This is a genomic window from Streptomyces sp. NPDC058052, assembly GCF_042885515.1.
Classification (GTDB): Bacteria; Actinomycetota; Actinomycetes; order Streptomycetales; family Streptomycetaceae; genus Streptomyces.
This window is the reverse complement of record NZ_JBHVRX010000012.1, coordinates 1-225,570: the sequence shown is the minus strand read 5'-3', so window position 1 is coordinate 225,570 and position 225,570 is coordinate 1. Positions and strand designations below refer to the sequence as shown.

The 225,570-nt window shown below is 74.3% G+C and carries 183 protein-coding genes, 4 tRNA genes and 2 pseudogenes; 90 read left to right on the top strand and 99 right to left on the bottom strand.

All coding sequences use genetic code 11. The features are described from left to right. The 5 genes from ACFVU3_RS19310 to ACFVU3_RS19290 form a co-directional block, all read left to right on the top strand. Nucleotides 1–1,949 (top strand): SPFH domain-containing protein (locus ACFVU3_RS19310; RefSeq protein ID WP_390067582.1); only part of this gene is annotated, 1,949 nt, incomplete at its 5' end. 198 nt (nt 1,950–2,147) lie between these two features. Next, nucleotides 2,148–2,738: a lytic polysaccharide monooxygenase gene (locus ACFVU3_RS19305; protein WP_390067580.1), complete on the top strand. Its 591-nt coding sequence runs from the start codon at nt 2,148–2,150 to the stop codon at nt 2,736–2,738. A gap of 26 nt (nt 2,739–2,764) precedes the next feature. Continuing rightward, nucleotides 2,765–4,501: an AMP-binding protein gene (locus ACFVU3_RS19300; RefSeq protein ID WP_390067579.1), complete on the top strand. Its 1,737-nt coding sequence runs from the start codon at nt 2,765–2,767 to the stop codon at nt 4,499–4,501. Nucleotides 4,502–4,574: 73 nt separating this feature from the next. Beyond that, entirely contained in the window at nt 4,575–5,870 is a 1,296-nt protein-coding gene (locus tag ACFVU3_RS19295) for a sensor domain-containing protein (RefSeq protein WP_390067577.1), read from the top strand. Next, on the top strand, nt 5,810–6,463 hold the full coding sequence (locus ACFVU3_RS19290; RefSeq protein WP_390067575.1) for a response regulator: 654 nt from the start codon (nt 5,810–5,812) through the stop codon (nt 6,461–6,463). Before ACFVU3_RS19295 ends, ACFVU3_RS19290 begins: the two co-directional genes overlap by 61 nt. A gap of 76 nt (nt 6,464–6,539) precedes the next feature. On the opposite strand, the gene ACFVU3_RS19285 is transcribed toward ACFVU3_RS19290, so the two are convergent. Together ACFVU3_RS19285 and ACFVU3_RS19280 are read right to left on the bottom strand one after the other, a co-directional pair. Continuing rightward, nucleotides 6,540–6,613: transfer RNA gene (locus ACFVU3_RS19285), tRNA-Lys, on the bottom strand. Between the two features lie 96 nt (nt 6,614–6,709). Beyond that, on the bottom strand, nt 6,710–7,468 hold the full coding sequence (locus ACFVU3_RS19280) for an IclR family transcriptional regulator (RefSeq protein WP_390067574.1): 759 nt from the start codon (nt 7,466–7,468) through the stop codon (nt 6,710–6,712). A 375-nt stretch (nt 7,469–7,843) separates the two neighbouring features. On the opposite strand from ACFVU3_RS19280, the gene ACFVU3_RS19275 reads away from it, so the two are divergent. Together ACFVU3_RS19275 and ACFVU3_RS19270 are read left to right on the top strand one after the other, a co-directional pair. After that, the gene (locus tag ACFVU3_RS19275) at nt 7,844–8,959 is read left to right on the top strand and encodes an LLM class flavin-dependent oxidoreductase (RefSeq protein WP_390067573.1); all 1,116 of its coding nucleotides are present in this window, start codon (nt 7,844–7,846) and stop codon (nt 8,957–8,959) included. A 254-nt stretch (nt 8,960–9,213) separates the two neighbouring features. After that, nucleotides 9,214–10,920 (top strand): glycosyl hydrolase family 18 protein, encoded by a 1,707-nt coding sequence (locus tag ACFVU3_RS19270; protein WP_390067571.1) that lies wholly within the window; start codon nt 9,214–9,216, stop codon nt 10,918–10,920. Between the two features lie 91 nt (nt 10,921–11,011). Here the strand turns inward: ACFVU3_RS19270 and ACFVU3_RS19265 are convergent, their stop codons facing one another. Further along, the gene (locus ACFVU3_RS19265) at nt 11,012–12,907 is read right to left on the bottom strand and encodes a putative bifunctional diguanylate cyclase/phosphodiesterase (protein ID WP_390067569.1); all 1,896 of its coding nucleotides are present in this window, start codon (nt 12,905–12,907) and stop codon (nt 11,012–11,014) included. Between the two features lie 326 nt (nt 12,908–13,233). Between ACFVU3_RS19265 and ACFVU3_RS19260 the strand changes: the two genes are divergently transcribed. Further along, nucleotides 13,234–14,514, top strand: coding sequence for a M6 family metalloprotease domain-containing protein (locus ACFVU3_RS19260; RefSeq protein ID WP_390067568.1), 1,281 nt, complete (start codon nt 13,234–13,236; stop codon nt 14,512–14,514). A gap of 78 nt (nt 14,515–14,592) precedes the next feature. Here the strand turns inward: ACFVU3_RS19260 and ACFVU3_RS19255 are convergent. The 4 genes from ACFVU3_RS19255 to ACFVU3_RS19240 all read right to left on the bottom strand — a co-directional run bounded on the left by ACFVU3_RS19255 (nt 14,593) and on the right by ACFVU3_RS19240 (nt 16,575). Then, a tRNA-Lys gene (locus tag ACFVU3_RS19255) sits at nt 14,593–14,666 on the bottom strand. Then, the gene (locus ACFVU3_RS19250; RefSeq protein WP_390067566.1) at nt 14,657–15,301 is read right to left on the bottom strand and encodes a hypothetical protein; all 645 of its coding nucleotides are present in this window, start codon (nt 15,299–15,301) and stop codon (nt 14,657–14,659) included. Before ACFVU3_RS19250 ends, ACFVU3_RS19255 begins: the two co-directional genes overlap by 10 nt. A gap of 216 nt (nt 15,302–15,517) precedes the next feature. Further along, nucleotides 15,518–15,874: a hypothetical protein gene (locus ACFVU3_RS19245; protein WP_390067564.1), complete on the bottom strand. Its 357-nt coding sequence runs from the start codon at nt 15,872–15,874 to the stop codon at nt 15,518–15,520. 86 nt (nt 15,875–15,960) lie between these two features. After that, nucleotides 15,961–16,575, bottom strand: coding sequence for a TetR/AcrR family transcriptional regulator C-terminal domain-containing protein (locus tag ACFVU3_RS19240; protein WP_390067562.1), 615 nt, complete (start codon nt 16,573–16,575; stop codon nt 15,961–15,963). An 81-nt stretch (nt 16,576–16,656) separates the two neighbouring features. On the opposite strand from ACFVU3_RS19240, the gene ACFVU3_RS19235 reads away from it, so the two are divergent. After that, complete coding sequence (locus ACFVU3_RS19235) at nt 16,657–17,310, top strand: peroxiredoxin-like family protein (protein ID WP_390067561.1); 654 nt, start codon at nt 16,657–16,659, stop codon at nt 17,308–17,310. Between the two features lie 57 nt (nt 17,311–17,367). Here ACFVU3_RS19235 and ACFVU3_RS19230 read toward each other — a convergent pair whose 3' ends face one another. From ACFVU3_RS19230 to ACFVU3_RS19220, 3 genes are read right to left on the bottom strand one after another with little or no spacing between them, the layout of a single operon-like run. Further along, nucleotides 17,368–18,714, bottom strand: coding sequence for an AAA domain-containing protein (locus tag ACFVU3_RS19230; protein ID WP_390067559.1), 1,347 nt, complete (start codon nt 18,712–18,714; stop codon nt 17,368–17,370). Continuing rightward, the gene (locus ACFVU3_RS19225) at nt 18,711–20,300 is read right to left on the bottom strand and encodes a hypothetical protein (RefSeq protein WP_390067558.1); all 1,590 of its coding nucleotides are present in this window, start codon (nt 20,298–20,300) and stop codon (nt 18,711–18,713) included. Before ACFVU3_RS19225 ends, ACFVU3_RS19230 begins: the two co-directional genes overlap by 4 nt. Then, a complete protein-coding gene (locus ACFVU3_RS19220; protein ID WP_390067556.1) occupies nt 20,291–21,454 on the bottom strand; it encodes a hypothetical protein in 1,164 nt (387 codons plus the stop codon). The genes ACFVU3_RS19225 and ACFVU3_RS19220 overlap by 10 nt, the downstream gene beginning before the upstream one ends. 167 nt (nt 21,455–21,621) lie before the next feature. Here ACFVU3_RS19220 and ACFVU3_RS19215 point away from each other — a divergent pair, with 167 nt between their 5' ends. Further along, nucleotides 21,622–22,218 (top strand): histidine phosphatase family protein, encoded by a 597-nt coding sequence (locus ACFVU3_RS19215; RefSeq protein ID WP_390067554.1) that lies wholly within the window; start codon nt 21,622–21,624, stop codon nt 22,216–22,218. Between the two features lie 87 nt (nt 22,219–22,305). Here the strand turns inward: ACFVU3_RS19215 and ACFVU3_RS19210 are convergent, their stop codons facing one another. Then, nucleotides 22,306–23,595: a tetratricopeptide repeat protein gene (locus ACFVU3_RS19210; protein WP_390067552.1), complete on the bottom strand. Its 1,290-nt coding sequence runs from the start codon at nt 23,593–23,595 to the stop codon at nt 22,306–22,308. A gap of 267 nt (nt 23,596–23,862) precedes the next feature. Here ACFVU3_RS19210 and ACFVU3_RS19205 point away from each other — a divergent pair, with 267 nt between their 5' ends. Together ACFVU3_RS19205 and ACFVU3_RS19200 are read left to right on the top strand one after the other, a co-directional pair. Continuing rightward, nucleotides 23,863–24,273: a hypothetical protein gene (locus ACFVU3_RS19205; RefSeq protein WP_390067602.1), complete on the top strand. Its 411-nt coding sequence runs from the start codon at nt 23,863–23,865 to the stop codon at nt 24,271–24,273. Between the two features lie 202 nt (nt 24,274–24,475). After that, the gene (locus ACFVU3_RS19200) at nt 24,476–25,339 is read left to right on the top strand and encodes a spermidine synthase (RefSeq protein ID WP_390067550.1); all 864 of its coding nucleotides are present in this window, start codon (nt 24,476–24,478) and stop codon (nt 25,337–25,339) included. A gap of 105 nt (nt 25,340–25,444) precedes the next feature. Here the strand turns inward: ACFVU3_RS19200 and ACFVU3_RS19195 are convergent, their stop codons facing one another. Beyond that, complete coding sequence (locus tag ACFVU3_RS19195; protein WP_390067549.1) at nt 25,445–26,038, bottom strand: hypothetical protein; 594 nt, start codon at nt 26,036–26,038, stop codon at nt 25,445–25,447. Between the two features lie 79 nt (nt 26,039–26,117). On the opposite strand from ACFVU3_RS19195, the gene ACFVU3_RS19190 reads away from it, so the two are divergent. From ACFVU3_RS19190 to ACFVU3_RS19180, 3 genes are all read left to right on the top strand, one after another. Continuing rightward, nucleotides 26,118–26,819, top strand: a complete 702-nt coding sequence (locus tag ACFVU3_RS19190; protein WP_390067547.1) for a response regulator transcription factor — start codon at nt 26,118–26,120, stop codon at nt 26,817–26,819. A 16-nt stretch (nt 26,820–26,835) separates the two neighbouring features. After that, the gene (locus ACFVU3_RS19185; protein ID WP_390067545.1) at nt 26,836–28,227 is read left to right on the top strand and encodes a sensor histidine kinase; all 1,392 of its coding nucleotides are present in this window, start codon (nt 26,836–26,838) and stop codon (nt 28,225–28,227) included. A 164-nt stretch (nt 28,228–28,391) separates the two neighbouring features. Continuing rightward, entirely contained in the window at nt 28,392–29,927 is a 1,536-nt protein-coding gene (locus tag ACFVU3_RS19180) for a cellulose binding domain-containing protein (RefSeq protein WP_390067543.1), read from the top strand. Nucleotides 29,928–30,118: 191 nt separating this feature from the next. Here the strand turns inward: ACFVU3_RS19180 and ACFVU3_RS19175 are convergent, their stop codons facing one another. The 3 genes from ACFVU3_RS19175 to ACFVU3_RS19165 all read right to left on the bottom strand — a co-directional run bounded on the left by ACFVU3_RS19175 (nt 30,119) and on the right by ACFVU3_RS19165 (nt 33,410). Then, nucleotides 30,119–30,991: a carbohydrate ABC transporter permease gene (locus tag ACFVU3_RS19175; RefSeq protein WP_390067542.1), complete on the bottom strand. Its 873-nt coding sequence runs from the start codon at nt 30,989–30,991 to the stop codon at nt 30,119–30,121. Continuing rightward, entirely contained in the window at nt 30,988–31,956 is a 969-nt protein-coding gene (locus ACFVU3_RS19170; RefSeq protein ID WP_390067600.1) for a carbohydrate ABC transporter permease, read from the bottom strand. The genes ACFVU3_RS19175 and ACFVU3_RS19170 overlap by 4 nt, the downstream gene beginning before the upstream one ends. Nucleotides 31,957–32,054: 98 nt before the next feature. Then, entirely contained in the window at nt 32,055–33,410 is a 1,356-nt protein-coding gene (locus ACFVU3_RS19165; RefSeq protein WP_390067540.1) for an ABC transporter substrate-binding protein, read from the bottom strand. 191 nt (nt 33,411–33,601) lie between these two features. On the opposite strand from ACFVU3_RS19165, the gene ACFVU3_RS19160 reads away from it, so the two are divergent. Together ACFVU3_RS19160 and ACFVU3_RS19155 are read left to right on the top strand one after the other, a co-directional pair. Beyond that, nucleotides 33,602–36,298 carry a cellulose binding domain-containing protein gene (locus ACFVU3_RS19160; RefSeq protein ID WP_390067538.1) on the top strand — a complete coding sequence of 899 codons (2,697 nt, stop codon included), beginning with the start codon at nt 33,602–33,604 and terminating at the stop codon, nt 36,296–36,298. Then, nucleotides 36,283–37,623 (top strand): endo-1,4-beta-xylanase, encoded by a 1,341-nt coding sequence (locus tag ACFVU3_RS19155; RefSeq protein ID WP_390067536.1) that lies wholly within the window; start codon nt 36,283–36,285, stop codon nt 37,621–37,623. Before ACFVU3_RS19160 ends, ACFVU3_RS19155 begins: the two co-directional genes overlap by 16 nt. Nucleotides 37,624–37,696: 73 nt before the next feature. On the opposite strand, the gene ACFVU3_RS19150 is transcribed toward ACFVU3_RS19155, so the two are convergent. The 4 genes from ACFVU3_RS19150 to ACFVU3_RS19135 all read right to left on the bottom strand — a co-directional run bounded on the left by ACFVU3_RS19150 (nt 37,697) and on the right by ACFVU3_RS19135 (nt 40,619). Then, nucleotides 37,697–37,769, bottom strand: a tRNA-His gene (locus ACFVU3_RS19150). Between the two features lie 118 nt (nt 37,770–37,887). Further along, entirely contained in the window at nt 37,888–38,490 is a 603-nt protein-coding gene (gene orn / locus ACFVU3_RS19145) for an oligoribonuclease (protein ID WP_390067535.1), read from the bottom strand. Nucleotides 38,491–38,658: 168 nt separating this feature from the next. Next, the gene (locus ACFVU3_RS19140; RefSeq protein WP_390067533.1) at nt 38,659–39,828 is read right to left on the bottom strand and encodes a helix-turn-helix domain-containing protein; all 1,170 of its coding nucleotides are present in this window, start codon (nt 39,826–39,828) and stop codon (nt 38,659–38,661) included. A gap of 407 nt (nt 39,829–40,235) precedes the next feature. Then, complete coding sequence (locus ACFVU3_RS19135) at nt 40,236–40,619, bottom strand: hypothetical protein (protein ID WP_390067531.1); 384 nt, start codon at nt 40,617–40,619, stop codon at nt 40,236–40,238. 366 nt (nt 40,620–40,985) lie between these two features. Between ACFVU3_RS19135 and ACFVU3_RS19130 the strand changes: the two genes are divergently transcribed. Next, nucleotides 40,986–41,507, top strand: coding sequence for a universal stress protein (locus tag ACFVU3_RS19130; RefSeq protein WP_015033782.1), 522 nt, complete (start codon nt 40,986–40,988; stop codon nt 41,505–41,507). 173 nt (nt 41,508–41,680) lie between these two features. After that, nucleotides 41,681–42,247, top strand: coding sequence for a GPR1/FUN34/YaaH family transporter (locus tag ACFVU3_RS19125; protein ID WP_390067529.1), 567 nt, complete (start codon nt 41,681–41,683; stop codon nt 42,245–42,247). A gap of 184 nt (nt 42,248–42,431) precedes the next feature. Here the strand turns inward: ACFVU3_RS19125 and glmS are convergent, their stop codons facing one another. Beyond that, nucleotides 42,432–44,249 carry a glutamine--fructose-6-phosphate transaminase (isomerizing) gene (glmS, locus tag ACFVU3_RS19120; RefSeq protein WP_390067528.1) on the bottom strand — a complete coding sequence of 606 codons (1,818 nt, stop codon included), beginning with the start codon at nt 44,247–44,249 and terminating at the stop codon, nt 42,432–42,434. Nucleotides 44,250–44,315: 66 nt separating this feature from the next. Continuing rightward, a complete protein-coding gene (locus ACFVU3_RS19115) occupies nt 44,316–44,591 on the bottom strand; it encodes a hypothetical protein (RefSeq protein WP_030493927.1) in 276 nt (91 codons plus the stop codon). A gap of 166 nt (nt 44,592–44,757) precedes the next feature. Here ACFVU3_RS19115 and ACFVU3_RS19110 point away from each other — a divergent pair, with 166 nt between their 5' ends. Further along, the gene (locus ACFVU3_RS19110; RefSeq protein ID WP_390067527.1) at nt 44,758–45,843 is read left to right on the top strand and encodes a beta-N-acetylhexosaminidase; all 1,086 of its coding nucleotides are present in this window, start codon (nt 44,758–44,760) and stop codon (nt 45,841–45,843) included. Here ACFVU3_RS19110 and ACFVU3_RS19105 read toward each other — a convergent pair. Continuing rightward, nucleotides 45,840–46,442 (bottom strand): TetR/AcrR family transcriptional regulator, encoded by a 603-nt coding sequence (locus ACFVU3_RS19105; RefSeq protein ID WP_390067525.1) that lies wholly within the window; start codon nt 46,440–46,442, stop codon nt 45,840–45,842. The two genes, ACFVU3_RS19110 and ACFVU3_RS19105, sit on opposite strands and share 4 nt — an antisense overlap. 137 nt (nt 46,443–46,579) lie before the next feature. Here ACFVU3_RS19105 and ACFVU3_RS19100 point away from each other — a divergent pair, with 137 nt between their 5' ends. After that, nucleotides 46,580–47,695: a Gfo/Idh/MocA family protein gene (locus ACFVU3_RS19100; protein WP_390067523.1), complete on the top strand. Its 1,116-nt coding sequence runs from the start codon at nt 46,580–46,582 to the stop codon at nt 47,693–47,695. Between the two features lie 148 nt (nt 47,696–47,843). Here the strand turns inward: ACFVU3_RS19100 and ACFVU3_RS19095 are convergent, their stop codons facing one another. The 10 genes from ACFVU3_RS19095 to ACFVU3_RS19050 all read right to left on the bottom strand — a co-directional run bounded on the left by ACFVU3_RS19095 (nt 47,844) and on the right by ACFVU3_RS19050 (nt 60,959). Beyond that, nucleotides 47,844–49,631 carry an IucA/IucC family protein gene (locus ACFVU3_RS19095; protein WP_390067522.1) on the bottom strand — a complete coding sequence of 596 codons (1,788 nt, stop codon included), beginning with the start codon at nt 49,629–49,631 and terminating at the stop codon, nt 47,844–47,846. Further along, complete coding sequence (locus tag ACFVU3_RS19090; RefSeq protein ID WP_390067520.1) at nt 49,628–50,158, bottom strand: GNAT family N-acetyltransferase; 531 nt, start codon at nt 50,156–50,158, stop codon at nt 49,628–49,630. The genes ACFVU3_RS19095 and ACFVU3_RS19090 overlap by 4 nt, the downstream gene beginning before the upstream one ends. Next, nucleotides 50,155–51,438, bottom strand: a complete 1,284-nt coding sequence (locus ACFVU3_RS19085; RefSeq protein ID WP_390067519.1) for a lysine N(6)-hydroxylase/L-ornithine N(5)-oxygenase family protein — start codon at nt 51,436–51,438, stop codon at nt 50,155–50,157. The genes ACFVU3_RS19090 and ACFVU3_RS19085 overlap by 4 nt, the downstream gene beginning before the upstream one ends. After that, nucleotides 51,425–52,864 (bottom strand): pyridoxal phosphate-dependent decarboxylase family protein, encoded by a 1,440-nt coding sequence (locus tag ACFVU3_RS19080; protein WP_390067518.1) that lies wholly within the window; start codon nt 52,862–52,864, stop codon nt 51,425–51,427. Before ACFVU3_RS19080 ends, ACFVU3_RS19085 begins: the two co-directional genes overlap by 14 nt. 145 nt (nt 52,865–53,009) lie before the next feature. Continuing rightward, nucleotides 53,010–53,891, bottom strand: coding sequence for a siderophore-interacting protein (locus tag ACFVU3_RS19075; protein ID WP_390067517.1), 882 nt, complete (start codon nt 53,889–53,891; stop codon nt 53,010–53,012). 4 nt (nt 53,892–53,895) lie between these two features. Beyond that, nucleotides 53,896–54,951, bottom strand: coding sequence for an ABC transporter substrate-binding protein (locus ACFVU3_RS19070; RefSeq protein WP_390067515.1), 1,056 nt, complete (start codon nt 54,949–54,951; stop codon nt 53,896–53,898). Between the two features lie 362 nt (nt 54,952–55,313). After that, nucleotides 55,314–56,474, bottom strand: coding sequence for an acyl-CoA dehydrogenase family protein (locus ACFVU3_RS19065; protein WP_390067513.1), 1,161 nt, complete (start codon nt 56,472–56,474; stop codon nt 55,314–55,316). 2 nt (nt 56,475–56,476) lie between these two features. Next, nucleotides 56,477–57,409, bottom strand: coding sequence for a hydroxymethylglutaryl-CoA lyase (locus tag ACFVU3_RS19060; protein WP_390067511.1), 933 nt, complete (start codon nt 57,407–57,409; stop codon nt 56,477–56,479). Further along, nucleotides 57,406–59,331: an acetyl/propionyl/methylcrotonyl-CoA carboxylase subunit alpha gene (locus ACFVU3_RS19055; RefSeq protein WP_390067598.1), complete on the bottom strand. Its 1,926-nt coding sequence runs from the start codon at nt 59,329–59,331 to the stop codon at nt 57,406–57,408. Before ACFVU3_RS19055 ends, ACFVU3_RS19060 begins: the two co-directional genes overlap by 4 nt. Before the next feature lie 20 nt (nt 59,332–59,351). Beyond that, complete coding sequence (locus tag ACFVU3_RS19050; RefSeq protein ID WP_390067509.1) at nt 59,352–60,959, bottom strand: carboxyl transferase domain-containing protein; 1,608 nt, start codon at nt 60,957–60,959, stop codon at nt 59,352–59,354. A gap of 87 nt (nt 60,960–61,046) precedes the next feature. Here ACFVU3_RS19050 and ACFVU3_RS19045 point away from each other — a divergent pair, with 87 nt between their 5' ends. Both ACFVU3_RS19045 and ACFVU3_RS19040 read left to right on the top strand, forming a co-directional pair. Further along, on the top strand, nt 61,047–61,646 hold the full coding sequence (locus tag ACFVU3_RS19045; protein WP_390067507.1) for a TetR/AcrR family transcriptional regulator: 600 nt from the start codon (nt 61,047–61,049) through the stop codon (nt 61,644–61,646). 43 nt (nt 61,647–61,689) lie between these two features. Beyond that, on the top strand, nt 61,690–62,472 hold the full coding sequence (locus ACFVU3_RS19040) for a phosphatase (RefSeq protein WP_390067506.1): 783 nt from the start codon (nt 61,690–61,692) through the stop codon (nt 62,470–62,472). A 43-nt stretch (nt 62,473–62,515) separates the two neighbouring features. Here the strand turns inward: ACFVU3_RS19040 and ACFVU3_RS19035 are convergent, their stop codons facing one another. From ACFVU3_RS19035 to ACFVU3_RS19020, 4 genes are all read right to left on the bottom strand, one after another. After that, nucleotides 62,516–63,451 carry a cation diffusion facilitator family transporter gene (locus ACFVU3_RS19035; protein WP_390067504.1) on the bottom strand — a complete coding sequence of 312 codons (936 nt, stop codon included), beginning with the start codon at nt 63,449–63,451 and terminating at the stop codon, nt 62,516–62,518. 21 nt (nt 63,452–63,472) lie between these two features. Further along, on the bottom strand, nt 63,473–64,345 hold the full coding sequence (locus ACFVU3_RS19030) for an acyl-CoA thioesterase (protein ID WP_390067502.1): 873 nt from the start codon (nt 64,343–64,345) through the stop codon (nt 63,473–63,475). Continuing rightward, on the bottom strand, nt 64,346–65,503 hold the full coding sequence (locus ACFVU3_RS19025; protein WP_390067500.1) for an acyl-CoA dehydrogenase family protein: 1,158 nt from the start codon (nt 65,501–65,503) through the stop codon (nt 64,346–64,348). It abuts the gene before it with no gap. A 76-nt stretch (nt 65,504–65,579) separates the two neighbouring features. Then, nucleotides 65,580–66,770: a helix-turn-helix domain-containing protein gene (locus tag ACFVU3_RS19020; protein ID WP_390067498.1), complete on the bottom strand. Its 1,191-nt coding sequence runs from the start codon at nt 66,768–66,770 to the stop codon at nt 65,580–65,582. A gap of 164 nt (nt 66,771–66,934) precedes the next feature. Between ACFVU3_RS19020 and ACFVU3_RS19015 the strand changes: the two genes are divergently transcribed. Beyond that, nucleotides 66,935–67,540, top strand: coding sequence for a hypothetical protein (locus ACFVU3_RS19015; RefSeq protein WP_390067497.1), 606 nt, complete (start codon nt 66,935–66,937; stop codon nt 67,538–67,540). An 8-nt stretch (nt 67,541–67,548) separates the two neighbouring features. Here ACFVU3_RS19015 and ACFVU3_RS19010 read toward each other — a convergent pair whose 3' ends face one another. Further along, nucleotides 67,549–68,961, bottom strand: coding sequence for a PucR family transcriptional regulator ligand-binding domain-containing protein (locus ACFVU3_RS19010; RefSeq protein WP_390067596.1), 1,413 nt, complete (start codon nt 68,959–68,961; stop codon nt 67,549–67,551). Between the two features lie 124 nt (nt 68,962–69,085). Between ACFVU3_RS19010 and speB the strand changes: the two genes are divergently transcribed. Both speB and ACFVU3_RS19000 read left to right on the top strand, forming a co-directional pair. Beyond that, nucleotides 69,086–70,051, top strand: coding sequence for an agmatinase (gene speB / locus ACFVU3_RS19005; RefSeq protein WP_390067495.1), 966 nt, complete (start codon nt 69,086–69,088; stop codon nt 70,049–70,051). A gap of 76 nt (nt 70,052–70,127) precedes the next feature. Continuing rightward, nucleotides 70,128–71,810 (top strand): thiamine pyrophosphate-binding protein, encoded by a 1,683-nt coding sequence (locus tag ACFVU3_RS19000; protein ID WP_390067493.1) that lies wholly within the window; start codon nt 70,128–70,130, stop codon nt 71,808–71,810. A gap of 16 nt (nt 71,811–71,826) precedes the next feature. On the opposite strand, the gene ACFVU3_RS18995 is transcribed toward ACFVU3_RS19000, so the two are convergent. Next, nucleotides 71,827–72,201 carry a hypothetical protein gene (locus ACFVU3_RS18995; protein WP_390067491.1) on the bottom strand — a complete coding sequence of 125 codons (375 nt, stop codon included), beginning with the start codon at nt 72,199–72,201 and terminating at the stop codon, nt 71,827–71,829. 155 nt (nt 72,202–72,356) lie between these two features. Between ACFVU3_RS18995 and ACFVU3_RS18990 the strand changes: the two genes are divergently transcribed. From ACFVU3_RS18990 to ACFVU3_RS18975, 4 genes are all read left to right on the top strand, one after another. Continuing rightward, nucleotides 72,357–76,091, top strand: a complete 3,735-nt coding sequence (locus ACFVU3_RS18990; protein WP_390067489.1) for an ABC transporter ATP-binding protein — start codon at nt 72,357–72,359, stop codon at nt 76,089–76,091. 49 nt (nt 76,092–76,140) lie between these two features. Continuing rightward, nucleotides 76,141–76,626: a hypothetical protein gene (locus ACFVU3_RS18985; RefSeq protein ID WP_390067487.1), complete on the top strand. Its 486-nt coding sequence runs from the start codon at nt 76,141–76,143 to the stop codon at nt 76,624–76,626. Nucleotides 76,627–76,859: 233 nt separating this feature from the next. After that, nucleotides 76,860–77,234, top strand: a complete 375-nt coding sequence (locus tag ACFVU3_RS18980; RefSeq protein ID WP_390067595.1) for a hypothetical protein — start codon at nt 76,860–76,862, stop codon at nt 77,232–77,234. An 86-nt stretch (nt 77,235–77,320) separates the two neighbouring features. Further along, on the top strand, nt 77,321–78,763 hold the full coding sequence (locus tag ACFVU3_RS18975; RefSeq protein WP_390067485.1) for an aminopeptidase: 1,443 nt from the start codon (nt 77,321–77,323) through the stop codon (nt 78,761–78,763). 43 nt (nt 78,764–78,806) lie between these two features. Here ACFVU3_RS18975 and ACFVU3_RS18970 read toward each other — a convergent pair whose 3' ends face one another. Both ACFVU3_RS18970 and ACFVU3_RS18965 read right to left on the bottom strand, forming a co-directional pair. Next, on the bottom strand, nt 78,807–80,633 hold the full coding sequence (locus ACFVU3_RS18970; protein ID WP_390067483.1) for a glycoside hydrolase family 3 protein: 1,827 nt from the start codon (nt 80,631–80,633) through the stop codon (nt 78,807–78,809). A gap of 120 nt (nt 80,634–80,753) precedes the next feature. Then, the gene (locus ACFVU3_RS18965) at nt 80,754–81,665 is read right to left on the bottom strand and encodes a LysR family transcriptional regulator (RefSeq protein WP_390067481.1); all 912 of its coding nucleotides are present in this window, start codon (nt 81,663–81,665) and stop codon (nt 80,754–80,756) included. A 121-nt stretch (nt 81,666–81,786) separates the two neighbouring features. Between ACFVU3_RS18965 and ACFVU3_RS18960 the strand changes: the two genes are divergently transcribed. Then, the gene (locus ACFVU3_RS18960) at nt 81,787–82,743 is read left to right on the top strand and encodes an EamA family transporter (protein WP_390067479.1); all 957 of its coding nucleotides are present in this window, start codon (nt 81,787–81,789) and stop codon (nt 82,741–82,743) included. After that, nucleotides 82,740–83,303, top strand: coding sequence for an AAA family ATPase (locus ACFVU3_RS18955; protein WP_390067477.1), 564 nt, complete (start codon nt 82,740–82,742; stop codon nt 83,301–83,303). The genes ACFVU3_RS18960 and ACFVU3_RS18955 overlap by 4 nt, the downstream gene beginning before the upstream one ends. 83 nt (nt 83,304–83,386) lie before the next feature. On the opposite strand, the gene ACFVU3_RS18950 is transcribed toward ACFVU3_RS18955, so the two are convergent. Further along, nucleotides 83,387–84,433 (bottom strand): LacI family DNA-binding transcriptional regulator, encoded by a 1,047-nt coding sequence (locus ACFVU3_RS18950; RefSeq protein ID WP_390067475.1) that lies wholly within the window; start codon nt 84,431–84,433, stop codon nt 83,387–83,389. A 231-nt stretch (nt 84,434–84,664) separates the two neighbouring features. Between ACFVU3_RS18950 and ACFVU3_RS18945 the strand changes: the two genes are divergently transcribed. From ACFVU3_RS18945 to ACFVU3_RS18935, 3 genes are read left to right on the top strand one after another with little or no spacing between them, the layout of a single operon-like run. After that, nucleotides 84,665–85,816 carry a Gfo/Idh/MocA family protein gene (locus ACFVU3_RS18945; protein ID WP_390067473.1) on the top strand — a complete coding sequence of 384 codons (1,152 nt, stop codon included), beginning with the start codon at nt 84,665–84,667 and terminating at the stop codon, nt 85,814–85,816. Beyond that, nucleotides 85,813–86,979 carry a dihydrodipicolinate synthase family protein gene (locus ACFVU3_RS18940; protein ID WP_390067471.1) on the top strand — a complete coding sequence of 389 codons (1,167 nt, stop codon included), beginning with the start codon at nt 85,813–85,815 and terminating at the stop codon, nt 86,977–86,979. Before ACFVU3_RS18945 ends, ACFVU3_RS18940 begins: the two co-directional genes overlap by 4 nt. A gap of 26 nt (nt 86,980–87,005) precedes the next feature. Further along, on the top strand, nt 87,006–87,779 hold the full coding sequence (locus ACFVU3_RS18935) for a sugar phosphate isomerase/epimerase family protein (RefSeq protein WP_390067593.1): 774 nt from the start codon (nt 87,006–87,008) through the stop codon (nt 87,777–87,779). Nucleotides 87,780–87,874: 95 nt separating this feature from the next. On the opposite strand, the gene ACFVU3_RS18930 is transcribed toward ACFVU3_RS18935, so the two are convergent. Both ACFVU3_RS18930 and ACFVU3_RS18925 read right to left on the bottom strand, forming a co-directional pair. Beyond that, nucleotides 87,875–88,285, bottom strand: coding sequence for a PIN domain nuclease (locus tag ACFVU3_RS18930; protein WP_390067469.1), 411 nt, complete (start codon nt 88,283–88,285; stop codon nt 87,875–87,877). Continuing rightward, entirely contained in the window at nt 88,282–88,518 is a 237-nt protein-coding gene (locus tag ACFVU3_RS18925) for a type II toxin-antitoxin system VapB family antitoxin (protein WP_390067467.1), read from the bottom strand. Before ACFVU3_RS18925 ends, ACFVU3_RS18930 begins: the two co-directional genes overlap by 4 nt. A gap of 130 nt (nt 88,519–88,648) precedes the next feature. Here ACFVU3_RS18925 and ACFVU3_RS18920 point away from each other — a divergent pair, with 130 nt between their 5' ends. After that, a complete protein-coding gene (locus tag ACFVU3_RS18920) occupies nt 88,649–90,880 on the top strand; it encodes an ATP-dependent RecD-like DNA helicase (protein ID WP_390067465.1) in 2,232 nt (743 codons plus the stop codon). A gap of 178 nt (nt 90,881–91,058) precedes the next feature. Then, nucleotides 91,059–92,348, top strand: coding sequence for a citrate synthase (locus tag ACFVU3_RS18915; RefSeq protein WP_390067463.1), 1,290 nt, complete (start codon nt 91,059–91,061; stop codon nt 92,346–92,348). A gap of 358 nt (nt 92,349–92,706) precedes the next feature. On the opposite strand, the gene ACFVU3_RS18910 is transcribed toward ACFVU3_RS18915, so the two are convergent. The 3 genes from ACFVU3_RS18910 to ACFVU3_RS18900 form a co-directional block, all read right to left on the bottom strand. Next, entirely contained in the window at nt 92,707–94,932 is a 2,226-nt protein-coding gene (locus tag ACFVU3_RS18910; protein WP_390067461.1) for a heavy metal translocating P-type ATPase, read from the bottom strand. A 77-nt stretch (nt 94,933–95,009) separates the two neighbouring features. After that, nucleotides 95,010–95,234 (bottom strand): heavy-metal-associated domain-containing protein, encoded by a 225-nt coding sequence (locus ACFVU3_RS18905; protein ID WP_390067459.1) that lies wholly within the window; start codon nt 95,232–95,234, stop codon nt 95,010–95,012. 49 nt (nt 95,235–95,283) lie between these two features. Further along, the gene (locus tag ACFVU3_RS18900) at nt 95,284–96,228 is read right to left on the bottom strand and encodes a PrsW family intramembrane metalloprotease (RefSeq protein ID WP_390067457.1); all 945 of its coding nucleotides are present in this window, start codon (nt 96,226–96,228) and stop codon (nt 95,284–95,286) included. Between the two features lie 64 nt (nt 96,229–96,292). Between ACFVU3_RS18900 and ACFVU3_RS18895 the strand changes: the two genes are divergently transcribed. Continuing rightward, nucleotides 96,293–97,522: a cation:proton antiporter gene (locus tag ACFVU3_RS18895; RefSeq protein WP_390067456.1), complete on the top strand. Its 1,230-nt coding sequence runs from the start codon at nt 96,293–96,295 to the stop codon at nt 97,520–97,522. Here the strand turns inward: ACFVU3_RS18895 and ACFVU3_RS18890 are convergent. Beyond that, nucleotides 97,497–98,153: a TetR/AcrR family transcriptional regulator gene (locus ACFVU3_RS18890; RefSeq protein ID WP_390067454.1), complete on the bottom strand. Its 657-nt coding sequence runs from the start codon at nt 98,151–98,153 to the stop codon at nt 97,497–97,499. The two genes, ACFVU3_RS18895 and ACFVU3_RS18890, sit on opposite strands and share 26 nt — an antisense overlap. Nucleotides 98,154–98,318: 165 nt before the next feature. On the opposite strand from ACFVU3_RS18890, the gene ACFVU3_RS18885 reads away from it, so the two are divergent. Next, nucleotides 98,319–100,577, top strand: coding sequence for an MMPL family transporter (locus ACFVU3_RS18885; protein WP_390067453.1), 2,259 nt, complete (start codon nt 98,319–98,321; stop codon nt 100,575–100,577). Between the two features lie 65 nt (nt 100,578–100,642). Here ACFVU3_RS18885 and ACFVU3_RS18880 read toward each other — a convergent pair whose 3' ends face one another. Both ACFVU3_RS18880 and ACFVU3_RS18875 read right to left on the bottom strand, forming a co-directional pair. Next, nucleotides 100,643–100,840 carry a helix-turn-helix transcriptional regulator gene (locus tag ACFVU3_RS18880; protein WP_390067451.1) on the bottom strand — a complete coding sequence of 66 codons (198 nt, stop codon included), beginning with the start codon at nt 100,838–100,840 and terminating at the stop codon, nt 100,643–100,645. Nucleotides 100,841–101,115: 275 nt separating this feature from the next. Beyond that, nucleotides 101,116–102,033 (bottom strand): sugar phosphate isomerase/epimerase family protein, encoded by a 918-nt coding sequence (locus ACFVU3_RS18875; protein WP_390067449.1) that lies wholly within the window; start codon nt 102,031–102,033, stop codon nt 101,116–101,118. Nucleotides 102,034–102,212: 179 nt separating this feature from the next. Between ACFVU3_RS18875 and iolC the strand changes: the two genes are divergently transcribed. From iolC to mmsA, 4 genes are read left to right on the top strand one after another with little or no spacing between them, the layout of a single operon-like run. Next, nucleotides 102,213–103,193: a 5-dehydro-2-deoxygluconokinase gene (gene iolC, locus ACFVU3_RS18870; RefSeq protein ID WP_390067591.1), complete on the top strand. Its 981-nt coding sequence runs from the start codon at nt 102,213–102,215 to the stop codon at nt 103,191–103,193. A gap of 56 nt (nt 103,194–103,249) precedes the next feature. Next, complete coding sequence (gene iolB, locus ACFVU3_RS18865) at nt 103,250–104,065, top strand: 5-deoxy-glucuronate isomerase (RefSeq protein WP_390067447.1); 816 nt, start codon at nt 103,250–103,252, stop codon at nt 104,063–104,065. Continuing rightward, on the top strand, nt 104,062–105,933 hold the full coding sequence (gene iolD / locus ACFVU3_RS18860; protein WP_390067445.1) for a 3D-(3,5/4)-trihydroxycyclohexane-1,2-dione acylhydrolase (decyclizing): 1,872 nt from the start codon (nt 104,062–104,064) through the stop codon (nt 105,931–105,933). Before iolB ends, iolD begins: the two co-directional genes overlap by 4 nt. Nucleotides 105,934–105,947: 14 nt before the next feature. Then, nucleotides 105,948–107,450: a CoA-acylating methylmalonate-semialdehyde dehydrogenase gene (gene mmsA / locus ACFVU3_RS18855; protein WP_390067443.1), complete on the top strand. Its 1,503-nt coding sequence runs from the start codon at nt 105,948–105,950 to the stop codon at nt 107,448–107,450. A gap of 170 nt (nt 107,451–107,620) precedes the next feature. On the opposite strand, the gene ACFVU3_RS18850 is transcribed toward mmsA, so the two are convergent. After that, entirely contained in the window at nt 107,621–108,118 is a 498-nt protein-coding gene (locus ACFVU3_RS18850) for a GNAT family N-acetyltransferase (RefSeq protein WP_390067442.1), read from the bottom strand. 145 nt (nt 108,119–108,263) lie between these two features. Here ACFVU3_RS18850 and ACFVU3_RS18845 point away from each other — a divergent pair, with 145 nt between their 5' ends. Both ACFVU3_RS18845 and ACFVU3_RS18840 read left to right on the top strand, forming a co-directional pair. Then, nucleotides 108,264–110,954, top strand: a complete 2,691-nt coding sequence (locus ACFVU3_RS18845) for an alpha/beta fold hydrolase (RefSeq protein ID WP_390067440.1) — start codon at nt 108,264–108,266, stop codon at nt 110,952–110,954. After that, on the top strand, nt 110,951–111,826 hold the full coding sequence (locus ACFVU3_RS18840; protein WP_390067438.1) for an ABC transporter permease: 876 nt from the start codon (nt 110,951–110,953) through the stop codon (nt 111,824–111,826). The genes ACFVU3_RS18845 and ACFVU3_RS18840 overlap by 4 nt, the downstream gene beginning before the upstream one ends. An 18-nt stretch (nt 111,827–111,844) precedes the next feature. Here the strand turns inward: ACFVU3_RS18840 and ACFVU3_RS18835 are convergent, their stop codons facing one another. Then, entirely contained in the window at nt 111,845–112,561 is a 717-nt protein-coding gene (locus ACFVU3_RS18835; protein WP_390067436.1) for a DNA-binding response regulator, read from the bottom strand. A gap of 265 nt (nt 112,562–112,826) precedes the next feature. Between ACFVU3_RS18835 and ACFVU3_RS18830 the strand changes: the two genes are divergently transcribed. From ACFVU3_RS18830 to ACFVU3_RS18815, 4 genes are all read left to right on the top strand, one after another. Further along, the gene (locus tag ACFVU3_RS18830) at nt 112,827–114,419 is read left to right on the top strand and encodes a von Willebrand factor type A domain-containing protein (RefSeq protein WP_390067435.1); all 1,593 of its coding nucleotides are present in this window, start codon (nt 112,827–112,829) and stop codon (nt 114,417–114,419) included. A gap of 85 nt (nt 114,420–114,504) precedes the next feature. Beyond that, nucleotides 114,505–114,972 (top strand): DUF1772 domain-containing protein, encoded by a 468-nt coding sequence (locus ACFVU3_RS18825; protein WP_390067433.1) that lies wholly within the window; start codon nt 114,505–114,507, stop codon nt 114,970–114,972. A 324-nt stretch (nt 114,973–115,296) separates the two neighbouring features. Continuing rightward, complete coding sequence (locus ACFVU3_RS18820; RefSeq protein ID WP_390067432.1) at nt 115,297–116,304, top strand: BTAD domain-containing putative transcriptional regulator; 1,008 nt, start codon at nt 115,297–115,299, stop codon at nt 116,302–116,304. Nucleotides 116,305–116,461: 157 nt separating this feature from the next. After that, nucleotides 116,462–118,513, top strand: coding sequence for a helix-turn-helix domain-containing protein (locus ACFVU3_RS18815; protein ID WP_390067430.1), 2,052 nt, complete (start codon nt 116,462–116,464; stop codon nt 118,511–118,513). 215 nt (nt 118,514–118,728) lie between these two features. Here ACFVU3_RS18815 and ACFVU3_RS18810 read toward each other — a convergent pair whose 3' ends face one another. Continuing rightward, nucleotides 118,729–120,000, bottom strand: coding sequence for an IS701 family transposase (locus ACFVU3_RS18810; RefSeq protein ID WP_390067428.1), 1,272 nt, complete (start codon nt 119,998–120,000; stop codon nt 118,729–118,731). Between the two features lie 454 nt (nt 120,001–120,454). Here ACFVU3_RS18810 and crcB (ACFVU3_RS18805) point away from each other — a divergent pair, with 454 nt between their 5' ends. Both crcB (ACFVU3_RS18805) and crcB (ACFVU3_RS18800) read left to right on the top strand, forming a co-directional pair. Further along, complete coding sequence (crcB, locus tag ACFVU3_RS18805) at nt 120,455–120,871, top strand: fluoride efflux transporter CrcB (RefSeq protein ID WP_390067426.1); 417 nt, start codon at nt 120,455–120,457, stop codon at nt 120,869–120,871. Further along, nucleotides 120,868–121,215, top strand: a complete 348-nt coding sequence (gene crcB / locus ACFVU3_RS18800; protein WP_390067424.1) for a fluoride efflux transporter CrcB — start codon at nt 120,868–120,870, stop codon at nt 121,213–121,215. The genes crcB (ACFVU3_RS18805) and crcB (ACFVU3_RS18800) overlap by 4 nt, the downstream gene beginning before the upstream one ends. An 11-nt stretch (nt 121,216–121,226) precedes the next feature. Here crcB (ACFVU3_RS18800) and pucL read toward each other — a convergent pair whose 3' ends face one another. Next, nucleotides 121,227–122,147: a factor-independent urate hydroxylase gene (gene pucL / locus ACFVU3_RS18795; protein WP_390067422.1), complete on the bottom strand. Its 921-nt coding sequence runs from the start codon at nt 122,145–122,147 to the stop codon at nt 121,227–121,229. A gap of 201 nt (nt 122,148–122,348) precedes the next feature. Next, nucleotides 122,349–123,527 (bottom strand): winged helix DNA-binding domain-containing protein, encoded by a 1,179-nt coding sequence (locus ACFVU3_RS18790; RefSeq protein ID WP_390067420.1) that lies wholly within the window; start codon nt 123,525–123,527, stop codon nt 122,349–122,351. A 137-nt stretch (nt 123,528–123,664) separates the two neighbouring features. On the opposite strand from ACFVU3_RS18790, the gene ACFVU3_RS18785 reads away from it, so the two are divergent. From ACFVU3_RS18785 to ACFVU3_RS18775, 3 genes are all read left to right on the top strand, one after another. Beyond that, nucleotides 123,665–124,597, top strand: a complete 933-nt coding sequence (locus tag ACFVU3_RS18785) for an MBL fold metallo-hydrolase (RefSeq protein WP_390067418.1) — start codon at nt 123,665–123,667, stop codon at nt 124,595–124,597. Between the two features lie 393 nt (nt 124,598–124,990). Then, complete coding sequence (locus ACFVU3_RS18780; RefSeq protein ID WP_390067416.1) at nt 124,991–126,088, top strand: sensor histidine kinase; 1,098 nt, start codon at nt 124,991–124,993, stop codon at nt 126,086–126,088. Next, nucleotides 126,085–126,732 carry a response regulator gene (locus ACFVU3_RS18775; protein WP_390067414.1) on the top strand — a complete coding sequence of 216 codons (648 nt, stop codon included), beginning with the start codon at nt 126,085–126,087 and terminating at the stop codon, nt 126,730–126,732. Before ACFVU3_RS18780 ends, ACFVU3_RS18775 begins: the two co-directional genes overlap by 4 nt. Before the next feature lie 21 nt (nt 126,733–126,753). Here the strand turns inward: ACFVU3_RS18775 and ACFVU3_RS18770 are convergent, their stop codons facing one another. Both ACFVU3_RS18770 and ACFVU3_RS18765 read right to left on the bottom strand, forming a co-directional pair. Next, on the bottom strand, nt 126,754–127,689 hold the full coding sequence (locus ACFVU3_RS18770) for a UbiA family prenyltransferase (protein WP_390067413.1): 936 nt from the start codon (nt 127,687–127,689) through the stop codon (nt 126,754–126,756). 102 nt (nt 127,690–127,791) lie between these two features. Next, a complete protein-coding gene (locus ACFVU3_RS18765; protein ID WP_390067411.1) occupies nt 127,792–129,378 on the bottom strand; it encodes an MFS transporter in 1,587 nt (528 codons plus the stop codon). Between the two features lie 171 nt (nt 129,379–129,549). On the opposite strand from ACFVU3_RS18765, the gene ACFVU3_RS18760 reads away from it, so the two are divergent. Continuing rightward, a complete protein-coding gene (locus ACFVU3_RS18760) occupies nt 129,550–129,915 on the top strand; it encodes an ArsR/SmtB family transcription factor (RefSeq protein WP_390067410.1) in 366 nt (121 codons plus the stop codon). Between the two features lie 181 nt (nt 129,916–130,096). Here the strand turns inward: ACFVU3_RS18760 and ACFVU3_RS18755 are convergent. The 8 genes and pseudogenes from ACFVU3_RS18755 to ACFVU3_RS18720 form a co-directional block, all read right to left on the bottom strand. After that, nucleotides 130,097–130,600, bottom strand: a pseudogene (locus ACFVU3_RS18755) (4'-phosphopantetheinyl transferase); the annotation flags it as partial. Then, the gene (locus ACFVU3_RS18750; protein ID WP_390067408.1) at nt 130,597–131,469 is read right to left on the bottom strand and encodes a BTAD domain-containing putative transcriptional regulator; all 873 of its coding nucleotides are present in this window, start codon (nt 131,467–131,469) and stop codon (nt 130,597–130,599) included. The gene ACFVU3_RS18750 and the pseudogene ACFVU3_RS18755, both read right to left, overlap by 4 nt. 189 nt (nt 131,470–131,658) lie before the next feature. Next, nucleotides 131,659–132,879 carry a cytochrome P450 gene (locus ACFVU3_RS18745; RefSeq protein ID WP_390067406.1) on the bottom strand — a complete coding sequence of 407 codons (1,221 nt, stop codon included), beginning with the start codon at nt 132,877–132,879 and terminating at the stop codon, nt 131,659–131,661. A 40-nt stretch (nt 132,880–132,919) separates the two neighbouring features. After that, nucleotides 132,920–133,588 carry an HAD family hydrolase gene (locus tag ACFVU3_RS18740; protein WP_390067404.1) on the bottom strand — a complete coding sequence of 223 codons (669 nt, stop codon included), beginning with the start codon at nt 133,586–133,588 and terminating at the stop codon, nt 132,920–132,922. A 195-nt stretch (nt 133,589–133,783) separates the two neighbouring features. Further along, nucleotides 133,784–134,773, bottom strand: a complete 990-nt coding sequence (locus ACFVU3_RS18735) for an AfsA-related hotdog domain-containing protein (protein ID WP_390067402.1) — start codon at nt 134,771–134,773, stop codon at nt 133,784–133,786. Nucleotides 134,774–134,869: 96 nt separating this feature from the next. Next, nucleotides 134,870–136,120 (bottom strand): beta-ketoacyl synthase N-terminal-like domain-containing protein, encoded by a 1,251-nt coding sequence (locus ACFVU3_RS18730; protein ID WP_390067401.1) that lies wholly within the window; start codon nt 136,118–136,120, stop codon nt 134,870–134,872. After that, entirely contained in the window at nt 136,117–137,355 is a 1,239-nt protein-coding gene (locus tag ACFVU3_RS18725; protein WP_390067400.1) for a beta-ketoacyl-[acyl-carrier-protein] synthase family protein, read from the bottom strand. The genes ACFVU3_RS18730 and ACFVU3_RS18725 overlap by 4 nt, the downstream gene beginning before the upstream one ends. Further along, the gene (locus ACFVU3_RS18720) at nt 137,348–137,620 is read right to left on the bottom strand and encodes an acyl carrier protein (protein ID WP_390067398.1); all 273 of its coding nucleotides are present in this window, start codon (nt 137,618–137,620) and stop codon (nt 137,348–137,350) included. Before ACFVU3_RS18720 ends, ACFVU3_RS18725 begins: the two co-directional genes overlap by 8 nt. 317 nt (nt 137,621–137,937) lie before the next feature. Here ACFVU3_RS18720 and ACFVU3_RS18715 point away from each other — a divergent pair, with 317 nt between their 5' ends. Then, a complete protein-coding gene (locus ACFVU3_RS18715) occupies nt 137,938–138,990 on the top strand; it encodes a ketoacyl-ACP synthase III family protein (protein WP_390067397.1) in 1,053 nt (350 codons plus the stop codon). A gap of 69 nt (nt 138,991–139,059) precedes the next feature. Then, nucleotides 139,060–139,764: an SDR family oxidoreductase gene (locus ACFVU3_RS18710; RefSeq protein ID WP_390067396.1), complete on the top strand. Its 705-nt coding sequence runs from the start codon at nt 139,060–139,062 to the stop codon at nt 139,762–139,764. A 212-nt stretch (nt 139,765–139,976) separates the two neighbouring features. Here ACFVU3_RS18710 and ACFVU3_RS18705 read toward each other — a convergent pair whose 3' ends face one another. After that, nucleotides 139,977–141,971, bottom strand: coding sequence for a heavy metal translocating P-type ATPase (locus tag ACFVU3_RS18705; RefSeq protein ID WP_390067394.1), 1,995 nt, complete (start codon nt 141,969–141,971; stop codon nt 139,977–139,979). A gap of 94 nt (nt 141,972–142,065) precedes the next feature. Between ACFVU3_RS18705 and ACFVU3_RS18700 the strand changes: the two genes are divergently transcribed. From ACFVU3_RS18700 to ACFVU3_RS18690, 3 genes are all read left to right on the top strand, one after another. Then, nucleotides 142,066–142,449 (top strand): ArsR/SmtB family transcription factor, encoded by a 384-nt coding sequence (locus ACFVU3_RS18700; RefSeq protein ID WP_390067393.1) that lies wholly within the window; start codon nt 142,066–142,068, stop codon nt 142,447–142,449. A 265-nt stretch (nt 142,450–142,714) separates the two neighbouring features. Then, the gene (locus tag ACFVU3_RS18695; RefSeq protein WP_390067391.1) at nt 142,715–144,016 is read left to right on the top strand and encodes an ABC transporter substrate-binding protein; all 1,302 of its coding nucleotides are present in this window, start codon (nt 142,715–142,717) and stop codon (nt 144,014–144,016) included. Between the two features lie 155 nt (nt 144,017–144,171). Further along, complete coding sequence (locus ACFVU3_RS18690) at nt 144,172–144,975, top strand: hypothetical protein (RefSeq protein WP_390067390.1); 804 nt, start codon at nt 144,172–144,174, stop codon at nt 144,973–144,975. A gap of 91 nt (nt 144,976–145,066) precedes the next feature. Here the strand turns inward: ACFVU3_RS18690 and ACFVU3_RS18685 are convergent, their stop codons facing one another. Then, the gene (locus tag ACFVU3_RS18685; protein ID WP_390067388.1) at nt 145,067–145,894 is read right to left on the bottom strand and encodes an oxidoreductase; all 828 of its coding nucleotides are present in this window, start codon (nt 145,892–145,894) and stop codon (nt 145,067–145,069) included. Nucleotides 145,895–146,002: 108 nt separating this feature from the next. On the opposite strand from ACFVU3_RS18685, the gene ACFVU3_RS18680 reads away from it, so the two are divergent. Further along, a complete protein-coding gene (locus tag ACFVU3_RS18680) occupies nt 146,003–146,419 on the top strand; it encodes a MerR family transcriptional regulator (RefSeq protein WP_390067386.1) in 417 nt (138 codons plus the stop codon). 68 nt (nt 146,420–146,487) lie between these two features. Here ACFVU3_RS18680 and ACFVU3_RS18675 read toward each other — a convergent pair. Then, nucleotides 146,488–146,560: transfer RNA gene (locus ACFVU3_RS18675), tRNA-Arg, on the bottom strand. Between the two features lie 299 nt (nt 146,561–146,859). On the opposite strand from ACFVU3_RS18675, the gene ACFVU3_RS18670 reads away from it, so the two are divergent. From ACFVU3_RS18670 to ACFVU3_RS18640, 7 genes are all read left to right on the top strand, one after another. After that, the gene (locus tag ACFVU3_RS18670; protein ID WP_390067385.1) at nt 146,860–148,479 is read left to right on the top strand and encodes a dynamin family protein; all 1,620 of its coding nucleotides are present in this window, start codon (nt 146,860–146,862) and stop codon (nt 148,477–148,479) included. 4 nt (nt 148,480–148,483) lie between these two features. Beyond that, nucleotides 148,484–150,334, top strand: coding sequence for a GTP-binding protein (locus ACFVU3_RS18665; RefSeq protein WP_390067383.1), 1,851 nt, complete (start codon nt 148,484–148,486; stop codon nt 150,332–150,334). 193 nt (nt 150,335–150,527) lie between these two features. Beyond that, the gene (locus ACFVU3_RS18660) at nt 150,528–151,028 is read left to right on the top strand and encodes a single-stranded DNA-binding protein (RefSeq protein WP_390067381.1); all 501 of its coding nucleotides are present in this window, start codon (nt 150,528–150,530) and stop codon (nt 151,026–151,028) included. A 224-nt stretch (nt 151,029–151,252) separates the two neighbouring features. Then, on the top strand, nt 151,253–152,728 hold the full coding sequence (locus tag ACFVU3_RS18655; RefSeq protein ID WP_390067380.1) for a Cys-Gln thioester bond-forming surface protein: 1,476 nt from the start codon (nt 151,253–151,255) through the stop codon (nt 152,726–152,728). A 189-nt stretch (nt 152,729–152,917) separates the two neighbouring features. Continuing rightward, entirely contained in the window at nt 152,918–154,582 is a 1,665-nt protein-coding gene (ettA, locus tag ACFVU3_RS18650; RefSeq protein WP_362175710.1) for an energy-dependent translational throttle protein EttA, read from the top strand. 7 nt (nt 154,583–154,589) lie between these two features. Beyond that, nucleotides 154,590–155,015 (top strand): thioesterase family protein, encoded by a 426-nt coding sequence (locus ACFVU3_RS18645; protein WP_359524111.1) that lies wholly within the window; start codon nt 154,590–154,592, stop codon nt 155,013–155,015. Then, nucleotides 155,012–155,674, top strand: a complete 663-nt coding sequence (locus ACFVU3_RS18640; protein ID WP_390067378.1) for a hypothetical protein — start codon at nt 155,012–155,014, stop codon at nt 155,672–155,674. The genes ACFVU3_RS18645 and ACFVU3_RS18640 overlap by 4 nt, the downstream gene beginning before the upstream one ends. A gap of 56 nt (nt 155,675–155,730) precedes the next feature. Here ACFVU3_RS18640 and ACFVU3_RS18635 read toward each other — a convergent pair whose 3' ends face one another. From ACFVU3_RS18635 to ACFVU3_RS18545, 19 genes and pseudogenes are all read right to left on the bottom strand, one after another. Then, nucleotides 155,731–156,339 carry a hypothetical protein gene (locus tag ACFVU3_RS18635; protein ID WP_390067376.1) on the bottom strand — a complete coding sequence of 203 codons (609 nt, stop codon included), beginning with the start codon at nt 156,337–156,339 and terminating at the stop codon, nt 155,731–155,733. A 46-nt stretch (nt 156,340–156,385) separates the two neighbouring features. Further along, the gene (locus tag ACFVU3_RS18630; protein ID WP_390067374.1) at nt 156,386–157,333 is read right to left on the bottom strand and encodes an ABC transporter ATP-binding protein; all 948 of its coding nucleotides are present in this window, start codon (nt 157,331–157,333) and stop codon (nt 156,386–156,388) included. Continuing rightward, nucleotides 157,330–160,203 (bottom strand): FtsX-like permease family protein, encoded by a 2,874-nt coding sequence (locus tag ACFVU3_RS18625; RefSeq protein ID WP_390067373.1) that lies wholly within the window; start codon nt 160,201–160,203, stop codon nt 157,330–157,332. Before ACFVU3_RS18625 ends, ACFVU3_RS18630 begins: the two co-directional genes overlap by 4 nt. Further along, nucleotides 160,203–163,523 carry an FtsX-like permease family protein gene (locus ACFVU3_RS18620; protein WP_390067371.1) on the bottom strand — a complete coding sequence of 1,107 codons (3,321 nt, stop codon included), beginning with the start codon at nt 163,521–163,523 and terminating at the stop codon, nt 160,203–160,205. Before ACFVU3_RS18620 ends, ACFVU3_RS18625 begins: the two co-directional genes overlap by 1 nt. A 213-nt stretch (nt 163,524–163,736) precedes the next feature. Further along, complete coding sequence (locus ACFVU3_RS18615; protein ID WP_390067369.1) at nt 163,737–164,144, bottom strand: globin; 408 nt, start codon at nt 164,142–164,144, stop codon at nt 163,737–163,739. Between the two features lie 93 nt (nt 164,145–164,237). Then, nucleotides 164,238–165,119, bottom strand: a pseudogene (locus ACFVU3_RS18610) (FHA domain-containing protein); the annotation flags it as partial. A 1,200-nt stretch (nt 165,120–166,319) separates the two neighbouring features. Further along, nucleotides 166,320–167,645, bottom strand: a complete 1,326-nt coding sequence (locus tag ACFVU3_RS18605; RefSeq protein WP_390067368.1) for a VWA domain-containing protein — start codon at nt 167,643–167,645, stop codon at nt 166,320–166,322. 56 nt (nt 167,646–167,701) lie between these two features. Further along, nucleotides 167,702–169,102, bottom strand: a complete 1,401-nt coding sequence (locus tag ACFVU3_RS18600; protein ID WP_390067366.1) for a PP2C family protein-serine/threonine phosphatase — start codon at nt 169,100–169,102, stop codon at nt 167,702–167,704. 2 nt (nt 169,103–169,104) lie between these two features. After that, the gene (locus ACFVU3_RS18595) at nt 169,105–171,669 is read right to left on the bottom strand and encodes a tetratricopeptide repeat protein (protein ID WP_390067364.1); all 2,565 of its coding nucleotides are present in this window, start codon (nt 171,667–171,669) and stop codon (nt 169,105–169,107) included. Next, the gene (locus tag ACFVU3_RS18590; RefSeq protein WP_390067362.1) at nt 171,666–172,943 is read right to left on the bottom strand and encodes a hypothetical protein; all 1,278 of its coding nucleotides are present in this window, start codon (nt 172,941–172,943) and stop codon (nt 171,666–171,668) included. The genes ACFVU3_RS18595 and ACFVU3_RS18590 overlap by 4 nt, the downstream gene beginning before the upstream one ends. A gap of 87 nt (nt 172,944–173,030) precedes the next feature. Beyond that, nucleotides 173,031–174,053, bottom strand: a complete 1,023-nt coding sequence (locus ACFVU3_RS18585; RefSeq protein WP_390067360.1) for a glutamate ABC transporter substrate-binding protein — start codon at nt 174,051–174,053, stop codon at nt 173,031–173,033. A gap of 11 nt (nt 174,054–174,064) precedes the next feature. Then, nucleotides 174,065–175,507 carry a hypothetical protein gene (locus ACFVU3_RS18580; RefSeq protein ID WP_390067359.1) on the bottom strand — a complete coding sequence of 481 codons (1,443 nt, stop codon included), beginning with the start codon at nt 175,505–175,507 and terminating at the stop codon, nt 174,065–174,067. Between the two features lie 320 nt (nt 175,508–175,827). Continuing rightward, the gene (locus tag ACFVU3_RS18575; protein WP_390067357.1) at nt 175,828–176,808 is read right to left on the bottom strand and encodes an N-acetylglucosamine kinase; all 981 of its coding nucleotides are present in this window, start codon (nt 176,806–176,808) and stop codon (nt 175,828–175,830) included. Beyond that, entirely contained in the window at nt 176,799–178,064 is a 1,266-nt protein-coding gene (locus tag ACFVU3_RS18570; protein ID WP_390067356.1) for a 6-phospho-beta-glucosidase, read from the bottom strand. The genes ACFVU3_RS18575 and ACFVU3_RS18570 overlap by 10 nt, the downstream gene beginning before the upstream one ends. Nucleotides 178,065–178,071: 7 nt before the next feature. Then, nucleotides 178,072–178,986: a carbohydrate ABC transporter permease gene (locus tag ACFVU3_RS18565; protein WP_390067355.1), complete on the bottom strand. Its 915-nt coding sequence runs from the start codon at nt 178,984–178,986 to the stop codon at nt 178,072–178,074. A gap of 3 nt (nt 178,987–178,989) precedes the next feature. Next, nucleotides 178,990–179,988 carry a carbohydrate ABC transporter permease gene (locus ACFVU3_RS18560; protein ID WP_390067353.1) on the bottom strand — a complete coding sequence of 333 codons (999 nt, stop codon included), beginning with the start codon at nt 179,986–179,988 and terminating at the stop codon, nt 178,990–178,992. A 16-nt stretch (nt 179,989–180,004) separates the two neighbouring features. After that, nucleotides 180,005–181,351, bottom strand: a complete 1,347-nt coding sequence (locus ACFVU3_RS18555; RefSeq protein WP_390067351.1) for an ABC transporter substrate-binding protein — start codon at nt 181,349–181,351, stop codon at nt 180,005–180,007. Nucleotides 181,352–181,453: 102 nt separating this feature from the next. After that, on the bottom strand, nt 181,454–182,659 hold the full coding sequence (locus tag ACFVU3_RS18550; RefSeq protein ID WP_390067350.1) for an ROK family protein: 1,206 nt from the start codon (nt 182,657–182,659) through the stop codon (nt 181,454–181,456). A 215-nt stretch (nt 182,660–182,874) separates the two neighbouring features. After that, nucleotides 182,875–183,960: a mechanosensitive ion channel family protein gene (locus ACFVU3_RS18545; protein WP_390067349.1), complete on the bottom strand. Its 1,086-nt coding sequence runs from the start codon at nt 183,958–183,960 to the stop codon at nt 182,875–182,877. A 240-nt stretch (nt 183,961–184,200) separates the two neighbouring features. On the opposite strand from ACFVU3_RS18545, the gene ACFVU3_RS18540 reads away from it, so the two are divergent. After that, nucleotides 184,201–184,764, top strand: coding sequence for an HNH endonuclease (locus ACFVU3_RS18540; protein WP_390067347.1), 564 nt, complete (start codon nt 184,201–184,203; stop codon nt 184,762–184,764). A gap of 99 nt (nt 184,765–184,863) precedes the next feature. Here ACFVU3_RS18540 and ACFVU3_RS18535 read toward each other — a convergent pair whose 3' ends face one another. Then, nucleotides 184,864–188,055: a beta-N-acetylglucosaminidase domain-containing protein gene (locus ACFVU3_RS18535; protein WP_390067589.1), complete on the bottom strand. Its 3,192-nt coding sequence runs from the start codon at nt 188,053–188,055 to the stop codon at nt 184,864–184,866. Nucleotides 188,056–188,395: 340 nt separating this feature from the next. On the opposite strand from ACFVU3_RS18535, the gene ACFVU3_RS18530 reads away from it, so the two are divergent. From ACFVU3_RS18530 to ACFVU3_RS18520, 3 genes are read left to right on the top strand one after another with little or no spacing between them, the layout of a single operon-like run. Next, nucleotides 188,396–188,617: a hypothetical protein gene (locus ACFVU3_RS18530; protein WP_390067587.1), complete on the top strand. Its 222-nt coding sequence runs from the start codon at nt 188,396–188,398 to the stop codon at nt 188,615–188,617. Nucleotide 188,618: 1 nt separating this feature from the next. Further along, the gene (gene malQ, locus ACFVU3_RS18525) at nt 188,619–190,706 is read left to right on the top strand and encodes a 4-alpha-glucanotransferase (protein WP_390067346.1); all 2,088 of its coding nucleotides are present in this window, start codon (nt 188,619–188,621) and stop codon (nt 190,704–190,706) included. Between the two features lie 20 nt (nt 190,707–190,726). Further along, nucleotides 190,727–190,957, top strand: coding sequence for a hypothetical protein (locus ACFVU3_RS18520; protein WP_390067344.1), 231 nt, complete (start codon nt 190,727–190,729; stop codon nt 190,955–190,957). A gap of 78 nt (nt 190,958–191,035) precedes the next feature. Here ACFVU3_RS18520 and ACFVU3_RS18515 read toward each other — a convergent pair whose 3' ends face one another. After that, nucleotides 191,036–191,542, bottom strand: a complete 507-nt coding sequence (locus tag ACFVU3_RS18515; RefSeq protein WP_390067342.1) for a MarR family winged helix-turn-helix transcriptional regulator — start codon at nt 191,540–191,542, stop codon at nt 191,036–191,038. 138 nt (nt 191,543–191,680) lie between these two features. Here ACFVU3_RS18515 and ACFVU3_RS18510 point away from each other — a divergent pair, with 138 nt between their 5' ends. Genes ACFVU3_RS18510 through alc form a run of 4 tightly spaced genes read left to right on the top strand, consistent with a single transcriptional unit; the run spans nt 191,681 to nt 195,811 of the window. Further along, nucleotides 191,681–192,622: an EamA family transporter gene (locus tag ACFVU3_RS18510; RefSeq protein ID WP_390067340.1), complete on the top strand. Its 942-nt coding sequence runs from the start codon at nt 191,681–191,683 to the stop codon at nt 192,620–192,622. 5 nt (nt 192,623–192,627) lie between these two features. Next, on the top strand, nt 192,628–193,692 hold the full coding sequence (locus ACFVU3_RS18505; RefSeq protein ID WP_390067338.1) for an EamA family transporter: 1,065 nt from the start codon (nt 192,628–192,630) through the stop codon (nt 193,690–193,692). Between the two features lie 9 nt (nt 193,693–193,701). Beyond that, a complete protein-coding gene (locus ACFVU3_RS18500) occupies nt 193,702–194,628 on the top strand; it encodes a LysR family transcriptional regulator (protein WP_390067336.1) in 927 nt (308 codons plus the stop codon). 58 nt (nt 194,629–194,686) lie between these two features. Continuing rightward, the gene (gene alc, locus ACFVU3_RS18495) at nt 194,687–195,811 is read left to right on the top strand and encodes an allantoicase (protein WP_390067334.1); all 1,125 of its coding nucleotides are present in this window, start codon (nt 194,687–194,689) and stop codon (nt 195,809–195,811) included. A 67-nt stretch (nt 195,812–195,878) separates the two neighbouring features. Here alc and pepN (ACFVU3_RS18490) read toward each other — a convergent pair whose 3' ends face one another. Both pepN (ACFVU3_RS18490) and ACFVU3_RS18485 read right to left on the bottom strand, forming a co-directional pair. After that, entirely contained in the window at nt 195,879–198,458 is a 2,580-nt protein-coding gene (gene pepN, locus ACFVU3_RS18490) for an aminopeptidase N (protein ID WP_390067332.1), read from the bottom strand. A gap of 142 nt (nt 198,459–198,600) precedes the next feature. Next, nucleotides 198,601–199,617 (bottom strand): aspartate-semialdehyde dehydrogenase, encoded by a 1,017-nt coding sequence (locus ACFVU3_RS18485; RefSeq protein WP_390067331.1) that lies wholly within the window; start codon nt 199,615–199,617, stop codon nt 198,601–198,603. 172 nt (nt 199,618–199,789) lie between these two features. Between ACFVU3_RS18485 and ACFVU3_RS18480 the strand changes: the two genes are divergently transcribed. Together ACFVU3_RS18480 and ACFVU3_RS18475 are read left to right on the top strand one after the other, a co-directional pair. Next, nucleotides 199,790–200,263, top strand: a complete 474-nt coding sequence (locus tag ACFVU3_RS18480; protein ID WP_390067586.1) for an RNA polymerase sigma factor — start codon at nt 199,790–199,792, stop codon at nt 200,261–200,263. Further along, nucleotides 200,264–201,067: a hypothetical protein gene (locus ACFVU3_RS18475; protein ID WP_390067329.1), complete on the top strand. Its 804-nt coding sequence runs from the start codon at nt 200,264–200,266 to the stop codon at nt 201,065–201,067. It abuts the gene before it with no gap. Between the two features lie 54 nt (nt 201,068–201,121). Here ACFVU3_RS18475 and ACFVU3_RS18470 read toward each other — a convergent pair whose 3' ends face one another. Beyond that, nucleotides 201,122–204,436 carry a S8 family serine peptidase gene (locus tag ACFVU3_RS18470; protein WP_390067327.1) on the bottom strand — a complete coding sequence of 1,105 codons (3,315 nt, stop codon included), beginning with the start codon at nt 204,434–204,436 and terminating at the stop codon, nt 201,122–201,124. 195 nt (nt 204,437–204,631) lie between these two features. After that, nucleotides 204,632–205,174, bottom strand: coding sequence for a CGNR zinc finger domain-containing protein (locus tag ACFVU3_RS18465; protein WP_390067325.1), 543 nt, complete (start codon nt 205,172–205,174; stop codon nt 204,632–204,634). Between the two features lie 137 nt (nt 205,175–205,311). Here ACFVU3_RS18465 and ACFVU3_RS18460 point away from each other — a divergent pair, with 137 nt between their 5' ends. From ACFVU3_RS18460 to ACFVU3_RS18440, 5 genes are all read left to right on the top strand, one after another. Further along, the gene (locus tag ACFVU3_RS18460) at nt 205,312–205,767 is read left to right on the top strand and encodes a VOC family protein (RefSeq protein ID WP_390067323.1); all 456 of its coding nucleotides are present in this window, start codon (nt 205,312–205,314) and stop codon (nt 205,765–205,767) included. A 227-nt stretch (nt 205,768–205,994) separates the two neighbouring features. Beyond that, a complete protein-coding gene (locus ACFVU3_RS18455; protein WP_390067321.1) occupies nt 205,995–206,879 on the top strand; it encodes a pyridoxamine 5'-phosphate oxidase family protein in 885 nt (294 codons plus the stop codon). A 62-nt stretch (nt 206,880–206,941) separates the two neighbouring features. Next, nucleotides 206,942–207,493, top strand: a complete 552-nt coding sequence (locus ACFVU3_RS18450; protein ID WP_390067319.1) for an HPP family protein — start codon at nt 206,942–206,944, stop codon at nt 207,491–207,493. 38 nt (nt 207,494–207,531) lie between these two features. Beyond that, nucleotides 207,532–207,999 (top strand): NUDIX hydrolase, encoded by a 468-nt coding sequence (locus ACFVU3_RS18445; protein WP_390067317.1) that lies wholly within the window; start codon nt 207,532–207,534, stop codon nt 207,997–207,999. 148 nt (nt 208,000–208,147) lie between these two features. Beyond that, nucleotides 208,148–209,305, top strand: a complete 1,158-nt coding sequence (locus ACFVU3_RS18440; protein WP_390067315.1) for a serine hydrolase domain-containing protein — start codon at nt 208,148–208,150, stop codon at nt 209,303–209,305. Between the two features lie 3 nt (nt 209,306–209,308). On the opposite strand, the gene ACFVU3_RS18435 is transcribed toward ACFVU3_RS18440, so the two are convergent. Then, the gene (locus ACFVU3_RS18435) at nt 209,309–210,316 is read right to left on the bottom strand and encodes a hypothetical protein (protein WP_390067314.1); all 1,008 of its coding nucleotides are present in this window, start codon (nt 210,314–210,316) and stop codon (nt 209,309–209,311) included. Between the two features lie 175 nt (nt 210,317–210,491). Then, nucleotides 210,492–213,038: an aminopeptidase N gene (gene pepN / locus ACFVU3_RS18430; protein ID WP_390067312.1), complete on the bottom strand. Its 2,547-nt coding sequence runs from the start codon at nt 213,036–213,038 to the stop codon at nt 210,492–210,494. 143 nt (nt 213,039–213,181) lie between these two features. Here pepN (ACFVU3_RS18430) and ACFVU3_RS18425 point away from each other — a divergent pair, with 143 nt between their 5' ends. After that, on the top strand, nt 213,182–213,817 hold the full coding sequence (locus ACFVU3_RS18425; protein ID WP_390067310.1) for a DsbA family protein: 636 nt from the start codon (nt 213,182–213,184) through the stop codon (nt 213,815–213,817). A 125-nt stretch (nt 213,818–213,942) separates the two neighbouring features. On the opposite strand, the gene ACFVU3_RS18420 is transcribed toward ACFVU3_RS18425, so the two are convergent. Further along, nucleotides 213,943–214,590, bottom strand: a complete 648-nt coding sequence (locus ACFVU3_RS18420; RefSeq protein WP_390067309.1) for a superoxide dismutase — start codon at nt 214,588–214,590, stop codon at nt 213,943–213,945. A 255-nt stretch (nt 214,591–214,845) separates the two neighbouring features. On the opposite strand from ACFVU3_RS18420, the gene ACFVU3_RS18415 reads away from it, so the two are divergent. Continuing rightward, nucleotides 214,846–215,736, top strand: coding sequence for a hypothetical protein (locus ACFVU3_RS18415; protein WP_390067307.1), 891 nt, complete (start codon nt 214,846–214,848; stop codon nt 215,734–215,736). A 73-nt stretch (nt 215,737–215,809) separates the two neighbouring features. On the opposite strand, the gene ACFVU3_RS18410 is transcribed toward ACFVU3_RS18415, so the two are convergent. Next, nucleotides 215,810–217,228 (bottom strand): amino acid permease, encoded by a 1,419-nt coding sequence (locus ACFVU3_RS18410; RefSeq protein WP_390067306.1) that lies wholly within the window; start codon nt 217,226–217,228, stop codon nt 215,810–215,812. Between the two features lie 116 nt (nt 217,229–217,344). Beyond that, nucleotides 217,345–218,757, bottom strand: coding sequence for an amino acid permease (locus tag ACFVU3_RS18405; protein WP_390067584.1), 1,413 nt, complete (start codon nt 218,755–218,757; stop codon nt 217,345–217,347). Between the two features lie 274 nt (nt 218,758–219,031). Between ACFVU3_RS18405 and ACFVU3_RS18400 the strand changes: the two genes are divergently transcribed. Next, on the top strand, nt 219,032–219,625 hold the full coding sequence (locus ACFVU3_RS18400; RefSeq protein ID WP_390067304.1) for a biotin transporter BioY: 594 nt from the start codon (nt 219,032–219,034) through the stop codon (nt 219,623–219,625). 90 nt (nt 219,626–219,715) lie between these two features. Here ACFVU3_RS18400 and ACFVU3_RS18395 read toward each other — a convergent pair whose 3' ends face one another. Further along, the gene (locus ACFVU3_RS18395; RefSeq protein WP_390067302.1) at nt 219,716–221,149 is read right to left on the bottom strand and encodes an amino acid permease; all 1,434 of its coding nucleotides are present in this window, start codon (nt 221,147–221,149) and stop codon (nt 219,716–219,718) included. Nucleotides 221,150–221,368: 219 nt separating this feature from the next. Between ACFVU3_RS18395 and ACFVU3_RS18390 the strand changes: the two genes are divergently transcribed. Continuing rightward, a complete protein-coding gene (locus ACFVU3_RS18390; RefSeq protein ID WP_390067300.1) occupies nt 221,369–221,863 on the top strand; it encodes a ribose-5-phosphate isomerase in 495 nt (164 codons plus the stop codon). Then, complete coding sequence (locus tag ACFVU3_RS18385) at nt 221,863–222,672, top strand: Fpg/Nei family DNA glycosylase (protein WP_390067298.1); 810 nt, start codon at nt 221,863–221,865, stop codon at nt 222,670–222,672. The genes ACFVU3_RS18390 and ACFVU3_RS18385 overlap by 1 nt, the downstream gene beginning before the upstream one ends. Before the next feature lie 34 nt (nt 222,673–222,706). Here ACFVU3_RS18385 and ACFVU3_RS18380 read toward each other — a convergent pair whose 3' ends face one another. Further along, the gene (locus ACFVU3_RS18380) at nt 222,707–223,936 is read right to left on the bottom strand and encodes a GNAT family N-acetyltransferase (protein WP_390067296.1); all 1,230 of its coding nucleotides are present in this window, start codon (nt 223,934–223,936) and stop codon (nt 222,707–222,709) included. A gap of 106 nt (nt 223,937–224,042) precedes the next feature. Between ACFVU3_RS18380 and ACFVU3_RS18375 the strand changes: the two genes are divergently transcribed. Continuing rightward, complete coding sequence (locus ACFVU3_RS18375) at nt 224,043–225,185, top strand: PP2C family protein-serine/threonine phosphatase (RefSeq protein WP_390067294.1); 1,143 nt, start codon at nt 224,043–224,045, stop codon at nt 225,183–225,185. Nucleotides 225,186–225,340: 155 nt separating this feature from the next. Beyond that, on the top strand, nt 225,341–225,535 hold the full coding sequence (locus ACFVU3_RS18370) for a hypothetical protein (protein ID WP_390067292.1): 195 nt from the start codon (nt 225,341–225,343) through the stop codon (nt 225,533–225,535). The last annotated feature ends 35 nt before the right edge of the window (nt 225,536–225,570 follow it).

The following is a 225,570-nucleotide window of genomic DNA, read 5'->3' as shown; positions in this document are numbered from 1 at the left end:
GGCCGTGGACAGTGCGCCCGGTGCCGGTCGCCGGCGGCGGTCCGGCGGGACCGGCACCGGCCGTGGCGCCCGCCGCTCCCGCGCCGGGGGAGGCGCGCCGGGCGCCGGTCGCGCCCGGCGGCCCGGCCCGGCCCAAGGGGGCGACGGCGCTCGGCGCCCGTACGCCCGGGGACACGCCCCCGGCCGCGGCCGCCGCCCCGGATGCCGAGGGCCTGTCGCGGGCGAGGCCGGGAGCGGCGTCCGCCGGCTCCGGGCACGCGACGGGCGCGGCCACCGCTCCTGCCGGCGCCACCGCTCCTGCCGGCGCCACCGTTCCCGCCGGCGCCGAGGCTCCCGCCGGCGCCACCGCTCCCGCCGGCGGCGGCCCCGGGCCGGTGCCCGTGACCGCGGACGGCCCGGTCACCGCCCGTACCGCCGTCGCGCCGGCGTCCGACCGCCCGTCGGGCACCGCCGGGGCGGAAGCCTCCCGCGGGGCGGCCGGGGCGCGGCCGGAGACGGGGACCGGCGCCGCCCCGGCGCGTACGCCCGTCGGCTCGGCGTCGGCCGCCCGCCCGGCCGGGGCGACCCGCGCGGCGCCCGCCGCCTCCGGCTCCACAGCCGCGTCCCCATCCCCATCTCCGTCCCCGTCCCCCTCCCCGGCGGCACCCGCCCCCGACGCGGCCGCCCCCGCCCCCGTCGGCGGCTCCGGCCTGCCGGCCGTCCTGGGGGCCGGGGTGTTCAAGGAGGAGCGGGACGTGCTCGACTTCGGTCGGATCACCGGGGCGCGGGTGGCGTCCGTCGCCGTGCCGGTCGCCGCCGTGGGGCGGTTGCCGCGGCGGAAGAACGTCATCGGGGCGGAGACCGGATCGATCCCCGTACACCTGCTGTTCCGGGACGGCGGCGGGGCGGACGCGCCGGCGGACCGCCGCGCCGACGACGACGGCGGTCCCGACACCGTCGCGATGGCGCCGCCCACCGGCCGGGGGGCGAAGGCCGTGATCCCGCGGCCCGCCGCCAAGCCGGCGCCGGCCCGCGCCGGGTCCGCGCGGCCCGCGCCGACGGCCGACCCGGGGCTGGTGGAGCGCCCGGCCGCGGTGCTGCCGGGCTGGGTCGGGGTGGTCGGCGGACTGCTCGCGCTCGTGGGGTGCGCGGCGGTCGTCTGGTGGGCGGGCGCCGTGCCCGCCGAGGCCGCGCGGATGCTGCGGCTGCCCCCGCGTCCGTACCACGGGATCCACCTCGCCCAGTGGGGGCTGCTGGCGCTCGGCGTGCTGGTGCTGCTCTTCGCGGTGGGCGGGCTCGGCCGCGGCCGGGTCGGGTACGCCTGGGTGCTGACCCTCTTCGGGGAGTACCGCGGCACCGTCCGCCGTACCGGCCTGGTCTGGGCGAGCCCGCTGCTGCTGCGCCGCCGGGTGGACGTCCGGCTGCGGCACTGGCGCAGCGAGCCGCTGCCGGCGGTGGACGCGAAGGGGACCGCGCTGGACGTGACCGTCCTCGTGGTGTGGCGGGTGCGGGACACCGTCCGCGCGGCGCTCGGGGTCGACGGCCACGAGGACTACCTGCGCGAGCAGGTGGAGGCGGCGATGGCCCGGGTGCTGTCGCAGCTGCCGGCGGACGCGTTCCACGAGGACGCGCCGACGCTCCGGGACGCCGAGGCGGTCGGCGAGGCGCTGACCCGGATGCTGTCGGCGGAGTGCGCGCCGGTCGGCCTGGACGTGTTCTCGGCGCAGCCGACGCGGATCGAGTACGCCCCGGAGGTCGCGGAGGCGATGCGCCGGCGGCGGATCGCGGCGATCGACGCGAAGCACCGGGACAGCGTGCTGACGTCGGTGGTGGACGCGGTGGACGACGTGGTCCACCGGCTGACCAGTCGTGGTCTCGTGGAGCTGGACGACTACGAGCGCAAGGCGCTGGTGAAGGACCTGACGGTGGCGTTCTACACGGGCCGTGGGGGCCCGGGCGAGGGCGCCTGAGGCCGGTTCCGGTTCGGCGTGCGAGGGCGGTCGGGATCTCCCGGCCGCCCTCGCCGTTGGTATGGACATGTTCAACTTCCGTCCCTACCTTGGTACTTGGTCTAGACCTAGAACGGTTCCTTCCGTACCACCCCGCACGCGTGCAGCACGGCCCACGGGCATCACAGAACTCCCCCACGTTCTCCCTGGAGCGACAGCATGCGCAAAAAGACAGGGCTGGCCGCCGTGGCGCTCGGCGTCACGGCCGCCTCCCTCTTCGCCACCAGCACCGCGAACAGCCACGGCTACACCGACTCGCCGATCAGCCGCCAGAAGCTCTGTGCCAACGGCACGGTGACCAACTGCGGCAACATCCAGTGGGAGCCGCAGTCCGTCGAGGGCCTCAAGGGCTTCCCGGGCGCCGGACCCGCCGACGGCACGATCTGCGCCGGCGGCAACTCCCAGTTCGCCCAGCTGGACGACCCGCGCGGCGGCGCCTGGCCGGCGACCAAGGTCACGGCGGGTCAGAGCTACACCTTCCGCTGGCAGTTCACGGCCCGCCACCGCACCACCGACTTCCGCTACTACATCACCAAGAACGGCTGGAACCCGAGCAGCAAGCTCACCCGGGCCCAGCTCGACCCCCAGCCGTTCCTGACCGTCCCCTACAACAGCCAGCAGCCGCCGGCGACCCTCTCGCACTCCGGGACCATCCCGGCGGGCAAGACGGGCAAGCACCTGATCCTGGCGGTGTGGACCGTCGCGGACACCGCGAACGCCTTCTACGCCTGCTCGGACGTTCAGTTCTGACGTAGCGTCAGCTACAGTCCCGGGCCATGACGGCCACGACACGGGCAGGCGCGGACACCGTCGCGGAGCTGATACGGCGCCGCTGGGGCGACCACCGGACCGGGCTGAGGGACGAGCACCACACCCTCAGCCACCACCGGGCCGCCGCGGGCGCCGCCGCCCGGGCCGCCCTGCTCGTGGACCTGATGCCACCCCGGCCGGGGGGCGAGCCGCACCTCGGCCTGCTCCTCGACAACACGCCGGAGTACCCGCTCTGGCTCGGCGCGGCGGCCCTCGCGGGGGCCGCCGTCGCCGGCGTCAACCCCACCCGGCGCGGCGCCGAACTCGCCCGGGACATCACCCACACCGCCTGCCGGGTCCTCGTCACCCAGCGCGCCCACCTGCCGCTCCTCGACGGCCTGCCGCTGCCCGGGGTACGCGTCCTCGTCACCGACACCGAGGCGTACGAGGACCTCCTCGCGCCCTACGCGGACGCCCGCCCCGGCGACGCCGTCCTCGGCCCCGTCGGCCCCGGCACCCGCTACCTCCTCACCTTCACCTCCGGCTCCACCGGCGCCCCCAAGGCCGCCCTCCGCAGCCAGGGCGCGGTCGCGTCCGCCGGCGCCGCGCTGGCCCGCGCCTTCTCCGTCGGCCCGGACGACACCCACTACATCTGCATGCCGATGTTCCACGGCAACGCCGTCATCGCCGACTGGGCGCCCGCGCTCGCCGCCGGCGCCGGGATCGCCCTGCGGGCCCGCTTCTCCGCCTCCCGCTTCCTCTCCGACGTCCGCCGCTACGACGCCACCTACTTCACCTACGTCGGCCGGGCCGTCCAGTACCTCCTCGCCACCCCGCCCGGCCCGCACGACCGCGACCACCGGCTCCGCCTCGGCTTCGGCACCGAGGCGGGCGCCGTCGACGCGGCCCGCTTCCGCGAGCGCTTCGGCGTGCCGCTCGTCGAGGGGTACGGCTCCTCCGAGGGCGGCGCGTCGATCCAGCGCACCCCCGACACCCCGCCCGGCGCCATCGGCCGCGCCGCCCCGGACGACGACCTGGCCGTCATCGACCCCGACACCCTGCGCGCCTGCCCGCCGGCCCGCTTCTCGCCCGCCGGCCGGTTCCTCAACGCCGACGAGGCCATCGGCGAACTCGTCAACCGCGGCGGCACCGGCACCTTCGAGGGCTACTGGCGCAACCCGGACGCCGAGGCCGCCCGGCGGCGCGGCGGCTGGTACTGGACCGGCGACCTCTTCTACCGCGACGAGGCCGGCTTCCTCTACTTCGCCGGCCGCACCGACGACCGGCTCCGCGTGGACAGCGAGAACCTCGCCGCCGCCATGATCGAGGCGATCCTCGCCCGCTGGGACCGGGCCGCCGGCGTCGCCGTCTACGCGATCCCCGACCCGGTCGCGGGCGACCAGGTCATGGCCGCGCTCGCCCTCCGCCCGGGCGCCTCCTTCGACCCGGCCGCCTTCACGGCCTTCCTGGCGGACCAGCCCGACCTCGGCACCAAGATGCCCCCGCGCTTCGTCCGCGTCACCCCCGCCCTCCCCCTCACCGCCACCAACAAGATCCACCGCGTGGCCCTCCGCCGCGCCTCCTTCCTCTGCGACGACCCCGTCTGGTGGTGCCCCACGCCCGGCGCCCCCTACGAACCCCTCACCCCCGCCGCCCTCACCACCCTCCGCGCCCAGTACACTGACCACGGCCGCACCCCGGCACAGCCGCCCCCCACGGGGGTCCCGCGGCAGGGCACCCTCCCGAGGCCCCCGGGAGGGTAGGGCCGGCACCACCCCCGCCGCACCCTCCCGCCCCATGGCCCGTCCGCGCGGCCGCCGCCTACGGTGGGCGGTCATGGAAGCACGTGACGTCCGGCAGGCACTGGTCCAGCGGCCCCTGCGGCATCCCTTCGGCGGCGGGCCGTGGCGGAGCGCCGGCTACCTCCTCACGGGGGTCGTGGCGGGCGCGCTCGCCTGCGCCGCCCTCCTGGTGCTGCTGCTCGCCTCACTGCTCCTCGTCGGGATCCCGCTGCTGCTCTCCGGCGGGGTCGCGCTCGGCGGGGCCGAGCGGCTGCGGCTGCGGCTCGTGGACCGGCGGCCGGCGGCCGACCCGCACCGGGTGCCCGCCGCACCGGGGCTCGGGGCCTGGGTGCGGACCCGGGCGGGGGAGCGGGCGACCTGGCGGGAGCTCGCGTACGCGCTGCTCCTCGCCACCGTCCTGTGGCCGCTCGACGCCCTCGTGCTGGCCGTCGCCGTCGTCGCGCCCGGCACCCTGCTCGCCGCGCCACTGCTGCTCGCCGCCGACGGGGAGGAGACCAAGCTCCTGAAGACCGTCCTGGTGACCTCGTACCCCGGCGCCCTCGCCGGCGCGGCCGTCGGCGCGCTGGCCCTCGTCGTCCTCAGCCGCCCCCTCGGCCTGTACGCGGCCGGGCGGGGCGCGCTGGCCCGGGCGCTGCTCACGCCCCGGGCGGCGGACGGGCTCGGCGAGGTCATCGCCTCCCGGGCCCGGCTCGTCGACGCCTTCGAGGCCGAGCGGCGGCGGATCGAGCGGGACCTGCACGACGGGGCCCAGCACCGGCTCGTGGCGCTCTCCATGACCCTGGGCCTGGCCCGGCTGGACGCTCCGCCGGACGGGCCGCTGGCGGAGCGGCTCGCGCAGGCGCAGGAGGAGGCCGGGCAGGTCCTGGCCGAGCTGCGCGAGCTGATCCACGGCATCCATCCGCAGGTCCTCGCCGACTACGGCCTCGGCCCGGCCCTCGCGGACGCCGCCGACCGCACGGCCGTGCCCGTCGACACCGACCTGGACGGGCTGCCCCGGCTGCCGGCCGCCGTGGAGAGCGCCGCCCACTTCACCGGCCGCGAGGCGCTCGCCAACGTCGACCGGCACAGCGGCGCCTCCCGAGCCCGCCTCACCGGCCGGCACGACGGCCGCGTCCTCGTCCTCACCGTCGAGGACGACGGCCGGGGCGGCGCCGACCCGGCCCGGGGCTCCGGGCTCACTGGACTCGCCGACCGGCTGGCCGTCCTCGATGGCACACTGACGATCACCAGCCCGCCCGGCGGGCCGACGGTCCTACGAGTGGAGATCCCGTGCCGCGTCAGCTCCGCGTCGTCCTCGCCGAGGACGGCGTCCTCCTCCGCGAGGGGCTGATCGGGCTCCTGGCCCGGTTCGGCCACGAGGTGGTGGCCGCGGTCGGCGACGCGGAGGCGCTGCGGGCGGCGGTCGCCGCCCACGACCCGGACGTGGTGCTCACCGATGTGCGGATGCCGCCCGGTTTCCAGGACGAGGGGCTGCGGGCCGCCGTCGCGCTGCGCGCCGAGCGCCCGGGCCTGCCGGTCCTCGTCCTCAGCCAGTACGTGCAGCGGGACTACGCCGCCGACCTCCTCGACTCGGGCGACGGCACCGGCGTCGGCTATCTGCTCAAGGACCGGGTGGGGCAGGTGGCGGAGTTCGTGGACGCCCTGGACCGGGTGGCGGCCGGGGGCACGGTCGTCGACCCGGAGGTCGTACGGCAGCTGCTGCGGCGCCGCCGGGATCCGCTCGCCGCGCTGACCCCGCGCGAGCGGGAGGTCCTGGCGCTGGTCGCGGAGGGGCACTCCAACGGGGAGGTGGCCCGGCGGCTCGTCGTCACCGAGGCCGCCGTCGGCAAGCACATCGGCAACATCCTGGCCAAGCTGGACCTGCCGCCGGCGGAGGACACCCACCGCCGGGTCCTCGCCGTCCTCGCCTACCTCCAGGCGTGACGGGCGGCCCCGCCCGGGGAAGGCCCGGACACAGCGGGAAGGCCCCTCACTCGCGTGAGGGGCCTTCCCGTGTCGGTGCGCCGCCAGGGACTCGAACCCCGGACCCGCTGATTAAGAGTCAGCTGCTCTAACCAACTGAGCTAGCGGCGCCTGCTGACAGAGAAAATACTACCTGGTCCGGCGGGGTGCTCGTGACCACCCCGCCGGGACGCCGTGCTCCCCCGTCCTTCCGCGCCCTTCCGTGCCTCAGATCGCCAGCGAGAGCACCACCGGGGCCGCCCGCCGGTTCAGCGTGTCGGCGGCCGAGCGCAGCCGGTGGGCGTGCTCGATGGGGAGCGAGAGCGCCAGGCAGCCCACGGCGGAGCCGGCCGTGAGCGGGACCGCGGCGCAGACCGTGCCGACGGCGTACTCCTGGAGGTCGAGGACCGGGACGGTGGGCGGCTGGCTGTCCAGCTTGGAGAAGAGCACCTTCTCGTTGGTGATCGTCCGGGAGGTGAGCCGGGCGATCTTGTGCCGGGAGAGGTGGTCGCGGCGCCCGTTGAGGTCGAGCTGGGTGAGCAGGCACTTGCCGACCGCGCTGGCGTGGGCCGCGGAGCGGAAGTCGACCCACTCGTGGACCTTGGGGGTGCGCGGGCTGTCGGCGAACTGGGTGATCTTCACCTCGCCGTCGATGTACCGGCTGATGTAGACGGCGGCGCCGACCGAGTCGCGCAGTTCGGTGAGGGTCTCCTGGAGCTTGGCCTCCAGGGCCTCCCGGCGGGTGGCGCCGGAGCCGAGGAGGACGAGCGAGTCGCCGATCACGTACGCGCCGTCGGAGACCTGCTCGACGTACCCCTCGCGGCGGAGCATGAGGAGCAGCGACGACAGGTGGGCGACGGGCAGTCCGGCCTCGCGCGCGATCTGGACGTCCGACACCCCGCCGCCGTGGCGCGAGACCGTCTCGAGGACGCGCAGGGCGTACTGCACCGAGTGGAACGGCGCGGTGGGCTCGGGCTTCAGCGCCACGGTTTCCCCCTACCAGGTTGTGACCGCAAGCTTCTGTACCACGATAGCCGCCAAGGGCCCTTTACGGGGCGGCTGTTGGCGAGAATCATGCGGAGGGTCCCCGCCCTGTACTGGGACGCGCCACCCTGGCATATGACATGGGCATGAATGCGCGGAAGAGTCTCAGGTCAGGCGTGTGCGGACTTGCTCTCGCGCGGGTGTTCGGTTCGGGGAGGAGCGAAGATTTTCCCGAAGGAACCGGACCCGGAACCTGCCGCTCCGATGGCTGGAATGTGACCCCGGTCACCCGTAGCGCCCCGTTCGCCCCGGAATAAGCGCCCCCATCCCCCTGTTGCCGCTCCGGTGGACATACCCGCGCGGAGAGAGGACCGGACGGTGAGCGAGAGCGGCACCCGGGCAGACGCAGGCACGGCGGACGACCCCGTACGGGGAGAGGCCCGGGGCGACGCCCCCGTACCGCTCTCCGTGCTCGACCTGGTGACGGTGGGCAGCGGCTCCACCGCGAGCCGGTCGCTCGCCACCAGCGTGGAGCTGAGCCGGCTCGCCGAGCGGCGCGGCTACCACCGGCACTGGGTGGCCGAGCACCACTCCATGCCCGGGGTCGCGTCGTCCTCCCCGGCCGTGATCCTCGCCCACCTCGCCGCCCACACGCGCCGCATCCGCCTCGGCTCCGGCGGCGTGATGCTCCCCAACCACGCCCCCCTGGTGATCGCCGAGCAGTTCGGCACCCTGGAGGCGCTCGCCCCGGGCCGGATCGACCTCGGCCTCGGCCGCGCCCCCGGCACCGACGGCGCCACCGCCGCCGCCCTGCGCCGCGGCGACACCCTGAACGAGGGCGCCGACGACTTCCCCGAGCAGCTGTCCGAGCTGACGCGCTTCCTCGACGACGACTTCCCGGACGCGCACCCCTACTCCCGGATCCACGCCGTGCCCGGCCCGGTGCAGGGCCCGCAGGGCCGGCCGCCCGTCTGGCTGCTCGGCTCCTCCGGCTTCAGCGCCCGGCTCGCCGGACTCCTCGGGCTGCCCTTCGCCTTCGCCCACCACTTCTCGGCCCGCAACACCATCCCCGCGCTCGACCTCTACCGGGAGTCCTTCCGCCCCTCCGCGGTGCTCGACGCGCCCTACGCCCTCATCGGCGTCGGCGCCCTCGCCGCCGAGGACGAGAAGGAGGCGTACCGCCAGGTGCTCACCGGCGCGCTCTCGATGCTGCGGCTGCGCACCGGACGGCCGGGCCTCGTCCCGGCGCCGGAGGAGGCGGAGGCGTACGGATTCGCCCCGGCGGAGCGCGAGTTCGTCGACGGCTGGCTGGCGAACGTCGTGTACGGCACCCCGGACGCGGTCCGGTCGGGCCTGGACGACCTCCAGAAGCGGACCGGCGCCGACGAGCTGATGCTGACGGCGAACGTGCACGGCGGGGCGGCGCGGCTGCGGAGCTACGAACTGATCGCCGACGCCTACGGGTTGCCCGCGGAGGACGCGCAGGCGGACTGAATCCGCGATTCCGTCGGACGGCTGGTTCCTCTCCCGGCCGGCCGCCGGGCTTCCCTAAAGGAACCTTAAACCGCTCGTCACCGATGGTGGCGGGCGGTTCCGTTTTGTGCTGCACGCCTCTGACGAGGTCTTTCTTCCTCGAATTGGTCTAGTCCTCAATCTGGTTCAGACCATTGACGCGCCGTTCACGCGGGGGCTATCACTTCTCCAACTCCTTGTACGGCACCACCAGTACCCCCCATCGGAGGACGCTCGTGCACCCCCGTAAGTCATTGATCGCCGCGCTGCTCAGCTCGGCCCTCGCCGCCGGCGCTCTCGCCGCGACCGCGGGTCTCGGCTCCGCCCAGGCCGCCGACGCCTCGACCACCGCCTCCGCCGGCGGTGTGCGCATCGCGTACTACGACCAGTGGAGCGTGTACGGCAACGCGTTCTACCCCAAGCACCTCGACACGCGGGGCATCGCGAGCCAGCTCGACATCATCAACTACTCGTTCGGCAACATCCACCCGACGAACCTCACGTGTTTCATGGCCAACAAGGCCGCGGGTGACGACAACAACCCGAACGCGGGCGACGGCGCGGGCGACTCCTACGCCGACTACCAGAAGTCCTTCTCCGCGGCCGACTCCGTCGACGGCGTCGCCGACAAGTGGGACCAGCCGATCGTGGGCGTCTTCAACCAGTTCAAGGAGCTGAAGGCGAAGTACCCCCACCTGAAGATCAACATCTCGCTGGGCGGCTGGACCTACTCCAAGTACTTCCACGACGCGGCGAAGACGGACGCGAGCCGCAAGAAGCTCGTCTCCTCCTGCATCGACCAGTACCTCAAGGGCAACCTGCCCGTCGAGGGCGGCTTCGGCGGCGCGGGCACGGCGGCCGGCATCTTCGACGGCATCGACATCGACTGGGAGTACCCGGGCTCCTCCGGCGGCCACCTGGGCAACCACTACGGCCCCGAGGACAAGCAGAACTTCACCCTGCTCCTCGCCGAGTTCCGCAAGCAGCTCGACGAGTACGGCGCGGCCAACGGCGGCAAGAAGTACATGCTGACCGCCGCCATGCCGGCCGGCCAGGACAAGATCAAGTACATCGAGACCGACAAGATCGGCCAGTACTTGGACTACGCCAACATCATGACGTACGACATGCACGGCGCCTGGGACGGCGACGGGCCGACGTACCACCAGTCGCCGCTCTACTCCGGCGCGAACGACCCGACCGACCCGATCGCCCCGGGCACCGAGAAGTACTCGATCGACAACGCGATCGACTCCTGGATCGACGGCAAGCCCGCCTACGGCATCGCCGGCGGCTTCCCCGCCGAGAAGCTGACCCTGGGCTACGAGTTCTACTACCGCGGCTGGAAGGGCGTGCCCGCCGGCTCCGCCAACGGCCTCGCGCAGACCGCCACCGGTGGCTCGAACGCCCGCCCGCTCTCCCAGCAGGCCGGCATCGCCCACTACAAGGAGCTCGGCGGCATCGTCGACAACGCGTCGACCACCTTCTGGGACGACCAGGCGAAGTCCGCGTACTTCTACAAGGACGGCGAGTTCTTCACCGGCCTGAACCAGAAGGCCATCCAGGAGCGCGTCGACTACGGCAAGCAGCGCGGTCTCGGCGGCGCGATGATGTACTCGCTTCTCGGCCTGGACAACAACGCCACCCTGCTGACCCAGATCAACACCGCGCTCGGCGGCACCACCGTCCCGCCGACCACGCCTCCGACCACCCCGCCCACCACGCCTCCGACCACCCCGCCCACGACCCCGCCGACCACGCCTCCGACCACGCCCCCGGCCGGCTGCGGCTCGCTCCCGGCCTACGTCGCCGGCACGGTCTACAACGCGGGCAACGAGGTCTCCCACAGCGGCCGCAAGTGGAAGGCCAAGTGGTGGACCCAGAACGAGGCCCCCGGCACCACCGGCGAGTGGGGCGTCTGGCAGGACCTCGGCGCCTGCTGATCCGCTGAACCCGCTCCACCCCTCATGAACCACTGCCCCCGCCCGGAATGTCCCTCCGGCCGGGGGCAGTTCCATGTCCGCGCCGCCGGCCTCAGACGCGCAGCGGCGTGGTGCCCTCCAGCATCGCGGCGATGCGGTCGGGGGTCACCGCCCGCGAGTACAGCCAGCCCTGCCCGGTGTCGCAGCCGATCCGCCGCAGCCGCGCCGCCTGCCCGGCCGTCTCCACGCACTCGGCGGTGACGGTGAGACCCAGCCGGTGGGCGAGCTGCACCAGCGCCTCCACGATCAGTTCGTCCGCCGGGCTGGCGTGCTCCTCGTCCTGGAAGCCGCGCACGAAGGAGCCGTCCAGCTTGAGGACGGAGACCGGCAGCCGGCTCAGATAGGCCAGGTTCGAGTAGCCGGTGCCGAAGTCGTCGATGGCGATCCGCACCCCCATGTCGCTGAGCGCCTGGAGGGCCTGGAGCGGCCGGCCCGCCGAGCCCATCACCGCGGACTCGGTCAGCTCCAGCTGGAGCAGATGGGGGGCGAGCCCGGTCTCGGCGAGGATCCCCGCCACGTCCGCCACCAGGTCGGAGTCCCAGACCTGGCGGACCGCCACGTTCACCGAGACGAAGAGCGGCCGCTCGCGCGGATGGTCCTTCTGCCACTGCCGGGCCTGCTCGCACGCGGTCCGCAGCACCCACCGCCCGAGCTCGACGATCGACCCGTCCTCCTCGGCGATCGCGACGAACCGATTCGGCGGCAGCACCCCGAACTGCGGGTGGTTCCAGCGCACCAGCGCCTCCACACCCCGCACCGCGCCGCCCGCCAGATCGACCAGCGGCTGGTACTCCAGGGCGAACTCGCCGCGCTCCACGGCCGGCCGCAGCGTGGAGGAGAGCGACTGCCTCGTCATCCGGTGCGCGTTGCGCTCCGGGTCGAAGAGCGTCCACCGGGCCTTGCCGTCGGCCTTCGCCCAGTACAGCGTGGTGTCGGCGGCCTGCATCAGACCGGTGGCGGTGGTGCCGAGGGCCGTGCGCTCCACGACGCCGATGGAGGCCGAGACCGAGAGCCGCTGCCCGCCGAGGTCGAAGGGCCGCTCCAGCGCGTTCAGCACCGAGCGGGCCAGATCGGCGAGTTGCTCCGTCCCGGTGGAGTCCTCGACGAGGACGGCGAACTCGTCGCCGCCGAGCCGGGCCACGAGATGGCCCCCGCCGCGGGTGTAACCGGCGCTGTCCGCGCACTCGGTGAGCCGCCCGGCGACGGCGGCGAGCAGCCGGTCGCCGACCCGGTGCCCGAGCGTGTCGTTGACCGCCTTGAATCCGTCGAGATCCAGGTAGCAGAGACCGATCCGCCCTGTTCTGCCATGGCCGTGCGACTGGTACGACAGGTACGAACGGTGTGACCGGTACGGCTCGGGCCCACCGGCCGGCTCGATCGCGCCGGCCGCGCCGGCGGCCGCCTCGGCGCACTCCGCCGCCGCCGTCTCCAGGGCGGCCGAGAGGCGCTCGAAGAAGAGCGCTCGGTTGGGCAGCCGGGTGACCGGATCGTGCATCTGGAGGTGGCGCAGCCGCGCCTGGAGCTCGCGCCGGTCGCTGATGTCCGCGACCGAGAGCAGCACCCGGCCGGTGTCGGGGACCGGGGCGACGGTGACCTCGGCCCACAGCTTGCGCCCGTCCGGGTGCTTGAGCCGGCGGGTGCAGCGGAAGCGGGAGCGGCGGCCGCGCAGCACCTCGCGGTAGGCGTGCCAGGTGCGTCCGTCGGCGGCGAGGTCCACGAGGTCGGCGGCGGCCTGCTCGCGCAGGGCCGCGCTGTCGGTGCCGAGGAGGGTGCCGAGGGAGTCGTTGGCGGCGACGACCAGGCCGTCCCGGTCCACGAGGGCCATGGCGAGCTGGGAGGCGCGGAAGGCGGCCCGGTAGTCGCGGAGTTCACGCTCCGTGAGGGCCGGACGGGCCGGCGGGGCGCCGGGGGGTTCTGGGTGTACCGGTCCTTCGGGGGTTCCGCTCACCGCTCGCTCCCGTGACGCAGGGGGGCCGTTCACATGTGGTCGGGATGGTCGGCCTGGGACAAGTGTGCCGATCATAGAGCCAGCCCGGGGGACCGTTCCAGCTCCCCGGCGGGTGGCCGGGGCCCGGGACGGTGTGAGGCTGACCACCGGACGTCACCCCTCGACCGTTTCCGTTCGGGTCTGACGTGCGACGTCTTCGGGGTGACCGAATGTGACTTTCCGTGAGCTGGAGTCTGCTCGCCTCCCGTCCACCCCGCGCCGCGCCCTCACCCGACCGGGGCAGCGGAAACATGCGAAACACCGCGAACCATCACAAGGTGGTGGAGGTGTCCCGCACTCGCGAACCGGAGGTCCACGTGGAGGGTCAGCAGCCACCCGGGGGAGTGGAGCGCTCCCGGCTGCGCGCCGGAGCCGCCTCGTTCACCGCGCTCACCGCGCTCGCCGCCACCGGCCTGGTCGCCGGGCCCGCGGTGGCCGCGCCGTCGGCCGGCCCCTGCGCCCTGCCGCGTACCGCCGCCCACCATTCCCTCGGCCTCTCCAGCTGGAACGGCTCCTATCCGCGCCCCGAGCGCACGCTCGACGCGGTGATGATCTTCCTGTCGTTCCCGGACGCCGCCCCGCTGACCACCCCGGAGGAGCTGACCGCCGACCACTTCCCGGCCACCACCGAGTTCTTCCAGCGGGCCTCCTACGGGCGGTTCACCCTGCGCCCGCACCCCCGCGCCGCCTGGACGCCGATGCCCCGCCCGTCCACGGACTACGACATACGGCGCGACTGGGAGGCCGGGAAGCGGGCCGCCTACCTGCGGGACGCGGTCGCCGCCGCCGACGACTCCGTCGACTTCTCCCGGTACGACATCGTCTACCTGGTCGCCGACCCGGACGCGCCCGGCGTGGACTCGGACGCCACCAAGGTGGTCAACCTGGAGCGGCCGCTGGAGGCCGACGGCGCGAAGATCCGGCGGGTCGTCACGGTCTTCGAGCGGCACCCGCCGGACCGGAACGTCCTCGCCCACGAGACCGGCCACGTCTTCGACCTGCCCGACCTCTACCGCCGGCCCGCCGACGGGAAGGGCGACTGGGACACCCATGTGGGTGACTGGGACGTCATGGGCAGCCAGTTCGGGCTCGCCCCCGACCCGTTCGGCTGGCACAAGTGGAAGCTGGGCTGGCTCGACCGCTCCCAGGTGACCTGCGTCCAGGGCGGCGAGCCGCGCGTGGTCGGCCTGGAGGCCGTCTCGGCCGCCCCGGTCACCCCCACCGCGCGCGGCACCCGGCTCGCCGTCGTCCGCACCGGCGCCGACAGCGTCCTCGCGATCGAGGCCCGCGCCGCCACCGGCAACGACGCCGACACCTGCACCGAGGGCGTCCTCGTCTACCGGGTGCGGGCCGGCGCGGCCTCCGGCGACGGCCCGGTCGAGGTCGTCGACGCCCACCCGGACACCGAGGCGTGCTGGGAGCGCTCGGTCTACCCGCCGCTCGCCGACGCCCCGATGGAGGTGGGGGAGAGGCTCACCGTGCCCGGCACGGGCGTCCGCGTCGAGGTCGCCGACCGCAGCGAGGCCGGCGTCTGGACGGTGAAGATCACTCCGCCCGATCCGGACTGATCCGCCGGACACCCGCCGGGCACCCGCCGGACACAGCAGGAAGGCCCCTCACTCGCGTGAGGGGCCTTCCTGTGTCGGTGCGCCGCCAGGGACTCGAACCCCGGACCCGCTGATTAAGAGTCAGCTGCTCTAACCAACTGAGCTAGCGGCGCCTGCTGACGTCGTAGACATTAGCACCCTGAGCGGCGGGAGCGAAAATCGATACCCGCACGTCGGCGGCGGAAACCATCCGGGCCGCCCGCACACAGGCCCACAGCATCACCTCGGGGCCCGGGAGCCACGGGTTCCGGGTGTCCGGGGCGACCAGCCAGCGCGGCTCGGCGGTGTTGGTCCCCGCCGGCGCCAGCGGCGGCACCGTCACCGCGTCGCCCGTGCCGTGACAGAGCGGCCGCGGCACCGTCTCGCCCCACTCCTCCCAGTCCAGCAGCGCGGGCAGCCGCTGCGCCGTGCCGGGCGCGGCGAAGAGCAGCATCCGGCCGCGGTGCGCGGCCACCGGGCCCGAGCCCGGGCCCTCCTCCCACATCCGGTCCAGCATCCGCCGCCCGAAGACCGGGTCCACGTTGACCACGTCGAAGGCCGAGCCGCACGGCAGCACCGCGGGCGACTCCGGCCGCGCCTCCCAGCGCGCGAGCGCCGCCCCGGGCTCCCCGCCGGCCGCCGACGCCAGCCAGGCGGCGCCGTCCGCCGTCACCCGGGCGGTCTGGTGCCGGTCCTCGTCACCCGCCCGCAGGAAGCGGAAGACGTCGTACGGGGTGGTCTCGTCGCGCAGCCAGGTCGTCGTCGTCATGGGACAGGTCTACCGCCGGTGACGAAGGGAACGCCGAGAGTTCCGGGAAACGCGGACGCGGCCCTTTCCGGAGGAGTATCGTGCGCCCCGCATATGCCGAACGCCTGTTCCGTCGGGAGATGTCCGGAGGTGCCCGGAGGCGTCCGGAGGTGTCCGGGGCCGCCGTGCCCGGACGCGTCCGGAGGTGTCCGGAGGTGTCCGAAGGCGTCCGGAGGCTCAGTCCTCCGCCGGCCGCCCGTTCGTGCGGATCAGGTCCCGCCCGAACTCGATCATCTTCCGCGCGTAGTCCTCGGTCCAGGCCGCCCGCTCGGCCACGTCCGCCGCCGTCAGCCGGTCGAACCGCTTCGGGTCGGCGAGCTGGGCCGCCGCCACGGCCTGGAACTCGATCGCCCGGTCCGTCGCCGCCCGGAACGCCAGCGTCAGCTCGGTCGCCCGGGACAGCAGCTCCCTCGGGTCGTCGATCGACTCCAGGTCGAAGAAGTGCTCCGGGTCCGCGGTCGCCTCGGCAGGCTCGAAGATCAGCGGCGCCGGACGCAGCCGCCGTTGTCCGCTCCGCTCCGCGGGTTCCGCCATCGCTCTGTTCCTCCTCGCACACGCACGCGGCCCGGAGACCCGGACCACCCCCCATTGTCCCGTGCCCCGCAAGACCGCCCCGCGGCCTAGCCGCCGAGGCCGCGCAGCAGCATCCGCAGCCCGCCGAGGAACTCCTCGTCGGGGGCGACCCCGCCGGCGTCCCGGGCGGTCGCCGTCAGCAGCGGGAACCGGTCTCCGGGCAGCGCGGCGATCGCCGCCGTCCCCGGGCCGGCGAGCGGTCCCCGGTGCTCCAGCTGGATGGCGCCGCTCACGTACGCGTGCAGGGCCCGCAGGGCGACCACGCGCCGGGGGCCGTCGATCCCGGCCCCGGTGAGGATCGCGAGCACCGTCTCCGACCAGCGCAGCCCGCCGGCGGCGCGGTGGCGGTGGGCGAGGGTGAGCGGGACGGCCTCCGGGTGGCGGGCGACGGCGTCGCGCAGCCGCCCGGCCATGACCTCGACCCGTTCGGGCCAGGGCGCGTCCCCGGGCGGCGGGGTGGTGTCCACCTCGCCGAGGATCCGGTCGACCACCAGCAGCTCCAGCTCGTCCCGGTCGGTCACGTACCGGTAGAGCCCCATCGGGCTCATACCGAGCTCCTTGGCGGCGGTGCGCATGGAGAGGGCCGCGAGTCCGTCGCGGTCGACGACGGCGAGCGCGGCGGCGGCGAGTCGGCCGGGGGTGAGGGAGCGGGGTCGTGGCATGACGGTTGACAGCGTACGCCCTACGCCTACGATCGTAGGAGTACGCCGTACGCCTACGGGCTGACCCGCGGAAGGTGACCCATGCGCACGTCCTCGTCCCACGGCTCCTCGACCCCCGCCCGCACCCGGCTCCGGCCGGGCGACCCCGTCCCCGTCCGCACGCTCGCCCCGGTCCTCGGCCCGCCGCTGGCCGTGCCGGACCCGGAGCGCGCCGTCCACGCGCAGTTCCGGCGTTTCGCCGGCTGCCCCGTCTGCCACCTGCACCTCCGCTCCGTCGCCCGCCGCCACGAGGAGATCGAGCGGGCCGGGATCCGGGAGGTGGTCTTCTTCCACTCGCCCGCCGAGGAACTCCGCGCCCACGTGGCCCACCTGCCGTTCGCCGTCGTCGCGGACCCCTGTAAGGAGCTGTACCGGGCGTTCGGCGTCGAGGCCCACCGCCGGGCCCTGCTCGACCCGCGGGGGTGGCCGGGGATCGTCAAGGGCGTGTGCGGCGGCGCCGTGGAACTGCTCAGGGGCCGGGGCCGGCTGCCGGCCGCCTCCCAGCCCGGCGGCCGGATCGGCCTCCCCGCGGACTTCCTCGTCGCCCCCGACGGCCGGATCACCGCCGCGAAGTACGGCGAGCACATCGACGACCAGTGGACGGTCGACGAACTCCTCGCCCACGCGGCCGCCGCCCGGCCCGACGGCGGCGCCCGGCCCGACGGCGGCGCCCGGAACACCCGTACGGGCCCGTGAGGGATCGCGGGGGCCCGTACGGGTCGGGGCGTCCGGCTCGCACGGCGGCCGGCCGGGTCAGGGCGTCCAGGTCACCCGGTGTTCCGCCAGGTGCGAGAGGACCGCGTGGTTCGCCTCCCAGCCGTCCGGGAACTTCACCGTGACGCCGAGCTGGACCGGTTCCGTCGACGGGTGCTCGTCGAGGAGGTCCGTCACACCGGCGCGGCAGACGACGACACAGGCGTGGCGGTGGCGGGAGGCCAGGACGCAGAGGCGGCCGGTCTCCAGGTGGAAGGCCGTGGCGTCGGGGCGGCCCGAGAGGGGGTGGAGGACGACCGTGACGTCGTACTCGCGGCCCTGGAGCCGGTTGGCCGTGTCGACCGTCACCCCCGACACGCCGAGCGCCGCGAGGGCCGCCCGGACCGACGCCGCCTGGTCCCGGTGGGCGGTGCCCACCGCGATCCGCTCCGCCGTCAGCGGCACCGGCGAGGGGGAACGCTCGCTGACCGCCGCGCCGCCCCGGTCCAGGAGCCGGCGGACCACCAGGGCGACCGCGTGCACGGCCTCCGGGTCGGTGCGCGGGGTGTGCCGGGCGGGCAGTTCCAGCAGCCCCCAGCCGGACTCGGCGGCCTCGTCCAGGACCCGGTCGGCGGCCGAGCCGTCGGAGGCCGCGCCGAAGGCGAGCCGCCGGTCGCCGGGGCCGGTGCCGGAGCGGAAGGGCGTGTACGGGTAGAAGGCGTCCGACACCAGCGGCGCCGCCGACGCGGGCAGCCGCCAGGAGACCGGGAGCCGGTGCTGCGGCAGCTCCGGGTTGTGCGCCAGGAGCGTCGAGACGGCCGAGGCGGAGGGGTCGTAGGAGAGCCCGGCCCACTGGTCGGCGCCGACCACCGAGAACGGGTCGAGCTGCCCCGGGTCGCCCACGAACAGCGCCCGCTCGAAGAGCCCCGCCACGGCGAGCAGCGCGTCCGAGCGCATCTGGTACGCCTCGTCCACGATCGCGTGCGCCCACGGCTCCACGTTCTTCACGTGCGCCCACTTGGCGGCCGTCGAGACGACCACCGGCAGCCCGGCGAGGTCCCCGGCCTTCGCCGACTTCCGTACGTGCTCCAGCGCGTCGAGCGCCTTGTCGTACGGGTCGCTGTCGCTGGAGTGCAGCCGGCCCACCTCCAGGTCCGGCTCCTTCTCCGCGAGCCGCAGCACCAGGTCGTCCACCTGCGCGTTGGTCTGCGCGACCACCATCAGGGGGCGCCCGGCGGCGGCCAGTTCGAGCGCGGCCCGCACCACGAGCGTGGACTTGCCGGCGCCGGGCGGGGAGTCGACGACCACGCCCCGGGCGGTGCCGTGCAGGGTGCTCTCCAGGATCTCCGCCGTCGCCTTCGCGGCGGCCGCGGCGGGGTCGAGCACGGCGGGGTCGTACACGGTCACAGCAGGTCCTCGGGGGTCACGGCGTCGGGAAGTTCGCCCTCGGCGGAGCGCGGCGGGCCGCCGTGGGTCCACGGCGTCTCCTCCGGGTCGGGCAGCTTCGGCCCCACCCGCGTGTCGTGCTCGAAGAGCGTCCAGGCGATCCGCGCGCCCTTCTCCGGCACCGTGCCCTCCGCGGGCTCCTTCGACCGGCCCATCCTGTCCAGCAGCCGCAGCACGAGCGAGCCGTCCTCCTCGCGGGCCACGAACTCCGCCGACTGCGGCTTGCCGTCCAGCGAGCGGTACACCTTCACGCCCGCGTCCAGATGCGGCCGGTCCTCCGTGCGGACCGTCAGCAGCGGGCGCGGCGCGGGCCGCCTCGACTCCGTCCACGCCATGACCACCTCGGTGACCTCCCCGGTGAACGCCTCGCCCGCCAGCCGCCGTCCGGCCAGGACCAGCGGATCGTCCAGCGCCTCGTGGGCGTCCAGCTGCCCCTGCGCCTGCTCGCGCGCGGCGAGCTTCGCGGCGGCGGTAACGGCGTCGTCGCGGCGCGGCTGCGGCGGCTCCCCGGCCGCGATCCGGTCCCGGTGCGCGGTGAACGACCAGCGGTCCCGGGTCCACCGGTCCACCACCCGGCCCCCCTCGGGCAGTTCCCGCAGCAGGCCGAGCGCCCGCCAGGTCGCCTCCCAGGTCGGCCGCAGCTGCGAGGCCACCAGCCGGCGCACCTCGCCCTCGGCGCGGTGCAGCGCGGCGAGGGCCGCGTCGGCCGTCTCGCCGTCCTCGGCGGCGCCGACCTCCTGCCGGGCCCGGTCGTACGCCTCGATCGCGGGCGCCAGCAGCTGGTTGTCGAAGGCCGGGTCGGTCGCGGGCCCGGCCGGCGGGCACCACAGCTGCCCCCGCGCGTCCCGCCCCAGCTCGGCCCGGTACGCGGCCTCGGCGCCCGGCTCCCCGTCGTACGGGTCGATCCAGGCGAGCAGCGCCCCCAGGTGCTGGTCCTCCAGGGAGGACTGCCCGGTCGCCCAGTGCCGGTTGAGCAGGTCGGTCGCCGCGAGCAGCAGCGAGGAGCCCGGCACCCGGGCCCGCTCGCCGAAGTGGGTCAGCCAGCGCCCGAGCAGCGGCACGCGCGCGGGTGCCGGATACGGCGTGTCGGGGTCCTGCTCGGCCGTGCGCCGGAAGCGCGTCGACCGCCCCAGGAGCCGTACGTACTCGATCCCGGCCCGGCTCGGCACGATCAGCTGCGGCGCGTCCGCGCACAGCTCGACCTCGACCTTCGCCTTCTTCCCGGTCTCCGGGTCCGTCTCGTTCCGCTCGACGAGCTCCACCGCGTCCGTGAACCCGTCGACGTACGGCAGCACCTCCTCGGCCAGCTCGGCCAGGAACGCGAACCGCAGCTCACGGTCGCGCGGCTGCGGCACCACGAGGAGCCGGGGGTCCTCCGGGCCGGTGCCGACCAGGGCCCCGAGCGGGGCGCCGGCCTCACCGGCGGTGGTCAGCGGCACGAGGACGAGCGGCCGCCCGGAGAGGTGCCGGTGCCGGACGGTCGCCAGGGGCTGCGCCCGGCCCGCCTCCACGGCCTCCATCCGGGCCAGGTGCGCGATCAGCGACATGCGGCGGCCTCCGCCTCGTCCAGGGCCTCCTGCCGCAGCGCGCGCGCCCGGCGCAGCGCCGCCACCGCCGGGTCCTCCGGGTCGCCGTGCTCGCCCCGCGCGGCGCCCAGCACCGCGCCGACCGTGGTCAGCCCGCCCAGCTCGCCCCGCACCGAACGGCCCAGCGTCTGCACCGCGTCCGCCTCCCGCGCCCGCGACCGGCAGTGGAAGCCCAGCTCGCACGCGGCCAGGCACTCCGGCGCGTACGCGTGCGGGACCGCCGCCACGGCCGTCTCCAGCTCCTCCGCCGAGCACCCCTTCACGTCGAAGGTCAGCCCCTCCGGCAGGGCGTCGGCGATCTCCTCGATCCGGGTCAGCCGCTCCAGCTGCCGCCGGGTGACCGCCCGCTGCTTGCGCACGTCCACCACGGAGGCCGTCGGCAGGTTCGAGAAGTCCTTCGGGCAGACCAGCAGCACCGCGTGGCCGACCTCGGCGCCCTCCGTCAGCGCCGCCACCCGCTCCAGCGCCAGCACGTACACCGCCGCCTGCCGGGCCGCCGCGCCGACCTTCGCCGCGTCCGCGGCCCCGTCCACCATCGGGAACGACTTGATCTCCACGACCGTCCACCGCCCGGCCGGGTCCACCACCACCGCGTCCGGCTCCAGGTGCACGGGCGAACCCGCCACCTCCAGGGTCAGCAGCGGATGGTCGAGCAGCGTCCACCCGCCGGCCCCGGTCGCCTCGCGCAGCGCGAGCGCCGTCCGCGCGGTCCGCCCCTCGGGCCCGGACGCCGACAGATCGGGCACGGAGACGGTCCCCGGGTCCTCGACGCCGAGGAGCCGCAGCAGCTCGCGCCCGCCGTCCGCCTTCACCTTCGCCTCGAAGCTGTTGCCCCGCACGATCGCGAACTGCGACTGGCCGAACGGCGCCGGCGAGCCCAGCCGCGACGCCAGCGCCCCCTTGTCCACCCCGGCCCCGTCCAGCAGCGCGCGACGCCTGCACCCCGGATTGGCGGCCAGCGCGGCCAGGGCCCGCGCGTCCAGCGGACGCGGCGGAACCGCCGGTCCGCGCAGCTCGGCGAGTCTCTCCCGCGTCCTGCGCCGGTTCGCCGGGGTCGGCACGGGGTCCGTCGTCTGCGGCGGCCGTGACCCGCCGTCGTCCAGGGATGCGCTCACCCGCGGAAGTCTCGCATCCGGCACTGACAACGCGGGCGCGTTCCGGCGCGGGGACACCGGGAGTTCGCGCCCGGGCCGCCTGCGCGATGATGGAGGCGACCCTCCGGAGGGCCCCCGACGGAAGGCGCCGTTCCCCGTATCCGCGCAATCTCTGGAGAGCCCCGCCCATGGCACCGCGCATCCTGCTCGCCCGACACGGCCAGACCGAGTGGTCGCTCCTCGGACGCCACACCGGCAGGACCGACATCCCGCTGCTCGACGAGGGCCGGCGCGGCGCCGAGCTGCTCGGCGAACGCCTGCACCGGGGCCCCTGGAAGGGGCTGCCCGGCGTCGAGGTGCGCACCAGCCCGCTGGTCCGCGCGCGTGAGACCTGCGACCTCGCCGGCTTCGGCGACCGCGCCGAGTCCTGGGACACCCTCATGGAGTGGGACTACGGCGCCTACGAGGGCCTGACCCCGGCCCAGATCCAGGAAGGGCGCCCCGGCTGGTTCATCTGGCGCGACGCCGTCCCGGAGGGCGAGTCGCTGGCCCAGCTGTCCGCCCGCGCCGACGAGGTCGTCGCGTGGGCCCGTTCGGCCGACCGGGACGTCCTGGTCTTCGCCCACGGCCACATCCTCCGCTCCATCGGCGCCCGCTGGCTCGGCGAGGACGTCTCCTTCGCCGCCCGCATCCGCCTGGACCCGACCAGCCTCTCGGTCCTCGGCTGGGCGTACGGCGCACCGGCGATCGAGCGCTGGAACGACACGGGCCACCTGGAGGGCTGAGCCCGGACCCCGGATCCGGCGTCCCGGACCCGGTGGCGCGGATCCCCTGTCCCGGACGGTGGGACACCGGATCCGGCGTCCGCCGCCTCACACACCCGTGAGGATGAGCCGCGTCTCGGCCAGCAGCCCCCTGATCCGCGCCGACGCGATCCCGTCCATCGAGTCCGCCACCCGCCGCGCCTCCGCCTCGGCCTCGTCGCGGCGGCCGGCGCGGGCCAGGTTGCCGGCGAGCTGGGCGCGGTAGAGCGCGAGGTTGCGGGCGAAGCGGGGGTGCTGGAGGACGGTGGCGCGGTAGGAGTGGCGGGCGGCGCGGCTCCATTCGCCGAGCGCGGCCCAGCAGTGCGCCTCCAGGGCCTCCAGTTCGGGCTCGCCGAAGAAGGACATCCACTCGGGGTCCTGCTCGGCGTGGCCGTGGCCGAAGTGCTCGTGGGCGCGGCCCAGGCACTCCTCGGCGGAGGAGCGGTCGCCGAGTCCGGCCCAGGCGGCGGCCTCGCGCAGGGAGAGCAGGGCCAGCAGGCGGGGGGAGCCGAGCGGCCCGGCGGCCCGCAGTCCGGCCTGGGCGGCGCGGGCGGCCTCGCGATAGCGGCCGGTGTCGCGGGCGAGGAAGGAGGTGTTGCAGAAGGCGTGCGCCTCCAGGGCCGCGTTCCCGGAGACCCGGGCGGTGGCGAGGGCCTCGGCGTAGTGGGAGCGGGCGTCCTCGTGGCGGCCCGAGTCGTGGGCGAGCCAGCCGACGGAGAGGGACAGCTCGCCGGCGCCCGCGAGCAGCCGGTCCTCGGTGGAGCGGCGGGCCGCGGTGCCCTGGTCGAGCAGGGCGTAGGCGGTGCGGAGCGGCTGGGCGGCGACCTTGTAGAGCCCGTCGGCGCCGTGCCGGTCGTCGAGCAGGCGGATGCGCCGTACGGCGTCCTCGACGGCGAGGACCTCGGCCTCGCCGACGCGGTGGGTGCCGCGGGGGCTGGGGATCGCGGCGGCGGTGCCGCTCCCGAGTCCCCAGGAGGCGGCCGCCAGGGTGGCGGTGCCGCTCGTCATGAATGCGCGACGCAGCACGTCGCTCTCCTCATCGTTCCGGGTCGGGAGGGCGGGGGGCCCCGAGGCCCCGGCCGGGGCGGCCTGCCGTCGGCCGCGTACCGCCTCCCGCGCAGAGAAACCCAGGTCGGCAAGGGTCAGCCCGGGGAACATGTGCAGGAAGACCCGCTCGTACGCGTAGTTCGGGCAGCGGATCTCGCCCGCCTCCACGCGCCCGATGTAGCGGGCGTCGCACGCGACCTGTTCGCCGATCTCCCGTGCCGCCCGGCGGACCAAGGCGGCGAACTCCGCCGGGGAGTGCTGTCCGCGGAGCCGTCGGAAGGCGAGATTGGGAACTGCCCGTGACATGGCCATGGCCGAGCCCTCTCCTGGTGCTGCCGGGTGTTCCGGCGGCAAGAACGTACCTTCTGTGACCGGATGCGTACGCTGAGTTTGGCTACAAATCGGATATCTCGCCTGCGATCTGCCATGAACTGCCATCCTTTGCGGCGGCGTGCCGCCGTAGCCGTTGACGCGCACGGGCGTTGAACCGTATGGGAGAGACGGAACGTGTCTCCTCTGGGAAGCGAGGAGGGGTCCATGTCCGAGAACGCCGCGCCTTTCGAGGCGACCGTGACGACCATGACGACCGCCGGGACCGCCGCCCCGGGCGCCGGCGGCGAGGAACCCTGCGACCTGGTGACCGTGCCCGCCCGGCAGGGCCTGGAGGCCGTCGACATCCTCCGGCGCCGCGGCGCCCCCGCCGTCGGGCCGGTGCTCCACGACGGCGCCTGCGACACCCTCGGCTTCCTCGTCCCGCCCGGCACCGCCGCCGCCTGGGACCTCCCCGGCAGCGCCTGTACCCGCACCTCCGGCCGCGGCCTGCGCCTCCCGGAGCTCCCCGAACTGCCCGAGCCCGCCGGCGACGCCCCCCGCCCGGCGGGCTGGCTGCTTCCCCCCGGCGACACCGGACCGGTCACCGACCCCGCCGTCCTGCGCCGCGCCCTCGGCGAGGCGGCCCGCCTCATCGAGGCGGCCGACGGCTGCCACTGACCCCCGGCCCCGAACGCCCCCCGGCCCCGAAGGCCCCGAACGACCCCCGTCCCGAACGAGCCCCGCCCGAACGAGCCCCGACCGTCGCCCGTCACCGACCGCCCGCCCCTCGCTCCCGGCCACCGACCGCCGCCGCCCCCTCGCTCCCGGCGGCCGGCCGTCACGGAGACGCCTCGCCCGCGAACCGGCCGATAATGGGCGGATGGCCAGGAACAAGCAGCGCGAGCGGGCGGCGGCCGGCGCCGTCTCCGAGACCGTCGACGGCGGGCTCGCCGAACTGATACCCGACCGCGACCGCCCCCGGGCCTGGACGCTGCTCCTCGACGGCGCCCCGCAGTCCCACGTGGACCTGGACGACCCCGCCGCGCTCACCTTCGAGTACCAGCGGCGCCTCGGCCACGTCGCCGACCTCGCCGCCCCGCCCGGCCGCCCCCTCCAGGCCGTGCACCTCGGCGGCGGCGCGTTCACCCTCGCCCGGTACGTCGCCGCGACCCGGCCCCGCTCCACCCAGCAGATCGCCGAGATCGACGAACCCCTCGTCCGCCTGGTCCGCCGCGAACTGCCGCTCGACCCCGGCGCCCGGATCCGGGTGCGGGCGACCGACGCCCGCGCCGGACTCGCCAAGGTCCCGGACGGCTGGGCCGACCTGATCATCGCGGACGTCTTCCGCGGCGCCCGCACCCCCGCCCACCTCACCAGCACCGAGTTCCTGGAGGAGGTGCGGCGCGCGCTGCGGCCCGGCGGCACGTACGCCGCCAACCTCGCCGACGGCCCGCCGCTCGCCCATCTCCGCGGCCAGGTCGCCACCGCCGCGGCCGTCTTCCCCGAGCTGGCCCTGATCGCCGACCCGACCGTGTTCCGCGGCCGCCGCTTCGGCAACGCGGTCCTGGTCGCCTCCGACCGCGACATCCCCGTCGCCGACCTCACCCGCAGGGTCGCCACCGACCCGCACCCCGGGCGGGTCGAACACGGCCGCGCCCTGGCCGACTTCACCGGCGGCGCCACCCCGGTCACCGACGCCACCGCGAAGGCGTCCCCCGCCCCGCCGCCCTCCGTCTTCCGCTGACCCCCCTCCGCGACCGCGGAGAGCCGACCCGCGTCCGGGACCTGCCCCCTCCGCGACCGCGGAGAGCCGACCCGCGCCCGTACGCGACCGGCCGCGCGCGCCGGTTCAGGCCGCGCGTTCCTCGATCTGGACGCGCGGGGCCGAGTCGTGCCACAGGCAGAAGACCGAGATCTCGCGGCCCCCCTGGGTGAAGGTCACCCGGATCCACGTGGGCTGCTTCCACACCTGCATCTGCCAGCCCGACGCGGGGATCGCGGAGACCAGCTCGGCGGAGGTCTCGCCGATGTCGAAGGTCACCCGGCCGCCGTCGGTCGTGGAGCTCTTCACCCCGGACGAGGCGCCGGCGGGCGGCGGCGGCTCCGTGGTCGGGGCGGGCGTGGTCGCCGGCGGGGCGGCCGGGCGGGTCGCGGGCGGCGAGGCCGGACCCGGGTCGGTCGGCGTGGGCGTGGGCGGCGCGGGCGTGGTGGCCGGGGGAGTGGACTCCGGCCGGCGGGTCGAGGAGGTCGCCGGGTCGCCGATGGCGGTCTCGGCCGGAATCAGGCCGGCCGGGGTGCCGACAGGCAGGGGCAGGGCCCGCGGCGGGTCGTAGACGGTGCCGGACAGCACCGTGTGCACTCCCCACCAGGAGAGCGTGACCGCCGCGCCGGTGGCGAGCGACCAGGCCAGGGCGTGAACGAGTCCTCTTCGCATCCCGGCCATATTGCACCACGCCCGTCCGGCGCGGACGGGTAGGTACGGGGTGACCGAGGTGTCCCCCGGATGGCGTACGGTGCCGCCCATGGCAAGTGTGCTCGTGGTCGAGGACGACCAGTTCGTGCGCTCCGCCCTCATCCGGCAGCTGACGGAAGCCTCCTACACGGTACGGAGCGTCGGCACGGCTCTGGAGGCGCTGCGCGAGGTCGCCCATTTCCGCTTCGACGTGGTCGTCCTGGACCTGGGTCTGCCCGACCTGGACGGGTCCGAGGCGCTGAAGATGCTGCGCGGCATCACCGACGTACCGGTGATCATCGCGACGGCCCGGGACGACGAGGCGGAGATCGTCCGGCTGCTGCACGCCGGCGCCGACGACTACCTCGTCAAGCCGTTCTCGGTGGAGCACCTCACGGCCCGGATGGCCGCCGTGCTCCGCCGCGCCCGGGCCGTGTCGGGAGAGCCCGCGCCGCCGACCCAGATCCGGGTCGGCGGGCTCGCCATCGACCCGCTGCGCCGCCAGGCCGAACTGGACGGCGTCCCGCTCGACCTGACCCGGCGCGAGTTCGACCTGCTCGCCTTCCTCGCCGGCCGTCCCGGCGTGGTCGTCCCGCGCAAGGAGCTGCTCGCCGAGGTGTGGCAGCAGGCGTACGGGGACGATCAGACCATCGACGTACATTTGTCATGGCTGCGGCGGAAGCTGGGGGAGACGGCCGCCCGGCCGCGCTACCTGCACACCCTGCGCGGGGTCGGCGTGAAGCTGGAGCCGCCCCGGGAGCACCAGCCGTGAGACGGGAGCGCCGGCCGTGAGATGGGCCCTCGTCAAGGTGTCGCTGGCCGTCACCGCCATGGTCGTCATCGCCTTCGCCGTACCGCTCGGCCTCGTCGTCAAGGAGATGGCCCGCGACCGGGCCTTCTCCAACGCCGAGCGGCGCGGCGCCGGGCTCGCCCCGGTCCTCGCGATCACCACCGACCGGGCGGAGCTGGAGAAGGCCGTCGCCACCACCGAGGACGGCGCGGCCGGCCGGCTCGCCGTGCACGTGCCGCCGGCCGCCCCGGACGGCCAGGCGCTGGAGATCGGCACCCGCCGGGCCGGTGCCGACGAACTGGCCGCCACCCGCGTCCTCGGCCGTGCCTCCATCGCCGAGGTCCCCGGCGGCTACGCCCTGCTCCAGCCCACCGCGCTCAGCTCCGGCCAGGTCGCGGTGGTCGAACTCTTCGTCCCCGAGGGCGAGGTCACCAACGGCGTCGCCACCGCCTGGCTCGTCCTCGCCGGGGTCGGCGTCGCCCTGATCGTCGGCTCCCTCGCCGTCGCCGACCGGCTCGGCGTCCGCATGGTCCGCCCCGCCCAGCGCCTCGCCGGCGCCGCCCACGAGCTCGGCGAGGGCCGGCTCGGCGTCCGGGTCGCCGAGGAGGGCCCGCCCGAACTCAAGTCGGCGGCCGTCGCCTTCAACTCCATGGCCGACCAGGTCGTCCAGCTCCTCGCCAACGAGCGCGAACTCGCCGCCGACCTCTCGCACCGGCTCCGCACCCCGCTGACCGTGCTCCGTCTCAACGCGGCCTCGCTCGGCTCGGGCCCCGCCGCCGACCAGACCCGGGCCGCCGTCGAGCAGCTGGAGCGCGAGGTGGACACCATCATCCGCACCGCCCGCGAGGCCAAGCCGCAGACCACCCCGCAGACCGGTCACGGCGCCGGCTGCGACGCGGCCGAAGTGGTGCGGGAGCGCATGGAGTTCTGGTCGGCGCTCGCCGAGGACGAGGGGCGGCTCGTCCGCCTCGCCGGGGTGGAGCGTCCGGTACGGATCCCGGTGGCGCGCCCCGAACTCGCCGCCGCCCTCGACGCCCTCCTCGGCAACGTCTTCCGGCACACCCCGGAGGGCACCGCCTTCTCCGTCGACGTCCACAACGGCGACGACGCGGTCATCGTCCTCGTCTCGGACGCCGGGCCCGGCATCGCCGATCCGGACGCGGCGCTCGCCCGCGGCAACAGCGGCACCCGGGCCGGCTCCACCGGCCTCGGCCTGGACATCGTGCGCCGCATGGCGGAGACCACCGGCGGCGACGTCCGGATCGGGCACTCGGTCCTCGGCGGCACCGAGGTGCGCATCTGGATCGGGCTCGGCGGACACCGCCCCGGCGGCTCCGAGGGCCGCCGCTCGCACCGCCCGGCCCGCCGCCGCAAGGCCGCGAGGCGCTGAACCTTTCGTGGTTCCGATGCCTTCCTTAAGCGGATCCTAAGAATCCCAACCCGCGCCCGGGGAACGGCATTTGTCTGTTTCCCGGGCGCTAGCGTGCTGCCGCACCCCCACATCGCACCCCCCACACCGCACCCCCCTCACCGGGCACCACGGAGGCAGCACGCATGGGCAGCAACGCGCACCGGCGCAGGACCAGCGGCCGTACGAAGGCCGTCGGCGCGGTGGTCGCCGCCGCGATCACCGGGGGCACGGTCTTCGCCCTCACCGGTACCGCCCAGGCCGCGGCCGTCGGCGCCGCCTACACCCGGACCTCCTCCTGGACGGGCGGCTACACCGGCCAGTACGTGATCACCAACGAGACCTCCGCCGTCCGGTCCGACTGGACGCTGGAGTTCGACCTGCCCGCCGGGACCACCATCGGCTCCCTGTGGAACGGCGACCACACCGTCTCGGGCCGGCACGTCACCGTGAAGCCCGCGAGCTGGAACCGCCGGCTCGCCCCCGGCCAGTCCGTCACCGTCGGTTTCGTGACCTCGGCGGCCGGACAGGCCGGGGACCCGGCCGGCTGCCTCATCGACCAGGCCGCCTGCTCGGCCGGCGGCCCCGCCCCCACCCCCAGCGGCCGCCCCACCGAGCAGCCCACCGCGACGGCGACGTCCACCGCCACCGCGAGCCCCGAGCCCACGGCGACCGCCACCACACCCCCGAAGCCGACCCCCACGGCCACGGCGACCACCACCGCACCCCCGAAGCCCACCCCGACGCCCACGCCGACCCCGACGCCCACCCCCACCGGGACCCCCGTCACCGCCGCCCGGTACGCCCCCTACGTCGACACCTCGCTCTACCCCGCGTACGACCTGCTCGCCACCGCCGACGCCACCGGGGTGAAGGAGTTCAACCTCGCCTTCATCACCTCCGGCGGCTCCTGCGCCCCGCTCTGGGGCGGTGTCACCGACCTCGCGAACGACAGGGTGGCCGCCCAGATCGGCGCCCTGCGCGCCAAGGGCGGTGACGTGCGGGTCTCCTTCGGCGGCGCCGCCGGCCACGAGCTGGCGCTGAACTGCGCGAGCGCCGCCGACCTGGCGAAGGCGTACGGCAAGGTCGTCGACCAGTACCGGCTCACCAAGGTCGACTTCGACGTGGAGGGCGCCGCCCTGCCCGACACGGCCGCCAACACCCGCCGCTCCCAGGCCATCGCCCAGCTCCAGAAGAGTCACCCCGGCCTGAACGTCTCCTTCACCCTGCCCGTGATGCCCGAGGGCCTGACCCAGCCCGGGGTGAGCCTGCTCGCCGACGCGAAGAGGAACGGCGTCCGGATCGACGCGGTCAACATCATGGCGATGGACTACGGCCCGGCCTACAGCGCCGACATGGGCACGTACGCGATCCAGGCCGCGACCGCGACCCAGGCCCAGCTCAAGGGCGTCCTCGGGCTCTCCGACGCGGCCGCCTGGAAGACCGTCGCGGTCACCCCCATGATCGGCGTGAACGACGTCGTCAGCGAGGTCTTCACGGTCGACGACGCCACCCAGCTGGTCGACTTCGCGAAGTCCAGGGGGATCGGCTGGCTGTCGATGTGGTCCTCGACCCGGGACAAGCAGTGCGCGGCCGGCGCGGTGAACCACGCGGACGCCACCTGCTCCTCGATCCTCCAGCAGCCGCTGGCCTTCACGAAGGCGTTCGCGGCCTACCGGTAGAGCCACTCCTCCCCCCCCCCACCGCGTGCCCCGGCCAGGAGACACCCCACCCCCGGCCGGGGCACGCTTCTGTCCGCGATCGGACGCCCCGGGAGCCCCTCCACCCCCCGCGCTCCCGCCTCCCGCGCCCCCGACTCCCGCGCCCCCGCCTTCCCTACTCCCGCTCCCGTGCCCCCGCTCCGGCGGCGCCCTCACCCCTTCACCGCGCCCCGCATCACCCCGCCCGCGATCTGCCGCCCGAACAGCGCGAGCACCACGAGCAGCGGCAGCGTCCCGAGCAGCGCCCCCGCCATCACCACCGAGGTGTCCGGCACATAGCCCCGCCCGAGGCCGGTCAGCGCCACCTGCACCGTCGGGTTCCCCGTCTGGGTCAGCGCCAGCACCGGCCAGAAGAAGTCGTTCCAGGCCGCCACGAACGACAGCATCCCCAGCACCGCCATCGCCGGCCGCGCCGCCGGCAGCACCAGGTGCCACACCACCCGCAGCGTCCCCGCCCCGTCCATCCGCGCGGCTTCGAGCAGCTCCGGAGGCAGCGCCCGCAGCAGGTGCTGGCGCATGTAGAAGACGCCGAAGGCGGAGACCAGCGAGGGCAGCACCACCGCCTGGAGCTGGTCCGTCCAGCCCAGCCGGGCGATCAGCAGATAGAGCGGGACGACCCCGAGCTGCGGCGGCACCAGCAGCGTCGCCCCCACCAGGAGCAGCAGCGGCCCCCGGAAGCGGAAGCGCAGCCGGGCGAAGGCGAAACCGGCCAGCGTCGAGAAGAGCACCGTCCCGGTCGCCACCGACCCCGCCACCACCGCGGTGTTGGCCAGCGCCTCGCCCATGCCGCCCTCGCCCCAGGCCACCGACAGGTTCCGCGCCAGGTTGCGCCCGAACCAGAACGGCGGCGGGCTCTCCGCGAGCCGCCCGCTCGTCCGCGAGGCGGCGACCGCCGTCCACAGCAGCGGGAAGACGGACACCGCCGTGAACAGGCCGAGGAGCAGATACGTACCCCACCCGGCCCGCTCGTACGACTCCGCGCCGGCGTCCCGCCCGCGTCCCCGGCCCCGCACCCGTCCGCTCACCGCCGCGCCCCCCTTCCGCGGACGGCCCGCGCCAGCCGCACCGCCCCGAACAGCACCACGAGGAGCAGCAGCATCGCCCAGGCGATCGCCGCCGCCCGCCCCAGATGGAGGTTCACCCAGCCCTGCTCGTACAGGTAGAGGCCGAGCGTCTGGTACTGGTGGTCGGCGCCGCCCGAGGCGCCCGCCCCGCTGCTGAAGAGGAGCGGCTCGCCGAAGAGCTGCACCGCCCCGATCGTCGACACGAGCCCCGTGAACGCCAGCGCCGGCCGCAGCCCCGGCAGCGTCACGTGCCAGAACCGCCGCCACCGCGAGGCGCCGTCCAGCGCCGCCGCCTCGTACAGCTCGGGCGGGATCGTCTGCATCGCCGCCAGGTAGATCAGCGCGTTGTAGCCCGTCCAGCGCCAGACGACGATCGACGCCACCGCGCATTTCGACGCCCACGGCCCGTTCTGCCAGTCCACCGGATCGAGCCCCACCAGGCCGATCGCCCAGTTCACCATCCCCTGGTCGCGCCCGTAGAACAGCGCGAAGACCAGCGTCGCCGCCGCCACCGAGGTCGCGTACGGGGCGAGCGCCGCCACCCGGAAGAAGAGCCGGCCGCGCAGCCGCGCGTCCAGCAGGTGCGCCGCGCCGAGCGCGAGCAGCAGCTGCGGGACGGTGGCGAGGACCCCGATCAGCACCGTGTTCGCCAGCGCGTTCCAGAAGAAGTCGTCCGTGACGAGCCGGGCGTAGTTGTGCAGCCCCACCCACTCCCGGGCCTCCGGCGCCGTCAGCTCGACCCGGAAGAGCGAGGTCCACGCCGTCGCCGCCAGCGGGAACAGCCCGAACGCCCCGAACAGCAGGAAGAAGGGGGCGATCAGCACGTACGGCGCCGCCCGCGACCGCAGCCGGCCGAGCCGCTCCCGCCGCGCCCGGCCCGTCGGCACCACCGGCGCGAGCGCCCGCTCCACCACGTCCTCGGCCATCCCGCTCACCGCCCCGCCCTGTCCTCGGCCGTCCCCGTCACCGCGCCGTCCCGTCCTCGGCAATCCCCGTCACCGCGCCCTGTCCTCGGCCCACCCGCTCACCGGTCCAGCGCGTTGTCGATGGCCTTCATCGCCGCCCGCCACGCCGACTCCGGCGACCGGCCCGTCTGGTCGACCTGGAGCATCCCGGTGTCGGACAGGATCTGGTTGACGAGGCCGTCCTTCGGCCCGACCGGCGCCACCGGCACGCCCATCGCCGCCGCCGAGTAGATGCGGCCGACCGGCGCGTCGCCGAAGTACGGGTGCCGGGCGTCCCGCACCTGCGGCAGCCCGAAGGCGGCCTCGGCGCTCGGGAAGCTGCCCCGCCGCTCGAAGAGGACCGCCTGCTGCTCGGGCGCGGTCAGCCAGGCCGCCAGCTCCGCCGCCTCCGCGACGTGCTTCCCGGCCGACGGGACGACCAGGAAGGAGCCGCCCCAGTTCCCCGGCCGGGGCGCCTTCGCGATGTCCCACTTCCCCTCGCCGTCCGGCCCGCCCTTGTCCTGGATGTAGCCGAGCATCCACGCCGGGCAGGCGATCGAGGCGAACCGCCCGTGCGCGAAGCCCTGGTCCCAGTCCGGGGTGAACTGCTGGAGGCGGGCGGTCAGCCCGTGCTCCGCGAACTCCGCGCCGAGGTCCCAGGCGGCCCGTACGGCCGGGTTCTCCGCCACCACCAGCCGCCCCTCGGCGTCGTAGTAGCGCAGCCTCGCCCCCGAGATCACGGCCGCCATCACCCCGGAGGCCGAGTCGGTGAACGCCACCCCCTCGGGAGCCCGTGCGGCGAACCGGCGGCCCGTCTCCAGGTACCCGCGCCAGTCCCCGGCCCACAGCCGGCCCACCTCCTCCCGGTCGGTGGGCAGCCCGGCGGCGGCGAAGTGGTCCTTGCGGTAGCAGACGGCCAGCGGACCGATGTCGGTGCCGAGCCCCAGGACCCGCCCCTCCTCCGTCCGCGCCTGCGCCCATTTCCAGGGCAGGAAGTCGCTCTCCCGCACCCCGGGCGCGTGGCCCAGGTCGACGAGCCGGCCGGCCTGGGTGTCGACGACCTCCGCGATGTTGCCGACCTCGACGGCCTGGACGTCGGCGAGTCCGGCGCCGGCCGTGAGGTGGGTGAGCAGCTGCGGGTAGTAGACGTCGGCGCGGGCGAGGGAGGTCTGGCGGATCGCGATGTCCGGGTGGAGCCGCATGTACGTGTCGTAGAGCCCGGCCTCCTTGAGCCCGAAGGTCCCGTACACCCCGACGGTGAGCGTCACCGGCCGCCCCGAGCCGTCCACGGCCTCCCCGGCGCCGGCGGCCGGCGGCACCGGCGGGTCGGTGGCGCAGCCGACCGGCAGCGCCGCGGCGAGCAGCAGCGCGAGGGCCCGGGCGCGGACGCCGCCGTGCCGTCGCCGCTGCCGGCGTGTCCCGTTCCTCCACCCCATGGACCCCGACCGTAGGCGGCGGGGGCGGGACGGCCCGCCGGGCGGCGCCGGGTCCGGGGGCCGCCTCACCCGTTCGGCGGACCGGACGGCGGGAACCGTCGAACGTCTTCGACGGTTCCCGCACCTTGACCGTGTTCTGACAGCAATCCGATAGTGGGAGCGCTCCCATACACACTCCCGACGGGATACCCATGCGCAGACCACGACTCCTCGCGGGCCTCGCGGGGCTGGCCCTCACGGCCGGGCTCCTCGCGGGCGCCCTCCCGGCCGGCGCCGCACCCGCCCCGGCCCAGGCCGCCGCGGCCCCCTCGTACACCTGGAAGAACGTCCGGATCGACGGCGGCGGCTTCGTCCCCGGCCTGGTCTTCAACCGGGCCGAGAAGAACCTCCTCTACGCCCGCACCGACATCGGCGGCGCCTACCGCTGGGACCAGGCCGGCTCCGCCTGGACCCCGCTCCTCGACCACGTCGGCTGGGACGACTGGGGCCACACCGGCGTCGTCTCCCTCGCCTCCGACACCGCCGACCCGGACCGGGTCTACGCAGCCGTCGGCACCTACACCAACGACTGGGACCCCGGCTCGGGCGCCGTCCTGCGCTCCGCCGACCGGGGCGCCACCTGGCAGCGCGCCGACCTCCCCTTCAAGCTCGGCGGCAACATGCCGGGCCGCGGCATGGGCGAACGCCTCGCCGTCGACCCGCACGACAACCGGATCCTCTACCTCGGCGCCCCCAGCGGCAACGGCCTGTGGCGCTCCGCCGACTCCGGCGCCACCTGGGCGAAGGTCACCTCCTTCACCAACCCCGGCGATTACCAGCAGGACCCCACCGACACCAGCGGCTACAACTCCGACGAGCAGGGCATCGTCTGGGTCACCTTCGACGAGTCCACCGGCAGCGGAACCGGCGCCGGGGCCACCGCCACGAGGACGATCTACGTCGGCGTCGGCGACAAGGAGAACGCCGTCTACCGCTCCACCGACGCGGGCGCCACCTGGACCCGCCTCGCCGGCCAGCCCACCGGCTACCTCGCGCACAAGGGCGTCCTCGACGCCGGGAACGGCTACCTCTACCTCGCCTACAGCGACACCGCCGGCCCGTACGACGGCGGCAAGGGCCAGGTCTGGCGGTACGCCACGGCCACCGGGGAATGGAAGAACATCAGCCCCGTCGCCGAGGCCGACACCTACCACGGCTTCAGCGGCCTCACCCTCGACCGGCAGCGCCCCGGCACGGTGATGGTCTCCGCCTACAGCTCCTGGTGGCCCGACACCCAGATCTTCCGCTCCACCGACAGCGGCTCCACGTGGACCAGGGCGTGGGACTACTCCTCGTACCCGAACCGCTCGAACCGCTACACCATGGACGTCTCCTCGGTGCCCTGGCTGACCTGGGGCGGCGACCCCGCCCCGCCCGAGCAGGCCCCCAAGCTCGGCTGGATGACCGAGGCCCTGGAGATCGACCCCTTCGACTCGGACCGCATGCTGTACGGCACCGGCGCCACCGTCTACGGCACCACCGAACTCACCAAGTGGGACACGAACACGAACGTCACCATCCGGCCGATGGTGAAGGGCCTGGAGGAGACCGCCGTCCTCGACCTGGTCGCGCCGCCCTCCGGCGCCCCGCTGATCAGCGCCCTCGGCGACATCGGCGGCTTCCGCCACACCGACCTCGGCGCCGTCCCGCCGATGATGTTCACCGCCCCGAACTTCACCTCGACGACCAGCCTCGACTACGCCGAGACGAAGCCGGACGTCCTCGTCCGCTCCGGCCACCTCGACGGCGGACCCCGGGTCGCCTTCTCCACCGACAACGGCGCGCACTGGTTCGCCGGACAGGAGCCCGCGGGCGGGACCGGCATCACCGGCGGCGGCACGGTCGCCGCGGCCGCCGACGGCAGCCGCTTCGTCTGGAGCCCCGAGGGCACCGCCGGCGTCCACGCCGCCACCGGATACGGCACCTCCTGGACCCCGGCCGCCGGCATCCCGGCCGGCGCCGTCGTCGAGTCCGACCGGGTCGACCCGAAGACCTTCTACGGCTTCCACGGCGGCACCTTCTACGCCTCCGCCGACGGCGGCCTCACCTTCACCGCCAGGGCCACCGGCCTGCCCGCCGAGGGCAACGTCCGCTTCAAGGCCGTCCCCGGGAGGAAGGGCGACATCTGGCTCGCGGGCGGCGCCCCCGACGCCGCGTACGGCCTGTGGCACTCCACCGACGGCGGCGCCACCTTCGCGAAGGTCTCCGGCGTCGACCAGGCCGACGCCGTCGGCTTCGGCAAGGCCGCCCCGAACGCCTCCTACCCCGCGCTCTACTCCAGCGCGAAGATCGGCGGCGTCCGCGGCATCTTCCGCTCCACCGACGCCGGCGCCACCTGGGTCCGGGTCAACGACGACGCCCACCAGTGGGGCTGGACCGGCGCCACCATCACCGGCGACCCGCGCGTCTACGGACGCGTCTACGTCGCCACCAACGGGCGCGGCATCCTCTACGGCGACACGAGCGAGACCGGCGGCGGGGACGGCGGAGGCGACGGCGGTGGCACCGACCCCGGCACCCCGCCCGCCGGCGCCTGCAAGGTCGCCTACAGGATCACCAACCAGTGGCAGGGCGGCTTCCAGGCCGACGTCACCGTGACCAACACCTCCGCCACCGCCTGGAACGGCTGGACCCTCGGCTGGACCTTCGCCGCCGGACAGACCGTCGGCCAGATGTGGAACGCCACCCCCGCCCAGACCGGCACCGCCGTCACGGCGAGGAACGCCGGATGGAACGGGACCGTCGCCGCCGGCGGCTCCGCCTCCTTCGGCTTCACCGGCGCCCACGCCGGATCCAACCCCGCCCCCGCCGCCTTCACCCTCGGAGGTGCCCCGTGCTCCGCCGGCTGACCGTCGTCACGGCGCTCCTCGCCGCCGCCCTGACCGCCACCGCCACCGGGACCGCCGCCGCCGCCGACACCCCGCTCCGGGACCTCGCCGAGGCCCGCGGGATCTACCTCGGCACCGCCGTCACCGGCGGGAAGCTCACCGGCGCCTACGCCGGCACCGCCGCCGCCCAGTTCGACTCCGTCACCCCCGGCAACGAGATGAAGTGGGGCTCCGTCGAACCCGTCCGGGGCCAGTACTCCTGGACCGGAGCCGACCGGATCGCCGACTTCGCCGAGGCCCACGGGCAGCGGCTCCGCGGCCACACCCTGGTCTGGCACAGCCAGCTGCCCTCCTGGGTCGAGAACGGCACCTGGACCCCGGACGCCCTCCGCACGGTCATGACCGACCACGTCACCACCCAGGTCACCCGCTACAAGGGCCGCGTCGACCACTGGGACGTCGTCAACGAACCGCTGAACGAGGACGGCACCCTGCGCCGGTCCGTCTTCGGCGCCACCCTCGGCGAGTCGTACATCGGCGACGCCTTCCGGGCCGCCCGGGCCGCCGACCCGGCCGCGAAGCTCTACCTCAACGACTACTCGACCGACGGCCTCGGCGCGAAGAGCGACGGCATGTACACCCTGGTCGAGCGGCTCCTCGCCCAGGGCGTGCCGGTCGACGGGGTCGGCTTCCAGGCCCACCTGATCCTCGGCCAGGTCCCGTCCACCCTGGAGGCCAACCTCCGCCGCTTCTCCGACCTCGGCGTCGACGTGGCCATCACCGAGCTCGACGTCCGGATGACCCTCCCGGCCACCGAGGCCAAGCTCGCGCAGCAGAAGGCGGACTACGCGGCCGTGACCCGCGCCTGCCTGGCCGTCACCCGCTGCGCCGGCCTCACCGTCTGGGGCTTCACCGACTCCGACTCCTGGATCCCGGACTTCTTCCCGGGCCAGGGCGCGGCCACCCCGTACGACGAGGGCCTGAACCCGAAGCCCGCGTACGCCGGGATCGCCGAGGCCCTCGCCCCGGTGACACCCCCCGGTCCGGCGGGCTGTGCCGCCACGTACACCGTGCAGAGCCAGTGGGGCGGCGGCTTCACCGGCCAGGTCACCGTCCGCAACACCGGCTCGGCCCCGCTGACGGGCTGGAGGGTCGCCTGGGAGTACCCGGCCGGCCAGCGGATCACCCAGGCGTGGAACGCGGCCGTCACCCAGACCGGCACCGCCGTGACGGCGACGCACCTCTCCTACAACGGCACGGTCCCGGCCGGCGGCTCCGCCACCTTCGGCTTCAACGCCTCCTGGACCGGCACCAACCCGCCCCCGGCCGCCCTCACCTGCGCCTAGGGAAGGACCACGCGCGGGAACGCACGAAAAGACCGAGGCCCCGGTTCTTCCGAACCGGGGCCTCGGCCATCAGGGTGAGTAACGGGACTCGAACCCGCGACATCCTGGACCACAACCAGGTGCTCTACCAGCTGAGCTATACCCACCATGACCGGCGGTTTTCCCGAAGGTTTCCCCGACCGGCCGAGAAGAAGTCTACAGGGTTCCGAGGGGTGCTCGCGCACACGTTTTCCCCGGGTGCGCGAGCGGCCCTCTCCGGCGGTGCTACTCCGCCGGGACGACGTGCCGGGCCGCGATCTCCTTCGCGGTCTCCGAGTCCGGTCCGGGCTGCGGGACGAAGACCGCCTCCCGGTAGTAGCGCAGCTCGGCGATGGACTCGCGGATGTCGGCGAGCGCCCGGTGGTTGCCGTTCTTCTCCGGACTGTTGAAGTACGCCCTCGGGTACCAGCGGCGCGCCAGCTCCTTCACCGAGGACACGTCGACGATCCGGTAGTGCAGGTGACTCTCCAGGGCGGCCATGTCCCGGGCGAGGAATCCGCGGTCGGTGGAGACCGAGTTCCCGCACAGCGGAGCCTTGCCGGGCTCCTTCACGTGCTCCCGGATGTACGCCAGGACCTGCGCCTCCGCGTCCGCCAGCGTGGTGCCGCCGGGCAGCGCGTCGAGCAGTCCGGAGGCCGTGTGCATCTGGCGCACGATCTCCGGCATGGTCTCCAGGGCACGGTCCGGAGGGCGGATCACGATGTCCACGCCTTCGCCGAGCACGTTCAGTTCCGAGTCGGTGACCAGCGCGGCCACCTCGATGAGTGCGTCGTCCGTCAGCGAGAGCCCGGTCATCTCGCAGTCGATCCACACCATGCGATCGTTCATGCGTCCTACCTTAGGCCGTCCCTTCCGGATCCCGCCGGGCTCGCGCCGCCCGGCACGACGCCCGCCGCGTCGCCGGCGGACGCGCCGGCGGGCGCCCGGGGGAGGTGCCCCCGGACGCCCGCCGGTACCGCGTCGCGCCGCTTGTGGCGGCGCAGGTCCTCGTCGCCGCTACGGCGCGCTGCGCTGGCCCGGCAGCGCGGCCCGGCCCGGCGAGTAGGCGTCGCCGTGCGGCTTGCCCGGCTCCAGCGGCCCCCCGGGGCGGCGGATTCCCGCCACCACCTGCGTGGGCACCACCGGATCCAGGACCGCCGTCGCCGGCTCGCTCTGCGGCCGCCGGGCCCGGTACGCCGCCCGGTAGGCGGCCGGCGAGGAGCCGAGCTGCCGCCGGAAGTGGCCGCGCAGCGCCACCGGCGAGCGGAAGCCGCAGCGCCCCGCGACCTCGTCCACCGAGTAGTCCGAGGTCTCCAGGAGCCGCTGCGCCTGGAGCACCCGCTGGGTGATCAGCCACTGGAGCGGCGCGGAGCCGGTCAGCGAGCGGAAGCGGCGGTCGAAGGTCCGCCGTGACATGTACGCACGGGCCGCCAGGGTCTCCACGTCGAACTGCTCGTGGAGGTGCTCCAGCGCCCAGGCCACGACCTCGGCGAGCGGGTCGGAGCCGATCTCTTCGGGTAAAGACCTGTCGAGGTAGCGCTCCTGACCGCCGCTGCGCCGCGGCGGGACGACCAGCCGGCGCGCCAGCGCGCCCGCGGCCTCGGTGCCGTGGTCGGTCCGCACGATGTGCAGACACAGATCGATTCCGGCCGCGGTGCCGGCGGAGGTGAGCACGTCCCCGTCGTCGACGAAGAGCTCCCGCGGGTCCACGTGGACCGACGGGTAGCGCTTGGCGAGCGTCGGCGCGTACATCCAGTGCGTGGTCGCCGGGCGGCCGTCGAGCAGGCCGGCCGCGGCGAGGACGAACGCCCCGGTGCACAGGCCGACGATCCTGGCCCCTTCCTCGTGCGCCCTGCGGAGGGCCTCCAGGGCCTCCGGCGGCGGCGGCGAGGTGATCGAGCGCCAGGCGGGGACGACGACCGTCCCGGCCCGGCCGATCGCCTCCAGGCCGTACGGCGCGGTGAGTTCGAGCCCGCCCGTGGTCCGCAGGGGGCCCTCCTCGCCGGCGCAGACGAGCAGCCGGTAGCGGGGCACCCCGGCGTCCTGCCGGTCGATGCCGAACACGGAGAGCGGGATGGAGCTCTCGAAGATGGGGCCGCCGCTGAACAGCAGCACCGCGACGACTTCGCGACGGCGTCGCCCGGACAGTTTCCGTGCGACCTCCGGTGCGGCGGAGTCCTGGCTCATGGCGCTAAGCCCCCCTCGGTGTTCGCGTCTCCCTGGTCGTGTCGCTGTGCCACGTTTCCCCTCGGTTTTGCACGAGACCCCAGTCTTCGGTACCCATGATCGAATCTACTGTGTCCCGTGGCGCCGGCGTGACAACTTCTCCATCCGGCATATTGTCGACAAGGCCACTTGGCGTGAAGCGATCGATCCCCGGGTGATCGGCCGGAGCGACCCCCGGGGAGCCCCCCGGGTGACGAAGTGGCCGTACGCGTAGGGTGCGGCCCCCTGGGGCAGGGCTTTCCCGGGGGAGTGGCCAAGGGTTGGCGTACCGTTTCGGCAAGGACGCGCCGGGAACTTCAAGTTGGCTGAAAACATATGGGATCGGCTGTGCGAACCTGTCAACTCGACGGGGGTCCGCACGCTCCCGCTCAGCCCCGGCGGCGGCCCCCCGGGCCCACGGCGCCCTCGGCGCGCAGCCCCCGTTCCGCCCGGCGCAGCAGCAGCCGGCACGCGGCCGTCACCGAGGCGAGCCCGAGCGCGGCCCCGCCGGCCCCGCCCAGCGAGGTGCCGAAGGCGACGAGCACCAGCGGCACGAGGGCGCAGCAGAAGACCGCCCAGCGGACCACGTCGCCGGCCGGGTCCCCGAGCCCGCCGCCGGCCGTCGCCGGCTCCGCGCCCGGGGCCGCCCCGGACCCCGCCGGTCCGCCCGTCTCCGGGGCGACGGGCGCCGCGGGGCCCGGCACCCGGGCCCGTCGGCGGGAGCGGACGGCGGGGACGGACGCGGCGGAGGCGGGGGTGGACGGTGCGGGCACGGGCGGTCTCCCTGCGGCGGTGATCCGGACCTGTGGGGAACGAGGAACGGAACGTTCCGGTCACTCTGAGCGACGCCCGTTCGGCCCTCCGTGCGGCGGCCGGAGGACGCCTGTAGGGCACATCCGGCATTGCCAGATGGTGAATCCTTCGTGCATCCTCCGGAGGACACCGCGCGCGCCGAGCCGCGCACGAGCGGTCAGCACGCCGGGTGTGGCACGGCGGGCCCTGGGCAGGAGAGGAGTGTCGCCGTACCCTTGGGGGTATGGGCTTGGGAAGATGATTCCCGGACACAGCTCCGCCGCCACCCGTTGTTCCGCTCCCCTCCACCGTCCCTTCCCACGAGGACTTCCCTAGCCGAGACACCGATGGCCGGTCACGAATTCCCCGAACCCGCGGACCGCAAGCGCGTCGCCGACTCCACGGTCGACCCCCTCGCGGTGGAACAGCCACGCCACGCCTGCGACCCGGCCTTCCGGCACGGTGTCGTCGTCGGCTTCGACGGATCCACGTCCAGTGAGCGCGCCCTGGCGTACGCCATCGGCATGGCCCGGCGCTCCGGCTCCGGCCTGATCATCGTGCACGTCGCGAACCGGCTCCCCACGACCGTGTGGGCGGGGTGCGAGCCGCCGGTCTTCGTCGACGTCCCGGACCACCGCACCGAGGTGCTGGGTCTGGAACTGGCCTGCGCGGAGCACCTCTCCGAGGTGCCGTGGATCCTGGTCGAGCGCGGCGGGGACATCTGTCACGAGCTGGAGGAGGTCGGCCGCGAGTACTCGGCCGACGCGATCGTGGTCGGCTCCACGCACGGGATCGTCGGGCGGATCTTCGGCTCGGTCGCCGGGCGGCTCGCGCGGCGCGCGCAGCGGCCCGTGATCGTCATCCCCTGACCCCCGCCCGGCCCCACCGGACCCGTCCGGCGCTTCCGACTCTCCGTCAACTCCCTTGCCACCACGATAATTTCCGCCCGCCTCAGGTGATTTGTGCGCTTGTGAAGGGTAGCTAAAGAGCACCGGAACACAGCAGCTCACGCGGCATCACCGCTCGTCGAAGGGAGCCCGTCGTGAACAAGGACGTCGCGTCGGGGAACGGCACCAGCACGCTCGGAAACCTCGCACTCGGACTGACCCTCCTGGCCTTCGGCCTGGGTGGCACCGGGGTGATCGACAACGTCGCGGCAGCCGATGCCGCGGGCCTCGCCACCTGGGTCGGCGGCGTGGCGCTCTTCCTGGTCGGCCTGCTCGCCCTGAGGGCGGGCAGCACCGGCGACGGCACGGCCTTCGCGGCGCTCGGCGCCTTCTGGTTCACCTGGGGGACCGGAGCGGGCGGCGGGGCCTCGGCGGACGCCGCCGGACTCTTCCTGCTCCTGTGGGCGCTCCTGGCGCTCACGCTGACGCTGGCGGCCTCCGGCGGCGGACTCTTCGGGCAGGGCGTGTACGGACTGCTCTTCGTCGCGCTGCTGCTCTCGGGCATCGCCGCGCTGGCGGGCAACGAGGGCCTCGGCAAGGCGGGCGGCTGGGTCGCCGCACTGGCCGGCCTCGCGGCCTGGTACGGGGCCACGGCGGCCGTCGCCGGCTGGCCCACGGCCCTGGGCCGCGCGAGCGGCGGCAGCACGGCCGCGGCGGCGTAACCCCGCGGAGGGGCGCACCGCGCCCCGAAGCGGCACAGCAGAACGGCCCCTCTCGCTCCTGGGAAGCGAGAGGGGCCGTTCCTCGTGTCCGGTCGGCTCGCCGGGGGACAGGCCCGGCGTACGGCTCCGGGGGACAGGCCCGGGGCCGTGGCGCGCTCGGCGGGTGACAGGTCCCGCCGGGCGACTACTCGACCGTGACGGACTTGGCCAGGTTGCGCGGCTTGTCGATGTCGCGGCCCATGGCGAGGGCGGTGTGGTAGGCGAAGAGCTGGAGCGGGATGCCCATGAGGATCGGGTCGAGCTCGTCCTCGTTCTTCGGCACCACGATGGTGTGGTCGGCCTTCGCCTGCGGCTGGTGCGCGACCGCGAGGATGCGGCCGGAACGGGCCTTGATCTCCTCCAGGGCGGCGCGGTTCTTCTCCAGCAGGTCGTCGTCGGGGACGATCGCGACCGTCGGCAGGGCGGGCTCGATGAGGGCCAGCGGGCCGTGCTTCAGCTCGGAGGCCGGGTACGCCTCGGCGTGGATGTAGGAGATCTCCTTCAGCTTGAGGGATGCCTCCAGGGCGACCGGGTAGCCCCGGACGCGGCCGATGAACATCATCGACTGCGCGCCCGCGTACTCGGCGGCGATGCTCTTGATCTCGTCCTCGGTCTTGAGGATCTCCTCGATCTGCGCGGGCAGCTTGCGCAGGCCCTCGATGATCCGCTTGCCGTCGGTGACGGACAGGTCGCGGATGCGGCCGAGGTGCAGGGCGAGGAGCGCGAAGGCGACCACCGTGTTGGTGAAGCACTTGGTGGAGACGACGCAGACCTCGGGGCCGGCGTGGACGTAGACGCCGCCGTCGGCCTCGCGGGCGATGGCGGAGCCGACCACGTTGACCACGCCGAGGACGCGGGCGCCCTTGCGCTTGAGCTCCTGGACGGCGGCGAGCACGTCGTAGGTCTCGCCGGACTGGGAGACGGCGATGTAGAGCGTGTCGGGGTCGACGACCGGGTTGCGGTAGCGGAACTCGGAGGCCGGCTCGGCGTCGGCCGGGATGCGGGCCATGCCCTCGATGAGGGAGGCGCCGATCAGGCCGGCGTGGTACGAGGTGCCGCAGCCGAGGATCTTGATGCGGCGGATGGTGCGGGCCTCGCGCGGGTCGAGGTTGAGGCCGCCGAGGTGCACGGTGGAGAAGCGGTCGTCGATCCGGCCGCGCAGCACGCGGTCGACCGCGTCGGGCTGCTCGGAGATCTCCTTGTGCATGTACGTGTCGTGGCCGCCCATGTCGTAGGAGGCGGCCTCCCACTCGACGGTCTCCGGGGTCGCCGTGGTGGAGGCGCCCGCGACCGTGTAGGTGCGGAAGTCGTCGGCCTTGAGGGTGGCCATCTCGCCGTCGTCGAGGGTGACGACCTGGCGGGTGTGGGCGATGAGGGCGGCCACGTCGGAGGCGACCAGCATCTCCTTCTCGCCGATGCCGAGGATGACCGGCGAGCCGTTGCGGGCGACGACGATGCGGTCGTTGAAGTCGGCGTGCATCACGGCGATGCCGTAGGTGCCCTCGATGACCTTGAGCGCGTCGCGGACCTTGTCCTCGAGGGTCTCGGCCTGGGAGCGGGCGATGAGGTGGGTGATGACCTCGGTGTCGGTCTCGGAGGCGAAGACGACGCCGTCGGCCTCCAGCTTGGCGCGGAGCTCCTGGGCGTTGTCGACGATGCCGTTGTGGACGACCGCGACCTTGTTCTCGGGGTCCAGGTGGGGGTGCGAGTTGTGGTCGCTGGGGGCGCCGTGGGTGGCCCAGCGGGTGTGCGCGATGCCGGTGGTGCCGGAGAAGCGCTTGGGGACGCGGGCTTCCAGGTCACGGACCCGGCCCTTGGCCTTGACCATCTTCAGCGCCGCGCTCTTCGGGCTGTTGATGACGAGACCGGCGGAGTCGTATCCGCGGTACTCCAGGCGGGCCAGGCCCTCCAGGAGCAGCGGCGCCACGTCGCGCTTACCGATGTAACCGACAATTCCGCACATAAAGGAAACCCCTCCGGTTGGTCGATGGTGCTGTTCCGCCGTGGGCGGCGGTGGACGACAGCCGGTCTAGCCGTAGACGATCCGGCGCAGCTGCCGGAGCGAGAGCTCCGGCGGTGCGACGGCCCGGTGCGGCAGTTCACCGGCGATCCGCTCGAAGATCTCCGCGTTCACCGCTCCGCCGGACTGCAGTTCCCGGTGGCGGCGGCGGACGAACTCCTCGGTCGTCTCGTCGAAGTACGCCAGCACGTCGAGCACCACCCGGGCGGCCTCACCACGCTGGAGCGCGGTGCTCCGGACCAGATGGTCGATGAGGTCGTCATGGGACGGGCGGCGTTCGAGCACCCATGAATACTGAGGGGTACCCCGCGGTTCCCGCAAGAATCCTGCCCGAAATCGGGCAGGGACCGCATGATCATCGGCCTGGACACGGCTATTGGTCCAGACCTTGACCCGAGGTGCGGGCGCCGGTACGCATGGTGACCCACCCGCGCACCGAAGGGGACCGCCCGTGAGACGGCGCCTGATCGCCCCCGCAGTCCTGCTGCTCGCCGCCGCGCTCGGCTGTACGGAGGCGGGCACGGCCGCCCCCGCGCCGGGGCCGGCCCTCCCCGCCGCCGAGCCCGACGTCCGCCCGCTCGGCGCGATCGTCCCGCTCCCCTCGTCCGTCGCCCCCGGCGGCTCCCCGTACGTCCTCACCGCCGCCACCCGCATCGGCGTCCCCGGCCGCGACCCCGCCGTCCGGGCCGTCGCCGAGCGGCTGGCCGCCCAGCTCCGCCCCGCCACCGGCTTCCGCCTCCCCGTCGTCGTCGGGGAGGGCGCGGCCGGCGACATCCGCCTCCGCCTCGACCCCGCCGCCACGGCCCTCGGGGACGAGGGGTACCGGCTCCGCTCCTCGCCCGCCCGGCTCGACCTCGGCGCCCGCACCGCCGCCGGCCTCTTCCGCGGCGTCCAGACCGTGCGGCAGCAGCTCCCGGCCGCCATCGAGCGCGCCACCGTCCAGCACCGCGCCTGGAAGATCGCCGGCGGCACCGTCACCGACACCCCGCGCTTCCCGTACCGGGGCGCGATGCTCGACGTCGCCCGCCACTTCTTCACGGCCGGGGAGGTGAAGGCGTACATCGACCGCATCGCCCTCTACAAGTACAACGTCCTGCACCTGCACCTCACCGACGACCAGGGCTGGCGGATCGCGATCGGCTCCCGGCCGGAGCTCACCGGGATCGGCGCCGCCACCGAGGTCGGCGGCGGGCCCGGCGGCTTCTACACCCAGGACGAGTACCGGGAGATCGTCCGGTACGCCGCCGCGCGGCACATCGAGGTGATCCCCGAGATCGACATGCCCGGGCACACCCACGCGGCCCTCGTCTCCTCTCCGGAGCTCACCTGCGACGGGAAGGAGCGGAAGCCCTACACCGGCATCGAGGTCGGCTTCTCCACCCTTTGCGCCGGCAAGGAGGCCACGTACGACTTCGCCGGCGACGTGCTGCGCGAGATCGCGGCCCTCGGCATCGACTGGTACCGCTCGCCCGAGGTCCCCTGGCCGGCCGGGAGCCGAGGCCGGCCTTCCGGATCGGGTCCGGCAGAGGCGGCCTAGATGCGCCGCTCGGGGCCGAAGGCGCCGAGGACGTGGGCGACGTGGCTGCGCAGGCGCTCGGGGGAGTACGGGCCGAAGTGGAGGAGGAGCCGGTAGTACAGGGGCCCGTACAGCAGGTCCACGGCCAGCTCCACGTCCGCGTCCGCGGCGAGCTGGCCCCGGTCGCGGGCGAGCAGCAGGCGCTCGCGGGCGGCGGCGACGCGGGGGTCGAGGAGCTGGGCCCGGAGGTCGCGGGCGAGGGCCGCGTCGTGCTGGGTCTCGGCCACGATGCCCGCGTACACGGGGGCGTGCGGGCCCGACATCACGTGGGCGAGGACCGCCGTCATCTGGGTGTGGAGGTCGGCGGCGACGTCGCCGGTGTCCGGGAACCGCGTGGCGGTGCCCGCCAGTTCGATGAAGGCTTCCAGGAGGACGGCGCCCTTGGTGGGCCACCACCGGTAGATCGTCTTCTTGCTCACGCCGGCGCGGGCGGCGATGGCCTCGACGGTGACGTTCCCGTACCCGTGCTCGACGGACAGCTCCATGGCCGCGTCCAGGATCGCCCGGTGGCTCTTCTCGCTGCGCCGCCGCGGGTCGGGCGGGTGGGGTGTCGGGGCCATGGCGGCACCCTAACAGGAAACGGCACGTGTCGTATTGACACGCTGAGGGGGTGCGCCCAGAATCCTGGAAACGACACGTACCGTTTCCTTCTGGGGCGTGCCCCCTGCCCCTCCCCGTCCGTGAAAGCGAGCGAGCCATGACTTCCACCGCCGTGACCGGCCCCCTCAGGGTCGGCATCGTGGGCGCCCACGCCTCGCGCGGCTGGGGGCGCGCGGTCCACCTGCCCGCGCTCTCCGCCCTGCCCGACTACACGATCACCGCCGTCGCCGGCACCAGCCAGGCGTCGGCCCGCGCCGCGGCCGACGTCTGGGGCGCCGCCCACGCCTTCGACGACCCGGCCGCGCTCATGGCCCACCCCGACGTCGACCTCGTCGTCGTCGCCGTCCAGCTGACCGCCCGGGACGGACTCGTGGACGCCGCCCTCGCGGCGGGCAAGCACGTCTACTGCGAATGGCCGCTCGCGCTCACCGCCGCCGCCGCGGAGGGCCTCCGGGACCGCGCGGACGCGGCCGGGGTGCGGCACGCGGTGGGCCTCCAGAGCCGCCACCACCCGGCGGTCCTGCGGCTGCGCGAACTGGTGGCGGAAGGACGGGTCGGCGACGTGCTCTCCGCCTCCCTCACCTACTCCCTGTCCTCCCCCGAGGTCTGGTCGCAGCGGTACGCGGCGCTCTTCGACGCGACCAAGGGCGTCAACCACCTCGCCGTCGTCGCCGGCCACTCCCTCGACATGTTCCGCTCCGCCGTCGGCGACTTCACCGAACTGTCGGCGACCCTGGCGACCCGCGTCACGCACGTCACCCTGGAGGAGACCGGCGAACGGATCGAGGTGACCTCGCCCGACCAGATCGTGATCGGCGGCCTCCTGGAGTCCGGCGCGGCCGCCTCCGCGCACTTCATGACCGGCGGCCCGGCCGGCGCCGGCTTCCGCGTCGAGGTGCACGGCAGGACCGGCCGCCTGGTGCTCACCGCCGCCGACGACTCCCTGGTCGGCCCCGAGCTCACCCTGTACGGCTCCGACGGCACCGGAACCCCGGCCCGCCTGCCGCTCCCCGCCCGCCGGGCGCTCCCGGACGCGCCGGTCGCCGTCGCCAACGTCGCCGAGGTCTACACGGACCTCGCCCGTGCCATCCGCGCCGGGCGGCCGGTCACCCCCGGCTTCGACACCGCCGCCGCCACCCACCGCCTCCTCGACGCCGTCCGCACGGCCGCGGAGACGGGCGTCCGGCAGTACCTGAGGCAGCCCGCCGCGTAGCCCCGCGAGCCCCGCCGCCGAGCCAGGCCCGCGTCCGGTAGGGGCCCGCCCCCGCGTCCGGCCCGCGTCCGGCCCGCGTCCGGCCCGGAAAAGGATGAGAGCCCCGGCGGAGGACCGTACTCCGCCGGGGCTCTCATCGGTTCGAGGGTCAGGCGAACCGCGCGATCGGGTTCACCAGGTCGCCGACGAGCTGGAGCGCCGCCGACGGGTCCGCCAGGTCCACCATCTGCCTGTTGTTGCGCAGCTGGAGGCGGTTGAGCGCGGAGAGGGCGAAGGTCTCCGCGAACATGTCGTACTGCGCGAAGCGGTCCGCCAGCTCCGGCTTGGAGTCCTGGTAGCCCTTCACGCACTCCGCGACCGTCCGCCAGAAGACGTCCTCGCCGACCGTGCCCTCCGCCGCCAGGGTCGCCCCCATGAAGCGCAGGAAGCAGTCGAAGACGTCGGTGAAGACCGAGAGGAGCTTCATGTCCTCCGGGACCTCGGCGCGGACCCGCTCCACCGCCGGCGGGAGGACCGCGTCCGGGTCCATCACGCAGATCTCCTCGGCGATGTCCTTGAAGATCGCCCGGTCGACCGCGCCCCGCTCGTCCAGGACCAGGATCACGTTCTCGCCGTGCGGCATGTAGACCAGGTCGTAGGCGTAGAAGCAGTGCAGCACCGGGAGCAGGTAGGCGTCCAGGTACGCGCGCAACCACGCCTCCGGCTCCAGGCCCGACCCCTTGATCAGCGCGCCCGCGAAGGACGCGCCCGCGTGGTCGACGTGGAGCAGCGAGGCCATCGTCGCGAGCCGCTCGCCCTCGGCCAGCCGCTCCACCGGGGACTCGCGCCAGAGCGCCGCCAGCATCTTGCGGTACGGCGAGTAGCGGTCCGTCGCGGCCTCGTACTCCAGGTGCCGGTAGCCGACCGCCGCCCGCTCGCGGATGATCGAGAAGCGGGCCGCCTTCAGCACGGAGTCCGCGTCGATCAGCTGCGCCAGCCAGTCGTTGATCGCCGGCGTGGCCTCCATGTACGCGGCCGAGAGGCCCCGCATGAAGCCCATGTTGAGGACCGACAGGGCGGTCTTCACGTAGTGCTTGGCCGGGTCGGCGGTGTTGAAGAAGGTGCGGATCGACTGCTGCGCCAGGTAGGCGTCCTCGCCCTCGCCCAGGTACACCAGGCGCTGCTGCGCCACCTCGGCGGCGAAGGTCACCGACAGCTTGTTCCACCACTGCCAGGGGTGGGCCGGCATGAGGAGGTAGTCGGCCAGGTCCAGGCCGCGCTCCGCGAGGATCCCGGCGAACCGGTCCACGGCCGCGTCACCGAGCTCGGCGCGGATGAAGGCGTCGTACTCGATGCCCGCGCCGGCGGTGAAGGCGGCCCGGTCGCGGCGGGCGGCCAGCCACACCAGGCGGATCGGGCTCGCCGCCTCGGGGGCGTAGGCGCGGAACTCGTCCACGCCGAAGCCGAGGCGGCCGTTGTTGGCGACGAAGCAGGGGTGACCCTCGGTCATCCCGGTCTCGATGGCCTGGAAGTCCGCGCGGGCCAGCTCGGCGGCGGGCACCTGCGGCTTGGTCGACTTGTAGGCGGTGCCGGCCAGGGTGGAGGAGATCTCCTCCAGGTAGACCGGCAGGATCTCGTCGCTCAGGCCCAGCGCGCCGCGCAGCTCGGTGACGAACTGGAGCGCGTCCAGCGGCAGCTGCTCGTCGCCCCGGTGCCGGCTGATCGACTCGGGGTAGACCTGCCAGTGGTCGAGGGCGAAGCGGTCCGCCGTGAAGCGGTACTCGGTGGCGCCGTCGTCGCTGAGCACCCGGTAGCGGGACTCGCCCAGCTCCTGCGGGTTGAGCAGCCGCTCGTGGGCGAACTCGGCGAGGCCCTTGCGGATCAGCGCGCGGTTGGCGGCGGCCCAGCGGTCGGGGGTGAGGTGCGCGACCGGGTCGGTGACGTCCAGGCGGCTCATATCGCGGCTCCCGTGGCGGCCTCGAACTGCGCGCGGGTGCAGAAGCTCAGCAGGGCTTCCTTCTCCGGCTTCCGGATCGCGCGCTCGGGCACGAAGCCGACGGCCTCGTTGAGCGCGTGGACGGCCGTGTTGCGGACGTCGGGCTCGACGACCACGCGGGCGGTCGCCGGGTCGGCGAACAGCTCCCGCATCACGGCGGTGATCACCGTGCGGGTGAAGCCGTGCACCGGGGTGTCGGTGGGCGCGACGAGGAAGTGCATGCCGACGTCGCCGGGCTGCGGCTCGTACAGGCCGACCAGCTCGACCTGGGAGGGGTCGTACCGCTCCATGAGGAAGGCGGGCCGCTCGTCCACGAGGCCGATGAAGGCGTCGTGGTGCGGGTGGGCGGCGATCTCCATGTAGGCGCGCTCCACGTCCTGGAGCTTCGCCTCCTGCATCATCCAGAAGGCGGCCTTGGGGTGCGTGACCCACGGGTGGATCAGTTCCGCGTCCTGGAGGGGATCGAGCGGGCGGATGCGGACGGTCATACGGCGAACTCCTGGAACGCGATGGTCTTCTCGACGGGGTAGTACTCGGACCCCAGCATCTCTCCGATGATGTAGGCGTTGCGATACGCCCCCATGCCCAGGTCCGGCGAGGTGATCGAGTGGGTGTGGACGCCGGCGTTCTGGAGGAAGACCTCGCGGCCCGTGGTGTCGACCGCGTAGTTGCGGGCGACGTCGAAGCGGCCCTGGCCGTCGAAGCGCAGCCGGTCCTTCAGCGGCTCCAGGAAGGCGGGGACGGCGTACTTGTAGCCGGTCGCGAGGATCAGGCCCTCGGTCTCGATCTCGTACTCCTTCTCCTGCTCCTCCTGGCGGAAGCCGAGGGTGTACGTGCCGCTCGTCTCGTCGTACGAGGCGGTGTGCAGCGCGGAGTTGGTGAGCAGGCGGGTGGGGACCGGGCCGGCGAAGTTCTTCTGGTAGAGCAGGTCGAAGATGCCGTCGATGAGGTCGCCGTTGATGCCCTTGAAGAGGCCCTTCTGCTGGGACTCCAGGCGGTAGCGGGTCTCCTCGGGGAGCGCGTGGAAGTAGTCCACGTACTCGGGGGAGGTCATCTCCAGGGTGAGCTTGGTGTACTCCAGCGGGAAGAAGCGCGGGGAGCGGGTCACCCAGTTCAGCTTGTAGCCGTGGACGTCGATCTCCGACAGGAGGTCGTAGTAGATCTCGGCGGCGGACTGGCCGCTGCCGACGATCGTGATCGACTTCTTGCGCTGGAGCGCTTCCTTGTTCGGCACGTACCGCGAGTTGTGGATCAGGTCGCCGCCGAGCTCCCGGCAGGAGTCGGGGAGGTACGGCGGGGTGCCGGTGCCGAGCACGATCCGGCGGGCCCGGAACGTCTCTCCGGCCTCGGTGGTGACGACGTACACCTGGGCGGCCTCGTCGTGGGCGACGGCGGAGACGGTGGTGGAGAAGCGGATCGAGGTGACCTTGTTCGCGGCCCACCGGCAGTAGTCGTCGTACTCGGCGCGCAGCGGGTAGAAGTTCTCGCGGATGTAGAACGAGTACAGCCGGCCCTTCTCCTTCAGGTAGTTCAGGAAGGAGTACGGCGAGGTCGGGTCGGCGAGCGTCACCAGGTCCGACATGAACGGCGTCTGGAGGTGTGCGCCCTCCAGGAACATGCCCGAGTGCCACTCGAAGTCCGGCTTGGACTCCAGGAAGAGGCCGTTCAGCTCCTCGATGGGCTCGGTCAGGCAGGCGAGTCCGAGGTTGAACGGACCGAGCCCGATCCCGATGAAGTCGTGGATCTCAGCGATCTCAGGCGTGGACAAGGTTCTCTCCCAGGTACTGCTCGGCGTGGCCGGCTATCAGATCGAGGACGGCGGCGATGTCGGCCACCGTGGTCTCGGGGTTGAGCAAGGTGAACTTGAGGTACTGGCGGCCGTCGACCTTGGTCCCGGCGACGACGGCCTCGCCCGAGGCGAAGAGGGCCTTGCGGGCGTAGAGGTTGGCCCGGTCGATCTCGGCGGGGGAGGTCACGGCCTCGGGGACGTAGCGGTAGACGAGGGTGGACAGCTGCGGCTCCACGACCACGTCGTAGCGCGGGTCGGCGGCGAGCAGGTCGTACCCGGCGCCGGCCAGGTCGCAGACCTCGTCGAAGAGCTCGCCGACGCCGTCCGCGCCCATCACCCGCAGGGTCATCCACAGCTTGAGGGCGTCGAAGCGACGGGTGGTCTGGAGGGACTTGTCCACCTGGTTCGGGATCTGCTCGGCCACCGTGCGGCGCGGGTTGAGGTAGTCCGCGTGGTAGGTGGCGTGGCGCAGGGCGGCCCGGTCGCGGACCAGCACGGCGGAGGAACTCACCGGCTGGAAGAAGGACTTGTGGTAGTCGACGGTGACCGAGTCGGCGCGCTCGATGCCGTCGAGGAGGTGGCGGCGCTTCAGGGAGGCGAGCAGCCCGCAGCCGTAGGCCGCGTCCACGTGCATCCAGGCGCCGTACTCCTCGGCGAGGGCGGCGATCTCGGGCAGCGGGTCGATGGAGCCGAAGTCGGTGGTGCCGGCGGTGGCGACGATCGCCATCGGGACGAGGCCCTCGGCGCGGCAGGTCTCCAGCTCGGCGGCGAGGACGACGGACTGCATCCGCTTGGTGCGGTCGACCGGGATCGAGATGACCGAATCGCGGCCGAGGCCGAGGAGGGTGGCCGACTTCTGGACGGAGAAGTGGCTGCACTCGGAGGAGAAGATCCGCAGCTTCGACAGGTCGGCGGTACCGGCCTCCTCGCGGGCGAGCAGCAGCGCCTGGAGGTTGGACTGGGTGCCGCCGCTGGTGAAGATGCCGTCGGCGGAGGGGCCGAGGCCGATGCGGGCGGCGGTCCAGTCGATGAGCTTGCGCTCGATCAGGGTGCCGCCGGCGGACTGGTCCCAGGTGTCCAGGGAGGAGTTGACCGCCGAGAGGACGGCCTCGCCGAGGACGGCGGGGATGACCACCGGGCAGTTGAGGTGGCCGAGGTAGCGCGGGTGGTGGAAGTACACCGCGTCGCGGAGGTAGACGTCCTCCAGCTCGTCGAGGGCGGCGGAGGCGTCACCGAGGGGGCGGTCGAGGTCCACCGCGTCGATCACGGGCGCCAGTTCGGCGGGCGTGACGCCGGTGAACGGGCCGCGCGTCGTGGCGAGTTTCCTCGCCACCCGCTCGACTCCTTCGGTGACGGAGCGTCGGTAGCTCTCCGCCGTCGTGTCGTTGAGCAGGTGCGAACGCATGTGGGGGGCCCTTCCGGGACGAGGGACGCGGGATACGCAACCGTGGATGCTTAAGTAAGGTTAGCCTAACCTAATTTTGCATGACAACGGCCCCCCGATCGGTGAAGATTGAGGGGCCGTGCGGCATATGGCCGAAGAGCGACGTCTACTTCTGGGTGTCGTCCCGCGCCGCGTCCTGCGTCGTCTCGTCCGGCACCTCGCGCAGGGCGTCCTCGGACAGCCCCTTGCGCCAGTAGCCCACGAACGTCACCCGGCGCCGGTCGAGCCCGCGCTCGCGCACGAAGTGCCGCCGCAGCGCCTTCACGGCACCGGACTCGCCCGCGATCCACACGTACGGCGACTCACCGGGCAGCTCCGCGGCCGCGATCGCCTCCGGACCGGAGGGCGCGCCCTCCTCCCGGACCAGCCAGGTGACGGTGGCGTCGGCCTCCGTCGTCAGCTCCATCCGGTCGCCGGAGTACGGCACTTCGAGGAAGACCCGCGCCCGGGTCTCGGCCGGCAGCCACTCCAGGATCCCGGAGGCGGCGGGCAGCGCCGTCTCGTCGGCCCAGATCAGCACCGAGTCGGCGCCCTCCGGCAGCCGGAAGCGGACACCGGTGTTGTCGGCGACCGCCGGACCGAGCACCACCACCCGGTCGCCGGGCTTCGCGTGCTGCGCCCAGCGGCAGGCGGGGCCGCCGTCCTCGTGGACGGCGAAGTCGATGTCGACGGCGTTCTCCCCGTGCTCCGCCTCCGTGCGCTGCGCCCGGACGGTGTACGAGCGCATCACGGCCCGGACGTCGTCGGGCATGGCCCGCCAGGCGCCGAGGATCGCGTACATGTCCGGGTCGTCCAGCGGCGGGAGGACCGGGGCCTCCTGGCCGGGGTGCGGCAGGAAGAGCGAGAGCGACTGGTCGCGGCCCCCGGCGGCGAAGCCCTTGAGGTCCTCGCCGGTGAAGGTGACGCGGACCAGCGACGGGCCGAGCCGCCGCGTCCGGTCGACCTGGAGGGAGAAGAACTGGAACGGGGCGGTCTCGGCGGTCGTCATCGGGTCAGGACACCTTCTTCGCGTTCTCCAGGGCGGTGGCGAGGTCCTCCAGGAGCGGGGCGCACTTGGCGTAGGAGTAGACCGGCTCGGTCACGCGCGGGAAGACCTGGCCGGCCTTGACGGCGGGCAGCGCGGCCCAGGTCGGCTTGGCCTTCAGCTGTTCCGGCTGGAGGGTGCCGGTGCGGTTGTCGAGCAGGATGACGTCGGCCTGGTAGGCGTCGACGTTCTCCCAGCTGAGGAGCTCGAACCAGCCGGACGGGTCCAGCTTCTTCGGGACGACGACGTTGAGGCCCAGCTCCTGGAAGAAGAGCGTGTCGGTCGGGCGGACCGGGGTGGAGACGTAGAAGGTGTCCGGGGCGCCGGACCCGATCAGGACCTTGATGTCCTTCTTGGTCTGCGCGACCTTGCGCAGGCGCTCGGCGGCCGCCTCGAAGCGGGCCTTGTCCTTCTTCACCTGCTCGCTGTTCACGTCGGCGCCGAGCGAGGCGGCCAGGTCGGCGTGGCGCTGGAGGACGGACGGCATCGACTTGCCGGCGGCCCACAGGGCGACGCTCGGGGCGATCTTCAGGATCTTGGCCTTCTGCTCCTCCGGCACGTACCAGAGGGCGTCCTTCTCCCACATGTCGGTGATGAGGACCTCGGGCTGGAGCTTGAGGTACTCCTCGATGTTGAACTCGCCCCAGACGTTGCCGATGACCTTCACCTTGGTGATGTCGAGGTCGCCGGCCTGGACGTCGGGCTTCTTCGCCTTGGTCTTCGGGTCCTCGACGTAGGTCGGGCCGAAGACGCCGGTGACCTCGACGCCGAAGTCCTTGAGGGCGGCGGCCGTGCCGGTGAAGGCGACGATGTTCTTCGGCGTCGCCTTGGTCTTCACGGTCTGGCCGCGGTCGTCCTTGAACTCCCAGGAGCCGGATTTGGCCGCAGCGGAGGAAGAGGCGCCGGAGTCCTTCTTCTTGTCGCTGTCGCCGCAGGCGGCGAGCACGGCGCCGAGCCCGAGGGCGCCGCCCGCGGCGAGGATGCCGCGGCGGGTGAGGGAGGTGGCTCGGGCGTTGCTGGGCATGGCGGGGTCGCTTTCGGTACGTGCCGGGGTCGGCCTGGGCAAGTCGAGGGTAGGTTAGCCTAACCTCATCGTGATCGACAGGGCCGGGAGCCCGAGTGCTGCGTCACATTGCGGTCACCGCGCGTGCGTGCGGGGGCGGCGGCCCGGCGCGACCGGGGCGACGCGACCGTGCCGGGACGGCGTCACGGTGCGGGGACCGACGCCGTGTCACGGCCGCACCGGGACGGGGCCGCACGTGCCGCGCCGGGGCGGGACCGACGCCGTGTCACGGCCCTGCCCGGACGGGGCCGCACGTGCCGGGACCGCGACGGAGCCCGCCGCCCCGGACGGGGGCGACGGGCTCGCGGGACGGGCGGGCGGACTCAGCCGCCGAGGCCCAACTCCCGGGCGATCAGCATCCGCTGGACCTCGCTGGTGCCCTCGCCGATCTCCAGGATCTTCGAGTCGCGCCACATGCGGGCCACCGGGTACTCGTTCATGAAGCCGTAGCCGCCGTGGACCTGGGTCGCCTCACGGGCGTTGTCGACGGCCACCGTGGAGGAGTACAGCTTCGCGATCGCCGCCTCCTTCTTGAAGGGCTCGCCGAGCACCAGCCGCGAGGCCGCGTCCCGCCAGCCGATGCGGGCCATGTGCGCCCGCGTCTCCATGTCGGCGATCTTGAACTGGATGGCCTGGTTGTCGGCGATCGGCCGGCCGAAGGCGTGACGTTCCTTCGCGTACTTCACGGACTCGTCGACACAGCCCTGGGCGAGGCCCGTCGCGAGCGCCGCGATGGCGACCCGGCCCTCGTCGAGGATCCGGAGGAACTGCGCGTAGCCGCGGCCCTCCTCGCCGAGCAGGTTCTCCACCGGCACGCGCACGTCGTCGAAGGAGAGCTCACGGGTGTCCGAGGCGTTCCAGCCGACCTTCGAGTAGGGCGCGGCGACCGTGAAGCCGGGGGTGCCGGACGGGACGATGATCGAGGAGATCAGCGGCCGGCCGTCGGGCTTGCGGCCGGTGACCGCGGTGACCGTCACCAGACCCGTGATGTCCGTGCCGGAGTTGGTGATGAAGCACTTCGAGCCGTTGATGACCCAGTGGTCGCCGTCCCGGACCGCGGTGGTCCGGGTGCCGCCCGCGTCCGAGCCCGCGCCCGGCTCGGTCAGGCCGAAGGCGCCGAGCATCTCGCCCGAGCACAGCTTCGGCAGCCAGGCGCGCTTCTGCTCCTCGGTGCCGAAGCGGAAGACCGGCATGGCGCCGAGCGAGACGCCCGCCTCCAGGGTGATGGCCACCGAGGAGTCGACCCGGGCCAGCTCCTCCAGGGCGATGCCGAGGGCGAGGTAGTCGCCGCCCATGCCGCCGTACTCCTCCGGGAACGGCAGGCCGAAGAGGCCCATGCGGCCCATCTCGGCGACGATCTCGTACGGGAACTCGTGCCGCTCGTAGTAGTCGCCGATCTTCGGCGCCACCACGTCGTGGGCGAACTGCTCGACGGTGCGGCGCAGTTCCTCGTGCTCGTCGGAGAGCCGGTGGTCGAGGGACATGATCAGGACTCCTTGTGGGAGAGCGCGCGGACGGTACGGGACGGGCTCGGCCGTCCCAGCTGTTCGGCCATCCACACGCTCGTGGCGGTGAGGGCGGCCAGGTCGACCCCGGTCTCGATGCCGAGGCCGTCGAGCATCCACACCAGGTCCTCGGTGGCGAGGTTGCCGGTGGCGGACTTGGCGTACGGGCAGCCGCCGAGGCCGCCCGCGGAGGCGTCCACGACGGTCACGCCGTGCCGCAGCGCGGCCAGCGTGTTGGAGAGCGCCTGCCCGTAGGTGTCGTGGAAGTGCACGGCGAGCCGGGAGACCGGCACGCCGGCCTCCGTCAGACCGGTCAGCAGCGCGCCGACGTGGCCCGGGGTGGCGACGCCGATGGTGTCGCCGAGGCTCAGCTCGTCGCAGCCCATGTCGGCGAGCGCCTTGGTGACGCGGACGACCTGCTCGACGGGGACGGGACCCTCCCAGGGGTCGCCGAAGCACATCGACAGATAGCCGCGGACCTTCAGGCCCGCCTCCATGGCCCGGACCACGACCGGCTCGAACATGGCGAGCGCCTCGTCGACGGTCCGGTTGAGGTTGGCCTGGGCGAAGGACTCGGTGGCCGAGGCGAAGACGGCGACCTCGCGGGCGCCGAGCGCGAGGGCCCGGTCGAGCCCCCGCTCGTTCGGCACCAGCACCGGCAGCCGCACGGGCAGGTTCCGCACCAGCGGGAACAGGGCCTCCGCGTCGGCCAGCTGGGGCACCCACCTGGGGTGCACGAAGCTGGTCGCCTCGACCGTGGACAGACCGGCGCCGGCCAGCCGGCGGATGAACTCCGCCTTCACCTCGGTCGGGACGGCCGTCTTCTCGTTCTGCAGCCCGTCCCGGGGGCCCACCTCGTGGATCCGGACCCGGGAGGGCAGCGACGGGTCGGGGACGGTCATCGGCAGGGTCATTCCGCCTCCTCCTCGCGGGGGGCGACCACGGCCAGGACCTGGTCCATGGCGACAGTCGTACCGGGCGTGACGTCCAGCTCGGTGACGGTGCCGGCGTGCGGGGCGGAGATGACGTGCTCCATCTTCATCGCCTCCACCACCAGCAGGCTCTGACCCGCCTCCACCTCGTCCCCGACCGCCACCTTCACCACGGTGACCGTGCCGGGCATCGGCGCGGCGAGCGTGTCCGCGCCGCCGTGCCGGGCCCCGGAGAGCGCGGCGGCGACCGGGTCGTGGTCCATGACGTGCCAGGAGTCGCCGTCCCGGCCCAGCCAGGCGCCGGCCCGGCGGAAGGCGTGGGTGACGCCGTCGACGGTGACGGTGACGCCGGTCCCGGTGACCCGGGCGGTCGCCGGGGCCTCCGCGGTGACGGGTTCGAGCCCCGGGACGCGGAACGGGAAGGCGAGGGGCCTGGGCCGGCCGCCGAGGCGCCAGCCGCTCGGCACGCCGAACGGGTCCGTCCAGCCGTCCCGCGGCTCCGGCGCCAGCTCCGCCCGGCGCACGGCGGCGGCCGCCGCGTACACCTCCTCCGGCACGCCCTCCGGGACCAGGCTCTCCGCGTCCCGCTCCACCAGGCCCGTGTCCATGGCCCCGGAGACCACGTCCGGGTGGGCGAGCAGCCGGCGCAGGAAGCCGGCGTTGGTGGGGACGCCGAGGGTCGTCAGCTCCGCGAGGGCCGCGCGGAGCTTCCGCAGCGCCGTCGGGCGGTCCGCCGCGTGGACGATGACCTTCGACAGCATCGGGTCGTAGAGGGACGAGACCTCGGAGCCCTCCAGGAGGCCGGAGTCGGTGCGGACGCCGTCGCCCGCCGGCTCGTGCAGCGCCAGGACCGTGCCGCCGGACGGCAGGAAGCCGCGCGCGGGGTCCTCGGCGCAGATCCGCGCCTCGACCGCCCAGCCGTCGAGCCGGACGTCCTCCTGGCCGAAGGAGAGCGGCTCGCCGGCCGCGACCCGGAGCTGCCACTCCACCAGGTCCAGGCCCGTGACGAGCTCCGTCACCGGGTGCTCGACCTGGAGGCGGGTGTTCATCTCCATGAAGTAGTACTGGGACGGGTCGCCGCCCGGCACGATGAACTCGACCGTGCCCGCGCCCACATAGCCGCAGGACCGGGCCGCCTCCACGGCCGCCGCGCCCATCGCCGCCCGGGTCGCCTCGTCGAGGAGGACGCTCGGCGCCTCCTCGATGATCTTCTGGTGGCGGCGCTGGAGCGAGCACTCGCGCTCGCCCAGGTGCACCACGTTCCCGTGCGTGTCCGCCAGGACCTGGATCTCGATGTGCCGGGGCCGGTCGATCCACCGCTCCACGAGGAGGGTGTCGTCGCCGAAGGAGGCCCGCGCCTCCCGGCGGGCCGCCGCGATCTCCTCCTCCAGGACCGCCAGGTCCCGCACCAGGCGCATGCCCTTGCCGCCGCCGCCCGCGCTGGGCTTCAGCAGGACGGGGGCGCCCAGTTCGCGGGCGGCCTCGGCGATCTCCGGGTCGGCGGCGCCGGGCACGACCGGCACGCCGGCCGCCTTCACGGTCTCCTTGGCCCGGATCTTGTCGCCCATCAGCGCGATCGCCTCGGCGGACGGGCCGATGAAGACGAGCCCGGCCTCGGCGCAGGCGCGGGCGAAGGCCGCGTTCTCCGCGAGGAAGCCGTAGCCGGGGTGGACGGCCTGCGCGCCGGTGCGGCGGGCCGCCTCCAGGAGGGCCGGGACGGAGAGGTACGACTCCGAGGCCGCCGCGGGCCCGATCCGTACCGCCGTGTCCGCCTCCCGTACGTGCCGGGCGTCGGCGTCCGCGTCGCTGTACACCGCGACCGAGCGGACGCCGAGCGCCCGCAGGGTGCGGATGACGCGGACCGCGATCTCGCCCCGGTTGGCGACGAGGACGGTGTCGAACATCTGCTGCATCGTCAGGGTCCTCACATCCGGAAGACGCCGAACTGGGGGTCACCCAGGGGCGCGTTGGCACAGGCGGTCAGCGCGAGACCCAGCACCTGGCGGGTCTCCAGGGGGTCGATCACGCCGTCGTCCCAGAGACGGGCGGTCGCGTAGTAGGCGCTGCCCTGCGTCTCGTACTGGTCGCGGATCGGCGCCTTGAACGCCTCTTCCTCGTCGGCGCTCCAGGCGTCCCCGAGCTGGTCGCGCTTGACCGTGGCGAGGACCGAGGCGGCCTGCTCGCCGCCCATGACGGAGATCTTGGCGTTCGGCCACATCCACAGGAAGCGGGGGGAGTAGGCCCGGCCGCACATCGAGTAGTTGCCCGCGCCGAAGGAGCCGCCGACGACGACCGTCAGCTTCGGCACGCGCGTGGTGGCGACCGCCGTGACCATCTTGGCGCCGTGCTTGGCGATGCCGCCGTGCTCGTACGCCTTGCCGACCATGAAGCCGGTGATGTTCTGGAGGAAGACGAGGGGGATCCCGCGCTGGTCGCACAGCTCGATGAAGTGCGCGCCCTTCTGGGCGGACTCGGCGAACAGGATGCCGTTGTTGGCGACGATCCCGACCGGGTGTCCGTGGATCCGGGCGAAGCCGGTGATCAGGGTCTGCCCGTACTCGGACTTGAACTCCTGGAACCGCGAGCCGTCCACGACCCGGGCGATCACCTCGCGCACGTCGTACGGGGTGCGGGAGTCGACCGGGACGGCGCCGTAGAGCCCGTACGGGTCGACCTTCGGCTCCTCGGCCGGTTCGACCTTCCACGGCAGCGGGCCCCGCTCGGGCAGGGTCGCCACGATGTTCCGCACGATCCGCAGCGCGTGGGCGTCGTCCTCCGCGAGGTGGTCGGTGACGCCGGAGACGCGCGAGTGGACCTCGCCGCCGCCCAGCTCCTCCGCCGTGACGACCTCGCCGGTCGCGGCCTTCACCAGCGGCGGGCCGCCGAGGAAGATCGTCCCCTGGTTCCGGACGATCACCGCCTCGTCGCTCATCGCCGGGACGTACGCGCCGCCGGCGGTGCAGGAGCCCATGACGGCCGCGATCTGCGGGATGCCGGCGCCGGACATCCGGGCCTGGTTGTAGAAGATGCGGCCGAAGTGCTCGCGGTCCGGGAAGACCTCGTCCTGCATCGGCAGGAACGCGCCGCCCGAGTCGACCAGGTAGAGGCAGGGGAGACGATTCTCCAGCGCCACCTCCTGCGCCCGCAGGTGCTTCTTCACCGTCATCGGGTAGTAGGTGCCGCCCTTGACGGTCGCGTCGTTGGCGACGATCACGCACTCGCGGCCGCTCACCCGCCCGATGCCCGCGATCACGCCGGCCGCCGGCGCCTGGTCGCCGTACATGCCGTTCGCCGCGAGCGGCGCCAGCTCCAGGAACGGCGAGCCCGGGTCCAGGAGGGTGTCCACCCGGTCGCGCGGCAGCAGCTTCCCGCGCGCGGTGTGGCGGGCCCGGGACTTCTCACCGCCCCCGAGCGCGGCCTCGGCCAGCTTGGCGCGCAGGGCCTCGGAGAGCTCCTGGTGTGCCGCCTCGTTGGCCCGCCAGGCCGCCGATGCGGGATCCGCCGCACTCGACAGCACAGGTGCCTGCTGCATCGACCGATCTCCCTTGTCCGGTTAATGAGCGTTAACGTACGCGTCCCAGGTTAACGAGCGCTAACCGGGTTGTCTAGAATCGAATCCATGACCACGAGCCCGACCCGGATGGACGCGCCGACCCGCCGCGAGCAGATCCTCAAGGAGGCCGCCCGGCTCTTCGCCGAGCGCGGGTTCCACGGCGTGGGCGTCGACGAGATAGGGGCCGCCGTCGGCATCAGCGGCCCCGGCCTCTACCGCCACTTCCCCGGCAAGGACGCGATGCTCGCGGAACTGCTGGTCGGCATCAGCGAGCGGCTGCTCGACGGCGGCCGGCTGCGCGCCGCCGCCTCGGACGGCGACCCGGAGGCGCTGCTCGCCTCCCTCATCGACGGCCACATCGACTTCGCCCTCGACGACCGGCCCCTCATCACCCTCCACGACCGCGAGCTCGACCGGCTCAAGGACGAGGACCGCAAGCGGGTCCGGCAGCTCCAGCGGCAGTACGTCGAGCTGTGGGTGGACGTCGTCCGCACCCTCCACCCGGCGGCGGGCGAGCCCGAGGCCAGGGCGGCGGTCCACGCGGTCTTCGGCCTCCTCAACTCCACCCCGCACCTGCGCACCCCGCTGGCCCGCACCGACCTCGAACTCCTCCTGAGGAACCTGGCCCACGGCGCGCTGCGCGCCCTGGACGCGCCGGCCCTCTGAGACACCGCCCCGGGCGCGGCGGGCGCGCGGCAGAATGAGGCCCATGCCGATACTCAGCCGTGACGCCCTTGTCGAGCACCTTCTCCGCAGCCGGATCGCGGGGGACGTGGCCACGCCCCGTGAGAACAACCTGGACCACTACCGGAAGCTCGCCAACGGCGACCGGCACTACTGGCTCGGTCTGGAGCTCGGCGACCGGTGGACGGACGAGCAGGACGTCCTCGCCGTGATGGCGGAGCGCTGCGGCGTCGTCGACGACCCCGCCCACCGCGCCGGCCAGGACACCATCGACCCCGAGCTGACCGTGGACGCCCTGGACCGGATGGCGGCCCGGCTGAAGCAGGCCGCCGCCGGACGCGAGCGGGTGCTCTTCGCGACCGGTCACCCGGGCGCGCTGATCGACGCCCACAGCCGGGTCGCCGCCGCGCTCCGGGCGCAGGGCTGCGACATCGTGCGGATCCCGGGCGGGCTGACCGCCGACGAGGGGTACGTCGTGCAGTTCGCGGACGTCGCCGTCTTCGAGCGGGGCGCCAGCCTCTGGCACACCCACTCGCCCGAGCCGATGAACGCGATCCTGGACGCCCTCGCCCTGCTCGGCGAGGCCGCGCCGGACCTCGTCGTCGCCGACCACGGCTGGGCCGGCCGCGCCGCCCAGCGCGGGATCGACTCCGTCGGTTACGCGGACTGCAACGACCCGGCGCTCTTCCTCGGCGAGGCGGAGGGGACGATGAAGGTGACCGTCCCCCTCGACGACCACGTCGTCGACCCGCGCTTCTACGAGCCGCTGACCGCGTACCTGCTCAACGCCGCGGGCCTCCTGGGCTAGGCCGTTCCCGGCCGGGCGCCGGGCGGGACCCTCCGGACAGCGCCTAGGGACCCGGCGTCGGGTCCAGGTAGACGCGGCGGACCGAGGGGAAGCGGGCCCGCAGCCGGGCCTCCGCCTGCTCGCAGGCCCGCTCGACCTCGGCCGCCGACACCGCGTCCCGGAAGTCGATCTTCGCGGCGATCAGCACCTCGCCGGGCCCCTGGATCAGGGTCACGAGGTCCAGCACGTCCACCACGTGCGGGACGCCGAGCAGTTCCTCCCGCACCTCCACCCGCATGGGGCGCGGCAGCGGGCGGCCGATGAGGAGCTGGGCGTTGGCGTGGCCCAGCGTCCAGGCCACGTACACGAGCAGACAGCCGATGAGGATCGAGGCGACGCCGTCCCAGACGCCGGAGCCGGTGATCTGGCCGCCGAGCAGGCCGCCCGCGGCGAGCATCAGGCCGGCGAGGGCGGCGGAGTCCTCCAGGACCACCGCCTTCACGGTGGTGTCCGGCGTCAGCCGCAGGTACTGGGCGAACGGCGCCCGCATCCGTTCCGCCTCGGCCTTCACCTGCCGGACGCCGGTCCGCAGGGAGAAGCCCTCCAGGACGAAGGAGACGGCGAGGACGATGTAGGAGACGAGCGGGTCGCCGAGCTCCTCGCCGTGGGTGAGGGTGTGGATGCCGTCGTAGATCGCGAAGACCGCGCCGCCGACGAAGGTGGCGACGGCGGCGAGCATCGCCCACACGTACCGCTCGCCCGCGTGCCCGACGGGATGGTCCTCGTCGGCGGGCTTCTCGCTCCGCTTCAGCGCGGTGAGCAGCATGGCCTCGGTGACCGTGTCGGCGACCGAGTGGGCGGCCTCCGACAGCATCGCGCTCGATCCGCTGATGACGCCGGCGACGGCCTTGGCGACCGCGATCCCGAGGTTCGCGCCCGCCGCCACGATCACCGTGAAGGTGCTCTCGCCGTTGTCGGACCTGACATCCTCATCCGTCATGGCATCGGACGGTACGTCCGGTCAGCGGCGCGGGACGCGAACGACACCCTCCTGGATGACGGAGATCGCCAGGCGCCCGTCCCGGGTCCAGATCTTGGCCTGGCCGAGGCCGCGCCCGCCGGAGGAGGACGGCGACTCCTGGTCGTAGAGGAGCCACTCGTCGGCCCGGAAGGGCCGGTGGAACCACATGGCGTGGTCGAGGGAGGCGCCGACCACGTCGCCGACGGCCCAGCCGCCCCGTCCGTGGGCGAGCAGCACCGAGTCGAGCAGCGTCATGTCGGAGACGTACGTGGCGAGGACGACGTGGAGCAGGGGGTCGTCGGCCAGCTTGCCGTGGGTGCGGAACCAGACCTGCGAGCGCGGCTCGCGCGGCTCCCCGACGGAGCCCCAGGGCGGGGTCTCGGCGTAGCGCAGGTCGACGGCGGCGCGGGCCTCGACGAGCCGGCGGGCCACGGCCTCCGGCAGGTGAAGGGGGAGCATCTCCTCGGCGGTCGGGAGCGACTCCGGGTCGGGCGCGGCCGGCATCGCGTCCTGGTGGTCGAGCCCCTCCTCGTGCGCCTGGAAGGAGGCGGAGAGGTGGAAGATCGGCTGCCCGTGCTGGATCGCGACGACCCGGCGGGTGGTGAAGGAGCGGCCGTCGCGGATCCGGTCGACCTCGTAGACGATCGGCGCGCCCGGGTCGCCCGGCACGAGGAAGTACGCGTGCAGGGAGTGGGCGAGCCGATCGGCGGGGACGGTCCGGCCCGCCGCCACCATCGCCTGGGCGGCCACCTGGCCGCCGAAGACGCGGGGGACGATCGCGGACCGGGACTGTCCCCGGAAGATGTCCTGCTCGATCCGCTCCAGGTCGAGCAGAGCGAGCAGGTCATCCAGTGCGGAAGGCGCTTCGGGCACTTACAGGCCCATGCTCTTCGCGATGATCGACTTCATGATCTCGCTGGTGCCGCCGTAGATGCGGTTGACGCGGTTGTCGGCGTACAGGCGGGCGATCGGGTACTCGTTCATGTAGCCGTAGCCGCCGTGCAGCTGGAGGCAGCGGTCGATGACGCGGTGGGCGACCTCGGTGCAGAAGAGCTTGGCGCTCGCGGCCTCGGCCGGCGTCAGCTCGCCCGCGTCCAGGGCCTCCAGGGCGCGGTCGGCGACGGCCTCGGCGGCGTCCACCTCGGCCTGGCAGGCGGCCAGCTCGAACTTGGTGTTCTGGAAGTGGGCGACCGGCTTGCCGAAGACGGTGCGCTCCTGCACGTACTGCTGGGCGAAGCGGACCGCGGCCTTGGCCTGGGCGTAGGCGCCGAAGGCGATGCCCCAGCGCTCGGAGGCGAGGTTGTGGCCGAGGTAGTAGAAGCCCTTGCCCTCCTCGCCGAGCAGGTCCTCGACGGGGACCTTGACGTCGACGAAGGCCAGCTCGGCGGTGTCGGAGGTCTTCAGGCCGAGCTTGTCGAGCTTGCGGCCGATGGAGTAGCCCTCGGACTTGGTGTCGACGGCGAAGAGCGAGATGCCGAAGCGGCGGTCGTCCTCGGACGGCGCGGAGGTGCGGGCGCAGACGATCACGCGGTCGGCGTGGACGCCGCCGGTGATGAAGGTCTTGGCGCCGTTGAGGACGTAGTGGGTGCCGTCCTCGGAGAGCTTGGCGGTGGTCTTCATGCCCGCGACGTCGGAGCCGGTGCCCGGCTCGGTCATCGCGAGGGCCCACATCTCCTCGCCGGAGACGAACTTCGGCAGGTAGCGCTTCTTCTGGTCGCCGGTGGCGAGCATCTTGATGTACGGCAGGGCGAGCAGCACGTGCACGCCGGAGCCGCCGAACTGCACGCCGGCGCGGGAGGTCTCCTCGTAGAGGACGGCCTCGAACTTGTGGGTGTCGAGACCGGCGCCGCCGAACTCCTCCGGCACGTTGATGCCGAAGATGCCCAGCTCGCCGAGCTTGTAGTAGAAGTCGCGCGGCGCCTGGCCGGCGGCGAACCACTCGTCGTAGACGGGGACGACCTCGGCCTCGATGAAGGCCCGGATGGTCTCCCGGAACGCCTCGTGGTCCTCGTCGAATACGGTACGGCGCACGGTGCGACTCCTCCGGGTGTGCGGGCCAGTTGTCTAAGCGCTTGCTCAGGCTGTCGTCTCCGAAGTTACCCAGCGGTCACCCACCCTGTCCAGACTCCTCGCCTGTGATCCAGGCCCTCCCCACCGAGTCGTACCCGTACACGGGCCGCCCCCGCACCCCGCTCGTCCGGAAGGGCGCCCCCGCCTCGTCCCCGATCCGCACCGTGCCCCGCCGTCCCTCCGAGCTCCACTCCAGTTCCAGGTACCAGCGGCAGTCGCACCCCGCCGTCCGCGCCGAGACCAGCAGCTCCTCCGGATCGGCGGCGGTGACCGCGTACGGGAAGGAGACCGCCGGAAGCGTCCGGCCCTCCTCCCCGGAGGCGTCGTACCCGTCCAGCGCCCGCGCCACCGGCCTCGGCCGGTCCAGGTCCACCTCGAAGCGGCGCGGCGTCACCGCCCCGCCGCACCCGTCGTCCATCCGGTACCCCGCCCACGGCAGCGGCGTCCCCCGCTCCACCACCCGCACGTGCAGCCCCTGGAGCACCACCGCCGCCGCGCCCTTCCCCTGCACCGACACCCGCACCAGCGTCTCCCCGCCGTGCACGGCCCCCTGCGCCGTCGCCCAGCGCCGCGCGTCGGCCGCCTCGGGCGGGGGAGGGGGCGTCCGCTCCGCGAGGTAGGTGTGCCCGCACCCGTTCGCCCAGAGGTGCGAGGCGACGGTCCAGGTCAGCGGCGGAGGCGCCGGTGCCTCCCGCTCCCGCGCCCTCCCGGGAAGGAGTACGGCTCCGAGCGTCACCGCCCCGATGACCGCCAGCGCCCCGCCGACCAGGCCCACCCGCCCCCACCGGCGGCGCCGTCGCGCGGACGGGAGGCCCGGCACGCGCGCGTGCACGCGGTCCGGTCCGGGCTCCGGCTTCGGGTCGGGGACGGTCCTGGTCCCGGCCTCGGGCTCGGGCTCCGGGTCGGGGACGGTCCCGGTCTCGGGCGCCGGCTCCGGCGCAGGGCTCGGGGCGGGCCCGGGAACCGGCGCCGGAGGGCGGCGGACGCCGTCCGCGCGGGTCCAGGCCGCCTCCAGGGCCCGCCGCTCCTCCTCGTCCGCCCCGCACAGCAGGGCGAGGCGGTCGACCACGGCGAACTCCTCCGGCACGGTCGCGCCGGAGCAGTAGCGGTGGAGGGTGGACGCGCTGACGTTCAGGCGCCGGCCCAGCGCCTCGAAACTCCGCCCGTCCCGCGCCTTCAGTCCGCGCACGAGCCGCGCGAACTCCTCGACGGCGGCGTCCTTCGGCATTCCGTCCCCCTCGCCCCTGCGTCCCACGCTTCACGTCCTTGCACGTCAGCGGGGGTGGAATGGTTCCGGGACGGGTGGTGGGCGCGTCACCGTTGCCGGAGGCGGGCCCGGGCCCGACGCTGGTGGGAGCACTGACCGAACGACCCGACGGGGGATCCACCACCATGAACAAGCTCCGTACCGCACTCGCCGCCACCGCCGCCGCCGCCCTGGGCCTCGCGGCCCTCGCCGCCGGCCCGGCGCAGGCGGCCGCCCAGCCCGCCTTCCTCGCGGCCTCCCAGATGCCGCCGTCGTCGACGCCGTGGACCGCCACCCAGATCTTCAGCGGCGTCCCGGAGAACGGCGGCGTCCTCTGCGCCCCGTACAAGATCCCGGCGCAGAACACCCGCTACCGCGAGTTCACCACCGAGCTCGACACCAACGGCGTCCAGGTCACCACCGTCGCCCGCACCGAGGCCGACGCCGTGAAGCTGGTCGACACCCTCCGCAAGTCCCTCGCCGGCTGCGGCCCCCTGCTGGAGCGGCAGAACCCGGGCCTGAAGGCCGTCAGCGCCTTCCACGGCAAGCTCGCCGTCGAGGAGGGCGCCTGGGTCTACAGCCTGGACACCGCCGACCCGCAGGTCGGCAACACCGACATCCACCTCTTCTCCGTCGGCCGCGACGGCCGCACCGTCACCCTCGTCCGCTGGGGCCAGATGGGCGACCTCAAGGACGCCCCGCTGACCGCCTTCAAGACGACGACGAAGACCGCCGTCAACAAGCTGTACTGACCCCGCCCTCACCGGAGCGCGAACCACAGCTCCATCCGCACGTCCGCGTCGTCCAGGTCGCGGTCGAGGAGGACCGCGCAGCGGGCGATCCGCTGCCGGACCGTGTTGCGGTGGACGCCCAGCGCGGCGGCCGTGCGGTCCCAGCTGCCGTGCAGGGACAGCCAGGCGCGGAGCGTCTCCCGCTGCGGCTCGCTGAGGGGGGCGAGCAGCTCGCGGGCGTGCGCGGCGGCCTCGGCCGGGTCCACCAGACCCGCCAGGCCGTTCGCGCGGTGCCGCACCAGGGGCGCCCGGCTCGCCTCCGCCCGGCGCAGCGCCCGCCCGGCCTGGGCGTCCGCCGCCGGCAGGCCGTCGGGGGCGGCGGGGGCGCTCACGCCGAGCGTCCAGCCCGGCTGCGCGGTCGCCACCGCCCCCGGCGCCAGCAGGAGCCGTACCGTCTCGCCCGCCTCCACCAGGTCCGTGCCCAGCGCCGCCGCCAGCGTCGCCGCCGCGAACGGGGTGCCGTCGCCGCCCCGCGCGTGCACCACCGTCCACGGGCCGGGGGAGAGGGACGCCGCCGCCTCCGCCACCGGGGCGCCGAGCAGCAGCCTCGTCAGCGCCGCGTCCCGCACCGACACGTCGGCGGCCCGGTGCGGGGCCGTGAGCAGCGACAGCAGCACCACCGCCACGCCCGCCACCGTGTAGTCGCCCGGGTCGCGCCGCTCCGTCGCCACCCCGAGCGTGAGCCCGTCGCCGCCGCCGAGCGCGTACGCCGCGAGCTTCAGCCCGCCGCCCTCCCCGCTCGCCGACGCCGGACCGCCCGGCCGGGGTCCGACCACCCCCGCGAGCTCCGCCAGCGCCCGCTCCGCCTCCGCCCCCGGGTTCCGGCCGGCCGCCGCCGACTCCGTGCCGTCCGCGCCGAACAGCACCGCCCGGCCGCCCAGCCGGGAGGCCAGCGCCCCCAGCACCGCCGGGACCGGCGCCGGACGGGCCGCGGCCGTCGCCAGCGACTGCTGCGCCTCCGTCACCCGCCGCAGCTCGTGCAGCCGCGCCTCCGCCATCAGCCGCCACAGCGCCCGCGCCACCGCCGTGAACGGCGTCCTGGGCGGCACCTCGATCAGCGGCAGACCGTGCCGGACGCACGCCTCGACCAGCTCCTCCGGCACCGTGTCGTACACGGGCGTCACCCCGAAGCCGAGCGCCGCCGCCCCCGCCTCCACCACCCGCTCCACGTACCGCGCCGGGTCCGTCAGCTGCACGCCCGCCGTCATGAGCAGCTCGCCGCCGAGCAGGTACGGATAGGGGTCGGCCATCTCCGAGGTGTGCACCCAGTGCAGCGCCACGTCGCCGGGCCCGGCGAGCAGCCGCAGCCCCAGCTCCCGGCGGGCGAGCAGCGCGGCGAGCGGCACCGGCGGCGCCGGGGGAGTGGCGAGCGGCTGCGACAGCGTCACGGCATGGTCCCTTCGTACATCTCCGGCCCCTTCAGTGGAGGAAAAGTACACTTCAATGTGGCTTCCGGGCGATTTACGGTCGAGCCGCACCCCGACGACAGCCCAGGAGGCACCGACCATGAGCAGCGACCAGAGCACCCCGCGCGGCCCGATCGACTCGTCCCGCGTCCCGCGGTACGCCGGTCCCGCGACGTTCGCCCGGCTGCCGCGGCTCGACGAGGTCGGCACCGCCGACATCGCCGTGGTCGGCGTCCCCTTCGACTCCGGCGTCTCCTACCGCCCCGGCGCCCGCTTCGGCGGCAACGCGATCCGCGAGGCGTCCCGCCTGCTGCGCCCGTACAACCCGGCGCAGGACGCCTCCCCGTTCGCCCTCGCGCAGGTCGCCGACGGCGGCGACATCGCCGTCAACCCGTTCAACATCAACGAGGCCGTCGAGACCGTCGAGGCCGCCGCCGACGAGCTCCTCGGCACCGGCGCCCGCATGATGACCCTCGGCGGCGACCACACCATCGCCCTCCCGCTGCTCCGCTCGGTCGCCAAGAAGCACGGCCCCGTCGCCCTGCTCCACTTCGACGCCCACCTGGACACCTGGGACACCTACTTCGGCGCCGAGTACACCCACGGCACCCCGTTCCGCCGCGCCGTCGAGGAGGGCATCCTCGACACCGAGGCGCTCTCCCACGTCGGTACGCGCGGCCCGCTCTACGGCAAGCAGGACCTCACCGACGACGAGAAGATGGGCTTCGGCATCGTCACCTCGGCCGACATCTACCGTCGCGGCGCCGACGAGGTCGCCGACCAGCTGCGCCAGCGCATCGGAAACCGTCCGCTGTACATCTCGATCGACATCGACTGCCTCGACCCGGCCCACGCCCCCGGCACCGGCACCCCCGAGGCGGGCGGCATGACCTCGCGCGAGCTCCTGGAGATCCTGCGCGGCCTGTCCTCCTGCAACCTGGTCTCCGCCGACGTCGTGGAGGTCGCCCCGGCCTACGACCACGCCGAGATCACGGCCGTCGCCGCCTCGCACACCGCGTACGAGCTGACGACGATCATGAGCCGCCAGATCGCGGCGAGCCGATAATTCCCGGGGGTGCCCGGCCCGCCCGGGACGGGCACCCCTCGCGCACGACCGACCACGACGCCCAGGGGACCCCGCCATGACCCACGACCACGACCTGGTCCTGCGACCGACCGCCGCCCAGATCGAGGCCGCGCTGAACCCGCCCGCGGGACGCACCGGCGGCGACCTCGTCGTCGAGACCCTCACCGGCCTCGGCGCCACGACGGTCTTCGGCCTCCCCGGCCAGCACGCCCTGGGCATGTTCGACGCCCTGCGCCGCTCGGCGCTGACGTACGTCGGTCTCCGCGTCGAGAACAACGCCGGCTTCGCCGCCGACGCCTACGGCCGCGTCACCGGCGAGGCCGCGCCGCTGCTCCTCTCCACCGGCCCCGGCGCCCTCATGTCGCTCGCCGCGCTCCAGGAGGCCGCCGCCGCCTCCGCGCCGGTCCTCGCCATCGGCAGCCAGATCCCCGCCGCCGGGCTCGGCGGCGGCCGGCACGGCTACCTCCACGAGCTCCGCGACCAGCGGGCCAGCTTCCGGGACGTCGTGAAGTCCGTCCACACGGTCCGTACGCACTCCCAGATCCCGTCCGCGATCGCCGCGGCCTGGGAGTCGGCGCTCACCGCCCCGCACGGCCCCGTCTGGGTCGAGATCCCGCAGGACGTGCTCCTCGCGGAGACCACCCTCCCGGTGGTCACGGCCATGGACGCCACCCCCGAGGACGTCGTCCCGCGCCCCGAGCTGACCGCCGTCGCCGCCCACCTCCTGTCGACGGCCGAGCGCCCCGCGATCATCGCCGGCGGCGGCGTCGTCCGCTCGGACGCCTCCGGCAAGCTCCTCGCGCTCGCCGAGAGGCTGGACGCGCCGGTGGTCACCACCTTCGGTGGCAAGGGCGCCTTCCCCTGGAAGCACCCGCTCTCCCTCCAGTCCTGGCTGGAGGACCGGCACACCACCGACTTCCTGGAGGACGCCGACGTCCTCCTCGTCGTCGGCTCCGGCCTCGGCGAGCTGTCCTCGAACTACCACACCTTCGCCCCGCGCGGCCGGGTGATCCAGATCGAGGCGGACGCGGGCAAGCTGGAGTCCAACCACCCGGCGCTCGGCATCCACGCGGACGCCCGGCTCGCCCTCCAGGCGCTCCTGGAGACGGTGGAGGGCCGGACGGACGCCACCGCGCCCGACCGGGTCCGCGCGGTCCTGGACAAGGTCGCGGACCGGCTGGCCGCCCAGGACCTGGACCTGGAGCGGCGGATCGTGGCGTCGGTCCGCGAGGCGCTGCCGTCCCGCGCCCCCAGCTTCTGGGACATGACGATCCTCGCCTACTGGGCCTGGTCCGCCTTCGACCCCCGCCACCCCAACACGATGCACTCCGCGCAGGGCGCCGGCGGCCTCGGCTACGGCTTCCCCGCCGCCCTCGGCGCGGCCGTCGCCGACCCGACGACCCCGGTCCTCGCGGTCTCCGGCGACGGCGGCGCCATGTACTCGATCGCGGAGCTGGCGACGGCGAAGCAGTACGGCCTCGACGTCACCTGGCTGATCGTCGACGACGGCGGCTACGGCATCCTGCGCGAGTACATGACGGACGCCTTCGGCGAGGCCACCGGCACGGAGCTCGCCCGCCCCGACTTCGTCGCCCTCGCCGAGTCCTTCGGCGTCCCCGCCGTCCTCACCACCCCCGAAGCCCTGACGGCCGACCTCTCCCAGGCCCTCGCGACCCCCGGCCCCTCGGTGGTCGTCCTCCCGGCCCTCCTGAAGATGTTCGAACCGACGCACCTCTGAGCGCCCCGGGAGGACGTCAGTCGACGATGTCCTCCCATTCCTTCCGGTAGGCGGCGGTCCGCTCCGCGTACCCCAGACGGAACGCGGCCGTCTTCTCCGGGCCGAGTCCGCCCAGGGCCATGCGCTCCGGCGGCACGAGCCGGCCTATGTCGGCGACGGCCGCCGCCGTCGCCTCGGCGACCTTCCCGCCCTTCTGCCGGGCGGTGAGGATCTGCATCCCGAGGTGCGGCAGCAGCGCCTCGAACGTGCCCCGGGGCGCCCCGGCCGCGTCCTTCGTCTCCCGCTCGGTGGCGGGAACGACCCGCCCGCCCCTCGCCAGACCCCTGACGGCGACCAGCGCCCCGTACAGCTGTCCCCACCGGTACGGCGTCCCGTCCTCGACCCGTCCCACGGGCCCTCCTCCCCGTCGTACGGTCATGTCCCTGCCTGTCTACCCAGGGGCCGGGGGTCCTAGGACTTCCGCCCGGTCTTTGTTGCGGCGGGATGAAATCGCACGTCGGGCACGTTGTGGCCTTCCGGTAGACCAGGACGGACGGGAGGCGCCACGTGGCGGTGGTGGGGCAGGAACGGGAACAGGGGTGGGCGCGGCGGCTGTGGGCGTACGCCTGGCGGTACAAGGCGGACGTCGTGCTCGCGCTCGGCTCCTCGCTGGCCGGCATGGCGCTCCTCGCGCTGGTGCCGCTCATCACCAAGGTGATCATCGACGACGTCATCGGGGCCGGGACGCGGTCCCTGGGCGTGTGGACCGGGCTGCTGCTCGGCGCCGCCGTGCTCGTCTACGCGCTCACCTACGTCCGGCGCTACTACGGCGGACGGCTCGCGCTCGACGTGCAGCGCGACCTCCGCGACGACATGTACGGGACGATCCTGCGGCTCGACGGGCGGCGCCAGGACGAGCTGTCCACCGGGCAGGTCGTCGGCCGCGCCACCAGCGACCTCCAGCTCATCCAGGGCCTGCTCTTCATGCTCCCGATGACGATCGGGAACATCCTGCTCTTCCTCATCTCGCTGGCCGTCATGGCCTGGCTGTCGATCCCGCTGACCCTGGTCGCCCTCGCCGTCGCCCCCGCCCTGTGGTGGATCGCCAAGCGGAGCCGCACCCGGCTCCACCCGGCCACCTGGGCCGCCCAGCAGGAGGCCGCCGGGGTCGCCGGCGTCGTCGACGGGGCCGTGACCGGCGTCCGGGTCGTGAAGGGCTTCGGGCAGGAGGAGCAGGAGACCGGGAAGATCCGGGACGCGGGGCGGAGGCTGTTCGCCGCGCGGCTGCGGACCATCCGGCTGAACTCCCGCTACACCCCCGCCCTCCAGGCCGTTCCCGCGCTCGGCCAGGTCGCCGTGCTCGCGCTCGGCGGCTGGCTCGCGTACCGGGGCCAGATCACCCTCGGCACCTTCGTCGCCTTCTCCGCCTACCTGGCCTCCCTGGTCGGCCCGGTCCGGATGCTCGCCATGGTCCTCACCGTCGGCCAGCAGGCACGCGCGGGCGTGGACCGGGTCGTCGAGCTGATCGACACCGAGCCGGCCATCGAGGACGGCACCAAGGAACTGCCGGCCGACGCCCCCGCCACGGTCGAGTTCGACGGCGTCACCTTCGGCTACGGCGACGGGAAGCCCGTCCTCGACGGCTTCTCGCTGGAGCTGCGGGCCGGCGAGACCGTCGCCCTCGTCGGCTCCTCCGGCTCCGGCAAGTCCACCGTCTCGCTCCTCCTGCCCCGCTTCTACGACGTGGACCGCGGCGCCGTCCTCGTCGGCGGCCACGACGTCCGCGAGCTGACCCTGGAGTCGCTGCGGGCGGCGATCGGACTCGTCCCCGAGGACTCCTTCCTCTTCTCCGACACCGTCCGCGCCAACATCGCGTACGGCGTCGCCGACGCCACCGACGAGCAGATCGAGGCTGCCGCGCGGGCCGCCCGCGCCGACCGCTTCATCGCCGAACTCCCGGACGGCTACGCCACCAAGGTCGGCGAGCACGGCCTCACCCTCTCCGGCGGCCAGCGCCAGCGCGTCGCGCTGGCCCGCGCCATCCTCACCGACCCTCGCCTCCTCGTCCTCGACGACGCCACCTCCGCCGTGGACGCCAAGGTCGAGCACGAGATCCACGAGGCGCTGCGGGCCGTCATGGCGGGCCGGACGACGCTGCTCATCGCGCACCGCCGGTCCACCCTCGGCCTCGCCGACCGGATCGCCGTCCTCGACGGCGGCCGGCTCGCCGACCTCGGCACCCACGAGGAGCTGGAGGAGCGCTCCGCGCTCTACCGCCGCCTCCTCACCGACCCCGACGAACTCGGCGGCGTCTCGCCCGGGCACGTCCTGAAGGCCGGCACCGTCCCCGAGGAGGACGGCTCGCTGCGGGCCGAGCTGGACGCCGAGTTCGACGCCGAGCGGGGCATCACCCCCGCCCTGTGGGTCCGGGACGAGACCGCCGACCGGGCGGCCGAGACGGCCGGGGCCACCCCCGAACTGGTCGCCGCCGTCGCCGCCCTGCCGCCCGCCGCCGACACTCCCGACGTGGACGAGGCCCGGGCCGTGGAGCCGGAGACGAGCTACGGGCTCCGCCGGCTGCTGCGCGGCTTCGGCGCGCCGCTCCTCATCAGCCTCGGCCTGGTCGCCCTCGACGCCGGCGCGGGCCTGCTCCTGCCGGTCCTCATCCGGCACGGCATCGACGAGGGCGTGAACCGGCTGGCGATCGGCGCCGTCTGGGCCGCCTCCGCGCTCGCGCTGGTCACCGTCCTCGTGCAGTGGGTCGCGCAGACCGCCGAGACCCGGATGACCGGCCGCACCGGCGAGCGGGTCCTGTACGCGCTCCGCCTGAAGATCTTCGCCCAGCTCCAGCGGCTCGGCCTCGACTACTACGAGCGCGAGCTCACCGGCCGGATCATGACCCGGATGACGACGGACGTCGACGCGATGTCGACCTTCCTCCAGACCGGCCTGGTCACCGCCTTCGTCTCCGTCGTCACCTTCTTCGGGATCATGGTGGCGCTGCTGGTCCTCGACCTCCAGCTGGCCCTGGTCGTCTTCGCGACCCTGCCGGTCCTCGCCCTCGCCACCTTCTGGTTCCGCCGCTCCAGCGTGAAGGCGTACGAGCTGGCCCGCGAGCGGATCGGCGTCGTCAACGCCGACCTCCAGGAGTCCGTCGCCGGCCTGCGGATCGTGCAGGCGTTCGGCCGGGAGCGGGCGGGTGCCGCGCGGTTCGCGGAGCGCGGCGACGCCTACCGGGACGCGCGCGTGCGCGGGCAGTGGCTGATCTCGGTCTACTTCCCCTTCGTCACCCTGCTCTCCTCGGGCGCCGCCGCGGCCGTCATGATCGTCGGCGCCAACCGGATCGAGGCCGGCACCCTCACCACCGGCGCCCTCGTCGCCTACCTCCTCTACATCGACCTCTTCTTCGCGCCCGTCCAGCAGCTCTCCCAGGTCTTCGACGGCTACCAGCAGGCCGCCGTCTCGCTGGGCCGCATGCAGGAGCTGCTCCAGGAGCCGACGTCGACCGCCGCCGCGGAGGAGCCCCGCGAGGTGCTGTCGCTCCGCGGCGAGATCGCCTTCGAGGACGTCTCCTTCGCCTACGGCACGGAGGAGGCCGCCCTGACCGGGATCGACCTGCGGATCCCGGCCGGGCAGACGGTCGCCTTCGTCGGCGAGACCGGCGCGGGCAAGTCCACCCTGGTCAAGCTGGTCGCCCGCTTCTACGACCCGACCTCGGGCCGGGTCACCGCGGACGGCGCCGACCTGAGGGACCTCGACCTCACCTCGTACCGGCACCGGCTCGGCGTCGTCCCCCAGGAGGCGTACCTCTTCGCCGGCACGGTCCGCGACGCCATCGCCTACGGGCGGCCCGGCGCCACCGACGCCGAGGTGGAGGCGGCCGCCCGCGCCGCCGGCGCGCACGACATGATCGCCACCCTGGACGGCGGCTACCTCCACGAGGTCGCCGAGCGCGGCCGCAACCTCTCGGCCGGCCAGCGGCAGCTGATCGCCCTGGCCCGGGCCGAGCTGGTCGACCCCGACGTCCTCCTCCTCGACGAGGCCACGGCCGCCCTGGACCTCGCCACCGAGGCCCAGGTGAACGCCGCCACCGAGCGCCTCTCCGGCCGCCGCACGACCCTCATCGTGGCCCACCGCCTCACCACGGCGGCCCGCGCCGACCGGGTGGTCGTCATGGACCACGGCCGGGTCGCCGAGGACGGCAGCCACGACGAGCTCCTCGCCCTCGACGGCCGGTACGCGTCCCTGTGGCGCACCTTCATCGGCGAGGCGGAGCCGGAGGAGGAGCCGGCGGCGATCTGAGTACGGGGGCTCATGACGGGGCCGGGGCGGCACGGGTTGGATCGGTGTCATGAACGACACCGGCGGCCCGAACGCCCCCGCCCCGGCCCCCGCGCCCCACCCCTCCTCCACCCCCGCGCCCGGCACCCCCTCCGCCCCGGACACCGCCGCCCCGGACACCGCCGCCGCCCCGGGCGCCTCCCCGGCCGGCCCGGACGGGGACCCGGCGTCCGCCGGGATCCCCTACATGGAAGCCCGGGTGCTGCGCCGGGCCGCGCTCTGGGCCGGGCTGCTGTTCCTGCCCGCGACGCTCCTCGGCGTGGTGCTCGCCCTCTCCTCCGAGGCGGGCACGGCGTGCGTGATGCGCGGGACCTGCCGGGAGATCCCCGGCTGGCTGTACGCGACCACCCTGGCGGTCGCGGGCGGCGCCTGGCTGCGGGCGCTCACCGTCCCGGACGGAGCCCCGCCCACCCGCGCCCGGTGGGCCGCCCTGTGGACGCTGATCGGCGCGGAGACGATCTTCCTCTGCCTGGTCATGGGCTACTTCCTGCCATGACCGGGACCCCCGGGGGCAACCGTACGGACGTCCCGGACGTCGTAAGCCTGTACGGGGGAACGGACGGCGGGGGAGGAACGGGCATGCCCGGAGGCACAGGGGAGCGACGGCGGGCGGCGCACGCGCAGGCGGCCCCCCGCAGACCCCGCGCCGCCGCACCCGCCGCCGGAGGGCGCGGGAGCGGCCGCCGGGGCCCGCTCGCGGTCCTCCGCCGGAGCCTCGCCCGCGCGCGCGTGCACCCCGTCGCGTACGCCCTCGTCCTCGCCCTCGCCGCCGGGCTGCTGACGCTGGCCGGGCCGGGCGCGGGCACGGCCGACGCGGTCTCCGTCTGCCACGGCCGGCCCGCCCGCACGGTCTCCTTCGCCACCGGCGAGCTGCGCCTCTACCGCACCCGGCACTACGCCTGCGCGCTGGTCCTCGCCAAGCGGCCGGGCGCGCCGCGGCCCATGAAGGTCACCCTCCAGCCGCGCGGCGGCCGGGCCGCCGTCGTCTCCGGGCGCTGGGGCCGGCAGGCCGGCCCGGTGACCGTGCACGCGCTCAACCGCTGCGTCCGCGCCTCCGCGACGGTCTCCGGCCGCTCCACCTCCACCGGCTGGATCCTGTGCTGACGCGGAGGTAAGACCCAACCAGGTCTGGCGGCCCGGACGTTCACCCCGCTAGGTTCACGGCACCGTTGTGAATCATGGGAGGGTGCATGCGTAAGTCGCTGAGACTGATGCTGTCGCTTTCGGTGCTCATAGGCACCGTGGGCTCCACCGGCGTGGCCACCGCCGCGGACACGGAGTCCGTCAGCACCGTCGCGGACGCGCAGAGCCAGGACATCAAGGACCGCCTCCTGGCGATCCCCGGGATGAGCCTGATCGAGGAGAAGCCGTACGCCGGCTACCGCTTCTTCGTCCTGAACTACGAGCAGCCGATCGACCACAAGCGGCCCTGGGCCGGCACGTTCCAGCAGCGGATCTCCGTGCTCCACAAGAGCACCGACCGCCCCACCGTCTTCCGGACCAGCGGATACGGCCTCAGCACCACCCCGAGCCGGGCGGAGCCGACCCGGATCGTCGACGGCAACCAGGTCTCCATGGAGTACCGCTTCTTCACGCCGTCCCGCCCGCAGCCCGCCGACTGGTCCAAGCTCGACATCTGGCAGGCCGCCAGCGACCAGCACCGGATCTTCACCGCGCTGAAGAAGGTCTACGGCGAGAACTGGCTCTCCACCGGCGGCTCCAAGGGCGGCATGACCGCCACCTACTACGAGCGCTTCTACCCGCGCGACATGGACGGCGTCGTCGCCTACGTGGCCCCCAACGACGTGGTGAACAAGGAGGACTCGGCCTACGACCGGTTCTTCGCGAACGTCGGCACCGAGGCGTGCCGCGACCGCCTGAACTCCCTGCAGCGCGAGGCCCTGCTGCGCCGCGCCCCGCTCCAGGAGAAGTTCCGGACCTGGGCGCAGACCGAGGGCGCCACCTTCCACACGATCGGCTCGCTCGACAAGGCGTGGGAGGCGACCGTCCTCGACTTCGTCTGGGGCTTCTGGCAGTACTACGGCGAGGACGTCTGCGACACGATCCCGGACGCGAAGACCGCGAGCGACGACACCGTCTACGAGACGATCGACGCCTACGCCGGCTGGAGCGCCTACACGGACCAGGGCCTGGAGTACTACACGCCGTACTACTACCAGGCGGCCACCGAGCTCGGCTCGCCCACCATCAAGCAGCCGCACCTCGACGGGCTGAACCGCTACGGCTACCAGCCGGCCTCGAACTTCGTGCCCCGCGAGATCCCCATGAAGTTCAAGCCGCAGGCGATGCGGGACGTCGACGACTGGGTCCGCAAGAACGCGAACCGGATGCTCTTCGTCTACGGCGAGAACGACCCGTGGGGCGCGGAACCGTTCCGCCTCGGCAAGGGTGCCCGGGACAGCTACGTCTACTACGCGCCCGGCGCCAACCACGGAGCCAACGTGGCCGGACTCGTCGACACCGAGCGGGAGAAGGCCACCGCCCGCATCCTGGCCTGGGCCGGGGTCGACGCCCCCGCGGTCGCGGCGGCCCAGCCCCTGGCGCGCTTCGACGCCCGCCTGGACAAGCCGGTCGACGAGGACGTGACGAAGGAGCACGGCCTGCGGCCGTAGCCCCGTGAGGGGTGCGGCCCCGCGAGGAGCCGCACCCCGCCCGTCAGGCGTACGAGAGGCCGAACCCGAGCGGATAGAGCGTCACCGCCGGGTCCTCGGCGCTCCGCACCGGCACGGGCAGCCGCCCGCGCGGCTCCGCCCGCCCGGCCAGCACCCGCACCGCGGCGCGGAGTTCGACGTCGGTCCACGCGTAGGCGGCGAGGGTGGCCTTCTGCCCGGAGATCCGGGCGACGTCGTACGGGTTGCGGATGGCGATCGTGACCACCGGCACCCCGGTCGCCACGAGGCGGTCCACCAGCGTCCGCTGCGGGCTCGTCGCGCCGATGTTGTACGTGCCCACCACGACCACGTCCTGCCCGGCGGCGGCCGCCACCGCCTCCTCGATCCGGGCCGCCGTCGGGGTGATCCCGGTGGACAGCACGGTCGGGGCGAAGCCGAGTTCGCGCAGGGCCCCGGCGAGCGTGGTGGTCGGCGGCCCCGTCGTCCCGGACGGGGAGGCGGGGTCGGCGCCGACGACCAGGACCCTCCCGTGCGAGGCCGGGCTCAGCGGCAGGAAACCGTCCTCGTTGACCAGCAGGGTGGTCGTCCGCTCGGCGATCCGGTCCGCCTCGGCGAGATGCCGGGCGGTGCCGACGGTCGCGTCCACCTCCGCCCGGGTCGTGAACGGGTCCGCGAACAGGCCCCGCCGGGCCTTCAGACGCAGGATCCGCAGGACCGACTCGTCGAGCCGCTCCTCGGTCAGCTCCCCGCTCCGCACGGCCCCGAGCACCGCGTTCCAGGCCACGTCGAGCTTCGGCGGGTTGAGCAGCTGGTCCACACCGGCCTTGAGGGCGAGCACCGGCACCCGGTCGTCGCCGTACTTGGTGCGCACGCCCTGCATGTCGAGGGCGTCGGTCACCACCACCCCGTCGTAGCCCAGCTGTTCGCGGAGCACGCCGGTGAGGATGGGGCGCGAGAGCGTCGCCGGGTCCTCGGACGGGTCCAGCGCCGGGACGACGAGGTGCGCGGTCATGATCGCGTCGATGCCGGCGGCGATCGCGGCCCGGAACGGCGGGGCGTCCAGCTCGGCCCACTGCTCGCGGGTGTGGGTGATGACCGGCAGGCCGTAGTGGCTGTCCACGGCCGTGTCGCCGTGGCCGGGGAAGTGCTTGGCGGTCGCCGCGACCCCGGCGCCCTGGTAGCCGCGGATCTGCGCGGTGACGAGACCGGAGACCGCGCCCGGGTCGGAGCCGAGGGAGCGGACGCCGATCACCGGGTTGCCCGGGTTGACGTTGACGTCGGCGACGGGGGCGTAGTTCTGCCGGATGCCGAGCGCGGCCAGCTCGGCGCCGGCGATCCGGGCCGCCTTGCGGGTGTCCGCCGGGGAGCCGCCCGCGCCCAGCGCCATCGCGCCGGGGAGCAGGGTGGCCGGCTCGCCGACCCGGCAGACGATGCCGTGCTCCTGGTCGGTCGAGATCAGCACCGGAACGCGGGCGGGCCGGGCCAGCGCGGCGGTCTGGATGCCGTTGGACAGCCCGGCGATCTGGTGCGGATCGCGGGTGTTGTGCGCCCAGGCGAAGTAGATGATCCCGCCGACGTGGTAGCGCTCGACGAGCTCGGCGGCGGTGCGCACGCCGAGCTCCCGGAGATTGGCGTCGGCGTCGGCCTGGTCGGGGGCGGTGGCCGAATGGCCGTACACCCGCGAGACGAAGACCTGGCCGACCTTCTCCTCCAGCGACATCCGGCCGACGATCCGGCGGAGCCGCGCCTCCGTCCGGGCGTCGGTGGCGGCGGGGCCGTGGGCGGCCGCGGGGGTGACGGCCCCGGTGGCGGCCGCGGCCGCCGCGGCGGCGGTGACGGCGAGCAGGGTGCGGCGGGTGGGGTGGGGCACTGGTGCTCCTTCCGGCCGTGCAGGGATGAAAGAAACTGCCAAGGTGAACGGATAGTCTGAAAGTAACTACCAGGTCAAGGATTCCCGCACGAATCGCCGAGAAGAGAGGTCCGTCCCGGTTCAGGCCGCCGCCGCGATCGACGGCCACAGTTCCTGGAGCGTACGGACCGTCTCCCGGATCGCCGGACGACGCGCCGCCCCCGTCCGCCACAGCGCGTGCAGCCGGCGCGTCGGCGCCGGGTCGAGCCGCAGCGGCGCCACCTCCGGCGGCAGTCCGCCGCGCCCGAGCCGGGGGACGAGCGCGATGCCGAGACCGGCCGCCACCAGCGCGACCTGCGTGTGGTTCTCCTCCGCCTGGTGGACGATCAGCGGCTCCACCCCGGTGGCCCGCAGCGTCCGCTCCAGCCAGTCGTGGCACACCGTCCCCGGCGGCTGCGAGATCCACCGCTCGTCCGCCAGCTCCTCCCGCCGCACCGACCGCCGGGCCGCCAGCGGATGGTCCCGGTGCACGAGGATGTCGCAGCCGTCGTCGCCGATCACCGCCTGCTCCACCCCGGGCGGCGCCGGCAGCGGGGCGATGTCCCAGTCGTGGGCGACCGCCAGATCGAGCACGCCCCGGGCCACCAGGTCCACCGACAGGTGCGGGTCCACCTCCGTCAGCCGGGCGTCGAGACCGGGATGGCGCACGGCCAGATCCGCGAGCACGCGCGGCATCAGCCCGCGCGCCGCGCTCGGGAAGCAGCCGATCGACAGGCGCCCCGCGGGCAGCCCCCGCCGCTCCTCCAGCCGCACCTCCGCCTCCTCCACCAGCGCCAGCAACTGGCGTGCGGTGGCCGCGAGCTGGCGGGCGTCGTCGGTCAGGCGGACGCCCCGCCCGCTCCGTTCGAGCAGGGTCGTACGGGTCTCCCGCTCCAGCTTCGCGATCTGCTGCGAGACCGCCGACGGGGTGTAGCCGAGCGCCGTCGCGGCGGCGCCCACGCTGCCGTGGACGGAGACGGCGTGCAGGGCGCGCAGGCGGCCGAGGTCGAGCACGGGAACCTCCGAGGGGCGGTCCGGGCGGGGAGCGGAGCGTCCTGGATGAAGCAACGCTTCATCCAACCATGAAGAGACCTGTGCTGGTGCTACACGGTCACGCGCGGTCATGCTCGACTCCATGCGCCCCGCACACATCGCCCTCGCCGCGCTCGTCGCCGCGGTCTGGGGGGTCAACTTCGTCGTCATCGAGATCGGGCTCGACCACTTCCCGCCCCTGCTCTTCTCCGCCCTCCGCTTCCTCGTGGCCGCCCTTCCCGCGGTCTTCCTCGTCGGCCGTCCCAAGGTCGCCTGGAAGTGGATCGTCGCCGTGGGACTCGCCCTGGGCGTCGCCAAGTTCGGACTCCTCTTCACCGGCATGGACCTCGGCGCCCCCGCCGGACTCTCCTCCCTCGTGCTCCAGGTGCAGGCCGTCTTCACCGCCCTCTTCGCCTTCGCCGCCCTCGGCGAGCGCCCCGGCCGGCGCGCCGTCCTCGGCATGGCGGTCGCCCTCGCCGGGATCGGCGTCGCCGCCGCCGACGAGGGCGCCTCCGGGCCCGTCACCGGCTTCGTCCTGGTCATCGCGGCCGCCGCCTGCTGGGGCGTCTCCAACGTCCTCACCCGCAAGGCCGCACCGCCCGACCCGCTCAACTGGATGGTCTGGGTCAGCACCGTCCCGGTCCTCCCGCTGCTCGCCCTCTCCCTCCTCCTGGAGGGCCCCGAGCGGGACCTGGCCGCGCTCCGCGCCCTCGACTGGACCGGCGCGGGCGTCATCGTCTACGTCGCCTGGGTCACCACCGTCTTCGGCTTCGGCGCCTGGGGCTGGCTGCTCCGCCGCCACCCCGCCTCCTCCGTCGCCCCCTTCTCCCTCCTCGTCCCCGTCTTCGGCATGTCCTCGGCCGCCCTCTTCCTCGGCGAGTCGGTGACCCCCCTGCGCTGGGCGGCGGCGGCCCTCCTGGTCGGCGGCGTGGCCCTCACCTCCCTGGCGCCGCGGAGGCCGCGCCCCGCGGAAGGGGCGACGGACCGGAAATCCCTGGCGGGGCAGGCGCCCGTCCCCGTATCGTCCACGGGTCCCACCGGCGAGGAAAGGCCCGCATGACCTTCGAGAACGTGACCGTCGACGCCCCCGTCCCCGCGCCCGGGGCCCTGCTCCTCGCCGGCATCCCCGGCAGCGGCAAGTCGACGGTGTCGGCCGCCCTCGCGGCCCGGTTCGCCCGCGCCGCGCACATCGAGGTCGACCACCTCCAGGAGCTGATCGTCAGCGGCGGCCACTGGCCGACCCCGGACGGAGACCCGGAGGCCGACCGGCAGATCCTGCTGCGCGCCCGCAACGCCTGCCTCCTCGCGGGCAGTTTCGCCGCCGCCGGCTTCCTGCCGGTCCTGGACGACGTCGTGGTGCGCGCCTCGCACCTGGACTTCTACCGGAGCCGGCTGGCGGCGGTCCCGCTCCACGTGGTGATCCTGGCCCCCGGCCCGGACACGGCATGGGAGCGCAACAACGCCCGCCACAAGCGCCTCACCACCAACTGGGCCTTCCTGGACGAGGCCATGCGCGCCGAACTCTCCGACCGGGCCGTCTGGATCGACAACGCCGGCCAGACCGTCGACGAGACGGTCGACGCGGTCCTCGCGGCGACGGGCCTGGACCCCGCCGCGTAGCCCACTCCCCGGCGCGCGGGAATCCGTCGGTCCTGACGGCGATCGCGCGGCCTTCGGGGGGCCCGTCACCACGGCGGTCGCCCCTACCCCCGCGGCGCCGCCGTCGAATCCCTGACCACCAGCTCGCCCGGGACGTCCTCCGTGACGCCCGCCGGGGCCTCCTCCGTCGCCATGGCCAGCCGTCCGGCGCGGACGCCGGAGTCGTGCAGGGGCAGGCGGACGGTGGTCAGGGCGGGGACCGCGTCGACCGAGAAGGGCAGGTCGTCGAAGCCGGCCACCGAGACGTCGCCGGGGATCGACAGGCCCTGTTCCCGCAGCGCCGCGCAGACGCCCAGCGCCACCGTGTCGTTGGCGGCGACGATCGCCGTCAGGCGCGGGTCGCGGGCGAGCAGCTCCGCGACGGCGGCGTGGCCCGAGGTGCGGTCGTAGGGGCCGTGGACGGTCGGCCCCTCGGGGACGCCGGCCGCCGCCAGCGCCTCCCGGTGGCCCTCCAGGCGGTGCCGGGTGGTGGTGCGGTCGGCGGGGCCCGCGACGTAACCGATCCGCCGGTGGCCGAGGCCGAGCAGGTGCTCGGTGAGCCGGCGCGCCCCGGCGCGGTTGCCGAAGACCAGCGCGGCGGTGTGCGCGTCCCCGGGCACGGGCGGCCGGCCGCACAGCACGACCCGCGTGCCGGCCTCGGCCATCCGGGACAGCTTGGCGGCGGTCGCGGCCAGGTGCTCCGGGTCCTCCAGCGAGCCGCCCATGAGGATCACGGCGGCGGCGCGCTGCCGCTGGAGCAGCGTGAGGTAGGTGAGTTCGCGCTCGGGGGAGCCCCCGGTGTTGCAGACGACGGCCAGCTTCTCGCCGCCCGCCCGGCCCGACGCGCCCTCGCCGATGGCGCTCTGCGCCGCGCTCGCCATGATCCCGAAGAAGGGGTCGGCGATGTCGTTGACCAGCACTCCGACCAGGTCGGAGGTGGCGGCGGCGAGCGAGCTGGCGGGCCCGTTGAGGACGTAGTCCAGCTCCTCGACGGCCTTCAGGACCCGCTCCCGCGTCGACGCGGCCACCGGGTAGTTGCCGTTCAGGACGCGGGAGACGGTCGCGGGGGAGACCCGGGCGCGGGCGGCCACGTCCGACAGGGTGACGGTCATCGCGTGCGTACCTCCGACATCGCGTGCGTACCTCCGACGGTCGCGTGGGTGGCTCCGAGGCCGAAGGCGCGGGGCCCTTGTCCGGTGTGTTGTCGGCAGGCTAGCGTCATCTGCGGCAGAAAGCGCTTTCTATCGTCGCGCCGAAAGCGCTTTCTGCCCTGCATGGCGTTTTTCGCCGTGCCTTCCACGCAGTGAGCGAGGGCGCAGGCCCGCCGGGGAGAGGAACATTCCGTGACACGCAGGACCATCCGCATCGCCATGAACGGCGTCACCGGGCGCATGGGCTACCGCCAGCACCTCGTCCGCTCGATCCTCGCCCTCCGCGAGCAGGGCGGCCTCGACCTCGGGAACGGCGAGGTCCTCTGGCCCGAGCCGGTCCTCGTCGGCCGCCGCGAGCACGCCCTGCGCGCCCTCGCCGGGAAGCACGGCCTCACCGAGTGGTCCACCGACCTCGACGCCGTCCTCGCCGACGACACGATCGACGTCTACTTCGACGCCCAGGTCACCTCGGCCCGCGCCGACGCCCTCACCAAGGCGATCGCCGCCGGCAAGCACCTCTACACCGAGAAGCCCACCGCGACCGACTTCGCCGGCGCCCTCGACCTCGCCCGCCTCGCCGCCGAGAAGGGCGTCAAGCACGGCGTCGTCCAGGACAAGCTCTTCCTCCCCGGCCTGCTGAAGCTCAAGCGCCTCATCGACGGCGGCTTCTTCGGCGAGATCCTCTCCGTGCGCGGCGAGTTCGGCTACTGGGTCTTCGAGGGCGACTGGCAGGAGGCCCAGCGCCCCAGCTGGAACTACCGCTCCGAGGACGGCGGCGGCATCGTGGTCGACATGTTCCCGCACTGGGAGTACGTGCTCCACGAGCTCTTCGGCCGGGTCACCTCCGTCTCCGCCGAGATCGCCACCCACGTCCCGCGCCGCTGGGACGAGGAGGGCAAGCCGTACGAGGCGACCGCCGACGACGCCGCCTACGGCGTCTTCCGGCTGGAGGGCGGCGCCGTCGCCCAGATCAACTCCTCCTGGGCCGTCCGCGTCCACCGCGACGAACTCGTCGAGTTCCAGGTCGACGGCACCGAGGGCTCCGCCGTCGCCGGCCTGCGCGACTGCCGCGTCCAGCACCGCGGCCTCACCCCCAAGCCGGTCTGGAACCCCGACATCCCGGCCACCTACTCCTTCCGCGACCAGTGGCAGGAGGTCCCGGACAACGCCGAGTTCGACAACGGCTTCAAGGCCCAGTGGGAGCTCTTCCTCCGGCACGTCGTCCTCGACGAGCCGTACCACTGGGACCTGCTCGCCGGCGCCCGCGGCGTCCAGCTCGCCGAGCTCGGCCTGAGGTCCGCCGCCGAGGGCCGCCGCCTCGACGTCCCCGAGGTGACGCTGTGACGCTCCACCTCCCCCTCCCGGGCGGCGGCACGCGCGCGTACGAGCCCCGCGCCGAACCCTTCGTCCCCGCCGCGGCCGGACCGCTCACCTCCCGCACGGTCCTCTCCGCCGCCCACGTCGTCGCCGACCCGTACGCCGGCACCACCCCCGACGGCCCCGCCGCCGTGGACTGGGACGCGACCCTCGCCTTCCGCCGCCACCTCTGGTCCCACGGCCTCGGCGTCGCGGAGGCCATGGACACCGCCCAGCGCGGCATGGGCCTCGACTGGGCGGGCGCGGCCGAACTGATCCGCCGCAGCGCCGCCGAGGCGAAGGCCGTCGGCGGCCGGATCGCCTGCGGCGTCGGCACCGACCAGCTCACCGGCCCGGCCGGCCTGCCGGAGATCCGGGCCGCGTACGAGGAGCAGCTCGCCGTCGTCGAGGAGGCCGGCGCCCAGGCCGTCCTCATGGCCTCCCGCGCCCTCGCCGCCGCGGCCCGCGGCCCCGAGGACTACCTGGAGCTGTACGGCCACCTGCTGCGCCAGGCCGCCGAACCCGTGATCCTCCACTGGCTCGGCCCCATGTTCGACCCGGCGCTGGAGGGGTACTGGGGCTCCGCCGGCCTCGACGCGGCCACCGAGACCTTCCTGGAGGTCGTCGCCGCCCACCCCGACAAGGTCGACGGCGTCAAGATCTCCCTCCTCGACGCGGGCCGCGAGGTCGCGCTCCGCCGCCGCCTCCCCGAGGGCGTCCGCTGCTACACGGGCGACGACTTCCACTACCCGGAGCTGATCGCGGGCGAGGCCCCCGCGGAGGGCGGGCGCTTCAGCCACGCCCTGCTCGGCATCTTCGACCCGCTCGGCCCGCTGGCGGCGGAGGCGGTCAGGACCCTCGACACCGGCGACACGGAGGGCTTCCGCGCACTCCTCGACCCGACCGTCGCCCTCTCCCGCCACCTCTTCGAGCCTCCGACCCGCTACTACAAGACGGGCGTGGTCCTCCTCGCCTGGCTCGCGGGCCACCAGGAGCACTTCACCATGGTCGGCGGCCTCCACTCGGCCCGCTCCCTGCCGCACCTGGCCCGCGCCTACGAACTCGCCGACGGCCTCGGCCTGTTCCCGGACCCGGCGCGCGCGCAGGCCCGGATGCGCGCCCTCCTCACCGTCCACGGAGTCCCCCAGTGAACCTCGACCGCTTCGGCATCAACCAGATGACGGTGAAGCAGCTGCCGCTGCCCGCCCTGGTGGAGGAGTGCGTCCGCCTCGGGATCCCCGGCGTCGGCCTGTGGCGCGACCCGGTGAAGGAGTACGGGATCGAGAAGGCCGCCGTGCTCGTGCGGGACGCCGGGCTGACCGTCACCACCCTCTGCCGCGGCGGCTTCTTCACGAGCGACGGCTGGGAGGCCGACAACCGCGCGGCGATCGACGAGGCGGCGGCGCTCGGCACCGACACCCTCGTGCTGGTCTCCGGCGGACTGCCCGCCGGCAGCCGCGACCTGCCCGGAGCACGCGCGCGGATCGCGGACGCGATCGGCGCGCTCGCCCCCTACGCGGGCGCGCGCGGGGTCCGGCTCGCCATCGAACCCCTCCACCCCATGTACGCCTCCGACCGGTGCGCGGTCTCCACCCTGGACCAGGCCCTGGACATCGCGGAGCGCTTCCCGGCCGACCAGGTCGGCGTCACCGTCGACACGTACCACCTGTGGTGGGACGAGAACGCCCCGGCGGCGGTGGAACGCGCGGGCGCGGCGGGCCGCATCCACTCCTTCCAGCTCGCCGACTGGACGACCCCCCTCCCGGAGGGCGTCCTCGACGGCCGGGGGCAGCTCGGCACGGGCGCGATCGACCTCACCTGGTGGGCCGGACTCCTGGAGCGGGCCGGATACACGGGCCCGGTCGAGGTCGAGCTGTTCAACGCCGCCCTCTGGGCGAGGGACGGCGTCGAGGTCCTGGAGGAGACCCTGAACGCGTTCCTGGAGGTGTGAGACCCGAAGGGGTGCGGCCCTTCTTCCTGCCGGGGCCGGGAGGGAATCGGGGTGTGCGGCCCGCCCCGCCCGGCCCCGGCCCATGCGACGGACGGTCAAGAATCCCGTACGTCCTGCTGCTCGACCTCCTTGAGGACACGGGCGACCGTGGCGAAGTCGTTGTCCCTGTGCAGGATGGTCAGGCCATGGTGGACCGCCGTGGCGCAGAGGAGGAGGTCGACGACGCCCGCCGCCCGGTGCTGCCCTTTCAGGGTCAGCTTGTGCTGGGCGGCGTCCACCCACCGCCACGCGTCCTTCGGGACGCGCACCGGTCCGAACAGGGCGGCGAGTTCCTCGTCGATGTCGTCGCGGTCGTCCGGGCCGGTGGCCATGAAGAGAACCTCCGCTCTGGTGGCCTCGCACATGCCGATGGCGCCCGTGTCGATCTCGGCTTCCCAGCGGCGCTGCGCCAGGGGATCAGTGCTGAGGTGGACGTACGCGCTGGTGTCGATGAGGTACGTGATCACCCGGCGTCCCCGCCGTGCTGGGCGGCCTTACGGGCTTCCCAGGCTTGGCGAAGGGGCTCCAGCTCTCCCCGCGCCCCGCGTTCCGTGAGGCGCTGGAACGCGGCCCTGCGGCGGTGACGCTTGATGACCTCTTCGAGCGCCGTGTTGATCGTGTCCTTCTTCGTGGTCGTACCGAGCAGCTTCGCCGCCTCGGCCAGTACGTCGTCGTCCACGTCCACGTTGGTCACGCTCATGACCAGCCTCCATGCCTGTCATGTGGAACAAGAAGCCACTCTTGCCACATGGTAGCTCGGGAACGGTACCCGGGCGGGAGTTGTCCACAGGCCCGCCCGCGCTGTCGGTGGCCTTCGCTACGGTCGGTCCATGTCCAACGAGGGTCAGCCGCGCCGCCCCGCCGTGGTCGAGGGGGTGCTGGAGAGGATCACGTACGCCAGCGAGGAGAGCGGCTACACGGTCGCCCGGGTCGACACCGGCCGCGGCGCCGGGGACCTGCTCACCGTCGTCGGCGCGCTGCTCGGCGCCCAGCCGGGGGAATCGCTGCGGATGGAGGGGCGCTGGGGCTCCCACCCGCAGTACGGGCGCCAGTTCCATGTGGACGACTACACGACGGTGCTGCCCGCCACGGTCCAGGGCATCCGCCGCTACCTCGGCTCCGGCCTGATCAAGGGCATCGGACCCGTCTTCGCCGACCGCATCACGACCCACTTCGGCCTGGAGACCCTCGACGTCCTGGAGGAGGATCCCGGCCGCCTCATCGAGGTCCCCGGACTGGGACCCAAGCGGACCAGGAACATCGTGGCCGCCTGGGAGGAGCAGAAGGCGATCAAGGAGGTGATGGTCTTCCTCCAGACGGTCGGCGTCTCCACCTCCCTCGCCGTCCGCATCTACAAGCAGTACGGCGACGGCTCGATCTCCGTCGTGCGCGACCGGCCCTATCGCCTCGCCTCCGACGTCTGGGGCATCGGCTTCCTCACCGCCGACCGGATCGCCCAGGCCGTCGGCATCCCGCACGACAGCCCCGACCGGGTGAAGGCCGGCCTCCAGTACGCCCTCTCGCAGTCGAGCGACCAGGGGCACTGCTTCCTCCCCGAGGAGCGGCTGATCGCCGACTCCGTGAAGCTGCTCCAGGTGGACACCGGACTCGTCATCGAGTGCCTCGCCGAGCTGGCCGGGGACCCCGAGGGGGTCGTCCGGGAGGCGGTCCCCGGCCCGGAGGGCGAGCCGGTCACGGCCGTCTACCTGATCCCCTTCCACCGGGCCGAGCTCTCCCTCGCCGGGCAGCTGCGGAGGCTGCTGCGCACCCCGGAGGACCGCATGCCCGCCTTCCGGGACGTGGCCTGGGACAAGGCGCTGGCGTGGCTCGCGGACCGTACGGGGGCCACCCTGGCGCCCGAGCAGGAGCAGGCCGTCCGGCTCGCCCTGACGGAGAAGGTCGCGGTCCTCACCGGCGGTCCCGGCTGCGGCAAGTCCTTCACCGTCCGGTCCGTCGTGGAGCTGGCCCGGGCGAAGCGGGCCAAGGTCGTCCTCGCGGCGCCGACCGGCCGCGCCGCCAAGCGGCTGGCCGAGCTGACCGGCGCCGAGGCGTCCACCGTCCACCGGCTCCTGGAGCTGCGGCCGGGCGGCGACGCGGCCTACGACCGGGACCGCCCGCTCGACGCCGACCTCGTCGTGGTCGACGAGGCGTCGATGCTGGACCTGCTGCTCGCGAACAAGCTGGTCAAGGCGGTCGCCCCGGGCGCCCACCTGCTCCTGGTGGGGGACGTGGACCAGCTGCCGTCGGTCGGCGCCGGCGAGGTCCTGGGCGACCTCCTGGCCCCCGGCAGCCCGGTGCCGGCGGTCCGGCTGACCCGGATCTTCCGGCAGGCCCAGGAGTCCGGCGTCGTCACCAACGCGCACCTGATCAACGCGGGCACCCCGCCCCGCACCCAGGGCCTGCCGGACTTCTTCCTCTTCGCGGAGGAGGAGACGGAGGACGCGGCCCGGATGGCCGTCGAGGTGGCCGCCCGGCGCATTCCGGCCAGGTTCGGCCTCGACCCGCGCCGGGACGTGCAGGTCCTGGCCCCCATGCACCGCGGTCCGGCCGGCGCGGGCGCGCTGAACGGGCTGCTCCAGCAGGCGATCACCCCGGCCCGGCCGGACCTCCCGGAGAAGCGGTTCGGCGGCCGGGTGTTCCGTGTCGGCGACAAGGTCACCCAGATCAGGAACAATTACGAGAAAGGGGCGAACGGGGTCTTCAACGGTACGGTCGGAGTGGTGACGGCACTGGACCCCGTGGAACAGCGCCTGACCGTCCGGACGGACGAGGACGAGGAGGTGCCGTACGGCTTCGACGAACTGGACGAACTGGCCCACGCGTACGCGGTCACCATCCACCGTTCGCAGGGCAGCGAGTATCCGGCCGTGGTGATCCCGGTCACCATGAGTGCGTGGATGATGCTCCAGCGGAACCTGCTCTACACGGCCGTCACCCGGGCCCGGAAGCTCGTGGTGCTGGTCGGTTCGCGCCGCGCGATCGCCCAGGCGGTCCGTACGGTCTCGGCCGGCCGGCGCTTTACCGCACTGGCCCACCGGCTCACAGGGGGTGCCCCCGTGTGAAAGATCACGGAGGACTACCGGAACCGGGGCGAAGGGGGCAGGATAAGCAGGTTGGCGGCACTGAGTGCCGCCGATTGGCCCAATGGCGACCCCGAGTGCACTCTCCTGAGCCAAGTGGGGGATGGTAGAGACAGTCAGGGCACCTCGAAGAAGAGGCACTACGTCGGTGAGGGATGACGTGAGCGACAACTCTGTAGTACTGCGGTACGCGGACGGTGAATACACCTACCCGGTGGTCGAGAGCACCGTCGGCGACAAGGGCTTCGACATCGGGAAACTGCGAGCCCAGACCGGTCTGGTCACCCTGGACAGCGGATACGGCAACACCGCCGCCTACAAATCCGCGATCACCTACCTCGATGGTGAGCAGGGCATCCTGCGGTACCGCGGCTACCCCATCGAGCAGCTGGCCGAGCAGTCCACCTTCCTGGAGGTGGCCTACCTGCTGATCAACGGTGAGCTGCCGAAGGGCGACGAGCTCTCCACCTTCCAGAACGAGATCACCCAGCACACGCTGGTCCACGAGGACGTCAAGAACTTCTTCCGCGGCTTCCCGCGGGACGCCCACCCGATGGCGATGCTGTCCTCGGTGGTCTCCGCGCTGTCCACCTTCTACCAGGACAGCCACAACCCGTTCGACGAGACGCAGCGCCACCTGTCGACGATCCGGCTCCTCGCGAAGCTGCCGACGATCGCCGCGTACGCGTACAAGAAGTCGATCGGCCACCCGTTCGTCTACCCGCGGAACGACCTCGGCTACGTCGAGAACTTCCTGCGCATGACGTTCTCGGTCCCGGCCCAGGAGTACGAGCTCGACCCGGTCGTCGTCTCGGCGCTCGACAAGCTCCTCATCCTGCACGCGGACCACGAGCAGAACTGTTCGACCTCCACCGTGCGTCTGGTCGGCTCCTCGCAGGCGAACATGTTCGCCTCGATCTCCGCCGGCATCTCCGCCCTGTGGGGCCCGCTGCACGGCGGTGCCAACCAGTCGGTCCTGGAGATGCTGGAGGGCATCCAGGCCAACGGCGGCGACGTCGACTCCTTCATCCGCAAGGTGAAGAACAAGGAGGACGGCGTCCGCCTGATGGGCTTCGGCCACCGGGTGTACAAGTCCTTCGACCCGCGCGCCAAGATCATCAAGGCGGCGGCGCACGACGTCCTCTCGGCCCTCGGCAAGTCCGACGAGCTGCTGGACATCGCGCTCAAGCTGGAGGAGCACGCGCTCTCCGACGACTACTTCGTCTCGCGCAACCTCTACCCGAACGTGGACTTCTACACGGGCCTCATCTACCGCGCGATGGGCTTCCCGACCGAGATGTTCACCGTGCTCTTCGCGCTCGGCCGCCTCCCCGGCTGGATCGCCCAGTGGCACGAGATGATCAAGGAGCCCGGCTCCCGCATCGGCCGCCCGCGCCAGATCTACACCGGCGAGGTCCTGCGCGACTTCGTCCCGGTCGACGAGCGCTGAGCCGGCCCCGCACAGGTCGACTGAGACGTACAGAAGCGCCCCGCTCTCCGATCCCCCCACGGGTCGGCGAGCGGGGCGCTTCCCATATCCCCGGTGCGGATTCCCCCCACGGGATCCGGGCCGGGCGTCCGGTGCGCGGTCTGCCGGGGTACGTACGGGAGGGCCGCTCAAAGCTCCCCGGTGCACGTGCCCCGGCCGCGCTTGCCTGTCGGGACGTCCCCCAAGACCTCCCGACGAACGTCCCCCAAGACGTTCTGGCATCGCCCACTTAGACTCGCGAACAGCCCAGATGGTTACCCCCCAATATCTGTGATCTAGGTCTCTTTGTGAAGGACTTGTGCGTCACGTGTAGGTGAAATCAACGGAACCGGCGGAGGCGCAGGCTGTTGGTGACCACGAAGACGGACGAGAACGCCATGGCCAGGCCCGCGATCATCGGGTTGAGCAGTCCGGCCGCGGCGAGCGGCAGCGCGGCCACGTTGTAGCCGAAGGCCCACGCCAGATTCCCCTTGATCGTCGCCAGAGTCCGGCGGGAGAGCCGGATCGCGTCGGCGGCGGCGCGCAGATCGCCCCGGACGAGGGTGAGGTCGCTCGCCTCGATGGCCGCGTCCGTCCCGGTGCCCATCGCGAGCCCCAGGTCGGCGGTGGCGAGCGCCGCCGCGTCGTTGACGCCGTCGCCGACCATGGCGACCGTACGGCCCTCCTCCTGGAGCTTGCGGACGGCCCCGGCCTTCTCCTCGGGCAGCACCTCGGCGATCACCTCGCCGATGCCGACCTCGGCCGCGACGGTCTCCGCGACGGCCCGGTGGTCGCCGGTGAGCAGCACCGGCCGCAGCCCGAGGGCGCGGAGCCGGGCGACGGCCTCGGCGCTGGTGTCCTTGACGGCGTCGGCGACGGTGAGGGTGCCGCGCAGGGCCCCGTCCCAGGCCACGAGGACGGCCCCGGCCTCCGTGTCCGCGGGGACCGGCACGCCCTCGGCGGCGAGCAGCGCGGCCCGGCCGGCGAGGACGGGCAGGCCGTCGACGGAGCCGCGCACGCCGAGTCCCGGGACGTTCTCGAAGTCGTGGGGGACCGGCAGCTCGCCGAGGGGGACGCCGAGCCGTTCGGCGGCGCCGGCGGCGACGGCGCGGGCGACGGGGTGCTCGGAGGAGTGCTCCAGGGCGCCGGCGAGCCGCAGCAGCTCCTTCTCGTCGGTGCCGTCGGCGGGGTGGACGCCGGTGAGGGTCATCCGGCCGGTGGTGACGGTGCCGGTCTTGTCGAGGACGACGGTGTCGACGCGGCGGGTGGACTCCAGGACCTCGGGGCCCTTGATGAGGATGCCGAGCTGGGCGCCCCGTCCGGTGCCGACGAGCAGCGCGGTCGGGGTGGCGAGGCCGAGGGCGCAGGGGCAGGCGATGATCAGGACGGCGACGGCGGCGGTGAAGGCGGCGGTGGCGCCCGCGCCGGAGCCGAGCCAGAAGCCGAGGGTGGCGAGGGCGATCAGCAGGACGACGGGGACGAAGACGGCGGAGACCCGGTCGGCGAGCCGCTGCACCTCGGCCTTGCCGCTCTGGGCCTCCTCGACGAGCTGGGCCATCCGGGCGAGCCGGGTGTCGGCGCCGATCCGGTCGGCGCGGACGACGAGCCGCCCGGAGACGTTGACGCAGCCACCGGTGACGGAGGAGCCGGCGGTGACGTCGACGGGCAGGGACTCGCCGGTGAGCAGGGAGGCGTCGACGGCGGAGGAGCCCTCGGCGACGGTGCCGTCGGTGGCGATCTTCTCCCCGGGGCGGACGACGAACAGCTCGCCGGTCCGCAGGGCGGCGACGGGCACGCGCACCTCGGTGCCGTCCCGGAGGACGGCCACGTCCTTGGCGCCGAGCTCCATCAGGGCCCGCAGGGCGGCGCCGGCCTTCCGTTTGGCGCGGGCCTCCAGCCAGCGGCCGAGGAGGATGAAGGTGACGACGCCGGCGGCGACCTCCAGGTAGATCGTGCCGGAGGCGTCGGCGCGGTCCGCGGTGAGGTCGAAGCCGTGGCGCATCCCGGGTGTGCCGGCGTCGCCGAGGAAGAGTGCCCAGAGGGACCAGCCGTAGGCGGCGAGGGTGCCGACCGAGACGAGGGTGTCCATGGTGGCGGCGCCGTGCCGGAGGTTGGTCCAGGCGGCCCGGTGGAAGGGCAGGCCGCCCCAGACGACGACGGGGGAGGCGAGGGTGAGGGAGAGCCACTGCCAGTGGTCGAACTGGAGGGCGGGGACCATGGCGAGCAGGACGACGGGGGCGGCGAGGACGGCGGAGACGACGAGCCGCCCGCGCAGGGCGTCGAGCTCGGGGTCGGCGTCGGTGCCGCCGGGTTCCCCGGGCGCCTCGGGTTCCGGCGGTGCGGGTTCCTCGGCGGTGTAACCGGTCTTCACCACGGTGGCGATGAGCGCGTCGACGCCGATGCCGGGGGCGTGCTCGACGTGCGCCTTCTCGGTGGCGTAGTTGACGGTCGCGGTGACGCCGTCCATCCGGTTGAGCTTCTTCTCGACGCGGGCCGCGCAGGAGGCGCAGGTCATCCCGCCGATGGTCAGTTCGGTGACGGTGACGTCGGGGGCGGTGCTGGTCATGTGCGGTTCCAGAAAGGGGAGCAGGGCCGTACCCGGTAACGGTACGGCCCTGCGGATCGTTGACGTCGAGGTGGCGGTCAGACCAGCTCGTAGCCGGCCTCGTCCACGGCGGCGGCGACGGCCTCGCGGTCGAGCGGGGCGGCGGAGACCACGGTGACCTCGCCGGTCCCGGCGGCGGCGGTGACCGAGGAGACGCCGGGGAGCGCGGAGATCTCGGCGGAGACGGCGCCCTCGCAGTGGCCGCAGGTCATGCCCTTGACCTGGTAGACGGTGGTGAGTTCGGTCTGCGTCTCGGCGGCCATGGGGGTTCTCCTCTTCGGTTCGGAGCCTTACACCCGCGATGTTATACCCCTAGGGGGTATAAATGCCACTTCTGGCCGGTTCGGGTCGCGCCAGCGATCTCAGCCACGCCAGTCCCACCAGTGTCACCAGCACCAGACCGCCCACCGAGAAGAGGGTGAACAGGTGCTCCTGCCGGGACGTGGGCTCCGGGAGGTACCCCTGGGCGAAGAGCGAGCGGTCGAGGTTCGTGGTGGTCAGGCGGAGCACCAGCCAGAGCGCGATCCCGTGCATCGAGTCCCAGAGCGCGTGCAGCGCCGCCACTCCCAGATAGGTGCCGACGACCGGCCCGGCGAGGCGGAAGCGGCCGTCGGGGCGGCGGAAGGAGAAGAGCACCGCGCCCGCGATGGCCGTCCACAGGCCGTGTCCGAAGGGGGCGAGCACCCCGCGCAGGATCTCCGTCTCCAGCAGCGAGCGCAGGTCGATGCCGTCCATGGTGACGGCCGCGTTGAAGGCGTACCCCGCGCTCTCGAAGGCCGCGAAGCCGAAGCCGACCGTCCCGCCGAGCACCAGGCCGGCGCGCCGGCCGCGCAGGTACGGGCGGTGCCGGACGACGAACATCAGGGCGGCCAGCTTCACCGCCTCCTCGATCAGTCCCACCCCGAGGAACATCCACAGGGAGGGGTGGAGCAGGTAGTACTCCATGACCGAGGCGCCGAGGACGCCCAGGATGCCGCCGGTGACGAAGCAGCCGAGGATCACCGGCAGCCCGAGGTCGCGGCCGTGCCGCTCGTACGCCCAGAGGACGAAGACGCCCGGGACCAGGAAGCTGCCGAGCAGGATCAGGGTGGGCAGCAGGGTGGTGTTGGCGGTGGCGTAGGTGACCACCGCCGTCAGTGCCCACAGGGCCAGCCCGCCCCACAGGCACCGCTTCCACAGGCCGGGGCGCGGTCCGGCCGGCCCGGGAGGCGCCGGCGGCGGGGGAGGGGGCTGGGTCGTGGGCCGGTACTCGTGCATCCGCGGGCCTCCAAGTCCCTCCGCCGACAGGGCATCTGACCGGAGCTTATGGTAGATACCCGATATGTCGCATTCGGGGAGCACGCTCGTCCTGATCATGGTGATCGCCGTCCTGGCGCCTCTGCTGGCGTACTGGGTGGGGCGCCGCGTCCCCGTCCCGCTCGCCGTCTTCGAGATCGTCCTCGGCATCGTCATCGGCCCCGACGTCCTCGGCTGGGCCCGCTCCAGCGAGCTGATCGACGGCCTCTCCGAGCTCGGCCTCACCATGCTGATCTTCCTGGCCGGGTACGAGATCGAGTTCGGCAAGGTCCGCGGCGACACCCTCAGGCGCTCCGTCTGGGCCTGGGTGGCCGCGCTCGCCCTCGGCCTCACCGCCGGCATCCTGCTCGGCGGCGGGTACTCCACCGGGGTCTTCATCGGCGTGGCCCTCACCAGCACCGCCCTCGGCACCGTGCTGCCCGTGCTGCGGGACTCCGGGGGGCTGCGCGGCCGCTTCGGCTCGGTCGTCATGGCCTTCGGCGCGGTCGGCGAGTTCGGGCCGATCATCGCCATGGCCCTGCTCCTCAGTGGGCGCAGCGCCGCCGAGTCCACGGTGCTCCTCGCGGTCTTCGCCGCGCTCACCGCGGCCGCCGTCTACTGGGCGCTGCGGCCCCGCCCGCCGTGGTTCGCCGCCGTCATCGCCAAGACCCTGCACACCAGCGGCCAGTTCGCGGTCCGCTTCGTCTTCCTGCTGCTCGCCCTGATGCTCGGCGCCTCGACCGCGCTCGGCCTCGACGTCCTGCTCGGCGCCTTCGCCGCCGGGCTCATCACCCGGCTGGTGCTCACCGGGGCGGCGCCCGAGGCCGGCCCGGAGATCCTGGAGAAGGTCGAGGGGGTCGGCTTCGGCTTCCTGGTGCCGGTCTTCTTCGTCGTCACGGGCATCGAGTTCGACCTGGACTCGCTGCTCTCCGGCGGCCGCGCCCTGCTCCTCCTGCCGGTCTTCCTGCTGCTCTTCCTGGTGGTGCGCGGCGGCCCGATGTGGTTCCTCGCACCGCGCGACCTCGACCGGACGGACCGCGGCGCGCTGGTCCTGTACGGCTCCACCGCGCTGCCGCTCGTCGTCGCCATCACCACCATCGGCCTGGACGACGAGGCCCTGTCGGCGGGCGAGGCGGCGGCGCTCGTGGGCGCGGGGATGGTCTCCGTCCTGGTCTTCCCGCTGCTCGCGATGCGGGGGCGGGCGGGCCGGGACCGGGTGCCGGAGGGGGCGGGGGCGGAGGAGGGGGAGGTCAGCGGGTCGTCGGAGGCGTGGTGACGGAGGTGTCCGGCTCGCCGAAGACCGGTGCCAGGTAGCGGAGCATGACCTTCTTCAGCTCGGCGACGGCCGCGTCGCGGGTGGGGCCCTCCTCGGCGGCGACGATCAGCGCGAGGCCGCCCTTGAAGACGGCGAAGGCCATGTCCGCGATCGGGTCCAGCCGCTCGGGGGGCAGGCCGGGGACGGCCCGCGCGCCGACGAGTTCACGGACCTGGCGGAGCAGCGAGGCGTGCAGCTCGTCGTGCTCCTCGGCGATCCGGCCGGGCACCTCGGAGCCGTGCATCAGGGCGAGGAAGGCCGGGTTGGCGCAGTTGAACTCGATCATCGGGTCGAGCACCGCGTCGATCAGCTCCGGCAGCGGCAGCGCCATGTTGGCCGGCGTGAAGACCTGTCCGTGCGCCTCGCGCATCTCGCCGATGAGCCGGCCGCCCAGCTCGATGGCGATCGCTTCCTTGTTCGGGAAGTACTGGTAGAGCGTGCCCGGCGAGACCTTGGCCTCGCGGGCGATGGCGTTGGTGCTGGTGGCCGTGTAGCCGTTGGCGCAGAACACCGCGGCGGCGGCCTGGAGCAGCTGGGAGATGCGGCGTTCGCCGCGGGCCTGTCGGCGGCGCGGCTTCGGGTCCTCGGGCATGGCTGTCCCCAGTCCTCCTCGATACGCGTTGACAAATACGAGAGGTCGCTCGCATTCTTGTAAGACGCGAGCGATCACTCGTGTTTGCCAGTCTATGGCAATGGACGGCCCTCGTGACCTGCCGGGAAGCGAGCGCGAGGGCCACGGTGAAGGGGACACCGCGTCATGCCCGAAGTCAAGAAAGCGCCCTCCGCGCGGGGCGGAAGCCAGGTCCGGGGCGGGGGATGGACGCGCTTCGTGACCGCGCGGCCCCGGATCACGCTCCTCGTCGCCCTCGTCCTCACCGCCCTCGCGGTCCTCGCCGGCGGCGGCGTCGCCGACCGGATGGGCAGCGGCGGCTGGGAGGACCCGGCGGCCGAGTCCAGCTACGCCACGAAGGCGCTGGAGCGGGAGTTCCCCGGCTCCCAGCCCAACCTGCTGCTCCTCGTCGACGCCGGGAAGGCCGGGGTCGACGACCCCGCCGTGGCCGCGGAGGCCCGCCGGCTCACCGAGCGGCTCGCCGCCGAGCCCGGTGTCGAGGGCGTCGGCTCCTACTGGGCCGGCGGCTCGCCCGCCCTCCGCTCCGAGGACGGCACCAAGGCCGTCGTCGCCGCCCGGATCGCCGGCGAGGAGAAGGCGGCCGGCGAGCTCCTCGACCGCATCGCCCCCGCCTACCGGGGCACCCACGGACCCGTCGAGGTCACCCTCGGCGGCGGCCTCGCCGTCCGCCACGAGATGCAGTCGATCATCCAGGAGGACCTGCTGCGGGCCGAGCTGATCGCCCTGCCCGTCACCCTCGTCCTGCTCGTCATGGTCTTCGGCAGCGCCGTCGCCGCCCTGCTGCCGCTCGGCGTCGGCATCGTCGCCATCCTCGGCACCAACGCCGTGCTGCGCGGGATCACCGAGTTCACCGACGTCTCCGTCTTCGCGCAGAACCTCACCACCGCGCTCGGCCTCGGCCTCGCCATCGACTACGCGCTCTTCGTCGTCCGCCGCTACCGCGAGGAGCTGGCCGCCGGCGCCGAACCGGCCGCCGCCGTCCGCACCACCCTGCGCACCGCCGGACGGACCGTGCTCTTCTCCGCCCTCACCGTCGCCGTCTCCCTCGCCGCCATGCTCGTCTTCCCGCAGTACTTCCTGCGCTCCTTCGCCTACGCGGGCATCGCCGTCGTCCTGCTCGCCGCGGCCGCCGCCCTCACCCTGCTCCCCGCCGCCCTCGTGCTCCTCGGCCACCGGGTCGACGCCCTCGACCTGCGCCGGCTGCTCCGCCGCCGCCGCGCCCCCGCGAAGGACGCCCCGGCGGACGGCGGCTGGTCCCGCGCGGCCGGCCTGGTGATGCGCCGGGCCCCCGTCTTCGCCGTCCTCACCACCGCCGGTCTCGTCCTGCTCGGACTGCCCTTCCTCGGCGTGAAGTTCGGCACCGCCGACGACCGGCAGCTCCCCGCCACCGCCACCTCCCGGATCGTCCAGGAGGAGCTGCGCGCCGGCTTCCCCGGCGACCCCGGCGGCAGCCTCACCGTCCTCGCCGAGGGCTCCGCCACCCCCGCCGAGTACGGCGCCTACCGTGAGCGCCTTGCCGCCCTCGACGGCATCGTCCGCGTCGACGGCCCCGTCGTCTCCGGCACCGGCGCGGACACCCACGCCTTCTACAGCGTCGTCCCGGACGGCCCGGCCGCCGGGGACGGGGCCCAGCGCGCGGTCGGCGAGCTGCGCGCCGCCGACGCCCCCTTCGCCACCTCCGTCACCGGTCAGGCCGCCGTCCTCGTCGACTCCAAGGACGCCATCGCCGAGCGGCTGCCCTGGGCGGCGGGCATCATCGTCCTCGTCACCCTGCTGCTGGTCTTCCTGCTCACCGGCAGCCTGGTCGTCCCCGTGCAGGCCGTCGTCCTCAACGCCCTCAGCCTCACCGCCATGTTCGGCGCCGTCGTCTGGGTCTTCCAGGACGGACACCTCTCCGGCCTCCTCGGCTTCACCGCCACCGGCGACATCGAGACGACGCTGCCGGTCCTCATGTTCTGCGTGGCCTTCGGCCTCTCCATGGACTACGGCGTCTTCCTGCTCTCCCGGATCAAGGAGGAGTACGACGCCACCGGCGACCACGAGGGCGCCGTCCGCTTCGGCCTCGCCCGCACCGGCGGGCTCATCACCGCCGCCGCCGTCATCCTCGCCGTCGTCATGGTCGCCATCGGCACCTCCCGGGTCACCAACACCAAGATGCTCGGCCTCGGCGTCGCCCTCGCCGTCCTCATGGACGCCATGGTGGTCCGCAGCCTCCTCGTCCCCGCGGTCATGAAGCTGACCGGCCGCCTCACCTGGTGGGCCCCCGGCCCGCTCCGCCGCTTCCACGACCGCTTCGGCGTCAGCGAGTCCGGGGCGCCCGCCGCCCCGGCCGGCGCGCCCGGGGACGCGGAGGAGGTGCGCGAGCCCGTCGGCAGCCGAGGCTGAGACGCGCGGCGGCGCCGCCCCCGGACTCCACCGGGGGCGGCGCCGCACGGGCCGGACGGACGGGATCAGTCGCGGCGCGCCCGGTTGCCGGGACGGCTCGCGACCCAGGCGCGGACGGTGTCCGGGTACCAGAAGGGCTTGCCCGACTCGACGCGGTCCGGCGGCGGCAGCAGTCCGTGCTTCCGGTAGGAGCGGACCGTGTCCGGCTGGACCCGGATGTGCGCGGCGATGTCCTTGTACGACCAGAGGTTCCTGTCCGTCATGCCTGTACCTCCCTCACGCCCCGTGCCGCGCAGCGGTGGCGGGGGTGCCGTTCGGGGGCGCTGCGGGCGGTGGCGTCGGTGATCACCGGTCCTGTGCCCGGAGAACGACCCGCTCGGACGGCGGGGGAGCGGCTGTCGCACGCCTGTGACGCGGGACCCGCGACACCGCGACACGTGTGACGGAGACGCGACATCCGTGACAGAAGTGACGAACGGTCACGGCGGCGCGTCCGCGCGCGCCGGACCCTCCGGTCGTACCCGCGCGGCGCTTCCGGTCACACCCCGCAGGAGCGGAGGTACGCGCGGGTGCGCAGCGCGATCGGGTAGGGGGCGTCCGGCTCGCACGGGTACATGTCCTGCTCCACGATCGCGAAGAGCTCCACGTCCAGCGCCGCCGCGGCCGCGAGCACCGGCTCCAGCGCCGGCACCCCCGCCGGCGGCTCGCACATCACGCCCCGCGCCACCGCCGGGCCGAACGGCAGCCCCTCGGCCCGCACCCCCGCCAGCACGGCCGGATCCACCTGCTTCAGATGGAGGTAGCCGATGCGCTCCCCGTAGCTCTCGATCAGCTTGACGCTGTCCCCGCCCGCGTACGCGTAGTGCCCGGTGTCCAGGCAGAGCGCCACCGCCTCCGGATCGGTGGCGTCGAGGAAGCGGGTCACGCTCTCCTCGTCGTCGAGGTGCGTGTCGGCATGCGGATGGACCACGATCCGCAGCCCGTACCGCTCCCGCACCTCCCGCCCCAGGCGCTCGGTCAGCGAGGTCAGGTCCCGCCACTGCTCCGCCGTCAGCACCCGGTCCTCCAGGACCTCGCCGGTCCTGTCGTCCCGCCAGAAGGAGGGGATCACCACCAGGTGCCCGGCGCCCATGGCCTGCGCCAGGGCCGCGTTCTCCGCGACGTGCGCCCAGGTCCGCTCCCACACGGCCGGCCCGTGGTGCAGCCCCGTGAAGACCGTGCCGGCCGACACCCGCAGCCCGCGCCGTGAGGTCTCCTCGGCCAGCAGCGCCGGATCGGTGGGCAGATAGCCGTACGGGCCCAGCTCGATCCACTCGTAGCCGGACCCCGCCACCTCGTCGAGGAACCGCTGCCACGGCACCTGCCGGGGATCGTCCGGGAACCACACCCCCCAGGAGTCCGGGGCGGATCCGATCCGGATGCGGGAGGGCGACGGCGACGGCGACGGCTTCGTCATGCCAGCCACCTTGACCGCGCCCCGCAGCAGCGTCAAGACACCCGCCGGACCCGCCGGGGAGTCGTCCGAATGTCCGGACATGTCGTTGACACGCCTCCCGGCGGACGGCTAGACCTGGGAACGGACGCCGGAGTCGAGAGGTGGCACCCGTGGAGCCGGAGCCGTACGACCTGATCACCATGGGGCGGCTCGGCGTCGACCTCTACCCCCTCCAGAGCGGCGTCGGACTCGACCGGGTCGAGACCTTCCGGCGCTTCCTCGGCGGCTCCCCGGCCAACGTGGCCGTCGCCGCCGCCCGGCTCGGCCGCCGCACGGCCCTGATCAGCCGCACCGGCGCCGACGCCTTCGGCGCCTACCTCCGGCGCGAGATCGAGGAGTTCGGGGTGGACGCCCGCTGGGTCACCGAGGTCCCCGGTCACCCCACGCCCGTCACCTTCTGCGCCCTCTTCCCGCCCGACGACTTCCCCCTCACCTTCTACCGCCGCCCCAAGGCCCCCGACCTGGAGATCCACCCGCACGAGCTGGACCTCGGCGCGATCCGCGCCGCCCGCGTCCTGTGGACCACCGGGACCGGCCTCAGCGAGGAACCCAGCCGCGCCGCCACCCTCACCGCCCTGCGGGCCCGGGCCGGCCGCGCCCACACCGTCCTCGACCTCGACTGGCGGCCCGCCTTCTGGCCCGACCCGGACACCGCCCGCCCCCACTACACCGAGGCCCTGCGGCACGCCACCGTCGCCGTCGGCAACGCCGAGGAGTGCGAGGTCGCCACCGGCGAACGCGACCCGGAGGCCGCCGCCCGCGCCCTCCTCGGCCTCCTCGCCCCCGGCGACTCCGCCACCGTCCCGCTCGCCGTCGTCAAACGCGGACCCGAGGGCGTCCTCGCGCTCACCGCCGACGGGCGCCGCGCCGCCGTCCCGCCGCTGCCGGTCGACGTCGTCAACGGCCTCGGCGCCGGCGACGCCTTCGGCGGAGCCCTCGTCCACGGCCTCCTCGCCGGCCTCCCCCTGGAGGACACCGTGCGCCGCGCGGGCGCCGCCGGCTCGATCGTCGCCGGCCGCCTCGCCTGCGCCCCCGCCATGCCGGACGCCGCCGAGATCGACCGCGCCCTCGCCGCCGGCTCGGGCACCCTCCCGCGGCGCCCGGAGGACCACCCCCGGTGACCCGCGGCCGCCGCCGCTCCCGCTCCCCCGCTCCCTCCCAGCAAGGACGACCACCGGTGACCACCCACCGCCTCCACCTCCCCGCCGGGACCGCGGCCCGGGGGCCGTACGCCCTGGACATCGACCCCGCGGCGGCCGGATGGAGCCGTTCCGCACTCCGCGTCCTCGACCTGCCGCCCGGCGGGGAGCACACCTTCGACAGCGCGGATGCCGAATGGGTGGTGCTTCCCCTCGCCGGGGGCGGTACCGTGCGCGTCGACGGGGAATTCTTCGAACTCGTGGGCCGCGCAAGCGTGTTCGACTCCGTGACGGACTTCGTCTACGTACCGCGCGACGCCCACGCCCAGATCGCCTCCGGCGCGGGAGGCCGCTTCGCTTTGGCAGGAGCGAACTGCGAGCGACGACTCCCCGCCCGCTACGGCCCCGCGCCGGAGGTTCCCGTCGAGGACCGCGGCAGCGGCGACCGCGCCCGCCGGGTGCGGAACTTCGCCTCCGCCGACGCCTTCCCCTGCGACCGGCTCATCGCCGTCGAGGTCGTCACCCCCGGCGGCCACTGGTCCTCCTACCCGCCGCACAAGCACGACGAGCACCGCCCCGGGACCGAGTCCGTCCTGGAGGAGATCTACTACTACGAGATCGAGGACCCGCGCGGCTACGCCTACCAGCGGATCTCGCCCTCGCGGCCCGGCGGCGCCGACCTCCTGGCCGAGGTCCGCCACGGCGACGCCGTCCTCGTCCCCGACGGCTGGCACGGCCCCTCGATCGCCCAGCCCGGCCACGACCTCTACTACCTCAACGTCATGGCCGGACCCGGCCCCGCACGGGAGTGGCGGATCAGCTTCCACCCCGACCACACGGAGGGATACGCGTGAGCGTCCGCCTGACCGTCGCCCAGGCGCTGGTGCGCTTCCTGGCCGCCCAGTACACCGAGCGGGACGGCGCCCGGCACCGGCTGATCGCCGCCACCTGGGGCATCTTCGGCCACGGCAACGTCGCCGGGATCGGCCAGGCGCTCGTCGAGCACGCCGACGCCATGCCCTTCCACCAGGGCCGCAACGAACAGGCCATGGTGCACGCCGCCGTCGGCCACGCCCGCCAGACCGGCCGGCTCTCCGCCCACGCCGTCACCACCTCCATCGGCCCCGGCGCCACCAACCTCGTCACCGGCGCCGCCCTCGCCACGATCAACCACCTCCCGGTCCTGCTGCTCCCCGGCGACACCTTCGCGACCCGCCCCGCCGACCCCGTCCTCCAGCAGCTCCAGCTCCCGTACGCCGGCGACGTCTCCGTCAACGACTGCCTCCGCCCCGTCTCCCGCTACTTCGACCGGATCGGCCGCCCCGAGGCCCTGATCCCGGCCGCCCTCGAAGCCATGCGGACCCTCGCCGACCCGGCGGCCACCGGCGCCGTCACCCTCGCCCTCCCGCAGGACGTGCAGGCGGAGGCGTACGACTGGCCGGAGGAGTTCCTCGCCGAGCGGATCTGGCGGATCCGCCGCCCCGCGCCCGACGAGGCCGAACTGGACGCGGCCGTCGCGGCGCTCGACGGCGCCGCCCGCCCGCTGATCGTCGCGGGCGGCGGCGTCCGGCACAGCGGGGCCGAGGAGGCGCTCGCCACCTTCGCCTCGCTGACCGGCATCCCGGTCGCCTCCACCCAGGCCGGCAAGGGGGCGCTGCCCCACGACCACCCCCAGGACGTCGGGGCCGTCGGCCACACCGGCACCGCGGCCGCGAACCACCTGGCCCGCACCGCCGACGTCGTCCTCGGCATCGGCACCCGCTGGACCGACTTCACCACCGCCTCCGCCACCCTCTTCACCCACCCCGCCGTCCGCTTCGTCAACCTCAACATCGCCGCCTTCGACGCCCACAAACAGGCCGCGCTGCCCCTCGTCGCGGACGCCCGCGAGGGCCTGGAGCAGCTCCACGCCCTCCTCGACCCGCACCACGTCCCCGCCCCCTACGTCCACGAGTACGCCGAGGAGAAGCTCCGCTGGGAGGCCCGCGTCACCGCCGCCTACGCCGTCCCGGACGAGACCGCCCGCCCCACCCAGGTCCAGGTGCTCGGCGCACTCGACACCCTGGTGGACCACACCGACATCCTGATCAACGCCGCCGGATCGCTCCCCGGCGACCTCCACAAGCTCTGGCGGACCCGCTCCCGCGACCAGTACCACGTCGAGTACGGCTACTCCTGCATGGGCTACGAGATCCCCGCCGCCCTCGGCGTCCTCCTCGCCGCACCCGGCCGGCCCGTCTGGGCGCTCGTCGGGGACGGGACGTATCTGATGAATCCCACCGAGATCGTCACCGCCGTGCAGGAGCGGCTCCCGCTCAGGCTGATCGTCCTCCAGAACCACGGGTACGCCTCCATCGGCGGCCTCTCCGAGGCGGTCGGCGCCGAGCGGTACGGCACCGACTACCGCCTGCGGGACGCCGGCGGAGGCTTCACCGGCCCCCCGCTCCCCGTCGACCTCGGAGCCAACGCGGCGTCCCTCGGGATGCGGGTGCTGCGCCCCCGTACCGTCCGTGACCTGCGGGAAGCCCTCGCCGACGCCCGGGCCGCCACGGATCCCACATGTGTCTACGTCGAGACCGAAACGGCAGACAGTGTGTCGGGCCCGCCTCCGGCCCAGGCGTGGTGGGATGTGCCCGTGGCCGAGATCTCGACCCGCCCGTCGGCGGTCAAGGCCCGCGAGGAGTACGACCGGCACGTCACCGCCCGACGCCGCCATCTCTGAAGGAGTAACTCGTCATGACGAAGAGCGTCCACCACTGGATCGCTGGCAAGACCGTCGAGGGCACGTCGGGCAACTGGGGCCCGGTCACCGACCCGGCCACCGGCGCCGTCACCACCCAGGTCGCCCTCGCCTCGGTGGAGGAGGTCGACGCGGCCGTCGCCGCCGCGAAGGACGCCTTCGCCACCTGGGGCACCTCCTCGCTGGCCCAGCGCACCACGATCCTCTTCAAGTTCCGCGCGCTGCTCGACGCCAACCGCGACGCCATCGCCGAGCTGATCGTCGCCGAGCACGGCAAGGTCCACTCCGACGCCCTCGGCGAGGTCGCCCGCGGCCTGGAGATCGTCGACCTGGCCTGCGGCATCACCACCCAGCTCAAGGGCGAGCTGTCCACCCAGGTGTCGAACCGCGTGGACGTCGCCTCGATCCGCCAGCCGGTCGGTGTCGTCGCCGGCATCACGCCCTTCAACTTCCCGGCCATGGTGCCGATGTGGATGTTCCCGATCGCCATCGCGACCGGCAACACCTTCGTCCTCAAGCCGAGCGAGAAGGACCCGTCGGCCTCCCTCAAGATCGCCGAGCTGCTCGCCGAGGCCGGCCTGCCGGACGGCGTCTTCAACGTCCTGCACGGCGACAAGGTGGCCGTCGACCGCCTCCTGGAGCACCCGGACGTCGCCGCGATCTCCTTCGTCGGCTCGACCCCGATCGCCCGGTACATCCACACCACCGCCTCCGCCAACGGCAAGCGCGTCCAGGCGCTCGGCGGCGCCAAGAACCACATGCTGGTCCTCCCGGACGCCGACCTCGACGCCGCGGCCGACGCCGCCGTCTCCGCCGCGTACGGCTCCGCCGGCGAGCGCTGCATGGCGATCTCCGCGGTCGTGGCCGTCGGCTCCGTCGGCGACGAGCTCGTCGAGAAGATCCGCGAGCGCGCCGAGAAGATCAAGATCGGCCCCGGCACCGACCCGACCTCCGAGATGGGCCCGCTCATCACGGCCGTCCACCGCGACAAGGTCGCCTCCTACGTGCACGGCGCCGAGGCCGAGGGCTGCCAGGTCGTCCTCGACGGCACCGGCTACACGGTCGAGGGCCACGAGAACGGCCACTGGATCGGCCTCTCCCTCCTGGACCACGTGCCGACCACGGCCAAGGCGTACCAGGACGAGATCTTCGGCCCGGTCCTCTGCGTGCTGCGCGCCGAGACGTACGAGGAGGGCCTCGCCCTCATCAACGCCTCGCCGTTCGGCAACGGCACCGCGATCTTCACCCGCGACGGCGGCGCCGCCCGCCGCTTCCAGCTGGAGGTCGAGGCCGGCATGGTCGGCGTCAACGTGCCGATCCCGGTGCCGGTGGGCTACCACTCCTTCGGTGGCTGGAAGGACTCGCTCTTCGGCGACCACCACATCTACGGCAACGACGGCGTGCACTTCTACACCCGCGGCAAGGTCGTCACCACCCGCTGGCCCGACCCGGCCGACGCCCCCACCGGCGTGGACCTGGGCTTCCCGCGCAACCACTGACCGACGCCAGGCCGTGGGACGGCCCCCGGGGTGCGTGCCGCCGCACCCCGGGGGCCGTTTGCCCGTGTGCCGGGCGGGTCCCGGCACAGCGTGGCCCCGCCGCCCGGGCGGCACAAGGGCGGGGTTCGGCCGTTCCCGCGCACCCCGTGCCCTCCCGGTCCCGCCGGGCGTCAGGGCGCCGCCCGGCCCCGCACCCCGGGTCCCCTCGCGGTACCGCCGTCGCCGTCGCCGTCCCCGTCCCCGTCGCCGAAGGACCAGGCGCGGATCGCGCACACGCCCTCGTCGGCCGCGCCCGCCGAGCGGTACGTGGCGAGCGCCGGTCCGTTGTCCGTGTCCACCGGCACCCACGCGCCCGCGCAGCCCCGCTCCCGGGCGGCCGCCAGCAGCGCCTCCGTCAGCGCCCGGCCCAGCCCCCGCCGCCGGTACGCCTCGTCGACGCCCAGCTCGTACAGGCACAGCTCGGCGCCCTTGTCCGGATGGACCATCTCGATCCCCGTCACGAACCCGGCGGGGGAGCCGTCCGCCGCGTACGCGATCAGCATCAGGTGCCCGGAGGAGGCGAGGAAACGCTCCGCCCACTCCGCCCGCGCCGGGCCGTCGTACAGGTGCTCCGCCGCCAGCAGTTCGGCCACCGTCCCGGCCCGCCGGATCTCGAACCCGTCCGCCACCCACGCCTCCTCCGCCACGGCCGCCCGGCCGCCGGCGTACCGCGACCGCTGTACGCGGACCGTACTGCGTACGACTCCAGGAGGCCGTGGATTTCCGTCCCCGGGGCGCCGTCCGCACCCGGGCGGTCCGCCTAGGCTCGGGGGCATGCGACTCCGACTTCCCCGGTGGGCCGCGGTCACCGCCGTCCTCACCGTCCTCGCGGGCGCCGGCACCTGGACCGCCGTCGCCCAGGACGAACCCCCGCCCGTCCAGCGCGAGGACCGGGCCCTCGACCTCGACGGGGTGCGGATCGACACCTCGTACTTCACCGGCGCCGGGTCCGGCCGCCGCCCCGCCGTCCTGCTCGCGCACGGCTTCGGCGGCTCCAAGGACGACGTCCGCCCGCAGGCCGAGGAGCTGGCCCGCGACGGCTACGCCGTCCTCACCTGGTCCGCCCGCGGCTTCGGCGCCTCCGGCGGGAAGATCGGCCTCAACGACCCCGACCACGAGGTGAAGGACGTCAGGAAGCTCGTCGACTGGCTCGCCGCCCGCCCCGAGGTCCTCCTCGACACGGCCGGCGACCCGCGGGTCGGCGTCACCGGCGCCTCCTACGGCGGCGCGATCTCCCTCCTCGCGGCCGGCCACGACCCCCGCGTCGACGCCATCGCCCCGCAGATCACCTACTGGAACCTCGCCGACGCCCTGCTCCCCGAGGGCGTCTACAAGAAGCTGTGGGCCGGCATCCTCTTCTCCATGGGCACCGACGCCCGCGGCGACGCCTGCGGCCGCTTCGCCCCCGAGGTCTGCGCCCTGAAGGAACGCATCGCCGTCTCCGGCCGGCCCGACGCAGCCGCCCGCGCCCTCCTGGAGTCCCGCAGCCCCTCCGCCGTCGGCGACCGCATCAAGGTCCCCACCCTCATCGTCCAGGGCCAGACCGACTCCCTCTTCACCCTCGACCAGTCCGACGCGATGGCACGCGCCCTCACCGCCAACGGCGCCCCCGTCGCCGTGGACTGGACGGCCGGCGGCCACGACGGCGGCGACCGCGAGGCCGGCCGCGTCGAGGACCGCGTCGGCGCCTGGTTCGACCGCTGGCTGAAGCGGGACACCTCCGTCGACACCGGCCCCGCCTTCCGGGTCAGCCGCACCGGCGGCGTCGACTCCACCGACGGCCGCGCCACCCTCCGCGCCGCCACCGCCGACCGCTACCCGGGCCTGCGCGCGGACACCCGCGAACTCGCCCTCGCCGGACCGGCGCAGCGCTTCACCAACCCGGCCGGCGGCGCCCCGCCCGCCGTCTCCTCCGTGCCCGGCCTCGGCGGCGGCCTCGGCGGGCTCTCCACCTCCCTCGGCGTCGGCCTCGCCCTCGACTTCCCCGGCCAGCACGCCCGCTTCGACGCCGCCCCGCAGACCGCGCCGCTCCGCGTCACCGGCACCCCGACCGTCCGGGCCAAGGTCACCTCCACCGCCGCCGACGGCTCCGCCGTCCTCTTCGCCAAGCTGTACGACGTCGGGCCCGACGGGCGGCAGCAGGTGCTGCCCGCCCAGCTCGTCGCCCCGGTCCGCGTCGAGGACGCCGCGAAGGGCAGGTCCGTCACCCTCACCCTCCCCGCGATCGACCACGAGGTGGAGGCCGGCCACCGGCTGCGGCTCGTCGTCTCGGCCACCGACCTCGGCTACGCCTCCCCGGCCACCACCGCCGGCTACACCGTCGCCGTCGAGGGCCCCCTCACCGTGCCCACCGCGCCGGCCGTCACCACCCAGGCCGCCGGCCTGCCCTGGTGGGTCTGGGGCCTGCCCCTGGCCGGCCTCGCCGTCGCCGCCGTCCTCCTGCTGACCGCCCGCCGCCGCACGGCCAGCCCGGCCCCGGACCCGGCGCTCGCCTCCGTGCCCCTCCAGATCAGCGGCCTGTCGAAGAAGTACAAGGGCGGCGAGCGGTACTCCGTCCGCGACCTCTCCTTCCGCGTCGAGCAGGGCCAGGTCCTCGGCCTCCTCGGCCCCAACGGGGCCGGGAAGACCACCACCCTGCGCATGCTCATGGGCCTGATCACCCCCGACGAGGGCGAGATCCGCGTCTTCGGCCAGGCCATCCGCCCCGGCGCGCCGGTCCTCTCCCGGGTCGGCTCCTTCGTCGAGGGCGCCGGCTTCCTGCCGCACCTCACCGGCCGGGAGAACCTGGAGCTGTACTGGAAGGCCACCGGCCGCCCCGCCGAGGACGCCCACCTCGACGAGGCCCTGCGCATCGCCAACCTGGGCGGCGCCCTCGAACGGGCCGTCCGCACCTACTCCCAGGGCATGCGGCAGCGCCTCGCCATCGCCCAGGCCATGCTCGGCCTGCCCGACCTCCTCATCCTCGACGAACCCACCAACGGCCTCGACCCGCCGCAGATCCGCGAGATGCGGGAGGTGATGATCCGGTACGCCGCGGGCGGCCGCACCGTCATCGTCTCCAGCCACCTCCTCGCCGAGGTCGAGCAGTCCTGCACCCATCTCGTCGTCATGGACCGCGGGCAGCTCGTCCAGGCCGGGCCGGTCGCCGAGATCACCGGCGCCGGCGACACCCTCCTCGTCACCCTGGGCGCGCCGGTCACCGACGCGCTCGTCGAGAAGGTCGCCGCGCTGCCCGGCGTCGGCTCCGCGGTCCGCGCCGAGGACGGCCTCCTGGTCCGCCTCGACAGCGGCGACGGCACCCCCGACGGCACCCCCGACAGCACCCCCGACGGCACCGGCACCCCCGGCGCCGGCGCGACCGCGCTGATCGGCGAACTCGTCCGCCTGGACGTCCCGCTGACCGGGGTCGGCCCGCACCGACGCCTGGAGGACGCCTTCCTGACCCTGATCGGAGGATCCGCATGACCGCCACGGCCACCGGACCCGGCCCCGAGGCCCTGGCCCCCGGCTACCGCCCCGGGCGCACCCTGCCGCTGCGCGTCGAGGCCCTGCGCCAGTGGAAGCGCCGCCGCACCCTGGTGATGGCCGGGGTGATCGCCGCCCTGCCCTTCGTCCTGATCGTCGCCTTCGCGATCGGCGGGCCCGACGGCGACGACCGCGGCGGCCGGATCACCCTCATCGACACGGCGACCGCCTCGGGCGCCAACTTCGCGGCGACCTGCCTCTTCGTCTCGGCCGGTTTCCTCCTCGTCATCCCCGTGGCGCTCTTCTGCGGCGACACCGTCGCCTCCGAGGCCGGCTGGTCCTCGCTCCGCTACCTCCTCGCGGCGCCCGTACCGCGCTCCCGGCTGCTCGCCGCCAAGCTGGCGGTCGCGCTCGGCTACAGCACCGCGGCGCTCTTCCTCCTCCCGCTGCTCGCCCTCGCCGCCGGCACGGTCGCCTACGGCTGGGGACCGCTCCAGCTGCCCACCGGCGGTTCTCTCCCGGCGGGGGAGGCCGTCCTCCGGCTGCTGATCGCCACCTCCTTCGTCCTCGTCTCCCAACTGGTCACGGCGGGACTCGCCTTCTGGCTCTCGACGCGCACCGACGCCCCGCTCGGCGCGGTCGGCGGAGCCGTCGGCCTGACCATCGTCGGCAATGTGCTGGACGCGGTCACGGCGCTCGGCGACTGGCGCGACTTCCTGCCCGCGCACTGGCAGTTCGCCTGGATCGACGCCCTTCAGCCCCGGCTGGAATGGGGCGGCATGGCCCAGGGTGCGGCGATCTCCGTCACCTACGCCCTGGTCCTCTTCGCCCTCGCCTTCCGGGGCTTCGCCCGCAAGGACATCGTGTCCTGACACCGGGGCGACCGGGCCTCACAGCCACCCCCTCCGAGCCGCTTCCGCGCCCGCGCGGAAGCGGCTCGTCGTCCCCAGGGCCGCCATCAGCTCGCCGACCCGCCGGCTGTACGTCCGCGCCGACATCCCGAGCCGGGCCGCCGCCGCCTCGTCCGTCAGCCCCGACAGCAGGGCCTCCAGGACCGGCCGCAGCTGCTCCGGCGCCCCGCCCGGAGGCCGCGGCGCCGGGATGTGACCCAGCTCCTCGGCCGCCGCCCAGCAGACGTGATGGATCCGCACCAGGGCCTGCACCACCACCGGGTCCCGGATGAGCAACAGCCCGTTGTACAACAGCTCCAGATCGAGCGGGACCGCCGCCACCGTCCGGTCCACCACGATCAGCTTGAACGGGATCGCGTCGGCGAACCGTGCCCGCCCGGGTATCCGCGGTCCCTCCTCCAGCCGGGGCAGCGCGTGCCGGGGCACGATCCGCCGCACCTCCCCGGCCCGCTCCGCCGCCGCGCGCATGCACGCTCCCGCCAGCTGCAGGAACGGCTCGGGGATCGCGCGGTCCGCCGAGGCCACCGGATCGTCGAAGGTCAGCAGCTCGTGCCGGGTCGAGGCGGCCAGCCCGGCGAGCGCCGCGCTGATGCGCCGCGCCCCCCGGACCGGGCGCCCCGCCGGCCGCTGTCCCTCGGTCGCGGCCCGGTTCATCGCCGAACGGGCGAGCACCACGGAGCCCGCGCTCTCTGCCACCGCTGACCACCCCCGCCCGATCGATGTCCACTCCATGTACTCATGTGACTGCATACGGTGACAACCCCTGTGGACAAACCTGGCGTCTCCCTGCCATCCCTCCCCGTTCCGCCCCCTGTTGCCACATCGAGATCCATCCGCAACACCTTCGCGGGGTCCGCGCACGCCTCCCGTTCGTCACAGTCGCAGAAGCCGGACGCGGCCCCGCCGCGCCGCAGGTGTCCCGCGCCCGGCACAAGGTCCTTACAGAAACGGGGAGTTGCCCATGAACCGTGCTCACAGGAGAAGCGGCGTCCTCGCCGCGGCGCTTGCCGCCGGCCTCCTCCTCGGCGGCTGCGCAGGCGGGGTGAAGGAGGCCGCGAGCGACCACGAGAAGGCCGCGCCGTACGTCCCCGACGGCGGCCGCACCGCCGCGCCCGCCCCCTCGGCCCCGTCCGAGGGCCAGGCCACGGACGCGGCCGAGGGCGAGCTGCGGGCCCCCACCCGCACCCCCGACTACCTCTCCACCTTCGCCCTCGACGTCGACACCGCCTCGTACGGCTACGCCCGCCGCACGCTCGCCGAGGGCCGGCTGCCCGACCCCGCCACCGTGCGGCCCGAGGAGTTCGTCAACAGCTTCCGCCCGGACTATCCGCGCCCCGCCGATGACGGCTTCAGCGTCACCGTCGACGGCGCCGCCACCGGGGCCGAGGGCTGGTCGCTGGTCCGGGTCGGCCTTGCCACCCGGGGCGCGGACCGGGCGGGCGAACGCCCGCCCGCCGCCCTCACCTTCGTCGTCGACGTCTCCGGCTCGATGCGCGAGCCCGGCCGCCTCGACCTCGTCCAGCACTCCCTGCGGCTCGCCGCCGACGAGCTCCGCGACGACGACTCGGTCGCCCTGGTCGCCTTCAGCGACGAGGCCGAGACCCTGCTGCCGATGACCCGGCTCGGCGAGGCCCGCGACCGCGTCCGCGAGGCCGTCGACTCGCTCGCCGTCCGCTCCTCCACCAACCTGGAGGCGGGGCTGCGCACCGGCTACGACGTGGCGTCCGAAGGCCGGCGGGACGGCGCCACGAACCGGGTCGTGCTGCTCTCCGACGCCCTCGCCAACTCCGGCGAGACGGCCGCCGACGCCCTCCTCGGCCGCATCGACGAGCAGCGCAGGGAGCACGGCATCACCCTCTTCGGGGTCGGTGTCGGCAGCGACTACGGCGACGAGCTGATGGAGCGGCTCGCCGACAAGGGGGACGGCCAGACCGCGTACGTCTCCACCCGGGAGCAGGCCCGCAAGGTCTTCGTCGACCAGCTGCCCGCCCAGGTCGAGCTGCGCGCCCGGGACGCCAAGGCGCAGGTCGCCTTCGACCGGGAGACCGTGGAGCGGTTCCGGCTGATCGGCTACGAGAACCGCGAGGTCGCCGACGAGGACTTCCGCAACGACCGGGCGGACGGCGGCGAGGTCGGCGCCGGACACACGGTCACCGCCCTGTACGCGGTGCGGACCCGGCCCGGCGCGAGCGGCCGGATCGCCACCGCCACCGTCCGCTGGCTCGACCCCGACTCCCGCTCCCCGCAGGAGCGTTCGGGGACGGTCGAGGCCGCCGCGCTCCGCGCCGGGCTCTGGGACTCCGGCCACGACAGCCTGCAGCTCTCCGCGATCTCCGCCTACTTCGCCGAGCGGCTGCGCGGCGGCTCGCTCCCGGGCGCCCCGCGCCTGGGCGAACTGGCCGCCCACGCCGACGGCATCCGGGGGCGGTCCGGCTCGGCGGTGGTCGGCGAGCTGGCCGAGGCGGTGCGGCAGGCGGACCGGCTGCTCGGGGAAGAGCCCGTGGAAGAGCCCGTGGAAGAGGGGGAGTTCACCTCCTCCGACCCGTACGCCTGACGCCCCGGGCCCCTTTCCCGCGCGCGCGGGAAAGGGGCCCGGAAGGGAACGGGCGACTCCGCCGCGGGGGCGGCATCATGACCCCATGGCCACCCTGCTGCTCGCCCTCGCCGTCGGAAGCACCGGCCTCTACGCCGGATTCCTGCTCATCTTCCTCACCGGGATCATGCCCGCCCTGGGCCGCCTCACGGACGCCGCGTTCGTCACCGCGATGCGCCGGGTGAACGAGGCGGTTCCCCGGGCGGTCTTCATGACCGTCTTCGCCGCGGTCGCCGTCCTCCCCCTCGCCGCCTATCTGGTGCCGGCGGACGACCGGACCGGCGCGCAGCGCTGGCTGGTCCTCGCCGGCTTCGTCTGCGCGGTCCTCAACCACCTGGTCACCGTCGTCGGCAACGTCCCCCTCAACACCGCGCTCGCCGCCGCCGAGGGTCCCGGCGAGGACCCGGCCGCCTCGCGCGCCGCCTTCGAGGGGCGCTGGAACGCCTACCACCGGGTCCGTACGGCCCTCGTCGTGGCGGCCTTCGGCCTGCTCACGGCCGCCGCCGTCGGCTGACTCCGACCCCCTCCGGCCCGGCGGTGAAACAGACCGTCGGGTCGGCTTGTCCTCCCGCGTGGCGCGATCTCGTCGAAGATCGGCTTCCGCGCATCCACAGGGACCCTTCAAAACCAAACTACCAAGTCCGAAACATGCTGCTGGCACACATCGACTTCTGGCCTCTGGCGAGAACCCGCCTCACTTATATCCCTACAAAGGGGGTGAATCACCCCGATTTCATGGATCCGGATTCCGTACCTTCCGGTTTCTTATTGACATGACCAGGGGGGTCTTTTTTTAATCAACCCGAGGATCCGCGTGCGCAGACACCGAGGGGGCATAGTGGACGTCCACATCCTGGGGGGACTGTCGGTCCGCGAGGGCGGGGTTTCGATCACCCCGACCGCGGCCGCGCCACGCCAGGTGCTCGCCCTGCTCACCGCCTTCGCCGGCCAGGTCGTCCCCGTCACCGTCCTCACCGAGGAGCTCTGGCCGTCCGGCGCCCCGCGCGGAGCGCGCACCGAACTCGCGACCCACATAGCCGAGCTGCGCGCGCTCATCGCCCGCGCCCTGCACGAGTCCGAGGACGGCGACGCGCCCGGAGGCTGGAGCGAGCACCGCACCGCCGACGCGGTCCTCGTCTCGCTCCCCGGCGGCTACCGGCTCGACACCGGCGTCGGCGTCCACGACATCGGCCAGTTCGAGCGCGCCGCCGGCGCCGGCTACCGCGCCATGGACTCCGGAGACCTGACCCGCGCCTCGCTGCGGCTCGGCGAGGCCCTCGCCCTCTGGCGCGGCGAGCCCTACGCGGGCGTGGCCGCCGGCCCCTGCCTCCGCCGCGAGATCGAACGCCTGGAGACCGCCCGCCTCAGCGTCCTCGACCAGTGGGTCGAGGCCCAGCTCGGCCTCGGCCGGCACGAGGAGATCCTCTCCGAGCTCCCCGGACTCGCCGCCCGCTACGCCACCAACGAGCCGCTCCAGGCCCACCTCATGGTCGCCCTGCTCCGCTGCGGCCGCCACGAGGAGGCCCTCGCCGTCTACGAGCGGCTGCGCACGGTCCTCCACCGCGACACCGGCATGGAGCCCTCCGCGCGGCTCCGCCGGCTCCAGCACTCGGTCCTCGCCGTCCGCCACACGCGCGTGGGCACCGGGACCGGCGGCTCGTCGCCGCACCCCGCCGACGCCGTCTTCGGCCACGGCCACGGCTACCCGCCCGGCGCGGCGGCCCCCGCCCGCGCCGACACGACGCCGGTCGTCACCTGGTACGGGCCCGCCCTCCCGCGCGTCCCCGTCCAGCACCAGCCCGTCCGCGCCGACGCCGCCACGAAGGGCGTGGCCGTGCCCGTCTGACGGAATGTCGGCCGGGCCATCGGGGGGAACCGGGACCATCGGGAACGAAGTGCCGCACGTCACCGTTGACCCACTCCCGGGACCGAATTAGTTTCGGCCGCGAGGACGGGTTTCCTCCGAGGTGCCCGATTTAAGCTCGACGACGGGGGTGGGGGCCATGGACACGCACGGCGCGGACGCGGACGCGGGTGCCGACACGCTGCTCGCGGTCCTGGAGCTGCTCGCCGGACAGGGCCTGCCCGGCCAGTTCGAGACCCTCCTCGACGAGGCCCGCATCGCCGGACTCGACGAGGCGGGACTCGGGCGGCTGGAGCGGGCCGTCGCCCTCGCCCGCACCCTCCACGCCGACCGCGCCGCCGACCGCGCCCGGGCCGACCACAGCGGCGCCTCCCTCGCCGTCCTCACCGACACCGCCCGCGATCTGACGCTCAGCTACGACCTGGACGGACTCCTCCGGATCGTCACCCGCCGCGCCCGCCGCCTCCTCGGCCTCGACATGGCGTACGTGACCCTGCGCGGCCCCCAGGGCGCCTGCTACATCCGCATCACCGAGGGCTCCCGCACCGGCGGCGACAGCGGCGGCACCGGCGGACCCGGACTCAGCGTGGGACTGCGGATCGGCGCGGGCAACTGCCTCGGCGGCGTCGTCCAGCGCACCGGCGAACCCGTCTGGACCCCCGACTACCCGGCCGACGAGCGGTTCACCAACGGCGAGGCGCCCGACCCGGCCGCCGCCCTCGACGACGCCGAGGTCGTCGACCCCGGCGACGAGGCCGTCCGCGCCGAGGGACTGCGCGCCATCGTCGCCGTGCCGCTGCGCAGCGGCGACTCCGTCATCGGCGCCCTCTTCGGCGCCGACCGCCGGGTCCGCGAGCACACCCCCCAGGAGATCGCCCTCCTCGGCGCCCTCGCCGACCTGGCCGCCCTCGCCGTCGAGAAGGCCGGACTCCTCGACCGCACCCGCGCCGAACTCCTCGAACTGGAACGGGACAGCGCGCGCGTGCGCACCAGCCTCACCCGGATGCGGCACGTCAGCGAGGCCCACGGCCGGATCATGAACCTGGTCCTCGCCGGCGGCGACCTCCCGCACGTCGCCAAGGCCGCGGGCGACGCCCTCGACGCCACCGTGATGGTCTGCGACCCCGGCGGCCGCCGCCTCGCCGCCAGCGGCGACTTCCCCGGCCTCGACGAGGACGCCGTCGCCAAGGCGTCCCTCGACGCCCACGCGCTGCGCCGGCCCGTCCTCGCCGCCGACGCCGTCTGGGTCGCCCCCGTCATCGCCGGCTCCGAGGACCTCGGCGGCCTGGTGGTCCGCGCCGAGGGCGGCCTCACCGAGGAGGACGAACGGCTCCTCGAACTCGTCGCCCAGTCCGTCGCCCTGCTCCTCCTGATGCAGCGCTCCACCGCCGTCGCCGAGGGGCCCGTCCGCGACGAACTCCTCGACGACCTCATCGCCGACCCGCCGCACGCCCCGCAGCAGAGCGCCCGGCGCGCCCGCCGCCTCGGCGTGGACCTGCGCAAGCCGCACGTCCTCGTGGTCGCCCGGCCGGAAGGCGGCGAGCAGGGCAGGGCGGTGGTCTGGGCGTCCTCGTACGCGTACCGGCTCGCCGGGCTCAAGACCGTGCAGGGCGGCTGCATCGTGCTGCTGCTCCCCGGCGTGGACGCCTCCGCCGCCGCCGCGGCGGTCTCCGAGGAGCTCACCCCGCTCCTCGGCCACCCCGTCTCGGTCGCCGCCGCGGGACCCGGCGGCAGCCCCGACGCCGTCGGACCGCTGTACGCGGAGGCGCTGCGCTGCCTGGACGCGATGAGCGCCCTCGGCGGTACGGGCTCCGCCGCGGCCGTCACCGACCTCGGCTTCCTCGGCATGCTGCTCTCCGACGACCACGACGTGGACGGCTTCGTGGAGAACGCGATCGGGCCCGTCCTCGACTACGACGCCGAGCGGCTCACCGACCTCACCCGCACCCTGGAGGCGTACTTCGCCTCCGGCGCCAGCCCCACCAACGCCGCCGAGGCCCTCCACGTCCACCCCAACACGGTCTCCCGCCGGCTGGAGCGCATCGGCGAACTCCTCGGCCCCGCGTGGCAGAAGCCCGGCCAGGTCCTGGAGGTCCAGCTCGCCCTGCGGCTCCAGCGCACCCGCGAGGTGCTGGCCCGCCGCCGGGCCGCCACCGCCCCCGCCCGCCCGCCGGCGGGACCGGCCGACTGAGCCCTGGCCCCGCGCGCGTGCCCGCGGACGTCCGGCCGGTGCGGCCCGCGGGGACGCCGAGCCCCCGCCCGCGTGCCCCCGCCCACGTGCCCGCGCACACGAGCGGGTGCCCGTCCGCGCGTGCGGACGGGCACCCCGCCCCTGCGGCCCGTTGGGGCGGGCCGGGGGACACGGCCGGACGGGACCCGGCCGGGAAGGAGGTCTCCGGCGCGGCGTCAGCCGGCCGCGCGGCGCGTGCCGTAGCCCGTGCCGTACCCCGCCGCCTCCCACGCCGAGCCGAGCACGGTCGCCGTGTGCGCGGCCGAGGCCAGCGTGATGTGCCGGTGCCAGCCCCGGTACGAGCGGCCCACGAAGTCCCGCAGCCCCGCCTCCTCGCCGACCGCGGCGAAGTCCCGGTCCACCCGCTGCGCCAGCTTCGTCAGCCGCAGCAGCGAACCGACCGTCGCCTGCGTCAGGTCGCTGATCCACACCCGGGCCGGGCCCCGGCGCGGGTCGTCCCACTCGCCGAGCAGCATCAGCGGCCGCATCCGCTCCCCGCCGGGGGAGGGCAGCGCGACCCGGACGGCCGTGGCCAGCGAGGTGCGCGAGGTCCGCGCCCCGCCGACGGTGTCCACCCAGCTCACCGGCCTGCGCAGCCCCTTGAGGGACTCCAGTATCTGCGCGGCCGGCAGCGGGCCCGCGCCGAAGCCGGGCAGCGAGCGGTCCGCGATCGCCAGCCGCGAACCGGCTCCGATCCGCGCCACCACCGGCACCCCGGCGGCGGCGAGCCGGGTCAGCGCCGCCCGGCCCGCGCCGCCCCGTATGTCGAGCAGCACCGGCTTGCGGGTGATGTCGGTCCAGCGGGCGGTGTCGAGGGCCGCGGCGACCGCGCACTCCTCCAGCGTCTCCTCGCCGGCCTCGTCGGGGACCTCCGCGCGGTCGCGCCGCGTGCGGTCCTTCACCCACGGGTCCGGCAGGAACAGCCGCCAGTTGACCGGCGCGCTCAGCTCCTCGCCGGCGAACCACACGCCGAACGCCTGCTGGCCCTGGAAGACCTGGCCGCGCTCCGGGTCGAAGCGCCGGTCCACGCCCACCGAGTGCTCGCCGGCCTTCGGGATCGGCATCGGCCGCACCACCCACGCCTGCGGGTGTCCGCCGCGCTCCAGGAACCGCCCGAGCGAGGCGCGCATCGGCTGCCAGTCCCAGGTGGAGCTGGAGATGAAGTGGTGCAGGCTCTGCTCGGCGGCCGGACCGCCGATCTGCGCGGCGATGTTCCGGATCGACTTGCGGCCCTGCGCGGTCAGCAGCCCGTGCAGGTACTGCTCGGCCTTCAGCCGCTGGTCGCGGCGGGCGAAGCCGGAGAACAGGGCGGTGGACAGCTCGGTGAAGACGTCCTCGCCGGGACGCGGCGCGGCGGCCCGGGGCACGGCGCGCACCCGGGGCCTCGGCACGGTCAGCGGAGCGGCCGCGGCGGCGGTCCCGTACTTGATTGCGACGGATGTACTCACGACACTCCTGCCCGTCCTGCCCGAAGGATGCGCAGCTGCCTTCCGCTGCCCCTCCACCGTCGCCCGGACGCCCCCCTCCCGGCGAGGTGGACCCGGCACCCGTTTCGGCCGCCGGATGGTGGCCGGACCACCGTCCCGCCCCTGACCTGCGCCTCCCCGCCCCTGACCTGCGCTTCGATCGCGCCAGGACAGGGCGTGCGCCCCCTCCGGAACCCCTCCGGGACCCCCGGGTGGTGGTCCGGCCACACCCCCCGACACGCCCCCTTCGGCCGCCCCGACGACCACTTCCGGCCTCCCTCCGGAGGAACTGACAGACTCGCCGGACGGGCTTTGACCCGTCGCGCTCCGTCGCCGGACCATCGCAGAGCGAGGCGACACGGGCGCCCGGTTAATGCCCCAGGCCGGGGACCCCGCCCGTGCGCCTCGCTCCGACGGCCCCCCGTACCCTGGAGCCGTGACGTCGCGCGGTCTGCTGCCGGTCGCCCTGGTGGTCTCCGCCGGGGGCGCGATCGGCGCTGCCGCGCGCTACGGAGCCTCGCTCCTGTGGCCCACCCCGGACGGCCGCTTCCCCTGGACGGTCTTCCTCGTGAACGCCTCCGGCTGCGCCCTGCTGGGCGTCCTCATGGTGCTGCTCACCGAGACCCGCACCGCCCCGAACCCGCTCCTGAGGCCCTTCCTCGGCACCGGCTTCTGCGGCGGCTTCACCACCTTCTCGACGTACGCCCTCGACACCCAGCGGCTCCTCGGCACCGGCCACCCGGCGCGCGGGCTGCTCTACTTCGGCGGGACGCTCGTCACCGCCCTGGCCGCCGTCTGGGCCGGCACCGCCGCCGCGCGGAGCCTCGTCCGGAGCCGGCCGGAGGCCGCGTGAACTGGCTGCTCGTCGTCGCCGGCGCCGCCGTCGGCGCGCCGCTGCGCTGGTACGCGGACCTCGTCGCGAAGGCCCGCTTCGGGCCCGGCTTCCCCTGGGGCACCCTCGCCGTGAACGTCGCCGGTTCCTTCGTCCTCGGCCTGGTGGCGGGCCTGGCCTCGGCGCGGGCGCAGCTGCTCCTGGGCACCGGTCTGTGCGGCGCCCTCACGACGTACTCGACCTTCTCGCACGAGACGCTGAAGCTGTACGAGGACGGCGCGAGGGCCCGCGCCGTCCTCTACGTACTGCTCAGCCTGGCCGCCGGGCTCGGAGCCGTGTGGCTCGGGGTGGCGGCCGGCCGCTGACCGGGTGCCGGTCAGGCGGTGATCCAGTCGGAGGTGGCGATCACCGGCTGCACGCCGTCGCGGTGGACGGTGCCCTCGATGAGGCCGTACATGCGGTCCGCCGCGAAGTACACCTCGTTGTCGTTCTTCAGGCCGAACGGCTCCAGGTCCACCAGGAAGTGGTGCTTGTTCGGCAGGTTGAGCCGCACCTCGTCGACGGTCGGCACGTGGTCGAGGACCCGGCAGGCCATCGCGTGCAGGGTCTGCTGGAGCGAGTAGCTGTACGTCTCCGCGAACGCCTCCAGCATGTGCCGGCGGGCCTTCCGGTACGAGCGGTCCCAGTCGTGCTCCGGGTCCGCCGCCGCCGTGGCCGAGTGGGCCCAGCGGGCGGTGACCTTGGTGGCCAGGATCCGGTCGTACGCCTCCTGGAGCGTCGTGTACGCGTCCTTGATGTAGCCGTGGAACTCGGAGTTGGTCGAGTTCATCACCGTCAGGTCCTTCAGTCCGGACAGCACCTGGAGGCCGGTGGTCCCGCTGTACGTGATCTGCGCGGTGCGCACCTCCTGGCCCTGGCGGACGAAGGAGTGCTGCTCCTTGCGGGTCGGCACCGGGATCCGCTCCCAGGCGAACTCCTCGACGCGGATCTGCGCCTCGCGGATCACCGGCTGCGAGGTCACGAAGTGCCGGGCGAGGAGGATGCCGAACGCCTCGGGGGAGGCGATGCCGTGCTCCTTCGCGAAGGCGTAGACCGTGTTCTTGGTGGTGTCGGTGGGCAGACAGTTGCCGTTGTCGCCGGTCAGGTGGACGTCGCGGTACTCGCCGCGCAGCGCCACCGACACGTTCAGGTCGCGGATCTCGTGCCAGGCGCCGTCCTCGCCGCCCCGGCGGGCGATCCTGACGATGCGGTTCTCGGCCTTGCCGTACTGGTTCTGGGCCAGGACGTGCTTGCTCATGCGGTTCAGCTCCTGCGGGTACGCGGATACGGATATCCCGTACGCCCGGCGTCCAGCGCCTCCGCGTCCCGCGGTGGTGCGCTCCCCGCCGTCCGGCCCGTGAACGGCGGACCGCCCCGGGACTGACTCGCATCCCGGTCCGTAGGTGGTGGCTCGAAGATAAGTGCCTTCCAGGCGGCTGGCAATGGGGGAGCGGCCGGGTCAGAAGGGCAGCACCCGGGTCTCGGCCGCCGGCAGGCCCTTCGCCCACCAGTGGTCGTACCGCGCGTACACCCGCGGGTCGCGGCCGGCGAGCAGCCCCCCGAGCGACGCCGCCTCGGCCGCGAGCCCGTCCCAGTCGGCGCCCGTCAGCGGGTGGAAGGCGGCCGCCTCGATCCCGCCCTCGACCGGCCGCCAGGCCCCGGCCACGTACCCGTCGACCAGCAGCGTGGGCAGCACGTCGCCGTTGATCCGTATGACGTGCCTGCGGTACGCGGGCGGCACGATCCTGCTCCGGTCCGCGTACGCCAGCAGCGTGCTGTCCCACATCGCCATCAGGCGCGGCGGGGCCGGCGCGGCCCCGTCCGGGCGCACCGCCCCCGGCAGGTCGTACAGCACCGTGCCGTCCGGGCCCGCCAGGACCTCGGCCGCGCCCTCCCGGACGAGCGCGTCGAGCGCCGCGCGCGCCCGGCCGCGCTGCACCAGGCCGAACTGGCCCAGGTCCGCCGCCGACGCGGGCCCGAACCCCGCCAGATAGCGGCGGGCCAGCGTCTCCAGGCCCCGGGCCGCCGCCTCCGGGCCGGTGCCCGCCGGTTCGGGGCCCGCCGCGACGAAACCGGGGGAGGAGGTGTACTGCCACGGCGGGCCGCTCGGCACGTGCCACAGCGGCGCGTACTGCCGCAGCATCCGTCCGGCCGCCGGGGTGAGGCTCCCGCCGCCCCAGGACTCCTCGGCGCGGGCCCGCAGTTCGTCGCCGGTCCGGGGCCGGTCCGCGTACGCGAGGAGCCCGGGCAGCAGCGTGTCCGCGTCGTCCGGCGTGATCCCGGTCTCCGTGAACCTGCGGTCGCGCAGCCGGCTCCCGCGCAGCGTCGGCTCCACCGCCTCCCGGAACGGCCGGTAGTCGTCGGCGTGGACGAGGTGCAGGGTGATCCGCATCAGGGTCGAGCGGACCAGCCGGAACTCCTGCACGGCCGTGTCCAGTCCGGCCGGGTCGAAGCCCTCCACCCGGTTCCACAGCGCCACGTAGGGCGAGCCCGGCTGCTGCGCCTGGAGCGCCACCACCCGCCGGACCGCCTCCTCGGCGCCGACCCGCTCCCGGGCCAGCAGCAACTGGCGCGCGAGGGTCGCCCGGTTGAGGGCGCGGGCGGTGAGGGCGGACGGGGGCTGCGCGGGCGCGGTCATGGTTCCGATTGTGACGCGGGGGTCCGACAACGGGCCCGGGGCGCGACAAAGCGCTCACGTGTTCGAACTGACGGACTGTGGTCGTCCGAACGGGATCGTCTTGTCGATGCACGGGTCTTCCCAGTAACGTCGATGACGTGTTATCAGACGCACATCACTCGGGGCGGCCGGACGGGACGCCGGGCGGGCACGGCGAGCGGCTCCGCCGCGTCTCGCCCGTCCGCTCCCTGGACTTCGGCGACCACCGTCTGACCTATCTCGCCGACGGCTTCGTCCAGCTGGCCCCCCGCGCGTGGTTCCCCGGGACCACCGCGGAGACCTGGGCGCGGCACGCGGGCCACCTCGACGGCGACGGGCACCTGGTGGCGTCCGTGGGCGGACTGCTCGTGGAGCACGGCGGCAGGGCCCTGCTCATCGACACGGGCTATGGGCGGCGGCGGACCGGGAGCGCCGACAGCTACCCGTTCCTCGGCGCCGAGGAGGGGGGCCTGCTGCCGGCGAACCTGGCCGCGTCCGGCGTGAGCGTGGACGCGATCGACACGGTCGCCTTCACCCACCTCCACGAGGACCACGTCGGCTGGGCGTTCACGCCCGCCGCGGACGGTCCCGGGCTCCACTTCCCGCGGGCGCGGTACGTCACCTCCCGCTACGAGTGGGCGCACTGGAGCGGCACCTTCTCCGACGCGCTCGCCCGGGAGCTCCGGGGCAGGGCCGTCGGGGTCGCGGACGGCGAGGAGATCTTCCCCGGCGTCACGGCCTGGGCGACGCCGGGGCACACGGACGGGCACACCTCGTACGTGATCACCTCGGGCGACCGCAGGCTGCTGGTCCTCGGCGACGCGCTGCACAGCGCCGTGCAGATCGAGGTCCCGGAGTGGCGGGTGCTGGTCGACGCGGGCCGGGACGTCGCGGTGGAGACCCGGCTGCGGATCATGAAGGAGCTGGCGCGGCCCGACACGGTGGGGTTCGGCGGCCACTTCGCCGACGTCGTCTTCGGACGGGTCGTCACCGACGGTTCCCGGAACCGCTGGGAGCCCCTGCCGACGACGGGTGACGGCGACTGTTGCTGACGCACACGTCACATTGATCACAGCGGCGCCTCCCGTCCCGGGGGGCGCGAGGCCGCCGGAGCGTTCCGGCGGCGGCGCCCGCGGTCCGGGAGCGATCCCGGAAGCGCCGGTGCCGAGGTGTCCGCGCGGGTGGGGCAAGGGGGCCCGGGCCGCTTCGGAAGCAGCCGTTCCGGCGAGGCCGGACGGTTCGTCGGCGTACCCTCCACACGTCCATGACCTGCGAAGTAACAGGTTGTCGACGAAGATCGGCACGTGTAACCGTAAGGCTATGCATTCGTGGAGCGGCTGACACACATCTATATGATGATCAGTCGATCGTCTGTGTGTTTGGAGGGCCGCACATCCTCCCGCCACCACGTGGCGGTCGCGGATCACGCTTAGGGGGAAGCTGTCATGACCGCAAAGAGATGTGACATCTGCTCACCAGAAGTCACAAACGCAATCATCGCCGACTTCGCCGACCGCCTCCGGGCCGCCGGCAGTGTCCTGGCCCTGGACGAGAGCGTCCGGCCGGAGGTGGAGCAGCAGGCGCGGCACATCGTGGCCGAGTTCCAGCGCGGCCTCCACGACGAGTGCGAGGAACGGCCCGCCGAACAGCTCGACGCGGAGTTCGCCTCGCTGGAGCTCGGCGCCCGGCGCGCCGTCCAGCACATCCCCGCCCGCGAGTCGCTCAGAGCCGCCCGCATCCTGCGGGACACCGTCCTCGACGCGCTGCCCGGCATGCTCGCCGGACTGGCCCCCGAGGAGGCCCTGCCCCGCGGCCTCGCCGCCGTCAGGGCGCTCGGCCGCGCGATCGACGCCCGGGTGTCGGCGGCCGAGATCGGCTACGACGCCTTCCTGATGTGCGGCGGCGACCAGCTCGCCGCCGCCCACGGCTCCCGGCTGGCCCGCGAGGTCCACGACCGGATCGGCAGCAACCTCGGCCTCGCCCTGCGCTACCTGGAGCTCCACGAGCTGGAACAGGGCCGCACGGAGGACGCCCCGGACCGGATCGACGCCGCCAAGGCCGCCCTCCTGGACACCTTCGGCTTCGTCCGCGAGCTCGTCAGCGGCCTCCGGGTGCCCCGGACCGGCTCGGGCCTGCGGACCCACCTGATGAACTACGCGGCCGTCTCCCGGCCCGCGGGCACCGACGTCGACATCCAGGTCAGAGGGCCCGCCGACCAGCTGCCGCCCCTCCACCAGGACGAGGTCTTCCTCGTCCTGCGGGAGTGTCTGCGCAACAGCTTCGCCCACTCCGGCGCCACCGAGGTGCGCGTCCGGGTCGTCATCGACCCCCACGGCCTGGAGGCCCGGGTCACCGACAACGGCCAGGGGATCGGCGTCCCGGCGGCGGCCCTGCTCCGGGGCAACGGCCTGGCGTCCATGCGGGAGCGGATCGCCGCGCTCGGCGGCACCCTGAGCCTCACCGGGCCGGCCGGCCGGGGCACCTCCGTACGGTTCCACGTCCCGCGCCGCCGCACCGAGGGCGCGCTCGGGATCAGCGCATGAGCGAGGACGCCCCCGGAGTCGTACGGATCCTCGCCGCCGACGACCACACCCTGCTGCGCAGCGCGCTCTGCACCATGCTCGGCAAGGAGCCGGGCCTGGAGGTCGTCGGCCAGGCCGTGGACGGCCCGACGACGGTCCGGCTCGCCACCCGGCTCCAGCCCGACGTCGTCCTGCTCGACCTGGAGATGCCGGGGCCCGGCCCGCAGGCGACCCTGCGGCAGCTCCGGGCCGTGGCGCCCGGCGCCCGCGTCGTCGTGCTCACCATGCACGACGACGGGGACCTGGTGCAGGCGCTGATCGCCGACGGTGCCTCCGGTTACCTCCACAAGTCGGCCAGCCGCGACATGCTGCTCTCGGCCATCCACAGCACGGTGGCCGGGGGCACCACGGTGTTCACGCCCTGGCGGCCGTCCGCCCCGCCCCGGCCCGCGGACGCCCCGGAGCCACCGGTCCTCACCTCGCGTGAGCGCGAGGTGCTCGCCTGCGTGGCCGAGGCCATGAGCAACCGCCAGATCGGACGGAAGCTGGGCATCACCGAAGGGACGGTCAAGCGGCACCTGCGGAACATCTTCGCCAAGCTGGAGGCCACCACCCGGCTCGACGCGGTCAACAAGGCGCTCTCCGCCCGGCTGATCGGCCGCTGAGCCGGGCGGCCGGCCCGCCCGTCAGGCGCACCCCACGGCCAGCAGCCCCACGGCGAGACCCGCGTTGGCCGCGTACTGCGTGACCATGAACGCCCGGTAGGGGGCGCGGGCGCGGTCCGGCCGCGGGCGCAGGCAGCGCCACGCGACCCAGCCGGCGCCCGCCGCGAGCGGCACCGCGCCCGCCAGCACCACCGGGTCGCCCAGCAGGGCGACGGCGAGACCGGCCGCCCCCAGGACGGGGGCGGCGACCGCCACGAAGTGCCGCGCCGCCCGCTCGCCGCGCACCACGGCGAGGGTGGACCGGCCGGCCGCCGCGTCGCCGGGGACGTCGCCGAGGTCCTTGGAGACGGCGCCGACGGCCCCCATCCACAGGGCGAGCACACCGCACAGGGCGAGCGGCCCGGTCGCCATGGAACCGTGCACGGCGACGGCGCCGGCGAGATAGGCGACGAGCCCCGCGGCGGTCACCACGACCGCGCCGGACGCGGTCCGGCGCTTCGCGGTGAACGGGGGCATCGAGTAGGCCCAGCCGAGCACCAGCAGGAGGGCGACGAGCCCGGCGAGGCCGGGGACCGAGGCCGCGAGCAGCAGCGAGACCACCGCGCTCCCGGCCACCACCCGGGCGCCGGTGCGGGCCGGGAGGTCGCCGCGCGCGATGGGGCGCCGCGATCCGTTGACCCGGTCCTCGGCGATGTCCCGCACCCCGTTGAGCAGGTACGTGGCCAGCACCGCGCCGTACAGGGCCGCCGCGCCGGCCAGGACGTCCCACGCCGCGGGCCGCCCGCCGCCGGCGGCCGTGGCGCAGAGCGCGCCGAGCGCGAAGCGGGTGAGGAAGACGAGCTGGACGACGGGCCGGGCCTCCGCGACGCAGTGACGGGCCACGGTGAACGCGCGCCGGGGCAGGGCGGCGCCCGGCAGCGCTCCGGCGGCGGGGCCGTGGTGCGGGGTGACGGTCACGGTGTGCTCCAGGGGACGGGGGTGGTCGCCGAGAGGCGCCCCTGCCGTACCGACACAGAGGCGCCTCGGGGGTGCCGGTCCTTCGCGCGGACCGGCGGTGGGTCAGCTCGCCGACGGGGTGGCGGACTTGCCGCCCCGCAGCAGGAGGGCGATGGCCGCGAGCAGCACCAGGCAGGTCGCGGCGAGCACCCAGAGGACGGTGTGGAAGGAGCCGTCGTAGGCGTCGACCAGGAAGTCGACGAAGCCGTCGCGCTGTGCGGCGGGGACGGCCTCGGCCGGGCCGCTGATGTTGCCGCCGGCCGCGGTGCCGGCCACGGTGGCCGCGTCGCCGGCGCCCGGGAAGGCGGCGATGCCGTCGCTGGTGCGGCCGGTGAGGAGGGTGGCGAGCAGCGAGCCGTAGACGGCGACCGCGATGGCCTCGCTGCCGAGGCGCAGGGTGTTGAGGAACCCGGCGGCCATGCCGGCCCGCTCCGGGGCGATCAGGCTCAGCGCCTCGCCGTCGACGAGGCCGGCGGCGAGGGCGTACCCGGCACCGGTGATGAGCATCGGCAGGGCGACCAGCGCGATGTTCACGTCCGGGGAGAAGAGGGAGAGTCCGGCGACGCCGACCACCAGGCAGACCAGGCTCACGAAGATGATGGTCATCGCCTGGACGCCCTTGGCCACCAGCTTCGCGGCGATCAGCGGGAAGACCAGCATGGGGAAGGTGAGCAGCACCATGATGAGGCCGGCCGAGCCGCTGGAGTAGCCGCTCGCCGCGGTGAGGTAGCTCGGCAGGTACGTCAGCATGGTGACGAAGGCGAACGAGCCGGCGACCGGCACCAGGCACAGGGCGAGGAAGCGGCGGTTGGCCACGGCGCCCAGGTCGAGCATGGGGTGGGGGTGCCGCTTCTCCACCGCGGCGAAGGCGATCAGCGCCACGACCGTGCCGGCGAAGAGGCCGAGGACGCCCGGGCTGGCCCAGCCCCACTGCGAGCCCTGGGCGATGCCGGTGGTGAGCAGCAGCATCGCGACGACGAAGAGGGCGGTGCCGGGGACGTCGATGCGGGCGTCCGGGTTGCGGGTCTCGGTGACGCTCTTGCTCATCGCGGGGACGGTGAGCAGGACCAGGCCGAGGACGACGGCGTGCAGGGCGAAGACCCAGCGCCAGCCGGCGGTCTCGATGAGCAGGCCGGAGAGGGAGGGGCCGAAGGAGACGCCGAGGCCGGCGACGGTGCCGAAGAGGGCGAACGCCCGGCCGCGGGCGGGGCCTTCGAAGACCGTGGAGAGCAGGGCCGCGCCGCAGGCGAAGATGGCCGCGCCGCCGATGCCGGCGAGGGCGCGGGCCGCGTCCAGGACGTAGACGTCGGCGGCGAAGACGCTGACGAGCGAGGCGACGGCGTAGAGGGCCGCGCCGATGGTGAAGGCGCGGACGCGGCCGATGATGTCGGCGATCGAGCCCCAGGCGAGGGTGAGGCAGGCGAAGGCGACGTTGAAGGCGTTGACCACCCACTGGAGCGGAACCAGGCTCGCGTCGATGTCGGCGCCGATGTAGGGCAGGGCCACGCCCGTGCCGGAGATCGAGGTGGGGACGACGAAGATCGCCAGCAGGACCGCACTCAGGATCAGTGTCTGCCGCTGGGGTGCGGCCTGGCCCGTGCCGGGTGAGGCGGCCTCTGCCCCGGTGGGGACGGACTCGGTCTGTGTCATTGGAAGAAGCTCCCGTTCCAGCGGCGTTCGTGGGGAAGGTTCGGAATTTTTCGAACCTAGGTTGGCAGAGGCGGAGGTACGATGCAAGTGAAACCTGACAAGTTCGGCGGTCCGTGGACGCGGGCCGCCCCCGCCGGACGGCGGTCGAGCCGAGCGAAGGAGCGCAGGCGCATGCCCGACGAGGAAGGACACCCGACCCGGGACGAGATGGACCTGCTGACGGTCCTGAACGCGCTCTCCGACCCCCTCCGGTACGAGGTGATCCAGACCTTCCTGACGCTTCCCGACGCGACCGAGCGGACCTGTCTCTCCTTCGGCTTCCCGGTCTCCAAGTCGACGCTCAGCCACCACTTCCGGATCCTGCGCGAGTCCGGTCTGGTGCAGCAGGTCAACCGCGGCAACAGCCGCAAGGCGCACCTGCGCAGGGAGGACCTGGAGGCCCGCTTCCCCGGCCTGCTCGACCTGCTGGCGGACAACCCGCTCGCCCGCCGGACCGGGACGGACCCCGGAGCGGAGGACGCAGCACCAGCGCGGTGACGAGCAGCCCGTCCCGGGCCACCCACCGGCCGCCGACCACCCGGACCCGGTCGCCGACCACCCGGACCCGGTCGCCGGCCGCCCCGACCCGGTCGCCGGCCGCCCGGACCCGGCCGGCGCGCCCCGGCGCGGCGACCCGCGCCCGGAACGTGCCGGCCACCGGATCTACCGTGATCAGCGCGTCCCCGAAGCCCAGTTCGCCCAGCACCGGGGAACACGCCTTGTAGACGCACTCCTTGGCGCTGAACAGGAGCCGGTCCCAGTTCACCCCGGGCCGCTCCGCCGCCAGCCGTGCCACCCAGGCCCGTTCGGCCGCCAGCGACACCCTCGGCAGCATGCCCGGGTGCCGCAGCGGCTCGTCCGGCTCCGCGTCCACCCCGAGCGACAGGACCTCGGCGGAGCGGGCGACCGCCGCCGCGTGGTAGCCCCGCGTATGGGTCATGCTGCCGGTCAGCCCGGCGGGCCACAGCGGTTCCCCGCGCGGTCCGCGCGGGACGGCCGCCGGAGGCTCCCCGAGCCGGCGCATGCCCCGGCGGGCGCAGTCGCGGACCGCGGCGAACCGGGCCCGCCGCACCGCCGCCATGCCCGCCGCCGCGGCCTCCTCCTCGGGGAAGAGCCGGACCCCGTCCGGCAGCCGGAACCCGTCGAAGGCCGCGACCCCCGCCGGGAACAGTTCCTGGATCACGGCCGGCCCGCGCCTTCCGGTCCCGGCCCCGGTACGGGGACGCGTGCCGCCCCCGGCTCCGGCACCCACTCCGGCACGGGCACCGGCTCCGCCCCGCTGAGCAGCCGGTCCCGCAGCGACAGGACCTCACGGGACGGCTCCATGCCCAGCTCCCGCCGGAGCAGCGCGCGCAGTTCCTCGTACGCGGCGAGCGCCTCGGCCCGCCGGCCCGACCGGTGCAGCGCGCTGATCAGCCGCGCGTGCCGCCACTCGTCGAACGGATGGAGCGCGACCAGGCCCCGCAGCTCGTCGACGATCTCCCGGTGCCGGCCGCGCCGCATGTCCGCCTCCAGGCGGGCCTCCAGCGCCCGGTCCCGCAGCGCCGTCAGTCCGGCGGCGAGCGGTTCCAGCACCGGCCCCAGACGGACGTCGGACAGGACCGGCCCGCGCCACAGCGCCAGCGCCCCGCGCAGCACGGTGGCCGCCTCCTCCACCCGCCCCTCGGCGAGCAGCCGGCCGCCGCGCGCGTGGGCGGCCCGGAAGAGACCGGCGTCCACCCCGCCCCCGGGGGTCTCCAGCAGATAGCCGTGCGGCCGGCCGGCCAGCCGCGGCCGCAGCCGCTCCTCGACCGGCAGCGAGGCGAACCACTTCCGCAGGTGGTAGACGTGGGTCCGGGCCGTCATGACGGCGCTCCCCGGCGGATCGCCCGCCCAGAGCTCGGCGACGAGGTCGTCGAGGCTCACCAGCTCGTCCGCCCGGACGGCGAGGAGCGAGAACACCTTGCGCAGCTTCGGCCCGCGGAGCGTGAACTCCCGGCCGCCGGCCGACAGGCTCAGGGCGCCGAGGACGCCCAAGCGCGTGGTGCCCGCCCCGGTCCCGTTCTCCGTCATGCCCCTGCCCCCGTGTCCGCTCCGCGCCCGCTCCGAAGCCGTTCCGGAGGCGCGTTCCGACGCTAACGAGCCCGTCGGCGGGAACTCCATGCCTCTACCGCCCAGGAGACATCGGGCGTACGTCCAAAGGAACATGCCCGCGCGGTGCCCCGGCCCGGCCGGGACACCGCGCGGGACGTGCGCGGCGGGCTACCAGCGCACCGGCAGCGAGGTGGGCCGGCGCAGCAGCGCGCCCTCGTCCCACGGCAGCGACGCCGGGTCGGCGTCGAGCGCGAGCCCCGGGAACTCGCGGACCAGCCGGGTCAGGATCCCGCCGATCTCCAGCCGGGCCAGCGCGGCGCCCAGGCAGTGGTGCATGCCGTAGCCGAACTGGAGGTGCCGCTTGCCCTTGCGGTCCGGGTCGATGACCAGCGGGCGCTCGTACACCGACGGGTCGCGGTTGGCGGCGAACGCGTCCGCGTAGACGACGTCGCCCGGGTGGATGGTGCCCTCGCTCGTCACCACCTCGCGGTGGGCGACGCGCGGGAAGGTCGACATGGTGCCCAGCGGGACCAGCCGGATCACCTCCTCGACCAGCTGCGGCACCACGTCCGGGTCCTCGACGGCCCGCTGCCACAGCGTCGGCGCGCTCAGCAGCACGAGCGCCGCCTTGGCCAGCACCGACAGCACGTTCTGGTCGATCGCCACCAGGGCGGCGAAGACCAGCCCGACCAGCTCCTTGTCCTCCAGCGGAGGCTCGGCCTCGTCACGGCCGGCGAGAAACCCCTCGATCAGCCCGCCCGGCACGACCGGCCGCTTCCCGGCCACCAGGTCGGAGACGTAGCCGTACGAGGTGAAGAACTCCTCCATCAGGCCCGGGACGTCGTCGTGCAGGGCCTTCTGGATGGTGGGGGAGTGCGGGCGGAAGTACGCCACGTCCTCCTCCGGGATGCCGAGGAAGCGGCAGGTCACCTCGATCGGTACGGGGTCGAGGACCGCGGTGTACAGGTCGGGGCGCTCCTGGGCCCGCAGGTCGGCGAAGCGCCGGGTGACGACCTCGTCGAGGAACGGGGCCATCCGGGCCACGGCGTTGGCGCTGTAGTCCGCCGTCACGAACCGCCGCATCCGGGAGTGGTCCGGGCCGTCCAGGTTGATCAGCATCTCGGGCGGCAGCGTCGTCGGGAAGAACGTGGGCCCGCCCTCGACGTTGGTCTCGGCGCGGCCGAAGGTGGAGTCGGTCAGCACCTTGTGCACGTCGGCGTACCGGGTCAGGTGCACCACGTGGTGCCCGCTCGGCAGCCGCACCTGCGGCAGGCCGCCGGCCGAGCGCTCCGGGACCGGGACGTAGGGCGGCTCGGGGTCGAGGCGGGGGACGTCGGCGACGGTGACGCCCGCCTCCACCGCTTCCGCCGTCTCCGTGGAGAGGGTCATGTCAGGGCTCCTTCGGACGTCCGGGAGGTAAGGGAGGCGGTCACAGCAGGCCGGACAGGCCGGCCAGGCCCGTCACGGCCCGCAGATCGGCCAGGGTCTGCTCGTCGTCGCCGAAGAGCACCGTCCGCCAGCCCTGGGCGCGGGCCGCGACGAGGTTCTCCTCGACGTCGTCGATGAGGAGGCAGTCGGCCGGGGCGACGCCGGCGGTCTTCGCGGCGATCTCGAAGATCTCCGCGTCGGGCTTGCGGCAGCCGACGGCGGAGGAGTCGATGAGCACGTCGACCTCGCCGACCGGGGCGATGATCGCCTTCCAGTACGGACCCCACTCGACGACGTTGTTCGACAGGACGCCGGTACGGACGCCGTTCTCCTGGAGGTACCGGTAGGCGCGGACCATCACCGGGTTGGCCTCGACGCCGTCGAACCACTGCTCGCCGAAGGTCCGCAGCCGGGCCCGCGAGAGGTCGATCCCGGGGTTCTGCGCGGCCAGCACCCGGGCCAGCCGGGTGCCCCACTCGGGCTCGGTGAGCGCCCCGATCTCGACGGGCGCCATGGTGGGCATCCCCAGCTCGTCGGCCACGCCCTTGATCGCGGCCTTCAGCTGGGACGGGGTGATGCCGGTCTTGACCTCGTACGCCTCGTAGATGCGCTCCAGGGGCGGGGAGAGGACGCCGCCGAAGTCGAACCAGATCATGGAGGGCTGAGTCATGGGAATGCCTTTCGGGCGAGAGGGAGTTCTCGGCGCGCGCGGGGCGGCGAGGCCGGGCGGCGGGAGCGGCGCGGCGGGGAGATCGGGCGGCGGGAGGCCGGGCGGGAGAGGGCGGGCGAAGGGGAGCGGGTCAAGGGGAGCGGGCGTGGGGGAGCGGGTGAGGGAGGCCGGGTGGGGGAGGCCGGGTGGGGGAGGTCAGGCGAGGGAGAGCGAGACGGACGCGACGGTCCCGCCGTCCTGCTCCGCCCGCATCAGCCAGGAGCCGGGGCCGTGCTCCGGCTCGGGCGCGGCCGACAGCCGCACCGGGCGGTCCAGTTCGGCGAAGCGGTCGAAGGAGCCGTCCAGGCGCACCACCCGCGCCTCCCCCGCGCCGCCGTCCGCGAGCAGCAGCCCGCACTGGCGGGCCGCCTCGCTGAACACCATCGCCGGGACGTGGTCGTAGGGGTGGTCGTACATGCTGCGGTTGCGGAAGCTGCGGGGGCTCAGGGCCGCCGTCACGGACCCGTCCGCCGCGCGCACGTCGTCGAGGACGGCGTTCACCGGGTCCAGCCGGCCGACCGCGGCGGGCGCGACCGGCTCGCCGGCCGGCTCGGCGGGCAGGCCGAACGCGGTCGGCACCTCCCCGCCCCGCTGCATGTACCGCAGCGAGTGGTACTGGTCCGTCGGCGTGGACCGGACGTCCATGGTGAGCCGGCCCAGCGGCCGGCCGTCGAGGGCCAGGTCCATCGCGAACTCCAGCCGCCGCAGCCGCCCGCCGCGCTCGTGCCGCCCCGTCACCTCGCCGGCGATGGCCAGTTCGCCCGGCCGGGTGCCGCACGCCAGCGCCTCCGGGTCGGCGATCTCCAGGGACCACGCCGTCACCATGAAGGTGGTGGCGGCCGGGACGCCCTGGTGCAGATGGGCGGCGCAGGTCACGGACTGCCGGCACGCCTCCAGCACCAGCAGCACGTCATGGTGGCCGTCGCGCCCCGCGTGGTCGCGGAAGTAGGCGTGCGAGAGCGGCAGTTGGGCGGCGGCCTCGAAGCGCCGCCCGTCCAGGCCGCGCGAGCCGGTCAGGAAGACCTCGGAGAGCGACCAGCGGTGGACCAGGCCGCGCGGCACGGTCTGCTCGTAGGTGAGCGCGGGCCTCTCCTCGGCCTCCGCGGCCTCCCCGCCGTGCGGGAGGAGGAGGGAGCTGCTTTCCACGGTGGATCTCCAGTCGGTGGGTCGGTCGGGGGTCGGTCGGTGGTTCGGTTCGGCGGGTCGGGGGCCGGTGCGCACGGGCGCGGGAGGTGGTGGCCGTCAGGCGGTGGCGGGCCGGGCGACGACGGCCGCGCCGACCGAGCCGTCCTGGCCGACGGCGGTCAGGACGGCGGCCCGTTCGCCCGCGGTCCGCCCGTCGCCGGCACCGTCCCGCCAGCGGGCGAGCACGGCCGCCAGCCGGAGCGCGGTGGACGCCGCGTACGTCTCGCCGAGGGCGTCGTCGACGCGCAGCACGCGCTCGGCCGGCAGCGGGCCGAACACCTCGCGCAGCGCCCGCCGTTCGACCGCCGCCCAGCCGCGCCGCGCACCCGCGCCCGGCACGACGAGGGGCAGCCCTTCGCCGGTGCCGGCCGGTCCGCTGCGCAGCAGCGCCGTACGGACGCAGGCGGCGAGGCGCCGAGCCACGCCGAGCGGGCCGTCGGCCACGGGATCGGCGAAGCCGGTCTCGCAGGCGAGGAGCTGTCCGAGCACGACACCGTCCCCGGCACTCCCGGCACTCCCGGCACTCCCGGAGCTCTCGGCACTCACGGTGCTGCCGGCACGCTCGGCGCTCCCGGCGCTTCCGGCCGCCCCGAGCCGCAGGGCGAAGACCGCGCAGCCCTCGCCGAGCGCCGCCCCCGGGCGCAGCGCGCCCGCGCGGTGCCAGGCCCAGGCGCCGGCGGCGGACAGCTCCTCGACGCCGCCCGCCAGGAGCAGGTCGGCGTGCCCGTTGACCAGGGCGTTGCGGGCGTACCGCAGGGCGTGCAGGGAGGCGAGCGCGCCCCCGGACACCGTCGCGTTCAGCCCCGTGAGGCCGAGGCGGATCGCGGTCCGGCCGGCCGCCGAGTTCATCAGCGTGCCGGGGAACGCGGAGGGGTTGACCAGGTACGGCCGCTCCTGCACGAAGGTGTCGCGGAAGAACGCCTCCTGCGCGGCGGCGCTGCCGACATCGGTGCCGAGCACGATCCCGGTCCGCCCGGCGGCGTCGGTGCCCGGTCCGGCGGCGGCCAGGCACGCGCCCATCGCCAGCCGGTCGGTGCGGGACAGCCGGCTCAGGCCCTTCCGGCCGAGGACGGCCTCCGGCTCGAAGCCGGTGACGGCCCGGACCGGCAGCGGCGGCCAGACGCCGTCCGCGGCCGCCGCCGCGGGCCCGCCGCCGAGGGCGGTGAGAGCGGCGAGACCGGGGCCCGCCGCGCTGAACACGCCGTGGCCGACGATGTCGAGCGGGACGACCCCGGGGACCGGCGCCGCGCCGGCCGCCACCGTGGGCGCCGCGCCGGCCGTCGGTCCGGGGACTGCGATGGTGGTCATACCCCGGCCTTCCCGAAGAGCACGACGGCGTTGTTGCCGCCGAAGGCGAATCCGTGGTTCTGCACGATCCGGGGGCTCGCGTTCCGCCCGACTCCGGGCACGACGTCCACCGTCCCGAGCGCCGGGTCGACCGCGCGCACCGTCGCGCTGGGCGGCAGGAACCCGTCCCGCAGCGCCGCGCAGGACACCAGGGCCCCGAAGGCGGCGGCCGCGCCCATGGTGTGGCCGAGCATCGACTTGATGGAGCTGATCGGCGGCAGGTCGTCGCCGAACACCTCCCGTACGGCGGTGACCTCGGTGATGTCGTTGGCCCGGGTCCCGGTGCCGTGCGCGCAGATGTAGTCCACGTCGGCCGGGACGATCCCCGCCCGCTCGTGGGCGGTGCGCACGCAGTCGGCGATGGTGCCGGCGTGCGGATTGGTCATGTGCCGGGCGTCGCAGGTCATGCCGTGGCCGAGGACCTCGGCGTAGATCCGGGCCCCGCGGGCGACCGCCGCGTCGAGCGGTTCCAGCACCAGCGCGGCGCCGCCCTCGGCCGTGACGATCCCGTCGCGGTGCTCGTCGAAGGGGCGCGGCACGGACTCGGCGAGGGCGCCCAGCGCGTGGAAGCCGGCGTGGGTGGCGCGGTTCGACGCGTCGGCGCCGCCGCAGACGGCCAGGTCGGCCTCGCCGGAGCGGATCAGGTCGTAGGCGTAGCCCACGGCGTAGTTGCCGGCCGCGCACGCGGTGCCGAAGGTCATCGTCCCGCCGGTGAGGCCCAGTTCGGCGGCGGCGGCGCCGGCGATGCTGCCCGGCGAGGTGCGGCCGAGGAGGGCGGGGCCGACGGTGCCGGGGCCCGCGTCGACCGACCGGGCGACGACCCGCTCGACCTCCTGGGACTCGCCGTTGGTCGTCCCGAAGACGCTGACGCCCCGGTGCGCGGACAGGTCGTCCCCGTCCAGACCGGCGTCGTCGGCGGCGAACCGGGCGGCGACCGCGGCGAACTGCCCGCTGCGGCCCCAGCGTTCCGGGTCCGTGCGCCGCAGATGGGCCCCGGGCCTGAACCCGCGGACCTCGCCGGCCAGCGTGTGCTCGAAACCCGTCACGTCGAACTGCTCGGCCGGCCCGATGCCGTGCCGGCCGTACCGGACGGCGTCGACGAGCTCGTGGGCGCCGAGTCCGAGACTGCTCACCGCGCCGAGACCCGTGACGACCACCCGGCGGAGGGAGGGGGACGGCGTGGGCTGACTAGGCACCCACGGCCCCCGCGGCGTAGTGCTTGCCCACGAGCTCGTACGCCTCCGGCAGGGTGTCCAGCTCGGCGAGCTCGTCCTTCGGGATCCGGATGCGCAGGTCGCGCTCGAAGCGGGAGATGATCTCGATCACCAGCAGCGAGTCGGCGTCGAAGTCGTCCACGAAGCTGCTGTCCTCGGTGAGGTCGGAGGCGTCCACCTCCAGCACCTCGGCGACGATCCCCCGGATGCCCGCCCGGATGTCCTCGGGAAGCTGAGTGCCGGCCATGTCTTTCCCCTTCGCGCTGGCCGCCGCGGCCGGGGCACCCCTTTCGGGATTCCCGGCGCCGCCGGAATTCCGGCGTCCCCGTCATTCGGGGACACGGCGTCTCGGATTTCTTCTGCGATTCGGAATGAAAGTCGCGCCGCACCCTTCCGGGCAACGTTTCGATAGTGGTAGCAGGCCGTGTGTCGAAGGAGGTACACCCCCTTCCCACCTGCGCGGACACCGATCCGCGGGGGGTATTTCCGAAAAACTTCCACGCCGCTTCTATCGCGGCTCGGCAGACTCCTCCACCGGAATCCCTCAGGAAAGGCGGGGCGGAGATGATGCTGGCGGAACCGGTCGGTATTTCGGCCGCGGCGCTGTGGCTCCCGCACGGACGGGACCGGGCCGAGGACGCGGTCAGGGAAGGCCGGCTGACCCGGCGGCACGCACGGGACCTCGGCCACGAGGACGTCCCCGCGGCCGTCGACGAGTCGGCCCCCGACATGGCCGTCTCCGCCGCGTCCGACGTGCTGCGGGCGGCCGGGGTCGAGCCCAAGGAGCTCGACCTGACCTTCCACGCGAGCATGTACTACCAGGGCCACGACCTGTGGTCGCCCGCCCACTACGTCGCCCACCGCATCGGCGCCGAACGGGCCCTGCCCATCGGCATCCAGCAGGTGTGCAACGGCGGCAGCAGCGCCGTGCAGCTCGCCTCGGCGTATCTGACCGCCGCCCGGGCCACCGGCTCGCCGCGGTCCCGGCGCGCCCTCGTCACGACCGGCGACCGGTTCACCGCCCCCGGCTTCGACCGGTGGGCCAGCGACTACGGCGTGGCGTACGGCGACGGCGGCACGGCCCTCGTGCTCACCGCGCCCGCCGCCGACGACGACCCGCTCCTGCTCCTCTCGGTGGCCAGCACGGCCGCGCCCGAACTGGAGGAGATGCACCGGGGCGCCGACCCCTTCGCCCCCGTCCCGCGCGGTGTCCGCGACCGCGTCGACATGCGCGTCACCAAACGCGCCTATCTGCGGGAGCACGGCAACGAGGGGTTCGTCGCCGCCAACCTGCGCGGCATCCGCACCGTCGTCGGCGAGGCCCTCGTCGACGCGGGCATGCACCCCTACGACCTCCGGCTGCGCTACGCGGTCCTGCCCCGCTTCGGCCGCAAGACCCTGCGCGAGTCCTGGCGGGCCGTGCTCGCCGAGCACACCTCCGCCGAACCGCTGGAGTACGGCCACGCCACCGGACACCTCGGCGCGGGCGACGCCGTCGCGGGCATCGCCGACCTCGTGCGCGAGCGGGCGCTCGCCCCGGGGGAGGCGGCGCTGGTGTTCAGCGCGGGCGCCGGCTTCACCTGGTCCTGCCTGGTCGTCCAGGCACCCGACCGCTGAACCGTCCCGCACCCCGGGCGGAGGCGCCCGACCCCCTCGCACGTACCAGGAAAGGACGGCGGAAGAGCCGTGTCACGATCAGTGTTCATCACCGGAGCGAACCGGGGCATCGGACTGGCGGTGGCCCGCATGATGGCCGAGGACGGCGACCGGGTCGCCGTCGGCCACCGCGGCGGCGCCGTCCCCGAGGGCCTCCTCGGGGTGCGCTGCGAGGTCACCGACCAGGCGTCGGTCGACGAGGCGTTCGAGACGGTCGCCCGCGAACAGGGCCCCGTCGAGGTGCTCGTCGCCAACGCCGGCATCACCCGCGACACCCTGCTGCTGCGCATGGGCGACGACTCCTTCGACGAGGTGATCGACACCAACCTGCGGGGCGTCTTCCGTACGGTGCGGGCGGCGGCCTCGGTCATGCTGGCCGAGCGGCGCGGACGGATCGTGCTCCTCTCCTCCGCGCTCGGCTTCCTCGGCTCCCCCGGCCAGACCAACTACGCGGCCACCAAGACCGCCCTGCTCGGCTTCGCCCGCTCGCTGGCCTGGGAGCTGGGGCCCCGGGGCATCACGGTCAACCTCGTCGCGCCCGGCATCATCGAGACGGACATGACGAAGGACCTCAGCGACCGGCGCATGCGGGACACCATGCGGATGACCCCCGTCGGCCGCCCCGGCACCGACCGCGAGGTCGCCGCCGCCGTCCGCTTCCTCGCCTCCGATGACGCCGGCTACATCACCGGGGCGGTGCTCCCGGTGGGCGGCGGCATCGGCATGGGCATCTGACCGTCCGCCGTACCGTCCCCTTCCCCGCTCCGTCCTGCCCGGTCCTTCTCCGTACTGCTCCGCACTGCTCCGCACTGCTCCGCACTGCTCCGCACTGCTCCGTCCTCCGAACTCCCGGTCCGGGCGGCCGTACCGGGGGCCGGCACCCGCCGGCCCCCGGGTCGGTGCCCACCGCGTCCCCCGGACCGGGCATCCCCGTCACGGCCGGAGGGTCAGTGCCCCTCCGGCCGGGGCCAGGCGGCGGCCCGCAGGAGGCGGAGGCCGTTGAGGCCGACGAGGACGGTCGAGCCCTCGTGCCCGGCGACGCCGAGCGGGAGCGGGAGGGTGCCGGCGAGGTCCCAGGCGACCAGCACGGTGATGAAGACCCCCGCGATCACCAGGTTCTGGACGACCAGCCGGTGCGCGGCGCGGGAGAGGGCGACGACCGCCGGGACGGCGGCCAGTTCGTCGCGCACGACGACCGCGTCGGCCGTCTCCAGGGCCAGGTCGGAGCCGGCCCGGCCCATCGCGATCCCGCAGTGGGCGGCGGCCAGCGCGGGCGCGTCGTTGACGCCGTCGCCGACGACCAGCACCCGCCGTCCCTCCGCCTCCCAGCCCCGTACGGCGGCCACCTTCTCCTCCGGCAGCAGTCCGGCCCGTACGTCGGTGATGCCGACCCGCTCGGCCACGAGCCGCGCGGCACGTTCGTTGTCGCCGGTCAGCAGGGTCGGCGCGCGGCCGGTCAGCCGGGTGAGGGCGGCGACGGTCGCGGCGGCGTCGGGGCGGAGCCGGTCGGCGACGCCGAGGATGCCCACGGGCTTCCCGTCGCGCAGCACCGCCACGGCCGTCCGCCCCGCCTCCTCCAGCGCGCGCACGGACTCGGCGTGGTCGCCGTCCGGAAGCAGGCGCGCGGGGGCCCCGACCTCGATCCGCCGGCCCTCGACGGTGGCGGTGACGCCCCGCCCGGGGGCCGCCGTGAAGCCGTCGGCGGCGGCCAGGACGAGGCCGCGCTCCCGCGCGGCGCCGACGACGGCACGGGCCAGCGGATGCTCGCCGGCGTGCTCGGCCGAGGCGGTGAGCCGGAGCAGGGCGTCGGCGTCGAGGCCGCTGCCGGGCAGCGGCAGGACGTCGGTGAGGCGCGGCGTGCCCTCGGTGAGGGTGCCGGTCTTGTCGAGGGCGACGGTGTCGACCTGCCCGAGGCGCTCCATGACGACGGCGGACTTCGCGAGGACGCCGTGGCGGCCGGCGTTGGCGATGGCGGAGAGCAGCGGCGGCATGGTGGAGAGGACCACCGCGCAGGGCGAGGCGACGATCATGAAGGTCATGGCGCGCAGCAGCGCGGAGGTCAGGTCGTCGCCGAAGGCGAGGGGGACGCCGAAGACGGCGAGGGTCGCGAGGACCATCGAGACCGAGTACCGCTGCTCGACCTTCTCGATGAACAGCTGGGTGGGCGCCTTGGTCCGGGACGCCTCCTCGACCATCCGCACGATCCGGGCGATCACGGAGTCCGAGGGGTCGCGTCCGACCCGGACGCGCAGGACGCCGGTGCCGTTGACGGTCCCGGCGAAGACCTCGTCGCCCGTCTCCTTGGCCACCGGCAGCGGTTCCCCGGTGATCGTGGCCTGGTCGACCTCGCTCGCCCCGCCGACGACCCGCCCGTCCGCGCCGATCCGCTCCCCGGGCCGGACGAGCACGGTCTCCCCGACCGAGAGGAGCGCCGCGTCGACGGTCTCCTCGGAGCCGTCGGGGAGCAGCCGGGTCGCGGTGGCGGGCGCGAGGTCGAGCAGCCCGCGCACCGAGTCGGCGGTCCGCGCGGTCGCGAGCGCCTCCAGGGCGCCGGAGGTCGCGAAGATGACGATGAGCAGCGCGCCGTCGAGGACCTGGCCGATCGCGGCGGCGCCGAGCGCGGCGACGACCATCAGCAGGTCCACGTCGAGCGTCCGCTCCCGCAGCGCCTTCACCCCCTCCAGGCCGGGCTCCCATCCGCCGGCGGCGTAGGCGGCGGCGAAGAGCGCCCCCCACAGCCAGGCCGGGCCGCCGAGCAGGTACGGGGGGAGGGCGAGGAGGAACAGGCCGAGCGCCGCCAGCGCCCAGCGCACCTCGGGCAGTGCGAGCGCGCGGGTGCGGCGGGGGCGCGGGGGAAGGGCGGTGGTGGGGCGCGCGTCCGGCGCGGGCCCGCCCGTCCCGGGCCGCCCGTCCTGCTCGCGCTGGTCCAGGGAGGTAGGCATGGCGGGGCGACCCTTCGCGGGCAGGCGGCATCGACTCCTCCACCATACCGGAACACCTGAACACCTATTCATGTGTCATCCGTATGATGGCCCCATGGGCCACGGAATCGACGCCGCCACCGGCGCCACCCCCCGCGAGCGACTCGACGCCGTCGGCACCGCCGACGTCGCCGCCACCCTCCAGGCCCTCGCCACCCCCTCCCGCCTGTACATCCTCGCCAGGCTCCAGGAAGGCCCCTGCTCGGTCGGCGACCTCGCCGAGGCCGTCGGCATGGAACCCTCCGCCTGCTCCCACCAGTTGCGCCTGCTGCGCAACCTCGGTCTGGTCACCGGCGAGCGCCACGGCCGCTCGATCGTCTACGCCCTGTACGACAACCACGTCGCCGAACTCCTCGACCAGGCCCTCTACCACGTGGAACACCTCCGCCTCGGCGTCCGCGACACCACCGCGGAACCCCCGGCCCGCGCGGCGACCTGAGGTCCGGCGCGCCCGGCGTCCGGTGCGCCCGGGGGCCTGGCCCCACGCGCGCCCGGCGGGCCGGCGTCCGGTGCGCCCGGCGTCTCCGGTGCGCGCGGCGTCCCGTGCGCGCGGCCTCCAGACGTCCCGTGCCCTCCGCGTCCTGACGTCCGGCGCGCCCCGGCGAGGACACGCCCCGGGGCGGCGCGCCGGGAGGGCGGACGCCCCCTCCCGTACGAAGAATGGGGTGGAACCGCACGAACCACCCCACGGGAGACGCCCGTCCATGAGCACGACGCCCGCACCCCCCGTCCGGATCGGCGCCCTCGCCCCCCTCACCCGCCCCGGCTGGACCGAGGCCGGCCGGCATCTGCTCGCCGGCCTCGAACTCGCCGTCGCGGAGACCAACGCCGGCGGCGGGATCGACGGCCGGCCGCTCGAACTCGTGGTCAGGGACACCGCCGCCGACCCGCGCCGGGCCGAGGCGGCCGTGGGCGAACTGGCCGGGCTCGGCGTGGCCGCGCTGGCCGGCGAGTACCACAGCGTCGCCGCCCGAGCGGCGGCCGCCCGCGCCGACGCGCTCGGCCTGCCCTTCCTCTGCTCCTCCGCGGTCCTCGACGCGCTCACCGAACGGCCGACGGACCGGGTCGCCCGGCTGGCCCCGGCGCAGTCCCACGGCTGGCGCGTCTACGCCGACTTCCTCCTGGCCGCCGGCCACGGCCACGTCGCGGTAGCCGCCGAACCGAGCCTCTACTGGGCGGCCGGCACCCGCATCCTCCGCGATCACCTGACCCCCCGCGGCGGCACCGTCACGGAGCTCGACGCGCACGCCCACGCCCCGGCGGCACTCTGCGACGCGCTGGCCGGCGGGGGCGTACGGACGAGTGGGAGCGCACGGGCGGGTGAGAGCGCACGGGCGGGCGGGAGCGTACGGACGAGTGGGAGCGCACGGACAGGTGGGGGCGTAAGGGCGGGTGGGGGCGTACGGATCGGCGGCGGCGCACCGGACGATGGGGGCGCGGCGTCCGGCGGAGGCGCTCGGGGCGGAGGCGGCGCACGGCCCGCAGGGGCCGCGACCGCCCTCCTGCTCCTGACCGGCTTCCCCGACCCGGCGGTCCCGATCGTCCGGGCCGTCCGCCGCGACCCCCGCCTCGCCGGACTCCTCGTCGGCGCGCCGGCCGGCCAGCCGGAGTTCGCCGCGTGGGCGGACCTCCTGGGCGGCGACGGCGCCGCGATCCCCTTCCTCCGCTACCTCCCGGAGCACCCCACCCCGCTGGGCTCCCGCGTGGAGACCGCGCTCCGGAGCCGCCTCGCCGCCGCCCCCTCCTTCGTCGCCTTCGAGGGCTACGACACCATCACCGTCCTGGCAGAGACCCTCCGCACCCACGGCACGGACCGTGCGACCGTCGCCGGCTCCTGGCCCCGCGTGGCCGTGGAGGGCACCCGGGGTCCCATCCGCTTCACCCGCCCCGCCGGCACGCCCGTCCAGCAGTGGGCCTGGCCCCCCGTCCAGGTGGCCGACCGCGACCCGGCGGCCCCGTCCCGCTTCCGCACCCTCCACACGGCGGCGGCCGGGGCGCGCGTCTGAGAGGGGGGCGTACGCCGGGACCCCCTTGGGGGAATCCGGTCGCCCGTTCGAGGGTGGTGGACGTTTCCGTCCCGGGATCCGCGCGGCCCCCGCGAAACGATCATGGCGCCGCCCTGCCCGTGCGGCTCGCCCCCCGTCACCGAAGGTGGCCGCCCATGCTCCTCGTCATCGTCGTCGCCGTACTCGCCCTCCTCGCCGGCCTCGCCGCCAACAGGTACCTGCGGCCGAGACTGCTCACCGAGGACGACGGCACGGGCATGGCCGTCAAGGACCTCGTCGGCCCGCTGCTGACCATGACCGTCCTGCTGCTCTCCTTCGTCCTGGTCACCGCCAACGGCTCGTACGGAAAGGCCGAGGTCGCCTCGCGCGGCGAGGCCCGCGCCCTCGACCAGATCGTCGAGACCGCCGAGTACGCCCCCGAGGCCGAACGGGCGCGGATCCAGGCCGCCGCCGTCTGCTACGCCCGCGCCGTCCGCACCCAGGAATGGCCCGCCATGGCCGACGGCAAGGGCTCCCCGGCACCCAGCGTCTGGTCCACCGACTTCCGCCGCACCTTCGAGGACCTGGCGGGACAGCCGGTCTTCGGCATGCTGGTGGCCGCCGACAACAAGCGCTCCGACGAACGCGAGGAACGCCTCACCCAGGCGACCGCCAGCATCCCGAGCGCCATCCTCTGGTTCCTGCTCGGGACGCTGATCATCACGGTGATGGCGCTCGGCATCTGCCTGCCCCGCAGGAACAACCGCGGCCAGATCATCACCCTCGTCGTGATCACCGCGCTGCTCACGACCGCGCTGTGCATCATCCGCGACGTGGACCGCCCCTTCGGCGGCATCATCCAGGTGGAACCCACCGCCATCACCGAGGCCGAGCGCCAGGCCACCCGCGACTTCACCCAGAACCACCCCGCCGCGGAACTCCCCTGCGACGCCGAGGGCGACCGCCGCGCCACCGCCTGACGCCCCTGGGGCCCCGGCGCGCCCCGCCCATGCTGCGGGCGGCGACCCCGGGGCCCCGGCACCGCCGCCCGCCCGTGCGCCGGGCGGCTCCTCAGAACCCGGTGGAGAGCGCCACGTGACGCCACGCGTCGAGCTCGCGCCGGACGAACTCCAGCTTCGCCTCGACGCGCTCGACCGCGTCCGCGCCCAGCTGGAGCCGCAGCGGCGGCTCGGCGGCCTCCGTGACGTCGACGACGGCCTTCGCCGCCTTCGCCGGATCGCCCGGCTGGCGGCCGTCGAAACCGGCCAGCGCCTCGCGCACCGGGCCCGCCGCGACCGCGTAGTCGGCGATGCGGGCCGGCTCGACCCGCATGCTCAGGCCGCTGAGGAAGTCGGTGCGGAACCCGCCCGGCTCCACGACCGTGACCCGGATCCCGAGCGGCGCCAGCTCGCCGTGCAGCGCCTCGGAGATCCCCTCCAGGGCGAACTTCGAGGCGCCGTACAGCCCCACCGCCGGAGCGGTGGCGAAGCCGCCCACCGAGCCGATGTTCAGGACGTGCCCGGAACGCTGGGCGCGCAGCGTCGGCAGCGTCGCCCGCAAGGTGTGGAGCACGCCGAAGACATTGACGTCGAACAGATCCCGGACGGCCTCGTCGGAGGACTCCTCGACCGCGCCCACGAGGCCGTGACCGGCGTTGTTGACCACGACGTCGATCCGCCCGAACCGCGCCAGTCCCGCCTCCACCGCGGCCGCCGGCTGCTCCGGCACGGTCACGTCCGCGCTCACCGCCAGCAACCCGTCCGGCTCGCCCGGGAACGCCGCGCGCACCGCGGCCGCGTCCCGCGCCGTGGCGATCACGCGGTGCCCCCGCTCCAGCGCCTCCCGGGTGATCGCCGCGCCGAGTCCACGCGATGCACCGGTCACGAACCACACGCTCATGCTCTTCCCCTGTTCCGATGGGCCGTCGACGTTCCGATGGGGCCGTCGACCCGACGCTAGAACCTAGAGTCGGGTCTAGATCAACTGTCGGGACGGGGAGGGACCCTCATGGACCTGAGCATCGGCGAGGTGGCACGGCGCAGCGGCCTGAGCGTGCACGCGCTGCGCTTCTACGAGCGGGAGGGCCTGTTCGCCAACCCGGTGCGCCGCCTCTCCAACGGCCGCCGCGTCTACCACGAGGAAGACCTGGAGTGGCTGGCCATCTGCACGAGGCTGCGCTCCTCCGGCATGCCCCTGGCGATGATCCGCCAGTACATCGACCTCGCCCGTCAGGGCCCGGGCAACGAACGCGAACGCCTCGACCTCCTGCGCCGCCACGAGACCCACGTGGAGGCCCGGATCCGCGAGCTCCAGGACACCCTGGAGGTCATGCGGTACAAGGTCCGCGTCTACGAGGACCACCTGTCCCGAGGCGAAGCCGACCGCCTCTGGAACCCCTCCCACCGCCCCACCCCCGAACCCTGACCCCCGACCCCACCGGGAACCACCCCGCACAGCAGAAAGACCCTCCCGAAGGAGGGTCTTCATCCATGCGCCCCCGGCAGGACTCGAACCTGCGGCCAAGTGCTTAGAAGGCACCTGCTCTATCCGCTGAGCTACGGGGGCCGGTGGTGGCCCTGGGCCTGGTGGCCCGGGTGGGTGGGGTGGGGCTGCCGGGACAAGGATAGGGGTCCTGGCGGCTCGGCCCGGGTGCTTCACCTGCGTGGCACGATGTGGAGGTTCGGTGAAGCGAACCGATAATCGCAGGCAGGTGCGATTCGCGCAGCGCTTTTCACGCCACTCGGGGCGGGTGTTGTGCACTCGTTATGCCCGGGCTGCCGGTCGCCCTCCCCTTCTTCGGCGCGCAGGGCCGCCATACGCTTCAAAAACGCTCATAAATTGGGCATTCTTCGCATGTGGTGACCTTGGACGAACGGCCTCAGCTGATCGACGCACTCTCCGCCCTGCGCGACCGAGTCGCGGCCGTGCGCCTTCCCCTTCCCCTTCCGGACGTGCCGCGCGCCCGGCAGACCCGGGCCGAACTGCTCGCGCAGCTCGACGACTACCTGGTGCCGCGGCTGAAGGATCCCGACGCGCCGCTGCTCGCCGTCGTGGGCGGGTCGACGGGGGCGGGGAAGTCCACGCTCGTGAACTCGCTCGTCGGGCGGCGGGTGAGCGAGGCGGGGGTGCTGCGGCCGACCACCCGGACGCCGGTGCTGGTCTGCCATCCCGAGGACCACCACTGGTTCGCGGGGCTGCGCGTGCTGCCGCAGCTGACCCGGGTCTGGCTGCCGCAGGCCGACGAGGACCACCCGGCCGAGGCGGTCGACACCGAGGACAACGCCCTCCGGGTCGAGACCGCCGCCGGCGTGCCGCGCGGGCTCGCGCTCCTCGACGCCCCCGACATCGACTCCCTCGTCGTCGAGAACCGGCTGCTCGCCGCCGAGTTGATGTGCGCCGCCGACATCTGGGTGATGGTCACCACCGCGTCCCGGTACGCCGACGCCGTGCCCTGGCACCTGCTCCGCACCGCCAAGGAGTACGACGCCACCCTCGTCACCGTCCTCGACCGGGTGCCCCACCAGGTGATCGGCGAGGTCTCCCGGCAGTTCGAGGCGCTGCTCGACAAGGCCGGGCTCGGGGACGTGCCCCGGTTCACCATTCCCGAGCTGCCCGAGTCGGCCGGCGGGGGGAGCGGGCTGCTGCCGGAGAGCGCCGTCGCCGCGCTCCGGGGGTGGCTCGCCCACGCGGCCGAGGACCCGGCCGCGCGCCAGCAGGCCGTCTCCCGTACCGCCTCCGGCGTCATCGACTCCCTCGACACCCGCCTGCCCGAACTGGCCGGCGCCGTCGCCGCGCAGTACGCCGCCGCCGTCCGCCTCGGGGGCGCCGTCGAGACCGCCTACGGCCGGCAGGGCGCGCGGGTGCGGAAGGAGCTCGGCAAGGGGGCCGTGCTCGCCGGGGACGCGCGGGCCCGCTGGCGCGCCTACCCCCGCGACAGCACCGCCGACGAACTCCTCGACGCCCTCACCGAGTCCCTCGCCGCCCTCCTCCACTGCGCCGTCTCGGCCGCCGAGGAGCGGATCCGCGAACTCCACCGCCGCGAACCCGCCGCGGGCGCCCTCCGCCCCGTCCCCGCCGGCGGCGACCGCGAGGTCGCCGAGCGGATCGGCCTGGAGGTGCGGCGCTGGCGGCGCGTCCTGGAGGAGCTGGCCGAGGACGAGGTCCGGGCCGTGGAGAAGCCCGCCGGGCGCGGGGCCGCCCGCGCCGCCGTCCCCGACGCCGAGACCGTCGCCGCCCTGCTCGCCGCCTCCCTCCTCGGCGGCCGGCGCGCCCGGCCCGCCGGCGAGCGGCTCGCCGAACTCCTCGGCGCCCAGGCCGCCCTGCGCCTGCGCGACAAGGGCGGCGCCCTCGTCCTCACCCACGTCGACCGCGTCCTGCACGCCGAGCGGGACCGCCGCCTGGCGCCCCTCGACGCCCTCGGCGTCACCCCCGAGCCGCAGGCGGAGCTGATCGCCGCGCTCTCCGTACTGCAGAAGGAGAAGTGACGACGTGGCCGAGAAGCCGGAGACGACGGAGAAGCCGGAGCAGGGGGAGAGGGGGGAGGGGCGGTCGCGGTGGGACGACGGACTGATCGCCCGGCGGGCCGCCGAGCGGGCCGCCCCCGACGCGCCGCCCGGCGGTGCGGGCGGGGACCACGACGGGGACGGCGACGGCGACGGCGACGCCCGGGGGTTCGGGGGGAGTTACGGGGGCGGGCTGCGGTCCCGCCTCGACGCCCTCCACGAGCTCGTCGGGCTCTCCCGCACCCGCGTCGACAGCGACGCCCTCGCCGAGGCCGGACGGGTGCTCGACGAGGCCGCCGCCCGGCAGCGGCTCTCCTCCCGGCACACCGTCGTCGCCCTCGCCGGCGCCACCGGCAGCGGCAAGTCCACGCTCTTCAACGCCCTCGCCGGGGTCGCCGTCTCCGAGACCGGGCTGCGCCGGCCGACCACCTCCGCGCCGCTCGCCCTCACCTGGTCGGAAGGGGCCGCCGGGCTCCTCGACCGGCTGGGCGTGCCCGGCCGGCTGCGCCGCCGCCCCCTCGCGGGCGGGGCCGCCGACGCCGGGCTCCAGCCGCTCGTCCTCATCGACCTGCCCGACCACGACTCGGCCGTCACCGCCCACCGCGACCAGGTGGACCGGGCGCTCGGCCTGGTCGACGCCGTCATCTGGGTGGTCGATCCGGAGAAGTACGCCGACGCGGCCCTCCACGAGCGGTACCTGCGGCCGCTCGCCGGGCACGCCGAGGTCACCTTCGTCGTGCTCAACCAGGTGGACCGGCTCGGCGCGGAGGCCGCCGAACTCGTCCTCGACGACCTGCGCCGGCTCCTCGACGAGGACGGCATGGCCCTCGGCGAGCACGGCGAGCCCGGCGCCACCGTGCTGCCCGTCTCCGCCCTCACCGGCGAGGGCGTGTCCGAACTCCGCGAGCTGCTCGCCCGGTTCGTCCAGGAACGCACCGCTCCCGAGCGGCGCATCGCCGCCGACATCGACGCCGCCGCCGCCAAGCTGCGGCCCGCGTACGTCGCCGACGGGCGGTCGGGGCTCGGGGAGCGGAGCCGCGAGGAGTTCGCGGGCCGGCTCGCCGTCGCGGTCGGCGCCCAGGCGGCCGGCGAGGCCGCCGAGCGGGTCTGGCGGCGCGGCGCCATCCGCGCCTGCGGCTCCCCCTGGCTGCGGCTGCACCGCTGGTACGAGCGCAAGCGCTGGCACGGCTCCACCGACCCCCGGCTCGCGGCGCCCGCCGAGGACGAACTGACCGCCCGGCAGCGCGTCGAGCAGGCGGTACGGATCGTGGCCGACGAGGCGTCGCGGGGCCTCCCCGCGCCCTGGGCCCACGCCGTGCGGGAGGCCGCGACGCGCGGCGCCGAGGGGCTGCCCGAGGCGCTGGACGAGCTGACGGTCACCCTCGGCGACCCGGCCGCCCGGCCGCCCCGCCCCGCCTGGTGGCCGGCCGCCGTCCTCGTCCAGGCCCTGATGACGCTCCTTCAGCTCTTCGGCGCGCTGTGGCTGGTCGGCCAGATCGTGGGCGTCGTGGAGCCCGGGCTGCTGCCCCCGGTCCTGATCATGCTGGGCGGGATCGCCGGAGGGCCGCTGGTCGAATGGGCCTGCGAGAGCGCCGTGAAGGGACCGGCCCGGCGGTACGGGCAGGAGGCCGAACGCAAGCTCGCGGAAGCCGCGGCGGCCTGCGGCAGGGCCCGGGTCCTCGACCCCGTCTCGGCCGAGCTGCTGCGGTACCGCGAGGTGCGCGAGCAGTACGCGAAGGTGGCCGGCCCCCGGCCCTCGCCGCGGATCGTCGGGACGGGCGGACGGAGCGGCGCCCCGCGCCTGGGGGCGACGCGGGCGGGGGCCCGGATCCGCTAGCCGAGGCGTGGAACGGCTCGTGTCCGGTCCGTCGCGTGGTCCGGAACCGCTCGGCCGTTCCGTCGTCTCACCCTCCCGGGTGGGCGGTTCGTCCACAGCCCGTCGGTCGTCCACAGGCGCCGGCGGGCTTTCCGCGGGCCCGCCAGCATGGGCCTCACCAGGACGGAAGCAGGGACCGGGGAGGGGCACGGAGATGAACGACACGACGGTGACGCTGGTGGGGAACGTGGCGACGGCGGTGGAGTACCGGGACACGGTGGCCGGGGGCGTGGCCCGGTTCCGGTTCGCGGTGACCGCCCGGCGGTGGGACCGCGAGCGGGCGGCCTGGACCGACGGCGCCACCAGCTTCTACACGGTCTCGGCCTGGCGGTCGCTCGGCGCCAATCTGGCCGCCTCGGTCTCGGTCGGGGAACCGCTCGTGGTCCACGGCCGGCTGAAGGTGCGTGAGGACGAGCGCGACGGACAGCGCAAGACCTTCGTCGACATCGACGCCCTCGCCGTCGGCCACGACCTGACCCGCGGCACCTCGGCCTTCCGCCGGTCCGCGCGGACCGAGACGAGGCCGGGGGCGCAGGCCCCGCCGGGTTCGGGAGAGGGCGACTTGACGGATCGCGAGGCGGCTCCGGGGATCGTCCCGGCCGACGGGGAGGACCCCTGGACGGCCGCCGCCCACCACCTGGTAACCGCTCCCTGACCTTGTGTGGTGGGGATTTGTCGACCAACTCGCCAGGGGTATAACGATTCCGAGACGGAATGGTTATCTCGTCGTATGGCCGGGGACCGGGGTCTTCCGCCTCCCTAGGATTCCCGAGTACTCAAGAGGCACTTGAGCCCATCGAGTCAGTGAGTTTGCTGGCGGACGCTCCCCCCACGCGAATCGACCACGTTCGCGGAGCGGCTCGCCCGGAGGGGAAATCCATGTTTTCAGTTCGTGGGCGCGGTGTTGCCCGCCTGGCCGCTGCGACCCTGGTCTCGGGCCTGGTCGCCTCCAGCGCCATAGCCCTCGCAGGTCCTGCGATGGCCGAGGACGGCAGCGGCGCCGCCGCGACGCTGGGCGGCCTCAAGGAGTCCGGCAAGATCCGGATCGAGAGCGACCGGGGCAACTCGACCCAGCGCGGCGGTCTCTTCGACCTCACCGTCGACGGCGGCGGCTCGCTCCAGGCGTACTGCATCGACCTGTGGACGTCGACCGACGCGGGGACGAAGTACCGGGAGACCGACTGGGACAAGTCGACCCTGCACGACAACCCGAACGCCGGCAAGATCCGCTGGATCCTGCAGAACTCGTACCCCGAGGTGAACGACCTCGGCGCGCTGGCCGGCAAGGCCGGCGTCGACGCCCTGACGGGCGACGAGGCCGCCACGGCGACCCAGGCCGCGATCTGGAAGTACTCCGACAACGTCAAGGCCACCCCGGAGGACCCGGAGGCCAAGGCGCTCGCCGAGTACCTGGTCGCCGAGGCCGCCAAGGCCCCGGACCAGGAGGAGCCGAAGGTCTCCCTGGCCGCCTCCCCGGCCTCCGTCGCGGGCAAGGCCGGCGACAAGCTCGGCCCGGTCAAGGTCACCACGACGGCCGCCGACGGCACCGTCAAGGTCTCCCTGCCCGCCGACGCCCCGGCGAACGTGAAGGTCGTGGACAAGGACGGCAAGGCCGTCACCGCCGCGAGCAACAACAGCGAGCTCTTCCTGGACGTCCCGGCGGGCACCCCCGACGGCTCGACCAAGATCAGCCTGGAGGCCGAGACCGAGGTCGCCATCGGCCGCGTCTTCGGCAGCATCGAGGGCCACGAGCAGACGCTGATCCTGGCCGGCAGCAGCAAGTCCTCGGTCAACGCCGAGGTCACCGCGGCCTGGGCGAAGAAGGGTGCGGTCCCGGCCGTCACCGTCGCCGAGAACTGCGCCAAGGGCGGCCTCGACATCACCGCTTCCAACGAGGGTGACGAGGACTGGACCTTCGAGGTCCAGGGCACCTCCTTCACGATCGCCGCCGGCGAGTCCAAGACCGTCACGGTCCCGGTCGCCGAGGACACGGCGTACGACTTCACCATCACCGGTCCGAACGGCTTCTCGAAGTCCTTCCAGGGCGTCCTGGACTGCAAGACCGCTCCGAGCCCCGAGCCGTCCACCGGCACCCCGTCCGAGACCCCCTCGACGACGCCGTCCACCGGCACCCCGTCCGAGACCCCCTCGGCGAGCCCGTCCACCCCGGCGCCCAGCACCACCACGGACGCCTCCACCGGCACGACCGGCACCACCGGCACCACCGGCGGTGACCTGGCCGAGACCGGCAGCTCCAACGCCACCCCGATGATCGCCGGCATCGCCGTCGCGCTCGTCCTGGCCGGCGGCGGCGCGGTGTTCTTCCTCCGCAAGAAGAAGGCCGCGGGTCAGTAAGAACGCCCCGCACGACGTCACGGGGTGAGAGCACCCCGTGACGGAAGGCCCCGGACGCTCCCGCGTCCGGGGCCTTCGCGTGTCCGCGGGGTGTCCGGAGGGCTCCGGACGGTGCTGGTTTCCGCCTGGGGGCGGCGGTGCGGCAAGATGGGTGTATCTGCCCACTCACTCTTTGCCGGACGGTTTCTCTTGGCTGAGTACATCTACACGATGCGCAAGACGCGCAAGGCGCACGGCGACAAGGTCATCCTCGATGACGTGACGCTGAGCTTCCTGCCCGGTGCGAAGATCGGTGTGGTCGGCCCGAACGGTGCCGGTAAGTCCACCGTTCTGAAGATCATGGCCGGTCTGGAGCAGCCGTCCAACGGCGACGCCTTCCTCTCCCCGGGCTACTCGGTCGGCATCCTCATGCAGGAGCCGAAGCTCGACGAGTCCAAGACCGTCCTGGAGAACGTCGAGGACGGCGTCGCGGAGATCAAGGGCAAGCTCGACCGGTTCAACGCCATCGCCGAGGAGATGGCCACGAACTACACGGACGCGCTCATGGAGGAGATGGGCAAGCTCCAGGAGGACCTGGACCACGCCGAGGCGTGGGACCTCGACACCCAGCTGGAGCAGGCCATGGACGCCCTGGGCTGCCCGCCCGGCGACTGGCCGGTCAACAACCTCTCCGGTGGCGAGAAGCGCCGCGTGGCGCTCTGCAAGCTCCTCCTGGAGGCCCCCGACCTGCTGCTCCTCGACGAGCCCACCAACCACCTCGACGCCGAGTCGGTGAACTGGCTGGAGCAGCACCTCGCCAAGTACAAGGGCACCGTCGTGGCCATCACCCACGACCGGTACTTCCTCGACAACGTGGCCGAGTGGATCCTGGAGCTCGACCGCGGCCGCGCCATCCCGTACGAGGGCAACTACTCGACCTACCTCCAGAAGAAGGCCGAGCGCCTCAAGGTCGAGGGCAAGAAGGACGAGAAGCGCGCCAAGCGCCTCAAGGAAGAGCTCGAGTGGGTGCGGTCCAACGCCAAGGGGCGTCAGGCCAAGTCCAAGGCGCGTCTCGCGCGCTACGAGGAGATGGCCGCCGAGGCCGACAAGATGCGGAAGCTGGACTTCGAGGAGATCCAGATCCCGCCGGGCCCGCGCCTGGGCTCCGTCGTCGTCGAGGTCAACAACCTCTCCAAGGCGTTCGGCGAGAAGGTCCTCATCGACGACCTCTCCTTCACCCTGCCCCGTAACGGCATCGTCGGCATCATCGGCCCGAACGGCGCCGGCAAGACCACGCTGTTCAAGATGATCCAGGGCCTGGAGACCCCCGACGCCGGCGAGATCAAGATCGGTGAGACGGTCAAGATCTCCTACGTCGACCAGGGCCGCGCCAACATCGACCCCAAGAAGACCCTGTGGGCCGTCGTCTCCGACGAGCTGGACTACATCAACGTCGGCCAGGTCGAGATGCCGTCCCGCGCCTACGTCTCCGCGTTCGGCTTCAAGGGCCCGGACCAGCAGAAGCCGGCCGGCGTGCTCTCCGGCGGTGAGCGCAACCGCCTCAACCTCGCGCTCACCCTCAAGCAGGGCGGCAACCTGCTGCTCCTCGACGAGCCCACCAACGACCTCGACGTCGAGACCCTCTCCTCGCTGGAGAACGCGCTCCTCGACTTCCCCGGCTGCGCCGTGGTCGTCTCCCACGACCGCTGGTTCCTCGACCGAGTGGCCACGCACATCCTGGCCTACGAGGGCGACTCCAAGTGGTTCTGGTTCGAGGGCAACTTCGAGTCGTACGAGAAGAACAAGGTCGAGCGGCTCGGCCCGGACGCCACGCGTCCGCACCGCGCCACGCACAAGAAGCTCACCCGGGGCTGAGGACGTCGTGGCGAGACACCTCTACAGCTGCCCCCTGCGCTGGTCGGACATGGACGCCTTCGGGCACGTCAACAACGTGGTCTTCCTCCGCTACCTGGAGGAGGCCCGGATCGACTTCATGTTCCGGCTGGCGCCGGGGGACGGCAGCCCGTCCTTCTCCGGCGGGTCCGTCGTGGCCCGCCACGAGATCGACTACCTCCGCCCGCTGGTCCACCGGCACGAGCCGGTGACCATCGAGTCGTGGGTCACGAAGATCGGCGCGGCGTCGCTGACGATCGCGTACGAGATCAAGGACCCCGAGGTCACCTACGTACGGGCCTCGACGGTCGTCGTGCCCTTCGACCTGGAGGCACAGCGGCCCCGCCGCATCTCCGAGGAGGAGCGCCGCTTCCTCCAGGAGTACGTCGACGACGGGATGACGTCCGCCGCATGACCGTGCTCGCCCCGCTGCACTTCGCCGACCCCAGGGAGGCGGCGGCCCTCGCCGCCTTCCTGGGCCGGCTCGTGCACTACGACCGCGCCGCCGCCGTCCGCCTCCAGGCCGGGGGCGGCGCGCTCGCCGTCTTCGGACGCCCGCCCTCCTTCGAGGTGCTGGCGATCCGCACGGCCCGGCTGGAGGACGCCGTCGACCTCGACGTCACCGTCTCCGCCGGAGAACTCCTCGACGGCATCGAGGAGACGGCCGGCAAGGCCGTCGTCCCCGGCACCGTCACCGGCCCGCCCTGGGCCGGCGTCCTCCCGCCGCGCTCCGGCTGGCGGCCCGTCGAGGGCCTGCCCGGCGCCGGGGAGCTGCGCGGGGCGGTCGCCGCGGCCGTCGCCGAGTTCCGCCGCCGCGACGAGGAGCTGCCCGAGGAACGGCGCACCCGCGCCGAGCGCGACCGCATCGGCCGCGAGATCTGGTCCCGCACCCTCGGCGCCACCGGCCTGCCCCTGCGGGCCGTGCACGCCGCCCAGTCGCTGGGCTTCCTGCCCCCGCGGGACGTCCCGGTCGCCCTGGTGGCCGCCGGACCGTGGCTGCGGCTGCGCACCCCGTACGGCTCCGTCGCCCTCCGCACGGCACCCGCCGCGCTCACGGTGACGCCGGCGTCCTGAGGCCCTGTCCGGAAGGTGCCGCCCGGCGCCGCCTCCGGACGGGACCGGGAGCCCGGTCACCAGATCCGCTTCCCCTTCCCCGTGAGCTCGTGCCGCAGCGAGGCGACCGAGAGGCCCGCCGCGAGCAGCAGCAGGGCCGCGGGGACGTAGGGGGCGCCGCGGGCGACGTTCTCGCCGGCCGGGACCGGGTCCATGCGCCGCGCCGGGTCGTACGCGATCCGGACCGGCTTCCCCGCCTCGCCCAGCTTCCCCTCCCAGGAGAACTCCTCCGGGTAGCCGCCGGGGCAGTCCAGCGTGTGGTGGTAGAGCCGCTTCGCCTCCGGGGCGCCCTCGCCGAAGGTGGGATGGTCGGTGACCCGCACCTTCCCCACCACCACGCACTCCACCGTCGCCCCGCGCACCCGTGAGTCCCGGGCCTCGATCCACACCGCGCCCAGGCCCGCGAGCAGCACCACGAGGGCCAGGACGGTGCCGCCCTCGCGGAAGAGCGCGTTGTGCGCCACCGCCGCCAGCGCGGCGAGGGCCAGTCCGACGCCGACCGCCGGAGCGGTCGGCACGCCGAGCGGACTCCGCATCGACCAGCTCGCCCACAGGTGCAGCAGCACGCCCGCGCCGAGCGGCACGGCCACCGCGCCCGCGTACGACAGGGCCCTGTCCTTCTCCATCCCGACCACCCCCGGGAGGGGACGCGCCCGCCCGCGGGCCGGTTCCTCAGCCCTCGGCGTCGTCCGGCCACACCCCGATGTGGTCCTGCTCCAGCTCCAGCGCCACGCGGTGCTCCATGCCCAGCGCCTTGGTGTAGTCCGCGGGGAGCTGGAGCCGGCCGGCGCGGTCGAGCATCGCGTACTCCCGCGCCACCAGCGACTCCTGGCCCTCCTCGTCGACCTCGGTGCGGCGCAGCACCTCGGAGGAGGTGCGGCCGTCGCGGATCGCGACCGTGCGGCGCACCTCGGTGGCGACCGCCTGGTCGTGGGTGACGATCACGATCGTGGTGCCCAGTTCCTCGTTGGCCCGGCGGAAGGCGGCGAAGACCTGCTCGCCGGTGGCCGAGTCCAGCTCGCCGGTGGGTTCGTCGGCGAGGAGGACCTTCGGGTCGTTGGCGAGGGCGACGGCGATGGCGACCCGCTGCTGCTGGCCGCCGGAGAGCTGGTGCGGCCGCCGGTCCCGGCAGTGCGCGATGTCCATCATCGCGAGGAGCTCCTCGGCCCGCTCCGCCTTCTTCGCCCTGCTGCCCGCCAACTGCATCGGCAGCGCCACGTTCTGGGCGGCCGTCAGGTAGGGGAGGAGGTTGCGGGCGGTCTGCTGCCAGACGAAGCCGACGACCTCGCGCCGGTAGCGCAGCCGGTCCTTGCCGGTCATCGCGAGCAGGTCGCAGCCCGCGACCCGGGCCGCGCCGGCGGTGGGCACGTCCAGGCCGGCGAGGATGTTCATCAGCGTCGACTTGCCCGAGCCGGACGCCCCGACCAGGGCCATCAGCTCGCCCTCCTTGACCAGGAGGTCGAGTCCCTGGAGCGCCTGCACCTCCACCCCGTCGGTGGTGAAGATCCGCACGAGGCGGTCGCAGGCGATCAGCGCGTCGTGGCCGTACGAGGGCCGGTCGAGGTGGGCGCTGGCCCGCCGCTCCAGCTCCTCCAGAGTCGCGTCCGCGGTCGTGGTCATCGTGCGTCTCCTGCCCTGAGTTCCTTCACCGAGCTCTTCCGTCCCGTCCACCACGCCTGGATTCCGGCCGCCGCCCCCGTCAGGAGGACCACGGCCACCGCCGGCAGCAGCAGCGACCACGGGTCGGCCCGCAGCCCGACGCCGCCGGGTCCCACGCCGTCCGCGGCCGTGGCCAGCGCCAGCCGGTGCAGGTCCACGCCGGGCGCGAGCAGCGGCACCGTCGCCCAGCCGGCGAGCGCCCCGCCGAGCGCGGCGAAGACGGCCGGGGGCAGCGCCTCCAGACCGAGCAGCCGGCGCCCCTGCCTGCGGGTGAGGCCCATGGTCCGCAGCCGGGCCAGCAGCGTCGCCCGCTCGGGGCCGCTCCGGGTGAGGGAGAGCAGCACGGCGACGACCGCGTAGGCGGCGCCCGCGCCGATCGCCGCCGAGTAGAGACCTTCGGCGCCGGACTGGAGCGGTGAGTCCACGTACGAGCGGCGGGTCTCGGTGCTCAGCGTCACGGCGAGTTCGCCGGACGCGGCCCCGACGGCCGTCCGCAGCGCCGCGCCGGAGGGTTCGCCGCTCACCAGCAGCGCGGTCTCCCGCCGGTTGGTGATGTCGGCGGCGTTGACCACGAGGAAGTCCTCGCCGCGGACCGCCGGGGTGGAGTCCCGTACCGCGACCACCCGCACCCGGAAGGCGCCGGCGGCGGCGTTCAGCTTCTGCGGCTGGTCCCCGAGGCGTGCGGCGACCTCGGGGGAGGCGAGCGCCGGCAGCACCCGTTCGGTGTCGCCGACGGCGTCCTTGCCGCCCTTCCCGGTCGAGGCGAGCAGTTCGGCGGGGAAGGCGCCGTTGCCGGTGCGCTGGGCGAGCTTCGCGTAGGCGGCCGGGTCGACGGCGACGAGCGGGGCGCTCATCGGCTGGTCGGTGGCGACCGGGGACGGCAGGGCCGTCCCGTACTCGATCTGCACGGGCAGCGCCTCGCGGACGCCCTTCGTGCCGCGCACGGCCTCGGTCAGCCCGGCTGGCAGCAGCACGCCCTCGGTGCGGCCCTCGATCCGGGCGTCGGCGCCGGTGGCGAGCAGCGCGGCCCGGTCGCGGGCCTCGGCGACCCCGGCGAGGACGGAGCCGCCGAAGGCGGCCGTGGTCAGCGCCAGGACGAGGGTGAGCAGCGGGAGCACGCCGGTGGCCGAGGAGCGGGCGGCGCGGGCGATGGCCAGCGGGCCGACGACGCCGCGCATCCGGCGGACCGGGCGGGCCAGCCAGCGCAGCGGCAGCGGCTGGACCCGTACGAGGACGAGGGCGGCGATCACGCCGATGAGCACCGGGGCGGCGCTGACCAGGTGGTCGCCGGCGTCGTCGGTGCCGCGCAGCCGCAGCGAGCCGATCGCGCCCGCCGCCAGGATCAGCAGGGTCAGTTCGGCGACGGTGCGGCGCCGGGAGGGCCGGGCGTCCACCAGGTCCTCGCGGGCCCCGTGCAGCCGGGGCGCCCGGTGCCGGAGCATGGCCCGGACGGGCAGCACCAGGGCGGCGATCTGCGCCACCAGGGCGGCGCCGAGGACCGACGGGAGGAGCGGCGCGGAGCCGGTGAGGGCGGAGGCGCCGGGGGTGTCGGGGCCGCGCACCAGCGCGACCGCGGCCGCCAGGCCGAGCACGGCCGCCGGGACGGCGACGGCGGCGGTCTCGCCGAGCAGCCGGAGGCCGATGCCGGGCAGGGAGGCGCCGCGGGCGCGCAGCAGGGTGAGTTCGCCGTCCCGGCGGCTGAGGAAGAGGCCGCCGGTCATGGCGACGACCACGGCCGCGACGGCGCCGACGCCGAAGACGGCGACGGCGACGACGGGGGCGATGGCGGCCTTCGTCGCCGCGTAGGCGGCGGAGATCTCGTCGAGGCCGGTGGCGACGAGGCCGGTGTCGCCGGTGATCTCGCGGATCCTGGCCGAGGCGGGGCCGCTGCGTGCCGAGTCGACGGCGGCGGCGAGCGGTCCGGCGTCGGCCGCGGTCAGGTGGTCGGCGACCGTGGGGAAGCGCCAGAAGACCTCGGCGGTGCCGGTGGTGGTGGCGAGGGCGGACCCCGACTCCGGGGCGACGAGGAGGCCGGCCTGCCAGTAGCGCTTCGGCTCCGTGGGGTGGTCCGTCATCGCCAGCACCGGCGTGGACAGCAGCGGTTCCACCGACCAGTACGGCCGGCGGGGGTCGCGGGGCTCCACGATGCCGGTCACGGTGACGGCGACCGGCTCGGCGGTGATGCCGGGCACGTGCACGACGGAACCGGGCTTGATCCCGAGGACCTCGGCCATCGCCGTCGTCGCCATGGCCTCCGGGCGGCGCGCGTCGCCCCGGGCCATGCGTCCCTGCTTCAGGACCGCGTGGTCGGCGAGGCCGGAGGGCGAGGCGAGGGTGAACAGGACCGGCGCGTGGTCCGGTTCGGGCAGCCACGGGTCGAGGCCCTCGACCGGCACCATGGTCCGGACGCCGTTCACGGTCTGCTCGGGGTCGGTGCGCAGCGGCGCGGGGAGCAGGCCGCGCAGCTCCTCCTGGTTCTCGCGCAGGACGTCGGGCTCCACCCTGGTGCCCTGCTCCAGCGGGTAGGTGATCTCCAGCTGGGACCGGTGGGCGTCGGCCGTGCGGATGCCGTGCCGCAGCCCCTTCGTCTCGTACGCGTCCACCACGCGCGGCAGCGCGGCGGCGAGCAGCGCGGTGACGAACACCAGCAGTGCCAGGCCGGCGGCGGCTCCGGGCGCGGCCCGCAGCCGGGTCCGCACCCAGGGCGCGACGGCCGGGCCGGGGGCCTTCTCGGACTCGCCCGTCACCGGTGCGGCGGGCGCGGGCCGGTGGTCGGGGGACTCGCCTGCGGGCTGCATCGGGCGGGACTCCTCGCGCGGGACGTCGGTCATCAGTTGTCTCCCTGGTGGCGCAGGGACACCGCCGGGTCGTTGCGGCGCAGGGCGATGGCCGCGACGACGGCGAGCGGCAGGGCGGCGACTCCGGCGAGGAGCAGCGCCACCTGGCCGAGGGGCAGTTCGACCAGGACGGGCGGCACGGGCCGGGTGGCCCGGCCGGTGAGCACGATCAGCGGGACGACGACCCGGGCCAGCAGGGTGCCGAGGGCGACGCCGACCAGGAGCCCCACGCCGATGAGGACGCCCTGTTCGGCGGCGAGGAGCCGGGCGAGGCGGCGGCGGGGCGCGCCGAGGGCCCGCAGGATCGCGAACTCGGCGGCCCGTTCCCGTACGGAACCGGCCGAGCCGACCGCGAAGCCGACCGCGGCCAGTGCCGCGGCCGCGGCGGCCACCGCCATGAGGGCGGTGTTGGGGCCGGCGCCCAGCGGGTCGCCGAGCAGGTCGTCGGCGATCACGTCGCGGACGACGATCTCGCCGGGCTCGTCGCCGTCGCGCAGCGCCTTCGCGACGGCGTCCGCCCGGCCGGACTCGGAGGTCAGCCACCACTCGGTGGGTGCCACCGGCGCCGTCGGGTCGGCCGTGGCCAGGAACCGGTTGACGGCCCCCAGGTCGACGAGCACGCCGCCGCCGTCCGCCGGCACGTGACCGGCGGCCTCCGCGTCGGTGGTCCGGCCCGCGGTCCCGGTGGTCGGCAGGTCCGCCACGACGCGGGTGACGACCACGTCGATCCGGCGGCCGCCGAGCGAGAGCTGGATCTGGTCGCCCTGTCGTGCCTTGGACGCCGTCATGAACGCCTCCGACGCGATGGCCGGGAGGCGGTCCGGCTGCGCGCCCGCGGGCGCGGTCACCCGCACCGCGTAGCTCTCGGACAGCACCCCGTAGGTGCTGAAGTGGCCCTGGAGCGCGTACGGGAGGGTGTACGGGGCCGTCGTGGCGCCGGCCACGGGGCTGCCGGCCGCGCCGGTCAGCCGCGTCGGGTCGCCCTGGCTGCCCTGGACGGTCTGCTCGCCGGTGGCGGTCCAGCGGGACAGCGTGCGCGTCGGGTCCACGGGGCGCCGCGTCCCGTCGGCCCCGGTCGTGGCGAGCCGGTCGACGTGGAGCTTCTGGGCGCGCCAGGTGCCCTCGGTGAAGTCGGCGGTGAGCTCGATGCCGGTGAGGGCGAGGCGGGGCCCGGTGCCGGTGCCGTCCCCGGTCAGCGGGCCGAGGTCGAGCTCCATCCGGTGGGTGCGGCCGTCGGGGGGCAGGGTCCCGAGAGGCTGCCGGTACGGGATCCCGTACCCGTCCTCCAGGGTGGCGATGATCCGGCCGGCGGTGGTGCCGCGCGGGGCCTGGCTGCGCAGGTCGACGACGAGCGAGCGGCTGTCCTCCGGCAGGACGAACCCGCGCCTCGCGCCGTCCCCCGGCGCGAGCGGGGCGAGCAGCTCGGCGGGCGTGCCGCCCGCCAGGTCGCCGCGCATCAGCAGGCCGCCGGCGAGCCGGTCGGTGGCGGCGGCGAGGACGGTGGCGTTGTGGCCGGCCACGTCCATGGAGGCGCGGTGGACCGGCGCGACCTCGCGCACCCCGGGGACGGCGGCGAGCCGTGCGGTCCGGCTCGCGTCGCCGGGGCCGACCCCGAGCACCCGCACGGACGTGCCGGCGCGGAAGTCGGCCTGGTCGTGCTGCGACCGCTCCCAGGAGTTGCTCTGGCCGATCGCCAGCATGCCCATCGCCACGGCGAGGACCAGCAGCAGCACCGGTCCCGCGCCGCGCAGCGGGCGGCGGCTGAACTGCCAGCCGGCCAGCGCGGCCGACAGGCCCCGGCCGCCGGCGGCGCGCCGCTCGGCCAGCTTGGCGGCGGGCGGCAGCAGACGGAGGGTCAGGACGGTGCCGGCGAGCAGCGCGAGCGCGGGCGCGGCGACGAGCACCGGGTCGACCGAGGAGCCGTCGGCCGCCGCCTCGGGCTGCCGCTGGAGCTGCCACAGCGCGATGCCCGCGACGAGCAGCAGCGCGAGGTCGGCGCCGGCCCGCACCGGCCAGGGGAGGGTTCCGCCCCGGGCCTTGCGCAGGGAGACGGCGTCGCCGTCCCGCGCGGCGAGCGCGGGGGCGACGACCGCCGCCGCGCAGCAGAGGGCGACGCCGAAGGAGACCAGCCAGACCGTCAGGGACGGAGAGGTGTCGAGCCGGACGCCGAGCGAGGAGAGCGCGGACCGCTCGGCGAAGAGCCGGGTGAGCGGCCCCGTGAGCAGCGGGGCGACGAGGGCGGCGGGCAGCGCGAGGAGCAGCGCCTCGGCTGCGGCGAGTCCGGCGATCCGGCGCCGGGAGCCGCCGCGGGCGCGCAGCAGCGCGGTCTCGCCGGAGCGTTCGGTGCTCAGCAGCCGGGCGACGAGGAGCAGCGCGTAGGCGGCGAGCATCACCAGCTGCACGGCGACGACGAGGAGGGTGGAGCGGGAGACGGCGAGGGCGCGTTCGGTCTGCGCGAGGACGGTCGGCAGGCCGGTGACGGCGCTGATCGTGGTGCCGAAGGAGGCGCTGTCGGCGATGAGCGCCGCCGGCTCCCGGGTCGCCGCCTCGCGCAGCGGCGCGATGCCGCCGGTGTCGAGGCGGGAGAAGTCGGCGGTGCCGAGCCAGGAGGTCTCGCCGACGGTGACGGAGCCGGAGGTGAGCACCGACGGGTCGGCGAGCAGCGGCCCGTAGGTGGTGAAGGAGACGGTCCGCACGCCGCGGCCGCCGGCCGGGTCGAGCAGCCAGTACGGGTCGGTGAGGTCGGCCGGCGCGTAGACGCCGGTGATCCGCACCTGGATCTTCTTCTCGGCGAGCCGGTCGGTGAGTTCGAGGACGGCGCCGGGGCCGGTCCTGAGCCGCTTCGCCGCCTCCTGCGGCAGGGCCGCCTCCCTCACGCCGCCGCCGTCGCCGCCGGGCCGGGGCCAGGCGCCGCGGACGAGGGTGAGGCGGGAGCGGTCGAGCGCCGCGAAGTGGGTCAGGTCGGGCTCGCCGTCGCGGGCCGTGGGCGCCTGGAGCGAGCGCGGCAGCGCGTACGGCCCCGAGCTCTCCAGGCGCTGGAGGGTGACGGGCAGTCCGTCGAAGGCGCGCCGGGCGCTCTCGGTGACGGCCCGGTCGGCGGAGGCCCGGCGGTCGGCCGGCACCTGCCCGGAGACGAGCAGGGTGGCGGCGGCCGCGGAGCGGTCACGCAGCCCGGCCTGGAGCGCCGCGTTCCCGATGGAGCCGGAGAACCCGGCGAGGGTCGCGAGGACCGTCGTGGTCAGGACGACGGCGAGCAGTGCCGCGCCGAGCAGCAGCCGGTGTGCCCTGACGCGCAGAAGTACGAACCCCGTCACCCATCCCCCTGGCCGCTCCACGCGCGTCCGCATGCCGCCGAACGCCTGTCGAACTCTCGAAACGTCCTGGGAATGCTTTCATCGGCCACGGGTCGCTGGAAACCGCTTGCGCACCGACCTTGATGGGATCGTGACCGTTATTCGGTCATCCATCCCCGGAATGTGTTCATCCGGTGGCACGGAGTGGTCTGAACCTGCGGGGGTGGTTCCGGTTCAGCCGGCGGTGTTCACCATCGAGGCCGCCGCGTACGTCATGTACCGCCACAACTGGGCGTCGTGCTCCGGCGCGAGCTCCAGGCTGTCGATCGCGTCCCGCATGTGCCGGAGCCACGCGTCGTGCGCGGCCTGGTCGACGGCGAAGGGGGCGTGCCGCATCCGCAGCCGGGGGTGACCGCGGCGCTCGCTGTAGGTGCCGGGGCCGCCCCAGTACTGCATGAGGAAGAGGGCGAAGCGCTCCTCGGCGGGGCCGAGGTCCTCCTCGGGGTACATCGGGCGGAGCAGCGGGTCCTCCGCGACGCCCTCGTAGAAGCGCCGGACGAGACGGCGGAACGTCTCCTCGCCGCCGACCTGCTCGTAGAAGGTCTGCTCCTGCACCGCGCCGTCCCCGGGAATCTCGTTCACCGTCCCATCGTCTCAGACGGGGCGGCGGAGGACCGGAGGTCTAGGACCTCCGGCCCCCGGGCACGGACATGGGCGGTGGGCGGCGGACCGCGGTCAGCCGCGCCGGACGGTGATCGTCGTCCAGGCGCCGACGTGCACCTGGTCGCCGTCCTGGAGCTGGACCGGGACGTACGGCTGGATCGGCTCCTCGCCGCCGTTGACCGTGGTGCCGTTGGTGGAGTTCTGGTCCACCACCGCCCACGAGCCGTCCGGCTGCTGCACCAGCACGGCGTGCTGGTGCGAGACGCCCGGATCCTCCGGCGGCACGGCCAGGTCGATGTCGGGGGCCTCGCCGGTGGAGTGCCGGCGGCGCCCGATGGAGACCTGGTTGCCCTGGAGCGGCAGCTGCTTCGGCGGCGCGTACGCGGGCAGGTTGAGACCCGATGCCTCCGGGCCGCTGCGGCGCATCATCGCCATGAAGTAGTCGCGGTCCGGCCCGATGTGGGCGGTCCACCCCTGCGGGCGCTGCGGCGCCGGCGCCCCCGGGAACTGCTGCTGCGGCGGCGGTCCGGGCTGCGGCGGCTGCGGGGGCTGCGCCTGGGACGGCGGGGAGAGCACCCAGTCGTCGTCGGCACGCGGCTGCGGCGGCGCCGGCGGGGCCGGGGCCTGGGCCTGGGCGTACGCGGGCGGAGCCTGGTGGTGGGTCGGCTCGGCGCCGAGCGGCTCGGCCGGCCGGTTCACCTGGGACGGCCGCGAGTCGTGGTACCCGAACGGGTCCTGCGGCGCGGCCGGCCCGGGCGGCGCCGGCGCGGCCGGACCCGCCGGCGGCGACTGGAAGCCCGGCGGCAGGTTCAGCCCCGGCGGAGGCCCGGCGGGGCGGCCGGCGGGAGCGATCGGGGTGTACGAGGTCGCGGTACCGGTCAGGAAGTTCCAGCGGCACTCCTCGCAGTACGGCGCCATGTGCTCACGCGGCGTACGGCACTGCGGGCACAGCTCCGCCTGCGCGGTGGCGTTCGGATCCCCGCCCGCGGCGAACCCGCCGGGCCCGCCCCCGTCGGCCCCGCCCCGGAAGGCGGGCGGAGGCGGCGGGGTCCCGGGACCACCGGGAGCACCGGGGAACGAGGGGGCGCCGGGGGCACCCGGGCCGCCCGGCGCACCCGGACCACCGGGGAAGCCGGGGCCGGGACCGCCGGCCGGAGCACCGGGAGCACCCGGGAAACCGGGACCGCCGGGGCCCGCCGGACTGCCGGGAGCACCCGGGAAGCCGGGACCGCCGGCACCGCCGGGCGCGCCGGGACCGCCGGGGGCACCGGGGAAGCCAGGCCCGCCGGGACCGCCGGGCGCACCGGGGCCGTCGGGGAAGCCGGGACCACCGGGGCCGCCGGGCGGGGGCGGGAAGCCGGGGCCGCCGGCACCGCCGGGCGCGCCGGGTCCGCCGGGGAAGCCAGGACCGCCCTGGCCGCCCGGAGCACCGGGCGGGGGCGGGAAGCCGGGGCCGCCGGGGCCGCCAGGGGCACCGGGTCCGCCGGGGAAGCCGGGACGACCGGCGTCGGCCGGAGAACCGGGGCCGCCGGGCGCGCCGGGGCCGTCGGGGAAGCCCGGGCCGTCGGGCGAGCCGGGCCTGCCGGCGCCCACCGGGGCACCAGGTCCGCCGGGGAAGCCGGGTCCGCCGGAGCCCGCCGGACCGCCGGGGAAGCCAGGACCGCCAGGACCGCCGGGAGCAGCCGGACCGCCGGGGAAGCCGGGGCCGCCAGGGGCGCCCGGGCCGCCGGGCGTGCCGGGGCCGTCGGGACCGCGGGAGCCCGCCGGGCCGCCGGGGAAGCCGGGACCGCCGGGGCCGCTCGGGGTACCCGGGCCGCCGGGACCGCCCGGGCCGCCGGGGTTGGGCGGGGAGCCGAAGAAGCCCGGAGGGGGCGGGGTGCCAGGAGCGGCGGGGCCGGCCGGGGCTCCCGGGGTGCCGGGTGCGCCCGGGCCGGCCGGGGGGTTCGGATGGGGGTAGCCGTAGGCGGGCGGCGGGCCCGGAGGGCCCGGGGGCGGCGGCGGGGGAGGCGGCGGTACGGCACCCGCAGGCGCACCCGCCCCGGCCATGCGATGGCCGCAGACCTCGCACCAGTCGTCGGAGACCGACTGGTGTCCGTTCGGGCAGGTCGGCATGTCGGTGCTTCCCCCTCTCGTCGTCCGGCCCGGTGGGCCGGGCTACCTCTTGACGCGAACGGTCTTGGTGGAACGGGTCTCGAGTGTCATCTCGTCCGCCTCCGCGACCTTCGCCTTCAACCGCACAGTACCCGCCGCCGCGTCGACCACGTCCACCACCTTCGAAAGGAGTTTCGCGGTATCGGCGTTGCCGGAGACCGCCGCGAGCTGCACCGCGCGGCCCAGTTTCGCGGTCGCTCCGTCCCGATCGCCCGATTTGCGGGCGTCCAGCCCCTCCTGGATGGCGTCCGCGAGCTCCGCCTGGCCCGTGTAGTGGGCGACCTGCGGATTGATCGCCGTGGTCATCGCCACGTCGTGCGTCCACACCGCCCGTACCAGCCCTTGGGACACCGGCCGGGCGTCGCCGCCGGCCGGGTCGGGGACGATCAGGGAGACCCGGGCGGCGAGCATCTCCTGCCCGACCGCGTTCGCCGGCACCCGCACGCGCACGTGGTAGTCGCGGGACTCGTCGCCCCACGAGCCGGTCGGGTACTCCCCGGCGCGCGGCCCGGTGTCGGCGCGCCGGCCGGTCAGGTCCGTGACGGACGGGGCGACCTGCTTGACGAAGACGATCTCCGCGCCGACCGGCGTCCAGAGCCGCAGCGCCACGTCGGCGACGCCCTTGCCCATGACGTTCTCCATCATCGCCGTGAAGTCGGCGGTGAGCCCGGCCGGATCGGCGACGATGTCGGCGGAGCCGAGCAGCGCCGAGGCGATGCCGGTGACCTCCTTGACCTCCCAGTCGGTGCCGACGCCCCGCGCGTCGCAGGTGAAGCGGCCCGCGCAGGCGTCGAGCGCGGCCCGCAGCGCCTCGGGGGACTCGTGCTCGTTGCGCCCGTCGGTGAGCAGCACGGCGTGCCGGATGGCGAGGTCCTCGTCGCCGAGGAGGGTGTCGGCGAGCCGCAGCCAGGTGCCGATCGCGGTGCCGCCGTCGGCGGAGAGCCGCGCCAGGGACTCCTTGGCCTCGGCGCGGGTCCGGGCGCCGGCGACGGCCAGCCGGCCGTGGTCCGGATAGACCGGGGTGGCGACGTGGTTGCCGGCGACGACGGCGAAGGAGGTGCCGTCGCGGAGGGTGTCGATCGCGGCGGCGGTGGCGTCCCGGGCGCCCGCCATCTTGGTCGGCGGGTAGTCCATCGAGCCCGAGCAGTCGACCATGATCACCACGCCGGCCGGTCCGCCGGCCGTGACGCCCCTCGCCCCGCTGGTGCCGCCGCCGGTCGCCGTGACGGTGACGACGGCGTCGACGTCCCGCCCGCCGGCCGGCAGGTACTCGTTCTGGTAGACGTCCACCGAGAACTGCGGCACGGACGGCTTGGCGAAGTTCGCCATCTGGTTTCGGCTCCTCGGGGGTGGTGCGGACGCGAGCGGTGACGGGTGACGGGGTGTCAGGAAGAGCCTGCCCCCGCGGGCGGCGGGGCGAACGGCGTCAGGGCGACCGTGATGTTGTCGTGTCCGCCGCCGTCGAGGGCGTGGCCGACGAGGACCCGCGCCGCGTGCAGCGGCCGTTCCGCCGCGCCGGCGGGAACGGCCCGGGCCATGGCCTCGGCGGCCTCCGCGTAGTTCCACAGCCCGTCCGTGCAGACCACCACGACACCGGGCCGGTCCGGCTTGAACGCGGCGGTGTGCGGTTCCAGTTCGTACGCGTCGGCGCCGAGCCAGCCGGTGATGGCGTGGGCGCGCTCGTCCGCGTACGCCTGCTCCTCGTTCATCAGGCCCGCCTTGACCATCTGGGCGGCCCACGAGTCGTCCTCGGTGAGCCGGGCGGCGGGCGCGGAGCGGTCGTCCGGCACCCAGTAGGCGCGGCTGTCGCCGACCCAGCCGACGACGAGCAGCCCGTCGGTGACGACGGAGCCGACGATGGTGCAGGCGGGGGAGTTGCCGCCGGGCGGCGCCTCGGTGCCCTCGCCGCCCGGGCCGCCCGTCCGGGCCAGGGCGGTGACGGCCTCGGCGGCGGCGACGATCGCCTCGTGCATGGCCTGCTGCGGGTGGGTGCCGCGGGGCAGCGCCTCGCCGATCACCCGGCCCGCGGCCCGGGCCGCGGCGGCGGACGCCTCGTCGGGGCGGTGGGCGGAGGAGACGCCGTCGCAGACGATCGCGACGGTGGCCGGCCGGCCGTCGGGCAGCGTGGTCTCGGTGATCGCGAACGCGTCCTCGTTGCGGTGGTGGCGCAGGCCGCGGTCGCTGACCGCGGCGACCGTGCCGAGCTCCCGTTCCATGTGGTCGCGCTCGCGGGGCTGGGCGTGCCCGCAGTTCTCGCAGTAGCCGTCCCCGTCGACCCGCCCGGCCCGGCAGGCCACACAGATCCCCTCGGGCACGTCCCCCTCGGCCCCGGCACCGGGCTCGGCGCCGGTCCCGGCCACGGGCTCCGCCCGCACGGCGGCCCGCGGATCGGGCGCGGCCAGCTCGAAGTCGCCGCCGCCCCGCACGGTCTCCCCGCGCGGCGGCACCGGTCCGTCCGTCCGCACGGGCGCGGCCCCGGGCGCGGCCGGGGGCACGGCCACCGGCACCGTCGGCAGGTCCCGGCCGCCCGAGTCGGTGCCCGGCAGCTCGCCGGGGTGCTGGGTCGCCGTCGAGAGCGAGCCCGGGTCCCGGGGCGGCGCCTCGGGCCAGACGGGCGCGGCGATCGGCATCGTCGGCCGGTCCTGCCCGGCGGGCAGCTCCACGGTGGCCGACAGGTCGTATCCGCAGGCCCCGCAGTAGCGGTCCCTGGCGTCCACGGGCTCGGCGCACTCCGGGTTCGGGCAGGCGGCGAGACCGTGCGACGGCGGCTGGGGCTTCTGGGACATCCTCACACCCACGTCCTGGGGCGGTAGCGGTTGGCCCGCTCCACCAGTTCGATCCTCTCCTCGCCCCGCTGGGCGAGCCGGGCCAGCACCCGGTAGGCGCGCTCCAGGCCGAAGCGGAGCCCGCTCTCGTCCAGAGCGCTTCCGAGCAGCGGCTCCCCGCCGCCCGGCGCGGCACCGGGACTCCCGGAGAGTACCCAGTCCAGGGCCGTACCGAGCACCTCCGTCGCCAACCGCTCCCGGCGCACCGGGTCGAGGCCGAAGCCGCCCAGCGCCGAGACCTGCGCGGCGGCCGCGGTCAGGTCGGCGCCCAGCGGCTCGTGCGGCGGGCGCCGCCGCAGCCGGGCGCGGACGGCCGCGACCCGGGCCGCCGTGTAGTGGATGGACGACTCCGGTACGGATTCGAGCGCGGCGACCGCCCCCGCCCGGTCCCCGGCGGCGAGCCGCACCCGGGCGAGCCCGAAGGCGGCGCTGACGAAACCGGGGTCGGTCGTCCACACCAGGTGGTAGTACTCGGCCGCGTTGTCGAGCTGGCCCAGCACCTCCGCGCAGACGCCCAGCGCCAGCTTGGGCGCGGGCTCGCCGGGGAAGGCGTCGTAGACCGCGTCGAAGGCGAGCGCCGCGTGCGTCAGGTCGCCGCCCACCAGCGAGGCCACGCCCCGGTGCCACACCACCCGCCAGTCGTCCGCGTCCCACTGCTCCAGGGCGCCGAGGGTCTGCCCGGCCGAGACCAGGTCCCGCAGGTCGAGCTGGGCCCGCAGGGCGCGCAGCCGCAGCTCGGGGGTGTCGGCGGGCGCGGCCCGCAGCGCCCCGAGGAGCTCGGCGGGGGCGGCGGCCAGCAGACCGGCGAGGAAACCGGCGTTGGCGTCCGCCGGGTCCACCCGCGGCACCGGCAGCGCGAGCGCGGTGGCCGCCACGTCCGGCGGGGCGAGCACCGAGGCGAGCCCCTGCCCGGCGGGGACGCCCGCCGCGGCCGGCGGGGCGGAGCGCCGGCTCCGGCCGGTGCGGCGCGCGCCCAGCACGGACACGTCGTCGGTCCGCTCGGCGAAGAGCACGGTGTCGGTGACCCGCACCTCCGCGCCGAAGAGCGTGGAGAGCGCCGGCCGGGGCCGCCCCGACTGGAGGGCGACGACCTCCCGCAGCACCCCGGTCAGCTGCTCCGCCATCTCCTCGGCGGAGGCGAAGCGGCGCGCCGGGTCCGGGTCGGTGGCCCGCACCAGGAACCGGTAGAACGATTCGTACCGCTGGAAGACCTCGATGTGCTGCGGCTCCGGCAGCGAGTCCGCGAAGACGTTGGTGTAGCCCTGGAAGTCGAAGGTGAGGACGGCGAGGGTGCGGGCCACCGTGTACAGGTCGCTGGCGACCGACGGGCCGACCTCCGCCACCTCGGGCGCCTGGTAGCCGACCGTGCCGTAGATCGCCGACTCGTCGTCGTCCATCCGCCGGACCGCGCCCATGTCGATGAGCTTCAGCTGGTCCTCGGACTGGAGGGCGTTGTCCACCTTGAAGTCGCAGTACAGCAGGTTGCGGCTGTGCAGGTGGCCCAGGGCCTCCAGCGCCTCGATGCCGTACGCGCACGCCTGCTCGACGGGGAGCGGGTCGCGCCGGCCCTCCGGGGTCCGCCGGTCGTTGGCGATCTCCTTGAGCGACTTGCCGCCCACGTACTCCATGACGATGTAGCCGTCGAGGGAGCCGGTGCGCGGGTCGAGGTGCTCGACGAAGTTGTAGATCCGGACGATGTTGGAGTGCTCGATCTCGGCGAGGAAGCGGCGCTCCGATATCGCCGCCGCCATGGCGTCCTGGTCGCCGGTGTCGAGCAGGCCCTTGAGGACCACCCACCGGTCCGACACCGCCCGGTCGACGGCGAGGTAGATCCAGCCGAGGCCGCCGTGGGCGAGACATCCCGCCACCTCGTACTGGCCGTGCACCACGTCCCCGGCCCGCAGCTTCGGAACGAAGGAGTACGGGTGCCCGCACGAGGTGCAGAAGCCCTCGGTGCGGCCCGGCCGGTCGCCGCGCGAACGGCCCACCGGCGCACCGCAGTCGGAGCGCGAGCAGAAGCGCTTCCGCTCCGGCACCTCGGGGTCCGCCATCACCGCCGCGCGCGGATCGGGCCGCGGCACCTCGGGGATCGCGACGAGCCCCGCGCCCAGCCGCTTCCGGGCCGACTGCGCGGCGGACGAACCGGAGCTGCGCACCGACACCGACCGGCCCGTGGCCCGCCCGGACAGTGCCCGCGACAGCCGCCCGGACACCGAGCGGCGCGAGGACGCCGAACGCGACGAGGCCCGCGAGGAGGCACGCGAACCAGTGCGCGCCGACGCCGAGTCGGGGCCCCAGGCCGCCGCCTCGGACGGCGTGCCGAAACCCGCGCCCGTCCCGGACCCCCGGTCGCCGCCGTGCTTCCCCGGCACCGCGACCCCGGTCGGATTGGCCTGGAGGTGCCCGCTCGGCGCCACCACCGGCGCGAGGCCGCACGTGTCGCAGTACAGCTCGCCGCCGCCCACGTCCTCGTAGGCGCCCTCGCACGTGGGCCGCTGGCAGCTCCCCGGCGCTCTCTGACCGCTCACCACTGTCGTCCTCCCGTGTCCGACGGACCGGACAGCAGATCCGCCACCGCCCGCTGGTAGCGCAGTACGGCCTGCTCCGCCGCCCGCAGGTCGCAGGGCGCGCTCCACAGCATCCGGCGCGCCGTGTCGTACCGCTCGGTCAGGAACGGGTCCTCCGCCCCGCCGAGCCGGGTCGCCTTCGCCCGGTACGCGTCCAGCCGGCCGCGCAGCTCCGCCCGCACCGCGAGCGGCGCCGTCACCGCCGTCAGCGAGTCACGGGCCCGCAGCAGCTCCTCCTCCGCCTCCCGCTCCAGCGCGTCGAGCAGCGGCGACAGCCGGTGCCACCGGGCGTGCCGGCGGTGCTCGGCGGCGGCCTGGAGCCGCTCCTGGAGCGCCGTCGGCGGGCCGCTCACGGCCGGCACCTCGGAGGCCGCGATCTTCGCGAGCACCTCGCCGCGCGCCACCCGGGCCTCCGCGAGCGTGCGGTCCGCCCGGGACAGCACGTCCCGCAGCCGCAGCAGCCGCTCCTCGGAGTCCTGCCGCACCGCGAGGACCGCCTCGATCTCCCGCCGCACGTCCTCCAGGGCGAGCGCCGCCCGGTCGTACCGCGTGGTGTCCGGCCGGCCGCCGCCCGGCGCCGAACTGCCCTCCGCCGGACGCCAGAACGCCAGCGGGTCGGTCACCACCCGGGACCGCAGCTCGGTCAGCTCGGCGGTGATGGAGTCCAGCTCGTCACCGGCCGGATGCTCCCCGGGCCGCACCCCGACGGAGTGCGCCAGCGAACGGGTCCGGCCCAGCTCGGCGGCGAGCAGGTCTATCCGCGCGGGCAGCGCCGACCAGACCGCGTCCGCCGTGACCACCACGTCGAGCGAGACGGCGTACAGCTCGTTCATCCGCCGCACGAGCCCGTCGAGGGTGAACCGCTCGGCCAGCAGCGCCCGTTCGCCCGCGCCGCCCGGCACGTGCACCGAGTCGCCGCGCAGCCGCTCGGTCAGCTCCGCCAGCTCCTCCCGGTTCGGCCACTTGTGCCGCGAGCGGACCTCCCGGGCCTCCCGCAGCGCCGCCGTGTACGCGTCGAAGCAGCTCCAGAGCGCGGTGATGATCCGCTCGGTCGACGCCCAGCGCTCCCGGGTGGTGCCGGTCAGACCGGCCCCTTCGAGGAGCCGCCGCCCGGCGTGGTCCTGGAGGGCGAGGAGCGAGTCCTCGACCGCCTTGTGCTCCGCGCCGAGGCGCGCCAGCGCACGGTCCACCTCGTCCCGGTCCATCACCGGCCCAGGGGGTCCCGTGACGCCCATCGCTCTCCTCATCTCCTCGGCCCCGGTGCGGGGCTGCTCGTCGCTCGGCGCTGCTCGTGCCGCTCCTCGTACGGCGGGCGGGGCCCGCTACCGGTACAGCGGGAGGGGCGGCTCGGCCTTGCCGAGTCCCGCCTCCAGCCAGGTCCGGTACGCGTCCTGCCAGGGGCCCTTCCGGTACTCCTCCAGGACCTTGTTGACGCGGCGCACCAGGTCGTCGTTGCCGAGCCTGGCCGCCACCCCGTAGTACTCCTCGGTGAACGGCTCGCCCTTCAGCTCCACCGCCGGGTCCTGCGCGGCCTGCCCGGCCGCGAGCGCGTTGTCGGTGACGACCGCGTCGACCTCGCCCATCTGGAGCCGGGCCAGGCAGTCCAGCTGGTTGGGGACGGTCAGCAGGTTCCGGTCGGCGGGGGTGCCGTCGCCCTCGTCCTCGAAGACCGCGCCGAAGGACTTCTCCTGGAGCGCCTCGTAGGCCGTGGAGCCCTCGGCGGTGCAGACCCTGCGGTCCTTCAGCGTCTCGTCGTACCCGGTGACCGGGGAGTCCTTCGGGGCCAGCACCTGCTGCCCGGCCCGGAAGTAGGCGGTGGAGAACGCCACCTGCTTGATCCGCTTGCAGTTGATCGTCATCGTGCGGACGACGAGGTCCACCTGGCCGCTGTCGAGCGCCGCGATCCGCTGGTTCGTGGGCACGGCGCGCAGCACGATCGCCTCCTCGTCGCCCAGCAGGTCGCGGGCGATCGCCCGGGCCAGGGTGATGTCGAAGCCCTCCAGGGTGCCGGTCTCCGGATTCCGGAAGCCCCAGCGGTAGCTGGACTGGTCGACGCCGACGATCAGCTTGCCGCGCTTCTTGATCGCGGCGACCGCGGGCCCGTCCACGGCCGAGGGCCGCAGCGACGCCTGCGGGTCCTCGCAGGTGTCGGCCTTGACCTGGACGCCGGTGCCCACGCCCGGGCCCGGCCCGGAGGGGCCGGCGGGGCCTCCCGCGTCCCGCGTCAGCGGCAGCAGCGTGAGGGAGGCGGTCAGCGCGCAGGCCGCGCCCATCGCGGCCACTCCGCCCCAGCCCCGCAGCCGCCGGGCCGCCCGCCGCGCGGCGGGCTCGCCGTCGTGTGCCATTCCGCCCCCTCTCACCGGTACTCCGACAGTCTTCGGTTGATGCCGAGCACCGCGCCGAGGGCGCCCAGCGCGCCGAGCGCCGCCGCGCCCAGCGGAAGCCCGGTCAGCGCGTCCACCGCCCCGCCCGCGGAGCGGGTGAACTCGGCCTGCTCGTGCGCGAGGGCGCGCTCCAGGGCCGCGTCGACCTGGTCGAAGCACCAGCCCGCCGACTCCTTCGGCTCGGCCTCGCCCTTCGGCCCGATGATCAGGTCGAGGGCGCGCTGGTACTCGCCCCCCTCACCGAGGTCCCGCGCGGCCGCGTGCCGCTTCTGCCACTCGCCGGCCCCGGCGGCCGCCTCCCGGAGCGGCGCCTGCCCCGCCTCGTCGTCGGCGAGCCGCGTCGCCCGGGCGAGCGCGTCGGTGAGCGCGGCCATGCCGGTCGCGTACTCCGCCTCGTACTTGTCGCTCTTCCCGTCCTCGGTGAGCACCGCGCCCCGGGCGACCTGGGTCAGGTTCTCGTTGGCACGGGCCTTGAGGGAGCTGATCCGCGCCTCGTTGAGCAGCTGGAGCGACTGCTGGCCCTCGGACTGCGCGGAGCCCAGGCCGGCCCGGGCCACGGTGTGCGCCCCGGCCAGCCACAGCAGCACCAGCACGGAGGCGGCACTGGCGGCGAGCAGCCCCCGGCTGAACACCCGGTTGGTCCGCCGGTACTCGCGCCGCTGCGTCCACACCAGGACGCCGAGGGCGAGCACCCCGGCGCCGAGCGCCAGGTACGGCCAGGCGCGGGCGTCGTCGTCGTCCTGGTGCAGCCGGTCGGTCTCCGCCGCGTACAGCCGCTCGGCGGCGGGCAGCAGCCGGGTCGTCATCTCCTGGTTGGCGTACCGCAGATAGGCGCCGCCGAGCGGGAGGCCCTGCCGGTTGGCGGCCCGGGCGCGCTCGATCAGCCCGGTGTAGCGGGGCAGCAGTTCGTTGAGGGTGGTGATCTCGCGGGCCGACTCGCCCGAACCGTCCGTGTTCGCCGCCGCCTTCACCAGGAGCCGGGACGCGGTCGCGATGTCCCGGTCGTAGCGGGCGCGGGACTCCGCCGGTTCGAGTATCCCGGCGAGGAAACCGGCCGCGGCCGTCGAGTCGGCGTCGGCCAGGGAGCGGTAGATCGCGGCGGCGTCGGCGCTCAGCGGCTGGCTGCGCCCGACGACGTCCTCGGCGGAGCCCGCCCGGTCGGCGGCCTCCAGCCCGGCGACCGTACCCAGTGCCAGGACGAGCAGCGCCAGGACGGCCCCGATGATCCGCAGCCGGCCCGGCTCGGTCGTCGCGGCCTCCCGCAGCACCTCGCGCCCGGTCGCCCACGCCCCCCGCGCGGGAGGCGGAGCGGCCCCGACGGCGGCGGCGCGCGAGACCTGCCCCGGCACCGTCGGCCGCGCGGGCGCGGATGCCGGGTCCTGCGCCGCGGCGGGCGCGCTCGGCGGGTGTGTCACGTGACCTCCCCCTCGGTCTCGACGTCGATCGACCCCGGCGAGCAGTATGGCCGCAGGCGGCCCGCCCGCACACCGGGAATGACACGATCTTGTGCCTATCGTGCCCCACTCCTACGGGACTTCCGCGGGCGAGCCCCCTCTCGCCGTCTTCCCGGACGCTCCCCGAACTCTCCTCGAACTCTCCTCGAACACCCTTCCCTCTGTATACGCCGGCCGGTCCCGGCCGGTTCCGCCCCGGACGTCGCTCGAACAGGTGAACGTGCCGGTGGGGCGCCTCCCGGGAAGGAAGGCGCCCCACCGCGGCGCGGACGGACGGGACGTCAGCCCGCGTAATGCCCCCGCAGCCGCGCCGCCGCCTCCGGCCCCGCCCCCGACTCGTCCAGGGCCAGCAGCCCCGCGCCCAGCACCGGCGGCGCCGTGACGAAACGGACGACCGCCTTCGGGGCCCGCTCCGCGAGGAGCGCGCGCAGCCGGTCCTCCAGCTGCGGGTGCCGGGCGGCCAGCACGCTGCCGCCGAGCACCACCGGCGCCTCCTCGTCGAGCAGCCCGAGCCGCCGCAGCGCCACCGTCGACAGCGCCACGACCTCCTCGGCCATCCGGTGCACCAGGGACAGCGCCACCGGGTCGCCCTCCGCCGCCACCCGGAACAGCACCGGCGTCAGCTCGTGCCGCCGCGCGTGCGGGACGAGGCCCAGGTGCAGCGCCTCGATCAGCGCGTACATGGTCTTCCGGCCGAAGTGGGCGGGCAGCGCCCGGGCCAGCTCGGTCGGCTCGCCCCGGCCGTCCTCGGCGCGGGCCGCGAACCACAGCGCCTCCTCGGAGAGGCCGCCGCCCCCGCCCCAGTCCCCGGAGATCTTCCCGATCGCCGGGAAGCGGGCGGTCCGCCCGTCCGGGGTCATGCCCACGCAGTTCACGCCGGCGCCGCAGACCACCGCCACCCCGCGCGGCTCGTCGAGCCCGGCCCGCAGGATCGCGAAGGTGTCGTTGTGGACCCGTACCGAACCGCTCCACCCCCGTTCGAGGAGCTCCTGCTCCAGCGCGGCCTCCTCGACCGGCAGGTCGGCGTTGGCCAGGCAGGCGGTGACGTGGGCGAAGGCGAGGGGGACGCCCGCGTCCGCAGCCGCCCGCCCCACGATCTCCGCCAGCCCGTCGACGGCCTCCGCCACCCCCACCACCGGCGGCTGGAACCCTCCGCCGCGGGCGGCGCCCAGCACCGTGCCGTCCGGCGCGAGGACCGCCGCGTCGGTCTTGCTGTTCCCCGCGTCGACCGCGAGGAGCACCCCCTCCAGGTTCACGCCCACGCGAAGTGCTCCCGGTTGTGGGCGATCAGCCGGTCGGTGAGCCGCTCGGCGTACGCGTACTGCCCGACCAGCGGGTGGGCGAGCAGCGCCTTGAAGACCCGCTCCCGGCCGCCGCGCAGGGCCGCGTCGAGCGCCAGGTCCTCGTAGGCCGTGACGTTCGCGATCAGACCGGCGTACAGCGGGTCCACCGGCGCGACCGGCAGCGGCACCGCGCCGCCGGGGCCGACCGCCGCCTGCGTCTCGATGACGGCGTCGTCCGGCAGGAAGGGCAGCGTGCCGCGGTTGAGGGTGTTCACCACCTGGTGGGGCGACCCAGAGCCGCCCAGCAGCGAGGCCGCGAGGTCCACGGCCGCCTCCGAGTAGAAGGCGCCGCCGCGCTTCCCGAGCAGCGCCGGCTTCTCGTCGAGCGCCGGGTCCCCGTACATCTCCAGGAGCTCCTTCTCCATCGCGGCGACCTCGGCGGCCCGCGACGGCTTGGTGCGCAGCTCCTCCACCACCTCGTCGTGCGCGTAGTAGTAGCGCAGGTAGTACGAGGGGACGACGCCGAGCCGGTCCACCACCGGGCGCGGCAGGCGCAGGTCGGCGGCGACCGTGTCGCCGTGCTCGGCGAGCAGCCGCGGCAGCACGTCCTCGCCGTCCGGGCCGCCGAGCCGGACGCCCGTCTCCCAGGTGAGGTGGTTGAGGCCGACGTGGTCGAGGTGGACCTCGGACGGGGCCACGTCGAGGAGCCGGGCGAACTTGCGCTGGAAGCCGATGGCGACGTTGCACAGGCCGACGGCCTTGTGCCCGGCCCTCAGCAGGGCGCGGGTGACGATGCCGACGGGGTTGGTGAAGTCGATGATCCAGGCGTCCGGGTTGGCGCGCCGGACCCGCTCCGCGATGTCGAGGACGACGGGGACCGTGCGCAGCGCCTTGGCGAGGCCGCCGGCGCCGGTGGTCTCCTGGCCGACGCAGCCGCACTCCAGCGGCCAGGTCTCGTCCTGGTTCCGGGCGGCCTGGCCGCCGACGCGGAGCTGGAGGAGGACGGCGTCGGCGCCCTCGACGCCGGCGTCGAGGTCGGTGGTGGTGACGATCCGCCCGTCGTGGCCCAGCTTGGCGAAGATCCGCCGGGCCAGGCCGCCGACGAGGTCGAGCCGGTCGGCGGCGGGGTCGACGAGGACGAGCTCGGTGATGGGCAGGGTGTCGCGCAACCGCGCGAATCCGTCGATCAGTTCGGGGGTGTAGGTCGATCCGCCCCCCACGACAGCGAGCTTCATGTGTGTCTCAGCCCTTCACTCCGGTCAGGGTGACTCCCTCGACGAACGCCTTCTGCGCGAAGAAGAACACGAGGATCACGGGGGCCATGACCAGTACGGTCGCGGCCATGGTCAGGTTCCAGTCGGTGTGGTGCGCGCCCTTGAAGGACTCCAGGCCGTAACTGAGCGTCCAGGCGGCCGGGTTCTCGGAGGCGTAGATCTGCGGCCCGAAGTAGTCGTTCCAGCAGTAGAAGAACTGGAAGAGGGCGACGGCGGCGATGCCGGGCTTCGCCATCGGCAGCACGATCCGCAGCAGCGTGCGCACCTCGCCGCAGCCGTCGATCCGGGCCGCCTCGACGTACTCGTCGGGGATGGTGAGGAGGAACTGGCGCAGCAGGAAGATCGCGAAGGCGTCGCCGAAGGCCAGGGGGATGATCAGCGGCCAGAGCGACCCGGACAGGTCCATCTGCTTGGCCCAGAACAGGTACATGGGGATGATCACGACCTGCGGCGGCAGCATCATCATCGCGATGACGAGCAGCATCGACAGGTGGCGGCCGCGGAAGCGGAACTTGGCGAGCGCGTAGGCGACGGGTATCGAGGACACCACGACGAGGACGGTGCCGAGTCCCGCGTAGAGCAGCGAGTTCTTCCACCAGGTGAGGAAGCCCTCCGTCTCGAAGACCTTGGTGTAGTTCTCGAAGTGCCAGGAGTTCGGGGTGAGGTCGCGGGTGAGCGCCTGCTGGTCGCTCATCAGCGAGGTGAGGAGGACGAAGACGAAGGGCAGGACGAAGAAGAGGGCCGCGGCGATCCCGAGGGAGTGCACGGCGATCCAGTGCAGCAGCGCCTTGCGGCGGGCCCGCTTCGCCGCGGGGCTCGCGCCGGTGCCGGTGCCGGTGCCGGTGCCGGCACCGGCCGGGGCGGGGGGCAGGGTCGTGGTCATCGTTCAGTCACCCGAGCCGATCAGGCCGCCGCGCCGGCGCATGAGCAGCGCGGTGAAGGCCATGGAGAAGGCGAAGAGCACGAGCGCCACCACACAGGCCGCGCCGTAGTTGAACTGGCTGAAGCCGAGGCTGTAGACGAGCTGCGGCAGGGTGAGCGTCGAGTCGTCCGGGTAGCCGGGGACGAAGGTGACGCCGGAGCCGCCCATCACGCCCGAGGCGACCTTGGAGGCCACGATCGGCTGCGTGTAGTACTGCATCGCGCCGATGATCCCGGTGACCACCGCGAAGAGGATGATCGGCGAGATGTTCGGCAGGGTGATGTGGCGGAAGCGCTGCCAGGGTCCGGCGCCGTCGAGTTCGGCGGCCTCGTACTGCTCCTTGGGGACGTCGAGCAGGGCGGCCATGAAGATGACCATGAGGTCGCCGATGCCCCAGACCGCGAGCAGGGTGAGGGCGGGCTTGGCCCAGGCGGGGTCGGTGAACCACGCGGGGGCGGACAGTCCGGCCGCTTCGAGCAGGGCGTTGACCGGCCCGGTGCCGGGGTTGAGCAGGAAGACGAAGGCGAGCGTCGCCGCGACCGGCGGGGCCAGGAAGGGCAGGTAGAACAGGGTCCGGAAGATCCCGGCACCCGTCTTGATCTTCGTGATCAGCATGCCGATGCCGAGGCCGAAGAGGACCCGGCAGCTCACCATGACGACGCAGAGCCAGAGGGTGTTCCGCAGGGCGGGCCAGAACTGCGGGAAGGACGTGAAGACGTACTCCCAGTTCCCGAGGCCGCGCCACTCCGGCGGGTTGAGCCCGTCGTACTTCATCAGCGAGAAGTAGACGGTCGAGACGAGCGGGTAGGCGAAGAAGACGCCGAAGCCGATCAGCCACGGCGACATGAAGGCCAGGGTCCGCAGCGCGTTGCGCCGGCGCTTGGCCCGCAGCGTGTTCCGTCCCCCGCGGGCGGAGGCGGCCGGGGCGGCCGCCTCCGTCGCGGGCAGGGTGTCCGTGCTCATGGGTGGGATCCGGCCGTCACTTCGCCGCGGCGATGTCGCGGTCGATCTGGGCGGCGGTGTCGGCCAGCCCCTTCTTCAGATCGCTGACCTGGCCCTTCTCGTACTGCTGGGCGAACTTCTGGAGGGTGTCCTGGTAGGCGGAGCCGTTCACCGCGCCGTCCGAGGTGGTGGACTTCGGGTGCTGGGCGATGTCCAGGAAGGTCTTGAAGCGCGGGTCGAACTTCAGGTCCGGGGACTTCAGCGCCTCCAGGGTGGAGGGGACGTTCCCGATGGAGTTGGCGAAGCCCACCACGGCCTCGGTGTCCGTGGTCATGTACTTGACCAGCTCCCAGGCCGCGTTCTGCTTCTTGCTCTGCGGCGCGATGCCCATGATCGTGCCGGAGAGGTAGCCCTTGCCGTACTCGGCGACCTCGTCGTCGGCGACCGGCAGCGGCGCGACGCCGACCTCGAAGGGGACCTTCGCCTGCTGGACGAAGTTCAGGCGCCACTCGCCGTCCAGCTGCATGGCGACCTGGCCGGTCTGGAAGGGGTGCTTGGCGCCCCACTCGTCACCGAAGGTGGTGCGGTACTTGTCGAGCTTCTGGAAGCCGCCGAGCGCGTCCACGAGCGACTTCTGGTACGTCATCATCTCGGCGAAGCCGGGGTCCGTGCCCACGGTCGACCTGCCGTCCTGGCCGAAGTACCCGCCGTGGCTCCACTGCGACATGTAGTGCGAGACGACCGTCTCGTAGCCGAGGTAGGTCGGCATGAAGCCGAGCCGCTCGTACGAGTCGCCCTTGGCCTTCGTCAGCTTCTTGGCGACCTCGGTGAACTCGGACCAGGTCTTCGGCGGAGCCTCCGGGTCGAGGCCGGCGGCCTTGAAGGCGTCCTTGTTGTAGTAGAGCCCGTACGCGTCGGAGAGCAGCGGCAGCGTGCAGCGCTTCCCCTCGAACTGCGTGTAGTCCTGGAGGACCTTCGGGAAGATCTTGTCCAGGTCCAGCCCGTCCTTCTCGATGAAGGGCTTCAGGTCGGCGAGCGCGCCCGTGTGGCAGAACTTGCCGACGTTGGCCGTGGTGAAGGAGGCGACCACGTCGGGGCCGTTGGAGCCGCCCGCGCGGAGCGCCTGGCCGAGCTTGTCGTCGTTGATGTTGCCGACGACCTTCACCTTGATGTTCGGGTGGGCCGCGGTGAAGCGGGCGACGTTCTCCTCGATCGCCTTGACCTCGGACGGGGCCGACCAGCCGTGCCAGAAGGTGAGGGTGGTCTCGGCCTTCGGGTCGTCGCCCGCCGTGTTCCCGGCGGAGCCGGTACACGCGGTGGCGAAGAGGGCGAGCGAGGCGGTGGCGGCGAACGCGGCGGCTGCTCTGCGGGTGCGTACGGGCATGACGGTGTCTCCCTGGAGGGTGGAAGGGCGTGGCGGAGCAGGCCCCGGCGCGCGGGGGCGGCCGGGACGGTCGTACGAGGGGTCGGGGCGGGCGCGGACGGGTCAGCGCGAGGTGTCGAAGACCTCGTCGCGGGTGATGGCGAGGGCGCTCTCCAGCGCCCCGCGCAGCACGGGTTCATGGGGGACGGCGGTGAGGACGAGCCGTGGCCGGGAGGCCGCGAGGTCGGCCAGCTCGGCCTGGACGCGGGCCCGCAGCGGTTCGCCGCCGGCGACGAGGACGTCTCCGGACAGCACGACCAGTTCGGGGTCGAGGACGGCGACGAGCGAGGCGAGACCGGTGGCGACCCGCTCGGCGTACCGGTCGAGCAGCTCCGCGTACGGGCCGTCGGGTGCCCCGGCGGCGCGGGCGAGCAGCCCGGACGCCACCGGCACATAGGGGTGGTCGGGGGTGTCGATGCCGGCCTCCCGGGCGATCCGGGGCACCGACTGGACGCCGGCGAGCTCCTGGAAGCCGCCGGAGTTGGCCTTGGTGACCTGGCGGACCAGCGGGGTGCCGGGGACCGGCAGGAAGCCGACCTCGCCGGCGCCGCCGGTGAAGCCGCGGTGCAGCCGGCCGCCGAGGACGAGGGCGGCGCCGAGGCCCTCCTCGTTCCACAGCAGGACGAAGTCCTCGTGGCCGCGGGCGGCGCCTACGGCCCGCTCGGCGATGGCCACCAGGTTGACGTCGTTCTCGTACTCGAAGGGCATGGGCAGGACCGCGGCCAGCTCCTCCAGGAGGGTGGGGGAGTGCCAGCCCGGCAGGTGGGAGGCGTACCGGAGCCGTCCGGTGGCCGGGTCGAAGGCGCCGGGGGTGCCGATCACCAGGCGGCGGACGTCGGAGCGGGTGAGCCCGGCGGCCTTGACGGCCCCGTCGAGGGCGTCGGTGACCTGGCGGACCACGCCGTCGCCGGGGCGTCCCCCGGTGCGGAGTTCGTGCTCGCCGACGACGGTGCCGGTGATGTCGGCGACGGCGGCGCGGATGCGGTGCTGGTTGACGTCGAGCCCGGCGGCGTACCCGGCGCCGGGTACGAGCGCGTACAGCTGGGCGCTGGGTCCCGGGCGGCCCTCGGTGGTGCCGGTGGCGCGGACCAGGCCGGCGGCTTCGAGTCGGGCGAGGAGCTGCGAGGCGGTCGGCTTGGAGAGGCCGGTGAGCTTGCCGATCCGGGTCCGCGAGAGGGTGCCGTGCTCCAGGAGGAGGTCGAGCGCCGCGCGGTCGTTCATGGCCCGCAGCACGCGCGGGGTTCCAGGGGTTCCCTGGGTACCTGCCATGACGGTTCGCACCTGCCCTTCGACGCCGGAGGCCCATTGTGGGGCCTGGCGGCCGCCGCTTCCTCCACCACACTGTTAGGAAAGTTTCCTATCCGGTGGGAGGACGGTAGGACGGGCGTCGGCGGGGCGTCAATACCCGCACACGCACGACACCCCCGACGGCAACCGAAGCGTTACCGGCGGGGGTGTCGTGGTGCCCCCGGGACGAACCCGGGTCAGGGCTTGCTGAGGTCCGTCCTCGGCAGCGGGGTGGCCGCCGCCGACTGCGGCGAGGTCGCGTTGGAGAAGACCGAGGGCGCCGCCATGCCCGCCGTCGGGTCCGCGGGCGCCGCCTCCTCCGCCTGCGCGGGCAGCCCGCCGACGATCCGGATGCCGGCCTCGTCCAGACCCCGCTTGATCCGCCAGCGCAGCTCGCGCTCCACGCCCAGCTTCTTGCCCGGCATCGTCTTCGCCGAGACCCGGACCGTCATCGAGTCCAGCAGCACCTCGGTCAGGCCGAGCACCTCCACCGGGCCCCACAGCCGCTCGTTCCACGGCTCGTCCTTGGCCATGGCCTCGCCCGCCGCCGCGATCACCGACTGCACCCGGTCCAGGTCCTCCGTCGGCCGGACCGTGACGTCCACGGCGGCCGTCGCCCAGCCCTGGCTGAGGTTCCCTATCCGCTTGATCTCGCCGTTGCGCACGTACCAGATCTCGCCGTCGACACCGCGCAGCTTGGTCACCCGCAGTCCCACCTCGACGACCTCGCCGGAGGCCACGCCCGCGTCGACCGAGTCGCCGACGCCGTACTGGTCCTCCAGGATCATGAAGACGCCGGAGAGGAAGTCCGTCACCAGGTTCCGCGCGCCGAAGCCGATCGCCACACCGGCCACACCGGCCGAGGCGAGCAGCGGCGCCAGATCGATGTCGAAGGCGCCGAGCACCATCAGGCCGGCCGTGCCCAGGATCAGGAAGGACGCCACCGAGCGCAGCACCGAGCCGATCGCCTCGGACCGCTGGCGTCTCCGCTCCGCGTTGACCAGCAGGCCGCCGAGCGCCGTCCCCTCCACCGCCTGGGCGGAGCGGTTCATCCGCTCGATCAGCTTCGTCAGGGCGCGGCGGACGGCCCACCGCAGCAACAGGGCGACCACCACGATCAGCAGGATGCGCAGACCGGTGTTCAGCCAGGTGGACCAGTTCTCCTCCACCCAGCTCGCCGCGTTGGTGGCCTTCTCCGCCGCCTCGTCCAGAGTCACCGGGATGGGCTCGGGATCGGTGGCGGCCGCCAGGACGGACCAGGACACGGGACAACCTCCAGGCATCGCGTACGCAGGCCATCCACCCTAACGGGGCATCGGACACCGAACCGTTGCCCTGTTCGAGGGAGAGACCGACCTCACCCGGGCACATACCCGGGAGACATGCCGATGTGGTCGAGAACACGTCCGGCCCGCCCCCCGCGATCGCAGGAACGTGGTGGCGTTCCGACCAGGCATGAGGAGAGACTGAGAGCAGTTCGTCCCGGCGCGAGCCACGCGCCGCCGGCGCCATAGGAGGCATCCGTGCCGCATGTCCTGGTCCTCAACGCGTCGTACGAGCCTCTGGGCGTCGTACCGCTCCGCCGCGCACTCGTCCTCGTACTGGAGAACAAGGCCCTCTGCATCGAGGAGTCCGGCGCCTTCCTGCACAGCGAGCATCAGATCGTCCCCGCGCCCAGCGTGGTACGGCTGAAGCGGTTCGTGCGGGTCCCCTACCGGGGGCCCGTTCCCTTGACCCGCCGGGCCCTCTTCGCCCGCGACGGCGGACGCTGCATGTACTGCGGGGGAGTGGCGACCAGCGTCGACCACGTCATCCCCCGCAGCCGCGGCGGCATCCACGCCTGGGAGAACGTGGTGGCGGCCTGCCGCCGCTGCAACCACCTCAAGGCCGACAAGCACCTGCGGGAGATCGGCTGGCGGCTGCGCCACCAACCCGCGCCGCCCACCGGCCTGGCCTGGCGGATCATCGGGACCGGCCACCGGGACCCACGGTGGCTGCCCTACCTCACGCCGTACGGCGCCGAGGACGCGATGGCCCGGATCGACTCCGTCGCCGACACCCCAGCGGGGGTGTTGACGACCGGCTGAGATCCGGGCCTTCCGCGTTCCCGGGCCCGGCCGTGTCCGCGGGCCCGGCCGGGCGTCCCGGGGACCGGGCCGGACGGGGTACGGGGGCGAGGGCGCCGCTCAGGGAGCGGTGCCCTCCTCCGTCGCGTCCGCGTCCGGCGCGTCCGGGGCCCTCCGCTCCGGCGCCTCCTCCTCCGGGGCCCCCTTCTCCGGCGTCTCCCGCTCCGGGGCCCGGTCCCGCGTCACCGCGTACGTCTCCACCGACCAGAGCGAGTAGCCGTACGGGGTCGCCCGCTTCTCGCCCTGCACCCGCAGGAAACGCGTGTCCGCCGCGTCCATCCGCACCGACTCCCGGCCGCCCCGCCCGTCCGTGACGGTCGCCGCGGTCCGCCAGTTCCGGCCGTCGGCGGAGACCTGCACCCGGTAGCGGGAGGCGTGCGCGTCCTGCCAGTGCAGGACCACCTGCCCTATCCGGGCCGGCTCGGCCAGCTCCAGCTGGAACCAGGCACCGTCCTCCGCCGGCGACGACCAGCGCGTCGCCGGATCGCCGTCCACCGCCAGCGCCGCCGGGAAGTCCGCCGTCTCGTCGCCGGACGAGGAGGCCGTCGCCGACCGCGCCAGGTCCGGGCCGCCGGTGCGCGGGAACGCCCGCACCGTCAGCACCCGCTCCTCGCCCGCGAACGACACCGGCACCCGGTACTCCCCGGACGCCGTGCCCGGCGCCACCGACACCTCCATCGGCACCGTCGTCGTGCCGCCGCGCTCCACCGCGGCCTCCTCCGGCAGCCGTACGGTGATCCCCTTCGGCGCCCTCGCCGTCAGCGGGCCCCGCACCCCGGCCGCCCGCCGGCCCGTCAGCTCCAGCTCCACCCGGGCCGCCGGACCGCCGATCTCCAGGTCCGTCTCCGTCCTGGCCAGCTCCAGACCGGCCTCCGGCCCGTCCGCGAACCACGGCACCAGCGACCGCACGTCCGGTGCCGGCCCCGCGCCGTCCCAGACGATCCGCAGCGCCTCGGCCCGCAGCCCCTTCAGGTCGGTCTGCGTCCAGCCCGAGTCGGACAGCGGCCCCAGCGGCCGCCAGCCCTCGCCCGCCACGTACGCCTCCACGCGCGCGTGCGCCGCGCCCGCCGCGCCGGACGTCCCGTCCTTCGACGGCTTCCCGCCCTTCCCGTCCGCCGGCGGCCCGGCCAGCACCGTCACCGACTCCACCGGCCGCGCACGGTCCAGCTTCACCGTGTACGAACCGGTGGCCCGGTCCACCTGGCGCTCCGGGTCCTTGTCGGCGCCGGTCCAGGCCGCCGCCTCCTTCACCGCCCGGTCCAGGAACGGGTCCAGGACGCCGTCGCCGACCGTCGCCCCGCTCGCCGCGATCCGCGGCCGCAGCGGCTCCAGGCGCAGCTGCGCCTGCCAGGCCGCCGGCCCGTCGCCGCGCGCCTGCGCCAGGAGCATGTCGACGGCCGCCTCGCCCGCCGCGCCGTACCGGGACAGCTGCTCCAGCCAGGGACCGGACTCGGCCCGCAGCGCGCCGTCCGCCGTGCCGGCGAGCCGCTCCGGCGCCTCCCGCATCACGGTGAACGCGGCCCGCAGCTCGCGCCCCGCCTTCTCCCGCGCCGCCGTCGTGCCCGAGGCCCGGGCCGACCAGAAGGCGCTCATCAGCGGCTTCAGACCGGCCGACTCGGCGTCCGGGGCGAGGATCGACGAGGCAGCGTTCCCGGCCAGCGCGCCGAGCGCCGCCCGCGCCGCCGGGTCGGGACCGGCCAGGTCGGCGACGGCCGCCCGCCAGGACTCACCGGGCCGGTAGCCGCGCGGGTTCCAGGCGAAGTCGGCGGTGGTGAAGAGCGGGACGCGGGAGGCCGCGGGCTGCTCCATCGCGTGCGCCAGGTACGCGGCGGACCCGGCCGCCACCGCGGGCTCCCGGCCCCGGGACGGGCCCAGGAAGAGCCGGTCCTGCGCGTAGTCGTTCACCGGGTAGTTGTCCATGGTGACCAGCGGCCGCTGCCCCAGCGCCGCCCGCACCCCGGCCAGTTCGGTGCCGGTGATGGTGCGCGGCACCACCCCGATCCCCGTCCACGCCACCCGCACGCGCGCGTCGAGCGCCTCCGCGAGCGCCGAGCGGTACTCGCTGGTGCCCTCCTGGTAGTACTCCGTCGGCAGCACCGTCACCGGCTCCGCGTCCGGATGCCGCTCGGCGAGGTGCCGGGCGACGGCGTTCGCCACGCGCGCGTGGGCCCGGGCCGCGCCCGCCGCGTCCCGTCCGAAGGCGTCGGCGTCCTCGTCGCAGGTCCACTCGCCGAACCCGGCGTCCGGGAACTGGAGCTGGAAGGAGCGGAAGCCGAGCTCCCGCATCGCGTCCAGCTTCCGCGTCAGCGCCGCCACGTCCGCGTCCGAGGAGAGGCACATCGACTGCGCCGGGGCCACCGCCCAGCCCAGCGTCACGTGCCGCGACCGGGCCCGCTCGGCCAGCGCGCGGAACCCGGCCCGCTGCGCCTCCGGGTACGGCTCGCGCCACTGCGCCGCGCGGTACGGGTCGTCACCGGGCGCGTAGAGATAGCGGTTCTGCTTGGTGCGGCCCAGGAAGTCGACCATCGCCAGACGCTGCCCGGTCGTCCACGGCGTGCCGTAGAAGCCCTCGGTGAGCCCCCGCTCGGCGGTTCCGGGCCAGTCCCGGACGACGACCCCGGGCACCTCCCCGCCGACGCCGTCCGGCCCCTCGCCGAGCAGCTGGCGGAGCGTCTGCACGGCGTGGAACAGGCCGTCCTCGCCCGTCCCGTCCAGCACCACGGTGTCCCGCCCGCCGAAGCGGCCGGTGGCCAGCCGGTAGCCACCGCGCGGGAGGTCGGCCCGCTCGGCCACCCCGAAGGAGGCCAGCGCCTCCTGGGCGGCCTCGCCGGACGGTCCCGAGACGCGGAGCACCGGGCCCGCGCCCGGCAGCCCCTCGTGCACGGTCCGCACCCCGGCGTCGGCGAGCAGCTCCCGCAGCGCCGCGAGGGCGTACCGGTCGGCGTCCTCGTCCGCCACCAGGGTCACCCGCTCCCCGAGGCGCACGGCGGGCCCGGCGGCCGTCAGCGACTGCGGCCGGGGCCACACGGAGGGCGCCGGGGCCGCCGCGCGCGCGGAGCCGGTCCGGGGCGCGGGGACGGCCGGCGAGGCGGTCGTCCCGGGCGTGGGGGCCGCCGGCGAGGCGACCGTCCCGGGCGTCGCGGCGGGCGGCGGGGCGGCACCCGCCGAGCCGGGGACGGCGCCGCCGAGGAGCCCGCCGATGACGGCGGCGGCGACCGCGGTCGCCGTACGCGGTCCGCGGCCCGGACGCACAGGGGTCACGGGGTCTCCCTTCACCGGGACGGGCACCCGCCGGTTCGTCAGACGCGGTCCCCGCCCGGCCGGTTGGTCACGAGCGGGTTACGACCCCACCACCCTTCGCACGAGGGTGTCAATGCGACGGGGCGAAGTGTCGGCTTTGCCCGGTGAACCACCGGCGAGCTGTCGCCCTTTCGCCGGCTTCCCCCGGTAAAAGGGGCAAAGGGAGGTGTGGTGGGTAGGGCTATCACTCGTCGCACCCACGGCCCCGGCCACCCGCCGTACGGCCGGCCACCACGTCGAGACGAACCGGGAGACCCCCGTGACCACGACCGCCCGCCCCCTGACCGGACGGATACGGATCCCACGTCAGACCGCCCCCGGCGGCGCACCGGCCACCGCCGCGCCGCTCACCAGCGAACCCTCGTGGGCGGCCGCCGCGCCGCTGACCAGCGAGCCGCCCCTGGCCGGCGCCGCGCCCCTCACCAGCGAGCCGCCCCTCACCGGCGCCGCACCCCTCACCAGCGAGCCCACCGCCCCCGGAAACCGGTGCGGCACGGAGTCCCCCGGAGTGTGAAGTGACCCTGGCCCGCCTCGCCGCCCGTCACGGCGTCGCCACCGCGTTCAGCCCGTCCGAGGGCGTCACCGCGCCCGTGCCCGAGGCCACCGTGGTCGCGGTGCTCGGCGCCCTCGGAGTGGACGCCACCACCCCCGAGGCGGTCGCCGCCTCCCTCGGCGCGGCGGAGCGGGCCGACCGGGAGCGCCTGCTCCCGCCCACCCTCGTCCGGCACACCGGCGACGGACCGCCCGCCCCGCCCGCCGGCCTGCCCGACGGGACGGTGCTGCGGGTCACCACCGAGTCCGGCGCCGTCCACGCGGGCGGCGACTGGGAGCGGCTGCCGCTCGGCGTGCACACCGTGGACGCCGAGGCGCCCGACGGCCGCACCGCGCGCGCCACCCTGATCGTCGCCCCCGCGCGCGTCCCGGTGCCCACCACGCGCGCGTACGGCCTGCTCGTCCAGCTCTACTCGCTGCTCTCCGAACGCTCCTGGGGCATGGGCGACCTGGGCGACCTGCGCGAACTGGTCTCCTGGGCGGGCCGCGCGCACGGCGCCGGATTCGTCCAGGTCAACCCGCTGCACGCGGGCGTGCCCGGGGCGCCCTCGGACCCGTCCCCGTACCGCCCCTCCTCGCGCCGCTTCCCCGACCCCGTCCACCTGCGCATCGAGCAGATCCCCGAATACGCCCACCTGGCCCCCGGCCACCGCGAGGAGCTGGACCGGATCCTCACCGCCGCCGCCGAACTGCGCGAGCGCGTCCTCGGCAAGGGCACCGCCATCGACCGGGACGCCGTCTGGGCGCTCAAGCTCCGCGCCCTGGAGCTCGTGACCGGTGTCGAGCCCGGCCCCGGGCGGCGCGCCGACTACCACGACTTCCTCGCCGAGCGCGGCCGCGCCCTGGAGGACCACGCCACCTACCAGGCCCTCGCCGAGCGCCACGGCCCCCACTGGCGCTCCTGGCCCGAGGAGCTGCGCACCCCGGACGGCGCCGGGGCGGCGGTCCGCGCCGACGCGGTGCTGACCGCGCGGGTCGACTTCCACTGCCGGCTCGCCTGGCTGACGGACCGGCAGCTCGGCGAGGCCGCCGACGCGGCCCGGGAGGCCGGGATGCCGGTCGGCATCGTCCACGACCTGGCCGTCGGCGTGCACCCGGAGGGCTCCGACGTCTGGGCCCGCCAGGGCGACTTCGCCACCGGGATGTCGGTCGGCGCCCCGCCCGACGCCTTCAACTCCCGCGGCCAGGACTGGGGCCTGCCGCCGTGGCGCCCGGACGCCCTCGCCGCCGCCGGGTACGCCCCGTACCGCGGGCTCCTGCGCGAACTCCTGCGGCACGCGGGCGCGCTGCGCATCGACCACGTGATGGGCCTGTTCCGCCTGTGGTGGGTGCCGGAGGGCCGCGAGCCCACCGAGGGCACCTACGTTCGGTACGACGCCGAGGCGATGCTCGCCGTCCTCGTCCTGGAGGCGCACCGGGCCGGCGCCCTGGTGATCGGCGAGGACCTGGGCACGGTCGAGCCGGGCGTCCGCGAGGCGCTCGCCGCGCGCGGGGTGTCCGGCACGTCCGTGCTCTGGTTCGAGCGGGACTGGGACGGCGGCGGCGCGCCGCTGCCGCCGGAGGCGTGGCGGGCCGGCTGCGTGGCCACCGCCACCACCCACGACCTGCCGTCCACCGCAGCCCGGCTCTCCGGCGACCACGTGCTGCTGCGCCACCGGCTCGGCCTGCTCGGCGGCGACCTGGCCCGGGAGCGGGCGGCCGACGCGGCGGAGACCGCCGAGTGGCGCGGGGTCCTCCAGCGGCTCGGGCTGCTCCCGGAGGGGCCGGGGGACGAGGAGGCCGAGATCCGGGCCGTCCACCGCTTCCTGGCGCGCACCCCGGCCCGGATGGTCGGGGTGTGGCTGCCGGACCTGGTGGGGGACCGCCGGCCGCAGAACCTGCCGGGCACCTGGGACGAGTACCCCAACTGGCGGCTGCCGGTGGCGGGCCCCGACGGGCAGCCGCTCACCCTGGAGCGGATCGCCGCCTCGCCCCGCGCGCACGTGCTGCTGCGGACCGTCGCCGAGGGGGTCGGAGCCCGTACGGCACCCCCGGGCGCGCGGTCCGTTTAGGTGTTCGCTACTTTTGCACCGTGGACAAGAAGAACGCCCTGCGCGCCGGCGCCGTCGCGGCCGGTACGACGCTGATGATGCTGCTCATGTCGTCCCCCGCGCTCGCGCTGACCCGCGACGACGGTGACGACCCGGCTCCCAAGCTGGAGGTCGTCGAGACCCTCGGCCTGTTCGTGGTGGCCCCGCTGGTGCTGTTCCTGGTCATCGCCGGTCTGGTGATGGTCCTCGACAAGTCCCGCAAGAAGGTCTGACCGCCTCCACCGCCCGTCTCCGAGGGCGCCGCACGGCCATGATGGCCGTGCGGCGCCCTCGCGTTCTCCCCGCCGCCCTCAGGCGGTGGTCGCGAGCAGCTTCCGCAGCAGTCCGGCGAGCTGCCGCGCCTCCTCCTCGGTCAGCGCCGCCTCCAGCGCCTCCCGCTGCCGCTCCAGGCCCGCGCCGACCGCCTGGTCCACCAGCTCCCGTCCGCGCTCGGTGAGCGTGACGCGCAGCCCGCGCCGGTCGTTCGGGTCGGGGCTGCGGGTGAGCAGTCCGGCCTTCTCCAGCTTGTCGAGCCGGCCGGTCATCCCGCCGGTGGTGATCATCAGCGTGGCGGTCAGCTCGCGCGGTGAGAGCGTGTACGGCTCCCCGGACCGGCGCAGGGTCGCCAGTACGTCGAACTCCCCGAGCCCCATGCCGTAGGGCGCGTACGCCTTGTCCACCCGGCCGCGCATCGCGGCGGCCAGCCGGTAGATCCGCCCGAAGACCGCCATGGGGAGCGTGTCCAGGTCGGGGCGGACCACGGCCCACTGGGCGGCGATGGCGTCGACGGGGTCGTGCGCGGGGGGCTGCGTCTTCATGACCTCAGTGTTCCGTCCCTTCCCGGTCGATGGCAAGAAAGCCACTTGCAAGCAAGTAGCTTAGTGCTAAGTTAATTACCGCCAAGCCAGTCGCGCTCCGGTCCACCGGAGCCGCACCGCTTCAGGGGGAGTCCTGCCATGTCCCGTAAGGCCGCCGTCGTCGCGCTCACCGCCCTCGCCCCGATCTCCTGGGGCTCCACCTACTTCGTGACCACCGAGTTCCTGCCGCCCGACCGGCCCCTCTTCACCGGCCTCATGCGAGCCCTCCCGGCCGGCCTCCTGCTCATCGCGCTGACCCGCACGCTCCCGCGGGGCGCCTGGTGGTGGAAGTCGGCGGTCCTCGGGGCGCTCAACATCGGCGCCTTCTTCCCGCTGCTCTTCCTCGCCGCCTACCGGCTGCCCGGCGGCGTCGCCGCCGTCGTCGGCTCCGTCGGCCCGCTCTTCGTCGTCGGTCTCGCCGCCCTCTTCCTCGCCGAGAAGCCCACCGTGCGGACCCTGCTCACCGCCGTCGCCGCCGCCTTCGGTGTCAGCCTCGTGGTCCTCAAGGCGGGCGCCGCCTTCGACCTGATCGGTGTGGGCGCCGGACTGCTCTCCTCCCTCTCGATGTCCGCCGGCGTCGTCCTCACCAAGCGCTGGGGCCGCCCCGAGGGCGTCGGCGCCCTCGCGCTCACCGGCTGGCAGCTCACCGCGGGCGGCCTCGTCATCCTGCCCCTCGCCTTCCTGGCCGAGGGCGCCCCGCCGGCCCTGACCGGCACCCATCTGGCCGGCTACGCCTACCTCGCCCTCGGCAACACCGCCGTCTCGTACTTCCTCTGGTTCCGCGGCATCGAGCGGCTGAGCGCCTCCTCCGTCACCCTGCTCGGCCCGCTCTCCCCGATCACCGCGGCCGTCATCGGCTGGGCGGCGCTCGGCCAGGCCCTCGGCCCGGTGCAGGTGCTCGGCATGCTGATCGCCTTCGGCGCCACCCTCGCCGGCCAGCTGGCCCCGGCGAAGCCCAAGCCCGCCGCACCGTTCGGTTCCGCTGAAAAGAACGGTCAGGAAGTTTCGATGGACCTGGAGGTTTCGGCGGTGCGACGGTAGGCGGCATGACCCTCACGACCCCCCGCCACCCGACCCCGGCCACCGGCCCCGGCGACCACCCCGCCCCGGCCACCGGCCCCGACGGCCTCCCCACCCCGCCCACCGACTCCGGCGACCACCCCGCCCCGGCCGCCGACCCCGACGGCCCCCCGAGACCGGCACCCGCCCAGGGTGCCGGTCTCGGCCTGCTCCTCGCCCTCCTCGCCACCGTCGTCTGGTCCGGCAGCTTCGTCGCCACCCGCGACATGGCCGACTCCGTCCCGCCCGTCCAGGCCGTGTTCTGGCGCTGGGTCATCGCCCTCCTCGCGGTCGCCCCCCTCGCCGCCCGCCCGTTCTGGCGGCAGCGCGCGGCCATCCGCCGCCACCTCGGATTCGTCGCCCTCGCCTCGCTGTTCGGCGTCGCCCTCTACAACACCCTCGTCCACCAGGCCGGCCTGACCACCTCCGCCACCAACATGGGCATGATCATGGCCGCCTCCCCGGTGATCATGGCCGTCTACGCCCGGCTCGGCGGCGAACGCCTCGGCACCCGCCGCCTCCTGGGCGCGGCGATCGCCGTCCTCGGCGTCCTGCTGCTCGTCGGCGAGGGCTCCCTCACCGTCGACCTCGCCGCGGGCGACCTCTGGATGTTCGCGGCGGCCCTGTCCTTCGCCTCGTACAGCGCGCTCCTCAAGCGCAGGCCCGAAGGGATCGACGGACTCGCCTTCCTCTTCACGACCTTCGTGCTCGGCGCGCTCATGCTCGCCCCCGCCTACGCCGTCTCCCTCGCCGTCCAGGGCGGCTTCCCCGCCGTCCCCTCCACCGTCGGCCCCCTGCTCTACATCGGCGTGTTCTCCTCCGCCGTCGCCTTCTTCGCCTGGAACAAGGCGATCTCCCTCATCGGCGCGGCCCGCGCCGGAGTCGTCTACCACCTCCAGCCGGTCTGCGTCGCCCTGCTCTCGTACGCCCTCCTCGGCGAGGAGCTCGGCCTGGCCGGAGGCGCCTGCATGGCGCTGATCCTCGGCGGAGTGGCGCTCAGCTCCGCCACCGGACTCCCGGCCCCGGCCGGGCGGGGGAAGCCCCCCAGGTAGGTTGCGCCCATGACCGAGTGGGACATCAAGAAGCTGCACATCCTGCGCACCCTGCGCGACCGGGGCACCGTCACCGCCACCGCGGAGACGCTCCGCATGACCCCCTCGGCCGTCTCCCAGCAGCTCACCAACCTCGCCAGGCAGCTCGGTGTGCCGCTCCTGGAGGCCCACGGCCGGCGCGTCCGCCTCACCGACGCCGCCCACCTCGTCCTGCGCCACGCCGAAGCCGTCTTCGCCCAGCTGGAGCGCGCCGACGCCGAACTCGACGGCTATCTGCGGGGCGAGGCCGGCCAGGTGCGGGTCGCGGCCTTCTCCACCTCCGTGCCCGCGCTCCTCGTCCCCGCCGTACGCCGGCTCCGCACCGCCCATCCCGGGCTCGACGTGCGGATCCGGGAGGCCGAGGCGGGGGAGGCGTACGAGCTGCTCACGGCCGGCGAGGCGGACCTCGCGCTCTCGCTCGCCGCCCACGCGCCCACCGCGCGCGACCCCCAGTTCAGCCGGGTGCCGCTGCTCGCCGACCCCCTCGACATCGCCCTCCCCGCCGGCCATCCGCTCGCCGCCGCGCCCGGCCTGCGCCTCGCCGACCTCGCCGCCGAACCCTGGATCTTCGGCGGCTCCGGCCCCTGGTCCGAGATCACCACCGCCGCCTGCGAGGCCGCCGGCTTCGTGCCCGAGCAGGCCCACAGCGCCTCCGGCTGGACCGCGATCCTCGCCATGGTCGAGGCCGGGCTCGGCATCGCGCTCGTCCCCCGGATGGCCGCCGCGGACCGCCGGGGCGGCTCCGGGGTCGTCATGCGGGTCCTCTCCGCCGACCAGCCGCGCCGCCACGTCGTCGCGGCGGTGCGGCGCGGCGCCGAGGAAGGCACCGCGGTGGCGCGGGTGCTCGCCGCCCTCCGCCAGACGGCCGCGGCCCGCGAGACCGTTCAGCGGAACTGAACGGCATCGTCGAAAACATTCGATGGACCGCGGACTTCCGGCGCGCGAGAGTCGGACCATGACCGGAACCGAGGACATCCAGGACCCGCACGCCAACGACGCCGCGCCCTACGGCGGAGGCGACCCGTACGCCGACTACCGCACCGGCGACTTCCCCTTCACCGAACTGGTCGACCTCGCCGACCGCCGCCTCGGCGCCGGCGTCGTCGCCGCCAACGACGAGTTCTTCGCCGAGCGCGAGAACCTGCTCGTCCGCGAGCGGGCCGTCTTCGACCCGGAGCACTTCGGCCACAAGGGCAAGATCATGGACGGCTGGGAGACCCGCCGCCGCCGCGGCGCCGACGCCCAGAACGTCTTCCCCGCCCCCGAGGACCACGACTGGGCCGTCGTCCGCCTCGGCGCCCCCGGCGTCATCAAGGGCCTGATCGTCGACACCGCCCACTTCCGCGGCAACTACCCGCAGAAGGTCAGCGTCCAGGCCACCGCCGTCGAGGGCAGCCCCAGCCCCGAGGAGCTGCTCGACGCGAAGTGGGAGGAGCTCGTCCCGCCCACCCCCGTCCGCGGCCACGCCGCCAACGGCTTCACGATCGACAGCGACCGCCGCTGGACCCACGTCCGCCTCTGCCAGCACCCGGACGGCGGCGTCGCCCGCCTCCGCGTCCACGGCGAGGTGCTGCCCGACCCCGAGTGGCTCGGCCTGCTCGGCACCGTCGACCTGCTCTCGGTCCTCAACGGCGGGTCGTACGAGGACGCCTCCGACCGGTTCTACTCGTCGCCCACCCAGATCATCCTGCCCGGCACCTCCCGCAAGATGGACGACGGCTGGGAGAACCGCCGCCGCCGGGTCCGCGGCACCAACGACTGGGTCCGCTTCCGCCTCCCCGCCCAGGGCGCCGTCCGCGCCGTCGAGATCGACACCGCCTACCTCAAGGGCAACTCGGCCGGCTGGATCGCCCTCCAGGGCCGCAACGGCGAGTCCGGCGAGTGGTTCGAGATCGTCCCGCGCACCCGCCTCCAGCCCGACACCCTGCACCGCTTCGCGCTCCCCGCGCAGGCGGTCGTCACCCATGTGCGCCTCGACGCCTTCCCCGACGGCGGCGTCGCCCGCATGCGCCTGCACGGCTCCCTCACCGAGGAGGGCGCCGCCGACCTGCGCGCCCGCTTCGACCGCGCGAGCCGGTAGGCACCAGGAACCGGCGAAGGGGCGCCTCCGTGGGGGAGGCGCCCCTTCACCGTGCGAGTGGGCCGCTCTACTTCGCGGCCGCCGCGTCCGCCGCACGGGCCTTCAGGGCCCGCTCGACGCCCGCCCGCGACTCCGTGACCAGGCGACGCAGCGCCGGGACCGGGTCGTTGGCCGCGATCCACGTGTCCGTCGCGTCCAGCGTCTCCTGCGAGACCTGGAGCGTCGGGTAGAGGCCGACCACGATCTGCTGGATCATCTCGTGGCTGCGGGTCTCCGCCACGCGCTTGATCGACGCGAAGTACTTCTCCGTGTACGGGGCGAGCAGCTCACGCTGGTCGGTCTGGACGAAACCGACGATCACCGCCTCCTGCACCGCGTTGGCCAGCTTGTCGTCCTCGACGACCGCCGCCCACGCCTCGGCCTTCGCGGCCTCGGTCGGGCGGGCCGCGCGGGCCGTGGCGGCGTGCCGCTCACCGGCGGCCGTGCGGTCCCGCTCCAGCTCGGCGGCGATCTCCGGCTCGTCGAAGACACCCGTCGCGGCGAGCCGCTGCACGAACGCCCAGCGCAGCTCGGTGTCGACGGCGAGGCCCTCGATCGTCTCGCGGCCCTCCAGGAGCGCGGCGAGCAGGTCGAGCTGCTGCGGCGTCCGGGCGGTGGCGGCGAAGGCCCGCGCCCACGCCAGCTGGTGGTCGCTCGCCGGCTCGGCCGCCTTGAGGTGGGTCAGCGCCGCCTCGGTCCAGCGGGTCAGGCCGGCGTCGCGCCACTCCGGCGCCGCGTACAGCTCCAGGGCGGCCTTGACCTGGCCCTGGAGGGACTGCACCACGCCGATGTCCGACTCCTTGGCGATGCCGGACAGCACCAGCTCCAGGTAGTCGCGGGTCGCCAGCTCGCCGTCCCGGGTCATGTCCCAGGCGGAGGCCCAGCACAGCGCGCGCGGCAGCGACTCGGCGAAGTCGCCGAGGTGCGCGGTGACGTTCTGGAGGGACACCTCGTCGAGGCGGACCTTGGCGTACGACAGGTCGTCGTCGTTCAGCAGCACGACCGCCGGGCGGGACCGGCCCACCAGCGCCGGCACCTCGGTCAGGCCGGCCGCCTCGATGTCCAGCTCCAGGCGCTCGGTGCGGACCAGCTTGCCGGCCGCGTCGAGGTCGTAGAAGCCGATGGCGATGCGGTGCGGGCGGAGCACGGCCTCGCCCTTGGCGCCGGCGGGCAGCGCCGGGGCCTCCTGCTTCACCGCGAAGGCGGTGATCGAGCCGTTCTCGTCGGTCTCGATCTCCGGGCGCAGGACGTTGATGCCGGCCGTCTCCAGCCACGCCTTCGACCAGGTCTTCAGGTCGCGGCCGGAGGTCTCCTCCAGCGCGCCCAGCAGGTCGCTCAGGCGGGTGTTGCCGAAGGCGTGGCGCTGGAAGTACGCCTGGACGCCCTTGAAGAACTCGTCCTGGCCGACGTAGGCGACGAGCTGCTTGAGGACCGAGGCGCCCTTGGCGTACGTGATGCCGTCGAAGTTGACGAGCACGTCCTCCAGGTCGTTGATCTCGGCCATGATCGGGTGCGTCGACGGCAGCTGGTCCTGGCGGTAGGCCCAGGTCTTCTCCGCGTTGGCGAAGGTGGTCCAGGCGTTCGGCCAGCGGGTGCCGGCGACGGACGCCTGGCAGGCGACCGAGGTGTAGGTGGCGAACGACTCGTTCAGCCACAGGTCGTTCCACCACTCCATGGTCACGAGGTCGCCGAACCACATGTGGGCGAGCTCGTGGAGGATGGTCTCGGCGCGGCGCTCGTAGGCCGCGTCCGTCACCTTCGAGCGGAAGACGTACTGGTCGCGGATGGTGACCGCGCCCGCGTTCTCCATCGCGCCGGCGTTGAACTCCGGCACGAACAGCTGGTCGTACTTGGCGAACGGGTAGGCGTACGCGAACTTCTCCTGGAACCAGCCGAAGCCCTGCCGGGTCACGTCGAAGATGTGGTCCGCGTCGAGGAACTCCGCCAGCGACGGACGGCAGTAGATGCCCAGCGGCACGACCTGCCCGTCCGGGCCCTCGTACGCCGAGTGCACCGCGTGGTACGGGCCGACGATCAGGGCGGTGATGTACGAGGAGATCCGCGGGGTCGGCTCGAAGGCCCACACCCCGTCCTTCGGCTCCGGGGTGGGCGAGTTGGAGATGACGCTCCAGCCCTCCGGGGCCTTCACCGTGAACTGGAAGGTCGCCTTCAGGTCCGGCTGCTCGAAGGAGGCGAAGACCCGGCGCGCGTCCGGCACCTCGAACTGCGTGTACAGGTACGCCTGGCCGTCGACCGGGTCGACGAAGCGGTGCAGGCCCTCACCGGTGTTGGTGTACGCGCAGTCGGCGACCACGCGCAGCTCGTTGCGGCCCTGCTTCAGGTGGGGCAGCGCGATCCGCGAGTCGCGGAAGACGGCGGCGACGTCCAGCGCGTGCCCGTTCAGCACGGCCTCGTGGACGGCGGGGGCGACGAGGTCGATGAAGCTCTCGGCGCCCTGCTCGGCGGAATCGAAGCGGACGGTGGTGACGGACCGGTAGGTGCCGCCCTCCTGCGCACCGGTGAGGTCCAGTTCGACCTCGTACGCGTCCACGGTCAGCAGCGCCGCCCGCTGCTGGGCCTCTTCACGGGTCAGGTTCGTACCAGGCACCCGGTCAACTCCTCGGTTTCGTGACGTTTGGGCCATCCTTCCACGGGCCCCTCGGCCCGCGCATCGCGCATTTCCCAGGGCGAACACGCGAAAGGGCGGCCACCCGTCCGGGTGGCCGCCCTCCGGCGGACGGGGAGCGGGGTCAGCCCTTGAGCTCGGCCGCCACCAGCTCCGCGATCTGCACCGCGTTGAGCGCGGCGCCCTTGCGGAGGTTGTCGTTGGAGAGGAAGAGCGCCAGGCCGTTCTCCACGGTCTCGTCGACGCGGATGCGGCCCACGTACGAGGCGTCCTTGCCGGCCGCCTGGAGCGGGGTCGGGATCTCGGACAGCTCGACGCCCTCGGCGTCCTTCAGCAGCTCGTAGGCGCGCTCGACGCCGATCGGGCGCTCGAAGCGGACGTTCACCTGGAGCGAGTGGCCGGAGAAGACCGGGACGCGGACGCAGGTGCCGGAGACCTTCAGCTCCGGGATCTCCAGGATCTTGCGGGACTCGTGGCGGAGCTTCTGCTCCTCGTCGGTCTCGAAGGAGCCGTCGTCGACGATCGAGCCGGCCAGCGGGACCACGTTGAACGCGATCGGGCGCTGGTAGACGGCCGGCTCGGGGAACGCGACGGCGTCGCCGTCGAACGCCAGCTGGTCGGCCTGCTCGGCCACGGCGCACGCCTGGGTGCGCAGCTCGGCGACGCCGGCCACGCCCGAACCGGAGACGGCCTGGTAGGTGGTGGCGATCAGCGCGGTGAGGCCGGCCTCCTGGTGGAGGGGCTTGAGGACCGGCATGGCGGCCATCGTGGTGCAGTTCGGGTTGGCGATGATGCCCTTGGGGCGGTCCTTGATCGCGTGCGGGTTGACCTCGGAGACGACGAGGGGGACCTCGGGGTCGCGGCGCCAGGCGGAGGAGTTGTCGATGACGACGGCGCCCTGGGAGGCGACCTTCTCGGCGAGGGCCTTGGAGGTGGCGCCGCCGGCGGAGAAGAGCACGATGTCCAGGCCGGTGTAGTCGGCGGTCGAGGCGTCCTCGACCGTGACGCCGTCCACGACCGTGCCGGCGGACCGGGCGGAGGCGAAGAGCCGCAGCTCGTCGACCGGGAAGTTCCGCTCGGCCAGGATCTTGCGCATGACTGTGCCGACCTGACCGGTGGCTCCGACGATTCCGACCTTCACGGGGACTCCTCCGTACGTGTGTGCAGGTGCTGCCGCCCCCCATGATGCGTGCCGCCTGCCGTTCCTTGTCCAATCCATTGTCCGAGGAGCGGGACGCGGCCGCGGGTGAACGTTCCCGGGCGGTCGCGCGTCGTAGGGGCGACACGGACCGGGAGGAGGCGGGGTGGAGCAGATGGACGCGGCGCTCGTGGACCGGGTGCGGGCGGTCCTGGCGCTGGGCGGGGTGCCGTACGCGGAGCTCCAGGACGGGGTGCAGCAGGTGGGGCTCCGTCTCCTGGAGGCCCGGGCGAAGGGGGACCCGCCGCGCTCCCCGGCCGCCTGGTGCGCGGTGGTCGCCACCCGGGTGGCCGCCGACTGGCACCGGGCCCGGCGCCGGGACGAGCGGCTCGGCGAGCGGCTGACCGCGCTGCCGCATCCGCCGGGCGGCGGCGGGGAGGAGGCCCGGGTGCTCGCGCTCGCCGTGGCGGACGGCCTGGAGGCGCTGCCGGAGAAGCAGCGGCAGGTCCTGGTGCTCCGCTTCTACGCGGACCTGCCGGTGGCCCGGATCGCCGAGGAGCTGGGGGTCCCCGAGGGGACGGTCAAGAGCAGGCTGCACGCCGCCGTCCGCGCCCTGCGGGAGCGGCTGCGCACGGACGAGGTGGTGTGAGTGAGCGAGGACACGAGGGACCCGCTGGTCCTGGCCCTGTTCCCGGAGGACGGCCCGCCGGGCGCCGGGGACGACCCCGAGGTCGCCCGCGCCCTCGCGGACGTGGACCTGATCCGCGAGCAGCTGGGCGTCCTCGCCGCGGCGCTCACCGCGGAGGCCGTCCGACCGGAGCCGGTACTGGAGCCGGTGCCGGTGCCGGAGTCCGTACCGCGGGAGCACGTACGTCCGGAGCGGGTACCGCCGGAGCACGTGCCGCCGGAGCCGGTGGCGCCGGACCCGGTCGTACGCCCCCGGCGGCGCGGCCGGATCGCCGCCTGGGCGCTCGCGGCCTGTGTGGCCCTGGGCGCGCTCGGCACCGGCGGGGCCTGGCTGGCCGCCCGTCCGGGGGCGGTCGGCGGCGCCGTCGACGCCGGTTCCGACGCCAAGCTCACCCCGGGCGGGCTGGTGGCCTGTGCCACGGACGTCGCCGAGGGCGCGGTGGTGCGGGCCGAGCCGCTCGCGGACGGGGAGTTCCGGGTGGTGCTGCGGGTGGAGCGCCGGTACAAGCCGGCCGGGCCGGACTCCGGCGAGCTGGTCTTCACGGGGTTCGCGGCGGAGGCGTCGTCCTACCGGCCCGGTACGCGGATGCTGGTCGTCGTCCCGCGCTCCGCCGGCGAGGGGGTGCTCACCTTCCGCCAGGACATGGAGCCGCCCGGCGAGCTCGGCGAGGACGTCGGTCCGGTCCGCGACGAGCTGGAGTACGGCCGGAAGTGGCTGGCGAAGGCCCTGCCGGACGCCGGCGGCGGCTGCCCCGGCCGGGGCTGAGACGCGAAGGGGCGGACACCCTCACGGGTGCCCGCCCCTCGTACCGCACGGGTGTTACGGGGTGACGCTGCCGATCAGGACGCTGCCGGTGCCCGCGACGGTGCCGCGCGCGTTGAGCAGCTGGACCTCACCGAAGAACTGGCGTCCCTCGGGGGCCGGACCGCCGACGACGACCTCGGCCGGGACCTTGGTGCTCCCGCCGTTGGCCAGCGGGTAGGTCTTCGACTCGTCGACCTTCACGGTGCCGAGCGCCGAGGAGAAGTACACGTCCTTGTAGTCGTAGGTCGTGCCGCCCTCGGCGTGGACCGCGTAGCCGTCGATGACGACCTCGTAGGTGCCGGCCTTCGGCTTGACGAGGGAGACGGCCTCCTCCGAGTCGCCGTCGGCCGACGAGGCGACCTTGACGCCGTTCAGGAGCACGGTCAGGTCGAGGTCGGCGGCCTTGTCGGAGGTGTTGCCGATCGCGATGTCGAGCCGCTCGACGCCCTCACCGACGGTGACGGTCTTCGTCTGCTTCTCGTGGTGCTGGATCGTCGGGGTCTCGACCTTGGCCGAGCCCAGCGAGCCGCCCTTCAGCTTGCCGTCGATGCCGGCGAAGTTGTTGGTGACGGTCCACTCGACGGCGGACGGGACGCCGACCTTCGCCTCGGCGACCGTCTGGACGGCCGGGTCGAAGGAGGCACCGAGCACGGTGACGCCGAGCTTGTACGGGTTGTCCAGGTCCGGCGAGGTGCGGCGCGCCTCGACCTCGATCTCCCAGACGCCGGCCTGCGGGTTGGCGTAGGAGCGCTGGTCGGGACGGCAGGTGTTCGCCGGGTTGTAGTGCGGGTAGCACATCGTGGTCGCGGTCGGGTCGACCGGGACGCCGTACGGGTGGATGGAGATGAACCGGGTCTGGCTCTTCTCCTTCAGGCCGCCGATGGCGACCTCCAGGGAGGTGGCGCCCTTCGGGACGGTCACGAAGTACGACTTGTGGCTGTTGCGCTGGACCGAGCCGGAGGCGGAGAAGCCGTAGCCGGGGGCGACCAGGTCGCTCGCGACGACCGAGGTGGCGAGGATCTGCTTGTCGACGCCCTCGGTGCGCTCGTCGTCGGCCTCCAGGATCACGCTGTGCACGCCGGCGGTCCTCGGGCGGGCCTCCAGCTTGACGGTGACCGGCTTGTTCAGCGGGAGGCGGACCTCGTCGTCGCCGAGGATCCGGAAGGTGCCGTCGTTGTACTTGAGGTCCAGCTCGTGCTCGATGGCACGGTCCGGGCCGCTGGTACGGGTGACGGTGACGTCGTAGACCTTCTTCTGGCCGACCTTGAGGCCGCCCTCGCGGTCGTACACACCGGTGCCGGTGTGCGGGGCCGGGAAGATCACGGTGTCGACCGGGGCCTCGACCTTGTAGGAGTGGGCGGTGGCCCCGTCCTTGATGGAGTCCCACGCCTCGTTGATGTCGACGAGACCGGCGCCCTGCTCGTGGGCCGCGACACCCGGGATCCGCTGCGCGGTCGAGGTGAGGGCGGTGCGCAGGGTCAGCGGGGTGAGCTCGATGCCGCGCTGCTTGGCGGCGGAGAGCAGCAGCGCGCTCGCGCCGGCGACCTGCGGGGACGACATCGAGGTGCCGTTGAGCATGCCGTAGCCGGCGGGGAGCGCGTAGCCGGACTCGGCGACGCCGGCGCCGGCCTGCCAGGTCGGGATGGTGTTGACGGCCGAACCCGGGCCGGTGATCAGCGGGGTGGCGCCGCCGTCCTCACGCGGACCGCGCGAGGAGAACGGGAACATGGCGTACTTCTTCTCGACCGCGGAGCCGTAGTTGGCGGCCCAGGTCGACTGGGAGACCGCCGCGCCGACCGAGAGGACCTTGTCGGCCAGGCCGGGGTCGCCGATCGTGTTGGTGCCGGGGCCGGAGTTGCCGGCCGAGATCACCAGCTGCACGCCGTACTCGTCGATGAGACGGGTGTAGAGGCGGGCGCGGACGTTGTCGCCGTCGTTCAGCGCGGGCAGGCCGCCGATCGACATGTTGACGATGTCGACGCCGCGGTTGACGACGAGGTCGACCATGCCCTCGGTGAGGGCGGTGTTGGTGCAGCCGCCGTCCCAGGTGCAGGCGCGCGAGGAGACGATCTTCGCGCCGGGGGCGGCGCCGTTCATCTTCCCGCCGAAGAGGCCCTTGGCGGCGGTGATGCCGGCGACGTGGGTGCCGTGCGAGGACTCGACGACGCCGATGTTGACGAAGTCGCGCTTCTGGCCGACCCAGGAGCCGCCGTACGGGTCCATCGGGACGTCCTTGCGGATCTCCACGACGAACGGGGTGCGCTCGACGACGTCCGTGGCCGGGTCGTCGGTGCCGAAGTAGCCGATGCCGTACCCGTCCTTGAACGGCTTCATCGGCTCGTTGTCCGTGAAGTCGTTGTCCTGGTCGGTGTCGACGCGGACGGTGCCCGCGGCGGCGTCGTACAGCAGGCCGAAGACGTCGGTGGTGTCGCCGTCGCGGTTGATGTCGCCGGCCGGGTCGCCGCCCGCCGTGACGGACTCGCTGAAGCGGCTCCACTGGTAGGCGCCCGCGGGGGCCTTCCAGGACTGCGAGGCGGCCGTGAAGACCGGGCCCGCGACCGGGGTGACCTGGGCGCGCCAGGTGCCGTCGGAGTCGACGATCGGGTCGGTGGAGGTCACCCAGTCGACGATCTTGCGCTCGCCGGTGGTGGTCTTCTGCAGGGCCGGGTGGGCCAGGTCGACGCCCGAGTCGAGGATGCCGATGGTCACGCCGCGGCCGTCGGCGCGCGGGTGGTCCTCGACGAACTCGACGGCGCCCGTCTCGTGGGACGGGTTGTACGGGTTCTTCGCCGGGGTGTACTTCGACGGCGCCGGGTAGGTCCGGGTGACCGTCGTGCCCTCGACGGCGCCGGAGACGCCGGCGTCGGGGCGGGGGTCGTCCAGCTGGATCTCCGCCTGGAGGTCCACGGACTGGACGGAGGAGAGCTTGGTGGCGGCCTTGATCGCGGCGTCGGCCTTGCCGGTCGGCAGGGTGGCGCGGACGTAGCCGAGCTCGTCGTTGCGGTTGCCGACCGAGGCGCCGGGGACGGCGTCGAGCTGGCCGGCGACCTGCTCGGTCGCGCCGGGCGCGGTGGCGACCAGGATGGTGACGTGCGGCTCGCCGGCGGCCTCGGCCTCGGAGAGGCGCTGCGCGTCGGTGGCGCCGAGCTTGTCGGCGGGCTCCGCGGCCTTCACCGGGGGAGTCGTCGCCGGGTCGTCGGCGGCGAGCACCGGGGCGGCACCGGCCGCGACGAGCGCGGTCACCAGACCGGCGGCGGCGGCGATACGGGCCGCTCGTCTGGTCCCGGTCGAGCGCCCGGGTATGGAGCTCTGCGTTTCGGGGGTGGTCATTTACATCCCTGTTTGTGAAAGAAGAGGGTCCGGATTCCGGTACCGGATGACCGCTCAGCCTTTCGCAAGTGACAGGGTTTTGTGGAGAGTTCCTGGAGGGCATGTTGTGTCCATGGCGTACATCCGCCATCGTGCACTCTCCGCCAGAGACGACGAATCGCCCTCAACGAGGGCGATTCGACCCGTGGTTCCGGATCACTGGTCCTTCGTGCGGGCGTAGTGCCGGGACGCCTTCGCCCGGTTGCCGCAGGTCGCCATCGAGTGCCAGCGCCGGGTGCCGTTCCGCGAGGTGTCGAAGAAGTGCAGGATGCACGCCTCGTGCGCGCAGGTCCTGATCCGGTCCGGCGCGGTGCGCAGCAGGTCCAGGTAGTCGCGGGCGGCGGTCCAGGCCGGCCCCCACGCGGGATCGGCGAACTCGGCCCGCTCGCCGGGGCCCTCGGTGGTGAGCAGGGCGCGGATCCGGCCGTGCTCCAGGACGGCGTCGAGCCGCGCGACCGCGTCCGGGTCGCCGGGCCGGTCGACCAGGGCCTTCAGCGCCTCGCGGGCGGTGCGGGCGTGCCGGAGCGTGGCCTCGTCCGCGGTGAAGCGCCCGTCGAGCCCGTTGGACGCGAGCCAGACCGCCAGACCTCCGGTGTCGGTGAGCAGGTCCTGGCGCTCGCCCTCGCTCATCCAGCGGGTGTTGAGCAGGTCCAGGGAGACCGGCTCGCCGGTGAGGGGCCGCGGATCGGTGACGGGCATGGCGGGCATCCTCCTCGATCCCCCGGGTGATCTAACCCCTCAAGCGTACGTGACGGGTTGCGCATCGCGAGTTCTAACCTCTAAAGTCGAGTTAAGCGGTTAGCCCGAAGGGGGCGACCGACGACGAGGGGACCGTCATGTCCGCGATCGGCACGCTGAACACGGCGCACATCGGCATCAACGTCACCGACCTGGACCGCTCGCTCCGCTTCTACGGGGAGGTCCTCGGCTTCGAGGTGATCGGCTCCGGCGACGCCGACGGACGCCGCTACGCCTTCCTCGGCCAGGGCGGCCGGCTCGCCGTCACCCTCTGGCAGCAGGCCGGGGACGGTTACGACGCGACCCGGGCCGGCCTGCACCATCTGGCCTTCGAGGCCGAGTCCATCGAGCGGGTCCGCGAGGCCGAGGCCGTCCTCAAGGCCGAGGGCGTCACCTTCGCCTACGACGGCGTCGTCGCCCACCGCGAGGGCGCGGCCTCCGGCGGCATCTTCTTCCACGACCCGGACGGCACCCGCCTGGAGATCTCCGTCCCGAAGGGCGCCGAGGAGGCCCCGGCCCCCAGCGCCGCGGCCCCGACCTGCGGCTTCTTCTAGGCCGTCACCTCCGGGCCGGTGCGGGGCCGCCCGTCCGGGGCCCCGCCACCCGGGGGGCTCTCCGTCCGGGGCCCCGCCACCCCGGGGGCTCTCAGTCCGGGGCCCTGCCACCCCGGGGGCCTCTCCGTCCGGGGCCCGCCCGTCCGGGACCCGCCCGCATCCGCCCTCGTCCGCCCTCGTCCGCCCGCGTCCGCCCGTACCCGTCCTCGCCCGTCCGGAGGCCCGCCATGAGCAGCACCGCGTACCACCACGGCTCCCTCGCCATCCAGGAACGCCTCGGCCTCCGGGACGCCGCCGCCCACATCGCCCCGAGCATCCGCCCCGGCATCCGTCCCGTCGCCGCCGCCTTCCTGGAGGCCCAGCCCATGCTGGTCCTCGGGGCGGCGGCACCCGACGGGCGCGTCTGGGCGAGCCTGCTCACCGGAGCGCCCGGCTTCGCCCGCGCCACCGGGCCCCACACGGTCTCGGTCGCGGGCGGGGCCCGGCCCGGCGACCCGCTCGCCGAGGCCCTGGCCGGCGAGACCCGCGTCGGCACGATCGCCCTCGATCCCCGCACCCGCCGCCGCATGCGCCTCAACGGCACCGCCCGCCCCAGCGCCCGCGGCCTGCTGATCGAGGCCGAGCAGGTCTTCGCCAACTGCCCCAAGTACCTCCAGAAGCGCGAGCTGCGCGCCTCCGGCCCCGCCGGCCCCGGCGCCCCGCCCGCCCGGTGGGGCGAGGCCCTCTCCGAGGACCAGCTGGCCGCCGTCCGCGCCGCCGACACCTTCTTCGTCGCCACCACGGGACCGGACGGCGCCGACGCCAGCCACCGCGGCGGCAACCCCGGCTTCGTCCGCGCCGAGGACCCCCGCACGCTCGAATGGCGGGACTACCCGGGCAACGCGATGTTCCTCACACTCGGCAACCTGGAGACCGACGACAGGGCCGGTCTTCTCTTCCTGGACTGGGAGAACGGCACGACCCTCCAGCTCAGCGGCCGGGCGCGAACGGTATACCGTCTGGAGGAGCGGTTCGTCCGCTTCCGGGTCGACAGCGTCGTCGAGACCCCGGCCGCCGGCCCCCTCAGCTGGTCCGCGCCCGAGTACTCCCCGGCCAATCCGACCACCCCCTGAAGCCGCACCACCGCACCCTGCCGCCCGCACGCGGACTCCCGATCCACGATCCCGAGGAACCCGTGACCACCACCGCCCCGGCTCCCGAGGCCACCGTGCCCGCGCCGTCCGCGACCACCCCCGCCCCCGCCCCTGCCCGTCCCGGCCCGCCGCCGCGCCCACGCCCCCTCGCGGTCCTCGTCGCCACCGGCGTCAGCACCACCGCCCTGCTCCTGCTGGTCGCGCTCGGCACCGTCCTCCACCACCCGCTGCTCATCCCGCCGCTCGCCGCGAGCATGGCGCTGGTCGCCGCCTCCCCGGAGCTGCCGCTCTCCCAGCCCCGCTCGGTGATCGGCGGCCAGCTCCTCTCCGCCCTCGCCGGCTTCGCCGTCCTCGCGGTCGCCGGCCCCGGCCTGTGGAGCGCCGCCGTCGCCGGCGGACTCGCCCTCGGCGTGATGATGCTCGCCCGCGCCCCGCACTCCCCGGCCGCCGCCACCGCGGTGATCGTCGCCCTGGGCTCCCCGCCGTTCTGGACCTTTACCGGCCTCCTGCTCGCCTCCTGCGTGCTGCTCGTCGTGGTCGGCCTGCTCGCCGCCCGGGCCGGCCGCCGCCGCTACCCCGTCTACTGGTACTGAACCGGCCGGCCGTCACCCCGATCGCCTAACCTCGGCCCATGAAGCAGGAGTTGAGGGTGGCGGCCTACGCCGTGTGCGTCCGTGGCGGCGAGATCCTGCTCGCCCGCTGGGTCGCCAAGGACGGGACGAGGCGCTGGACCCTGCCCGGCGGTGGCATGGACCACGGCGAGGAACCCGTCGCGACCGTCGTCCGCGAGGTCGAGGAGGAGACCGGATACGTCTCCGAGCCCGTCGCCCTCCTCGGCGTCGACTCCGTCGTGCGCGACCGGCTGCCCCGCATCGGCACCCCCGGCTCCTGGCAGGGGCTCCGCATCCTCTACGAGGCCCGGATCACCGGCGGCGCGCTGCGCCCCGAGACCGGCGGCTCCACCGACCTCGCCGCCTGGCACCCCCTCGACGCCGTGCCCGGTCTGCCCCGGGTCCACCTCGTCGACGTCGGCCTCGACCTCTGGCGCGCCCGCCCCGCGCTCGGCCGCTCCCGGCTCGGCGACCCGCGCCGCAACTGACCCCCCCTCCCCGCCCGGCCCCGCCTCCCGCCGGCTCCGCCGAACGGCCGAAAAAGGCTCAACCGGTACGTCCCCGCTCAACCCTCCCGTCCCGCCCCCGGTCCTCCCCGCCGACCGCAGTACCGGACCAGGGACACAGGGGACCCACATGACCACCACCCGCACCACCCGCACCGTCGTCGCCGCGGCCCTCGCCGCCGGCCTCACCGTCACCGCGCTCGCCGCCCCCGCCCTCGCCGCGAACCCGGCCCCCGCCCCCGCGAAGGCCGGCCACACGGCCACCCAGGCGGCGCTCCAGGCCGCCGTCGACGCCGGTGTCCCGGGCGCCGTCGCCCAGGCCCGGGCCGACGGCCGCTCCTGGACCGGCACCGCCGGCGAGCGCGGCGGCGACGACCGCTACCGCGTCGGCTCCATCACCAAGACCTTCACCGCCACCGTCCTCCTCCAGCTCCAGGCCGAGGGCCGCGTCGACCTCGACGACCCGGTCGAGAAGTGGCTGCCCGGCCTCGTCACCGGCAACGGCCACGACGGGAGCAGGATCACCGTCCGGCAGCTCCTCAACCACACCAGCGGCGTCTACAGCTACACCGAGGACCCCGCCTTCCAGCAGAAGGTCTTCGGCGCGGGCTTCCTCCAGCACCGCTACGACACCTGGAGCCCGCGCGACCTGGTCGGCGTCGCCATGGGCCACGCCCCGGCCTTCGCCCCCGGCACCTCCTGGCGCTACTCCAACACCAACTTCGTCCTGGCCGGCCTGGTCATCGAGAAGGTCACCGGCCGCCCCTACGGCAAGGCCGTCGAGAACCGGATCATCAAGCCCCTCAAGCTCCGCGCCACCAGTGTCCCCGGCACCCGGGTGAACGTCCCGGGGCCCAGCAGCCGCGCGTACTCCACCCTGAATCCCGAGGCGACCTCCCCCGTCCACGACGTCACCGAGCTCAACCCCTCCCTCGCCCACGCCGCCGGCGAGATGATCTCCGACTCCGCCGACCTCCAGACCTTCTACCGCGCCCTCCTCAAGGGCCGGCTCCTCCCGAAGGCCGAGATGCGCGAACTCACCACCACGGTGGCGGTCTCCCCCCAGTTCCCCGACTACCGCTACGGCCTCGGCATCTCCTGGCAGAAGCTGGGCTGCGGCACCGAGATCTGGGGCCACGGCGGCGGCATCCACGGCTCCCTCTCGGAGGCGTACACCACCCGCGACGGCCGGCACACCCTCGCCGCCAACATCAACGCCGACTGGACCGGGGACACCCAGGCGATCGTCGAGGCCGAGTTCTGCGGCACGGTCCCGCCGAAGAAGTAGCGCTCACCGCGGCAGGACGACGACATAGGCGGCGGGCCGCCGCTCCGGCGCCGCCATCAGCGCCGTACGGACCACGGCGGCCTGCTGGTCCATGGCCTCCCGCAGCTTGCGGGGGGTCAGGTGGACCACCGTGATGCCCAGCCGCTCCAGGTGCTCCCGCTTGCGGGTGTACTCGGACCACAGGGCGTCCTCGTCCTGCCGGGGCGCCCGGGTGTCCAGCTCCACCGCCACCGCCTGGTCCGGCCAGTAGGCGTCCACGCCGCCCAGGTGCGGGCCGCCCGGCAGCCGCAGGTCCACGTTCCACAGCGGGTCCGGCAGCGCGAAGTCCCGCACCATCTCGTACAGCCGCTCCTCCGACAGCGCCCGCCCCTCGACCAGCAGCGAGTCCACCGCGTCCACCACGTGCGGCCGGGTCAGCAGCCGCGCCCGGCTCAACTCCCGTACCAGCACCGGCGGTTCGCAGTGGCCGCCGCGCACCGCCTCGGTCAGCAGCCGGCGGACGGCCTCGGCGTCCTGGAGCCCCGGGACGGCGTCGGCGACCGCCCGCGCGACCGGCGCCACCGGCAGCCCGGCGAGCTCCACCGGCTCCGGCGACTCCGGCGCCCGCACCACCCGCACGAAACCGGTCGAGCGCAGCCGGCGGGTCCGCCCCACCAGCACGTCGATCCGGTCCAGGCCGGCCGGCGGGGGAGCGGAGGAGAAGCCGTGCAGGGCGAGCGCGGCCAGACCGGTGATCATCGCGCCCGGCCCGTGGAGCGGCGCCCCGCCGTCCCGGCGGGCGTACAGCAGCGCGGCCCGCAGCCGGTCGTCGCCGGTCGGGGCGCCGGGGTGGAGCAGGAAGACGCCCGGCAGCAGCTGCTGCCAGTCGCCGCCGTCCGCGACCCGCCCGGCGACCTCCGCGGCGGGCACGCCCATGGCCCTCAACTGGCCGCTGGAAGCGAGACGTTGCGTGACGCCCGCGGGGGAGGGGAGGGGGCGGGGGCGGGGGGTGATGGGGGTGTTGTGGTTCATGCCGGGGGTCTTCCGCTCCCCGGCCCGGTCCTAACGGCCTGTTACAAGCTGGTGGCCGAACCCGGACAAGACGGCGCTAAAGGACGCACGTTCGACTGCCGAGAAAGGCCGCGCGGGCGCGCCGGGGCCGCCGCCGGTGAGGGGCCCGCACCCGCGGGCCCCCTCCCGGTCCCGGTCACGCCTCCAGCGCGTCGCACTCCTGCGCCCGCAGCGCCCGGGCCAGGTCGTCGCGGGACTCCAGGACGAGCCGCCGCAGCGCCGGAGCCGCGTCCGCGTGCTCCGTCAGCCAGGCGTCGGTCGCCGCCAGGGTCTCCGGACGGTCCTGGAGCGCCGGGAAGAGGCCCCGCACGACGTCCATGCCGATCTGGATCGACCGCTCGGCCCAGATCCGCTCGATCACGGCGAAGTACTTCTCCGCGTACGGGGCGGTCAGCTCGCGCTGCGAAGGCTGCGCGAACCCGGCGATCACCGCGCCGGCCAGCGCGTTCGACAGGGCGTCCGACTCGACGACCTGCGCCCACGCCTGCGCCTTCACCGCCGCCGACGGGCGCGAGGCCAGCAGCCGCACCTGGTGCCGCTTGCCGCTCGCGGTGTCGTCCCGCGCCAGCTCCTCGTCGATCCGCGTCTCGTCGGCCCGGCCCTCCTCGGCGAGGGTCGAGAGCAGCGCCCAGCGCAGCTCCTGGTCGACGTCGAGGCCGTCGATCCGGGCGGTGCCGGCGAGCAGCCCCTCCAGGAGCTGGAGGTCGGCGTCCGAGGAGGCGGTCGCGGCGAAGAAGCGGGCCCAGGTCAGCTGGTGCTCGCTGCCCGGCCCGGCGAGCCGCAGCTCGCGCAGCCCGCCCTCGGCGAGCAGCCGGCCGCCCTCCGCGCGCCACGCCGGAGCCGCGTAGTGGGTGACCGCGGTCCGCGCCCAGGCGTGCACCATCTGGAGGACGCCGATGTCGGTCTCCCGGCCCGCGAAGGCGAGCACGGCGGCGACGAAGTCGCGGGCCGGCATCAGCCCGTCCCGGGTCAGGTTCCACAGCGCCGACCAGCAGAGCGCGCGCGCCAGCGGGTCGGTGACGGCGCCGAGGTGCTCGCGGAGGGTGTCGAGCGAGCCCTCGTCGAAGCGGATCTTGCAGTAGGTGAGGTCGTCGTCGTTGACGAGGATCAGGTCCGGGCGCTCGTGGCCGGCCAGTCCGCCGACGACGGTCCGGACCCCGGCGACGTCGGCCTCCACGCGCGCGTACCGGACGAGTTCGCCCTCCGACAGGCGGTACAGGCCGACCGCGACCCGGTGCGGGCGCAGCTCGTCGCCCTCCTGGAGGACGGCCAGCTCGGTGATCCGGCCCTCGGCGTCGTAGGTGACCTCGGGGGCGAGCACGTTGACGCCGGAGGTCTGGAGCCAGGACTTCGACCAGGCCCGCATGTCCCGGCCGGAGGTCTCCTCCAGCACGGTGAGCAGGTCGGCGAGGCGGGTGTTGCCGTACGCGTGGCGCTTGAAGTAGCGGCGCGCGCCCTCCAGGAAGGCGTCCCGGCCCACGTAGGCGACGAGCTGCTTGAGGACGGAGGCGCCCTTGGCGTACGTGATGCCGTCGAAGTTCAGCTTGGCGTCCTCCAGGTCACGGATGTCGGCCGTGATCGGGTGGGTGGACGGCAGCTGGTCGGCGCGGTAGGCCCACGCCTTGCGGTTGTTGGCGAAGGTGACCCAGCTGTCGGTGAAGCGGGTGGCCTCGGCGAGCGAGAAGGAGCCCATGAAGTCGGCGAACGACTCCTTCAGCCACAGGTCGTCCCACCAGACCATGGTGACGAGGTCGCCGAACCACATGTGGGCCATCTCGTGCAGGATCGTGTTCGAGCGCCGCTCGTACGCCGCCCGGGTGACCTTGCCCCGGTAGATGTACTCCTCGGTGAAGGTGACCATGCCGGGGTTCTCCATGGCGCCGAGGTTGTACTCGGGCACGAACGCCTGGTCGTACTTGCCGAAGGGGTACGGGTAGTCGAAGGTGTCGTGGAAGAAGTCGAAGCCCTGCTTGGTGACGAGGAAGACGTCGTCCGCGTCGAAGTGCTTCGCGAGCCCCTTGCGGCACATCGCGCCGAGCGGGATCTCCAGGTCGCCGCGGCGGTAGGTGTCGGTGACGTAGTGGTAGGGGCCCGCCACCACGCAGGTGATGTACGTGGAGATCGGCGCCGTCTCGGCGAACCGCCACACGCCGTCGGCGTCCCGCTCGCCGGCGCCGTTGCTCCACACGTTCCAGCCCTCGGGCGCGGTCACCTCGAAGCGGTACGGGCCCTTGAGGTCGGGCTGCTCGAAGTTGGCGTACACCCGGCGGGCGTCGGCCGGCTCGTACTGGGTGTAGAGGTAGACCTCGCCGTCCTCGGGGTCGACGAAGCGGTGCATGCCCTCGCCGGTGCGGCTGTAGGCGCACTGCGCGTCGACGACCAGCACGTTCTCGTCCGCGAGGCCGTCCAGGGCGATCCGGGCGCCGTCGAAGACGACGGCCGGGTCCAGCGTCCGCCCGTTGAGGGTGACGGAGGTGACCGAGGGCGCGATCAGGTCCGCGAAGGTCGCGTCGCCCTCGCCCGTGCGGCGGAAGCGGACGGTCGTCACCGAGCGGAAGGTGCGTACCGCCTCCGTGGACTCGCCGACCGCCGAGCGCAGGTCGAGGGCGACCTCGTAGCCGTCGACGGACAGCAGCGCCGCCCGCTCGTGGGCCTCGTCGCGGGACAGGTTCTCACCGGGCACGGTCACTCCTTCGTGGCGTGTTCGAAACAGCCCCGATCCTCCCATGCGCACCTTTCACCCGGTGCACGGGAATGCCGGCACGACCCCGTGGCGTTGCGACAGGTCGGCGCATCCCTTCCGCACGCCCGCATCCGAGGAGTGACATGTCCGAGAGCAGGACCACCGCAGAGTTCTTCTTCGACCCGCTGTGCCCCTGGGCCTGGATGACCTCCCGGTGGATGCTGGAGGTCGAGAAGGTCCGCCCCGTGGACGTGCGCTGGAAGGTGATGAGCCTCGCCGTCCTGAACGAGAACCGGCTGGACGAGGTCCCCGCCGAGTACCGGGAGATGCTGGAGACCAAGGCGTGGGGCCCGGTCCGCGTCGTCATAGCGGCCCAGCGGCTGCACGGCGACGAGGTCGTCGGCAAGCTCTACACCGCGCTCGGCACCCGCTTCCACAACGACGGCGAGGGCCCCACCCGCGAGGCCATCGCCGCCGCCCTGCGGGACGTCGGCCTCCCCGAGGACCTGGTGGAGTACGCCGACAAGGACACCTACGACGCGGAGCTGCGCGCCTCCCACACGGAGGGCATCGAGAAGGTCGGCCAGGACGTCGGCACCCCGGTGATCGCGGTTCCCGGCCCGGACGGCGACGAGGTCGCGTTCTTCGGCCCGGTCGTCACCCCCACCCCGCGCGGCGAGGCCGCGGCCCGGCTGTGGGACGGCACGCTGCTGGTCGCCTCGACCCCCGGTTTCTACGAGATCAAGCGCACCCGGACGGCGGCGCCGAGCTTCGAGTAGCCGCCGCCGCAGGAACAGAAGAACCCCCGCGATTCACGTCATCGCGGGGGTTCTTCCTCATTCCGCCCGCAGGTGAAGGTTGAGAAGACGATCACGAGCAGGACGAGCGGGGGCCGCCGGAAGGATCAGAAGGAGATGAGCGGCACGCTGGCCCTGGCGGCCTGGTAGCGCTTGTTCACGTCCTGCCAGTTCACGACCTGCCACATGGCGTCGATGAAGTCGACCTTCTGGTTCTTGTACTGCAGGTAGAAGGCGTGCTCCCAGGCGTCGAAGACCAGGACGGGGATCGAGCCCTGGCCGACGTTGCCCTGGTGGTCGTAGACCTGCTCGACGATGAGGCGGCCGCTGACCGGCTCGTAGGCGAGGACGCCCCAGCCGGAGCCCTGGGTGGTCGCGGACGCCTTGGTCAGCTGGGACTTGAACTTGGCGAACGAGCCGAAGGACTCGGTGATCGCGTCCGCGAGCTCGCCCACGCCGTCGGCCGCGAGCGGCTCGCCGCCGCCGTCGCCGGCCTTCGGGCTGGCCATGTTGTTCCAGTAGATGGAGTGGAGGATGTGGCCGGAGAGGTGGAAGGCCAGGTTCTTCTCCAGGCCGTTGACCGAGCCCCACTGCTCCTTGTCGCGGGCCTCCTCCAGCTGCTCCAGGGTGTCGTTCGCGCCCTTGACGTACGCGGCGTGGTGCTTGTCGTGGTGCAGCTCGATGATCTGCGGATTGATCACCGGCTCCAGCGCCGCGTAGTCGTACGGCAGCTCCGGAAGTGTGTAGATCGCCATGTGCCGAGCCCTTCGACTGACTGCTTATTGCAACCTATATGCAAGTGCAGGCTAACAGCACCTGCGCACGAAGTTGATCAGTCGTTGGTCCTAGGGCCTGCGCGGGAGTCCGTGTGGGGGGTCCGCGCGAGGCGCGTGCGGGAATCCGTCCAGGAGGCCCGCTCCGGCCCGCGCGCCCGACTGCTTCCGCGCGCTCCGCCGAACGGCGCACGTGGCCCTGTCCCCGGCCCGTTCAAGATCCATAACGTGCGGGGCATGACGCTCCCCCTGAGACTCGCCACCGCCGGTGTCCTCGTCGCGCTGCTCGCCGGCACCGCCCAGGCCGCCGCCCCCTGGCGACAGGTCGGCACCGACGCCCGCAGCGGTGTCTCCGGCCTCGCCGCCGAGGGCGCCGGCACCGCGCTCGTCGTCCACGACAACAAGCGCTCCGGGCAGCCGCGCCTCTCCCGGCTCGCGTACGGCACGGACCCCGCCACCGTCACCCCGCTGGTCTGGGAGGGCGCCGAGCCCGTCGACCTGGAGGCGATCGAGGCGATCCCCGGCCTGCCGGGCGAGTACCTCGCCGTCGCCGCGCGCGGCATCGTCTACCGCCTCCGGGTCACCGGCACCACGGCCACCGTCGTCGAGTACACCCCGCTGCCCGCGATCGGTGCCGGCGACGACTTCGAGAGCTTCGCGCTCGTCGCCCGCGACGGCCGGTTCGCCGCCCTGTGGGCGGACCGCGGCGAGGGAGCGGAGCGGCCCGCCACCCTGTACGCCGCCCCGCTGACCTTCGCCGCGTGGGGCGAGCCGCGGTTCGGCGCGGTCACCCGGCGCGCCTTCACCGCCCCGCGCCCCGCGGACGCGGGGACCCGCCACATCTCCGACATCTCCGTCACCGGAGCCGGCCGGATCCTGGTGGGCTCGGCGTCGGACGCCGGCGACGACGGCCCCTTCGACTCCGCCGTGACCGACGCCGGCCAGGTCGTCCTGACCGCCTCCGGCCGGGTGCGGGTCTCCCTCACCGCCCGCCCGGTGCCTCTCGGCACCTTCCCCGGCCACAAGATCGAGGCCGTCGAGTGCCTCCCCGGCGGCGACGCGCTCCTCGGAACCGACGACGAGAACCGTGGCGGCCACGTCCGCACCGCCCCCTACTGCGGCACCTGATCCGGCTCCGGACGCACGGACGCCCCGCCGGGCGGGAGGCCCGGCGGGGCGTTCGGGGAGTGCGGGGGAGGGGTCAGACCTTCCCGGCCGCCGTCCCGCGCGCCTTCTGCAGGCCGAAACCGACCACCGCGAGGGCCAGCGTCAGGGCGCCCGTCGCGTACAGCTGCACCCGGGTGCCCTCCTCGCGGGCCATCAGGAAGAAGATCGCCGCCATCCCGGCCAGCGCCACCCAGGTCAGCACCGGGAAGGCCCACATCCGCACGACCAGCTTCTCCGGCTCCTCGCGCTCGGTGCGGCGGCGCAGCACCAGCTGCGAGGCCGCGATGAAGAACCAGACGACGAGGATGATCGCGCCGATCGTGTTCAGCAGCCAGATGAACGCCTTGTCCGGCGACCAGTAGCTCAGCAGCACGCAGCCGAAGCCGACGACCGAGGAGGCGAGGACCGCCGGGCGCGGCACCCCGCCGGAGGTGCGGCCGAGCGCCTGCGGGCCCTGGCCGCGGGCGACCAGCGAGCGGGCCATCCGGGAGGCGCCGTAGATGTTGGCGTTCATCGCCGAGAGCAGGGCGACCAGGACGACCACGTTCATGATCTGGCCGGCGGCCGGGATGCCCAGGTGGTCGAGGGTGGCGACGTACGGGCCCTTCTCGACGACCGCCTTGTCGTCCCACGGGACGAGGGTGACGATGACCGCCATCGAGCCGATGTAGAAGAGCGCGATGCGCCACATCGCCGTGCGGACCGCCTTGGCGACGCCCTGCACCGGGTGCTCGGACTCGGCCGCCGCGATGGTGACCGTCTCCAGGCCGCCGTACGCGAAGACGGAGGCGAGCAGGCCGACGATCAGGCCCTCGGAGCCGTGCGGGAAGAAGCCGCCGTCCCCGGTGAGGTTGGCGGCGCCGGGGGCGTCGGTGCCGGGCAGCAGGCCGGTGATGGCGAGCACGCCGATGCCGAGGAAGAGGACGATCGCGCCGACCTTCAGCGCGGCGAACCAGAACTCGAACTCGCCGAAGTTCTTCACCGCCGCCAGGTTGGTGCCGCAGAAGACCAGCATGAAGAGCGCCACCCAGGCCCACTCGGGCGTGCCCGGGAACCAGCCCGTCATGATGTTCGCGGCGCCGATGCCCTCCAGGCCGACGGCCACGCAGAGCAGGAACCAGAAGGCCCAGCCCGCGGTGAAGCCGGCCCACGGGCCGAAGGCGCGTTCGGCGTGGACGGAGAAGGAGCCGGAGGCCGGGTTCGCCGCCGACATCTCGCCGAGCATGCGCATCACCAGCATGACGAGCACGCCGGAGATCGCGTAGGCGACGACGATCGAGGGTCCGGCGGCGGCGATGCCGGCGCCGGAGCCGACGAAGAGGCCGGCGCCGATGACGCCGCCGAGGGCGATCATCGACAGATGGCGCTGCTTGAGGCCGTGGGAGAGGCCCTCGGCGGGAGCGGCGGTGCCGTCCTGGCGGTCGGCCTGCGCGGGCGCGGTGGTCCGAGACATGGGCAACCCTGTTCATAGGCTGAGACGGGGAGGGAAGCCCACAGTCTGGGTGCCCGTACCGCTCAGAGGGAACGGGTGTCCGCTATACGGTCACCACCTTCACACAAGGTGAAGATTCAATTCCGTTTCGTCGTGGACGTGCGCGCTCGCCGGGACGCCCGCACCTCGCGCAGCCACGCCACCACCAGCACCGCCGCCGTCGCCCCCGCCGACCACAGCACCTGCGGCCGCGCCCCGTCGTCGGTCAGCATCAGCACCAGCACCGCGCCCATCGCCGCCAGCGCCGTCCACGTCAGCCACGGGAACCCCCACATCCGGAGCGTCAGCGTCTCCGGCGCCTCCCGCTCGATCCGCGGCCGCAGCCGCAGCTGCGACACCGCGATCAGCGCCCACACGAACAGCAGCACCGCGCCGACCGCGTTGAGCATGTAGAGGAAGACGGAGTCCGGCCACTTCAGATTGAGCAGGACCGAGACGAAGCCGAACGCCACCGAGGCGAGCACGGCCCGCCGCGGCACCCCACCGCCCGACACCTTCAGCAGCCCCTTCGGCGCCTCGCCGCGCTCCGCCAGCGAGAAGACCATCCGGGAGGAGCCGTACAGGTTGGCGTTGAGCGCCGACAGCAGCGCCACGAAGACCACCACGTTCATGATCTGCCCCGCGCCCGGCACCCCGATCGCGTCGAGGACCGCCACGTACGGCGACTCGCCCGGCACCATCGACGTCCACGGCAGCAGGGTCACGATCACCAGCATCGAGCCCACGTAGAAGAGCAGGATCCGCCACACGGCGCTGCGCACCGCCCGGGCCACGTTCCGCGCCGGGTCCTCCGACTCGGCCGCCGCGATGGTGACGACCTCCAGACCGCCGAAGGCGAAGATCACCGCCAGCACCCCGGAGACCACCCCGGACCAGCCGTTGGGCAGGAAGCCGCCCTGGCCGGTCAGGTTGGCGAGCCCCACCGGATCGGTGTCGGGCAGCCAGCCGACGATCGCCAGCGTGCCCAGCGCCAGGAAGAGGACGATCGCGCCGACCTTGAGCGCGGCGAACCAGAACTCGAACTCGCCGAAGTTCTTCACCGCGGCCAGGTTCGCCACCGTGAAGACCACCATGAAGAGCAGCACCCAGCCCCACTGCGGGACCCCCGGCACCCAGCCGTGCGCGATCCGCGCCGCGCCCGTCGCCTCCACCGCGAGGACGACCACCAGCAGGAACCAGTACAGCCAGCCCACCGAGAACCCGGCCCAGCGGCCCAGCGCCCGCTCCGCGTGCACCGAGAACGCGCCGGACGCCGGCATCGCCGCCGACATCTCGCCCAGCATCCGCATCACCAGCATCGCGAGCGCGCCCGCGATCAGGTACGAGAGCACGATCCCCGGCCCGGCGACCGCGATGCCCGCGCCGGAGCCGACGAAGAGACCGGCGCCGATGACCCCGCCCAGCCCGAGCATCGTCAGATGACGCTGCTTCAGGCCGTGGGAGAGGGGCTCGGGTTCGCTGAGGGGGGAGGGCGGGGCGTCGTCGCGCATGGTGGGGGACTCGCGCTCTGGGAGGAGGGGCACGTACACGGGCACTTTATGGAGACCCCACAGTCTCTCCGCTGACGGGCCCTTGACGCAAAAGGGGCGACACGTGCCGACTTCCCAGTGACAAGCGTCACGTGGCGCCCGGCGCCTCCACCGCCCTTTGTCGGAATCCCATGAAGCCCCCGCCCGAGGCTTTGTCGGCGGCTGACGGTGATCGAGCGTTCACTCCTGGCATAGCGTCGACCTGTCCCGACACCCTCACCCCCGCGGAGTACCGATGAGCACCGCCGCCGCCCCCGCCCGCGCCCTCCGTACGGGCACCGTCCTGGCCGACCTCCTGCCGTCGAGCCGCGTCCGTGACGTCGCCCTCGTCGTCGGCGGCGCCGCCCTCACCGGCCTCGCCGCGCAGATCTCCCTCCCGGTCCCCGGCTCCCCGGTCCCGGTCTCCGGCCAGACCTTCGCCGCCCTGCTCGTCGGCACCGCCTTCGGCGCCCGCCGCGGCTTCCTCTCCCTCGCCCTCTACGCCGTCGCCGGCATGGCGGGCGTCCCGTGGTTCGCCCAGGGCTCCTCTGGCTACGCGATGCCGTCCTTCGGCTACATCCTCGGCATGCTGCTCGCCGCCACCGTCGTGGGCGCCCTCGCCCGCCGCGGCGCCGACCGCTCGGTCCTGCGCACCGCCGGCACCATGGTCCTCGGCTCCGCGGTCATCTACGCGGTCGGCGTGCCGTACCTGGCCCTCGCCACCGGCATGACCCTCGGCCAGGCGGTCGCCGCCGGCCTGACCCCCTTCCTCATCGGCGACGCCCTCAAGGCCGCGCTCGCCATGGGCGCCCTCCCGGCCGCCTGGAAGCTCGTCGGCCGCAAGGGCTGACACCCGGCAGGATCCGGAAGGGACGGCCCGCGCCGTACGCGAAGGGCCCGCCGCTCCAGCGGGAGCGGCGGGCCCTTCATCGTGTCCGGGTCAGGCGCGGGACGCCTTCTTGGCCCGCTCGCGGACCAGCGCGATCGCCAGCACCAGCGCGGCCACGAGCAGCGAGAGCACGACCTGCTCCCGGGCGCTGCCGCCGTCGTAGATCATGTAGCCGAGGACGAAGACGATCATGCCGATCGTCGCCCAGGTCAGGTACGGGAAGAGCCACATCTTCACGACCAGCTTCTCCGGCGACTCGCGCAGGATGATCCCGCGCATGCGCAGCTGGGTCACGCAGATGACCAGCCAGACGAAGAGCGCCACCGCGCCGGAGGAGTTCAGCAGGAAGGCGAAGACGGTGTCCGGCCACTGGTAGTTGAAGAACACCGCGACGAAGCCGAAGACCACCGAGGCGAGGATCGCCGTGCGCGGCACGCCCCGCTTGTCGACCTTGGCGAAGCCCTTCGGCGCGTCACCGCGCTGTCCGAGCGAGAAGGCCATCCGGGAGGCCGTGTAGAGGCCCGAGTTGAGGCAGGACAGGACGGCGGTCAGGACGATCACGTTCATGATCTGGCCGGCGGCCGGGATGCCGATCGAGTCGAGCGCGGCGACGTACGAGCCCTTCTCGGTGATCGAGGGGTCGTTCCACGGCAGCAGCGTCAGGACCACGAAGATCGAGCCCAGGTAGAAGACGCCGATCCGCCAGATCACGCTGTTGGTCGCCTTGGTGACGGCGCGCTGCGGGTCCTCGGACTCGCCCGCCGCCAGCGTCACGATCTCGCTGCCCATGAACGAGAAGACGACCATCAGGACACCGGTCAGGATGGCTCCCGCGCCCATCGGCAGGAATCCGCCCGCGTCGGTGAGGTGCGCGAAGCCCGCGCCCGGGTTGTCCGAGCCCGGCAGCACGCCGAAGACCGCGAGCATGCCGATGGCGACGAAGGCGCCGATGGCGACGACCTTGATGCCGGCGAACCAGAACTCGAACTCGCCGTACGAGGCCACCGAGGCCAGGTTGGTCGCGGTGAGGACGACCATCACGATGAGCGCCCAGGCCCACTGCGGCACCGCCGGGACCCAGCTCTCCAGGATGACCGCGCCCGCGGTCGCCTCGACGGCCAGCACGACCACCCAGAAGAACCAGTACAGCCAGCCGATGGTGAAGCCCGCCCAGCGGCCGAGCGCCTGGTCGGCGTAGGCCGAGAAGGAGCCGGAGGAGGGCCGCGCCGCGGCCATCTCGCCGAGCATCCGCATCACGAACACGACCATCGCGCCGACCAGCGCGTACGAGAGGAGGATCGCGGGGCCGGCGGCGGCGATGCCGGAGCCGGAGCCGACGAAGAGGCCGGCGCCGATGACGCCGCCGATCGCGATCATCGACAGATGGCGGTTCTTGAGCCCGGCCTTGAGGCCGTCGGAGGGCGGGATCTGACCGGTGGTGCCGGTGCTGCCGCCTTCCTTGGCGAGGGTCGGCTGCGTGTTCATGAACGCTTCCTTCGGGTGTGGGGGGTGGCTCGGGTCGCGAGCCGGAGCCATGTAACCCGGCGACCGGCCAGTACGGAAGGGCTGATTCCGGATCGTGATTCAGGACATACTCGGGCCATAAGGTCCGGACCAGGCGGGACGGAGGTCCGTGACCCGCCGGGACCAAGGTCCCGACCCCGCTGACGCCTGCCCCGTCCCGGCCGTGCCACACTCGAAGCCATGCGCGTCTACATCGGTTCCGACCACGCCGGCTACGAACTCAAGACCCACCTCGTGGAGTGGCTCACCGCCCACGGGCACGAGCCCGTCGACTGCGGTCCCCACCTCTACGACGCCCTCGACGACTACCCGCCGTTCTGCCTGCGCGCCGCCGAGAAGACGGCCGCCGACGCGGACAGCCTCGGCATCGTCATCGGCGGCTCCGGCAACGGCGAGCAGATCGCCGCCAACAAGGTCAAGGGCGTCCGTGCCGCCCTCGCCTGGAGCGAGCAGACCGCCGCCCTCGGCCGCGAGCACAACAACGCCAACGTCGTCGCCGTCGGCGCCCGCATGCACACCGAGGAGGAGGCGACCAAGTTCGTCGAGATCTTCCTCTCCACCCCGTACTCCGGCGACGAGCGCCACACCCGCCGCATCGAGATGCTGAGCCGGTACGAGACCACCGGCGAGCTCCCCCCCATCCCGGCCCACCACCCGCAGGAGCCCACCGCCTGATGCCCGAAGGGCACACCATCCACCGGCTGGCCGCCGACCACCGCGAACGGTTCGGCGGCCGGCCCGTGCGCGTCTCCAGCCCCCAGGGCAAGTTCTCCGACTCCGCCGCCCTCCTCGACGGCGCCACCCTGGAGACCACCGAGGCGCACGGCAAGCACCTCTTCCTCGGCTTCCCCCGCGACGAGTGGGTCCACATCCACCTGGGCCTCTTCGGCAAGGTGACCTTCGGCGACGCCCCCGCGCCGCCGCCCACCGACACCGTCCGCCTCCGCCTCGCGAACCCCGAGGCGTACGTCGACCTCCGCGGCCCCACCACCTGCGCGCTGATCACCGACGCGGAGAAGCGGGCGGTCCACGCCCGCCTGGGCCCCGACCCCCTCCGCCCGGACGCCGACCCGGACCGCGCCCGGCACCGGATCGCCAGGTCCCGCACGACGATCGCCGCCCTGCTCATGGACCAGAAGGTCATCGCCGGCGTCGGCAACGTCTACCGCGCCGAGGTCCTCTTCCGCCACGGCATCGACCCGTACCGCGCGGGCCGGGACCTCACGGCGGGGGAGTGGACCGCGATCTGGGACGACCTGAAGGCCCTCATGCGCGAAGGCGTCCGCCTCAACCGCATCGACACCGTCCGCCCCGAGCACACCCCCGAGGCGATGGGCCGCCCGCCCCGCGTCGACGACCACGGCGGCGAGGTCTACGTCTACCGCCGCGCGCACCAGCCCTGCCACCTCTGCGGCACCGGGATCAGAACCGCCGACCTGGCCGCCAGGAACCTCTTCTGGTGCCCCACCTGCCAGCGGCGCTGACCGCGGGGCACCACCCCGCGCCCGGAGGAACGCTCTAGAACCCGTGCGGCAGCCAGGGCGCGAGGCCGGACCCGAACGCGACGGACGCCTCCGTGAGCGCCCCGCCCCGCAGTTCCGTCACCCGCCCCGCCGAAGCCAGCGACGCCAGCGACGTACCGCCCAGATACGCCGAACCCAACTCCCGCACGGACAGGGCGAGATCGGCCGCGTCGGCGGTCCGCGCGCACACCGCGCCCTTCGCGTCGCCGGTCAGCCGCCAACGCCCCGCGTTCCACGGGCAGAACGCGTCCTCGACCTCGAACACCACGTCCACCGGCGCCTGGTACGTCCGCGCCTCCAGCGCCGCGCCCACGTCCACCAGCCGGACGAACAGCACCTCCCGCGCGACCGGTTCGCACCGCCGCACGTCCGAGACCAGACGCAGCCAGGCCGCGTCCACCGGCGAACTGTCCACCCGCACCTTCGCCGTCAGGTCCACCGAGCACAGGAAGCGCCACAGCGCCGCCTCCGCCGCCCCGTCGAGCGCCGTCACCTCGTGCGCGATCACCGAACCGTCCGCGCCCGCCCAGCTCCACTCCGGCTTGATCGCGTAGTAGGCGTACCCGACGACCTCCCCGTCCCGCTCGGCCAGCACGCACTGCTTCGGCGAGGCGCCGTTCCGCGAACCCGGCGGATCGAGCAGCGGAAGCCGCTCCCAGCCGGGCCGGCGCGCCGTCATCCCCGGCCGGCGCGGCACCATCCGCGCGTACACCGGCTCCGTCGCCGCCGAGGACTCCGCCAGGGACACCGTCCGCAGCGTCACCGCGTCCGCCCCCGCCGGCACGTCGAGCCGCACCCGGGTCGTGTCGATCACCGCCCGCTGCGCCCAGCTCGCCGCCCCGTAACCGAACCGGCCGTAGATCACCGGCTCCGACGCCGTCAGCACGGCCAGCGGCTCGCCCAGCGCCCGGACGTCGTCGAGCTGCCGCCGCATCATCGACGTCAGGACCCCCTGCCGCCGGTGCGTTCCGGCCACGCTCACCATCGTGACGCCCGCCGCCGGCACCGACGCCCCGCCCGGGACGGTCAGCCGGAACGAGAACGCCCCCGCCGTCGCCACCGCCCGCTCGCCGTCCCACACCGCCAGCGACCGCTCGCACTCGGTCAGGTCCCGCCACAGCTCCCGCTCCTCCGGCTCCTCGGGGACACCCCCGAAAGCCAGCTCCAGCGCCGCGAACCAGCGATCCCACTCCGACGGGTCGAGCACCCGAAGTTCAGTCGTCATATGCCATCGATATCAGCGGTCACCGCCCGAGGCGACCCGATTTCACGCACCTTGTCACCGGGGTACCCCTGCACGGGAGCGGCCCGGGTGGATAGGGTCCAGGCCAATGGCCCACCACGGAGTGAACACGTACACGGCCCGGATGCGCAGGCGCGCCCACCGGGCCCGCGTCGTGCTGCGCCGGACCGGGGTCGACTACTTCCGCGGCGGCACCTCCGACCGCCTCGCCCTCGCCGGGCTCCTCCTCACCATCCCCGCCATCGTCTGCGGCACCGTCCTCGACCCCGTCTGGTGCTCGCCCGCCGCCCTCGTCCTGCCGATCGTGGCCGGCGGCCTGCTCCTGCGCCCCGCCAGCCTCCTCGGCCTGTACGCGGCGGCCGCCGGCGGCCTGATCGTCGAGTCCGCCTTCCTCGGCCCGTACGGCGAGGGGCCCGCCCGCGTCACCCCCGGCACCGTCCTCGTGGTCGCCGCCTGCGGCCTCTTCGGCCTGCTGATCGCCCAGTTCCGGGCCCGGGTCGGCGTGCCCTGGCGGCGCGGCGGCACCATGCTCTTCGACCTGCGCGAGCGGCTCCGGGTGCAGAGCGCGCTGCCCCGGCTGCCGCGCGGCTGGCACCGCGAGATGGCGCTCCGCCCGGCCGGCGGCCAGTCCTTCTCCGGCGACTTCGTCGTCGCCGCCCGCACCCACGGCGGCCGCACCCTGGAGGTCGTCCTCACCGACGTCTCCGGCAAGGGCATGGACGCGGCCTCCCGCTCCCTGCTGCTCTCCGGCGCGTTCGGCGGCCTGCTCGGCTCGCTCCCGCCGCACGGCTTCCTGCCCGCCGCCAACGGCTACCTGCTCCGGCAGAACTGGGACGAGGGCTTCGCCACCTCCATCCACCTCGTCCTCGACCTGGACTCCGGCGACTACGAGCTCTTCTCCGCCGGCCACCTGCCCGCGCTCCAGCTCCACTCCGGCACCGGCCGCTGGGAGGAGAAGGACGGCGAAGGACCCCTCCTCGGCGTCTACGACGGCGCCGAGTTCCACCCGGTCAAGGGAACCCTCCACCCCGGCGACGTCCTGATGCTCTTCACCGACGGCCTCGTCGAGGCCGCCGACCGCGATCTCGCCGAGGGCATCGACCGCCTCACCGGCGAGGCCGACCGCTGCGTCTCCGGCGGCTTCGAGGGCGTCGCCTGGCACCTCATCGAGGCGGTGGCCAAGGACGTCAACGACGACCGGGCCCTCCTCCTCATCTCCCGCCCGGCCTGAACCACCCGCGCCGGCCCGGCGTCTTGACCGGTGTCGCCGTCCCACGATTCGTCACCCGCTGCCGGGGGCAAAGGGGTTGGTGGCACGATGGAGGCGCGGGGGTGTCCGGATGCATACCCCGGGCTGGGCAGGACCGACCGAGGGTGTGATCAGTTGTGGCGATTTCGTTGTCTGTGGTGTTGCTGTTGGCGATCGTCCTCGTCGTGCTGATCCGCGGCGGCAGCCTGAAGGCGGGGCCGGCCGTCGTCGCCGTCCTCTTCGGCTTCTTCCTCGCCTCCACGGGCATGGCCGACGACATCCAGCGCTTCCTGGACTCGATAACCCAGACGATCAGCGGCATCAAGTTCTGACGGAAACGGCTCCGGGCCCGGTTCCTCGTCGAGGA

Excerpts from the sequence above, each read along its gene's own strand:
- ACFVU3_RS19305 (WP_390067580.1), top strand. The coding sequence starts at position 2,148 with ATGCGCAAAAAGACAGGGCTGGCCGCCGTGGCGCTCGGCGTCACGGCC.
- ACFVU3_RS19300 (WP_390067579.1), top strand. The coding sequence starts at position 2,765 with ATGACGGCCACGACACGGGCAGGCGCGGACACCGTCGCGGAGCTGATA.
- ACFVU3_RS19295 (WP_390067577.1), top strand. The coding sequence starts at position 4,575 with ATGGAAGCACGTGACGTCCGGCAGGCACTGGTCCAGCGGCCCCTGCGG.
- ACFVU3_RS19250 (WP_390067566.1), bottom strand. The coding sequence starts at position 15,301 with ATGACGACGACGACCTGGCTGCGCGACGAGACCACCCCGTACGACGTC.
- ACFVU3_RS19245 (WP_390067564.1), bottom strand. The coding sequence starts at position 15,874 with ATGGCGGAACCCGCGGAGCGGAGCGGACAACGGCGGCTGCGTCCGGCG.
- ACFVU3_RS19240 (WP_390067562.1), bottom strand. The coding sequence starts at position 16,575 with ATGCCACGACCCCGCTCCCTCACCCCCGGCCGACTCGCCGCCGCCGCG.
- ACFVU3_RS19235 (WP_390067561.1), top strand. The coding sequence starts at position 16,657 with ATGCGCACGTCCTCGTCCCACGGCTCCTCGACCCCCGCCCGCACCCGG.
- ACFVU3_RS19225 (WP_390067558.1), bottom strand. The coding sequence starts at position 20,300 with ATGTCGCTGATCGCGCACCTGGCCCGGATGGAGGCCGTGGAGGCGGGC.
- ACFVU3_RS19215 (WP_390067554.1), top strand. The coding sequence starts at position 21,622 with ATGGCACCGCGCATCCTGCTCGCCCGACACGGCCAGACCGAGTGGTCG.
- ACFVU3_RS19210 (WP_390067552.1), bottom strand. The coding sequence starts at position 23,595 with ATGGCCATGTCACGGGCAGTTCCCAATCTCGCCTTCCGACGGCTCCGC.
- ACFVU3_RS19205 (WP_390067602.1), top strand. The coding sequence starts at position 23,863 with ATGACGACCGCCGGGACCGCCGCCCCGGGCGCCGGCGGCGAGGAACCC.
- ACFVU3_RS19200 (WP_390067550.1), top strand. The coding sequence starts at position 24,476 with ATGGCCAGGAACAAGCAGCGCGAGCGGGCGGCGGCCGGCGCCGTCTCC.
- ACFVU3_RS19195 (WP_390067549.1), bottom strand. The coding sequence starts at position 26,038 with ATGGCCGGGATGCGAAGAGGACTCGTTCACGCCCTGGCCTGGTCGCTC.
- ACFVU3_RS19190 (WP_390067547.1), top strand. The coding sequence starts at position 26,118 with ATGGCAAGTGTGCTCGTGGTCGAGGACGACCAGTTCGTGCGCTCCGCC.
- ACFVU3_RS19180 (WP_390067543.1), top strand. The coding sequence starts at position 28,392 with ATGGGCAGCAACGCGCACCGGCGCAGGACCAGCGGCCGTACGAAGGCC.
- ACFVU3_RS19170 (WP_390067600.1), bottom strand. The coding sequence starts at position 31,956 with ATGGCCGAGGACGTGGTGGAGCGGGCGCTCGCGCCGGTGGTGCCGACG.
- ACFVU3_RS19165 (WP_390067540.1), bottom strand. The coding sequence starts at position 33,410 with ATGGGGTGGAGGAACGGGACACGCCGGCAGCGGCGACGGCACGGCGGC.
- ACFVU3_RS19160 (WP_390067538.1), top strand. The coding sequence starts at position 33,602 with ATGCGCAGACCACGACTCCTCGCGGGCCTCGCGGGGCTGGCCCTCACG.
- orn (WP_390067535.1), bottom strand. The coding sequence starts at position 38,490 with ATGAACGATCGCATGGTGTGGATCGACTGCGAGATGACCGGGCTCTCG.
- ACFVU3_RS19140 (WP_390067533.1), bottom strand. The coding sequence starts at position 39,828 with ATGAGCCAGGACTCCGCCGCACCGGAGGTCGCACGGAAACTGTCCGGG.
- ACFVU3_RS19130 (WP_015033782.1), top strand. The coding sequence starts at position 40,986 with ATGGCCGGTCACGAATTCCCCGAACCCGCGGACCGCAAGCGCGTCGCC.
- glmS (WP_390067528.1), bottom strand. The coding sequence starts at position 44,249 with ATGTGCGGAATTGTCGGTTACATCGGTAAGCGCGACGTGGCGCCGCTG.
- ACFVU3_RS19105 (WP_390067525.1), bottom strand. The coding sequence starts at position 46,442 with ATGGCCCCGACACCCCACCCGCCCGACCCGCGGCGGCGCAGCGAGAAG.
- ACFVU3_RS19100 (WP_390067523.1), top strand. The coding sequence starts at position 46,580 with ATGACTTCCACCGCCGTGACCGGCCCCCTCAGGGTCGGCATCGTGGGC.
- ACFVU3_RS19095 (WP_390067522.1), bottom strand. The coding sequence starts at position 49,631 with ATGAGCCGCCTGGACGTCACCGACCCGGTCGCGCACCTCACCCCCGAC.
- ACFVU3_RS19090 (WP_390067520.1), bottom strand. The coding sequence starts at position 50,158 with ATGACCGTCCGCATCCGCCCGCTCGATCCCCTCCAGGACGCGGAACTG.
- ACFVU3_RS19080 (WP_390067518.1), bottom strand. The coding sequence starts at position 52,864 with ATGCGTTCGCACCTGCTCAACGACACGACGGCGGAGAGCTACCGACGC.
- ACFVU3_RS19075 (WP_390067517.1), bottom strand. The coding sequence starts at position 53,891 with ATGACGACCGCCGAGACCGCCCCGTTCCAGTTCTTCTCCCTCCAGGTC.
- ACFVU3_RS19070 (WP_390067515.1), bottom strand. The coding sequence starts at position 54,951 with ATGCCCAGCAACGCCCGAGCCACCTCCCTCACCCGCCGCGGCATCCTC.
- ACFVU3_RS19065 (WP_390067513.1), bottom strand. The coding sequence starts at position 56,474 with ATGTCCCTCGACCACCGGCTCTCCGACGAGCACGAGGAACTGCGCCGC.
- ACFVU3_RS19060 (WP_390067511.1), bottom strand. The coding sequence starts at position 57,409 with ATGACCCTGCCGATGACCGTCCCCGACCCGTCGCTGCCCTCCCGGGTC.
- ACFVU3_RS19055 (WP_390067598.1), bottom strand. The coding sequence starts at position 59,331 with ATGTTCGACACCGTCCTCGTCGCCAACCGGGGCGAGATCGCGGTCCGC.
- ACFVU3_RS19050 (WP_390067509.1), bottom strand. The coding sequence starts at position 60,959 with ATGCAGCAGGCACCTGTGCTGTCGAGTGCGGCGGATCCCGCATCGGCG.
- ACFVU3_RS19045 (WP_390067507.1), top strand. The coding sequence starts at position 61,047 with ATGACCACGAGCCCGACCCGGATGGACGCGCCGACCCGCCGCGAGCAG.
- ACFVU3_RS19040 (WP_390067506.1), top strand. The coding sequence starts at position 61,690 with ATGCCGATACTCAGCCGTGACGCCCTTGTCGAGCACCTTCTCCGCAGC.
- ACFVU3_RS19035 (WP_390067504.1), bottom strand. The coding sequence starts at position 63,451 with ATGACGGATGAGGATGTCAGGTCCGACAACGGCGAGAGCACCTTCACG.
- ACFVU3_RS19020 (WP_390067498.1), bottom strand. The coding sequence starts at position 66,770 with ATGCCGAAGGACGCCGCCGTCGAGGAGTTCGCGCGGCTCGTGCGCGGA.
- ACFVU3_RS19015 (WP_390067497.1), top strand. The coding sequence starts at position 66,935 with ATGAACAAGCTCCGTACCGCACTCGCCGCCACCGCCGCCGCCGCCCTG.
- speB (WP_390067495.1), top strand. The coding sequence starts at position 69,086 with ATGAGCAGCGACCAGAGCACCCCGCGCGGCCCGATCGACTCGTCCCGC.
- ACFVU3_RS19000 (WP_390067493.1), top strand. The coding sequence starts at position 70,128 with ATGACCCACGACCACGACCTGGTCCTGCGACCGACCGCCGCCCAGATC.
- ACFVU3_RS18985 (WP_390067487.1), top strand. The coding sequence starts at position 76,141 with ATGAACGACACCGGCGGCCCGAACGCCCCCGCCCCGGCCCCCGCGCCC.
- ACFVU3_RS18975 (WP_390067485.1), top strand. The coding sequence starts at position 77,321 with ATGCGTAAGTCGCTGAGACTGATGCTGTCGCTTTCGGTGCTCATAGGC.
- ACFVU3_RS18960 (WP_390067479.1), top strand. The coding sequence starts at position 81,787 with ATGCGCCCCGCACACATCGCCCTCGCCGCGCTCGTCGCCGCGGTCTGG.
- ACFVU3_RS18955 (WP_390067477.1), top strand. The coding sequence starts at position 82,740 with ATGACCTTCGAGAACGTGACCGTCGACGCCCCCGTCCCCGCGCCCGGG.
- ACFVU3_RS18950 (WP_390067475.1), bottom strand. The coding sequence starts at position 84,433 with ATGACCGTCACCCTGTCGGACGTGGCCGCCCGCGCCCGGGTCTCCCCC.
- ACFVU3_RS18935 (WP_390067593.1), top strand. The coding sequence starts at position 87,006 with ATGACGGTGAAGCAGCTGCCGCTGCCCGCCCTGGTGGAGGAGTGCGTC.
- ACFVU3_RS18925 (WP_390067467.1), bottom strand. The coding sequence starts at position 88,518 with ATGAGCGTGACCAACGTGGACGTGGACGACGACGTACTGGCCGAGGCG.
- ACFVU3_RS18920 (WP_390067465.1), top strand. The coding sequence starts at position 88,649 with ATGTCCAACGAGGGTCAGCCGCGCCGCCCCGCCGTGGTCGAGGGGGTG.
- ACFVU3_RS18910 (WP_390067461.1), bottom strand. The coding sequence starts at position 94,932 with ATGACCAGCACCGCCCCCGACGTCACCGTCACCGAACTGACCATCGGC.
- ACFVU3_RS18905 (WP_390067459.1), bottom strand. The coding sequence starts at position 95,234 with ATGGCCGCCGAGACGCAGACCGAACTCACCACCGTCTACCAGGTCAAG.
- ACFVU3_RS18900 (WP_390067457.1), bottom strand. The coding sequence starts at position 96,228 with ATGCACGAGTACCGGCCCACGACCCAGCCCCCTCCCCCGCCGCCGGCG.
- ACFVU3_RS18895 (WP_390067456.1), top strand. The coding sequence starts at position 96,293 with ATGTCGCATTCGGGGAGCACGCTCGTCCTGATCATGGTGATCGCCGTC.
- ACFVU3_RS18890 (WP_390067454.1), bottom strand. The coding sequence starts at position 98,153 with ATGCCCGAGGACCCGAAGCCGCGCCGCCGACAGGCCCGCGGCGAACGC.
- ACFVU3_RS18885 (WP_390067453.1), top strand. The coding sequence starts at position 98,319 with ATGCCCGAAGTCAAGAAAGCGCCCTCCGCGCGGGGCGGAAGCCAGGTC.
- ACFVU3_RS18880 (WP_390067451.1), bottom strand. The coding sequence starts at position 100,840 with ATGACGGACAGGAACCTCTGGTCGTACAAGGACATCGCCGCGCACATC.
- ACFVU3_RS18875 (WP_390067449.1), bottom strand. The coding sequence starts at position 102,033 with ATGACGAAGCCGTCGCCGTCGCCGTCGCCCTCCCGCATCCGGATCGGA.
- iolC (WP_390067591.1), top strand. The coding sequence starts at position 102,213 with ATGGGGCGGCTCGGCGTCGACCTCTACCCCCTCCAGAGCGGCGTCGGA.
- mmsA (WP_390067443.1), top strand. The coding sequence starts at position 105,948 with ATGACGAAGAGCGTCCACCACTGGATCGCTGGCAAGACCGTCGAGGGC.
- ACFVU3_RS18845 (WP_390067440.1), top strand. The coding sequence starts at position 108,264 with ATGCGACTCCGACTTCCCCGGTGGGCCGCGGTCACCGCCGTCCTCACC.
- ACFVU3_RS18840 (WP_390067438.1), top strand. The coding sequence starts at position 110,951 with ATGACCGCCACGGCCACCGGACCCGGCCCCGAGGCCCTGGCCCCCGGC.
- ACFVU3_RS18830 (WP_390067435.1), top strand. The coding sequence starts at position 112,827 with ATGAACCGTGCTCACAGGAGAAGCGGCGTCCTCGCCGCGGCGCTTGCC.
- ACFVU3_RS18825 (WP_390067433.1), top strand. The coding sequence starts at position 114,505 with ATGGCCACCCTGCTGCTCGCCCTCGCCGTCGGAAGCACCGGCCTCTAC.
- ACFVU3_RS18815 (WP_390067430.1), top strand. The coding sequence starts at position 116,462 with ATGGACACGCACGGCGCGGACGCGGACGCGGGTGCCGACACGCTGCTC.
- pucL (WP_390067422.1), bottom strand. The coding sequence starts at position 122,147 with ATGAGCAAGCACGTCCTGGCCCAGAACCAGTACGGCAAGGCCGAGAAC.
- ACFVU3_RS18790 (WP_390067420.1), bottom strand. The coding sequence starts at position 123,527 with ATGACCGCGCCCGCGCAGCCCCCGTCCGCCCTCACCGCCCGCGCCCTC.
- ACFVU3_RS18780 (WP_390067416.1), top strand. The coding sequence starts at position 124,991 with ATGACCGCAAAGAGATGTGACATCTGCTCACCAGAAGTCACAAACGCA.
- ACFVU3_RS18775 (WP_390067414.1), top strand. The coding sequence starts at position 126,085 with ATGAGCGAGGACGCCCCCGGAGTCGTACGGATCCTCGCCGCCGACGAC.
- ACFVU3_RS18765 (WP_390067411.1), bottom strand. The coding sequence starts at position 129,378 with ATGACACAGACCGAGTCCGTCCCCACCGGGGCAGAGGCCGCCTCACCC.
- ACFVU3_RS18760 (WP_390067410.1), top strand. The coding sequence starts at position 129,550 with ATGCCCGACGAGGAAGGACACCCGACCCGGGACGAGATGGACCTGCTG.
- ACFVU3_RS18750 (WP_390067408.1), bottom strand. The coding sequence starts at position 131,469 with ATGACGGAGAACGGGACCGGGGCGGGCACCACGCGCTTGGGCGTCCTC.
- ACFVU3_RS18745 (WP_390067406.1), bottom strand. The coding sequence starts at position 132,879 with ATGACCCTCTCCACGGAGACGGCGGAAGCGGTGGAGGCGGGCGTCACC.
- ACFVU3_RS18740 (WP_390067404.1), bottom strand. The coding sequence starts at position 133,588 with ATGACTCAGCCCTCCATGATCTGGTTCGACTTCGGCGGCGTCCTCTCC.
- ACFVU3_RS18730 (WP_390067401.1), bottom strand. The coding sequence starts at position 136,120 with ATGACCACCATCGCAGTCCCCGGACCGACGGCCGGCGCGGCGCCCACG.
- ACFVU3_RS18720 (WP_390067398.1), bottom strand. The coding sequence starts at position 137,620 with ATGGCCGGCACTCAGCTTCCCGAGGACATCCGGGCGGGCATCCGGGGG.
- ACFVU3_RS18715 (WP_390067397.1), top strand. The coding sequence starts at position 137,938 with ATGATGCTGGCGGAACCGGTCGGTATTTCGGCCGCGGCGCTGTGGCTC.
- ACFVU3_RS18705 (WP_390067394.1), bottom strand. The coding sequence starts at position 141,971 with ATGCCTACCTCCCTGGACCAGCGCGAGCAGGACGGGCGGCCCGGGACG.
- ACFVU3_RS18700 (WP_390067393.1), top strand. The coding sequence starts at position 142,066 with ATGGGCCACGGAATCGACGCCGCCACCGGCGCCACCCCCCGCGAGCGA.
- ACFVU3_RS18695 (WP_390067391.1), top strand. The coding sequence starts at position 142,715 with ATGAGCACGACGCCCGCACCCCCCGTCCGGATCGGCGCCCTCGCCCCC.
- ACFVU3_RS18690 (WP_390067390.1), top strand. The coding sequence starts at position 144,172 with ATGCTCCTCGTCATCGTCGTCGCCGTACTCGCCCTCCTCGCCGGCCTC.
- ACFVU3_RS18685 (WP_390067388.1), bottom strand. The coding sequence starts at position 145,894 with ATGAGCGTGTGGTTCGTGACCGGTGCATCGCGTGGACTCGGCGCGGCG.
- ACFVU3_RS18680 (WP_390067386.1), top strand. The coding sequence starts at position 146,003 with ATGGACCTGAGCATCGGCGAGGTGGCACGGCGCAGCGGCCTGAGCGTG.
- ACFVU3_RS18660 (WP_390067381.1), top strand. The coding sequence starts at position 150,528 with ATGAACGACACGACGGTGACGCTGGTGGGGAACGTGGCGACGGCGGTG.
- ACFVU3_RS18655 (WP_390067380.1), top strand. The coding sequence starts at position 151,253 with ATGTTTTCAGTTCGTGGGCGCGGTGTTGCCCGCCTGGCCGCTGCGACC.
- ACFVU3_RS18640 (WP_390067378.1), top strand. The coding sequence starts at position 155,012 with ATGACCGTGCTCGCCCCGCTGCACTTCGCCGACCCCAGGGAGGCGGCG.
- ACFVU3_RS18635 (WP_390067376.1), bottom strand. The coding sequence starts at position 156,339 with ATGGAGAAGGACAGGGCCCTGTCGTACGCGGGCGCGGTGGCCGTGCCG.
- ACFVU3_RS18630 (WP_390067374.1), bottom strand. The coding sequence starts at position 157,333 with ATGACCACGACCGCGGACGCGACTCTGGAGGAGCTGGAGCGGCGGGCC.
- ACFVU3_RS18625 (WP_390067373.1), bottom strand. The coding sequence starts at position 160,203 with ATGACCGACGTCCCGCGCGAGGAGTCCCGCCCGATGCAGCCCGCAGGC.
- ACFVU3_RS18605 (WP_390067368.1), bottom strand. The coding sequence starts at position 167,645 with ATGGCGAACTTCGCCAAGCCGTCCGTGCCGCAGTTCTCGGTGGACGTC.
- ACFVU3_RS18600 (WP_390067366.1), bottom strand. The coding sequence starts at position 169,102 with ATGTCCCAGAAGCCCCAGCCGCCGTCGCACGGTCTCGCCGCCTGCCCG.
- ACFVU3_RS18590 (WP_390067362.1), bottom strand. The coding sequence starts at position 172,943 with ATGGGCGTCACGGGACCCCCTGGGCCGGTGATGGACCGGGACGAGGTG.
- ACFVU3_RS18585 (WP_390067360.1), bottom strand. The coding sequence starts at position 174,053 with ATGGCACACGACGGCGAGCCCGCCGCGCGGCGGGCGGCCCGGCGGCTG.
- ACFVU3_RS18570 (WP_390067356.1), bottom strand. The coding sequence starts at position 178,064 with ATGAAGCTCGCTGTCGTGGGGGGCGGATCGACCTACACCCCCGAACTG.
- ACFVU3_RS18565 (WP_390067355.1), bottom strand. The coding sequence starts at position 178,986 with ATGACCACGACCCTGCCCCCCGCCCCGGCCGGTGCCGGCACCGGCACC.
- ACFVU3_RS18560 (WP_390067353.1), bottom strand. The coding sequence starts at position 179,988 with ATGAGCACGGACACCCTGCCCGCGACGGAGGCGGCCGCCCCGGCCGCC.
- ACFVU3_RS18555 (WP_390067351.1), bottom strand. The coding sequence starts at position 181,351 with ATGCCCGTACGCACCCGCAGAGCAGCCGCCGCGTTCGCCGCCACCGCC.
- ACFVU3_RS18550 (WP_390067350.1), bottom strand. The coding sequence starts at position 182,659 with ATGGCAGGTACCCAGGGAACCCCTGGAACCCCGCGCGTGCTGCGGGCC.
- ACFVU3_RS18545 (WP_390067349.1), bottom strand. The coding sequence starts at position 183,960 with ATGCCTGGAGGTTGTCCCGTGTCCTGGTCCGTCCTGGCGGCCGCCACC.
- ACFVU3_RS18515 (WP_390067342.1), bottom strand. The coding sequence starts at position 191,542 with ATGAAGACGCAGCCCCCCGCGCACGACCCCGTCGACGCCATCGCCGCC.
- ACFVU3_RS18510 (WP_390067340.1), top strand. The coding sequence starts at position 191,681 with ATGTCCCGTAAGGCCGCCGTCGTCGCGCTCACCGCCCTCGCCCCGATC.
- ACFVU3_RS18505 (WP_390067338.1), top strand. The coding sequence starts at position 192,628 with ATGACCCTCACGACCCCCCGCCACCCGACCCCGGCCACCGGCCCCGGC.
- ACFVU3_RS18500 (WP_390067336.1), top strand. The coding sequence starts at position 193,702 with ATGACCGAGTGGGACATCAAGAAGCTGCACATCCTGCGCACCCTGCGC.
- alc (WP_390067334.1), top strand. The coding sequence starts at position 194,687 with ATGACCGGAACCGAGGACATCCAGGACCCGCACGCCAACGACGCCGCG.
- ACFVU3_RS18480 (WP_390067586.1), top strand. The coding sequence starts at position 199,790 with ATGGACGCGGCGCTCGTGGACCGGGTGCGGGCGGTCCTGGCGCTGGGC.
- ACFVU3_RS18470 (WP_390067327.1), bottom strand. The coding sequence starts at position 204,436 with ATGACCACCCCCGAAACGCAGAGCTCCATACCCGGGCGCTCGACCGGG.
- ACFVU3_RS18465 (WP_390067325.1), bottom strand. The coding sequence starts at position 205,174 with ATGCCCGTCACCGATCCGCGGCCCCTCACCGGCGAGCCGGTCTCCCTG.
- ACFVU3_RS18460 (WP_390067323.1), top strand. The coding sequence starts at position 205,312 with ATGTCCGCGATCGGCACGCTGAACACGGCGCACATCGGCATCAACGTC.
- ACFVU3_RS18455 (WP_390067321.1), top strand. The coding sequence starts at position 205,995 with ATGAGCAGCACCGCGTACCACCACGGCTCCCTCGCCATCCAGGAACGC.
- ACFVU3_RS18445 (WP_390067317.1), top strand. The coding sequence starts at position 207,532 with ATGAAGCAGGAGTTGAGGGTGGCGGCCTACGCCGTGTGCGTCCGTGGC.
- ACFVU3_RS18440 (WP_390067315.1), top strand. The coding sequence starts at position 208,148 with ATGACCACCACCCGCACCACCCGCACCGTCGTCGCCGCGGCCCTCGCC.
- ACFVU3_RS18435 (WP_390067314.1), bottom strand. The coding sequence starts at position 210,316 with ATGAACCACAACACCCCCATCACCCCCCGCCCCCGCCCCCTCCCCTCC.
- ACFVU3_RS18425 (WP_390067310.1), top strand. The coding sequence starts at position 213,182 with ATGTCCGAGAGCAGGACCACCGCAGAGTTCTTCTTCGACCCGCTGTGC.
- ACFVU3_RS18420 (WP_390067309.1), bottom strand. The coding sequence starts at position 214,590 with ATGGCGATCTACACACTTCCGGAGCTGCCGTACGACTACGCGGCGCTG.
- ACFVU3_RS18415 (WP_390067307.1), top strand. The coding sequence starts at position 214,846 with ATGACGCTCCCCCTGAGACTCGCCACCGCCGGTGTCCTCGTCGCGCTG.
- ACFVU3_RS18410 (WP_390067306.1), bottom strand. The coding sequence starts at position 217,228 with ATGTCTCGGACCACCGCGCCCGCGCAGGCCGACCGCCAGGACGGCACC.
- ACFVU3_RS18405 (WP_390067584.1), bottom strand. The coding sequence starts at position 218,757 with ATGCGCGACGACGCCCCGCCCTCCCCCCTCAGCGAACCCGAGCCCCTC.
- ACFVU3_RS18400 (WP_390067304.1), top strand. The coding sequence starts at position 219,032 with ATGAGCACCGCCGCCGCCCCCGCCCGCGCCCTCCGTACGGGCACCGTC.
- ACFVU3_RS18395 (WP_390067302.1), bottom strand. The coding sequence starts at position 221,149 with ATGAACACGCAGCCGACCCTCGCCAAGGAAGGCGGCAGCACCGGCACC.
- ACFVU3_RS18390 (WP_390067300.1), top strand. The coding sequence starts at position 221,369 with ATGCGCGTCTACATCGGTTCCGACCACGCCGGCTACGAACTCAAGACC.
- ACFVU3_RS18385 (WP_390067298.1), top strand. The coding sequence starts at position 221,863 with ATGCCCGAAGGGCACACCATCCACCGGCTGGCCGCCGACCACCGCGAA.
- ACFVU3_RS18380 (WP_390067296.1), bottom strand. The coding sequence starts at position 223,936 with ATGACGACTGAACTTCGGGTGCTCGACCCGTCGGAGTGGGATCGCTGG.
- ACFVU3_RS18375 (WP_390067294.1), top strand. The coding sequence starts at position 224,043 with ATGGCCCACCACGGAGTGAACACGTACACGGCCCGGATGCGCAGGCGC.